The sequence below is a fragment of the Komagataeibacter europaeus genome (genome assembly GCF_002173515.1).
Lineage (GTDB): Bacteria > Pseudomonadota > Alphaproteobacteria > Acetobacterales > Acetobacteraceae > Komagataeibacter > Komagataeibacter europaeus.
Map to the genome: position 1 here is coordinate 2,932,672 of NZ_CP021467.1, position 230,686 is coordinate 3,163,357.

General features: G+C 64.4%; 199 protein-coding genes, 3 tRNA genes, 4 pseudogenes and 1 riboswitch (2 of these 207 running past the window's edge). Of the genes and pseudogenes, 142 read left to right on the forward strand and 64 right to left on the reverse strand.

Translation table 11 applies throughout. The features are described from left to right. Nucleotides 1-417: the 5' portion of an alpha/beta hydrolase gene (locus tag S101446_RS13545; protein ID WP_010507247.1), read on the reverse strand. 249 nt of this gene lie to the left of the window's left edge; only the first 417 of its 666 coding nucleotides appear in the window; the start codon lies at nt 415-417; its stop codon lies beyond the left edge, outside the window. Between the two features lie 575 nt (nt 418-992). Here S101446_RS13545 and S101446_RS13550 point away from each other — a divergent pair. From S101446_RS13550 to S101446_RS13590, 9 genes and pseudogenes are all read left to right on the forward strand, one after another. Next, nucleotides 993-2,128 (forward strand): annotated as a pseudogene (locus tag S101446_RS13550) (cysteine desulfurase family protein). Then, nucleotides 2,125-3,339: a cysteine desulfurase family protein gene (locus S101446_RS13555; RefSeq protein WP_087608576.1), complete on the forward strand. Its 1,215-nt coding sequence runs from the start codon at nt 2,125-2,127 to the stop codon at nt 3,337-3,339. The pseudogene S101446_RS13550 and the gene S101446_RS13555 overlap by 4 nt, the downstream one beginning before the upstream one ends. Nucleotides 3,340-3,343: 4 nt before the next feature. After that, entirely contained in the window at nt 3,344-3,658 is a 315-nt protein-coding gene (locus S101446_RS13560) for a ferredoxin family 2Fe-2S iron-sulfur cluster binding protein (RefSeq protein WP_019085133.1), read from the forward strand. Nucleotides 3,659-3,777: 119 nt separating this feature from the next. Further along, nucleotides 3,778-4,887, forward strand: coding sequence for a tRNA 2-thiouridine(34) synthase MnmA (gene mnmA, locus S101446_RS13565; protein WP_010507243.1), 1,110 nt, complete (start codon nt 3,778-3,780; stop codon nt 4,885-4,887). Then, on the forward strand, nt 4,884-5,552 hold the full coding sequence (locus S101446_RS13570; protein ID WP_019085131.1) for a glutathione S-transferase family protein: 669 nt from the start codon (nt 4,884-4,886) through the stop codon (nt 5,550-5,552). Before mnmA ends, S101446_RS13570 begins: the two co-directional genes overlap by 4 nt. Before the next feature lie 16 nt (nt 5,553-5,568). Continuing rightward, a complete protein-coding gene (locus S101446_RS13575; RefSeq protein ID WP_087608893.1) occupies nt 5,569-6,666 on the forward strand; it encodes a glycosyltransferase family 4 protein in 1,098 nt (365 codons plus the stop codon). Nucleotides 6,667-6,786: 120 nt separating this feature from the next. Continuing rightward, nucleotides 6,787-7,788 carry a CobW family GTP-binding protein gene (locus S101446_RS13580; RefSeq protein ID WP_087608577.1) on the forward strand — a complete coding sequence of 334 codons (1,002 nt, stop codon included), beginning with the start codon at nt 6,787-6,789 and terminating at the stop codon, nt 7,786-7,788. Further along, the gene (locus S101446_RS13585; protein WP_087608578.1) at nt 7,785-8,849 is read left to right on the forward strand and encodes a WD40 repeat domain-containing protein; all 1,065 of its coding nucleotides are present in this window, start codon (nt 7,785-7,787) and stop codon (nt 8,847-8,849) included. Before S101446_RS13580 ends, S101446_RS13585 begins: the two co-directional genes overlap by 4 nt. Nucleotides 8,850-8,963: 114 nt before the next feature. Next, nucleotides 8,964-10,001, forward strand: coding sequence for a glycosyltransferase (locus S101446_RS13590; RefSeq protein WP_087608579.1), 1,038 nt, complete (start codon nt 8,964-8,966; stop codon nt 9,999-10,001). Here the strand turns inward: S101446_RS13590 and S101446_RS13595 are convergent. The 3 genes from S101446_RS13595 to S101446_RS13605 all read right to left on the reverse strand — a co-directional run bounded on the left by S101446_RS13595 (nt 9,984) and on the right by S101446_RS13605 (nt 13,544). After that, nucleotides 9,984-11,339 carry a chloride channel protein gene (locus tag S101446_RS13595; protein ID WP_087608580.1) on the reverse strand — a complete coding sequence of 452 codons (1,356 nt, stop codon included), beginning with the start codon at nt 11,337-11,339 and terminating at the stop codon, nt 9,984-9,986. The genes S101446_RS13590 and S101446_RS13595 overlap by 18 nt on opposite strands. 193 nt (nt 11,340-11,532) lie before the next feature. Continuing rightward, nucleotides 11,533-12,435 (reverse strand): cation diffusion facilitator family transporter, encoded by a 903-nt coding sequence (locus S101446_RS13600; RefSeq protein WP_010507228.1) that lies wholly within the window; start codon nt 12,433-12,435, stop codon nt 11,533-11,535. A gap of 23 nt (nt 12,436-12,458) precedes the next feature. Further along, nucleotides 12,459-13,544 carry a cation diffusion facilitator family transporter gene (locus tag S101446_RS13605; RefSeq protein ID WP_087608581.1) on the reverse strand — a complete coding sequence of 362 codons (1,086 nt, stop codon included), beginning with the start codon at nt 13,542-13,544 and terminating at the stop codon, nt 12,459-12,461. A gap of 149 nt (nt 13,545-13,693) precedes the next feature. On the opposite strand from S101446_RS13605, the pseudogene S101446_RS13610 reads away from it, so the two are divergent. After that, nucleotides 13,694-15,378: pseudogene (locus tag S101446_RS13610) on the forward strand (NAD(P)/FAD-dependent oxidoreductase). Between the two features lie 105 nt (nt 15,379-15,483). Here S101446_RS13610 and S101446_RS13615 read toward each other — a convergent pair. After that, nucleotides 15,484-17,735, reverse strand: a pseudogene (locus tag S101446_RS13615) (primosomal protein N'). 240 nt (nt 17,736-17,975) lie between these two features. Here S101446_RS13615 and S101446_RS13620 point away from each other — a divergent pair. The 3 genes from S101446_RS13620 to S101446_RS13630 are packed head-to-tail and all read left to right on the forward strand — an operon-like array spanning nt 17,976 to nt 20,899. Then, nucleotides 17,976-18,965, forward strand: a complete 990-nt coding sequence (locus S101446_RS13620; RefSeq protein WP_167376442.1) for a tyrosine recombinase XerC — start codon at nt 17,976-17,978, stop codon at nt 18,963-18,965. Between the two features lie 12 nt (nt 18,966-18,977). Beyond that, nucleotides 18,978-19,934: a prolyl aminopeptidase gene (gene pip, locus S101446_RS13625; RefSeq protein ID WP_019091007.1), complete on the forward strand. Its 957-nt coding sequence runs from the start codon at nt 18,978-18,980 to the stop codon at nt 19,932-19,934. A gap of 8 nt (nt 19,935-19,942) precedes the next feature. Next, nucleotides 19,943-20,899: a retroviral-like aspartic protease family protein gene (locus S101446_RS13630; RefSeq protein WP_087608583.1), complete on the forward strand. Its 957-nt coding sequence runs from the start codon at nt 19,943-19,945 to the stop codon at nt 20,897-20,899. Between the two features lie 174 nt (nt 20,900-21,073). Here S101446_RS13630 and S101446_RS13635 read toward each other — a convergent pair whose 3' ends face one another. After that, nucleotides 21,074-21,547: a hypothetical protein gene (locus tag S101446_RS13635; protein WP_010507217.1), complete on the reverse strand. Its 474-nt coding sequence runs from the start codon at nt 21,545-21,547 to the stop codon at nt 21,074-21,076. Between the two features lie 44 nt (nt 21,548-21,591). Further along, on the reverse strand, nt 21,592-21,930 hold the full coding sequence (locus S101446_RS13640; RefSeq protein ID WP_010507216.1) for a P-II family nitrogen regulator: 339 nt from the start codon (nt 21,928-21,930) through the stop codon (nt 21,592-21,594). A gap of 206 nt (nt 21,931-22,136) precedes the next feature. On the opposite strand from S101446_RS13640, the gene S101446_RS13645 reads away from it, so the two are divergent. The 4 genes from S101446_RS13645 (at nt 22,137) to S101446_RS13660 (ending at nt 27,038) form a co-directional block, all read left to right on the forward strand. Beyond that, nucleotides 22,137-23,369 (forward strand): UbiH/UbiF/VisC/COQ6 family ubiquinone biosynthesis hydroxylase, encoded by a 1,233-nt coding sequence (locus S101446_RS13645; RefSeq protein WP_087608584.1) that lies wholly within the window; start codon nt 22,137-22,139, stop codon nt 23,367-23,369. 104 nt (nt 23,370-23,473) lie between these two features. Further along, complete coding sequence (gene cysE, locus S101446_RS13650; protein ID WP_231289803.1) at nt 23,474-24,283, forward strand: serine O-acetyltransferase; 810 nt, start codon at nt 23,474-23,476, stop codon at nt 24,281-24,283. Beyond that, nucleotides 24,283-25,539, forward strand: coding sequence for a TIGR03862 family flavoprotein (locus S101446_RS13655; RefSeq protein WP_087608585.1), 1,257 nt, complete (start codon nt 24,283-24,285; stop codon nt 25,537-25,539). The genes cysE and S101446_RS13655 overlap by 1 nt, the downstream gene beginning before the upstream one ends. Next, complete coding sequence (locus tag S101446_RS13660; protein WP_019085116.1) at nt 25,536-27,038, forward strand: ATP-binding protein; 1,503 nt, start codon at nt 25,536-25,538, stop codon at nt 27,036-27,038. The genes S101446_RS13655 and S101446_RS13660 overlap by 4 nt, the downstream gene beginning before the upstream one ends. 419 nt (nt 27,039-27,457) lie before the next feature. Here the strand turns inward: S101446_RS13660 and S101446_RS13665 are convergent, their stop codons facing one another. Further along, the gene (locus tag S101446_RS13665; protein ID WP_087608586.1) at nt 27,458-30,397 is read right to left on the reverse strand and encodes an Rne/Rng family ribonuclease; all 2,940 of its coding nucleotides are present in this window, start codon (nt 30,395-30,397) and stop codon (nt 27,458-27,460) included. A 92-nt stretch (nt 30,398-30,489) separates the two neighbouring features. On the opposite strand from S101446_RS13665, the gene S101446_RS18280 reads away from it, so the two are divergent. The 3 genes from S101446_RS18280 (at nt 30,490) to S101446_RS13685 (ending at nt 33,944) form a co-directional block, all read left to right on the forward strand. Then, complete coding sequence (locus S101446_RS18280; RefSeq protein WP_187293615.1) at nt 30,490-30,813, forward strand: hypothetical protein; 324 nt, start codon at nt 30,490-30,492, stop codon at nt 30,811-30,813. Between the two features lie 247 nt (nt 30,814-31,060). After that, nucleotides 31,061-32,011, forward strand: coding sequence for an N-acetylmuramoyl-L-alanine amidase family protein (locus tag S101446_RS13680; RefSeq protein WP_010507203.1), 951 nt, complete (start codon nt 31,061-31,063; stop codon nt 32,009-32,011). A gap of 358 nt (nt 32,012-32,369) precedes the next feature. After that, nucleotides 32,370-33,944 carry a 2-isopropylmalate synthase gene (locus S101446_RS13685; RefSeq protein WP_087608587.1) on the forward strand — a complete coding sequence of 525 codons (1,575 nt, stop codon included), beginning with the start codon at nt 32,370-32,372 and terminating at the stop codon, nt 33,942-33,944. Nucleotides 33,945-34,042: 98 nt separating this feature from the next. Here S101446_RS13685 and S101446_RS13690 read toward each other — a convergent pair whose 3' ends face one another. After that, complete coding sequence (locus S101446_RS13690; protein ID WP_087608588.1) at nt 34,043-34,612, reverse strand: hypothetical protein; 570 nt, start codon at nt 34,610-34,612, stop codon at nt 34,043-34,045. Nucleotides 34,613-34,919: 307 nt separating this feature from the next. On the opposite strand from S101446_RS13690, the gene S101446_RS13695 reads away from it, so the two are divergent. The 6 genes from S101446_RS13695 to S101446_RS13720 all read left to right on the forward strand — a co-directional run bounded on the left by S101446_RS13695 (nt 34,920) and on the right by S101446_RS13720 (nt 41,152). Further along, nucleotides 34,920-35,966, forward strand: coding sequence for a rod shape-determining protein (locus S101446_RS13695; RefSeq protein ID WP_010515049.1), 1,047 nt, complete (start codon nt 34,920-34,922; stop codon nt 35,964-35,966). A gap of 144 nt (nt 35,967-36,110) precedes the next feature. Then, the gene (mreC, locus tag S101446_RS13700; protein ID WP_019091016.1) at nt 36,111-37,025 is read left to right on the forward strand and encodes a rod shape-determining protein MreC; all 915 of its coding nucleotides are present in this window, start codon (nt 36,111-36,113) and stop codon (nt 37,023-37,025) included. Further along, on the forward strand, nt 37,022-37,588 hold the full coding sequence (locus S101446_RS13705; RefSeq protein ID WP_019085107.1) for a hypothetical protein: 567 nt from the start codon (nt 37,022-37,024) through the stop codon (nt 37,586-37,588). Before mreC ends, S101446_RS13705 begins: the two co-directional genes overlap by 4 nt. A 36-nt stretch (nt 37,589-37,624) precedes the next feature. Next, the gene (mrdA, locus tag S101446_RS13710) at nt 37,625-39,544 is read left to right on the forward strand and encodes a penicillin-binding protein 2 (protein ID WP_019085106.1); all 1,920 of its coding nucleotides are present in this window, start codon (nt 37,625-37,627) and stop codon (nt 39,542-39,544) included. A gap of 61 nt (nt 39,545-39,605) precedes the next feature. Beyond that, nucleotides 39,606-40,760 carry a rod shape-determining protein RodA gene (gene rodA / locus S101446_RS13715; protein ID WP_010507190.1) on the forward strand — a complete coding sequence of 385 codons (1,155 nt, stop codon included), beginning with the start codon at nt 39,606-39,608 and terminating at the stop codon, nt 40,758-40,760. Further along, nucleotides 40,760-41,152 (forward strand): DUF3293 domain-containing protein, encoded by a 393-nt coding sequence (locus S101446_RS13720; protein WP_087608589.1) that lies wholly within the window; start codon nt 40,760-40,762, stop codon nt 41,150-41,152. Before rodA ends, S101446_RS13720 begins: the two co-directional genes overlap by 1 nt. Before the next feature lie 99 nt (nt 41,153-41,251). On the opposite strand, the gene glyS is transcribed toward S101446_RS13720, so the two are convergent. Together glyS and S101446_RS13730 are read right to left on the reverse strand one after the other, a co-directional pair. Beyond that, nucleotides 41,252-43,312 (reverse strand): glycine--tRNA ligase subunit beta, encoded by a 2,061-nt coding sequence (gene glyS, locus S101446_RS13725; protein WP_087608590.1) that lies wholly within the window; start codon nt 43,310-43,312, stop codon nt 41,252-41,254. A gap of 6 nt (nt 43,313-43,318) precedes the next feature. Next, on the reverse strand, nt 43,319-44,209 hold the full coding sequence (locus tag S101446_RS13730; RefSeq protein ID WP_087608591.1) for a glycine--tRNA ligase subunit alpha: 891 nt from the start codon (nt 44,207-44,209) through the stop codon (nt 43,319-43,321). A 210-nt stretch (nt 44,210-44,419) separates the two neighbouring features. On the opposite strand from S101446_RS13730, the gene S101446_RS13735 reads away from it, so the two are divergent. Next, complete coding sequence (locus S101446_RS13735; protein ID WP_087608592.1) at nt 44,420-45,187, forward strand: DUF2076 domain-containing protein; 768 nt, start codon at nt 44,420-44,422, stop codon at nt 45,185-45,187. Nucleotides 45,188-45,344: 157 nt separating this feature from the next. Beyond that, nucleotides 45,345-46,016, forward strand: coding sequence for a DNA oxidative demethylase AlkB (gene alkB, locus S101446_RS13740; protein WP_087608593.1), 672 nt, complete (start codon nt 45,345-45,347; stop codon nt 46,014-46,016). An 82-nt stretch (nt 46,017-46,098) separates the two neighbouring features. Here the strand turns inward: alkB and eda are convergent, their stop codons facing one another. The 7 genes from eda to ssb all read right to left on the reverse strand — a co-directional run bounded on the left by eda (nt 46,099) and on the right by ssb (nt 53,926). Continuing rightward, the gene (gene eda / locus S101446_RS13745) at nt 46,099-46,713 is read right to left on the reverse strand and encodes a bifunctional 4-hydroxy-2-oxoglutarate aldolase/2-dehydro-3-deoxy-phosphogluconate aldolase (RefSeq protein WP_010507182.1); all 615 of its coding nucleotides are present in this window, start codon (nt 46,711-46,713) and stop codon (nt 46,099-46,101) included. Nucleotides 46,714-46,759: 46 nt separating this feature from the next. Next, nucleotides 46,760-48,598, reverse strand: a complete 1,839-nt coding sequence (gene edd, locus S101446_RS13750) for a phosphogluconate dehydratase (RefSeq protein ID WP_087608594.1) — start codon at nt 48,596-48,598, stop codon at nt 46,760-46,762. 469 nt (nt 48,599-49,067) lie between these two features. Then, a tRNA-Lys gene (locus S101446_RS13755) sits at nt 49,068-49,143 on the reverse strand. A gap of 225 nt (nt 49,144-49,368) precedes the next feature. Then, complete coding sequence (locus S101446_RS13760) at nt 49,369-49,860, reverse strand: peptidylprolyl isomerase (protein WP_010507175.1); 492 nt, start codon at nt 49,858-49,860, stop codon at nt 49,369-49,371. A gap of 62 nt (nt 49,861-49,922) precedes the next feature. Further along, nucleotides 49,923-50,435: a pantetheine-phosphate adenylyltransferase gene (gene coaD, locus S101446_RS13765; RefSeq protein ID WP_010507173.1), complete on the reverse strand. Its 513-nt coding sequence runs from the start codon at nt 50,433-50,435 to the stop codon at nt 49,923-49,925. After that, on the reverse strand, nt 50,428-53,226 hold the full coding sequence (gyrA, locus tag S101446_RS13770; RefSeq protein WP_019085882.1) for a DNA gyrase subunit A: 2,799 nt from the start codon (nt 53,224-53,226) through the stop codon (nt 50,428-50,430). Before gyrA ends, coaD begins: the two co-directional genes overlap by 8 nt. 163 nt (nt 53,227-53,389) lie before the next feature. Next, nucleotides 53,390-53,926, reverse strand: coding sequence for a single-stranded DNA-binding protein (gene ssb / locus S101446_RS13775; RefSeq protein WP_087608595.1), 537 nt, complete (start codon nt 53,924-53,926; stop codon nt 53,390-53,392). A gap of 296 nt (nt 53,927-54,222) precedes the next feature. On the opposite strand from ssb, the gene uvrA reads away from it, so the two are divergent. From uvrA to speE, 3 genes are all read left to right on the forward strand, one after another. Then, nucleotides 54,223-57,261, forward strand: coding sequence for an excinuclease ABC subunit UvrA (gene uvrA / locus S101446_RS13780; protein ID WP_087608596.1), 3,039 nt, complete (start codon nt 54,223-54,225; stop codon nt 57,259-57,261). A gap of 159 nt (nt 57,262-57,420) precedes the next feature. Beyond that, nucleotides 57,421-57,885: an adenosylmethionine decarboxylase gene (speD, locus tag S101446_RS13785; RefSeq protein ID WP_025437442.1), complete on the forward strand. Its 465-nt coding sequence runs from the start codon at nt 57,421-57,423 to the stop codon at nt 57,883-57,885. 133 nt (nt 57,886-58,018) lie between these two features. Beyond that, nucleotides 58,019-58,879, forward strand: coding sequence for a polyamine aminopropyltransferase (speE, locus tag S101446_RS13790; protein WP_010507160.1), 861 nt, complete (start codon nt 58,019-58,021; stop codon nt 58,877-58,879). Between the two features lie 84 nt (nt 58,880-58,963). On the opposite strand, the gene S101446_RS13795 is transcribed toward speE, so the two are convergent. Beyond that, the gene (locus tag S101446_RS13795) at nt 58,964-59,275 is read right to left on the reverse strand and encodes an antibiotic biosynthesis monooxygenase family protein (RefSeq protein ID WP_010507156.1); all 312 of its coding nucleotides are present in this window, start codon (nt 59,273-59,275) and stop codon (nt 58,964-58,966) included. 126 nt (nt 59,276-59,401) lie between these two features. Then, a riboswitch (glycine riboswitch) is annotated at nt 59,402-59,489 on the forward strand. A 259-nt stretch (nt 59,490-59,748) separates the two neighbouring features. Between S101446_RS13795 and gcvT the strand changes: the two genes are divergently transcribed. The 6 genes and pseudogenes from gcvT to S101446_RS13825 all read left to right on the forward strand — a co-directional run. Then, entirely contained in the window at nt 59,749-60,882 is a 1,134-nt protein-coding gene (gene gcvT / locus S101446_RS13800; RefSeq protein WP_087608597.1) for a glycine cleavage system aminomethyltransferase GcvT, read from the forward strand. Between the two features lie 48 nt (nt 60,883-60,930). Then, complete coding sequence (gene gcvH / locus S101446_RS13805; RefSeq protein WP_048851639.1) at nt 60,931-61,296, forward strand: glycine cleavage system protein GcvH; 366 nt, start codon at nt 60,931-60,933, stop codon at nt 61,294-61,296. A gap of 41 nt (nt 61,297-61,337) precedes the next feature. Next, on the forward strand, nt 61,338-64,223 hold the full coding sequence (gene gcvP / locus S101446_RS13810) for an aminomethyl-transferring glycine dehydrogenase (RefSeq protein WP_087608598.1): 2,886 nt from the start codon (nt 61,338-61,340) through the stop codon (nt 64,221-64,223). A gap of 225 nt (nt 64,224-64,448) precedes the next feature. After that, nucleotides 64,449-65,522, forward strand: a complete 1,074-nt coding sequence (locus S101446_RS13815) for an ABC transporter substrate-binding protein (RefSeq protein WP_087608599.1) — start codon at nt 64,449-64,451, stop codon at nt 65,520-65,522. Beyond that, nucleotides 65,519-66,526 carry a FecCD family ABC transporter permease gene (locus S101446_RS13820; protein ID WP_087608600.1) on the forward strand — a complete coding sequence of 336 codons (1,008 nt, stop codon included), beginning with the start codon at nt 65,519-65,521 and terminating at the stop codon, nt 66,524-66,526. Before S101446_RS13815 ends, S101446_RS13820 begins: the two co-directional genes overlap by 4 nt. A 74-nt stretch (nt 66,527-66,600) precedes the next feature. Next, nucleotides 66,601-67,269 (forward strand): annotated as a pseudogene (locus S101446_RS13825) (ABC transporter ATP-binding protein); the annotation flags it as partial. A 101-nt stretch (nt 67,270-67,370) separates the two neighbouring features. Here S101446_RS13825 and S101446_RS13830 read toward each other — a convergent pair. The 3 genes from S101446_RS13830 to S101446_RS13840 all read right to left on the reverse strand — a co-directional run bounded on the left by S101446_RS13830 (nt 67,371) and on the right by S101446_RS13840 (nt 70,518). Beyond that, nucleotides 67,371-67,673, reverse strand: a complete 303-nt coding sequence (locus S101446_RS13830; protein WP_010507138.1) for a hypothetical protein — start codon at nt 67,671-67,673, stop codon at nt 67,371-67,373. A gap of 156 nt (nt 67,674-67,829) precedes the next feature. After that, entirely contained in the window at nt 67,830-69,710 is a 1,881-nt protein-coding gene (locus S101446_RS13835; protein WP_010507136.1) for a hypothetical protein, read from the reverse strand. 163 nt (nt 69,711-69,873) lie between these two features. Beyond that, nucleotides 69,874-70,518 (reverse strand): class I SAM-dependent methyltransferase, encoded by a 645-nt coding sequence (locus tag S101446_RS13840; protein WP_010507134.1) that lies wholly within the window; start codon nt 70,516-70,518, stop codon nt 69,874-69,876. An 89-nt stretch (nt 70,519-70,607) separates the two neighbouring features. Between S101446_RS13840 and S101446_RS13845 the strand changes: the two genes are divergently transcribed. From S101446_RS13845 to ftsY, 4 genes are all read left to right on the forward strand, one after another. Continuing rightward, complete coding sequence (locus S101446_RS13845; RefSeq protein ID WP_048851625.1) at nt 70,608-71,009, forward strand: VOC family protein; 402 nt, start codon at nt 70,608-70,610, stop codon at nt 71,007-71,009. A 73-nt stretch (nt 71,010-71,082) separates the two neighbouring features. After that, complete coding sequence (gene dapF, locus S101446_RS13850) at nt 71,083-71,907, forward strand: diaminopimelate epimerase (RefSeq protein WP_087608602.1); 825 nt, start codon at nt 71,083-71,085, stop codon at nt 71,905-71,907. Beyond that, complete coding sequence (gene mtaB, locus S101446_RS13855; protein ID WP_010507129.1) at nt 71,904-73,151, forward strand: tRNA (N(6)-L-threonylcarbamoyladenosine(37)-C(2))-methylthiotransferase MtaB; 1,248 nt, start codon at nt 71,904-71,906, stop codon at nt 73,149-73,151. Before dapF ends, mtaB begins: the two co-directional genes overlap by 4 nt. 1 nt (nt 73,152) lies before the next feature. After that, a complete protein-coding gene (ftsY, locus tag S101446_RS13860; RefSeq protein ID WP_087608603.1) occupies nt 73,153-74,169 on the forward strand; it encodes a signal recognition particle-docking protein FtsY in 1,017 nt (338 codons plus the stop codon). 126 nt (nt 74,170-74,295) lie between these two features. Here the strand turns inward: ftsY and S101446_RS13865 are convergent, their stop codons facing one another. From S101446_RS13865 to S101446_RS13875, 3 genes are read right to left on the reverse strand one after another with little or no spacing between them, the layout of a single operon-like run. Next, the gene (locus tag S101446_RS13865) at nt 74,296-75,519 is read right to left on the reverse strand and encodes a phosphoglycerate kinase (RefSeq protein WP_010507127.1); all 1,224 of its coding nucleotides are present in this window, start codon (nt 75,517-75,519) and stop codon (nt 74,296-74,298) included. Further along, nucleotides 75,519-76,541, reverse strand: coding sequence for a type I glyceraldehyde-3-phosphate dehydrogenase (gap, locus tag S101446_RS13870; RefSeq protein WP_087608604.1), 1,023 nt, complete (start codon nt 76,539-76,541; stop codon nt 75,519-75,521). The genes S101446_RS13865 and gap overlap by 1 nt, the downstream gene beginning before the upstream one ends. 30 nt (nt 76,542-76,571) lie before the next feature. Beyond that, nucleotides 76,572-78,500, reverse strand: a complete 1,929-nt coding sequence (locus tag S101446_RS13875; protein ID WP_087608605.1) for a transketolase-like TK C-terminal-containing protein — start codon at nt 78,498-78,500, stop codon at nt 76,572-76,574. A 135-nt stretch (nt 78,501-78,635) separates the two neighbouring features. On the opposite strand from S101446_RS13875, the gene S101446_RS13880 reads away from it, so the two are divergent. Both S101446_RS13880 and hemA read left to right on the forward strand, forming a co-directional pair. After that, nucleotides 78,636-79,100 carry a hypothetical protein gene (locus S101446_RS13880; protein WP_010507124.1) on the forward strand — a complete coding sequence of 155 codons (465 nt, stop codon included), beginning with the start codon at nt 78,636-78,638 and terminating at the stop codon, nt 79,098-79,100. Between the two features lie 135 nt (nt 79,101-79,235). Continuing rightward, complete coding sequence (gene hemA / locus S101446_RS13885; protein WP_373321354.1) at nt 79,236-80,567, forward strand: 5-aminolevulinate synthase; 1,332 nt, start codon at nt 79,236-79,238, stop codon at nt 80,565-80,567. 69 nt (nt 80,568-80,636) lie between these two features. Here hemA and S101446_RS13890 read toward each other — a convergent pair whose 3' ends face one another. Continuing rightward, nucleotides 80,637-81,431 (reverse strand): DsbA family protein, encoded by a 795-nt coding sequence (locus S101446_RS13890; protein WP_087608606.1) that lies wholly within the window; start codon nt 81,429-81,431, stop codon nt 80,637-80,639. 246 nt (nt 81,432-81,677) lie between these two features. On the opposite strand from S101446_RS13890, the gene S101446_RS13895 reads away from it, so the two are divergent. From S101446_RS13895 to S101446_RS13905, 3 genes are all read left to right on the forward strand, one after another. After that, nucleotides 81,678-83,099 (forward strand): gamma-glutamyltransferase, encoded by a 1,422-nt coding sequence (locus S101446_RS13895; protein WP_087608607.1) that lies wholly within the window; start codon nt 81,678-81,680, stop codon nt 83,097-83,099. Between the two features lie 177 nt (nt 83,100-83,276). Next, a complete protein-coding gene (gene recA / locus S101446_RS13900; RefSeq protein ID WP_010507117.1) occupies nt 83,277-84,323 on the forward strand; it encodes a recombinase RecA in 1,047 nt (348 codons plus the stop codon). Nucleotides 84,324-84,446: 123 nt separating this feature from the next. Then, nucleotides 84,447-84,818, forward strand: a complete 372-nt coding sequence (locus S101446_RS13905) for a hypothetical protein (RefSeq protein WP_087608608.1) — start codon at nt 84,447-84,449, stop codon at nt 84,816-84,818. Between the two features lie 105 nt (nt 84,819-84,923). Here S101446_RS13905 and S101446_RS13910 read toward each other — a convergent pair whose 3' ends face one another. Further along, nucleotides 84,924-86,249 (reverse strand): glycerate kinase type-2 family protein, encoded by a 1,326-nt coding sequence (locus tag S101446_RS13910; RefSeq protein ID WP_087608609.1) that lies wholly within the window; start codon nt 86,247-86,249, stop codon nt 84,924-84,926. A 291-nt stretch (nt 86,250-86,540) separates the two neighbouring features. Here S101446_RS13910 and coaA point away from each other — a divergent pair, with 291 nt between their 5' ends. After that, entirely contained in the window at nt 86,541-87,518 is a 978-nt protein-coding gene (gene coaA, locus S101446_RS13915; RefSeq protein WP_082267038.1) for a type I pantothenate kinase, read from the forward strand. 229 nt (nt 87,519-87,747) lie between these two features. Here the strand turns inward: coaA and aldA are convergent, their stop codons facing one another. Beyond that, nucleotides 87,748-89,196, reverse strand: coding sequence for an aldehyde dehydrogenase (aldA, locus tag S101446_RS13920; protein WP_010507111.1), 1,449 nt, complete (start codon nt 89,194-89,196; stop codon nt 87,748-87,750). Nucleotides 89,197-89,339: 143 nt separating this feature from the next. Then, nucleotides 89,340-89,963 (reverse strand): ferritin-like domain-containing protein, encoded by a 624-nt coding sequence (locus S101446_RS13925; RefSeq protein ID WP_087608610.1) that lies wholly within the window; start codon nt 89,961-89,963, stop codon nt 89,340-89,342. 188 nt (nt 89,964-90,151) lie between these two features. Between S101446_RS13925 and S101446_RS13930 the strand changes: the two genes are divergently transcribed. Continuing rightward, on the forward strand, nt 90,152-90,826 hold the full coding sequence (locus S101446_RS13930) for a GntR family transcriptional regulator (protein ID WP_010507109.1): 675 nt from the start codon (nt 90,152-90,154) through the stop codon (nt 90,824-90,826). A gap of 27 nt (nt 90,827-90,853) precedes the next feature. Here S101446_RS13930 and minE read toward each other — a convergent pair whose 3' ends face one another. The 3 genes from minE to minC all read right to left on the reverse strand — a co-directional run bounded on the left by minE (nt 90,854) and on the right by minC (nt 92,790). After that, nucleotides 90,854-91,129, reverse strand: a complete 276-nt coding sequence (gene minE, locus S101446_RS13935) for a cell division topological specificity factor MinE (protein ID WP_010507107.1) — start codon at nt 91,127-91,129, stop codon at nt 90,854-90,856. After that, on the reverse strand, nt 91,129-91,941 hold the full coding sequence (minD, locus tag S101446_RS13940) for a septum site-determining protein MinD (protein ID WP_019085234.1): 813 nt from the start codon (nt 91,939-91,941) through the stop codon (nt 91,129-91,131). Before minD ends, minE begins: the two co-directional genes overlap by 1 nt. Before the next feature lie 114 nt (nt 91,942-92,055). Then, complete coding sequence (gene minC, locus S101446_RS13945; protein ID WP_019091689.1) at nt 92,056-92,790, reverse strand: septum site-determining protein MinC; 735 nt, start codon at nt 92,788-92,790, stop codon at nt 92,056-92,058. 166 nt (nt 92,791-92,956) lie between these two features. Here minC and fzlA point away from each other — a divergent pair, with 166 nt between their 5' ends. From fzlA to S101446_RS13980, 7 genes are all read left to right on the forward strand, one after another. Then, entirely contained in the window at nt 92,957-93,625 is a 669-nt protein-coding gene (fzlA, locus tag S101446_RS13950; protein WP_087608611.1) for an FtsZ-binding protein FzlA, read from the forward strand. Nucleotides 93,626-93,629: 4 nt separating this feature from the next. Continuing rightward, nucleotides 93,630-94,862, forward strand: a complete 1,233-nt coding sequence (locus S101446_RS13955) for a BaiN/RdsA family NAD(P)/FAD-dependent oxidoreductase (RefSeq protein WP_053323505.1) — start codon at nt 93,630-93,632, stop codon at nt 94,860-94,862. Continuing rightward, nucleotides 94,862-96,238 (forward strand): MBOAT family O-acyltransferase, encoded by a 1,377-nt coding sequence (locus S101446_RS13960; RefSeq protein WP_167376443.1) that lies wholly within the window; start codon nt 94,862-94,864, stop codon nt 96,236-96,238. The genes S101446_RS13955 and S101446_RS13960 overlap by 1 nt, the downstream gene beginning before the upstream one ends. Before the next feature lie 122 nt (nt 96,239-96,360). Further along, a complete protein-coding gene (locus S101446_RS13965) occupies nt 96,361-97,749 on the forward strand; it encodes a replication-associated recombination protein A (RefSeq protein WP_087608613.1) in 1,389 nt (462 codons plus the stop codon). Beyond that, entirely contained in the window at nt 97,746-98,723 is a 978-nt protein-coding gene (locus S101446_RS13970; RefSeq protein ID WP_010507095.1) for an RluA family pseudouridine synthase, read from the forward strand. The genes S101446_RS13965 and S101446_RS13970 overlap by 4 nt, the downstream gene beginning before the upstream one ends. Before the next feature lie 32 nt (nt 98,724-98,755). Further along, nucleotides 98,756-101,233, forward strand: a complete 2,478-nt coding sequence (locus S101446_RS13975; RefSeq protein WP_087608614.1) for an AsmA family protein — start codon at nt 98,756-98,758, stop codon at nt 101,231-101,233. Next, the gene (locus S101446_RS13980; protein WP_019085239.1) at nt 101,230-102,003 is read left to right on the forward strand and encodes an ATP12 family chaperone protein; all 774 of its coding nucleotides are present in this window, start codon (nt 101,230-101,232) and stop codon (nt 102,001-102,003) included. The genes S101446_RS13975 and S101446_RS13980 overlap by 4 nt, the downstream gene beginning before the upstream one ends. Nucleotides 102,004-102,139: 136 nt before the next feature. Here the strand turns inward: S101446_RS13980 and ispF are convergent, their stop codons facing one another. Next, complete coding sequence (ispF, locus tag S101446_RS13985; RefSeq protein ID WP_087608894.1) at nt 102,140-103,309, reverse strand: 2-C-methyl-D-erythritol 2,4-cyclodiphosphate synthase; 1,170 nt, start codon at nt 103,307-103,309, stop codon at nt 102,140-102,142. A 237-nt stretch (nt 103,310-103,546) separates the two neighbouring features. Here ispF and dusB point away from each other — a divergent pair, with 237 nt between their 5' ends. The 8 genes from dusB to S101446_RS14025 all read left to right on the forward strand — a co-directional run bounded on the left by dusB (nt 103,547) and on the right by S101446_RS14025 (nt 113,551). Beyond that, nucleotides 103,547-104,608: a tRNA dihydrouridine synthase DusB gene (gene dusB / locus S101446_RS13990; RefSeq protein ID WP_182356385.1), complete on the forward strand. Its 1,062-nt coding sequence runs from the start codon at nt 103,547-103,549 to the stop codon at nt 104,606-104,608. 2 nt (nt 104,609-104,610) lie between these two features. Continuing rightward, nucleotides 104,611-105,750 (forward strand): two-component system sensor histidine kinase NtrB, encoded by a 1,140-nt coding sequence (locus S101446_RS13995; protein ID WP_010507086.1) that lies wholly within the window; start codon nt 104,611-104,613, stop codon nt 105,748-105,750. A 34-nt stretch (nt 105,751-105,784) separates the two neighbouring features. Continuing rightward, on the forward strand, nt 105,785-107,236 hold the full coding sequence (gene ntrC, locus S101446_RS14000) for a nitrogen regulation protein NR(I) (protein WP_019085241.1): 1,452 nt from the start codon (nt 105,785-105,787) through the stop codon (nt 107,234-107,236). Then, complete coding sequence (locus tag S101446_RS14005; RefSeq protein ID WP_010507082.1) at nt 107,233-109,500, forward strand: sensor histidine kinase NtrY-like; 2,268 nt, start codon at nt 107,233-107,235, stop codon at nt 109,498-109,500. The genes ntrC and S101446_RS14005 overlap by 4 nt, the downstream gene beginning before the upstream one ends. Next, nucleotides 109,490-110,881 (forward strand): nitrogen assimilation response regulator NtrX, encoded by a 1,392-nt coding sequence (ntrX, locus tag S101446_RS14010; protein ID WP_010507080.1) that lies wholly within the window; start codon nt 109,490-109,492, stop codon nt 110,879-110,881. The genes S101446_RS14005 and ntrX overlap by 11 nt, the downstream gene beginning before the upstream one ends. Before the next feature lie 125 nt (nt 110,882-111,006). Further along, nucleotides 111,007-111,291 (forward strand): RNA chaperone Hfq, encoded by a 285-nt coding sequence (gene hfq / locus S101446_RS14015; RefSeq protein WP_087608615.1) that lies wholly within the window; start codon nt 111,007-111,009, stop codon nt 111,289-111,291. Further along, a complete protein-coding gene (gene hflX / locus S101446_RS14020; RefSeq protein WP_010507076.1) occupies nt 111,288-112,598 on the forward strand; it encodes a GTPase HflX in 1,311 nt (436 codons plus the stop codon). The genes hfq and hflX overlap by 4 nt, the downstream gene beginning before the upstream one ends. Before the next feature lie 113 nt (nt 112,599-112,711). Beyond that, nucleotides 112,712-113,551, forward strand: a complete 840-nt coding sequence (locus S101446_RS14025) for an inositol monophosphatase family protein (protein ID WP_087608616.1) — start codon at nt 112,712-112,714, stop codon at nt 113,549-113,551. 84 nt (nt 113,552-113,635) lie between these two features. On the opposite strand, the gene mazG is transcribed toward S101446_RS14025, so the two are convergent. Next, a complete protein-coding gene (mazG, locus tag S101446_RS14030) occupies nt 113,636-114,430 on the reverse strand; it encodes a nucleoside triphosphate pyrophosphohydrolase (RefSeq protein WP_010507071.1) in 795 nt (264 codons plus the stop codon). A gap of 97 nt (nt 114,431-114,527) precedes the next feature. Between mazG and argC the strand changes: the two genes are divergently transcribed. The 5 genes from argC (at nt 114,528) to S101446_RS14055 (ending at nt 119,461) form a co-directional block, all read left to right on the forward strand. Next, on the forward strand, nt 114,528-115,463 hold the full coding sequence (gene argC, locus S101446_RS14035; RefSeq protein ID WP_087608617.1) for an N-acetyl-gamma-glutamyl-phosphate reductase: 936 nt from the start codon (nt 114,528-114,530) through the stop codon (nt 115,461-115,463). 74 nt (nt 115,464-115,537) lie between these two features. Further along, a tRNA-Leu gene (locus S101446_RS14040) sits at nt 115,538-115,621 on the forward strand. A gap of 55 nt (nt 115,622-115,676) precedes the next feature. Continuing rightward, on the forward strand, nt 115,677-116,858 hold the full coding sequence (locus S101446_RS14045; protein ID WP_167376445.1) for a phosphoserine transaminase: 1,182 nt from the start codon (nt 115,677-115,679) through the stop codon (nt 116,856-116,858). Between the two features lie 77 nt (nt 116,859-116,935). Continuing rightward, nucleotides 116,936-118,087 carry an ATP phosphoribosyltransferase regulatory subunit gene (locus tag S101446_RS14050; protein WP_087608619.1) on the forward strand — a complete coding sequence of 384 codons (1,152 nt, stop codon included), beginning with the start codon at nt 116,936-116,938 and terminating at the stop codon, nt 118,085-118,087. An 84-nt stretch (nt 118,088-118,171) separates the two neighbouring features. Continuing rightward, nucleotides 118,172-119,461: an adenylosuccinate synthase gene (locus tag S101446_RS14055; protein WP_087608620.1), complete on the forward strand. Its 1,290-nt coding sequence runs from the start codon at nt 118,172-118,174 to the stop codon at nt 119,459-119,461. A 173-nt stretch (nt 119,462-119,634) separates the two neighbouring features. Here the strand turns inward: S101446_RS14055 and rpoH are convergent, their stop codons facing one another. Further along, nucleotides 119,635-120,537: an RNA polymerase sigma factor RpoH gene (gene rpoH / locus S101446_RS14060; protein ID WP_010507067.1), complete on the reverse strand. Its 903-nt coding sequence runs from the start codon at nt 120,535-120,537 to the stop codon at nt 119,635-119,637. A 244-nt stretch (nt 120,538-120,781) separates the two neighbouring features. Next, complete coding sequence (locus S101446_RS14065) at nt 120,782-121,753, reverse strand: RluA family pseudouridine synthase (RefSeq protein ID WP_087608621.1); 972 nt, start codon at nt 121,751-121,753, stop codon at nt 120,782-120,784. 48 nt (nt 121,754-121,801) lie between these two features. Between S101446_RS14065 and S101446_RS14070 the strand changes: the two genes are divergently transcribed. From S101446_RS14070 to S101446_RS14155, 18 genes are all read left to right on the forward strand, one after another. Continuing rightward, nucleotides 121,802-122,158 carry a hypothetical protein gene (locus S101446_RS14070; protein ID WP_087608622.1) on the forward strand — a complete coding sequence of 119 codons (357 nt, stop codon included), beginning with the start codon at nt 121,802-121,804 and terminating at the stop codon, nt 122,156-122,158. 67 nt (nt 122,159-122,225) lie between these two features. Then, nucleotides 122,226-122,301, forward strand: a tRNA-Glu gene (locus S101446_RS14075). Between the two features lie 191 nt (nt 122,302-122,492). Next, nucleotides 122,493-122,828, forward strand: coding sequence for a hypothetical protein (locus S101446_RS14080; RefSeq protein ID WP_157684853.1), 336 nt, complete (start codon nt 122,493-122,495; stop codon nt 122,826-122,828). Nucleotides 122,829-123,335: 507 nt separating this feature from the next. Further along, nucleotides 123,336-124,415 (forward strand): glycosyl hydrolase family 8, encoded by a 1,080-nt coding sequence (locus S101446_RS14085; protein WP_019085253.1) that lies wholly within the window; start codon nt 123,336-123,338, stop codon nt 124,413-124,415. Further along, entirely contained in the window at nt 124,412-125,440 is a 1,029-nt protein-coding gene (locus tag S101446_RS14090; RefSeq protein WP_244184279.1) for an endoglucanase, read from the forward strand. Before S101446_RS14085 ends, S101446_RS14090 begins: the two co-directional genes overlap by 4 nt. Nucleotides 125,441-125,627: 187 nt before the next feature. Continuing rightward, the gene (locus tag S101446_RS18470; RefSeq protein ID WP_244184644.1) at nt 125,628-126,113 is read left to right on the forward strand and encodes a hypothetical protein; all 486 of its coding nucleotides are present in this window, start codon (nt 125,628-125,630) and stop codon (nt 126,111-126,113) included. After that, a complete protein-coding gene (bcsA, locus tag S101446_RS14095) occupies nt 126,026-127,864 on the forward strand; it encodes a UDP-forming cellulose synthase catalytic subunit (RefSeq protein ID WP_244184626.1) in 1,839 nt (612 codons plus the stop codon). The genes S101446_RS18470 and bcsA overlap by 88 nt, the downstream gene beginning before the upstream one ends. Continuing rightward, complete coding sequence (locus tag S101446_RS14100) at nt 127,851-130,274, forward strand: cellulose biosynthesis cyclic di-GMP-binding regulatory protein BcsB (protein WP_244184280.1); 2,424 nt, start codon at nt 127,851-127,853, stop codon at nt 130,272-130,274. Before bcsA ends, S101446_RS14100 begins: the two co-directional genes overlap by 14 nt. A gap of 2 nt (nt 130,275-130,276) precedes the next feature. Then, nucleotides 130,277-134,266 carry a cellulose synthase subunit BcsC-related outer membrane protein gene (locus S101446_RS14105; RefSeq protein WP_087608626.1) on the forward strand — a complete coding sequence of 1,330 codons (3,990 nt, stop codon included), beginning with the start codon at nt 130,277-130,279 and terminating at the stop codon, nt 134,264-134,266. Beyond that, complete coding sequence (gene bcsD, locus S101446_RS14110; protein ID WP_010507046.1) at nt 134,266-134,736, forward strand: cellulose biosynthesis protein BcsD; 471 nt, start codon at nt 134,266-134,268, stop codon at nt 134,734-134,736. Before S101446_RS14105 ends, bcsD begins: the two co-directional genes overlap by 1 nt. Nucleotides 134,737-134,957: 221 nt before the next feature. Beyond that, entirely contained in the window at nt 134,958-137,162 is a 2,205-nt protein-coding gene (locus S101446_RS14115) for a beta-glucosidase family protein (protein ID WP_087608627.1), read from the forward strand. 11 nt (nt 137,163-137,173) lie between these two features. Continuing rightward, on the forward strand, nt 137,174-137,848 hold the full coding sequence (locus S101446_RS14120) for a hypothetical protein (protein WP_087608628.1): 675 nt from the start codon (nt 137,174-137,176) through the stop codon (nt 137,846-137,848). A gap of 101 nt (nt 137,849-137,949) precedes the next feature. After that, complete coding sequence (locus S101446_RS14125; RefSeq protein WP_010507040.1) at nt 137,950-138,408, forward strand: cupin domain-containing protein; 459 nt, start codon at nt 137,950-137,952, stop codon at nt 138,406-138,408. Then, the gene (locus S101446_RS14130) at nt 138,405-139,034 is read left to right on the forward strand and encodes an NUDIX hydrolase (RefSeq protein ID WP_019085257.1); all 630 of its coding nucleotides are present in this window, start codon (nt 138,405-138,407) and stop codon (nt 139,032-139,034) included. Before S101446_RS14125 ends, S101446_RS14130 begins: the two co-directional genes overlap by 4 nt. Before the next feature lie 287 nt (nt 139,035-139,321). Further along, complete coding sequence (gene htpG, locus S101446_RS14135) at nt 139,322-141,208, forward strand: molecular chaperone HtpG (RefSeq protein WP_087608629.1); 1,887 nt, start codon at nt 139,322-139,324, stop codon at nt 141,206-141,208. A gap of 488 nt (nt 141,209-141,696) precedes the next feature. Next, nucleotides 141,697-142,788 carry an S-methyl-5-thioribose-1-phosphate isomerase gene (gene mtnA, locus S101446_RS14145; protein WP_026018531.1) on the forward strand — a complete coding sequence of 364 codons (1,092 nt, stop codon included), beginning with the start codon at nt 141,697-141,699 and terminating at the stop codon, nt 142,786-142,788. Between the two features lie 133 nt (nt 142,789-142,921). Continuing rightward, nucleotides 142,922-144,718, forward strand: a complete 1,797-nt coding sequence (gene aspS, locus S101446_RS14150) for an aspartate--tRNA ligase (RefSeq protein WP_019085261.1) — start codon at nt 142,922-142,924, stop codon at nt 144,716-144,718. 8 nt (nt 144,719-144,726) lie between these two features. Then, entirely contained in the window at nt 144,727-145,632 is a 906-nt protein-coding gene (locus tag S101446_RS14155) for an EipB family protein (RefSeq protein WP_087608631.1), read from the forward strand. On the opposite strand, the gene S101446_RS14160 is transcribed toward S101446_RS14155, so the two are convergent. Both S101446_RS14160 and S101446_RS14165 read right to left on the reverse strand, forming a co-directional pair. Then, on the reverse strand, nt 145,607-146,392 hold the full coding sequence (locus tag S101446_RS14160) for an exodeoxyribonuclease III (RefSeq protein WP_087608632.1): 786 nt from the start codon (nt 146,390-146,392) through the stop codon (nt 145,607-145,609). The genes S101446_RS14155 and S101446_RS14160 overlap by 26 nt on opposite strands. Continuing rightward, a complete protein-coding gene (locus S101446_RS14165) occupies nt 146,389-146,754 on the reverse strand; it encodes a HesB/IscA family protein (RefSeq protein WP_019085264.1) in 366 nt (121 codons plus the stop codon). Before S101446_RS14165 ends, S101446_RS14160 begins: the two co-directional genes overlap by 4 nt. Nucleotides 146,755-146,881: 127 nt before the next feature. On the opposite strand from S101446_RS14165, the gene S101446_RS14170 reads away from it, so the two are divergent. The 8 genes from S101446_RS14170 to serS all read left to right on the forward strand — a co-directional run bounded on the left by S101446_RS14170 (nt 146,882) and on the right by serS (nt 155,230). Next, nucleotides 146,882-148,060: a deoxyguanosinetriphosphate triphosphohydrolase gene (locus S101446_RS14170; RefSeq protein WP_019085266.1), complete on the forward strand. Its 1,179-nt coding sequence runs from the start codon at nt 146,882-146,884 to the stop codon at nt 148,058-148,060. A 107-nt stretch (nt 148,061-148,167) separates the two neighbouring features. Then, complete coding sequence (argS, locus tag S101446_RS14175; protein WP_019085267.1) at nt 148,168-149,973, forward strand: arginine--tRNA ligase; 1,806 nt, start codon at nt 148,168-148,170, stop codon at nt 149,971-149,973. Continuing rightward, complete coding sequence (locus S101446_RS14180; protein ID WP_087608633.1) at nt 149,970-150,938, forward strand: SPOR domain-containing protein; 969 nt, start codon at nt 149,970-149,972, stop codon at nt 150,936-150,938. The genes argS and S101446_RS14180 overlap by 4 nt, the downstream gene beginning before the upstream one ends. A gap of 39 nt (nt 150,939-150,977) precedes the next feature. Beyond that, on the forward strand, nt 150,978-151,820 hold the full coding sequence (locus tag S101446_RS14185; protein WP_087608634.1) for a segregation and condensation protein A: 843 nt from the start codon (nt 150,978-150,980) through the stop codon (nt 151,818-151,820). After that, the gene (gene scpB, locus S101446_RS14190) at nt 151,820-152,479 is read left to right on the forward strand and encodes an SMC-Scp complex subunit ScpB (RefSeq protein ID WP_019091137.1); all 660 of its coding nucleotides are present in this window, start codon (nt 151,820-151,822) and stop codon (nt 152,477-152,479) included. Before S101446_RS14185 ends, scpB begins: the two co-directional genes overlap by 1 nt. Before the next feature lie 90 nt (nt 152,480-152,569). Next, nucleotides 152,570-153,142 carry a Sec-independent protein translocase protein TatB gene (gene tatB / locus S101446_RS14195; protein WP_053323523.1) on the forward strand — a complete coding sequence of 191 codons (573 nt, stop codon included), beginning with the start codon at nt 152,570-152,572 and terminating at the stop codon, nt 153,140-153,142. 7 nt (nt 153,143-153,149) lie between these two features. Beyond that, nucleotides 153,150-153,959 (forward strand): twin-arginine translocase subunit TatC, encoded by an 810-nt coding sequence (gene tatC, locus S101446_RS14200; RefSeq protein WP_026019648.1) that lies wholly within the window; start codon nt 153,150-153,152, stop codon nt 153,957-153,959. Beyond that, the gene (gene serS / locus S101446_RS14205; protein ID WP_087608635.1) at nt 153,959-155,230 is read left to right on the forward strand and encodes a serine--tRNA ligase; all 1,272 of its coding nucleotides are present in this window, start codon (nt 153,959-153,961) and stop codon (nt 155,228-155,230) included. The genes tatC and serS overlap by 1 nt, the downstream gene beginning before the upstream one ends. 56 nt (nt 155,231-155,286) lie before the next feature. Here the strand turns inward: serS and S101446_RS14210 are convergent, their stop codons facing one another. Next, the gene (locus tag S101446_RS14210) at nt 155,287-157,734 is read right to left on the reverse strand and encodes a helicase-related protein (RefSeq protein ID WP_087608636.1); all 2,448 of its coding nucleotides are present in this window, start codon (nt 157,732-157,734) and stop codon (nt 155,287-155,289) included. A 295-nt stretch (nt 157,735-158,029) separates the two neighbouring features. Between S101446_RS14210 and S101446_RS14215 the strand changes: the two genes are divergently transcribed. Together S101446_RS14215 and gorA are read left to right on the forward strand one after the other, a co-directional pair. Further along, complete coding sequence (locus S101446_RS14215; protein WP_010507007.1) at nt 158,030-158,908, forward strand: ferredoxin--NADP reductase; 879 nt, start codon at nt 158,030-158,032, stop codon at nt 158,906-158,908. 138 nt (nt 158,909-159,046) lie between these two features. Beyond that, a complete protein-coding gene (gorA, locus tag S101446_RS14220; RefSeq protein WP_048850950.1) occupies nt 159,047-160,447 on the forward strand; it encodes a glutathione-disulfide reductase in 1,401 nt (466 codons plus the stop codon). 170 nt (nt 160,448-160,617) lie between these two features. On the opposite strand, the gene S101446_RS14225 is transcribed toward gorA, so the two are convergent. After that, complete coding sequence (locus S101446_RS14225; RefSeq protein ID WP_010507003.1) at nt 160,618-160,962, reverse strand: hypothetical protein; 345 nt, start codon at nt 160,960-160,962, stop codon at nt 160,618-160,620. Between the two features lie 307 nt (nt 160,963-161,269). Between S101446_RS14225 and S101446_RS14230 the strand changes: the two genes are divergently transcribed. From S101446_RS14230 to gltX, 4 genes are all read left to right on the forward strand, one after another. Further along, nucleotides 161,270-162,673 carry a class II 3-deoxy-7-phosphoheptulonate synthase gene (locus tag S101446_RS14230; protein ID WP_010507001.1) on the forward strand — a complete coding sequence of 468 codons (1,404 nt, stop codon included), beginning with the start codon at nt 161,270-161,272 and terminating at the stop codon, nt 162,671-162,673. A 31-nt stretch (nt 162,674-162,704) separates the two neighbouring features. Further along, nucleotides 162,705-163,865, forward strand: a complete 1,161-nt coding sequence (locus S101446_RS14235) for a beta/alpha barrel domain-containing protein (RefSeq protein ID WP_048850948.1) — start codon at nt 162,705-162,707, stop codon at nt 163,863-163,865. Between the two features lie 48 nt (nt 163,866-163,913). Beyond that, nucleotides 163,914-164,282: a hypothetical protein gene (locus S101446_RS14240; protein WP_087608637.1), complete on the forward strand. Its 369-nt coding sequence runs from the start codon at nt 163,914-163,916 to the stop codon at nt 164,280-164,282. A gap of 232 nt (nt 164,283-164,514) precedes the next feature. Beyond that, a complete protein-coding gene (gene gltX, locus S101446_RS14245; RefSeq protein ID WP_087608638.1) occupies nt 164,515-165,852 on the forward strand; it encodes a glutamate--tRNA ligase in 1,338 nt (445 codons plus the stop codon). A gap of 152 nt (nt 165,853-166,004) precedes the next feature. On the opposite strand, the gene S101446_RS14250 is transcribed toward gltX, so the two are convergent. The 4 genes from S101446_RS14250 to rpsD form a co-directional block, all read right to left on the reverse strand. Further along, a complete protein-coding gene (locus S101446_RS14250; RefSeq protein ID WP_182356815.1) occupies nt 166,005-166,790 on the reverse strand; it encodes an RNA methyltransferase in 786 nt (261 codons plus the stop codon). Next, nucleotides 166,787-168,151 carry a cysteine--tRNA ligase gene (cysS, locus tag S101446_RS14255; RefSeq protein WP_010506992.1) on the reverse strand — a complete coding sequence of 455 codons (1,365 nt, stop codon included), beginning with the start codon at nt 168,149-168,151 and terminating at the stop codon, nt 166,787-166,789. Before cysS ends, S101446_RS14250 begins: the two co-directional genes overlap by 4 nt. A gap of 86 nt (nt 168,152-168,237) precedes the next feature. Further along, the gene (locus S101446_RS14260) at nt 168,238-169,800 is read right to left on the reverse strand and encodes a peptide chain release factor 3 (protein ID WP_010506991.1); all 1,563 of its coding nucleotides are present in this window, start codon (nt 169,798-169,800) and stop codon (nt 168,238-168,240) included. A 118-nt stretch (nt 169,801-169,918) separates the two neighbouring features. After that, entirely contained in the window at nt 169,919-170,536 is a 618-nt protein-coding gene (gene rpsD, locus S101446_RS14265; RefSeq protein WP_010506989.1) for a 30S ribosomal protein S4, read from the reverse strand. Between the two features lie 315 nt (nt 170,537-170,851). Between rpsD and S101446_RS14270 the strand changes: the two genes are divergently transcribed. Beyond that, nucleotides 170,852-171,400, forward strand: coding sequence for an HdeD family acid-resistance protein (locus S101446_RS14270; RefSeq protein ID WP_010506987.1), 549 nt, complete (start codon nt 170,852-170,854; stop codon nt 171,398-171,400). On the opposite strand, the gene S101446_RS14275 is transcribed toward S101446_RS14270, so the two are convergent. Continuing rightward, entirely contained in the window at nt 171,379-172,152 is a 774-nt protein-coding gene (locus S101446_RS14275) for an NADPH-dependent F420 reductase (RefSeq protein WP_019084663.1), read from the reverse strand. The two genes, S101446_RS14270 and S101446_RS14275, sit on opposite strands and share 22 nt — an antisense overlap. Nucleotides 172,153-172,275: 123 nt before the next feature. Between S101446_RS14275 and S101446_RS14280 the strand changes: the two genes are divergently transcribed. Next, nucleotides 172,276-172,623 (forward strand): hypothetical protein, encoded by a 348-nt coding sequence (locus tag S101446_RS14280; protein ID WP_010506985.1) that lies wholly within the window; start codon nt 172,276-172,278, stop codon nt 172,621-172,623. Nucleotides 172,624-172,636: 13 nt separating this feature from the next. Here the strand turns inward: S101446_RS14280 and S101446_RS14285 are convergent, their stop codons facing one another. From S101446_RS14285 to alaS, 3 genes are all read right to left on the reverse strand, one after another. Continuing rightward, nucleotides 172,637-173,500, reverse strand: coding sequence for an endonuclease/exonuclease/phosphatase family protein (locus S101446_RS14285; protein WP_087608640.1), 864 nt, complete (start codon nt 173,498-173,500; stop codon nt 172,637-172,639). A 52-nt stretch (nt 173,501-173,552) separates the two neighbouring features. Further along, nucleotides 173,553-174,245 (reverse strand): carbonic anhydrase, encoded by a 693-nt coding sequence (locus S101446_RS14290; protein ID WP_010506983.1) that lies wholly within the window; start codon nt 174,243-174,245, stop codon nt 173,553-173,555. A 294-nt stretch (nt 174,246-174,539) separates the two neighbouring features. Next, nucleotides 174,540-177,182 carry an alanine--tRNA ligase gene (gene alaS, locus S101446_RS14295; protein ID WP_087608641.1) on the reverse strand — a complete coding sequence of 881 codons (2,643 nt, stop codon included), beginning with the start codon at nt 177,180-177,182 and terminating at the stop codon, nt 174,540-174,542. 167 nt (nt 177,183-177,349) lie between these two features. On the opposite strand from alaS, the gene S101446_RS14300 reads away from it, so the two are divergent. Next, complete coding sequence (locus S101446_RS14300) at nt 177,350-178,054, forward strand: TenA family protein (protein WP_010506979.1); 705 nt, start codon at nt 177,350-177,352, stop codon at nt 178,052-178,054. On the opposite strand, the gene S101446_RS14305 is transcribed toward S101446_RS14300, so the two are convergent. The 5 genes from S101446_RS14305 to aroB all read right to left on the reverse strand — a co-directional run bounded on the left by S101446_RS14305 (nt 177,976) and on the right by aroB (nt 184,822). Next, on the reverse strand, nt 177,976-178,500 hold the full coding sequence (locus S101446_RS14305; protein ID WP_026019649.1) for a GtrA family protein: 525 nt from the start codon (nt 178,498-178,500) through the stop codon (nt 177,976-177,978). The two genes, S101446_RS14300 and S101446_RS14305, sit on opposite strands and share 79 nt — an antisense overlap. A 160-nt stretch (nt 178,501-178,660) precedes the next feature. Further along, nucleotides 178,661-179,755 (reverse strand): OmpA family protein, encoded by a 1,095-nt coding sequence (locus S101446_RS14310; protein ID WP_053323922.1) that lies wholly within the window; start codon nt 179,753-179,755, stop codon nt 178,661-178,663. A gap of 355 nt (nt 179,756-180,110) precedes the next feature. Further along, nucleotides 180,111-181,205, reverse strand: a complete 1,095-nt coding sequence (locus tag S101446_RS14315) for an OmpA family protein (RefSeq protein WP_010506977.1) — start codon at nt 181,203-181,205, stop codon at nt 180,111-180,113. A 406-nt stretch (nt 181,206-181,611) separates the two neighbouring features. Next, nucleotides 181,612-182,811 (reverse strand): OmpA family protein, encoded by a 1,200-nt coding sequence (locus S101446_RS14320; RefSeq protein ID WP_010506976.1) that lies wholly within the window; start codon nt 182,809-182,811, stop codon nt 181,612-181,614. A gap of 277 nt (nt 182,812-183,088) precedes the next feature. Further along, entirely contained in the window at nt 183,089-184,822 is a 1,734-nt protein-coding gene (gene aroB, locus S101446_RS14325; protein ID WP_082085951.1) for a 3-dehydroquinate synthase, read from the reverse strand. A 128-nt stretch (nt 184,823-184,950) separates the two neighbouring features. Between aroB and S101446_RS14330 the strand changes: the two genes are divergently transcribed. The 3 genes from S101446_RS14330 to S101446_RS14340 all read left to right on the forward strand — a co-directional run bounded on the left by S101446_RS14330 (nt 184,951) and on the right by S101446_RS14340 (nt 187,161). Further along, the gene (locus S101446_RS14330; RefSeq protein ID WP_157684854.1) at nt 184,951-185,193 is read left to right on the forward strand and encodes a hypothetical protein; all 243 of its coding nucleotides are present in this window, start codon (nt 184,951-184,953) and stop codon (nt 185,191-185,193) included. Nucleotides 185,194-185,205: 12 nt separating this feature from the next. Then, nucleotides 185,206-186,129 (forward strand): tyrosine recombinase, encoded by a 924-nt coding sequence (locus S101446_RS14335; RefSeq protein WP_087608643.1) that lies wholly within the window; start codon nt 185,206-185,208, stop codon nt 186,127-186,129. 75 nt (nt 186,130-186,204) lie between these two features. Then, complete coding sequence (locus tag S101446_RS14340) at nt 186,205-187,161, forward strand: acetyl-CoA carboxylase carboxyltransferase subunit alpha (protein WP_026018403.1); 957 nt, start codon at nt 186,205-186,207, stop codon at nt 187,159-187,161. Nucleotides 187,162-187,273: 112 nt separating this feature from the next. On the opposite strand, the gene S101446_RS14345 is transcribed toward S101446_RS14340, so the two are convergent. After that, nucleotides 187,274-188,032 (reverse strand): competence/damage-inducible protein A, encoded by a 759-nt coding sequence (locus S101446_RS14345; protein WP_026018404.1) that lies wholly within the window; start codon nt 188,030-188,032, stop codon nt 187,274-187,276. Between the two features lie 96 nt (nt 188,033-188,128). Between S101446_RS14345 and S101446_RS14350 the strand changes: the two genes are divergently transcribed. Continuing rightward, nucleotides 188,129-189,046 (forward strand): SMP-30/gluconolactonase/LRE family protein, encoded by a 918-nt coding sequence (locus tag S101446_RS14350; RefSeq protein WP_087608644.1) that lies wholly within the window; start codon nt 188,129-188,131, stop codon nt 189,044-189,046. A gap of 112 nt (nt 189,047-189,158) precedes the next feature. Here the strand turns inward: S101446_RS14350 and mutT are convergent, their stop codons facing one another. The 3 genes from mutT to S101446_RS14365 all read right to left on the reverse strand — a co-directional run bounded on the left by mutT (nt 189,159) and on the right by S101446_RS14365 (nt 192,430). Beyond that, a complete protein-coding gene (mutT, locus tag S101446_RS18650) occupies nt 189,159-190,169 on the reverse strand; it encodes an 8-oxo-dGTP diphosphatase MutT (protein ID WP_048849390.1) in 1,011 nt (336 codons plus the stop codon). Then, the gene (locus tag S101446_RS14360) at nt 190,166-191,287 is read right to left on the reverse strand and encodes an aromatic ring-hydroxylating oxygenase subunit alpha (protein ID WP_029335013.1); all 1,122 of its coding nucleotides are present in this window, start codon (nt 191,285-191,287) and stop codon (nt 190,166-190,168) included. The genes mutT and S101446_RS14360 overlap by 4 nt, the downstream gene beginning before the upstream one ends. 270 nt (nt 191,288-191,557) lie before the next feature. After that, nucleotides 191,558-192,430 (reverse strand): ATP-binding protein, encoded by an 873-nt coding sequence (locus tag S101446_RS14365; RefSeq protein ID WP_087608645.1) that lies wholly within the window; start codon nt 192,428-192,430, stop codon nt 191,558-191,560. Nucleotides 192,431-192,602: 172 nt separating this feature from the next. On the opposite strand from S101446_RS14365, the gene yajC reads away from it, so the two are divergent. Both yajC and S101446_RS14375 read left to right on the forward strand, forming a co-directional pair. Then, nucleotides 192,603-192,992 (forward strand): preprotein translocase subunit YajC, encoded by a 390-nt coding sequence (yajC, locus tag S101446_RS14370; RefSeq protein WP_010506956.1) that lies wholly within the window; start codon nt 192,603-192,605, stop codon nt 192,990-192,992. An 86-nt stretch (nt 192,993-193,078) separates the two neighbouring features. After that, nucleotides 193,079-194,512: a sugar porter family MFS transporter gene (locus S101446_RS14375; protein ID WP_200906123.1), complete on the forward strand. Its 1,434-nt coding sequence runs from the start codon at nt 193,079-193,081 to the stop codon at nt 194,510-194,512. Between the two features lie 85 nt (nt 194,513-194,597). Here S101446_RS14375 and S101446_RS14380 read toward each other — a convergent pair whose 3' ends face one another. Further along, nucleotides 194,598-195,206, reverse strand: coding sequence for a superoxide dismutase (locus tag S101446_RS14380; RefSeq protein WP_025437554.1), 609 nt, complete (start codon nt 195,204-195,206; stop codon nt 194,598-194,600). A gap of 129 nt (nt 195,207-195,335) precedes the next feature. Here S101446_RS14380 and S101446_RS14385 point away from each other — a divergent pair, with 129 nt between their 5' ends. Further along, entirely contained in the window at nt 195,336-196,190 is an 855-nt protein-coding gene (locus S101446_RS14385; protein WP_087608646.1) for a squalene/phytoene synthase family protein, read from the forward strand. A 133-nt stretch (nt 196,191-196,323) separates the two neighbouring features. Here S101446_RS14385 and S101446_RS14390 read toward each other — a convergent pair whose 3' ends face one another. After that, nucleotides 196,324-197,226 carry an NAD(P)-dependent oxidoreductase gene (locus S101446_RS14390; RefSeq protein WP_279629059.1) on the reverse strand — a complete coding sequence of 301 codons (903 nt, stop codon included), beginning with the start codon at nt 197,224-197,226 and terminating at the stop codon, nt 196,324-196,326. 155 nt (nt 197,227-197,381) lie between these two features. Between S101446_RS14390 and S101446_RS14395 the strand changes: the two genes are divergently transcribed. Both S101446_RS14395 and S101446_RS14405 read left to right on the forward strand, forming a co-directional pair. Further along, nucleotides 197,382-198,335, forward strand: a complete 954-nt coding sequence (locus S101446_RS14395) for a bifunctional enoyl-CoA hydratase/phosphate acetyltransferase (protein WP_087608895.1) — start codon at nt 197,382-197,384, stop codon at nt 198,333-198,335. A 343-nt stretch (nt 198,336-198,678) separates the two neighbouring features. Next, entirely contained in the window at nt 198,679-200,175 is a 1,497-nt protein-coding gene (locus S101446_RS14405; protein ID WP_019090585.1) for a malate:quinone oxidoreductase, read from the forward strand. A gap of 55 nt (nt 200,176-200,230) precedes the next feature. Here the strand turns inward: S101446_RS14405 and S101446_RS14410 are convergent, their stop codons facing one another. After that, a complete protein-coding gene (locus tag S101446_RS14410) occupies nt 200,231-200,839 on the reverse strand; it encodes a LabA-like NYN domain-containing protein (protein ID WP_010507757.1) in 609 nt (202 codons plus the stop codon). A gap of 194 nt (nt 200,840-201,033) precedes the next feature. On the opposite strand from S101446_RS14410, the gene folK reads away from it, so the two are divergent. From folK to gloA, 20 genes are all read left to right on the forward strand, one after another. Beyond that, entirely contained in the window at nt 201,034-201,570 is a 537-nt protein-coding gene (gene folK, locus S101446_RS14415; RefSeq protein ID WP_010507756.1) for a 2-amino-4-hydroxy-6-hydroxymethyldihydropteridine diphosphokinase, read from the forward strand. An 82-nt stretch (nt 201,571-201,652) separates the two neighbouring features. Beyond that, entirely contained in the window at nt 201,653-202,048 is a 396-nt protein-coding gene (gene rpoZ, locus S101446_RS14420; protein WP_010507755.1) for a DNA-directed RNA polymerase subunit omega, read from the forward strand. 60 nt (nt 202,049-202,108) lie between these two features. Beyond that, nucleotides 202,109-204,394: a RelA/SpoT family protein gene (locus S101446_RS14425; protein WP_010507754.1), complete on the forward strand. Its 2,286-nt coding sequence runs from the start codon at nt 202,109-202,111 to the stop codon at nt 204,392-204,394. Between the two features lie 3 nt (nt 204,395-204,397). Further along, a complete protein-coding gene (gene acpS, locus S101446_RS14430; RefSeq protein ID WP_087608648.1) occupies nt 204,398-204,811 on the forward strand; it encodes a holo-ACP synthase in 414 nt (137 codons plus the stop codon). Nucleotides 204,812-204,937: 126 nt separating this feature from the next. After that, nucleotides 204,938-205,744, forward strand: a complete 807-nt coding sequence (gene lepB, locus S101446_RS14435) for a signal peptidase I (RefSeq protein ID WP_010507752.1) — start codon at nt 204,938-204,940, stop codon at nt 205,742-205,744. Between the two features lie 2 nt (nt 205,745-205,746). After that, nucleotides 205,747-206,523, forward strand: coding sequence for a ribonuclease III (rnc, locus tag S101446_RS14440; protein ID WP_087608649.1), 777 nt, complete (start codon nt 205,747-205,749; stop codon nt 206,521-206,523). Beyond that, nucleotides 206,520-207,434, forward strand: a complete 915-nt coding sequence (era, locus tag S101446_RS14445; RefSeq protein ID WP_087608650.1) for a GTPase Era — start codon at nt 206,520-206,522, stop codon at nt 207,432-207,434. Before rnc ends, era begins: the two co-directional genes overlap by 4 nt. A 115-nt stretch (nt 207,435-207,549) precedes the next feature. Further along, complete coding sequence (gene pyrH, locus S101446_RS14450; protein WP_019084692.1) at nt 207,550-208,290, forward strand: UMP kinase; 741 nt, start codon at nt 207,550-207,552, stop codon at nt 208,288-208,290. 75 nt (nt 208,291-208,365) lie between these two features. Beyond that, a complete protein-coding gene (frr, locus tag S101446_RS14455; RefSeq protein ID WP_019084693.1) occupies nt 208,366-208,932 on the forward strand; it encodes a ribosome recycling factor in 567 nt (188 codons plus the stop codon). A gap of 128 nt (nt 208,933-209,060) precedes the next feature. Then, nucleotides 209,061-209,735, forward strand: coding sequence for a polyprenyl diphosphate synthase (gene uppS, locus S101446_RS14460; RefSeq protein ID WP_244184630.1), 675 nt, complete (start codon nt 209,061-209,063; stop codon nt 209,733-209,735). A 4-nt stretch (nt 209,736-209,739) separates the two neighbouring features. Further along, complete coding sequence (locus S101446_RS14465; protein ID WP_220464658.1) at nt 209,740-210,573, forward strand: phosphatidate cytidylyltransferase; 834 nt, start codon at nt 209,740-209,742, stop codon at nt 210,571-210,573. Nucleotides 210,574-210,617: 44 nt separating this feature from the next. Continuing rightward, nucleotides 210,618-211,775, forward strand: a complete 1,158-nt coding sequence (gene dxr / locus S101446_RS14470) for a 1-deoxy-D-xylulose-5-phosphate reductoisomerase (protein WP_010507743.1) — start codon at nt 210,618-210,620, stop codon at nt 211,773-211,775. A gap of 48 nt (nt 211,776-211,823) precedes the next feature. Beyond that, nucleotides 211,824-212,930: an RIP metalloprotease RseP gene (gene rseP / locus S101446_RS14475; protein ID WP_087608652.1), complete on the forward strand. Its 1,107-nt coding sequence runs from the start codon at nt 211,824-211,826 to the stop codon at nt 212,928-212,930. A gap of 192 nt (nt 212,931-213,122) precedes the next feature. Then, the gene (bamA, locus tag S101446_RS14480) at nt 213,123-215,537 is read left to right on the forward strand and encodes an outer membrane protein assembly factor BamA (RefSeq protein WP_010507741.1); all 2,415 of its coding nucleotides are present in this window, start codon (nt 213,123-213,125) and stop codon (nt 215,535-215,537) included. Between the two features lie 7 nt (nt 215,538-215,544). After that, a complete protein-coding gene (locus tag S101446_RS14485; protein WP_019090580.1) occupies nt 215,545-216,390 on the forward strand; it encodes an OmpH family outer membrane protein in 846 nt (281 codons plus the stop codon). Beyond that, the gene (lpxD, locus tag S101446_RS14490) at nt 216,347-217,486 is read left to right on the forward strand and encodes a UDP-3-O-(3-hydroxymyristoyl)glucosamine N-acyltransferase (RefSeq protein ID WP_053323129.1); all 1,140 of its coding nucleotides are present in this window, start codon (nt 216,347-216,349) and stop codon (nt 217,484-217,486) included. The genes S101446_RS14485 and lpxD overlap by 44 nt, the downstream gene beginning before the upstream one ends. Before the next feature lie 90 nt (nt 217,487-217,576). Further along, a complete protein-coding gene (gene fabZ, locus S101446_RS14495) occupies nt 217,577-218,062 on the forward strand; it encodes a 3-hydroxyacyl-ACP dehydratase FabZ (RefSeq protein WP_053323169.1) in 486 nt (161 codons plus the stop codon). Between the two features lie 131 nt (nt 218,063-218,193). Then, nucleotides 218,194-219,045, forward strand: a complete 852-nt coding sequence (gene lpxA / locus S101446_RS14500) for an acyl-ACP--UDP-N-acetylglucosamine O-acyltransferase (protein WP_010507735.1) — start codon at nt 218,194-218,196, stop codon at nt 219,043-219,045. Further along, nucleotides 219,035-219,901, forward strand: a complete 867-nt coding sequence (locus S101446_RS14505) for an LpxI family protein (RefSeq protein ID WP_087608653.1) — start codon at nt 219,035-219,037, stop codon at nt 219,899-219,901. The genes lpxA and S101446_RS14505 overlap by 11 nt, the downstream gene beginning before the upstream one ends. A gap of 14 nt (nt 219,902-219,915) precedes the next feature. After that, nucleotides 219,916-220,305 carry a lactoylglutathione lyase gene (gloA, locus tag S101446_RS14510; RefSeq protein WP_010507733.1) on the forward strand — a complete coding sequence of 130 codons (390 nt, stop codon included), beginning with the start codon at nt 219,916-219,918 and terminating at the stop codon, nt 220,303-220,305. Between the two features lie 15 nt (nt 220,306-220,320). Here the strand turns inward: gloA and S101446_RS14515 are convergent, their stop codons facing one another. Beyond that, nucleotides 220,321-220,548, reverse strand: coding sequence for a hypothetical protein (locus tag S101446_RS14515; protein WP_148425002.1), 228 nt, complete (start codon nt 220,546-220,548; stop codon nt 220,321-220,323). A gap of 152 nt (nt 220,549-220,700) precedes the next feature. On the opposite strand from S101446_RS14515, the gene rpmH reads away from it, so the two are divergent. The 9 genes from rpmH (at nt 220,701) to S101446_RS14560 (ending at nt 227,789) form a co-directional block, all read left to right on the forward strand. Beyond that, nucleotides 220,701-220,835, forward strand: coding sequence for a 50S ribosomal protein L34 (gene rpmH, locus S101446_RS14520; RefSeq protein ID WP_010507731.1), 135 nt, complete (start codon nt 220,701-220,703; stop codon nt 220,833-220,835). Between the two features lie 76 nt (nt 220,836-220,911). Beyond that, nucleotides 220,912-221,262: a ribonuclease P protein component gene (rnpA, locus tag S101446_RS14525; RefSeq protein WP_010507730.1), complete on the forward strand. Its 351-nt coding sequence runs from the start codon at nt 220,912-220,914 to the stop codon at nt 221,260-221,262. Next, nucleotides 221,259-221,555, forward strand: a complete 297-nt coding sequence (gene yidD / locus S101446_RS14530) for a membrane protein insertion efficiency factor YidD (protein ID WP_087608654.1) — start codon at nt 221,259-221,261, stop codon at nt 221,553-221,555. The genes rnpA and yidD overlap by 4 nt, the downstream gene beginning before the upstream one ends. Further along, nucleotides 221,555-223,315, forward strand: a complete 1,761-nt coding sequence (gene yidC, locus S101446_RS14535) for a membrane protein insertase YidC (RefSeq protein ID WP_087608655.1) — start codon at nt 221,555-221,557, stop codon at nt 223,313-223,315. Before yidD ends, yidC begins: the two co-directional genes overlap by 1 nt. A gap of 13 nt (nt 223,316-223,328) precedes the next feature. Beyond that, the gene (gene yihA, locus S101446_RS14540; RefSeq protein ID WP_010507727.1) at nt 223,329-223,994 is read left to right on the forward strand and encodes a ribosome biogenesis GTP-binding protein YihA/YsxC; all 666 of its coding nucleotides are present in this window, start codon (nt 223,329-223,331) and stop codon (nt 223,992-223,994) included. Between the two features lie 69 nt (nt 223,995-224,063). Beyond that, nucleotides 224,064-224,969 carry an acetylglutamate kinase gene (argB, locus tag S101446_RS14545; protein ID WP_019084704.1) on the forward strand — a complete coding sequence of 302 codons (906 nt, stop codon included), beginning with the start codon at nt 224,064-224,066 and terminating at the stop codon, nt 224,967-224,969. Nucleotides 224,970-225,112: 143 nt separating this feature from the next. Beyond that, the gene (gene dapD, locus S101446_RS14550; protein WP_010507725.1) at nt 225,113-225,961 is read left to right on the forward strand and encodes a 2,3,4,5-tetrahydropyridine-2,6-dicarboxylate N-succinyltransferase; all 849 of its coding nucleotides are present in this window, start codon (nt 225,113-225,115) and stop codon (nt 225,959-225,961) included. A gap of 23 nt (nt 225,962-225,984) precedes the next feature. After that, nucleotides 225,985-227,142 (forward strand): succinyl-diaminopimelate desuccinylase, encoded by a 1,158-nt coding sequence (gene dapE / locus S101446_RS14555; protein WP_019084705.1) that lies wholly within the window; start codon nt 225,985-225,987, stop codon nt 227,140-227,142. Then, nucleotides 227,142-227,789 carry a hypothetical protein gene (locus tag S101446_RS14560; protein WP_010507722.1) on the forward strand — a complete coding sequence of 216 codons (648 nt, stop codon included), beginning with the start codon at nt 227,142-227,144 and terminating at the stop codon, nt 227,787-227,789. Before dapE ends, S101446_RS14560 begins: the two co-directional genes overlap by 1 nt. Before the next feature lie 116 nt (nt 227,790-227,905). Here S101446_RS14560 and truA read toward each other — a convergent pair whose 3' ends face one another. From truA to def, 3 genes are all read right to left on the reverse strand, one after another. Continuing rightward, nucleotides 227,906-228,658, reverse strand: a complete 753-nt coding sequence (gene truA, locus S101446_RS14565) for a tRNA pseudouridine(38-40) synthase TruA (RefSeq protein ID WP_208620581.1) — start codon at nt 228,656-228,658, stop codon at nt 227,906-227,908. Between the two features lie 61 nt (nt 228,659-228,719). Continuing rightward, nucleotides 228,720-229,655, reverse strand: a complete 936-nt coding sequence (fmt, locus tag S101446_RS14570) for a methionyl-tRNA formyltransferase (protein WP_087608657.1) — start codon at nt 229,653-229,655, stop codon at nt 228,720-228,722. Nucleotides 229,656-229,737: 82 nt separating this feature from the next. Further along, nucleotides 229,738-230,280 carry a peptide deformylase gene (gene def / locus S101446_RS14575; protein WP_019084709.1) on the reverse strand — a complete coding sequence of 181 codons (543 nt, stop codon included), beginning with the start codon at nt 230,278-230,280 and terminating at the stop codon, nt 229,738-229,740. Between the two features lie 214 nt (nt 230,281-230,494). Here def and S101446_RS14580 point away from each other — a divergent pair, with 214 nt between their 5' ends. Next, nucleotides 230,495-230,686, forward strand: the 5' portion of a protein-coding gene (locus S101446_RS14580) for an Hsp20 family protein (RefSeq protein WP_010507718.1). Its footprint extends 285 nt past the window's final position; the window shows 192 of its 477 coding nt (coding positions 1-192); its start codon is at nt 230,495-230,497; its stop codon lies off the right edge, out of view.

Here is a 230,686-nt window from a genome sequence, read left to right on the forward strand (position 1 = left end):
GAAATCATAGTGGTTGGCAGGCGGCGCCACGCTGATCCACCCCGTGATTTCGGGGCGGCGCATGAGCAGCTGCATGCCGACGAACGCACCGAACGAATACCCCGCGATCCACAGGCCGCTGGCGTTCGGATTGACCATCTGCATCCAGTCAAGGGCGGCGGCCGCGTCCGAAATCTCGCCAATGCCACCGTCATAGCGCCCCTGCGAGCGGCCAACCCCACGCGAATTGTAACGCATGACCGAGAAGCCCATTTTCTCGAACGCGCGGTACATCGCATAGGTGATGCGGTTATTCATGGTCCCGCCATGCAGCGGGTGGGGATGAAGTACCAGCGCAAGCGGCGCGTTGGGCGCGCTTGAATGGTGGTATCGACCTTCCAGGCGGCCATCAGGGCCGGCAAACATGACCTCAGGCATAGGTATCCCGCATTTGCATTTCCCCGCGCATTACAGGCATTGCAGCGGGAAAGGTTGCTGTTACAGCCCGTCCGACCGGCGATGCCCCGTCAGGTCGGCAGGCAGAGAAAATGCTGTCCTTCGGTGTCATCCGTGCCGGAAGCAGGAATACGTCGTGTATTCATCCGGTGATGGTGGCACGAAAAACAGAATTGATCCGGTCTGGTACGTCAGGCCGAAAGTATACCAACCCGCCTGATAATGGGCCTGCTGCCTACCGGATATAAAGTGCGTCTTTGGCAGGCGTGCCCTGCGCGGGGGGCAGATATGGTGATGCGTCGTGTTCACCCGGCATGGGGAAAAGGTTTTCCGCCGCTGGTCCGGGTGTGTCGTGTCGGTTCGCTCTCCTTGCCATGACCCGGATGACGGGCGGGCGACATTGAGGCAGCGGTATGGGAAAGGTGCGCGCACCCACCATAACACGTTGCAATAAATATTATGTTGCGCTGCCTTATAGCGGTGTGGATTCACAAAATGCCAGATAAATCGTAATCCACCTCGCAAAACGACTTGGCGTAACCATATGGCTGGACAGCATGAACACCCGACGCGACAGTTTTACCTACCTTGACGCCAACGCGTCCGAACCGCTCCGGCCGGAGGCCCTGGCGGCCATGGTGTCGGCTGCGGAAGTGGTGGGCAATCCGTCATCCGTCCACCGTGCGGGGCGTGCCGCGCGCGCCGTGCTGGAAACCGCGCGGGAGGATCTGGCCACCCTGTTTGGCGTGTCGGCTGAAAACTGTGTCCTGACCTCCGGCGGGACGGAGGCGAACGTGCTGGCCATCACCGGTCAGGCACAGGGCCGGCGGGTGCTGGTGGGGGCGACCGAACACGACGCCGTGCGGGGTGCGGCGCGGGCGGACGTGGTGCCGGTCCGGCCTGATGGCGTGCTGGACCGTGCCGCGCTGGAACGCATGCTGGCAGCCGATGGCGCGGCCCCGGCCCTGGTCTGTGTCATGCTGGCCAATAACGAAACCGGGGTCATCAATCCCGTGCGGGATATCGCAGCACTTTGCCACGCCCATGGGGCGTTGGTGCATGTGGACGCGGTGCAGGCGGCGGGTCGCATTCCCTTTGCCATCGGGGAACTGGGCGCGGATAGCATCGCGATTTCAGGCCATAAATTCGGTGGCCCGAAGGGGGCAGGCGCGCTGTTGCTGGCGGGGACCGGTTTCATGCCATCACCCCGCTGCTGGCCGGTGGTGGACAGGAACAGGGTCGGCGTGGTGGCACCCCCGCGCTACCCGCCATTGCCGGGATGGCCGCGGCGGCCAAAGTGGCGGCAGGGGACATGGCGCAACAGGCCGAAAGGCTCGGCGCATGGCGCGACCGGATCGAGACGGCGGCACTGAGCGTGGGCGCGCGGGTCTGCGGTGGCACGGCCCCGCGCCTGGCCAATACGACCAGCCTTGTGCTATCGGGACGGCGCGCACAGACGCAGTTGATCGCGCTGGACATGGCGGGATACTGCGTCTCGGCCGGGTCGGCGTGTTCATCGGGCAAGGTCACGCGGTCGCACGTGCTGGACGCCATGGGACTGGGGGAAGACGCAGGCTGCGCCATCCGCGTTTCCCTGCCGTGGTCGGCGGTACAGTCACAGGTGGATGGCTTCATCGCGGCCTATGACGCCATGGCGGCCCGGTTGCCCGCGTTGCAGGCGGGTGCGGCATGACCATGCCCGATGATCTGATCTATCTCGACTATCAGGCCACCACGCCATGCGATCCACGTGTGGTGGCGGAAATGATGCCGTGGTTTACCGAAAGATTCGCCAATCCCCACAGCCTTGACCATGCAGCGGGGCGTGCGGCGCATGACGCGGTGGAACAGGCCCGCGCCGAAGTGGCTGCGATACTGGGGGCGGACGTGCGCGAAATCGTGCTGACATCCGGTGCGACAGAGGCCAACAACATCGCCATCAAGGGCGCGGTGCGTCACCTGCTGGACCGGGGGGACGCGCGCAGGCGGGTGATTACGCTGGCGACCGAACATAAATGCGTGCTGGAATCGGTGCGTGACCTGGCGCGCGAAGGATGCGAGCCGGTGATCCTGCCGGTCAGGGCCGATGGCACACTGGACCCCGACGTGCTGGCTGATGCCCTGAGCGTGCCGACCCTGCTGGTCAGCATCATGGCCGCCAATAACGAAACCGGGGTGGTGCAGGACATGGCAGCCCTTGCGCCGCTGGTCCGCGGGGCGGGCGCGCTGCTGCACAGCGACCTGGCGCAGGCGGTGGGCAAGATGGATGTGGACGTGCGGGCGTGGGATCTCGATCTGGCGTCCGTGTCGGGGCACAAGCTGTATGGGCCGAAGGGAGTGGGGGCGCTGTTCGTGCGCCGCAGGCCGCGCGTGCGGCTGGCCCCGCTGTTTTCGGGTGGCGGGCAGGAACGTGGCCTGCGCTCTGGCACGCTGCCCGCGCCATTGGTGATCGGATTCGGCGCGGCCTGCCGCATTGCGCGCGACGAAGGGCCGGCGGAACGCGCGCGGGTCGCGGGGCTGCGGGACCGGCTGCTGGCGGCGTTAAGGGCGGGCTGCGATGGCATCCATGTCCATGGCGTCATGTCGGGGTCCGGGCGGCTGGCGGGAAACCTCAACCTGCGCTTTGACGGCGTGCGCGCGCTGGACCTGCTGGCGGCGGTACCACAGCTGTGCCTGTCCACCGGATCGGCCTGTTCATCGGCCGAAGTAACGCCATCCTATGTCCTGACGGCCATGGGGCTGGATGCGGTTCAGGCCGCCGGAGGCTTGCGTCTGGCCGTCGGACGCTATACCTCACCCGCCGATGTGGATCGCGCGGCGGTGATCCTGTGCCAGGCCGTGGCACGGTGCCGCGCGCAAGGCAGTGTTTCGCCCCATGACGGGCACACAGCACAGGCAGGATGAAAAGATGGCGCATATAACATTCATCGAGCGTGACGGCAGCCGCCGCGAAGTCGCGGCCCCGCTGGGCCTGTCCGTTCTGGAAATCGCTCACAAGAACGGGATCGACCTTGAGGGTGCGTGCGAGGGCTCGCTGGCCTGCGCCACCTGCCATGTGGTGGTGGACCCCGAATGGGCATCCCGGCTGACCCCGCCGACCGAGGACGAGGAAGATATGCTCGACCTGGCCTTCGGTCTGGAAAAGACATCGCGACTGGGCTGCCAGATCGTGATGACCGAGGCGCTGGACGGTCTGGTGGTGCGCCTGCCGCGCACGTCCTGACCGGCGGCCTGTTATACACCGCGCGTCATGAGACGCGCGCAACATGATGTTTGACGTGCGATGCCCGGGGGCGGATAGTCCTGCGGGCATTGCCTGTCATCGGGAAGTGGAACCAAGCCATGCGCATTCTTGTGGCCATGTCCGGCGGGGTGGACAGTTCCGTCGTTGCCGCCCGTCTGGTGGACGAGGGGCACGAGGTGATCGGCGCGACCCTCCAGCTGTATGATTCGCGCGAAAGCACGAAAAAGGGCGCATGCTGCGCGGGCCGTGACATTCATGACGCCCGCCGCGTGGCCGACCGGCTGGGCATTCCCCATTACGTGATCGACGCCGAACGTCGCTTCCATGACAGCGTGATCGGCACGTTTGCCGATGCCTATGCCGCGGGCGAGACCCCGGTGCCGTGTGTTGCGTGCAATCAGGGCGTGAAGTTTACCGACCTGCTGGGCATGGCACGTGACCTGGGGGTGGACGCCATGGCGACCGGCCATTACGTCCGCCGCGTGGACGGGCCGGATGGCGTGGAAATGCATCGTCCCGTTGACGCCGGGCGTGACCAGTCATGGTTCCTGTTCGCCACGACCCGCGACCAGCTTGATTTCCTGCGCTTCCCGCTGGGTGACATGCCCGACAAGGCCGCCGTGCGGGCGGAAGCCGAACGCTTTGGCCTGGCGGTCGCGGCCAAGCCCGACAGCCAGGACCTGTGTTTCGTGACCGATGGCTCATACGCCGGCCTGGTGGAAAAGCTGCGGCCCGATGTAACGGGCGCTGGTGAAATCGTGGACCGGTCCGGTCATGTGGTGGGCCAGCATGAAGGTGTGACCCGCTACACCGTGGGGCAGAGCAGGCGGCTGGGCAACGCCGCCATGCGGCAGGGCGAACGCCAGATGGTGGTGGGAATCGAACCCGCCACCCGTCGCGTGGTGATCGGCCCGCGCGCGCAGGCCGTGGCCCGCACGCTTATGCTGCGGGACATGAACTGGCTTGTGCCCCCGCCGGGGCCGGATGGCATGCGTTGCGCGGTGCAGATCCGCGCGCGCGAAGCCGCCCGGCCCGCCACGGTATGGCAGGCGGATGGCAATGGCGCGCGGGTGGAACTGGATGAAGGGGCGGTCCCCGCGCCGGGTCAGGCCTGCGTGATGTACGATGGCACACGGGTGCTGGGCGGTGGCTTCATCCGCCGGGCGGAAGCTGTTCAGGCCGGAAGCGAAGGAAAGGCGGCGTCATGAGTGATGGTATTCTGGTCATTGGCACGCGGCGGTATTCATCCTGGTCGCTGCGCGGGTGGCTGGCGGTGCGTCTGGCCGGGCTGGATGTGCGCGAACAGGTGATCCCGCTGGCCGATAACGGGGAAACCCCGGCCATCCGGACCATTTCGCCCAATGGCAAGGTGCCCTATCTGGAACATAAGGGTGTTGCGGTATGGGAAAGCATCGCAATCTGTGAATACTGCGCCGAACAGACGCCGGGCCTGTGGCCGGAGGATGTCCGCCAGCGTGCCTATGCCCGCAGCATCTCGGCTGAAATGCATGCGGGTTTCCGCGCCGTGCGGCAGGCCATGCCCATGAATATCGGTCGTGACAACCGCCCGCTGGCGGCGGGCACCACGCCGGACATCGATGCGGATATCGCCCGGATCGACGCCATCTGGACCGAGGCCCGGCTGGATTTTGGCAAGGATGGTCCGTTCCTGTTCGGGGCGACGTTCGGCATGGCGGATGCCATGTTCGCGCCCATCGTCTCGCGCTTCCTGTCCTATGGCATCAGTCCGTCGCCCGAATCGCGCGCCTACATGGCCGCCGTGCGCGCGCATCCGCTGGTCGATGACTGGTACCAGAAGGCCGCGCAGGAACCCGCGGAATGGCGGCAGTCCCGTTTCGAGGACATTGCCTGAGGGACCGCCCGTGACCATGCCATGGCGCGTGGCGGTGGTACTGCCCGCGCGTGAGGGATTTTCCCCTGGCGCCGTGGGGGCGATCGGGTTGCAGGTCGCCGCCCTTGCGGGGCCGCGGGACGTGATCGTGGGGCCACCGCTGGACGGGCCATCCCTGCTGCCGGATCATGACTACCGTGCCGTGCAGCCCGGGCTGTGGCCACCGGGGCGACGCAGCCTGCGTTATGCCGCAGCCATCGCGCGCGCGGTGGCCCAGACGGGCGCCGCCGTGGTGGAAGTCCACAACCGTCCCGATACCGCCCATTACATTGCCCGACACCGCCTGGAACAGCGCGTGCTGCTGGTGCTGCATAACGACCCGCAGGGCATGCGCGGGGCGGATACGCCTGGCCAGCGTCGTGACCTGCTGCGGTTGATGGATGTGGCCTGCGTATCGGGGTGGGTGCGGCAGCGGTTCCTTGACGGCCTGCCCGCGGCCTGCGCGCGGCAGGTCGGGCTGTCGCCCAATGGCGTGGCGTTGCCGGCAGTGGTGCCCCCCATGGCGCAGCGCGCGCGCCGCGTGCTGTTTGCCGGGCGGGTGGTGGCGGACAAGGGGGCGGACCTGTTTGTCGCCGCCTGCGGACAGCTTGCACGGACCCATCCCGACTGGAATTTCCGCATGATCGGCGCCGACCGTTTCCGCACCGATGCGCCACTGACCCCGTTCATGTCCGACCTGTTGCCCAAAGCCGCGGCGGCGGGCGTGGACATGACCGGATACAGGCCACATGCGGATGTTCTGGCGGCCATGGCGCAGGCGGCCATCGTGGTCGTGCCCAGCCGCTGGCCCGAGCCATTCGGCATGACGGCGCTGGAGGCCATGGCCGCCGGGGCCGCCCTGATCGCGTCCCCGGTGGGCGGACTGCCCGAAGTGGTGGGGAATGGCGGCCTGCTGTGCGCGCCCGAACCCGCAACGGGGCTGGCCCGGGCCATGGCCGGGTTGATGGACGATCTGCCCGCGCGTGAAGCCCTGACTGCACGCGGTCGGGCGCAGGCCGCGCGTTTCAGCATCGAACATGCCCGTGCCTGCCGCGATGCGATGCGTGATGCAGCCCTGCACCGGGGCGGGGCCTGACCCTCTTTTCCGTTTTTCTGTGCCGCCGGGTATGGGACACGCCGCCCCATGGCCCTATATCTGGGCACACAAGGCTTACGCCACGCATGATGCAGGCAATTTGAAAAGACCGGAGGCCATATGTCCGATACCGTTCAGGCGTCGCCAGACGCCACAGTCCAGAACACCCTCGTGCCGGTTACGGTGCTGACGGGATTCCTGGGGGCGGGCAAGACCACGCTGCTCAACCATATCCTGACGGCGCAGCACGGCCGCAAATACGCGGTGGTGGTGAACGAGTTCGGTGAACTTGGCGTGGACAACGACCTCGTGGTGGATGCCGACGAGGAAGTGTTCGAGATGAACAACGGCTGCATCTGCTGCACCGTGCGCGGCGACCTGATCCGCATTCTCGGCAACCTCATGAAGCGCCGGGCGAAGTTTGACGGCATCATTGTCGAGACCACCGGCCTGGCCGATCCCGCCCCCGTCGCCCAGACCTTTTTCGTGGACGAGGACGTGCGCGGCAAGACCCGGCTGGACGCCGTGGTCACGGTGGTCGATGCCTACAACGTCATCCAGACGCTTGATGAAAGCCCGGAGGCGGTGAACCAGATCGCGTTTGCCGATGTCATCATCCTCAACAAGACCGACCTGGTGGACGAAGTGGCGCTGGCCACCATCGAATCGCGCATCCGTTCCATCAACGCCGTCGGGCGCATCCACCGCGCGCAGCGCGGTGACGTGCCGCTGTCCGATGTGCTGGACCAGGGCGGGTTCGACCTGCAGCGCGCGCTGGAACACGCGCCGCGTTTCCTTGAGGATACCAGCCATTCCCATGAAGCGGACGTGACTTCCCTGTCCTATGAGGTGGAAGAACCGCTGGACGCCGCCAAGTTCCAGGCATGGATCGGCGCGGTGCTGCAGGAACAGGGGGCCGACATCCTGCGTGCCAAGGGCATCCTGAACTACGCTGGCGAGGACCAGCGTTTCGCCTTCCAGGCCGTGCACATGATGGCCGACGGCGGCTTCATCGGTCCGTGGAAGGAAGGTGAGCCGCGTGTCTCCCGCCTGGTCTTCATTGGCCGTAACCTCAACCGTCCGCAGCTTCGCCGCGGTTTTGAAAGCTGCCGTGCGAAATGAGCGATACCGTAAACGATACCATCCCCGCCGCCGGCCTGCTGGAACGCCGTGGGGCCATGCGCCAGATGGAAGGCCAGATTACCGGCTGCGCCATCTCACGCGACAGCCAGCAGGTCGCCTTCGCCACGGGTGAGGGCGACATCATGGTGGCGGGCCGGGCGGACTGGGGCCAGTCGGATGCATGGAACGTCATGACCGTGCATGATGGCGCGATCCTTGCCATTGCGCCCGATGCTGCCCCCACCGGCTTCCTGACCGGCGGCGATGACAACGCCCTGCGCCGTGTCGGCGCCGATGGCAGCGTCACGGACCTTGCAAAAGGTCGCCGCTGGATCGAGCACATCACGACATGGACCAATGGCAAGGGCGGCGTGATCGCCTTTGCATCGGGCAAGCAGGTCGAACTGCGCGATGCCGACGGGCAGACCACGCTGAAGGTGCTGGATCATCCCTCCACCGTCAGCGGCATCGTGTTCGATGCCAAGGGCAAGCGGATTGCCGCATCGCACTATAACGGCGCATCGATGTGGTTCGTGCAGGCGAAGGTGGATACCGTGCGTCCGCTGGAATGGAAGGGCAGCCATATCGGCATCGCCATCCATCCCGCCGGTGAGGCGCTGGTCACATCCATGCAGGAATCGGAACTGCATGGCTGGCGGCTGTCGGACGGGCATAACATGCGCATGAGCGGTTATCCGTCCAAGGTGCAGTCCATGGCCTTTACCCGCAATGGCAAGTGGCTGGTGACCAGCGGGGCGGACACCATCGTGATGTGGCCGTTCTTTGGTGGCGGCCCGATGGGCAAGCCCCCGGCCGAGGCCGGCGGCCTGCCGGGCGTCATGTGCACCCGTGTCGCCTGCCATCCCGTCCATGATATTGTGGCGGCGGGGTTTGCCGACGGATCGGTGCTGATGGCCGATACCGGGGCGCAGCGTATCCTGCCGGTATGCATCGGTGGATCGGGCGCGGTGACGGCGCTGGAATTCAGTCCCGATGGCTGCTGCCTTGCCTTTGGTTCGGAAGATGGCCGCGCCTGCGTTGTGGACCTGAGCGCCAAATAAAACGGGTTAAGTCATAAAGGTTTCTGGGTGCCGCCTTTTTTGAAAAAAGGCGGCGTTCGCTGAAGTTTCCTGAAAAAGGCTTCACCAGGAACTTTTCATGAATTGCGGGGCGTTATGCGCGTACTTCATATCATGGCCGCCCGGGGCAATGGTGGGGCTGAACTGTATTCCACCGATGTCATGCTCAGCCTGCACATGGCGGGACTGACGCAACGCGTGGTCATGCATCCTGCCGCCCTCCGCAGCAGGGAACTGCGGCATGCGGGCATGGCGGTGGAAACAGGCCCGCTGCGCCTGCCCCTGCGTCCCCTGATCCGCCATGCGCTGCATCGCCTGATCGAACGCATGCAGCCCGACCTGATCCATTGCTGGCTGCGCCGGGCGGCGGAACTGGTGCCGGCGCATACGGGTGTTCCCGTCATTGGCTGGTTTGGCAATTACAAGGATCTGCGCCCATTTGCGCATTGCGACTGGTTCGTGGGGTGCACGCCGGATATGGCCGAATCCATGCGCGAACGGGGCGCGCCACCTGACCGGGTGGCCTATGTGCCGACCTTTCCCTCCGTCATGCCGCAGGCGCCGGTTTCCCGCCAGTCGCTAGGTACACCAGATGATGCGCCGGTGCTGCTGGTGCTGTCGCGGCTGCATCCGGCCAAGGGACTGGAAACGCTGCTGGATGCACTGCCCCTGCTGCCGCGCTGCCATGTGTGGCTGGCGGGGGAAGGGGAACTGAAGGCGGCCCTTGCGGCCCAGGCGGCCCGTCTGGGCATTGCGGACCGGGTGCATTTCCTGGGCTGGCGTTCGGATCGGGGGGCTTTGCTGGCGGCGGCGGACATATGCGTGCTGCCGTCGCGTTATGAGCCCTTTGGCACTGTCATTCTGGATGCCTGGTCGGCGGATGTGCCGCTGGTGGCGTGTGCGGCCGCCGGGCCGCGCGCGCATGTGCGCGACGGGGATAATGGCATGCTGGTGCCCATTGATGACGCGCCCGCGCTGACCACCGCCATGCAGCGCGTGCTGGACGACCCGGCACTGGCCGCGCGGATCGTCGCAGGCGGCAGGCGGGATTATGAAGCGCGTTTTACCCGCCAGGCCGTAACCGCGCAGTGGCTTGCGCTGTATGAACGCGTGCTGTCAGCGCGTGGCAGGTAGCGGCGATGCAGGCGGCGGCCGTGGCGTCGCCACGGGCGGCCTGGGGGCCGAGGCCATGCCGTCAAGGAATGCTTCGGCCAGGGCCGCGTAAAGCGGCTGCGAACAGATCATGCGCGAGACGCCATAGGCAAGGAATGACGTGGCCAGCAGCGCCAGCGTCACCTGCTGGTTGTCGCACATTTCCATGACGATCACCGATGCGGTCAGTGGCGACTGCACCACGGCGGAAAAATAGGCGACCGTGCCCAGCAGCACCACGGCCCCCGGCGTGGTGTGCGGCAGGAACTGCGCCACCCATCCGCCAAACCCCGCCCCGATGGCCAGCGAGGGCGCGAACAGTCCCCCCGGAATGCCCGAACAGTAGGAAATGATGGTGGCGATGAATTTCAGGATGAAGAAGGATGCGGGATAATGCGTCTTGCCTTCAATGATTTCATGCGCCTGTTCATAGCCGGTGCCGTAGGTGATGCCGTCCGATGCAATGCCGATGATCGCCAGCAGCAGCCCGCAGGTGGCGGCAAACGCCACCGGCCTGCCACGGGCAAAGCGCCCCACCCCGCCGGGCAGGCCACGCGTGGCCCGGATCAGGATGGCCGAAAACACGCCGCCCCCGATCCCGCCAAGGATGCCGCAGGTGGGTACCGCGATCCAGCTTATGCCGATCGGCACCACTACGTCGGTATGGCCGAAATAGCTGTAGTTTCCCACCAGCGCGATGGCGGTCACGCCCGACAGGATCACCCCCGTCAGCATGGTGCCGCTGGTGCGCTGTTCGAATGAGTGGCTGAGTTCCTCGATCGCGAACACAATGCCGGCCAGCGGCGTATTGAACGCCGCCGATACGCCCGATGCCCCACCCGCCAGGATCAGCCCGCGGCGCATGCTGATGGTGGACAGGTTCAGCCACCGCCCGCAGGCATGCATGATGGCGGCGCCGATCTGCACGCTTGGCCCCTCGCGCCCGATGGAGGCGCCAGCGACCAGCCCCAGCGTGGTCAGCAGGATCTTGCCCGCCGCCACCCGCAGCGACAGCAGCCGGTCGATGATGGCGAAGTTTTCAAGGTGCAGCGTCGCGATGGTCTGGGGAATGCCGCTGCCCTGCGCGCCACGGAACCATGTGCGCGTCAGCCACGTGGACAGCGCCAGCCCCCCCGGCGTAAGCGCCAGCATGATCCATGGGCTGATGCCGATGATATGGTTGCGCACCGTAGCCGCTGCGTCCGCCGCCATGGCGAAACCCACCGCAACTACACCGACCACCACGGCGGCCGCCCAGCACGCCAGCTTGCGCCGCCACTGCTCGGTCGTGATGCGGGCGGAACGACGCAGGTGGCGCATGTGCTTCCTGCGGATTTCAGTAAGGTCGGTTCGCATTACCGGTCATCTACTTTCAGCAACGGCACTGACAGTTAAAACCGGGCGGGGACAGTCCGGTTGCGGGACAAGGGCAGCATTTATCGCAACCCGGACGGCCATCTGCGGCACGTCCGGCCTGCGGTTTTCCGGTCGGGCGCAGGCAACCGGGATCAGATCAGGGCAGGACCAGTACGCCGGTATGCTTGGCCTTGCGTTCGGGTTCGACGTGAATGTTGATCAGCGCATCGCCCAGACCCGCGCGCAGGCCGTTCTCGATCCGGTCGCAGATATGATGGGCGTCCTCTACGCTCATGGTGCCGGGCACCACAAGGTGAAATTCGATGAATGTCATGGCGCCCACGATACGCGCGCGGATGTCGTGGGCTTCCATCGCGCCGGTGGCAGTGTGGGAAATGATGGAGCGGATTTCCGCTAGCGTCCCGGAATCGGGCGCTTCGTCCATAAGCCCCGCGATGGAGGTGCGCATCATGTCCCAGCCCGTGCGCAGCACGTTGAGCGAGATCAGCGCGGCCAGCAGCGGGTCCAGCCACAGCCACCCCGTCAGCGGGATCAGGATGAAGCCGCCAATCAGCACGGCAGACGTCCAGACATCGGACAGCACATGATGCCCGCTGGCCACAAGGGCGGGGGAATGGTGCGCCCGCCCCATGCGCATGAGGAACAGCCCCCACCCCAGGTTGAGCAGCCCCGCCCCGCCATTGAGCGAAATGCCCAGCAGCGAATCCTCGGGCGGGTGCATGTGCATGAAACCGATCCATGCCTCATGCGCGATGGTAATGGCGGTAATGACTACCAGCACCCCTTCCGCCACGGCGGACAGGTACTCGGCCTTGTAATGGCCATAGGTATGGTTGTGGTCGGGCGGCAGGCTGGCCACCCGCAGCGCCCACAGCCCCGCCACGGCGGAAACCACGTTGATGATCGTCTCGATTGCATCGGAATACAGCGCGATGCTGCCCGTCACCCGCCATGCGGCGTATTTCATGCCCAGCGCGATGATGCTGACCACCACGCTGCACCAGGCCGCGCGTATCTTGGTGTTGGTATTGGAAAACATGTCGGGCAGGGAACTCGTTGGACCTAGACGGTGCGGGCGTCGGCAAGGACGCAGTGATCCGCGTCGTTCAGCGTTTCGATCTGGAACGTGGGATGGACGATGCCAAAGCGCTCACGCAGTTCATGCGCCGCGCGGTTCAGCAGCCCGTCGGCAGGATGGCCGTTTTCACAGGCGCTGCGTACCAGATGGACCGTCAGCGCGGTTTCGGTGGTGCTGATCGGCCAGATATGCAGGTCATGCAGGTCGCATACGCCGGGCAGGGTGCGCAGGAAGGCATCCACCTGCGCCGCGTTGATGCCACGCGGCACGCGGTCCAGCGCCATGTCCAGCGAATCCCGCAAAAGCGACCATGTCGCCATGATAATGGACAGCGACACGACAAGGCAGATGATGGGGTCGATTCGCAGCCATCCCGTCATCAGGATCAGCCCGCCACCAGCCACCACCGCCAGCGACATCAGCGCATCCGACGCCATGTGCAGGAACGCGCCATGCAGGTTCAGGTCCGTCTTGCCGCCGCTGGCGAACAGCATGGCCGTTGCTCCGTTGACCGCAATGCCGATGCCCGCGACCACCATCACCGCGACACCGGCCACCGGGTGCGGGTGGATTAGGCGCAGCACGGCTTCCCACATGATGCCCCCGGTCACGACCAGCAGGGCCACCGCATTGCCCAAGGCGGCCAGGATGGATGACCGGCGCAGCCCGTACGTGAAATCGCGGCTGGGTGAACGGCGCGACAGGATTTCCGCCAGCCACGCAGCGCCCAGGGCGAGCACGTCCGACAGGTTGTGCCCCGCATCCGCCAGTAGCGACAGCGCATGGCTGCGCACGCCCCACGCCGCTTCCCCGATGACATAGACAAGGTTGAGCGCGATGCCGATGGCAAATGCCCGACCATAGGATGCAGGCGTGTGGACATGGTGGTGGCCAAACAGCCCGCCATGGTCGTGCCCGCAGTCGTGACCTGCATGGTCATGTCCGTCATGGTCGTCGTGACCATGGCCCGCATGGCCATCGGGGTTGTGGGCGTTGTGGGCGTCATGGCCATGATCGTGGTTGTGCCCATGGCCGTCATGATCGCCATGGTTATGCTGGCACTCACCCATGGGGCAGCATCCATTCAGCAGTGGGATTGAAAGCGTGCCGCCTTCCTAGCAGAAGGTTGCGGCACGTCACCAGCACTTAGCGCATTTTGTGCATGGGGCCGCCGTGATATGGCATCGCGACGGCCCCACTGCCATGGAAACGCGACCCGATGATCCGACTGACCGAACTGCGCCTGCCCATCGACCATGACGACGCTGCCCTGACGCAGGCCGTGGCCGACCGGCTGGGTGTGCCTGTCATGGACATCAGTGACGTGACCATATTCCGTCGCGGGCATGACGCCCGCCGCAGGCACCGTATCATGCTGGTCTATACGGTGGACTGCGCCGTGCGGGATGAAGCCGCTGTCCTCGCTGCGCATGACGGCGCGCGTGATATCATGCCTGCCCCCGATACGTCCTATCGTTTCGTGGTGGATGATGGTCCGGCCATGGCGCGGATGGCCGGATTCGTGCGGCCGGTGGTGATCGGGGCGGGGCCATGCGGGCTGATGGCGGCCCTGGTGCTGGCGCAGATGGGGCTGCGTCCGCTGGTGCTCGAACGCGGCAAGGTGGTGCGTGAGCGCACGGTCGATACTTTCGCCCTGTGGCGCAAATCCATCCTGAACCCCGAAAGCAACGTGCAGTTTGGCGAAGGGGGGCGGGAACGTTCTCGGACGGCAAGCTGTACAGCCAGGTCAGCGACCCCCGGCATTACGGGCGCAAGGTGCTGGCGGAATTTGTGCGTGCGGGCGCGCCGGAGGAAATCCTCTATCTTTCCCGTCCCCATATCGGCACCTTCCGCCTTGTCTCGATGGTGGAGCGTATCCGCGCCGAGATCGAGGCACTTGGTGGCGAATACCGTTTTGGCGCGCATGTGACCGATTTCGTAACGCAGGACGATGGCGCCGGTGGCCAGCGTATCGCTGCCCTGCGCCTGGCGGACGGGGATGAAATCGCGGCAGGCCATGTCGTGCTGGCCATTGGCCACAGCGCGCGCGACACCTTTGCATCCCTGCATGCGGCGGGCGTGGACATGGTGGCCAAGCCGTTTTCAATCGGCGTGCGGATCGAACACCCGCAATCCATCATCAACACCGCCCGTTATGGCCAGCCCGACACCGTGCCGTTGCTGGGGGCGGCCGATTACAGGCTGGTGCACCATGCGGCCAACGGGCGCGGGGTCTATTCGTTCTGCATGTGTCCCGGTGGCACGGTGGTCGCGGCCACGTCGGAAGTGGGGCAGGTGGTGACCAATGGCATGAGCCAGTATTCCCGCGCCGAACGCAACGCCAATGCGGGCATCGTGGTTGGCGTGACGCCAGAACGCGATTATCCCGGCGGCCCGCTGGCCGGTATCGCGTTCCAGCGTGAGTGGGAGCGCAAGGCGTTCGAAGCCGGTGGCGGCGCCTATTTCGCCCCGGCCCAGACGGTGGGGGATTTCCTTGACGGCAGGCCCTCGACCGCGTTGGGCGATGTCGTGCCGTCCTACAGGCCCGGTGTCACGCCGACCGACCTCGCGCTCTGCCTGCCGGAATTCGCGGTGACCGCCATGCGCGAGGCGCTGCCCGCGTTCGAACGCAAGATACCGGGCTTTTCCATGCGTGACGCCATCATGACCGGGGTGGAGACGCGCACGTCATCCCCCCTGCGCATCCCGCGCGGGGTGGACGGGCAGGGCGTGAACATGCGTGGCCTGTTCCCGGCGGGCGAAGGGGCGGGTTATGCCGGTGGCATCCTGTCGGCGGGGATTGACGGCATCCGCATTGCCGAGGCCGTGGCCCTTTCGCTGGCCGGTCGCCCGGTTGATGGGACCATGCAGCGCGGCATGATGCACGCGACCGACGCGCAGTGAACCAAAACGGATAAAAGTTTTTGGTGAAGCTTTTTTCAAAAAGCTTCAGGGAACGCCGCCTTTTTGAAAAAAGGCGGCACCCAAAAACCTTTATTTTTAAGTAATTTACAGGAACGAGACCGGATCAATATCCACATCGATCCGCGCCCCGCGCTCAGGCTTTACGCGCGACAGCCATTCACGCACGATCGGCTGCACCGCGATATTGCGCGCCGCGCGCGCAGCAGCAAGCGGAAGCGGTGCCGCCCACGCAGGATGGCCAGTGGCGCGGGGGCGGGCCCCAGCACCTGCACGCCGTCCATCCGGGGCGCGTTCTGGCCCAGCGCGCGCGCGGTCAGGTCCGCCGCATCGGGTGCTTCCGCACTGACGATCAGGGCGGCCAGACGCCCATAAGGGGGCCAGAAGCCGGGACGGCGCTGTTCGGCTTCCTGTTCCATGAAGCTTGCGAAATCGCCCGATACCAGCGCCTGCATGACCGGGTGGTCGGGCACGTAGCTTTGCAGCAGCACGCGGCCCGGTGCCTCGGCACGGCCCGCGCGGCCCGCGACCTGGTGCAATAGCTGCACCGTGCGCTCGGACGCGCGCAGGTCGCCACCCCCCAGGCCCAGATCGGCATCCACGATTCCCACCAGCGTCAGGTGCGGGAAATGCCAGCCCTTGGCCACGATCTGCGTGCCGATCACCAGGTCGATCTCGCGCCGGGCGATGCGCTCCACGGCGGCGGCGGTGGCGGCGGGGCCATTCAGCGTATCGCTGGCCATGACCAGTATCCGCGCATCGGGAAAGGTGGCGCGGGCTTCTTCCGTTATCCGCTCCACGCCGGGGCCGATGGGGGTCAGGCTGTCGGCATCGGCGCATTTGGGGCAGGTCTGGGGAATGGGTTCGTCATACCCGCAATGGTGACAGGTCAGGATATGGCGCGCGCGGTGTTCCACCAGCCATGCGGTGCAGTTGGGGCACTGCATGCGGTGGCCGCAGGTGCGGCACAGCGTCAGCGGCGCATAGCCGCGGCGGTTGAGGAACAGCATCGCCTGTTCCCCGCGCCCGATCGCACCATTGATCGCGCCGGTCAGCACGGGCGACAGGAACAGCCCGCGTTCGGGCGGGTCCGCGCGCATGTCCAGCGTTTCCACATCCGGCATGCTGGCGTTGCCGTGGCGTGCCCCCAGCTTCAGGTGCCGGTACCGGCCCGCGCCGACATTGGCCAGGCTTTCAAGGCTGGGTGTGGCCGAGACCAGCACCACGGGGGCCCGGCTCATGCGTGCGCGTACCACCGCCATGTCGCGGGCGTGGTAGGTCACGCCGTCTTCCTGCTTGAAGGCGGTTTCGTGTTCCTCATCGACAATGATCAGGCCAAGCTGGTCGAATGGCAGGAACAGCGCCGATCGCGCCCCGACCACGACCCGCGCCGTGCCATCGGCCACCGCCCGCCATGTCACCCGGCGCAGGCGGGAACCAAGGTCGGAATGCCACAGGGCGGGTTCCGCGCCGAAGCGGCGGGCAAACCGTCCGGTCCACTGGGCCGACAGCGCGATTTCGGGCAGCAGCACCAGCGCCTGCCGCCCCGCTGCGATACAGGCGGCTATGGCCTCCATGTAAATCTCGGTCTTGCCTGACCCGGTTACCCCTTCCAGCAGGGTGATGGAAAATCCGTTCTCCGCCACGCGGGCGCGCAGTTCGGTGGCGACGGTCGCCTGATCACCCTCCAGCACCGGGGGGCAATGCGCGGGATCGGGATTATTGAACGGTGGCGGCGGGGCGATTTCAACCGCCTGCAACGCACCGGCCTGCGCCAGCCCGCGTATCACGGCGGCACCCACGCCCGCGCGGCGGGCCAGTTCCGTCGTGGTCAGGGGGGAGCCTTCGGCGGCAATATCCAGCACCTTGTGCCGTGCTGGCGTCAGGCGCAGATCCGTGGGAAGTGCCGGGACCACGGCCCACCCGGTTGCGGGACGCGGCAGCGGGGCCAGCGCGTTGGCCCGCAACGCCATGGCCAGCACCATGCCCGGCGGGGAAAGGGTATAGGCCGCCACCCAGTCCACGAACTGCCGCAACTGCGCGGGCAGGGGCGGCAGGTCAAGCCGCGCGGCAACGGGTTTCAGGCGTGCGGTCGCCACTTCTTTTTGAGGCGGCGGGGTGAATTCGGGTGGCAGGCGCGATGTCGCGTCCCAGACCACCCCCGTTTCGGTGCGGCGGCCCAGTGGCACGCTTACGATATCACCGGGCTGCACACCGGCCAGGCGGGGCGGCAGCAGATAGTCCAGCGGCCCGGCAAAGGGCAGGGTCAGCATGACCCGCACCCGTCCATCGGCAGGGGCGGGCAGCAGGTCCGGTTGTGAAGCATTGCGATGCGGCATGTGTTTTTCTACCGTCAGGCATCGCCCGTGTCTTGTCCATCATTTGCGTAGGGCGCACACATCGTCGGAAGGGACTGTCTGGAAAGCCTGCTTGTGAAATGGCCGGGAAAAACCGGGAAGGTTTTTGGTGCAGCATTTTCCGGAAAGGCATCGCCGGGAAACTTTTGTTATTTTTTATCAATGCGTTATTTTCAGGTAATGTCCAAGATTACATGGCAACGGGATGAAAGGGCGCAGGACATGATGGCAACCGAAGCACGTGACGCGTTCCTGCAATGGATGGAAACCGAACGCCGTGCCGCGGACCTGACGCTTGTGGCCTATCGGGGGGACCTGGACCGGTTCCTTGCATTCCTGACCACGCATCTGGGCGCGGAGCCGGATCTGGGGGCGCTGGCGGGCCTGTCCCTGACCGACCTGCGCGCATGGCTGGCCGATGAACATGCCGCAGCCCTGGGTGGTCGCCGCCCCACCACGCAGGACCGCGCCGCGCGGACACGCGCGCGCCGGGTTTCGGCGCTGCGGTCCTTTTACCGTTATCTGGCGCGCTATCATGGTGTCGACAATCCGGCGCCGGGCCTGCTGGCCACGCCGCGCACGCGTCGCCCGCTGCCCCGCCCGCTGCCGCAGGCACAGGCGCTGGAGGTACCCGAAGGGGTATCCGATATCGCCCATACCCCGATGGCGCAGGTGCGCGACGGGGCATTGTTCATGCTGCTGTACGGCTGTGGCCTGCGTATTTCCGAAGCCCTGACGCTGGATGTGCGCGATCTGGATCAGGCTGGCACGCTTGGCGATGGCACGAAGGGGGATGGTGTGCTGCGCATCCGGGGCAAGGGCGGGAAGGAACGCATGGTGCCGGTGCTGCCGCAGGTCATGCAGGCGCTATTGCGCTGGCGGGGCGTGCATCCGCTGCCGCAGCCCGATGCGCCATTGTTCGTCGGCGTGCGTGGGGGACGCCTGCAGGCGGGCATCGCCCAGCGCGCCATGCGGACATGGCGGCACATGGCGGGCCTGCCCGAACATGCAACCCCGCATGCCCTGCGGCATTCGTTTGCCACCCACCTTATGGAAGGGGGCGCCGACCTGCGCGTGATACAGGATCTGCTGGGCCATGCCAGCCTGTCCACCACGCAGCGTTATACGCTGGCGGACGAAGCCAGGCTTATGGATGTCTGGACACGGGCGCATCCCCATGCCACCGATACCCCGCCCGATACTGCACGATGAACAGGATTGCCCATGTCCCAGCGGTTTCCCTATCCCCCGATCGCCCCTTACGACCACGGCTGGCTTGATACGGGCGAGGGACACCGCATTTACTGGGAACTGTGCGGCAATCCCGATGGTATTCCTGTGGTGTTCCTGCATGGCGGTCCCGGTGGCGGCTGTTCGGCCTTCCAGCGCCAGATGTTCGACCCCGACCGCTACCGCATCCTGCTGTTTGACCAGCGTGGCTGCGGGCGATCGACCCCGCATGCCGCCCTTGCCAACAACACGACATGGCATCTTGTGGCGGATATCGAGCGGCTGCGCGTCATGACGGGGGCGCAAAAATGGATGGTGTTTGGCGGGTCGTGGGGGTCAACGCTGGCGCTGGCCTATGCACAGGCGCATCCCGACCACGTCAGCGCGCTGGTGCTGCGTGGCATCTTCACCCTGCGTCGGGCGGAACTGCTGTGGTATTATCAGGATGGTGCGTCATGGCTGTTTCCCGACCTGTGGGAGCAGTTTGTCGCCCCCATTGCGCCCGATGAACGCGGCGACCTGATGGCGGCCTATCACCGGCGGCTGACCGGCCCGGACCCGGAGGTGCAGATGAAAGCCGCCGTTGCGTGGAGTGTGTGGGAAGGACGCACCATTACCCTGCTGCCCGCGTCCGACACCATCATCCAGCATGCCGACCCACGTTACGCGCTGGCGTTTTCGCGTATCGAGAACCATTATTTCATCAATGCCGGATGGCTGGATGAAGGACAGCTGATCCGTGATGTCGGCCGTATCCGGGATATCCCCGCCATTATCGTGCAGGGGCGCTATGACGTCACCACGCCCATGCGCACCGCGTGGGATCTGCACCGCGCATGGCCCGAGGCGGATTTCCGGATCATAGATACCGCGGCCCATGCCATGACCGAGCCGGGTATCCTGTCCGCCCTGCTGGATGCAACCGACACCATGGCCGGGCGACTGGCGTAGTGGCGGGAATGCGTGCATGGCTTGCGGCATGGGGACTTGCCGCCGTCATGGGGGTTGCCAGCCTGCCGGCCACATCGGCTGTGGCGGCACAGGATACGGTGCCGCGCCTGTGCAACCATGAACGCGTGGCGCAGGTGCCGCTGCGTGATGACGGGGGGTACCTGTCCATTGTCGTCAGCATTGCGGGCCATGACCTTAGCGCGCTGGTGGATACGGGATCGGATGGTGGCCTGCTGACACCTGACATGGTTGGCTATCTGCGGCTGCGGCTTGATCCCGACCATGAAACCGTCATTCATGGTACGGGCGGGATGGCGCAGGCGACGCCGAACGCCCTGGTGCCGGATCTGCGGGTGGGCGGCGTCGATTTCGGCGCGCGTTCGGTGCCGGTGGGCGAACTGCCGGGCCAGCCGATGATCCATCCCCCCGTGGCCGGACTGCTGGGGGGCGATATCCTGTCGCGATTCGATCTGGATATGAACGTGTCCGCCGGCATGCTGACATTGTGGAACATCCAGCATCGATCCATGGCCTGCGCGCCGCCACCGGCATGGGACGGGCCGTATGAAACCGTGCCGCTGCACAGGCAGGACAACCGTTTCCTGCTGGAAGTGAAGCTGGATGGCAGGCCGGTCACAGCCCTGCTGGACAGTGGCGCGCGTTCACGCATCGTCTCGCCAGAGGTCGCACGCCGCGCCGGTGTCAGCCAGTCACAGCTTGACCGCGATCCCGGCGGCGTGACCGCCAGCGTGGACGGGCACAAGGACATCTATCACTGGCACCGCTTCGACAGCCTGCAGGTTGGCCATGAGCTGGAGCGCAATGTCACGCTGACCGTGGCGCCGCTACGCGAACATCTGGAAATGTTGCTGGGATCGGACTGGTTCGCCACCCATCAGGTGTGGATATCCTATGCCACCAACCAGATATTCATCCGGCCCACGCCACGGCAGGCCAGCAGATAAAGGACTGACTGGAAGACAGAAATTCCCGGGCGCTGCCTCTGTTTCTAGAAGGCGGTGCTACCCGGAAACTTTCGTGGATGATTGCAAGATGTCTCAAAGGCGGACTTTTCAGGCGATCTCCCACGGATCAGGCCCGGCGTGGTCTGCCGGGCCTGGGATAATCGTCGGGCTGACTCAGCCCTTCAGCTTGGCGTTGCACACGCTGTAGTATCCGCCGCCCTTCTGGATCCAGCGCAGGCCGCCATTGGCGTTGGCGGCCTTGTTGGCGTTGTACTGGTCAAGGCAGGTGTGCATGCGCGCCTTGCCTGCGGCTTCCTTGCTGTATTTCGCGGAAACGGCATCGGGCAGCGTCGCGCTGGTGGAGACGGGGGCTGCCGCCGGGGCCGTCGCCTTGGGGGCAGGGGCGGCGGCAGGGCTGGCCGCAGGGGCTGCTGTTTCAGCGGCCTTGGTATCCGCGGTGGCGGCATCGCCGCACTGGGCGGTCTTGAAATCCTTGTAGCTCTGCCCGTTCAGCGTGCCTGCGGTGCGGGCGGTAGCGAATTTCTGGTGACACGACTTGGAGGTTTCGCGCGCATGTGCGGCGCCGGTGGACAGGGCAAGGGCAAGTACGGACGCGGTTGCGACCTTGAAACGGAATGATGTGGCCATTGAGTGGGTCGGTCCTGAAATGACGGTTGTAAAAGACACGCGGTTTACAGCGCGCTGTCGCCGGTTTCGCGCGTGCGGATGCGGATGACGCTGTCGAGGGGGGAAATGAAGATCTTGCCGTCACCGATCTTGCCGGTATGGGCGGCTTCCAGGATCGTTTCCACCGCCTGTTCAACCAGGTCGTCGGTCACGGCGACCTCGATCTTGATCTTGGGCAGGAAGCTGACGTGATATTCCGCCCCGCGATAGATTTCGGTCTGGCCTTTCTGCCGGCCAAAGCCCTTGACTTCCGATACGGTCAGCCCCTGTATCCCCAACGGGGTCAGGGCCTCACGCACATCGTCGAGCTTGAAAGGCTTGATGATGGCTGTGACAAGCTTCATCTCACCGCGTCTCCATTTCTGCTGTCCGGCCGGGCTGACCGTGTGTGAAAGATAAAGTAACGTTCCGTCTATACCCTGATCGGATGATGCATGTCATCCGCCTTCGCGCACCAGATGTGTTAAGCGCGCTTGTGTCTTTACCGTGGAGCGGCGTAAATCCGGCAGGCTTGCCGTCCCTGCCCGCACGGGCCAGAACAGGAAACGAAATGACCGCGAACATGCCATCCCACACCGCGCCCGGGCCCCTTGAGGTCGATGTCTGCATCGTGGGGGCTGGACCGGTGGGCGCGACACTTGCCTGCCGTCTGGCTGCTGATGGCCTGAAGGTCGCGATCATTGATCGCGCGGCCCTGCCGCCGATGGAACATCCCGCCTTCGATGGCCGCGCCTATGCCATTGCCGCAGGTTCACGCCGCCTGCTGGAAGAAGCGGGCGTATGGCAGCGCCTGCCCATGGAATCGTGCGACATTCGCGAAATCCGCGTGACCGATGGCCGGCCGGGACAGCCGCCGTCGCCCCTGTTCCTGGAATTCGGGCGCGGCGATGCCGACCAGCCCTTTGGCGCGATGATCGAGGCGCGCGCCCTGCGCGTGGCGCTGAACGCAAGCCTGCACGCAACGCCCGGCCTGCATGTTTTCGCCCCTGACGAAGGGGTCGTGACCCGTAGTCCCGATGGTGCGGTCATCCGCACCGCCAGCGGGCGGGTTATCCATGCGCGTCTGGTCGTCGCGGCCGAGGGGCGGCGCAGCCCGCTGCGCGAACAGGCCCGCATCGCGGTTACGCGCCTGCCCTACAACCAGTGCGGCATCGTCTGCGCCGTGGCCCATGAACGCCCGCATGAAGGCCGCGCGCTGGAACATTTCCTGCCTGCCGGTCCGTTCGCGCAGCTGCCCATGGCGGGCACGGCTGAACACCCCAACCTGTCCGCCCTTGTCTGGACCGAAAGCGAGAAGGTCGCCCACCGCCTGGCGGACCTGCCGCATGATGCCTTCGCGCACGAAATCCGCCGCCGCATGGGGGATGACTGGCTGGGTGCGGTCAACCCGGTGGGGCGGCGGTGGGTCTATCCGCTTTCGGCGCAGTACGCGCAGCGTTATGTTGATACGCGCCTCGCCCTGGTGGGGGACGCGGCGCATGGCATCCACCCCATCGCGGGGCAGGGCCTGAACCTCGGTTTCCGTGATGTCATCGCCATGGCGGACATCCTGGGGGGCGTGCATGCCCGTGGCGGGGACGTGGGGGCTGCGGATGTACTGCGCAGGTACCAGGCCCGCTGCCGTCCCGCCAACATGCTCATGCTGGTGGCGACCGATGCGCTGGAACGCCTGTTTGGCAACGACAACCCGGTCCTGCGCCTTGCGCGCGACGTGGGGCTTGCGACCGTCAACCGCATCACCCCGCTGCGCCGCGGCTTTGCCCGTCACGCCATGGGCCTGTAAAACGGGGATCGCGACGAATAACTGGGCCCAAGGGCCGGAACGGATGGCTTATGTCTGAAAAGCAGCCTGCTGGCATTCCCATGGATACACGCACGCGTCCCGTCATGCCGCCCACGCTGGGGCATGTGGACCCTGTCGCGCTGTGGCAGGAAATCGTGAATGGCGCGTGCGGGTGTAATGACCCGCTGGTCAAGGGGCTGCTGGCCACCGGCATCCGCAACCATGCGTCCTTCCGCTGTGCCCTGGCTGCCCTGATCGGCCGCAAGCTGGGGGACCGTTCGGTTGCGGATGACGCGCTGGCCGAACTGGTCAGCGAGGTATTCGACGCCGACCCCGATATCGTCAGCGCGGCGGCGGCCGACCTTGTCGCCATTCGTGAACGTGACCCGGCCACGGCCAATTACGTGACCCCCTTCCTGTTCTTCAAGGGTTATCACGCGGTGCAGAGCTACCGCGTGGCGCACTGGCTGTGGCACAACAACCGCAGCTACCTCGCCCTGCACCTGCAAAGCCGGTGTTCCGAACTGTTTGCCGTTGATATCCATCCTGCGGCAACGCTGGGACGGCGTATCCTGCTGGACCACGGCACGGGTATCGTCATAGGCGAGACATCGGTGCTGGAGGATGACGTGTCCCTGCTGCAGGGCGTGACCCTTGGGGGGACAGGCAAGAACGTGGGCGACCGCCACCCCAAGGTACGCCGGGGCGTGCTGATCGGGGCAGGGGCCAAGATCCTGGGCAATATCGAGATTGGCGAGGGGGCCAAGGTCGGCGCTGGCTCCATCGTGCTGGAATCCGTGCCCCCCTACACCACCGTGGTGGGCAACCCCGCCCGTATCGTGGGCACGCGGCATTCCAGCCTGCCCGCCTTCACCATGGACCAGATGCTGCCGCCGATCGATTATATCATCTGATGACCGAATTCGTTTTCAGGCCGCACGTCGCGGTCATTGGCGGTGGGCCCGCGGGCCTTGCCGCAGCCGAAATCCTGTCCGCGCACGGGTGCGGCGTCAGCGTGGTGGAACAGATGCCCACCATGGGGCGCAAGCTGCTCATCGCCGGGCGGGGGGGGCTCAACCTGACCCATTCCGAACCGGCCGAAGCCTTTGCCGCCCGCTATGGCGCCGCGCGCCCGATGATGGAACGCGCCCTGCGGGCCTTTGCCCCGCGCGACATGGTGCAGTGGGCCGAAGGGCTGGGCCAACCCTGTTTTACCGGCAGTAGCGGACGTGTCTTTCCCCGCGCCATGAAGGCGTCGCCGCTGTTGCGGGCGTGGCTGGCGCGGCTTGCCGCCGCTGGCGTGCGACTGCTGACGCGCCACCGCTGGGATGGCTGGGACGCGGATGGCAGGCTGCTTGTATCAGGTCCCGGTGGCCCGGCATCGTGGCGGGTCAACGCCACGGTGCTGGCGCTGGGCGGGGCAAGCTGGGCGCGGCTGGGGGCGGATGGCGCATGGCGGGCGCGCCTGCTGGGGCTGGGTGTTGATGTATCGCCCTTTGCCCCCGCCAATTGTGGCTTCGTAACCGGGTGGCGTGCGCCGTTCACCACGCGTTTTGCGGGCACGCCGCTGCGGGGGATAGCACTGACGCTGGATGGGGGGGACACGGTGCGTGGGGAGGCCGTGGTGACCGGCGCGGGAATTGAAGGCGGCGCGGTCTATGCCCTGTCGGCTGCGATTCGCGACCGGATTGCCCGTGATGGCCATGCGCTGGTTCATGTCGACCTGCGGCCCGCGCTGGACGTGACGGAAATCGCCACCCGGATCGCCCGCGTGCGTTCGCGCGAAAGCCTGTCCAACACCCTGCGCAAGGCACTGCGGCTTTCGCCCGTGGCCATCGCCCTGCTGCGTGAGGGCGATGGGGGACCACCGCCGCGCGATCCTGCGGCCCTGGCCCGTCTGGTCAAGGCCGTGCCGGTGGTGCTGCGTGCGCCCGCGGCGCTGGACCGCGCCATTTCGGTGGCTGGTGGAATCGCGTGGCCCGCGCTGGACGAACATTTCATGCTGCGTGCGCTGCCCGGTGTTTTCGCCGCCGGTGAAATGCTGGACTGGGAGGCCCCGACCGGCGGTTATCTGCTGCAGGGCTGCATCGCGACCGGGCGCATGGCGGGACAGGGCGCATGGGAATGGTTGCGTGACTCGCAGCGCGGGCGGTATCCGTCAGCGCCATGAGTGTTGCGATCACGATTGGTGAACGGCGCGGGGCCATGGCGACGGATGCCCCCGTGACGATGGACCTGGCGGAACTGCTGTCCACCCGCCTGCTGGTGCAGGGCAATTCCGGGTCGGGCAAGTCGCACCTGCTGCGCCGCCTGCTGGAACAGTCCGCGCGCATGGTGCAGCAGGCGATCATCGACCCTGAGGGCGATTTTGTCAGCATAGCCGAACGCTACGGCCATCTGGTCATTGACGCCGCCGAACATACCGAAGCCGCATTGCAGGCGGCGGGGGAGCGGATGCGCATGCACCGGGCCTCTGTCGTGCTGAACCTTGAGGGCGTGGATGCGGAGGTGCAGATGCGCCGCGCCGCCGCCTTCCTTGGCGGCATGTTCGAGGTGCCGCGTGATTACTGGTACCCCGTATTGGTCGTGGTGGATGAAGCCCAGCTTTTTGCACCTGCGGCGGCGGGCGAGGTATCGGACGAAGCGCGCCGGGCCTCGCTTGGCGCCATGACCAACCTCATGTGCCGTGGGCGCAAGCGGGGGCTGGCCGGGGTGATCGCGACCCAGCGCCTGGCCAAGCTGGCGAAGAATGTCGCGGCCGAGGCCTCGAACTTTCTCATGGGCCGCACTTTCCTTGATATCGACATGATGAGGGCGGCCGACCTGCTGGGCATGGAACGGCGGCAGGCCGAAAGTTTCCGTGATCTTGAACGCGGGTATTTCGTGGCCCTCGGTCCCGCCATATCCCGCAGGCCACTGGCCGTGAAGATCGGCCCGGTGGAAACCGAGAGCCGTTCGGCCGGTCCCACGCTCATGCCGTTCGAGCCGGTGCCGGCGGGGGACGAGATCCGTGAACTGATCCTGACCCCCGTGCCCGAACGCGAGATCCCGGCCCGTCCCGCGCGCAGTTTCAGCCCGCCGCCCGATATCCTGTCCCAACTGGCGGCCCACGCCGAAACCGCGACGGTGGACGTGGCGGAGGAGGAGCCGGATGCCCCGCCTGTCGACGCGGCGGCCCAGCGGCTGCGCTTTATCGAGATACTGACCGATATCCTGCGCGACGAGGATGCGGGTTTTCGTCCCGTGCATGTGCTGTATCAGGATTTCCTTGTCCGCTGCCGGATCGAGGGCATGGGCCGTGATGCGCTGGACATGCCACGCTTCCGCCGCCTGCTGGCGGTCGCCAAGGCCGGTGTGGATGCCCGCACGGCGGAAAGCGGGCAGTGGCGGCAGGCCGAACAGATGGCAGGCGTGCTGCCTGATGACGTGCAGGGCATCTTCCTGCTGATCGCGCGCGCCGCCCTGCATGGCGAACCCTGTCCGTCCGACAGCCTGATTGCCCGCACCTATGGCACCCATTCCCTGGGACGTGCTCGGCGGCAACTGGCCTATCTGGAGGAGCAGAACATGATTGTCCTGCGCAATGACGGGCTGGGTCGGCGCAGTGCCGCCATTATCGGCCCCGGCTGGGAAACCGCGCCCGCCCTGCCGGATGGTGGTCAGTCGTAAAAAAGCGCCGCCAGAACGGCACCTGCCTGAAAAGGCAGCACCTGAAAACCTTTATTGTTGGCCGTGCCTGTCAGTAAAACTGGCATGGCCAGCGCCATTCCCCGCCGGGTGTGCGGAAAAAGACAAACGATTCCTGCATCAACCCGGACCGGATGGACTTTTTTTCCAAGCTGATCCGGAACACGAAATCCTTCAGTCCTTTGACCTGTACAGTTTTCACATCAACAGGGTCATGCAGGGGATAGTCGTGGTCATGATGCATTGATGGAAAAGTAATAGAATTTTCCGGGTATCAGTTTTTTTAAAAATTTCGGCAGCAATCTGTAACGCAGATGGAAATCGGGATCCGTCCGGGTATGAAAAAACCTGCCTTCTTGCGAAGGCAGGTTTTTTTCACCGGTCAATCCATCACGCTGTCATCAGCGCTTCCACCATCCCGTGCGACGGCGTGTGGCTGGTGCGGCGTCCACGTCGATCGGGGTCGGCGCGGCATCTGCCGTGGTGCCCGTGGTTTCAGCCTCCTCATCGGCCTTCTTGCGGCGGCGACGGGTTGCCGTCGTGGTCGTGGCCGTCTTGCGGGTTGTGGTCCGCTTTTTCGGGGTAGGCTTTTCAGCCTTTTCCGCTGCGGCGTCCGCTGTTTCGGCTACGGTTTGCGCAGCTTCCGCTTCCGGCGCGGGTTCAGCCTTCTTGCGGCGCGTGGTGCGGCGGCGCTTGGGGGCTTCTTCCGTGGCCGGGGCTTCGGCTTCGGTCGGGGTGGCAGGCGTTTCCACTGCCGGTTCCTCGACCTTGTCCGCAGCCTTTGCCGCCGTGCGGGTGGTGCGGCGACGCGTGGTGGCGGTCGTGCCCGTGCTGCGGCTGGCCGCACGCTTGCGCGCGGGCTTGGCGGGGGCGGCTTCCTCGGTTGCCTTTTCTTCCGCCGGTTCCGCCTCGGCTGCCTTGGCCGGGGTTTCCGCCTCTACGGCCTCATCAGCGGCCTTGCGGCGGGTGCTGGTGCGGCGCGTGGTGGTCGTGCTGGCACGACGGCGGCGTGGCTTGGGCGCTTCTTCCGCTGCCGGTTCCGCAGGTGCGGGAGCAGCTTCGGGTTCGGCTTCCACTTCCACGGCAGGCGGGGTGGCCTCGGCAACCGGGGCGGGGGTTGCCTCGGCTTCCTGTGCGACCGGCGTCGCCTCGTTTTCCACCGGGGTGGTACGACGGCGCGTACGGCGACGCGTGCGGCGTGGCTTGGTGGTTTCTTCCTCGGCAACCGGGGCCGGGGCGGCTTCTTCCACTTCGACCACCACCGGATCAGCTTCCACAACCACTTCGCTGGGTGCGGTCGTCTGCTCGATCACGTCAAAGATGTCGATGATCGCATCGCCATACGGATCAGCCGGGGTGGGGCCACGATAGGCTTCAGGAGCCGGGGCGGGCGCGGGAGGCGCGACCGGTGCGGGGGCTTCCTGTGCCGTATCCCCGGTTGCCTGCGTCTGGGCGGTCTGTGTGCCGGCGCCACGACGGCGGCGGCGACGGCGACGGCGACGATGGTCGGTGCCTGAGGCGATATCCTCGTCCTCATCCGTGGTCGTGACGGCTTCGGCCGGGGTTTCCGCCCCTGGCGGTTCGGCCTGGATCTGGATTTCACGCACATGGCTGGTTTCAGCCGCAGCCTGTTCGACCACCGGCGCATCGAAGCGGGCCGTCTGCTGGCGCACGCGCTCGATCTTGCATTCCTGCGGCTGCAGGGCGGCATCGGGGGCGAAGGTGACCTGCATCTTGTGCCGGGTTTCGATTTCCGACAGCCAGTTGCGCTTGTGGTTGAGGATATAGAAGGCGATTTCCGGCGCGACGCCTACGGCGATCTCCGCCGCCTTGCGCTGCATGCCCTCTTCCTCGATTGCGCGCAGTACGTGCAGCGCCGAGCTTTCGATCCCGCGCACGATGCCGGTGCCCTGACAGTGCGGGCAGGGCATGAAGGCGGATTCGGCAATGGAGGGACGCAGGCGCTGGCGCGACATTTCCAGCAGGCCGAAATGCGAGATCTGGCCCACCTGAATGCGCGCGCGGTCAGTGCGCAGCGCGTCCTTCAGCTTGCGCTCGACCATGCCGTTGTGCTTGCGGCTTTCCATGTCGATGAAGTCGATGACGATCAGCCCGGCAAGGTCACGCAGGCGCAGCTGGCGGGCGACTTCCTCGGCCGCTTCGAGGTTGGTGCGCAGCGCCGTTTCCTCGATATTGCGCTCACGCGTGGCGCGGCCCGAGTTCACGTCGATCGCGACCAGCGCCTCGGTCTGGTTGATGACCAGGTAGCCACCCGATTTCAGCTGCACGGACGGCGACAGCATGGAATCCAGAAGTCCCTCCACCTTGTAGTGGGAGAACAGGGTCTGTTCATGATCCTGCCACAGCCGCACCTTCTGCGCGTTCTGCGGCATGAGCATGCGCATGAACTCACGCGCGGACTTCCAGCCCGGCTCGCCATCGATCAGGATCTCGCTGACCTCACGCGTGTAGATGTCGCGGATGGCGCGCTTGATCAGGCTGGCTTCTTCATAGATCAGGGCGGGGGCCACCGATTCCAGCGTGTGCTGGCGGATGTCGTCCCACAGGCGCAGCAGGTATTCGCAGTCTCGCATGATTTCGGCGCGCGGGCGCTGGGCGCCGGCGGTGCGCACGATCATGGCCATGCCGCGCGGGATCTGCAGTTCGGTAATGATGTCACGCAGGCGGCGGCGGTCGGCCACCGAGGTGATCTTGCGCGAAACCCCCCCGCCACGCAGCGAGTTGGGCATGAGCACGCAATAGCGACCGGCCAGCGAGACATATGTGGTCAGCGCAGCGCCCTTGTTGCCGCGTTCTTCCTTGACCACCTGCACCAGCAGGATCTGGCGGCGGCGGATGACTTCCTGGATCTTGTAGTTGCGCAGGAAGCGCGCGATGCGGCGCTGGGCCTGCGCTTCGTCGCCGGTGTCGTTTTCGCCGCCCACGGTTTCGGGCTCGTCGTCCTCGCCGGGTTCCTCGCCTTCCTCGGCGGTGGCGGCGGGGGCGTCCTCTTCCTCGTCGTCACGCGCGCGGCGTTCTTCTTCCGCGCGGCGTTCCTCTTCCTGCAGCGCCAGCAGCTTTTCGCGGTCGGCTACGGGGATCTGGTAATAATCGGGGTGGATTTCACTGAAGGCCAGGAACCCGTGGCGGTTGCCGCCATAATCCACGAACGCAGCCTGCAGGCTGGGTTCCACGCGGATAACCTTGGCCAGATAGATGTTGCCCTTGAGCTGCTTCTTGGATGCAGCTTCAACATCGTAATCTTCCAGGTGGTTACCATCCATCACGACCACGCGGGTTTCTTCCGCGTGGGTCGTGTCGATCAGCATGCGTTTGCTCATAAATAGGCGCACTCCGGTATGTCACGTTCCGGCATCCGGGCTGCGCGCGCGATCCGTGGCGGCAGGGGGAGGCGGGGGGAACGGACAGAAACATGAAAAAACAGGCGACCGGACCCGGACGGAACACCACCGCGCGGCGCGCGGGCGGACAGGCCATGCCTGCCGCGTTGATGCGGCGCATTCGTGCCGCCCGCGGTGGGGCATGGTGTCATCGCATGTGCGGCAGAAACCCGCGTGGTGTTCAATCCATCCTCGGTCATGACTGGGGGAGGGCGCGGCCCGGCCTGATTGCCGGGGCGGGACCTTCCGTATCGACTGGTATGCCATCCGGTTTCCTGTCGATGGGGAACACCGGCGCGGCAGCGTCAGGTCGTGCGTGGCATGTGCCCCCACGCCGTGGCGTGGCCGGTATGTAAGACCGGTAAGCGTATGCCGCGCATGCATGATGCATGCCGGATGGAGAAAGTCATGCCTGCTGGCATCGGGCCGTTTCGGACATGCCCGCAAGGCAGCCGGACTTGGCGTGGTCCATCACGGCTGGGCAGCATGGCGCAATGAAACCATTCCTGCAAGGGGGCCTTGCGTTTATCCCGCTGACGACCGGCCCGTACGATGATAAGGAAAGCGGACAGACCCGTAACTGTTTTGACCGGAACAAGATGCATGCCCAAAGGCCGGCCGGATGGAAATGATGCCCTGCAGCCCACGCCACGACACGATGGCACGGGCGGGCGTGTGCCCGACCTGGCGCGGCGCCTGCTGGTGGGGGGGCTGGCGGGGCTTGCGCCCACGACGGCACTGGCGCGGGTGGCGGCGCATGTCCCGGCCCATGCCGTAACCACCCATCATGCCGCCAGCCGCGCGCCCCATGCGCCGCTGCATGCCCCGGCCATTGTCGGCCGCGCGGCACCGCCAAAGCCGCTGGTCATGCTGGACCCCGGCCATGGCGGCAAGGATCCTGGCGCGATCGGCATTTCCGGTACGTATGAAAAGCATGTGGCGGAAGCGGCGGCCAGCGAACTGCAGCGCCAGCTTGAAGCCAGCGGGCGTTACCGTGTCGCGATGACCCGCGCCGATGACCGCTTCATCCCGCTGGAAGGCCGGGTGGACATCGCCCATAGCCACAAGGCGTCGCTGTTCATATCCATGCATGCCGATGCCCTGACCAACCGCGCCGTGCGCGGGGCCAGTGTCTATACCCTGTCGTCAAAGGCGTCGGACCGGCAGACGGCCATGCTGGCCCGGACGGAAAACAGCGCCGACCGTTATGGTGGCCCGCAGGTGCATGCGGATTCGCCCGAAGTGCAGGAAATCCTCGCCAGCCTCGTGACCGAGGAAACGCGCCACGGGGCGGCCCACATGGCCAGCAGCATCGTCACCGCTTTCCGCCCGCGCATCGGGCTGCTGCAGCACCCGTCGCGCCATGCCTCGTTCGTGGTGCTGAAATCGGCCGATATCCCCTCCGTCCTGGTGGAGATGGGATTCATGTCCAACCACATGGATGAAGCAGCCCTGCGCCAGGCCGCCCACCGCATGGTGGTGGCGGGCGCGATGGTGCAGGCGATCGACCGCTATTTCGCAACCGACAGCATGGTGACCCATGCCACGGGCTGACGCGGCGCGCGAGGGGGCATGACGGTCCCGCCTCCCGTCCGCGTGATGGGGAAAGCGCGTGCTTTTACGGTTGCAATCGGGGGTCGGGCCTGTATTGTGCCCGCCATGGTAACGATAGCGCACATTGCTGGGGCTGGAACGGGCGCATACGCGCACCTGTCCGCGCGCGCATGTGCCGGTGCCGGGCTTCTTCGTCTTCGACTTATCCGCCCCTGAGCGATCAGGGCCGGCCGCGTGCCGGTGCGCCCAGGGGATTGATCAGGCCGGCCCACGCCGGTTTGCGAACACGCACGACAGTGGCACGCGACAACCGTGCCACCGCCCGTCACACAACAGGACCAAGTCCGAGGTTATTACCATGAGCATCGACCATCCTTCCTTTGGCCGTATCGACCCCAACCGTGTCATCATTTTCGACACCACCCTGCGTGATGGGGAGCAGTCGCCCGGTTTTTCCATGAACCTCGCGGAAAAGCTGCGCATGGCCGAAGCGCTGGAGGAACTGGGCGTGGACGTGATGGAGGCGGGCTTTCCCGTGGCGTCCAGGGGGGATTTCGACAGCGTCTACCAGATCGCGCAGAAGGTGAAGGACACCGTCGTATGCGCACTGGCGCGCAGCGGTGGCAAGAATGACATCGCCAGCGCGGGCGAGGCAATCCGGCCGGCAAGGCGCGGGCGCATCCACAACTTCATCTCCACCTCGCCGCTGCACATGAAATACAAGCTGCGCATGGAGCCCGAAACGGTTCTGGAAGTGATCGAGGCAGGCAACCGCGCCGCCCGCCAGTTCACCGATGACGTGGAATGGTCGGCGGAAGACGGCTCGCGCACCGATCCCGACTTCCTGTGCCGCTGTGTGGAAACCGCCATCCGCGCGGGTGCCACCACCATCAACATCCCCGATACCGTCGGCTATTCCACGCCGGAAGACATGGCCCGCATCTTTGCCGACCTGCGCGCCCGCGTGCCCGGCGCCGATGGGGTGATCTTCTCCACCCACAACCACAACGATCTGGGGCTGGGTGTCGCCAACACGGTTGCGGCGCTGAAGGCAGGCGCGCGGCAGGTGGAATGCACCATCAACGGCATTGGCGAACGCGCGGGCAATGCGGCGCTGGAGGAAATCATCATGGTGCTGCGCACGCGCCATGACGTGCTGCCGTTCACCACCGGCATCCATACCGAACGCCTGCTGCGCACCTCGCGCATGCTGGCCACCATCACCGGCTTTGACGTGCAGCCCAACAAGGCCATCGTGGGGCGCAACGCGTTCGCGCATGAAAGCGGCATCCATCAGGACGGTATCCTGAAAAACGCCGCGACCTATGAGATCATGACGCCCGAAAGCGTGGGCTGGACCCGTTCCTCGCTGGTGCTGGGCAAGCATTCGGGCCGCGCGGCCTTCCGCGACAAGCTGAAGGCGATGGGCTACGACAATCTGGAAGAAGCGCAGTTCAACGAGGCATTTTCACGCTTCAAGGATCTGGCCGACCGCAAGAAAGTCATCTACGACGAGGATCTGGTGGCGCTGGTCGATGACGAAGTGCGCGACCATGCCCGCATCCGCTTCGTATCACTGGACGTGACCGCCGGTTCCCGTCGCCCGGCCGCCGCCGATCTGGTGCTGGATGTCGACGGGAAGCGCGAGGAAGGTCGTGCCGAGGGGCAGGGGCCGGTTGACGCCGCGTTCAACGCCATCCGCGCCATTGTCGCCCATGACGCAACCCTGCAGCTGTATTCCGTCGGCGCCGTGACCGAAGGCAGCGATGCGCAGGCCCGTACTTCGGTCCGTCTGGAAGAAGGCGGCAAGCTGGTTGATGGCCAGGGTGCGGATGCCGACACGCTGGTGTCCGCCGTGCGGGCCTATGTCCATGCGCTGAACAAGCTGCTGGTCAAGCGTGACCGTGCCGAACCTGCGGCGCTGGATGCCTGATCCCCGGCGGTTCGGGCAACCCTGCCGCCACTGATGAAACACCCCGCCACGGGATGGCCCGTGGCGGGGTGTCTGCTGTCCGGGGGCGGGGTGTCGGGTCAGTACCCGCCATAGCCTTCCGGATAGGCGCCTTCCTGCGGGTAGGCGCCCTGCTGTGGGTAACCTTCCTGCCCGTATCCGCCGGACTGGCCGTAATAGCCATCCTGCTGGTTATAATACCCGCCCTGCTGTCCATATCCGCCCTGAGGGGAATAGCCCTGCTGGGGATAGCTGGGCTGGGCATAGCCATAGCCTGCCTGCGGCTGCGCGGGGTAGGCGGCGCGCTGGCCGGCAGCTGGCGGGCAGGACTGCGGCGAATAGCCTGGCGGCAGCACGCGCCCGTCGGGGCATATGGTGGAGGGCGCTTCGCCACGCGGACGGCGCGGCGGTGTCGTCGCGGCCCCGATCGCGGCCCCGCCCGCACCGCCGGCCAGCGCGCCAATGGCAGCACCTCGTCCGCCGCCCGCCAGGCCGCCAATCAGCGCCCCGCCACCAGCACCCAGCAGCCCGCCGCCGATGGCGCGCTGGCCTGGGTCACGGGTGTCCTCGCACGCACCAAGACCAAGGCACAGCCCGGCGGCAAGCAGTGTTGCCGGGCGGACGGTCATGCGGGGAAATATAGTTTTCATGTATGTCTTTTTCCGGTAATGCGGACATGGATGGCACGATGACATCCCAGCCGCCTGTCACTGTAAAATGGTATGGCGTAGATGGTTTGGCCATGACCAAAGCGGGGCATTTTGTAACAATCATCAAAAGTGTGAAGATTTTAACAAATTAAAATTGTCTGGCCCCTTGCCCCTCCCTGTCTGCGCCGGTAATCCCTCAACCTGATCCAGACGGTTTTCGACAGTACGCGGGCATGCCATCAGGGCATGTCTTGCTGGTCGGGATGATAGGACAGTCCTGTCTGGTTGTTGATGTCGGGAGTTCTGGATGTTTGCTCGTGTACTGGGTCTGCTTTCCGCTGACATGGCGATCGACCTCGGCACGGCGAATACGCTGGTTTACGTCAAGGGACGTGGTATCGTCCTGAATGAACCGTCGGTCGTCGCGCTGGCAGAGGTACGGGGCAAGAAGCAGGTTCTTGCGGTCGGTGAGGAAGCCAAGCAGATGGTTGGCCGTACCCCCGGCAACATCACGGCCATCCGGCCCCTGCGTGATGGCGTGATCGCGGATTTTGAAGTTGCGGAAGAAATGATCAAGCATTTCATCCGCAAGGTGCATAATCGCCGCATGTTCGCCAGTCCGCTGATTATCGTGTGCGTGCCCTCCGGCTCGACTGCGGTGGAACGCCGCGCCATTCAGGAAAGTGCGGAAAGCGCGGGCGCGCGCAAGGTCTTCCTGATCGAGGAACCCATGGCCGCCGCCATCGGCGCGGGCCTGCCGGTGACCGAGCCTTCGGGCAGCATGATCGTCGATATCGGCGGCGGCACGACGGAAGTGGCCGTGATCTCGCTTGGCGGTATCGTTTACGCCCGGTCCGTGCGGGTGGGTGGCGACAAGATGGATGAGGCGATCATTTCCTACATCCGCCGCAACCATAACCTGCTGATTGGTGAAAGCTCGGCCGAGCAGATCAAGATCCACCTCGGCTCCGCCATGCCGCCGGATGATCCGGATGACCCCGGGCCATGGCGGGAGGTCAAGGGCCGCGATCTGATCAATGGCGTCCCGCGCGAAGTCGTGGTATCGCAGGCGCAGATCGCCGACAGCCTGGCCGAACCGGTCAGCCAGATCCTTGATGCGGTGACGACCGCGCTGGAAAATACGCCCCCCGAACTGGCGGCGGATATCGTGGACAAGGGCATTGTCCTGACGGGTGGCGGGGCGCTGCTCTATCGTCTGGATGAAGTGCTGCGGCGTGAGACCGGCCTGCCGGTTACGGTAGGGGAGGATGCGCTGTCCTGCGTGGCGATGGGCACCGGCCGCGCACTTGAGGAAATGAAGCGCCTGCGCAATGTACTGACAAGTATGTACTGACGAACGGGACAGGTGCGCTGCCTGCTGCGTAGGGAGGGCAGCGTGCGGATGGGGGAGACGCAGGACGATGCAGGTCCGGCGACCAGGCAGTATTGGACGACCCGGCAGGCGTGACGCAACCGTTGCGCGTGGAAGGCTGGGCTGATGCCTGTTTCCATCCAGTTCCGTCAGGCGCTTGGCAAGCTGGTCCTGCCTGCGCTGATCCTTGTGGCCTGCGGTGTGATCCTGCTGGGCAAGGCGGATCGCCCGCTGATTGAAAAGCTGCGCATGCAGACTGCCGACCTGCTGGCCCCCGCCTATGGGCTGGTGGCGTGGCCGCAGGCCAAGCTGCGCTGGCTGTCGGGCAACCTGCAGGACATCCGCAATCTCGAAGCCGAGAATATCCGCCTGCGCGCCGAAAACGTGTCGCTGCGCCACTGGTATGACGTGGCGGCGGCGCTGGCGGATGAAAACGCCGCGCTGAAATCGAACCTGCACTGGATTCCCGATAACGCGCCCGCCTTTGTCACCGGGCGTGTGGTGCGTGACACCAGCGGGCTGTACGCCCGCGCCGTGCTGCTGGCGATCAATCCCGACACGGCGGTCCGCAAGGGGGGCATCGCGCTGGATGGATCGGGGCTGGTGGGCCGGGTGACCGAGGTGGGCAAGCGTTCGGTCCGCGTGCTGCTGATCACCGATTCGTCCAGCCGCCTGCCGGTCACGCTGGAATCCAGCCATGCGGCGGCCATCATGGCGGGGGACAACACCGCCCTGCCGCGCATCATCTTCTATCCGCAGGATAACGTCCCGATCGAGGGGGAACGTGTCGTGACCAATGGGGAAATCGAAAGCCTGCCGGCGGGCCTGCCCGTGGGGCATGTGCATTACCTGCGGCCGGGGCAGCCGGTGGTGGTGCCGGCGGCAGCGCTGGACCATATCGATATCCTGCGCATATTCGATTACGAGGACAGCGTGTCCCCGCCCGATGCCCCGGGGCGCGTACCACTGCCCAACGTCGGGCGGACCATGTCCCTGCCATCACAGTTCCAGTCCCATCCCGATCAGGGGCTGCATGGATGAAAACCTTCACGCCGCCCCCCATCCGGCCCGGCATTCACCCGCGTTCGGGACTGGGTTACCGCATTGACCATGGCATGCGCAGCAGCGTGCCGTGCCTGTTCGTGTTTTTCGTGGCGCTGGTGCTTTCCGCACCGCTTAACCTGCCGGGGCAGGTGGAACTGATGCCCGCCGTCATCATGGCCACCATTTTCCTGTGGTCGGTTTTCGTGCCGGTGTTCATGCCCTCGATTGCCGTGTTCATGCTGGGCATATGGGTGGATATCCTCAGTTTCGGGCCGGCGGGGGTCATGCTGCTGCTGATGCTGATCGTGCACGGGGTCGCACTGTCGGGACGCTATACGCTGGCGCGGGTTAATTTTTTTGTACTCTGGTTTGTGTTTGGCGTGGTGATGGTGGGCGTTACGGCGCTACAATGGGTGCTGTGTTCCGCACTGGCCTTGCATATTGTGGAGTTTCTACCCTTTGTTTTCGAGACAGTCCTGGCCTTCGGCAGTTTTCCTGTCCTGTATACGGGGTTTGTCTGGACCTACCGTTTTGTCGTCAACAACGCGGACCCTTCCTGAAGCGGATGCGATCGTGCGCCCGCGCCGGATAAATGAATGAAGTTTCGTAAGAAGAAATCCGGCAACCGGCTCATGTCCCGTCCCGAGGAAGGCAAGAATCCTTCCCGTGGCGTCTTCACCCGTCGTGCGCTCGTGCTCATGGCGGCGCAGGGCGCCGTGCTGGGGGCATTGGGGGAACGCCTGTACGGGCTTCAGGTTCTCAACGGCAGCCATTATGCGAAGCTTGCGGAAAACAACCGCCTGAGCAAACGCTTCTTCGCGCCGCCCCGTGGGCGGATCACCGACCGTTTCGGCATTTCGGTCGCATCCAACCGTATCAACTGGCGCGCGCTTCTGCTGGCGGAAGAAACCACCGACATTGCCGGGACGCTGGAACGTTTTGGCCAGCTTGTGCCGCTGGAACCGCGTGACCTGACGCGTATCGAACACGAACTGAAGCACAAGCGGCGGTTCATCCCGATCATGCTGCGCGATTTCCTATCATGGGATGACATGGCGCGGCTGGAACTGAACATGCCCTCGCTGCCGGGCGTGCTGATCGATGTGGGCACGACGCGCGTCTATCCCTTTGGCCCGCTGCTGGCGCATGTGGTGGGCTACGTTGCCCCGCCCGCGGAAAAGGACGTGGTGCATAATGCCGAACTGGCGCTGCCGGGCATGCGTGTCGGCCGGTCGGGAATCGAGCAGACGCAGGATGGCAACCTGCGCGGGCAGGTTGGCTCGGTCGAGATGGAGGTCAACGCCGTTGGCCGCGTCATGGCCGAACTGGACCGTGATGAAGGCCTGGCGGGCGACGAGATCGCGCTGACCATCGACAGTGGTTTGCAGCAGCAGGTGCTTGGGCGTATCGCCGACCAGTCGGCCAGTGCGGTGGTGATGGACTGCCGCAATGGCGAAGTGCTGGCCATGGTCAGCAACCCCTCCTTTGACCCGTCGCTGTTCGATAGTGGCGTAAGCCAGGCACAGTGGATCGAATGGACCAACAACAGCCAGACCCCGCTGATCAACAAGGCGGTGTCGGGACTGTATCCCCCCGGTTCCACCTTCAAGCCCGCCGTGGCCATGGCGGCGCTGCGCGCGGGCACGCTGTCGCCATCCGACCGGATTTCCTGCCCCGGTTACATTGATGTGGGCGGCACGCGCTTCCACTGCTGGTCGCGCTATGGGCACGGGTCGATCAACCTGCGCCAGGGGCTCAAGTATTCCTGCGACGTCTTCTTTTACGAAGTCGCGCGCCGCACCGGCATGGACGCGATCGCCGCCACGTCCGAACTGTTCGGGCTGGGGGCGAAACTGCCTGAAATCGAACTGCCCCATGTGCGGCAGGGCCTGATCCCCACGCCGACGTGGCGGCGCAAGCATGGGCACCACTGGAATGGCGGCGATACCATTGTCAGTGGCATCGGGCAGGGATTCGTGCAGGTGACGCCGCTGCAACTGGCGACCTATGCGTCGCGCATCGCCACGGGGCGTGATGTGCAGCCGCACCTGATCCGTTCCATAGCAGGCCGCACGGCGGTACTGACCGACCTTGGCCATGCATCGGGCATGGACATGCCGGACCAGTTTTTCCAGGACATCCGCGCGGGCATGTTCGCCGTGGTGAATGAGGAAGGTGGCACGGCCCCCAAGGCCCGGCTGGACATTCCGGGCGTACAGATGGCGGGCAAGACCGGGTCGGCGCAGGTGCGCCGCGTCTCGCGCGCGATGCGTGAAAGCGGGCACTTCAATTCCGCCAACCTGCCGTGGGAATACCGGCCGCATGCCCTGTTCATCTGCTATGCCCCGTATGACGCGCCGCGTTACGCCACGGCGGTGGTGATCGAGCATGGCAATGCGGGTGCGGATGTCGCCGCCCCCCTTGCGCGTGATATCATGACCGATACCCTGCGCCGCGATCCGGTCAACCACCGTGAACCGCCGGGGCAGGAAGTGGCACAGGCCGAGGTGGACTGACCCACCCGCAAGTAGCCCTGTCCGGGGCTACGCCATTGCCGTGCCTGTTGTGGAGAATGGAATGAAATTCCAGAAGCGCCTGCTGCGCGCCGAACCCAATTTCCAGATCCTGACCAAGCTGTGGCAGGTCAACTGGCTGTATGTACTGCTGATCTGCGCGCTGGCGGTGGTGGGGTATGGGGCGCTGTATTCCGCGGGTGGTGGCACGTCGCGGCCATTCGCGGGGCCGCAGTCCATCCGCTTCTGCTTTGGCGTGGTCATGATGCTGGGCATTTCCCTGATGAGCCCGAGCATACTGGTACGCATGGCGTGGCCGCTTTACATCTTCTCGCTCATCCTGCTTGTCGCCGTGCTGCGCATGGGCCATGTGGGCAAGGGAGCGGAGCGATGGCTCATGCTGGGGGGGCTGCAGGTGCAGCCGTCGGAACTGGCCAAGATCGCCCTCGTCCTCATGCTGGCGGCATGGTTTCACAAGATCAGCTACCGCCGCATGGGCAATCCGCTGTTTCTGGTGCCGCCCGCCCTGATGGTGCTTGTGCCGGTCGCCCTTGTACTCAAGGAACCCAACCTTGGCACCGCTGTCATCATCGGCACGGTGGGGGCCAGCATGTTCTTTGCCGCGGGCATGCGGCTGTGGCAGATCGCGCTGCTGATCCTGCCCATGCCGTTCCTGGCCAAGATTGCCTATGGTCACCTGCATGATTACCAGAAGGCGCGGGTCACGACCTTCCTGCATCCCGAAAGTGACCCGCTGGGGGCGGGCTACAACATTATCCAGTCCAAGATCGCGCTGGGATCGGGTGGCATGTGGGGGCAGGGTTACCTGCACGGCACGCAGGGGCAACTGAACTTCCTGCCTGAAAAGCAGACTGATTTCATCTTCACCATGATTGCCGAGGAATGGGGATATGTCGGCGGCATTACCGTCATTGGCATGCTGCTGCTGCTGGTTTTTGGCGGCATGCTGATTGCCATGCGCAGCCGTAACCAGTTCGGGCGGTTGCTGGGGCTGGGTATTTCGGTCAACTTTTTCCTGTACTGCGCGGTCAACCTGTCGATGGTGATGGGGGCGATCCCGGTGGGGGGCGTGCCGCTGCCGCTGATTTCCTATGGCGGGTCGGCCATGCTGATGGTCATGTTCGGTTTCGGGCTGCTCATGTCCGCATGGGTGCATCGCAATGACACCTTTGGCGAAACGGTGGAGAACAGGGACTGATGGCGGGCATTGTCCCGCCCACGGCGGCCGTTCAGCGTGCCTATCGGCTGAGTACCTATCATGCGCATGGCCTGCCGGTTATCCGTATCGGCCAGCCGCCGCGCTGGCGGGGCAGGGTGCCGGAAGGCGACATTGTGCTGCTGGGTGCGTGCAACCCCGGTGGTCGGCGGTATATGGATGGCTGGAACCGGCGGATGATGCGCGCACTGGCGCGGCGTCTGCATGGCGTGCCGCATGTATTGGGAGAGGGACGGCTGGGCCAGTGGGCCGAACCGCTTTATGCGGTGCAGGTACCGCTGGCGCGCGGGTTGCGGCTGGCCCGGCTGTTCCGGCAGAATGCCGTGGTCGTGCTGCATGGCAGGCGACCCGCGCGGCTGGTATATCTGGCGTAAGGAAAGAAGGTTCTGGTCGCGCTTTTTTCAAAAAGCTTCAAAAGAATGCCGCCTTTTTGAAAAAAGGCGGCACCCAAGAAATTTTTGTCAGCAGGTTATTCAGCCTTCGATCTGGCTGAAATCAGCAATCAGCACCGTCATGCGGCACAGTTCCGACAGCAGGCGCAGGCGGTTGGCGCGCACGGCGGGATCGGTGTCGTTCACCGTGACCTTGTCAAAGAACTGGTCAAGGGTCGGGCGCAGGGCTGCCACGTCACGCATCGCGTCCGCGTAGCGTTCCTGTGCGATGGCCTGCTCGACAGCCGGGATGGTCGTGTGCAACTGCCCGGCCAGCGCCTTTTCCTCTGGCTGGGTGTACAGCGCCGGATTGGGCGTGCCCTCATGCGGGCCATCCTTGCGGTCCTCGATGCGCAGGATGTTGGCCGCGCGTTTGGTCGCTGCCAGCATGTTGCGCCCGTCCCCGGTCTCCAGCATGTCGGCAATGGCCTTTGCGCGCGCCAGCAGGCGCACGATGTCCGTATCCGTATTGCCAACCGATACGGCGGCCAGGATGTCATGCCGCGCACCTTCGCTGCGTAGCTGCACGCGCAGGCGGTCGGCCACGAATTCCGGCAGCACGTCAAGGTCGGGGGCAAGGCGCAGGGATTCAGGCAGACCCTGTGCCGCTTCCCAGAACACCCTGGCCAGATCCAGCCGCAGCCCGTTTTCACGGATGATGCGGATGACCCCCAGTGCTGCGCGCCGCAGGGCATACGGGTCGCCCGACCCACCCGGCTTTTCGCCCACGGCGAAGAAGGCGACCAGCATGTCGATCTTGTCCGCCAGCGCGACCGTGACCGCAACCGGGGCATGGGGCACGTCGTCCTGCGGGCCACGGGGCATGTAATGCGCGCCAATGGCGTCGGCCACCGCATCCGCTTCCCCGTCATGACGGGCGTAATAGGCCCCCATGATGCCCTGCAGTTCCGGAAATTCTCCCACCATGCCGGTGGTCAGGTCCGCCTTGCACAGCAGGGCCGCGCGTTCGGCCTGTGCCTTGTCCGCACCCGTCAGCGCGGCCAGAAGCCCGGCAAGGCGGACAATGCGCTGCACGCGTGCGCCCTGGCTGCCAAGGGCGGCATGGAACACGATCTGGTCCAGCGCGGGCACGCGGCTTTCCAGCGTGCGGGCGCGGTCAAGGTCCCAGAAATGGCGGGCATCGGCAAAACGCGCGCGCAGCACGCGTTCGTTGCCCGCAATGGTCAGCGCACCGCCATCACGCGGCAGCAGGTTGGCCACGAAGGCAAAGCGGGGGGCAGCCGAGCCATCGGCGTTGCGCAGCGCGAAATAACGCTGGTTCACGCGCATGGATACCTGCATCACCTCAGGCGGCAGGGTCATGAATTCGTCGTCGATCTGGCCAAGGAATGGCACCGGCCATTCGGTCAGGCCGGCGACTTCATCAATCAGGCCGGGATCGGCCACGACGCTCAGCCCTTCCTCGGCGGCAAGGCTGGCCACACCTTCGGCAATGGTGGTGCGACGTGCTGCGGCATCGGGTTCGACCTGATGGGCACGCAGGCCGTCCAGCCATTCCTTCGTGCTGCTGACGGCAAAGGCGCCGGGGGCGGTGAAGCGGTGGCCTTCGGTCAGGTTGCCAGACTTCAGGCCGTGGCCGTTATCATCGCCTTCCGCCAGCGTGAAGTCCACGACCGCGCCATCAAGGATGCACACGATCCGGCGCAGCGGGCGCACCCATGTAAAGGCGCTGCCAACACCCCAGCGCATGGATTTGGGCCACGGGAAGCGGCGCAGCAGGCCGGGCAGGACGTTGGCCACCTGCCGGGCTGCCGGGATGGGCGCGATCTCACGGTGCAGCACCCAGAAGCCGTTTTCCGTCACCAGCGCGTCACGTTCCACCCCATGCTTGCGCATGAAGCCGGCCAGCGCCTTGTCCGGGGCGCTTTCACGCGGGCCGCGTTCATTCACCGTGCCACCGGGCACCGTTGCATCGACCGTCAGCGACAGCGCGATGCGGCGGGGACCGGCAAAGGCCGCAGCATCACGCGGGTTGAGGGGGCCGAGCGCCTCGCACACCAGGCGTTCGAGGTCGGCCGCCGCGCGTGTCTGCATGCGGGCGGGGATTTCCTCGGAAAAGAGTTCGATAAGAAGTTCGGGCATGATCTCTTATTCCTCGCCCGCCAGCCACGCTTCGCAGCAGCGTTTGGCCAGCGCGCGTACGCGGCCGATATAGGATGCACGCTCGCTGACGCTGATCACGCCGCGTGCATCGAGCAGGTTGAACAGGTGGCTGGCCTTCAGGCACTGGTCATAGGCGGGCTGGGCCAGGCCGGCTTCGGCCAGGGCGGTGGATTCGCGCTCGGCGTCGATGAAGTGACGGTGCAGCATCGCCACATCCGCCACCTCGAAGTTGTGGCGGGAATAATCCTGCTCCGCGCGCAGGAACACGTCGCCATATTTCAGGCCCTGCCCGTTGAAATCGAGGTCGTAGACATTCTCGATTCCCTGCACGTACATCGCCAGCCGTTCCAGCCCGTAGGTCAGTTCGGTCGAAGGCATGACGGTGGGAATGCCGCCAACCTGCTGGAAATAGGTGAACTGCGTCACCTCCATCCCGTCGCACCAGACTTCCCATCCAAGGCCCCATGCGCCGATGGTGGGGTTTTCCCAGTCATCTTCCACAAAGCGGATGTCATGTTCCAGCGGGTCGATGCCGATGGCGCGGTAGCTGTCCAGCAGCAGTTTCTGGCTGTCTTCCGGCGTGGGCTTGAGCAGTACCTGATATTGGTAATAGTGCTGCAGCCGATTCGGGTTTTCGCCATAGCGGCCATCGGACGGACGGCGGCAGGGCTGGACATAGGCCGCCTTCCACGGTTTCGGGCCCAGCGCGCGCAGCGTGGTGTGCGGCGACAGCGTGCCAGCGCCCACTTCGGTGTCGTAGGGCTGGAGGATGGCGCAGCCCTGATCGGACCAGAACTGGTGCAGTTTCAGGATCAGCCCCTGAAACGACAGCGGGCGGGAAGATGTGGGTGATCGGGGCACAGGGGCCGGGTCCATGAACAAGATGCTCCGCAAAACGGGGACAGGTATGCACCATCTGGCGCAAAATCGCCGAACAGCATACCGTTATGCGGCCCAGACCGGAAGGTAGGGCGTGCCCTGAGCCGGGATCGGCCCTGCATGGCAGGATCCGCCCTTGCTTATTGCGCCCGCACGAACCACATCGGCAGGGGAGCGGTATCCCCAGCCCAAGGCAGGACAGACAGGATGAATGACCAGGAACGCCAACTGATCACACAGTTTTTTGCCCGCGTCGGGGGCAATGCCCCCGGCAGCGTGCCCCAGACGGCAAACGCCCTTCCGCCGATCGACCCGCAGGCCGACCAGTATATCGGGGAGATGTTCCAGAAATATCCTGAAGCGCGCTATCGCATCACCCAGACCGCCGTGGTGCAGGAAGCCGCCCTGGCGGAGGCGCAGAACCAGATCCGCCAGCTTCAGTGGCAGGTGCAGCAGGCGCAGCAGCAGATCCAGCAGCTGCAGCAGCAGGTCCAGTCCCGGCCCGCATCGGGTGGCGGCGGGTTCCTCAGCGGCATGTTCGGTGGTGGCCAGCAGCGTGCGCAGCAGGCCGCACCCCCGCCGGGCTGGGGTGGGAGCGCGCCTTCCGCCCCGCCGCCGCAGCCGGTCTATCCGCCGGGCATGCAGCCGGGCATGTTCCCCTCGCGTGGGTCGGGCTTCCTCGGCTCGGCCCTGACGACGGCGGCGGGTGTCGCCGGTGGCATGATGATGGGCAATGCGCTGACGGGCCTGTTCAGCGGGCACCATGACGCGGGTGGATTTGCCAGCGGTATGCCGCAGCCGGGCGGCGAGACGATCATCAACAACAACTATGGTGACAGCACGGCTGGCACCGGTGGTGCCGATCCGTTCGCCGGTGGTGGCACCAGCGCCGATTCCGGCTTTGACGCCGGTGGCGGCAGTGATGGTGGATTCGATGGCGGCGGTTTCGACGCGGGCGATGACAACAGCTTCTGACCGGCCCCATGGTGCGGCAGGAAGGGGGCATCCATTATGGGTGCCCCTTTTTTCAGGTCGTGTTTCCTGAAGCTTCTTGAAAAAGCGTCACCAGACTCTTTCATTTTCATCAGTGATTTGTTCCCGAATCGCATCTGGGCAAAGGGGGAGGGACGGCATGACGCAGCGGGAATTCATGCTCGACCTGCCGCCTTCTCCTGTGCCGAAGCATGAGGCGCTTGATCCGGGGGCCGCCGTGCTGCGTGGCCATGCCGCCATGCAGGCGGCTGACATGCTGGCGGGTATAAGGCGGATTGCGCGGCTTTCCCCCTTCCGGCGCATGACGACGGCGGGCGGTGGCACGATGTCGGTTGCCATGACCTGCTGCGGGGCGGCTGGCTGGTGCAGTGACGCGCGTGGCCACCGTTATGAACCCCACGATCCCCTGACCGGCCAGCCCTGGCCCGCGTTGCCGCCTGCCTGGCGGGCATGGGCCAGCGACGCCGCGCGGCTGGCGGGACATGACGGTTTCGTACCCGATACCTGCCTGATCAACGGATATCGCCCGGGCGCGCGCATGGGGCTGCATCAGGATGATGATGAACGGACGGATGCGCCGGTTGTGTCCGTCTCCTTCGGCCTGCCCGCCATGTTCCAGTGGGGCGGGTTGCAGCGGACGGACCCTGTCAGGCGCATTCCCCTGCTGCATGGGGATGTCGTGGTATGGGGTGGCCCGTCACGGCTGGTGTTCCATGGTATCGCCGCGTTGCGGGCGGGCCAGCATCCGGTGACGGGGCCGTGCCGTTACAACCTGACCTTCCGGCGGGTCTGGCAAGGCAGCAGCGTTTAAAAGGGTTCAGAAAGAATGCCGCCTTTTTGAAAAAAGGCGGCACCCGGAAAACTTTTATTTTTATCAATGAGTTATGAGGAAATCAGGCTTTCAGGGCAGCTGCCTGCTTCGCGCGCGCCGTAATCGCCGCGACATCGGGCGTGCCCGCAGGTACCAGCCATGATCCACCCACGCACAGAACGGAGGGCAGGCCCAGCCAGTCCGCTGCCGTATCGGCCTTGATGCCGCCGGTGGGGCAGAAACGCGCTTGGCCAAACGGGGCGGACAGGGCCTTCAGCGCCGGGATGCCACCCGCAGCGACGGCGGGGAAGAACTTGAAATGCGTAAGCCCCAGGTCCAGCCCGCGCATGATGTCGCTGGCATTGGCCGTGCCGGGCAGCAGCGGGACTTCGCACGCATTCGCGGCATGGGCGACATTGGCGGTCAGGCCGGGACTGACGATAAAGCGGGCGCCCGCGTCAACCGAACTTTTCAGGTCATCGCCATTCAGCACGGTGCCAGCGCCCACCACGGCGCCTTCTACCTTGGCCATCTCGGCAATGACGTCCAGCGCGCATTCGGTGCGCAGCGTTACTTCCAGCGCACGCAGGCCACCGGCCACAAGGGCCTCGGCCACCGGGCGGGCATGGGCGGGATCGTGAATGACCAGCACCGGAATAACCGGGGCAAGGGTCATGATGTCTTCAATGCGGGCCATGTCGGCTTCCCTTTTTCACAACGGTTCGCGGCGCGTGCGCCGGGGTTCAGGCGTCTTCTTGTGCCGCCATGTGGTCCATGGAGGCAAGGATGGCCGACGCCCCCTGTTCCGGCATGTCCACATTTGCGCGCATGAGCGCGAACAGTTCACGCCCCGTGCCAAACTGCGGCGCGGGCGGGCGCGACGGCGTGCGGTTTGCCAGTTCCGTGGCCGACACCAGCGTATCGATCTGACCCGTCCGCGCGCACACGCGCACCATGTCGCCATCGCGCAGCAGCGACAGCGGGCCGCCGACATAGGCTTCGGGACCGATGTGGATGGCGGCGGGCACCTTGCCGCTTGCGCCCGACATGCGGCCATCGGTCACCAGCGCCACCTTGTGCCCACGATCCTGCAGCACCGCCAGTGTCGGCGTCAGCTTGTGCAGTTCGGGCATGCCATTGGCGGCGGGGCCCTGGAAGCGCACGACGACAACCACGTCCCGGTCCAGCTTTCCATCACGGAAGGCCGTCAGCACGTCTTCCTGATGGTCGAACACGGCGGCCGGGGCTTCGATCGTCCAGCGTTCGGGGGCGACGGAACTGGTCTTGTAAATGCCGCGGCCCAGATTGCCGTCCATGACCTTTATGCCGCCATCGGCGCGAAAGGGGTTGGCGGGCGCGCGCAGGATGGTGTCGTCGGTGGAGGGGCCCGCCTCTTCCCATGTCAGCGCATCGTCCTTCATGCAGGGTTTCCTGCGGTATTCGGCAAAGCCGCCACGGGCCACGGTCATGATGTCGGGGTGCAGCAGCCCGGCATCCAGCAGGGAGCCGATCAGGCTGGGCATGCCGCCCACCGCATGGAAGGCGTTCACGTCCGCCGATCCGTTGGGATAGACGCGGGTCAGTTGCGGCACGACGGAGGAAAGCTGGTCCAGATCGTCCCAGTCGATCACGATGCCCGCCGCCCGCGCCATGGCGGGCAGGTGAATGGCAAGGTTGGTCGATCCGCCCGTGGCCAGCAGCCCGACGGCGGCATTGACGATGGCGCGTTCATCCACGCACTGGCCCAGCGGGCGATAGTCCCCGCCGCGTGCGCCGATTTCGCTCAGCCGGTGGATGGCGGCCCGCGTCAGTTCCTGCCGCAGTTTCGTATTGGGCGGCACGAAGGAGGAACCGGGCAGGTGCAGCCCCATCACTTCCATCAGCATCTGGTTGGTGTTGGCCGTGCCATAGAACGTGCAGGTGCCCGCCGCATGATAGGAATCGGATTCCGCATCCATCAGGCGTTCCTTGTCCACCTTGCCTTCGGCGTAAAGCTGGCGGATGCGCTGCTTTTCGCTGTTGGGCAGGCCCGATGGCATTGGCCCCGACGGGATCAGGATGGTGGGCAGATGGCCAAAGCGCAGCGCGCCGATCAGCAGGCCGGGCACGATCTTGTCACAGATGCCCAGCATGGCGACGCCTTCGTACATGCCATGGCTCAGCCCCACCGCCGTGGACATGGCGATCACGTCGCGGCTGAACAGGGAGATTTCCATCCCCGGCTGCCCCTGCGTCACGCCATCGCACATGGCGGGCGTTGCCCCCGCGACCTGCGCCGTGCCGCCCACTTCGCGCGCGAACAGCTTGATCTGGTCGGGATAGCGGCCATAGGGCTGATGGGCGGACAGCATGTCGTTGTACGACGTGATGATCCCGATATTCATGCCGCGTGCCGATCGCAGCCCCGTCTTGTCATCGCCCGATGCCGCGATGGCGTGCGCAAGGTTGCCGCAGGCCAGGCGGGGGCGGCTTATGCCGTTTTCACGCTCACGCGCGATCAGGTCCAGGTAGGCGCTGCGGCTACGGGCCGAACGGGAAATGACCCGTTCGGTCACGGCGGTCAGGACGGGGTGCAGGGTCATGGGCTCTCACAGACATTGATAGACCTGCCCCGAAAGCAGGGTGGGCAGGTTCGCCATCCATTGCACCGGCAACGACAGCGGGTTTAAAAGCGGCCGGAATGTGCGAATATCCTGTGACCGCACGGCGAATGGTGATTTATTTGAAAAAATAAGCGCAAATCAAGACATAAAATTATAAAAACAATCAAAAACAGATAACTTAATTATTAAATCGAACATCCATATGTCCATGGGCGCGCATGATCGCCCCACCGCTCCCGCCCTGATGGGGCGGGGACAGGCGACGGTTTCCCCCGATGCCAGAGGGAGGATGGCCCATGAAATATTATGTTCTGGTAAACCGGGCCATGAACCCGGCCGCTTCGCATCGCGGTGCGCGAACGGGTCCGGCAACGGGTTCGGACGCCCGGAAAGGACGCGTGGCCCGAAGGGGACGGTCTGCATGGCATTGGAAAAGGGAAGACAGGAATGGTGAGCCGGGTGGGGTTCGAACCCACGACCATTCGATTAAAAGTCGAATGCTCTACCGACTGAGCTACCGGCTCACATCATCTGTATGAAGGGGCTGGCCATGGTCGGAAACCGTGGCGTTACACCTTGGGCAGGTCTCTAAACATCCCCGGCGGGGGTGTCAACCTGTGCGTGACCGCATAAGGCCCGCAAAAAAACAGGCCGGGACACCATGGACCCGCGTGAAACGGGCCACCCGTGTCCCGGCCACTGGCCGGATAGCCCGCATCCTGTGGGGGCCGTCCGGTCAGGCAGGATAATCAGGCTTCGGCGTCGGCCGGGCGCATCTTGATGATGCGGTCGGGATCCTGGACCATGCCGCTCTGGCCCGCGCCACGCTTGACCTTGTCAATGTGGTCCATGCCTTCGATTACCTGGCCCACGATGGTGTACTGGCCATCAAGGTGCGGGGAGGGTTCGAACATGATGAAGAACTGGCTGTTCGCGCTGTCGGGGTTCATGGTGCGGGCCATGCCGACCGTGCCGCGTTCGAACTTGGCCTTGTTGGTGAATTCGGCCTTCAGGTCCGGCAGTTTGCTGCCTGACGTGCCGGTGCCCGTCGGGTCGCCGCCCTGCGCCATGAAGCCGTGGATCACGCGGTGGAAGGGCGTGTTGTCATAAAACCCTTCCGCCGACAGCGTACGGATGCGTTCGGCGGCCAGCGGGGCAAGGTCGGGACGCAGGCGGATCACCACCCGTCCTGTCTTGAGATCCATGTTGATCAGGTCGGACTTGTTTTCTGTAGCAGACATCGTGATCCGTTTCGTAAAGTGAAGGGTGGGAGGAACGGGACCAGACAGGCGGCCCCGGTCCATCAGCCACGCAGGCGGCCGAGGATGTGCCTGCGGGTAAAGGGCGGGACAAAACCGGAAATGTCCCCATCCAGCCGGGCGATTTCCTTGATCAGCCGGGAGGAGATGTACTGGTGCCCCTCCCGCGCCATCAGGAACAGCGCGTCAATGTCCGGTGCCATATGCTGGTTCATACCAAACATCTGGTTCTCGTATTCGAAATCCGCAACCGCCCGCAGCCCGCGAATGATTGCATGCGCCCCATGCGTACGCGCGGCATGCACCACCAGCCCGGTAAAACCGACCACGGTGATGGGAATGGCGCGCCCGGCATTCAGCGGTTCGATATCGGTGCGCAGGCACAAAAGCCGTTCCTCCAGCGGGAGGAGGGGATGCTTGTCCCGGTTTTCCGCAACCCCGATCACCAGCCGGTCAACCAGGGCTGCCGCACGTTCGATGATATCCATGTGCCCGCTGGTCACGGGATCGAACGTGCCGGGATAGAACCCCGTGCGGATGGTCGTGGCCTCAGTCATCCTGCCCTGCGTCGCGGGTGGGGGTGTCATCGGTGGGTTCGGTCACGTCGCCTTCACCGTCCTCGCCTTCCTCCCCGTCATCCATGACCGGGAAGACGCTGGTGACTTCTTCCGTGTCATTCAGGCGGAACAGGGTCACGCCACTGGCCTGACGCGACATGATGCGCACCTGGTTGATGGGCAGGCGGATCAGTCGGCCCGCATCGGTCACCAGCATGATGTCCGTGCCCGCCAGCACCGGCAGCGTCGCCACCACGGCGTTGCCACGCTTGTTGGCGGAGAAGGTCATGTTGTTGATGCCCTGCCCGCCACGTCCGCTGACACGGTAGTCATAGGCCGAGGACCGGCGGCCAAAGCCCGCGTTGCTGACGATCAGCAGCACTTCCTCCGCCGCCTCCAGTTCGGCAAAGCGTTCCGGCGTCAGGGGCAGGTCATCGGCCGGGATTTCGGCGTCATCGGCAGGCGTGACCTCATCCGCCTCCTCGCCTTCCATGGCGGCTTCGGCCCGGCGGCGGGCATTGGCCATGCGCAGGTAGGCGGCGCGTTCCTCCACCGTGGCCTCGACGTGGTTGAGCACGCACAGGCTGTTCACGCTGTCGCCTTCGGCCAGCCTGATGCCGCGCACGCCCGAACTGCCGCGCCCTGCGAACACGCGCAGCGTGTCATCGGTGATCTGGAAGCGGATGCAGCGCGCGTTGCGGGTGCCCAGGAACACGTCCTGACCCTCGCGGCAGGTGGCGACGCCGATCAGGCGGTCATCCTCATCCAGCTTCATGGCGATCAGGCCCGATGAGCGGATGTTGCGGAAATCGCTCAGCCGGTTACGCCGCACGCTGCCCGATGCGGTTGCAAAGACAAGGTGCAGGTTTTCCCACAGTTCCTCATCCTGCGGCAGCGGCAGGACGGCGGTGATCGTGTCGCTGCCAAGGTCGGGCAGCAGGTTGACCAGCGCGCGGCCCTTGGCGGTCGGGCTGGCTTCAGGCAGGCGCCAGACCTTTTCCCGATACGCTTTCCCGCCCGAGGAGAAGAACAGCACCCACTGGTGCGTATGCGCGTTGAACGAACGGACGATGATGTCATCGCCCCGCCGTCCCGCCGCCGTCCGGCCACGTCCACCGCGGTTCTGGGCGCGGAAGACATCCAGCGGCGTGCGCTTGATGAAGCCTTCGCGCGTGATGGTGACGACCATCTGCCCCGGTTCGATCAGGCTTTCATCGGTCTGGTCGCCGGCGTAATCGGCAATGTCGGTGGCGCGTGGCGTGGCCAGTTCGGCGCGGATGGTGGCCAGTTCGTTGCGCATGACCTCCATGCGGCGCGGGCGGCTGGCGATGATGTCCAGCAGGTCGTTGATCTTGACCGCCACTTCGGACAGTTCCTGCTGGATCTTGTCGCGTTCCAGCCCGGTCAGGCGCTGCAGGCGCAGTTCCAGTATGCCGCGCGCCTGTGCTTCCGTCAGGTGGACCTTGCCATCGATGATGACATTGCCCTCGTCATGGATCAGTTCCAGCAGCGGCGCGACATCGGCCGCATCCCATGCGCGCGCCATAAGGGCGGCACGGGCGGATGCCGTGTCGGGGGCGGCGCGGATCAGCGCGATCACCGCGTCGATATTGGCGACCGCGATGACAAGGCCGACCAGCAGGTGGCCACGGTCACGCGCCTTGTTCAGGTCAAAGCGCGCGCGGCGCAGGATCACGTCCTCGCGGAAGCGGATGAACGCTTCCAGCACGTCCTTCAGGCCCATGAGCCGCGGCTGGCCGCCATCAAGGGCCAGCATGTTCACGCCAAACGAGGTCTGGAGCTGCGTGAAGCGGTAGAGCTGGTTCAGCACCACCTCCGGCGTCGCCTCGCGCTTGATCTCGATGACGATGCGCATGCCCGAACGGTCGCTTTCGTCACGGATGTCGGAAATGCCCTCGACCTGCTTGGTGCGCACTAGGTCGGCGATGCGTTCCTGCAGCGTGGCCTTGTTCACCTGGTACGGGATCTCGGTCACGATGATCGCGCGGCGGTCCTTGCGGATTTCCTCGATCTCGGCCTTCGCACGGATGATGACCGACCCGCGCCCCGTCTCGAACGCGCTGCGGATGCCCGCGCGGCCAAGGATGGTGCCCCCGGTGGGGAAGTCCGGGCCCGGCACGTATTCCAGAAGGTCATCCAGCGTCATGTCTGGCCGCGCGATCAGCGCCAGGGTCGCGTCAATGATTTCGCTGGGGTTGTGCGGCGGGATGTTGGTCGCCATGCCCACCGCGATGCCGGATGCGCCGTTGACCAGCAGGTTGGGGAAGGCGGCGGGCAGGATCTTGGGTTCCTGCTCGCTTTCGTCATAGTTGGGCTGGAAATCGACGGTATCGCGGTCGATGTCATCCAGCAGGAAGGACGCGGCCTTGGCCAGGCGTGCTTCGGTATAACGCATGGCGGCGGGCGAATCCCCGTCCACCGACCCGAAATTGCCCTGCCCGTCGATCAGCTTCACCCGCATCGACCACGACTGCGCCATGCGCACCATGGCGTCATAGATCGAGGAGTCGCCATGTGGGTGGTATTTACCCATCACGTCACCGACCGCGCGGGCCGATTTGCGATAGGGCTTGTCGTGGGTGAACCCGCTTTCGCGCATGGAATACAGGATGCGGCGATGCACCGGCTTCAGCCCGTCGCGCACGTCCGGCAGGGCGCGGCTGACAATGACGGACATCGCGTAGGCGAGGTAGGAGGAGCGCATTTCCTCCTCGATCGTAACCGGCAGCATGTCGGACGGGGGCAGGGGATCGTCGGGTATCTCGGTCAAGGCAGTTCCGTCATGTCAGGGTTATCCGCCCCCATGGTCGTGGTGGCCATGGGGGTGGAACGGAAGGCAAGGCTATGGCCGGGGCGCGGCCACCATGTCCCTGCGTGTGTATAGCATGTCCTGTCCCCCGGCGCGAAGCGCCACGCGGGGGATAAGTGCGGGCCTAGAACGGGATTTCGTCGTCCAGGTCGCTGCCGCCGGCGGGCGCGTCCCAGCCGCCGCCACCGCCGCCGCCCGTGGCGGGGCGTTCGTTACGCTGGGGCTGCTGGCGCGCGGGCGCACTGTAGCCGCCGCCACCGCCGCCATAACCGCCGCCCATGTCATCGCCACCCCCGGCGTCACCGCCGCGGTTGCTGTCCAGCAGCACGAGGTCGCCACGGAAACGGTCCACCACCACCTCGGTGGTGTAGCGGTCCTGGCCGCTCTGGTCGGTCCATTTGCGGGTCTGGAGCGAACCTTCCAGATAGACCTTGCGGCCCTTGCGCAGGAAACGCTCGGCCACGTCGCCAATGCGTTCGTTGAAGATGACGACACGGTGCCATTCCGTCCGCTCGCGCCGCTCACCCGACGCGCGGTCATTCCATGTGTCGCTTGTGGCCAATGTCAGCGAGACGATCTTCGCCCCGCTCTGGCTGGTGCGGACTTCTGGGTCCTTGCCCAGGTTGCCGACCAGAATGACCTTGTTGACGCTGCCCGCCATATGCTGTCCTGCTGCAGTTCGAGTATGGGAACCGGCAGTGGGCCTGCCCCCTGCCGGATGCCGCCACGGGCCACCGGATGGCGGTCGTGGCGAATAGATGCGGCGATCCTACCGGATACGACTTTGAATTGCGAGTGCGCGAAGGAGATCGCTATCGTGCCGCAGTCTGGCCTGCGCGCATGCAGGCCGGTGCATTGCCGCCCTTGTCGTAATGGACCGTCGGGACCAGATATGGGATGGCCCAAGATGGCGGCCGGTATCCGCTTTCCCGCACGGGAACGGAACAGGGAGAGTTCATGAGCGTTTCTTCGCGTCCGGAACAGGTTCCGGCGGCACAGCATGTCAGCCCGCAATCCATCCGTGTACGCGGGGCACGGGCACATAACCTGAAAAATGTCGATATCGACATACCCCGTGACGCGCTGACGGTCATGACCGGGCTGTCGGGGTCCGGCAAGTCGTCGCTGGCGTTTGACACCATCTATGCCGAAGGGCAACGGCGGTACGTGGAAAGCCTGTCGGCCTACGCGCGGCAGTTCCTGGAACTCATGGGCAAGCCGGATGTCGATTCGATCGAGGGGCTGTCGCCCGCGATTTCCATCGAACAGAAGACGACATCGAAGAATCCCCGCTCCACCGTCGGCACCGTGACGGAAGTGCATGATTACATGCGCCTTTTGTGGGCGCGTGCGGGCGTGCCGTATTCGCCCGCTACCGGCCTGCCGATCGAGGCGCAGACGATCAGCCAGATGGTCGATCGCGTCATGGCCATGCCAGAGGGCACGCGCCTCATGCTGCTGGCCCCGGTGCTGCGCGACCGCAAGGGCGAATGCAAGAAGGAACTGGCCGAACTGCAGCGCAAGGGCTTCACCCGTGTGAAGGTGGACGGCACGCTGTACACGATTGACGAGGTGCCCGAACTCAACCGCCGCCTGCGCCATACGGTCGAAGCGGTGGTGGACCGCATTGTGGTCAAGGAAGGCATCGAAAGCCGTCTGGCCGACAGTTTCGAGACCGCACTCGGCCTGTCCGACGGTCTGGTCTATGCGGAGGAGGTGGTGAAGACCCTGCCGGAAGGCGAGGAAGCCCCGCGCACGGTGTTCTCATCGCGCTTCGCCTGTCCCGTCAGCGGCTTCACGCTGGAGGAAGTCGAACCGCGCCTGTTCTCCTTCAACGCGCCGCAGGGCGCGTGCCCGGCGTGCGATGGCATCGGGCAGGAAACATTTTTCGACCCGCGCCTGATCGTGCCCGACGAATCGCTTTCGCTGGCTGCGGGCGCCATTGCGCCCTGGCGCAACAGCCAGAGCCCCTATTACACCCAGACGCTGGCCTCCATTGCCAAACATTATGGCGTGTCGATGGACACGCCGTGGGAAGACCTGCCCGAAGGCGTGCGCGACGTGATCCTGGAGGGTGGAAAAGACCCGATCGAATTCACGTATCGCGATGACCGTCGCGCCTACAGCCTGACCAAGCCGTTCGAGGGCGTGGTCAGGAACCTGCGCCGACGCATGGCGGAAACCGACAGCGTATGGGTGCGCGAGGAACTGTCGCGCTACCAGTCCGAAAAGCCATGCCATGTGTGTGATGGCGCACGCCTGCGGCCCGAAGCCCTGTCGGTCCGGGTGGCGGGGCTGAACATCGCGCAGGCATCCGACATGCCCATTCGCAAGGCGCTGGACTGGTTCGGCACGGTGGAGGCGACGCTGACGCCCCAGCGGGCCGAGATCGCGCACCGCATATTGCGTGAAATCCTCGATCGCCTGCGTTTTCTTGATGATGTGGGGCTGGACTACCTGACCCTGTCACGCGGATCGGCCACGCTGTCGGGCGGGGAAAGCCAGCGCATCCGGCTGGCCAGCCAGATCGGCTCGGGGCTTACGGGCGTGCTGTATGTGCTCGATGAACCGTCCATCGGGCTGCACCAGCGCGATAATGAACGCCTGCTGGGCACGCTGGACCGGCTCAAGAAACTGGGCAACACCCTGATCGTGGTCGAGCATGACGAGGACGCGATCCGCGCCGCCGACTGGCTGATCGACATGGGGCCGGGTGCTGGCGTGAATGGCGGCACGGTGGTTGCCGCCGGCACCCCGCAGGAGGTGGCCGAAAACCCCAACAGCCTGACGGGGGCGTATCTTTCGGGGCGCAAGTGCATTCCCGTGCCGGCAGAACGCCGGAAAATCGACCCGAAGCGGGAACTGGTGCTGCGTGGGGCGACGGGCAACAACCTCAAGGACGTGACGGCAAGGTTCCCGCTGGGCACCTTTACCTGTGTGACCGGGGTATCAGGTGGCGGCAAGTCCACGCTGGTGATCGACACGCTGTACAAGGCCCTGTCGCGCAGGCTTATGGGGTCAGGGCAGAATCCGGCGCCCTATACGGCCATCGACGGGCTGGACCAGCTCGACAAGATCATCGATATCGACCAGTCCCCCATCGGCCGCACGCCGCGTTCCAACCCGGCGACCTATACCGACCTGTTCGGTCCTATCCGCGACTGGTTCGCCGAACTGCCCGAAAGCAAGGCGCGGGGCTACAAGCCGGGCCGCTTCTCGTTCAACGTCAAGGGCGGGCGGTGCGAGGCCTGTCAGGGCGATGGGGTGCTGAAGATCGAGATGCACTTCCTGCCCGACGTGTTCGTCACCTGCGATACCTGCAAGGGCGCCCGCTACAACCGCGAGACACTGGACGTAAAGTTCCGGGGCAAGTCGATTGCCGACGTGCTGGCCATGTCGGTGGATGAAGCGTTGCCGTACTTCTCCGCCGTGCCGCGCATCCGTGACCGTCTGGCCATATTGCAGAAGGTGGGGCTGGGTTATGTCGCCCTGGGCCAGCAGGCGACCACCCTTTCGGGCGGTGAGGCGCAGCGCGTCAAGCTGTCCAAGGAACTGGCGCGCCGGGCCACGGGCCGCACGCTGTACATCCTTGATGAACCCACCACCGGCCTGCATACCGAGGACGTGCGCAAGCTGCTGGAGGTGCTGCACGCGCTGGTGGACCAGGGCAACACGGTCGTGGTGATCGAACATAACCTGGAGGTCATCAAGACCGCCGACTGGGTGATCGACATGGGGCCGGAGGGTGGTGATGGCGGTGGCCGGATCGTGGCCTGCGGCACGCCCGAACAGGTGGCGGCCAGCCGCGACAGCCATACGGGACGATTCCTGCGCCCGCTGCTGGAACACAGGCCGCTGGTGCCGGTTCCCGAACCGGACGGGAAGCCTGCGGGCAAGACAAAGGCGCGCGGCAAAAAAGCCACAGCGGCCAAGGCGCCCGATACCGTCAAAAAGAAAGGGAAACCGGCAAAAACCGGTCGTAAATCTGTAAAATAGACGTCTATTTTCGTGGGTGCTGATGGCCGGGCGGAAAAAAACTTTGGCGGGGGTGCGAAAAACACTTGCGCCACAAGGCCCGCAGGCCCTATCAGCGCCTCTCTTGGCCCAAGGGGGCAATCTTGCCCAACAGGCTGTCTACTGGTTTGGGGGTACGTGATGAACGCACTTGCTCAACTGGGGATGGTCTCGGAACACCCGAGCGATAACCAGATCTCTTCAGCGCCGTTTTCGTCCGAGGACGACCGGAAGGATTATTTCGTCGAGAAAGACGGAATGAAGTTTGCGGGAACGCACCTTCTTGTCGATCTTTGGGATGCCCGGAATCTTGATGATCCCGAGCAGATCGACCGTACCCTGTGCGAAGCCGCCGTGACGGCCGGGGCTACGATTTTGCACAGTCACTTCCATCACTTCACGCCCAATGGCGGCGTGTCGGGCGTGGTCGTGCTGGCGGAAAGCCATATCTCGATCCACACATGGCCCGAGCGGAATTTCGCCGCCGTGGATATTTTCATGTGCGGGGCATGCGATCCGCATCTTGCGATCCCGGTCATGCAGCGCCTGTTCCAGGCCGGCCGGATCGAAGTGGATGAGCAGCGCCGCGGGCGCGTGCAGCTTTAACCGGCTGCGGTCGGGGCCGGGTTTCCTCCGTGTCCCGATGTGACTTTCACGAAAAAACGGAAGTACCGGGCCGGATTGATTTCCGGCCCGTGCTTTTTCATGTGCATTGATTAGGACGGAAAGGGGGATCGCAATGTCCCGTGAGTGGATCAGCGAAGGCCTGTACGAAGGCTGGCGGCAGGAACTGCGTGTGGACCGGATGCTGGCGCGCAAAAAAAGCGCGTTCCAGGATATCGCCGTGTTCGAGAACGTCGATCTTGGCCGTGTGCTGATGCTTGATGGCGTGGTCCAGATCACGGAACGCGATGAATTCGTCTATCAGGAAATGCTGACCCACGTGCCGCTGCTGGAACATGGCGATGCGAAGCGCGTGCTGATCATTGGCGCGGGCGATGGCGGCGTGCTGCGCCGCGTGCTGGAACACGGCACCGTGGAAAAGGCCGTGATGGTCGAGATCGATGGCGACGTGATCGCGCTGTCCAAGGAATTCCTGCCCTCCATCGCGGGGAATGCATGGAATGACCCGCGCGCCGAGGTGATCGTGGGCGACGGAATCGAATACGTGACCAATGCGGCGGACGGGTCGTTTGATGTCATCATCGTGGACAGCACCGACCCGATCGGTGTGGGCGAAGTGCTGTTTACCGATTCGTTCTACAAACACTGCGCACGCATCCTGACGGCCAACGGCATTATCGTGAACCAGTGCGGCGTGCCGTTCATGCAGGCGGATGAACTGCGTGACACCAGCGCACGGCGGGCACAGTTCTTTGATCATGTGTCGGCCTATGTCGCGGCGGTTCCCACCTATGTCGGCGGGTTCATGACGCTGGGTGTCGCGGCCAAGGGCAGCGTGCCGGGTCGCCAGCCGGTCGATGTGATCCGCGCGCGTGCGCAGAAGGCCGGTATCAGGGGCACGCGGTACTGGACGCCTGAAATGCACGTCGCATCCTTCACCCTGCCGCCCTATATCGCGCAGAACCTGCCGCGCTGACGCTGTGGTGCGGGTAAAATGAAAAAAGGCCGGAGGGCATGTCCCCCCGGCCTTTTTTGTTTTGTTGCGGCGTCAGGCCGGTCGTCAGGACCTGGGCGCAATGCGCGCGGTCTTGCGCAGGCTGACCAGGTCCACGCCCAGTTCCTTCACGCCCACTTCGAAGACCTTGAAGTGGGGGGTGGCGAGATGGGTCTCGAACGCGTCCTCGTCATCATAGACTTCCACCAGGATGACGGTCTGCGGGTCATCCATCGGGCTTATGGCCTCAAAGCGCTGGCAGCCGCTTTCATCCGCCACGGAATGCGCGCTGTCATAGGTGCACAGTTCGAGGAAGTGGTCACGGTTTTCAGCAGGAACGCGGAATTCGGCCACGACGGTCAGCGGGCTTGTGGTCATGCGGGTGGATCCTTTTTTATATTACGGACTCAGAACGTAATGCCTGAATGCCGTGGTGTCACGGTGTCCGGAAGACGGGATGGTTTTCATGGATTGACTTGGCGCGTCCGGTCATGTCAAGTCAGCTTTGTCGACACGGGAGAGACTGGCCCCGCGCCAGCGCCGAAGGAGCAACCGCCCCGGAAACTCTCAGGCCAAAGGACCGGTCGGCCGAGAATTCTGGAAAGAGGCGCCCTGATCCGGGCACCCGCCGACGGGATAGCGATCTCAGGCACATGCGACAGAAGGGGCACTTTTGAATCCATCCGGATTCGACAGGAGTGCCGCATGTCCACGCCATCACCCGCCCGTGTTTTTTCCCTGTCCTGGCTTCCCATTCCCCGTTCCGCTGGCGCGTATCGTGCCATGTCGCCCGCATGCCGTGCATGTGGGGGTGCCTGCGCGCATGCGGACATGCACAAGGCCCAGCCCGCATGACCCAGCCGCTGCTGCGAACCCCGCTTTATGACCTTCATCTTGAACTCGGCGCGCGGATGGTGCCATTCGCGGGCTATGACATGCCGGTGCAGTATCCTGCCGGGGTCATGGCCGAACACCTGCATACCCGGGCAAAGGCGGGGCTGTTTGATGTCTCGCACATGGGGCAGGTGCGCATCCGCCCGAAATCCGGCCAGGTCACGGATGCCGCCCATGCGCTGGAGGCACTGGTGCCCGCCGATATCGTCGGCCTGAAACCCGGTCGCCAGCGTTATGCGGTGTTCACCACGGCGGATGGCGGCATCAGCGACGACCTGATGGTCACCAACATGGGCGACTGGTTGCTGCTGGTGGTCAATGCCGCGTGCAAGGATGCCGATTTCGCGCATGTGCGTGACGCGCTGGGGGCGACCTGTGATGTGGACATGCTGGCTGACCGTGCCCTGATCGCGGTGCAGGGGCCCGCGGCCGAGGCCGCCCTTGTCGCCCTTGACCCCAAGGCTGCCGGGATGCGCTTCATGGATGTGGCTGAGATGGAACTGGCGGGCGTGCCCTGCATCGTCTCGCGTTCGGGCTATACGGGCGAGGACGGATTCGAAATCGGCATGGCGAATGACGGTGCCCTCACCGTGGCCCGTGCCCTGCTGGCCCATCCCGATGTCGCGCCCGTGGGCCTTGGCGCGCGCGACAGCCTGCGGCTGGAAGCCGGGCTGTGCCTGTACGGTTCCGATATCGACCTGACCACGACCCCGGTTGAGGCCGCCCTTGAATGGTCCATCCAGAAAAGCCGCAAGCCCGGTGGCGCGCGTGCCGGTGGCTATCCCGGGGCGCAGGTCGTGGCCGACCAGCTGGCCGATGGCACGACGCGCCGCCGCGTGGGCCTGCGCGCGCAGGGCCGCGCGCCGGTGCGCGCAGGGGCCGAACTGTTTGCCGACGAAGCGGGCACGCAGCCCGCGGGCCGCGTGACGTCGGGCGCGTTTGGCCCCAGCGTGGGTGGTCCCGTCGCCATGGGCTACGTGGCGGCTGACCATGCCACCGTCGGCACATCGCTGTTCGCCAGCGTGCGGGGCCGGTTGCTGCCGGTGGCGGTGACGGCGCTGCCCTTCGTGGCGGCAACGTTCAAACGCTAGGTTTCCCGCTGTTTTTTCAAACATATTTCAGATCAATGGAGCATGGACATGACCGTTTATTACACCCGGGAACATGAATGGCTGCGCGTTGACGGTGATGTCGCGGTTGTCGGCATTACCGCCCATGCGGCGAACGAACTGGGCGAACTGGTGTTTGCCGAAGCCCGCGACCCCGGCACGACGGTGGAACAGGGCGACAGCGTGGCCGTGGTGGAATCGGTCAAGGCGGCATCCGACATCTACGCGCCCGTGACGGGTGACGTGCTGGCGTTCAACGATGCGCTGGGCGATGACGCCGCTCTGGTCAACCGCGATCCCGAAGGCGAGGGCTGGATCGTGCGCATGACCATTGCGGATGCATCCCAGCTTGAGGGCCTGATGGACAGGGCCACCTATACCGCGCTGGTTGGCTGATTTTCCTGACCGTCCCCTTGTCTTTACGGAGTACGCTGGCCGTGACGTCTTCCCCGTGTGGTTCTTCTTCCCTGTGGCATGATCTGGGTGATGATGCCGGTGCGTTCTGCGCCCGTCATGTCGGCCCGGACGCGCATGACGTGGCCGACATGCTGCGTGTGGTGGGGGCGGACAGCCTCGATACGCTTATGGCGCAGACCGTGCCGGACGCCATCCGCCTGTCGGGCGCAATGGGTCTTGGCGCGGGTGTGCCCGAACATGTGGCGCTGGCCCGCCTGCGCACGATCGCGGCGGAAAACCGGGTCCTGACATCGCTGATCGGGCAGGGGTATTACGACACGATCCTGCCCGGTGTGATCCAGCGCAACGTGCTGGAAAACCCGGCCTGGTACACGGCCTATACCCCGTACCAGCCCGAAATCAGCCAGGGACGGCTGGAAGCGCTGCTGAACTTCCAGACACTGGTGATCGAACTGACCGGGCTGAACGTGGCCAATGCCTCGCTGCTGGACGAGGGGACGGCGGCAGCCGAAGCCATGGCCATGGCCCGTCGCGTGGCCAAAAGCAAAGCCAACGCCTTCTTTGTCGATGCCGACTGCCACCCGCAGACCATCGCGGTCGTGCGCACCCGCGCCGAACCGATGGGCTGGCAGGTCGTGGTGGGTGATCCCGCCACCGATCTGGACCCGCAGGCGGTGTTTGGCGCGCTGTTCCAGTACCCGGGGTCATCGGGTGAGATCCGTGATCCGCGTGCATGGATCGAAAGCCTGCATGCGACGGGTGCGATTGCGAGTGTCGCGGCGGACCCCATGGCGCTGCTGCTGCTGGAAAGCCCCGGCGCGCTGGGGGCGGATATCGCCATCGGGTCCATGCAGCGTTACGGCATGCCCATGGGGGCCGGTGGTCCACATGCGGCCTACATGGCGACGCGCGATGCATTCCGCCGCAACATTCCGGGGCGGATCGTGGGTGTATCCATCGATTCGCGCGGCAATCCCGCCTACCGTCTGGCGCTGCAGACGCGTGAGCAGCACATCCGCCGTGAAAAGGCGACATCGAACATCTGCACCGCACAGGCGCTGCCCGCCATCGTGTCGTCCATGTATGCGCTGTACCATGGCCCGGCGGGACTGAGGGCCATCGCCACGCGCATCCACAGGCTGGCCACCATCATGGCCGCCGGCCTGCGCGCGCTGGGGGCGAAGGTGGTGACAACGGCGTTCTTTGACACGGTCACGGTTGCAACCGGCACGGAGACGGATGCCGTGATGGCGCGCGCGCTGGATGCGGGCATGAACCTGCGGCGGGTCGATGCGACCCATGTGGGCATCAGTCTGGATGAGACCTCCACGCCGGACACGGTGCGCGCGGTCTGGACCAGCGTCAGTGGCGACGGCGCAGGAGTGGCCGGGGTCGAGGCCGGCCTTGCCGCAGTCGGCAGCCCCATTCCCGTGGGCCTTGCCCGCACGGGTAACATGCTGATGCAGCCCATCTTTTCCGCCTGCCGGTCGGAAACCGACATGCTGCGCTACCTGCGCCGCCTTGCCGACCGCGACCTGGCGCTGGACCGGTCCATGATCCCGCTGGGGTCATGCACCATGAAGCTGAACGCCACGGCGGAAATGCTGCCCATCACGTGGCCGGAATTCTGCAATATCCATCCCTTCGCACCTGCGGACCAGATGCGGGGCTATGCCCGCCTGTTTGCCGATCTTGAACGGATGCTGTGCCGGATCAGCGGTTATGCCGCCGTCTCGCTCCAGCCCAATTCCGGCGCGCAGGGGGAATTCGCGGGGCTCATGGCCATCCGTGGGTACCACCGCGGGCGTGGCGATGTGGGGCGTGACGTGTGCCTGATCCCGGCATCGGCCCATGGCACCAATCCCGCATCGGCCCAGATGGCGGGCATGCGCATTGTGGTGGTGGCGTGCGATCCGCAGGGCAATGTCGATATTGACGACCTGAAGGCGAAGATCGCGAAACATGCCGACCAGCTTGCCGCGATCATGATCACCTATCCCTCCACCCATGGCGTGTTCGAGGACAACGTGCGCGAGATCTGTGCGCTGGTGCATGCGGCGGGCGGACAGGTCTATGTCGATGGTGCGAACCTGAATGCGCAGGTGGGGCTGGCGCAACCGGGCGTGTATGGCGGCGATGTCAGTCATTTCAACCTGCACAAGACCTTCTGCATCCCGCATGGCGGGGGTGGTCCGGGCATGGGACCGATCGGGGTGGGGGCGCATCTTGCCCCCTACCTGCCCGGTGCGCCGCAGCTTGGCGCGGCCAACGCCATTTCGGCTGCTCCCTTCGGGTCTGCCGATGTGCTGCCGATTTCATGGATGTACATGGTCATGATGGGCGATGCGGGGCTGAAGCGTGCGACCGAGGTCGCGATCCTGAACTCCAACTACATCGCAACGCGGCTTTCGGCGCATTATCCGGTGCTGTACCGGGGTGCGAACGGGCGGGTCGCGCATGAATGCATCATCGACCTGCGCCCGCTGAAGGACAAGGTCGGGGTTACGGTGGATGATATCGCCAAACGCCTGATCGACCATGGCTTCCATGCGCCGACCGTCAGTTTTCCGGTTGCGGGCACGTTCATGATCGAACCCACCGAATCCGAAAGCCGGACCGAACTGGACCGCTTCTGTGATGCGATGATCGCCATCCGCGCCGAAATCATGGCGGTTGAAAATGGCGAACTGACCATCGACGACAGCCCCCTGCGCCACGCCCCGCACACCGTGCGTGACGTGACCGACCCGGACTGGGCCCATGTCTATGACCGTGCGCAGGCCAGCCTGCCGGGCGCCGTGGCGCCAGCCAGCAAATACTGGTCCCCGGTCAACCGGCTGGACAATGCCTATGGGGATCGCAACCTTGTCTGTTCGTGCCCTGATATCAGCACCTATGCTGGTTAGGGGCATTTCAGGATAACGGGTTGACCGGAAATAAAAGAAGTTTTCGGGTGCCGTCTTTTTTTCAGGAAGGCGGCGTTCCCGGAAGCTTTTTGCAACACGCTTCACCCGAAAACTTCCATTATTTTCAGTCTTCTTTCGGGGGGATCCGTCGGCAGGCGTGCCCCCGGGGCTGATTGCGTCCCGGTGGTTCATGTATATATCTGTTTCGATATAATACGTTGGACCATGGAAGGGGACAGCACGGTGAAGATTGGCAGACGCAGGCTGGGCATCGGGGCACTGGCGTGCATGATTGCGGCAGGTGACCCCATCCTGTCGCCCGCCATGGCGCGCGAGGTGACGGACATGGCGGGCGTTGCCCAGTCCGTGCCCGACCATCCCGCGCGGATTGCCGACCTGTGGTTCGCCCATAACGAACTGGTGCTGATGCTGGGCGGCGCACGGCAGATTGTCATGACCGTGGACCGCCCGCAGGCACGCCCGTGGATGTACAAGGTCTTCCCCACCATGTATCAGGCACAGGTGGTCAACGGCCCGCAGGTCAATGCCGAAACCCTGCTGCGGGACCGGGTGGACCTTGTATTCATGCCAGATGCCTCGGCTGCCATCGCGGCGTTCCGTGGGGTCGGGGTGCCAACCCTTGTTTCCGCATTCCATGACGTGGACGGATTGCTGCGGGTCATGGACATGACGGCGGCCGCCCTGGGCACGGAACAGGCGCATGTGACTGCCACCCGTTACCGCACCATGATGCTGCAGACCGTCAATGACGCGCGCGACAGGCTGTCCGGCCTGCCCGACGCCCAGCGTCCGCGCGTGCTGCATATCCAGTCGCTGCACCCGCTGAAGGTGGATGGCGCGGACAGCATTGTCGATGAATGGATCACCCTTGCCGGTGGCCGCAACGCCGCGCAGGGCGTAAGTGGCAACATGAAGCCGGTTTCGGTCGAGCAGGTGGCAGCATGGGACCCGGATGTCATCATCCTTGGCCCGGATTGCGGCACGCTGGACCCGGCGGCCAATGGCGGCGTGTGGCAGCGCCTGCGCGCGGTGCGGGAGGGCAGGGTGCATAACAACCCGTCGGGTGTTTTCCCGTGGGACCGGTACGGCAGCGAACTGCCGCTGCAGATCAGCTGGGCTGCCAGGATCCTGCACCCCGACCGGTTTGCCGATGTGGACCCGCTGACCCTGACACGTGAATTCTACGATACCTATTTCCATTATGCCCTGAGTGCACAGGACGCGGCCCGCATTCTTGCGGGGCAGCCACCTGAACCCGTGGCGGACAGGACGCCGTGAACCTGCGCGCGCGCGTGGTCGGGTGCCTGTGTGTGGTGGGCCTGCTGGTGCTGGCGCTGCTGTCGGCATGTATGGGGCGCTTCCCGTTGCAGCCGGGGCAGGTGCTGCATGCCCTGCTGACGGTGGGGCATGCCCCGGCGCAGGGCGATATGGTGCATACCGTCCTGTTTGGCGCGCGCCTGCCCCGGATCGGGGGGGCGATGTGCGTGGGGGCGGCGCTGTCGGTGGCGGGGGCTGCGTACCAGGCGGTGTTTCGTAATCCGCTGGTCTCCCCCGGCCTGCTTGGCGTGCTGGCGGGTGCCGGCATGGGGGCGGCGCTGGGTATTGTATGGGGCATGGGCCATGTCGGTGTGGCCGCCCTGTCCTTCCTTGGCGGTCTGGCGGCGGTGGCGTTCGGGGTGGGGGTGGCGCAGATGTTTGATGCGACATCCATGCTGATGCTGATATTCGGCGGGCTGATCAGTTCGGCGCTGTTTACGGCGCTGCTGTCGCTGCTCAAATACGTGGCGGACCCGCAGAACCAGTTGCCCGATATCGTATTCTGGCTGCTGGGCAGCCTGACGCAGGTGACACCGCAGGCGCTGGTCGTGCTGGTGGGACCGGTGGCGATGGGGATCGTGCTGCTGTCGGCATGTGGGCGGATGCTGGACGGGCTTGCCATGGGGGATGAGGAAGCGCGCACGCTGGGCATACCGGTCATGGCGCTGCGATACGGGGTGATTGGCGGGGCTACGGTGCTGGCGGCCATGACGGTCGCGGTCGCGGGCATGATTGGCTGGGTCGGGCTGGTTGTGCCCCATGTCGCGCGCCTGCTGGTCGGGCCATGCAACATGCGCGTGCTGCCGGTCAGTGCCTGCGTGGGGGCGATGTTCCTGCTGGTCTGTGATGACCTGGCGCGCACCCTGTCGGCGGAGGAAATTCCCGTGGGCCTGATTGCCGACCTGCTGGGGGTGGTGGTGTTTGTCGCGGTGCTGCCGCTGTTGCGGCGCGGGTGGCGGGCATGAGGGGGGGCAGCGCCATCCTGCGGGTGGACCATGCGGGTTTCCACCGGGGACATCGCACGGTGCTGCATGATGTCTCGCTGGATATCCGCACGGGTGAGATGACGGCCCTGCTGGGGCCGAATGGCGCGGGAAAGACCACGCTGCTGCGCCTGCTGCTGGGTCTTGCCCGCCCGGATTCAGGCCGGGTCTGGCTGGATGGCAGGCCCATGGCGGACTGGTCCCGGCGGGACATCGCGCGCCGCATCGCCTATGTACCGCAGGGGCATGTGCCGCTGTTTCCCTATAGCGTGCGTGATATCGTGGGCATGGGACGACTGGCGGAAACGCCGTTTGCGCCCACGCTGCATGAACGCGATCGTGAAGCGGTGGCGCATGCGCTGGCGCAACTGTCGATCACCCATCTTGCCGCGCGGCCCTATACCGAACTGTCCGGCGGGGAACGGCAGGCCGTGCTGCTGGCCCGTGCGCTGGCGCAGGGGGGACAGGTCCTGATTCTGGATGAACCGGAAACCGGTCTTGATTACGGGCAGAAACAGCGGCTGTACGCCCTGCTGCGCCGGCTGTCGGCACAGGGCCGCGCGATTGTCGCCACCACGCATGACCCGGTTCAGGCCGCGGGCATATTCGATCGGGCCATCCTGCTGCGTCATGGCCGGGTCATGGCGGATGGACCGGCCGCATTCCTGCTGGCGCCGCCCATGCTGGATCAGCTTTATGCGCCACAGGAGCGGGAAAAAAACTGAAGAAAGTTTCTGGTGAAGCTTTTTTCAAAACGCTTCGGGAAACGTCACCTGTTTGAAAAAAGGTGGCGCCCAAAAACTTTTATTGTTTTCCAGACAGTCTTTTAGCGGCCGTACGGGTTGGTATCGACACGCACGGCCTTGCCGGTCCGGTCATAATACAGGACGGCGGTGCCGCGTCGTTCCGCATAGCCGTCCGGTTCCCCCGTGGGGGTCCAGAACAGCAGGCGGTTCAGGTCCGGCTGTTCCTTGATCTTGTCACCTGGGGGGATGTAGCGGTACTGGCTGTAATCCATGTGCAGCCGTGGCAGCGGCGGCTTCTTGGAAAGCTGGTGCATGGAAAAATGGCGCTGCGAGGCCTCGCCGGGGTCTTCGTTGCCAGCGTCGGCATGTCCCCCGTCGGCCATTGCCACACCCGGCACGACAGGGGCACATAATACGCCCAGCAGAACCAAGTGCCGTAACCTGATTGACATGAGCGCTGGCCTTTCCATCATTCCTGATTGCGGGCCACCATCCTCCTTTTCCATGCCGGACGCAATATCCCACACCGCAAGGGGGGATTACTGGAATGGCAGGTAGCGGAAGTCAAAGAAGATTTCGCTCAGGCTGGTTGTCGGCGCGCCACCCATGCCGCCCCATGTATGCACGCGCGAATAGGCCAGCTGCGTGCCCGCCTGCACCGTGCCGTACTGGCCGTGGATGAAGCGGTACCATGCGCCGATGGTGAATTCCTCCACCGAACGGATGTTGGCGGTGCAGTTGCCCAGGGCGGCGCTGACCGCATCGGAGGTTTCCGTCTCGCACCCGGTATTGTTCGCCATGGGGTTGCCATAGCCATAGGCCTGCCCATCCGAATCAAAATAGCTGCGGCCTGAACGCTGCATGCCGAAATAGCCATAGACGTCCAGAACCTTGTTCGGGTGCGCGATCACGCCCGCGGTTGTCTGCGCGCTGGACAGCAGGGCCGGCGCGCCATTGGCCCGCAACGTGGCGTCAGGCAGCAGGACCGAGCCGTAGCGGCCAATGCCCCGGCCCGCCAGTCCCGCCAGCCGCACTTCCAGCTTGTGCGGAATGACCGGCAGGATCATCGACCCACCAGCCCCCCATGCAATGGCGGTATGGTTCTGGCCCGTGCCATTGATGACGGAACGGTCGTGGGGGAAGTGCAGCAGTCCCTCGATTTCGTAATGGCCCCATGTCGGGTCCCATGCCACCTTGCCGATGATGTCGGGGGCGATTTCGTTGGAATAGTTGGTGGTGGAACTGGTCAGCCCCACACCGTTCGAGCCGACCTTGGCATAGTTGCCGCTGCCCGGCAGGCTGTATTCCCCGTTATCCCCCGAAGCGGAGAAGCCGGTCGTGTCATAGATGGTGGCCGGGTTTTCAATCGAGAAACCCGTCCAGACGCGATGGTTCATGAAATCCTTGACCACGCGCACCTGCCACTGCCGCGACCATGTCTGTCCGGCGAGGATGGAGGATTCGATTGTTTCGGGCAGGCTTTCCTGGCGCGGCACGATGCCCACGCGGTCAGGCGTCAGCATGGTCCAGGCCTGACCGATCAGGAAATGCATGTTGGCGTGCGAATCATCCAGCGTCAGGTAAGCCTGCCGCAGCCGGGGCACGTAGGAATTGCTTTCATACGGGTTGGTGGTTTCGGCACTCGCGCCAAAATCCGTTTCCACGAACCCCGCCACCGTCAGGTGCGGGTTGAGCTGTCCCCGCGCCATGAGCGAGAAGCGCGAATACCGCGCATCCCCATTGAAGTTGGTGGTGTGGAAATTCGAACTGTCGCGGAAGGGGATCGCGTTCCAGTAATTGAAGATGCCCGATGAAACCTGCCGGTTTTCCACCAGCGCCGCCGCATCGAAGAAACCGCCAAGGATGATGGACACGGGACCAAGGTGGAACACCTTGCTGCCCAGCGCGCCTGCCGACTGCGCGCCCACCGTTTCGCGGTTATGCGGGCCGACATTGTTGTTGGCCATGTGGGAAATCAGGTCTTCCTCACGGTGCGCCACGACCGATTCATAGGTCGGCTGGTCGCCCAGTTCGGATACCGGGTCGGAATGACCGCCGATATGCGGGCGCGCCATGGAGGCGATCCCCGCCGTCTGGGACGGTGCGGGGCTGTGCCCTTCCACCGGCGTCCAGCCGCCGTGTACATGCCCGCCCGACCCCGTGACCTCCAGCGGGTGGCCGCCATGGGCCGCCGTGCCACCCATCTGGGCGCGGTGCTGGATGATCTGCTGGCGCATGGCCTGCAGGCTTTTCTGTAGCGCCATCTGCTGCTGCTGCAACTGTTCCATCTGGCGTTCCATGATATCCAGTGATTCTGGATCTTCATCGGCCCAGACGGGCAGGGGGGCCAGAACGGAACACACCAACAGCACGTGCGACAGACGCACATGCCGGGTTATGGAAAAGGACGGAATCCGCATGTATTGTCAGGGGGCCCCAAATCAGGTTTCACAGAATATATGTCAAAACATTTCCAGATAAAGGGGTAAATGATAATTTCTTTTAATATCGGCCCGCCCACTGGCCTGCGCTGTGTATCAGCATGATAATATAACGGCACAGGGTCGTATTATTGATCTAATGTTACAAAATGTCAGGACGGCGCGCCGTCATGGCGTGAACGGCGTCATGCCAGAACAGGTCCTCGGGCGCAGGGGTGACATTGCCATTGTCCACCGGGCCAAAACCGGCGCGCTGCAGCAGGATTGACAGCATGCGGCGGCGGTCCCCTTCATCAAGCGCCTGCCACAGGGCCGTGGCCTTCTGCGGGATGAAGCGGTCACCGAATGTAATGATGATCAGGCCGCCGGGTTGCAGCACGCGGGCAATGTCGCGAAAGACCTGCGTCGGCTGGCGCAGATAGGGCACCACGTCGCACAGCAGGGCGGCATCCATGCTTTCATCCGCCAGTGGCAGGTCGGGCGTTTCGTTTATGTCTTCCACCACGCGGTCGGTCAGGCGCGGATTGCTGTCCAGCGCCTGCGTGTTGACGCCTATGCCGATCACGCTGTCGAATTCCATGTCGGGCGGCAGGTGGCTGTCCGGTCCGGCCATGATGTCGAGGATATTGCCATCTTCGGGCAGCAGCGTGCGGTACAGCGCGGTAATGGCCGTAAGCGCCCCCTGGTCCAGCATGGGTCCGGCCGGCCTGCGGGAATGGAATGCCGTATCGGATTCAGTCGAGGCGACTGTGAAGGAATGCGGGTGGAACCCGTGCAGGTCGTTCATGAATGTGCCAGACAGTACGGAAGTAACAACGCCATGTGCGGTGGGCGTATTATCACGCGCTCCGCCATGGGGAACAGGAGAAAAGCAGAATGGCCCGTATGATCCATTCGATGATCCGCGTGCGTGATGAAGCCGCGAGCCTTGCATTCTATGATACGGCTTTTGGCCTGAAGGTGGCCGACCGGCTTGTTTTCGATACTTTCACCCTTATCTACCTGTCCAATGATGAACAGGCGTTCGAGCTGGAACTGACCGTCAACCACGATCGCACGACGCCCTATGACCTGGGTGATGGCTATGGCCACCTGGCGGTGTCGGTTGCGGATGTGGACGCGGAACATGCCCGTCTTGCGGCTGCGGGCCTGTCGCCGCTGGCGGTAAAGGACATGTCGTGCGGGGAGCGGTTCGTGGGGCGGTTCTTCTTCATTACCGACCCGGATGGCTACAGGATCGAGGTGCTGCAGCGCGGCCGGCCAGGGCGTTTTCTCTGATCGGGCTTGCAAGGCCGGGCGCGGGGTGCCATCCCGCTCGCATATATGGATGGGTTGGCCCTATACAGGACGGATGATGACCGGTTTTCTCAAGATGCATGGGCTGGGCAATGATTTTGTGGTGGTGGATGAACGCGTCCACCGCCATGACCTGACACCTGCCCGCATTGCCGCATTATCCGACCGCCATACCGGCATCGGCTGCGATCAGTTCGTGACCCTGCGCCCCGCCTGTGCGGAAGGCGCGGATGTATTCGTGCGCTTTTTCAACGCCGACGGCACGGAATCGGGGGCGTGCGGCAATGCATCGCGCTGCATTGCCGATCTTGTGGCGCATGAGACGGGGCAGGATCACGTCGGGCTGCAGACCCGCGCGGGCGTGCTGCATGCCACCATTATCCGCTCCGGCCTGGTCACGGTGGATATGGGAACACCCGCGCCGGACTGGGCGGATGTGCCGCTGTCCGGACCGATGGACACGCTGCATCTGCCCATTGCGGGTGATCCGGCGGCCGTGTCCATGGGCAACCCGCATGCGACCTTTTTCATGTCCGGTGCCGATGCGATGGATCCATGCGTGGCGGGGCCGGAACTGGAACATCATCCCCTGTTTCCTGAACGCGCCAATATCGGGTTTGCCCATGTGACGGGCCGTGACGCCATGCGGCTGCGGGTATGGGAACGTGGCAGCGGCCTGACGCGGGCCTGCGGGTCGGGCGCGTGTGCCGCCGTGGTCAATGCCGTGCGGCGCGGGCTGGTGGACCGGACCTGCACCGTGGCGATGGATGGCGGCGAACTGACCATTACGTGGCGCGAAAGCGATGGGCACGTGCTGATGACCGGCCCCGCGAAAACCAGTTTCACGGGCACGTTCAACCCGGAAGACTACCCCCGATGAAGAAGCCGGAAATCCTGACCTTTGGCTGTCGCCTCAATACATATGAAAGCGAGGTGATGCGCAATCACGCCGCCGCGCTGGATAACGTGGTGATCGTGAACACCTGCGCGGTCACGGGGGAGGCCGAGCGCCAGGCCCGGCAGGCCGTGCGCCGCGCCCATCGTGACCGGCCCGACGCGCGCATCGTGGTCACGGGCTGCGCCGCCCAGATCGATCCGGACCGCTGGGCGGCATTGCCCGGCGTGACCCGCGTGCTGGGCAATCGCGAAAAGCTGGACGCCGCAAGCTGGAGCGAGATGGCGCTGGGGCAGGGCAATGCCGTGTCCGACATCATGGCCGCGCGTGAAACCGCGCCGCACCTTGTGACCGAATTCGCCGGTCGCACCCGCGCGTTCGTGGAAGTGCAGCAGGGCTGTGACCACCGTTGCACCTTCTGCATCATTCCCTTCGGACGCGGGCCGTCGCGTTCGGTCCCCGTTGGCGCGGTAGTGGAACAGGTGCGCGCGCTGGTGCAATCGGGCTACCGGGAGGTGGTGCTGACGGGCGTGGACATTACCTCATGGGGGGATGACCTGCCGGGCAGGCCACCGCTGGGGCAGTTGTGCCGCAGGCTGCTGGCCCTGGTGCCCGAACTGGAGCGGCTGCGCCTGTCCTCGGTCGATCCGGTGGAGATTGACGCGGATATATGGAAACTGCTGGAAAACGAACCGCGTTTCATGCCTTACCTGCACCTGTCGCTGCAGGCGGGGAGTGACATCATCCTCAAGCGCATGAAGCGCCGGCACCTGACGGCGGATGCGCAGGCCGTGGTGGCGCGGGCGCGGGCGCTGCGGCCCGATATCGGCATCGGGGCGGACATTATCGCCGGTTTCCCGACCGAGGACGAGGAACTGTTTGAACAGACACTTGATTTCGTGCGTGCGAATGCCCTGCCTTACCTGCACGTCTTTCCCTATAGTGAGCGACCGGGCACGCCGGCGGCCCGCATGCCCGCCATTGCCGTGCCACAACGCAAGGCGCGCGCGGCCCGCCTGCGGGCGGCGGGCGCACGGGCGGCGCGTGATTTTCATGCGCGCCTTGTGGGCCGCGCGCTACGGGTGCTGATGGAAACGGACACGGCGGGACATAGCGAGGAATTCGCCCCGGTAAGGCTGGTGGATGGCGCGGTGTCCGTGGCCGGACGCATTGAAACGGTGCGCCCGGTGGCGGTTGACGATAACGGACTGGTTGCGGAAATTCTCTGACATGGCACTTGGTTTTTTCTCACGTCTCAAGGCGGGGCTGTCGCGCTCCACACAGAAACTCAGCGGCGGGCTGAGCGCGGTCTTTACCCGGCGCAAGCTGGATGACCAGGCGCTGGAGGATCTTGAGGACCTGCTGATCTCCGCCGACCTTGGTCCCAGCGTGGCGGAAAAGGTGATTGAATCCTTCCGCCGTTCCAAGTTCGGCAAGGAAGTGACGGATGAGGAAGTGCGCCAGGCACTGGCGGAAGAAATCGCCACCATCCTTCAGCCCGTCGCCATCCCGTTTGAACCCGACCCGAAGCACAGGCCGCATGTGGTGCTGGTGGTGGGGGTGAATGGCACCGGCAAGACCACCACCATCGGCAAGATGGCCCGTTTCTATGGTGAACAGGGCAAGAAGGTAATGATGGTCGCGGGCGATACCTTCCGCGCCGCAGCCGTCGAACAGTTGCAGGTATGGGGCGAGCGAACGGGTGCCCCCGTCATTGCGGGAAAGCCCAACGCCGACGCGGCGGGACTGGCGTTCGAGGCGCTGAAGCGCGCCACGGCGGAAAAGGCCGACCTGCTGCTGGTCGACACGGCGGGCCGCCTGCATAACAAGAGCGCGCTGATGGAGGAACTGGCCAAGATCATCCGCGTCATGCGCAAGTTTGACGAAACCGCGCCCCATTCCGTGCTGCTGGTGCTGGACGCCACCACGGGGCAGAACGCGGTGGAACAGGTGCGGGTATTCAAGGAACTGGTCAATGTGACCGGGCTGGTCGTGACCAAGCTGGACGGTTCGGCCCGTGGCGGGATCGTGGTTGCACTGGCTGATGCGTTCGGCCTGCCGGTGCATCTGGTGGGCGTGGGCGAACAGGCCGATGACCTGCGCCCATTCTCCGCCGAGGCGTTCGCCAAAGGGCTGGTTGGCGATTCGATCAAGGTCATCGAACGCGACGACAGGCCCGCCGAAGATCAGGCGGAAGATGCCGAAGCGCTTCCGTCCGGGGCGGAACACCCACAACAGCAGGGCTGATTTCGCAGAACCATCCCGGCATGAAAAAAGGGACCACCCCACGGGATGGTCCCTGACCTGAAAAAAGCTTCAGGGAACGCCGCCTTTTTGAAAAAGGCGGCACCCAAAAACTTTGGTTACTTTTCCTCAGATCGGCAGCGCGCGTTCAAAGATGTTTTCCAGCGCCATGATGCCCGGCAGCGTCTTGCCTTCCATCCATTCAAGGAAGGCCCCGCCCGCGCTGGAAATGTAGGAGATATGTTTCTCCACCCCCGCATGACGCAGGGCGGAAACCGTATCCCCGCCACCTGCGATGCTTTTCAGCGCGCCGGAATCGGTCAGGCGCGCCACGTCGCGCGCCACCGCATTGGTCGCGGCGTCAAACGGCGTGATCTCGAATGCGCCCAGCGGGCCGTTCCAGACCAGTGTTTTCAGCGTCGCGATCTTCTGCTCGATCAGCCTGACCGTTTCCGGCCCGACATCCAGCATCATCGCATCATCGGGAATGGCGGTGACGGGTACGGTGCGGGTCGGCACATCGGCCCTGAAGTCCGTTGCGGTCACGGCGTCAACCGGCAGCACGATCTCGCAACCCTTTTCCTTTGCTTTTGCAAGGATGTCGCGCGCGGTGTCGTGCATGTCCGCTTCCTGCAGCGACCGGCCCACATTCACCCCCTGTGCCGCAAGGAACGTGTTGGCCATCGCGCCACCGATGATCAGCATGTCCACCTTGGCCAGCAGGTTGCCGATCAGGTCCAGCTTGGTGGAAATCTTGGACCCGCCCACGATGGCCCCAACCGGACGGGCGGGATTTTCCAGCGCGATGTTCAGCGCGTTGAGTTCCGTTTCCATCAACCGCCCGGCAAAGGATGGCAGCAGGCGGGCCACCCCCTCGGTCGAGGCATGGGCGCGATGGGCGGCGGAAAACGCATCGTTGACGTAATAGTCGGCCAGTGATGCGAATTCCTTCGCCAGCGCGGGATCGTTCTGTTCCTCACCGGGGTAGAAGCGGGTGTTTTCCAGCACCACGACATCCCCGTCCTGCATCGCGTCCACCGCCTGCTGCACCTTCGGGCCGATACAGTCATCGACAAAGGTGACCGGGCGGCCCAGCGCATCGCCCAGCGCATCGGCGATCGGGCCAAGCGACATTTCCGGCACGGGCTTGCCCTTGGGGCGGTCGAAGTGACTGACGACAATCACCTTCGCCCCCTTCTGCGCCAGTTCCTGTATGGTGGGCAGCAGGCGCAGGATACGGGTTGCATCGGTGATCTGGGCGTTCCTGACCGGAACGTTCAGATCGGCGCGCAGGAGAACCTTCTTGCCCGTGGCATCAAGGTCATCCAGCGTCCTGAAGGATGTCGCGCCCATTACAGTGCCCCGAATACGGCAGCCGTGTCGGCCATGCGGTTGGAGAAGCCCCATTCATTGTCATACCAGCTGCAGATGCGCACCAGCCTGCCACCGTCGATCACGGCGGTCTGGGTCGCGTCAAAGGTGGAAGACGCGGGGGAGTGGTTGAAATCCGTGCTGACCAGCGGCGCGGTGTTGTAGGCGAGGATGCCCTTCAGCGGCCCGGACTCGGATGCCCTGAGCAGGGCCTCGTTCACTTCCTCGACCGAGGCCGGGGCTTTTTTGGGCACGAAATCCAGCGAGACGAGCGAGACATTGGGCGTGGGCACGCGAATGGCGGTGCCGTCCAGCCGGCCCTTCAGGTGCGGCAGTACCAGCCCCACGGCGCGCGCGGCCCCGGTGGAGGTCGGGATCATGTTCAGCGCCGCGCCGCGTGCGCGGCGCAGGTCCTTGTGCAGCGTGTCCACCGTGCGCTGGTCGCCGGTATAGGAATGGATGGTGACCATGTAGCCGCATTCGATGCCGAACGTGTCATCCAGCACCTTGGCCACCGGGGCCAGGCAGTTGGTGGTGCATGACGCGTTGGAAATGACGGTCATGTCGGGTGTCAGCACATCCTGGTTCACGCCGAACACGATGGTGGCGTCCACGCCCGACGCGGGGGCGGACACGATCACCTTGCGCGCGCCCGCCTTGATCAGCTGGGCGGCCTTTTCCTTGTCGGTGAAGCGGCCCGTGCATTCCAGCGCCACGTCCACGCCCTGGAAGGGCACCTTCGTCGGGTCGGCCTCGGCCGAGACGGTGATGGGATCATAGGTGCGGCCATTGGCGGTGATGATGATCTGGTTGCCATCCACCTTTACATCGGCGGGAAAGCGGCCATGCACGCTGTCATATGACAGCAGGTGTGCGTTGTCTGCCACGCTGCCGAGGTCATTGATGGCCACGGGCACGACATCGGTGCGCCCGCTTTCGATAATGCCACGCAGTACAAGGCGACCAATGCGACCGAAACCGTTTATTGCGACTTTGACAGCCATTTTCTTATTTTCTCCGTAAGGTCAGACATTTCACACACTGGCATCGACCGATGCCATCCCGGACGGCGCGCCGTTTCCTCCCGTGGTTTCAACCAGGGCGTCGGACGGGGGGCGGACCAGACGCAATGCGTCGCGGCAGATCCGTTCTGGCGTGATGTCGGCTGCGCTGTCCGGCTGGTCGGGGGTGGAAGGGGCCCCGAATCCATCAATGCCGACAAACAGCCCGTCCGTTCCAAGCCATCGTTCCCATCCAAACCCTGAAGCGGCCTCTATTCCGATCCGGGGTGCCGTTCCCAGCACGGCGGCACGATACGTCATTTTTTGCACGGCGAACAGTTCCCAGCACGGAAGGGAGACGACAGCCGCGGCAATTCCCGCCTCCCGCAGCAGTTTGCGCGCCGCCAGCGCCAGTATCGCCTCATGCCCCGTGGCGATCAGCGTGACCTGCCGCGTGCCTTCGGCTTCGGCCAGCACATACCCGCCCCGCGCGCACAGGTTGGTCAGCCCATGCTGTTCACGTTCGGGTGCCGTGGAAGTTGCCAGCGCAGGGGCCGATTCCAGCGTCAGCAGGCTTGGCCCGCTGGTCCGCCGCAATGCCAGTTCCATGCATTCCATGGTCTCGCGGTGGTCGGCGGGGCGGAAAACCGCGACATTGGGCATGGCGCGCAGGCTGGCCAGCTGTTCCACCGGCTGGCCGCCGCCCCCGTCGCCGCGTCGCAGGTCGTCATCGGTCAGCAGGTAGATCACCTGCAGGTCCGTCATGGCGGCATAGCGCAGGGCGGGGCGCATGCGGTCCACCGCGATGATGGTCGATGTGCCGAACGCCAGCAGCCCGTCATGCATGGCAATGCCATTGAGCAGTGCCGCCATGCCATGCACCTGCGTCCCGCATGACAGGTCCATTTCGCCGCTACTGCGGCGGCTGGCGGGCAGGTCGGCCAGCATGCCGCGGCGTGAACGCAGGCATGTCAGTTCGGGCAGGAGTTCATGCAGCGTCTCGAGCCCCCGCCGTGCCGCGAAGGTGGTGGAGACACGCGCGACCGCGCTGCCGTGTTCCCGCCATGACCGTTGCCAGTCGGGTTGCCAGAAGGCGGGACGCTGGTTGCGGGCCATGCGTTCGAATTCGGCTTTCTGCCGGTCTTTGAGCAGCCTGCGCAGCCACGAACGCCGCGCACTGGCCCCCCGGCGCGCGGCCCCCGCCCACAGGCCCGGATCATCGACGAAGGGCGGTGGCGGATCGGTTTCGGGCGCCGCGATACAGGCGATCAGGCAGGGCTTGTGCGTTCGCTGCGATGACGTGATGGCGGCCGCGATCTGTTCGGGACTGCCTGCGTTCACCTTCCTGACCGACCAGCCCGATGCGCTGTAGCGCGGCAGGATGGCGTCCACGGCTTCGCGCTCGCCTGACCACAGGCCGACGACCAGCGTGACGCGGTCCAGCCCCATCTGGCCCGCAAGTGCAGCACTTTCCAGCGCCACACCGGTGGAAAGTTCCGTCCAGCAGCCCAGCCCCCAGATACGGTGATTGACCAGCGAACGGCCAAACCGCGCCGCAAGGTGCTGTTCCGCCAGCGCCATGCCGATCGCGGCCCCCAGCCCCTGTCCGCTGGGGCCGCAGGCCTGCCGGTCATGGTGGGCGGCGGCATGTCCGTCCATGCGCGGCGGCAGCGGTGTCTGGCCCGACAGTTCGGCCATGATGCGCGGCAGGACACGATATCGTGGGGAGGAGACCACGAAGCGGTCCCGGTCCGGCCATTCGGGGCTGGCGGGGTCGAAGCGCAGGAAGCGACTCCACAACACCGCGCAGAAATCGGCCATGACCTGTGCATGCGGGGCGTAGCGGGGATCGGGCTCATGGGTGCCAATGGCATGGCGGATCGCCGTCGCCAGCCGCTGGGGCATGCCGGGGGCGGCATGCGGCGGCGCGAGGGGAAGCGTAATGGCTTGGTCTTCTGGCATCGGCATCGTCCATGGGGCGGGGTATGATCGGTCGGGGCCGCTTCTGCATGACTACTGCGCCGCGCGGATGGCGGCAACAATTGCGGTATTGTCCCACTATGCCACGGGTGGGGGATACTGTATCGGTAGGGGGTCATGTCCCGTCCGTATCCGCGCCCTGTCCGCCGTGCCGTCCTTGTCGCAGTCGCCTGCCTGCCGGTCATGGCCGGGTGCAAGCTGGTCAGCCAGAAGACATTCAATCGCCATGCGGGCGATCCGCCGAACCTGCCGCAGCACCCGCCGCCGCCGGTGCCCGGCATGGACCGCCCGGCACTGGTCACGATCGTGGCCGGAACACCCGATACGCAGTGGAGGCCCGCCGTCCGCGCCGCCGTGGCCGATGCCCTGTCGCGCAAGCCCAATGCGCTGTTCACCATTGTGGTCAGCGTGCCCGACCGGGCTGATGGCAGCGTGCCGGACATGCAGAAAGTGGTGGACGCCAATGGCCAGCCCGTGTTGCAGGCGGTGATGGATGCGGGGGCAGGGGGCAGCCAGACGGAAATGGATGCCCGCAGCGTGCCCGCGAACAGCGCAACCCAGGTCTGCATTTACGCGGAGTAGTACAATGCGGTTTTGCAATTCCCGCCTCCATCATGCCATAAAGAGTGGTCCGCTGGCGGTTAACCCCCGGCGATAGCGCCGCGTGAGGGGAACATCATCCCCCCGGCGCGGGTCACCCAACGCATGGTGACCATCATGAATGAAGACCCCGTGAACGATCCGGGGTGTGCATGGAGAAAAGCAGCAGTGTCCAGTAATCAAGTGGATGGGCATCCGTTCTTCCGGTTCTGCCGGACGGCGCTGGAGAATATCCGCGCGCAGGGTCGATACCGGCAGTTCACCCCACTGGCACGCCAGGCCGAACGTTATCCCCTGTATGACCAGCCGGAAACACAGGCCACTCCGTCAACGCCAGCCTGCCCGCAGGACCGGGAGGTCGTGGTCTGGTCCTCCAACGACTATCTGGGCATGGGTGTCGATCCCGTAGTGGTCGAAGCCGCGATCCAGGCCATACACGAACATGGCGCGGGCGCCGGCGGCACGCGCAACATCGCGGGCACCAGCCCGGTCCATACCGCGCTGGAAGCCGAAATGGCCGACCTGCATGGCAAGGAAGCGGGCCTCCTGTTCGTATCCGGCTATGTCTCCAACCAGGCGACCCTGCAGACGATCCTGAGCAGCATGCCCGGCTGGATCTGCTTTTCCGACCGGCTGAACCATGCCTCCATGATCGCGGGGATCAAGGGCGCGCGCGGTTCGACCACCGTCATTTACGAACATAATGACCTTGCCGACCTGGAAGCCAAGCTGGCCGCGGCACCCAGGGACGTGCCCAAGCTGATCGCGTTTGAAAGCGTGTATTCCATGGACGGCGACATTTCCGACATCGCCGGGACATGCGCGCTGGCGCGCAAGTATGGTGCCATCACCTATCTGGACGAAGTGCATGCCGTGGGCCTGTACGGGGATCAGGGCGGCGGCGTGTCCGAACGCGATGGCGTGGCCGACCAGGTGGACATTATCGAAGGCACGCTGGCCAAGGGGTTTGGCGTGCATGGCGGCTACATCACCGCGACCAGCGATATTGTCGAATATCTGCGCCTTTCGGCTTCGGGCTTCATCTTCACCACTGCGCTGCCGCCTGCGGTCGTGGCGGCGGCGCTGGCCAGCGTGCGGCTGGTGCGCAAGGATGGCTGGCGTCGCGAACGCATGTTCGAGCGCGTCAACACCTTCCGCGAAAAGCTGCGCAGGGCGGGCATTCCCTTCACCATGACGCCAAGCCACATCGTGCCGATCCCGGTGGGGGACGCCCAGCGCTGCCGTGAACTGAGCGACCGGCTGCTCAACGATTACGGGATCTACGCCACCCCCATCAACTATCCCACCGTGCCGCGTGGCACCGAACGCCTGCGCCTGACGCCGGGGCCGTTCCACACGGATGAGATGATGGACGAAATGGTGACGGCCCTGTCTCACCTGCTGCGCATCAACGACCTGGCCGCACAGCCTGTCGCCGCCATGGCCTGATCGTCATGGTCCGGGCCGTGGGTCCGCGCCCGGCATGGCCGTGGCGCGGGTTCCGGTCTGGCTGGCGGGTCAGCGGCTCTGTGCAATCGCCTTTTTCAGTTCGTCATAGCTGACGGCGCCCGGAATGATCTGGCGGGCATTGAAGACGAAGGTGGGCGTGCCATCCAGCCCGATGGCGCGGGCGAGTTCCATGTTCGCCTGCAGGATGCCCGTGACCTTCGGGCTGTTCATGTCACTGGCCAGTGTCGCGGCATTCAGCCCGGACTGGGTGGCCAGTGTGCGCATCCGGTCGGTTGTCGGGGTGACGGAATCATTCATGATGGCCGCCTGCATGCGGAAATAGGCCGCCTGCCCGCCCTGGACAAAGGCCGCCACCATTGCCTGTGACGCGATCAGGCTGTTCTGTCCCAGCACGGGAATGACCTTTTCCACGATCCGCAGGTCCCTGTCTTCCTTTGTCAGGCGATCAAGGTCGGGCAGCACCTTGCGGCAGTAGGGGCAGCGCGGGTCATAGAATTCCACAACCGTCGTATGTCCCGTTGCATTGCCCAGTATCGCATCACTGGCGGCAGGCGTCAGCAGGTCGGCGCGATGGCTTTCCAGCGCATTGCGGGCCGCGTTCTGCTGGGCGGCGCTGGCGTTGTTGCGCAGCGCCGTGATCGCGTCGGACAGGATGGTGGGATCGGTTTTCAGCGCGTTGCGCATGATTTCCACGATTTCCTGACGCTGTGCCGGGGTGAAGCCGCTGCTGTCGGCCGCATGTCCCGCACCGGGTGCGGCGGTGGCCACAGCCGTCATTGCCCCCGCGGCCAGCAGGGCGTTCAGCAGGCGCGGGCGGTACCGGCGGGGGGAAATGAATGTCACGGGTTTGCTCCGTTGTCATGTCGGGATAATGTGTCTGTAGATGATCGGGCACACGAAAGGAATGGGCGATGGTGGGGAACGGGGCAGGCTGCCTGTTGCCGACGGCCCGTAAGGCCGTTAAGTCGTGATGGGTCTGCCATGATCGCGCGGTCGTGCAACGATCCGTTCAATTCATCAAAGCCGACCTGCCCATTGGAGAAGCGCTGCGTGCCTGAGCATTCGATCCCCCCTGTCGCCCGTCGGTATATGCGTACGGCGCTTTCGGCTGTTCTGGCCATCTCGGTTGCCGGTTGCGCCGGGCACCGTTATTCGCCCATGCGGCTTGTGTCGCACATGTTCGGTCCGTCGCCCGGAGCGCTGATCGGCACGGTTTCGTCGGATGAACCGCAGGCAACGCTGGTCGGACGCGATATCCTGCAACGCGGCGGCAATGCGGCGGATGCGGCTACGGCCATGGGGCTGGCGCTGTCGGTCACGCTGCCTTCACGTGCATCGCTTGGTTCGGGCGGGGCGTGCCTTGCCTACCGTCCGGGTGACCAGAACGGGGGACGCGCCTTCATGTTCCTGCCCGTGGCGGGCACGGTGACAGCGCCCGACATGCCACATGCGGACCGTCCGGCCGCGGTCCCGATGCTGGCGCGCGGGCTGTACCTCATGCACCTGCAGTATGGATCGGCCGCGTTCTCGGAACTGGTGCCCGATGCGATCGCACTGGCGGCCAACGGCATCAATGTCAGCCGGCAGCTGGCCGGTGACCTTGCCGCGGTGCAGGTGCCGCTGCTGGCCGATCCGGGTATCCGCGCGGTATTCAGCCGTTCGGATGGCAAGGCGCTGGCGGAAGGGGATGCGCTGGTGCAGACCCATCTTTCCGGTGCGCTGGACCAGATCCGCAGCATGGGCGTGGGCGATCTGTATAATGGTGCGCTGGGGCAGTCCTTTGTCGCGGGCAGCCAGGGCGCGGGCGGCGGATTGCAGATGTCCGACATGCGCAGCGCCATTCCATCCGAACGCCTGCCGCTCAGCCTGAGCAGCGGGGAAACGCAGGTCGCCTTCCTGCCGCCACCGGCCGATGGTGGGCTGGGTAGCGCGATAGCGTTCCGGGCCGCGTCCTCGTCCGACGCGGCAACGCGCGCGCAGGCCAGTATCGCTGCGTGGCGGGCGCAGAACGGCAATCATGCCAGTGGCACGGGTGACGACATGACGGCCCGGGCGCAGGCCTTTGTCAATGGCGGCGGCGGCAGTGGCGGCGGGTTGCCCTCGCTTCCGGCTTCGACCTCGTTCACCGTGGTGGATCATTCGGGCATGGCCGTGGCGTGCAGCCTGAGCATGGACAACCTGTTTGGCACCGGGCGCATGGCGGGCAATACCGGTATCGTGCTGGGCGCGTCCCCCGCGCGCCTGCCGCTGCCGCTGTTCACGGCGGCCATCGCCAGCCAGGGCCGGGCCTTCCGCGCCGCGGCCGCCGGGTCGGGCCAGAATGACGCCGCCGCCGCCGTGGGGATCGCCATGCGCCAGATACTGGCGGGACAGACGCCCGACGCCCATCCGGTCACGGCCCAGGGCCGCATCAATGCCGTATCGTGCCCGCATGGCCTGCCGGGTGATGCCAGCACCTGCGCCGCCGCAACCGATCCGCGTGGTGCGGGGCTGGCCATGGGGCCGCGCTAGGCCGTGGATTCAGGTCCGCCGGGCATTATTATTCCCGGTGGAGGCGGATGGGGCCATTGTAAATGGTCCTGTTTTGTTCCATATTGACCTGCATGACCTGCCGCCTGTTTCCAACAGGTGGCGCAGGGCGGGATGCCCGTTCGGAATTCATCTTCTCAAGCATCAGGGTAGGCAACGATGGCACAGGCTCCGGGTATAGACAAAAGCAAGGCCCTGGAAGGGGCCTTGAGCCAGATCGAACGTGCGTTTGGCAAGGGTTCGATCATGCGCATGGGCGAACGCCCGACCGAGCAGGTGGACGTGATTTCCACCGGGTCGCTGGGTCTGGATATCGCCCTGGGAATTGGCGGCCTGCCGCGCGGCCGTATCATCGAGATCTATGGCCCCGAAAGCTCGGGCAAGACCACCATGGCGCTGCACGCCATTGCGGAAGCCCAGCGCAAGGGGGGCACCTGCGCCTTCATCGACGCCGAACACGCGCTTGACCCCGGTTATGCCCGCAAGCTGGGGGTGGATGTTGACAACCTGCTGATTAGCCAGCCCGACGCGGGTGAGCAGGCGCTTGAAATTGCCGACACGCTGGTGCGTTCCGGCGCGGTTGACGTGCTGGTGGTCGACAGTGTGGCCGCCCTCGTGCCGCGTGCGGAACTGGAAGGCGACATGGGCGACAGCCATGTGGGCCTGCATGCGCGCCTGATGAGCCAGGCGCTGCGCAAGCTGACGGGTTCCGTCTCGCGTTCCAACACCATGCTGATCTTCCTCAACCAGATCCGGCTCAAGATCGGCGTGATGTTCGGCAGCCCCGAAACCACCACGGGTGGCAATGCGCTGAAATTCTATGCATCCGTGCGCATGGACATCCGTCGTATCGGCTCGATCAAGGACAAGGACGAGGTCACGGGCAACCAGACGCGCGTAAAAGTGGTCAAGAACAAGATGGCGCCCCCCTTCCGTCAGGTCGAATTCGACATCATGTATGGCGAAGGGATCAGCAAGGTCGGTGAACTGATCGACCTTGGCGTAAAGGCGGGCATTGTTGAAAAGTCCGGCGCGTGGTTCTCCTGTGACAGCCAGCGCATCGGGCAGGGGCGTGAAAACGCCAAGCAGTTCCTGCGTGACCACCCTGAAATGGCCGCCGATATCGAACGCCGCGTGCGTGAGCAGGCGGGTGTCGTGGCGGAAGCCATGCTGGTCGGCCCCGATGAGGACGGCGCCGAGCATTGATCCCCTTGGCCTGCCCCGTTATGGCAGGCTATCGTTTCCCGACCGTGCGCGCCCATGGCATCGTACGGGACGGGAACTGGAAATGGGGGATTGGGGGCAGCCGGAATGAAACCGCGTCTTGCGATGATCGGATTGCTGGCCTGCCTTGCCGCCTGTAGCGGGGGGCAGGATGACAATAATGATCCGGCCGATGTGGATGAATCCCCGCCGCCGCTGGGCGCGCATGGCGGGGCGCGGCATGCCAGTCGCGCCCGTGATGACGCGCTGCGCCCGCTGTCGCGGCATCTGCCCGCGCCGCCTGACCCGACTGATGAAACCGCCACCGAAGCCTATCACACCCCGCCCGATGCGGCGGCGATGCAGATGATCTCGTCAGGGTATGATCCCAATCAGGCCGGGGACGATGATAACGGGGCCGGCAGCGATGACGGCAAGCATTTTGTCGTGCCCGATACCCAGGTCAGCTATGGCAAGCAGGGACAGGGCAGCCACTAAACCACAAGGGTTTCCGGCTGCCACCTTTGTTCAGAAAGGCGGCGTTTTCTGAAGCTTTTTGAAAAAAGCTTCACCGAAAACCTCTTCAGGTTTCTGAAATACCCTTCAGATGACCAGCACCGCCCGGATGTCGTTGACGTTGGTCAGGGTGGGGCCGGTCATGACCAGGTCGCCCGTCTGCTGGAACATGGTGTAGCTGTCATGCGCGCGCAGGCAGGCGCGCGGGTCACATCCCGGCGCGCGGGCGCGCGACAGGGTGGTGGGGGTGATGATCGCGCCCGCCGCATCCTCGGTCCCGTCAATGCCGTCACTATCCGCTGCAATGGCCCAGATTCCTTCATGTCCCTGCAGGGTATCGGCCATGGACAGCAGGAATTCGGTATTGCGTCCGCCGCGTCCCGGCGCGGGCTGGTCGGGGTGGATGGTCACCGTCGTCTCGCCCCCCGACAGCAGCACCGCAGGGCCTGCCACCGGCACGCCATGCTGGCGGGCGGACAGGGCGATGCCCGCCATGAACGTGCCCGCGTCCCGGCTTTCCCCTTCCAGTGCATCGCCAAGGATCAGCGGTGTCAGCCCCAGTTCACGCGCGGTACTGGCGGCGGCCTGCAACGCCATGAACGGCGTTGAAACAAGGGTATAGCGATTGCGTGGGGACAGCGTGCCGGCGACAGGCGGACGCATGAGCACGCGCTGCACCGCATCGGGCACGGCAATGCCGTAATGCGCGATGATGGCGCGGGCGTCGGCTGCGGTGGTGGGGTCGGCCACGGTCGGGCCGCTGGCGATGGTCAGCGGGTCATCGCCCGGCACATCGCTTATGGCCAGGGTCACCACGCGGGCGGCGCCAGCGGCGGCGGCCAGACCGCCACCCTTGATGGCCGACAGGTGGCGGCGCACCACGTTCATGTCGCGTATGCTCGCCCCTGAATGCAGCAGGGCACGGTTGACCGCGCGGATGTCATCCAGCGTCAGGCCCGCTGCCGGCAGTTCCAGCAGTGCCGAGCCCCCGCCCGAAATCAGGGCGATGACAAGATCATCCGGCCCCAGTCCCGTCACTTCAGCCATCATGGTACGCGCGGCGGCCTCGCTCCGGCTGTCCGGCACGGGGTGGCTGGCTTCCAGCACGCGGATGCGGCGCGTGGGGGCCATGTGCCCGTCGCGCGTCACCACGCATCCCGTCAGGTCCACATCGGGCCATGCCTGTTCCAGTGCGGCCGCCATGGATGCGGCGGCCTTGCCCGCGCCCACCACCACGCACTTTCCCTTTGGCCGCTGGGGCAGGTAGCGCGGCAGCACCACATCGGGCATGGCGCTGCGGATGGCGGCGTCCAGTATGCGTCGCAGGGCCGTGCGTGCGCGTTCGTCCGTCCAGTCCGTTCCCGTGGTGATGCGTGACGTGGCGGCAAATGGGTGGATGGTGGCGTCGTTCATTGCAGTGGTCCAGATTTTTCGTACAGGCATCGGTGCAGGCCGGGTCCGTGTCCTAACGCATGGTATGCGGGCGGGATGCATGCTGGCCCGGCACCCGGTCCATACCATCCGTGCAGGGACGGGCAGTGTGTCACAATTATCACGTCTGTATCAGGATGGGGGGAAAGCCGGGTCCGCAGGCCCCGCACACGCTAAATTGGGGAACTGGCATATGGATTGGCGGGGACGATGGTGATACGCGGCAGATGACCTGCCCCCACGCGCAGGCGTCACAACAGAAAGGACAAGGGCATGGAGAACTGTGTGCTGGACGCGCGTCCTGTTCCCTCCACGCAGCCACCCCACGGGATGGTGCAGCCTTATCTGGTCTTTCCCCGCCCGGAATGGGCGGCCCTGCGCGCGAATGTGCCCCAGTCGCTGGGGGAGGCGGATATCGCGGCCCTGCGTGGGCATAATGAGCCGGTCTCGCTGGAAGACATCACCGAGGTCTACCTGCCGCTTTCGCGCCTGCTCAACCTGCATGTCATGGCGACGCGCAGCATGAACAACATGGTCAAGAGCGCCTTTATCGGCGCGCCTGCCGTGACCACGCCGTTCGTGATCGGTATCGCGGGCAGCGTGGGCGTGGGCAAGAGCACGTTCGCGCGCCTGCTGCAGGCGGTGCTGTCGCGCTGGCCCGATCACCCGAACGTGGCGCTGGTCACGACCGATGGCTTCCTGCATTCCACGCGTGAACTGGAGCAGCGCAGGCTCATGCACCGCAAGGGCTTTCCCGAAAGCTATGACCTGCGGCAGATGATCGCCTTCCTCGCCGCGCTGAAGGCGGGGGAGCGTAACCTGAAGGTGCCGGTCTATTCGCATGAAGCCTATGACATCGTGCCTGATCGCTATCAGGTGATCGACCAGCCCGACATCCTGATATTCGAAGGGCTGAACGTGTTGCAGACCGTATCCGAACAGCCATTCATGGCATCCGATTTCTTCGATTTTTCCATCTACCTGGATGCGGATACGCAGGTGATCGAGGACTGGTACGTAAAACGCTTCCTGTCGCTTCAGCGCACGGCGTTCCGCAAGCCGACATCCTATTTCCATCACTGCGCCGACCTGACACCCGATGAGGCCACGCGCATGGCGCATGATATCTGGCGGCGCATCAATCTGCCCAACCTGCGGCAAAACATTCTGCCCACGCGCGAACGTGCCCGCGTGGTCATGCACAAAAGCGCCAGCCACGCGATCGATACGGTGTGGATGCGCCAGCTTTGAAAAAGCAGGACATTGATAAAAAACGGTAAAAGCTTTTGGGCGCCGTCTTTTTTCAAAAAGGCGGTGTTTTCCGAAGCTTTCTGAAAACGCTTTACCAAAGACTTTTCCATGGTTGGCGGGTGCCACAATCCTTATCAGCCGGGATGATGGCGACAGGCAGGGCATCGGGCAATAAAAAGGCGGCCCGGACTGCTCCGGACCGCCCGTGGCGCATAGTGCCCTGACCTTATTATGCGTTCAGGTAAACGGTCTTGGTATCGACATAGGCTTCCAGCCCGTACTGGCCGTCCTCCCCGCCGATGCCGCTATCGCCATAACCATGGTGGAAGCCCTGCGCGGCCTCGCCCCCTTCGCGATTGACATAGATCTCACCGAAGTTGAGTTCGTTGGTCATGCGCATGATCTTCTTCAGGTCCTGCGTGAACATGTAGGCGGACAGGCCATAACGCGAATTGTTGGCCTGCGCGATGGCGTCATCAAAGTCCTTTACGCGGATCAGTGACAGCACGGGGCCGAACACTTCATTGCGCACGATGTCCATGTCACCGTTCACGTTGGTCAGCAGCGTGGGTGCGTAGAAATTGCCCCTGTCATAGTCACCGCCCGTCAGGCGCCTGCCGCCCAGTTCGACCTTCGCCCCCTGTTCCACGGCCTTGCGGACCATGGCGTCGACCTTTTCCAGTTCCTGCGCGCTGATCTTCGGCCCCATATCGGTCTTTTCATCCAGCGGGTTGCCGGTTTTCAGGGCTTCGACCTTCGTGCGCAGGCGCTTGAGGAACGCGTCATAGACCGCCGTATGGACATAGGTGCGTTCATTGGCGGTGCAGACCTGGCCACAGTTCATGAAGCGCGCGGCGACGGCGGCATTCACGGCGGCGTCGATATCCGCGTCTTCCATCACGATGAACGGGGCCTTGCCACCCAGTTCCAGCCGGACTTCCTTCAGCCCTGCAGATGCGGCGGCCATGATCTTGCGGCCTGCGGGCGTGCTACCGGTCATGGTGATCAATTTGGTGATCGGGTTGGTCACCAGCGCGTTGCCCACCGTCGCGCCGCCGCCGGTCACGACATTGAATATCCCCTTGGGGAAACCGGCTTCGACCGACAGTTCCGCAAGCGCCAGGGTGGAAAGCGGCGTGAGTTCATGCGGCTTGATGACAAAGGTATTGCCCGCCGCCAGCGCCGGACCCATCTTGCGCGCGGTCAGGGCAAGGGGAAAGTTCCATGCCGAAATGCCGGCCACCACGCCGTGGGGGATCTTTTCGATCAGGATCTTCTCACCGGGGCGGCTGCCGGGAATGATGTTGCCTTCCAGGCGGCGTACGTTTTCAGCGGCGAAGCGGATCAGCTGGATGGCGAAATTGACCTCGATCCGGGCTTCCTTAAGCGGCTTGCCGTTTTCCGAGGTGATGATGCGCGCCAGCTTTTCCGCATCACGCCGGATCAGTTCGATCAGGCGGTACAGGTAATCCGCCCGGTCGGTGGCAACCAGCCGGCTCCATGCGGGAAAGGCGTCCTGTGCGGTACGCAGCGCGCGGTTGACATCGTCTTCACCCGCGACCGCCACATGGGCCAGTATGTCCCCGGTTGCGGGATTACGGATGGTATCGCGTTCGGTATTGTCAGCCTTGGACCATGCGCCACCAATGAACAGGTCATGGGTTTTCGGCTTGGTCATGGGGAATCTCCGTTTTCAGTCAGTTCTGTGGATTGTCGGCCCTGTGGCCGGACGCCGCGCGCGGCAACGCCACCCGCCCCGGTCCGTCCGGGGCAGGGTGGGCGCATGTGGGGCAGGCGGCGGGATAGCTAGGCGGAAGAAGGTCAGGACTGCAGGAAGGGGCGGCCTTCGTGGGCGACCAGCAGGTCATGCATGTCGGTTGCGTGTTCTTCTTCTTCCGCAAGGATCTTTTCAAGCATGATCCGCGTTGTGGGATCATGGTCGGCGAAATAACGGATCAGTTCGCGATAATGTTCGATGACCAGACGTTCGGCCACAAGGTTCTGGCGCACCATTTCAATCAGGTTGCCGCCATTGCCATATTCGGTGGCGGACCGGGTCGCCAGTCCTTCGGGCGACAGGTTCGGCACGCCGCCAAGCTGGTCGATGCGGTCGGCCGCCCACATCATGTGGGCCCGTTCTTCCTTGGCGTGGGTCGCGAATTCGCTGGAAACACTTTCGCTGGTAATGCCCGTGACGGAAATGGAATGCATGGTATAGCGCAGCACGCATACAAGTTCGGTCGCAACGACAGTCTGCAGCAGGTCGATCGCGGTCTGGACATTGCCCTGGTACGCGGGGGTAAGGGCCCCTTTTTCAATTGCTTTCTTCGCGCGTTCACGCAGGGTCTGCACATCGGTCAGGAACGTATTTTCGGCTGCATCGGACATGATGCTCTCCTTGTCGGTTTCGGGCATGCGCGTGGTGGCATGTCCGTTACGGATCATTGCTGGTCCTAACGGGCCGACAGGAAAGAGGTTCCCCCACAAGGCGGTTTTGGGGGTGGATCGGCCCGCAGGCAGCCTAAATGCGGCAAAAATGGTTTTTTCGTTGCGTCAGGCGTTGCCATTCACGGCCAGATCATTATTGATCGATATAAATAAGACCTATTTGCATTAAGGATGAAGTAAACGGCATGGTATCATTCAGCGCAGGCCAGTCTGAAAAGCTTCCCCGCCGCGCGTTGAGCGACGACGCCTATGACCACGTGCGTCGTGGGCTGATCCGCAGCCGTTATCGCTCGGGCGAGCGGCTGGTATTGCGGCCGCTGGCGGCGGAACTGGGGCTTAGTCCCACCCCCGTGCGTGAGGCGCTGCTGCGGCTTGTGTCCGAACATGCGCTGGAACTCAATGATCGCAATACCGCCGTCGTGCCCGCCATGACCCAGCGCAGCTTTGCCGAAATCCATGACCTGCGCGTTGACCTGGAAATGCGTCTTGCCGCCGCTGCGGCCCGGCGCGCATCCGATCATGGGATCGAGGCACTGGTCATCCTGCAGCAGCAGTTCATGAACGCATCGCACGCGGGTGACGATGGCGGCATGGCGGCCTTCAACGCGGATTTCCATACCACGGTGGCAACATTGGCCGAACTGCCGCTGACCGCGACGATCCTGCGCAACCTGTGGATGCGCATCGGACCGATCTATGCCCTGTCGCGGCCCATGATCCAGATGCAGCATGAAGGGCGCACCCACCCGCATGACGACCTGATCGCGGCATTGCGCCAGCGTGACGTGGCGGCGGCGCAGGCGGCGGTCACGCGTGATTTCGAACACGCGCGCCGCTGGATCGAACCCCGCCTGTCCTGACGGGGCATGACCCGGCCGGGCGCGTCCTTACGGGCGGCCCGGCGTGCGGATCTGCGGCACCTCGATGTCGATTTCCAGCATCGAGACTGAATTGCCACGGTCCAGCTTCACCTGCACCTTTTCCTGCTCGACGGGAATGTGCCGCTTGATGACTTCAAGGATTTCCGCCTGCAGCTTGGACAGGAGGTCGGATTCATTGCCGTCTCCCGTCCGTTCATGCGCTAGCAGGATCTGCAACCTGTCGCGGGCGACAGGGGCGGATGTTTTCGTGCCGCGGCCAAATAGGGTATCAAACAGGCCCATCAGCTTTTCCCCTTGAACAGGCGCGCCAGCAGGCCCTTGCGTTCGGTCGGGACCGTGATTTCCAGTTTCTCGCCTTCCAGCCGGCGCGCGGCTTCGGCATAGGCGCGGGCAGGCGGGCTGTCAGGGCTGCTTAACGTCACCGGCGCGCCCAGGTTCGATGCGCGCAGCACTTCCTCGCTTTCGGGAATGATGCCCAGCAGCGGGATGGACAGGATTTCCAGCACGTCCTCGATCCGCAGCATCTCGCCGCGCGCCGCGCGCGCCGGGTCATAGCGGGTCAGCAGCAGGTGCTTTTCGATCTTGCCGCCGCCCTTCGCCTTTTCGGTCGTGCTGTCCAGCATCCCGATGATCCGGTCACTGTCGCGCACGGATGATACTTCGGGGTTGGTCACGACAATGGCGTGGTCGGCATGGTACATGGCCAGCTGCGCGCCGCGTTCGATCCCGGCCGGGCTGTCACAGATCACCCAGTCGAACTTCTCCCGCAGTTCCTGCATGACGCGGGCGACCCCTTCGGCGGTCAGGGCGTCCTTGTCGCGCGTCTGGGACGCGGGCAGGATGGACAGTGTCTCGATGCGCTTGTCACGGATCAGCGCCTGCGACAGCTTGGCGTCGCCCTGGATCACGTTGATCAGGTCGAACACGACCCGCCGTTCGGCCCCCATCACAAGGTCGAGGTTACGGAGGCCCACGTCAAAATCAACCACGACGACATTCTGCCCGGTCTGCGCCAGCGAGGCGCCCAATGCGGCGGTTGACGTGGTCTTTCCGACGCCACCCTTGCCGGATGTGACAACCAGAACTTTTGCCATTGAGGTACCTGTTTGTCCGCTTTTAGGAGGTGTTTTCTTGTTCATGACCTGATGGATACGGTTGGATGGGTGGGCGCGCCTGAGGAGCGCGACGGGGGGCTTTCGGACGCCTGTCTAGCGTTTGCGTACGGGAAAGACAGGTGGCACCAGCGGCTGGACCACAAGTGTGTCATTAGTGAGGACGATCTGTGCAGGTTTTTCAACATATTGCGGATCAATTTCCTCCGCCGTTATGTAATATCCGTCAATCGCCAGCAGTTCCGCCTGCATGGAATGGGCGAATATCCGGGCGTGGGGCTGCCCGTTCATGCCCGCGATGGCGCGGCCACGCAGCGGGCCATAGATATGGATCGACCCGCCCGCCGTCACTTCCGCGCCCGACCCGACGGAGCCGATGACGATGACATCGCCATCGGGGTTCATGATCACCTGCCCCGAACGTATGGGCTGTTCGATTATCATGGATGACCCGCGTGGCGGCTGCGGCTGCACGGGCGCTGCGTCATCGGGTATGTCGACCGCCCCCGACGCGCGCCCGCCCATGAACCCCGATGGCCAGTCCCATCCCGCGCAGGCGGGCCATGAGGCATCGCCGCCTTCTATGCCGATGATGCGGATGCCACGCGCGCACAGCGCGGGATAGAGTTCGGCCAGTCCCTCCGTCGTGGCGTCAAGCAGGGACAGGTCAAGAATGACCGGCTTGCCGGCGAAGAATGTGCTCGATCGCGCGATCTGCGCATCAAGCCCGGCCAGCCAGTCGGCCAGGACGGGTTCGGGTGACAGCACCAGGGCAAGGAACGACCGCCCGCGTGCGCGGATTTTCGGTGGGGGACGCAGTTCGTCGGGCAACGTTATCCTGTCCTGTCTGGTGAATGGGGCGTGTTGTTTCAGCTACCGTGTCAGGCCGTCACTGTCGAGGGAAGGATGCGCCATTCACCCGCCATGCAGCCATACTTTTTCATGCCTGCGCACTCGGGGCTTGGCGAAGGGCGGGACAATGCAATAAAGCGGGAACATGCGCATCCTGTATCACCTTCCCCTTTCCCCCTATTCCCGCAAGGTCCGCCTCGTGCTGGGGGAAAAGCGGTTGCCGTTTGAACTCAAGACCGAGCGGGTATGGGAACGCCGTCCCGAATACCTTGACCGCAACCCGGCCGGCACGGTGCCCATGCTACAGGAAAGCAACGGGCTGTGCATTCCCGATTCGTGGGTGATCTGCGAATATCTGGAGGAAGCCTATCCCGACACCCCGCTGCTGGGTCGTACGCTGGCCGAACGGGTGGAAGTGCGCCGGCTGGTGGTCTGGTTCGATGAAAAATTCGGGGCCGAGGTCTCGCGCAATCTGCTTAATGAAAAGGTGATGAAGCGTATTTCGGGCAAGGGCAATCCCGATGGCGCGGCCCTGCGTGCGGGCTATGCCAACATCCGCGTCCACCTGTCCTATATCGACTGGCTGGCGGAAACGCGGCAGTGGCTGGCGGGCAACATGCTGTCGATGGCGGATTTCTCCGCCGCCGCCCACCTGTCCTGCCTTGATTTCCTTGATGACGTGGACTGGTCGCGCGCGCCCGCGGCCAAGGACTGGTATGCCCGCGTCAAGAGCCGCCCGTGCTTCCGCGCCCTGCTGCAGGACCGCATCACCGGCTTCACCCCCCCCGCCCATTACGCGGATCTGGATTTCTAGGGACATGACAGCACATACTGCCGGTTTCAGCGCCATCGTGCTGGGGGCCGGGGCGGCGGGCCTCATGGCGGCCGCCACGGCGGGGCAGGCGGGCGCGCGGGTGCTGGTGCTGGACCATGCGCCCCATGCTGGCCGCAAGATCCTGATTTCCGGCGGGGGCCGGTGCAATTTTACCAATATGGATACGGGGCCGGGGCAGTTCCTGTCCGCCAACCCGCATTTCGCCAAATCGGCGCTGGCGCGCTATACGCCCGCCGATTTCGTGGACCTGGTGCGGCGCCATCGCATCCCGTGGCATGAAAAGGCGGCGGGCCAGCTGTTCTGTGACCGCTCGGCGCGCGATATCGTGGACATGCTGCGGCGTGAATGCGCGGCGGGACAGGTGGATGTCCGGGTGTCGCACCGGATCATCGACGTGGCGCGTGACGCGGGCGGACACTACCGGGTCGAGACGGACCACGGTACCTTCCATGCCCCAAGCCTGATTGTCGCAACCGGCGGCCTGTCGATTCCCAAGCTGGGGGCGACCGGCCTGGCCCACGATCTTGCGCGCCGGTTCGGGTTGCGTGTCGTGTCGCCCGCGCCCGCACTGGTGCCACTGACATTCGGCGCGCAGGACCGCGAATGGATGGAACCGCTGGCCGGGCTGTCTGTCACGGTCGGCATTACCTGCCATGCGGGGGAAGGGCGGCAGGCGCGCCAGGTTACCTTCCGTGACGGCATGGTCTTCACCCATCGTGGCCTGTCCGGTCCCGCCATCCTGCAGGCCTCGTCCTACTGGCAGCCGGGGCAGGTGCTGGATATCGACCTGCTGCCCGGCATCGATGCCACCAGCAGGCTGCTGGAAATCAAGCGCGACCGTCCGCGCGCGGGCGGGGTGGCCATGCTGTCCATGCTGCTGCCGCAGCGCCTGGCCCAGCTCATGGCGCAGGCGCACCTGCCTGACGGGCAGCTTGCGGGCATGCCCGATGCGGTGCTGGCCAATGTCGCCGGTGTCCTGTCGGGCTGGCGGCTCAACCCACATGGCACCGAAGGCTATGTGAAGGCCGAGGTCACGCGCGGCGGGGTGGATACGGACTGCCTGTCCTCGCGCGATATGCAGGCGCGTGACGTGCCCGGCCTGTTCATGGTTGGGGAAGCCGTGGACGTGACCGGCTGGCTGGGTGGCTACAATTTTCAATGGGCATGGGCCAGCGGCCATGCGGCGGGACAGGCGGTGGCGGAACGCGGCGGCTGATGCTGTTTGCCTCGCAGTCGTTCCTGGTTGTCTTCCTGCCGCTGGTACTCGGGCTGTATTACGCCGTGGGCGACAGCCGGGCCGCGCGGCAGGGCGTAATCATTGCAGCCTCCGTGCTGTTCTACGGATTGTGGGACTGGCGTTTCGTGCCGTTCTGGCTGGCGATGATCGGATTCAGCCAGATGGTCGCCATCATGTGGGGGCGGACAGGCCAGCGCCTGTGGCTGCGGGTGGGAATCGCGGGCAATATTGCCGTGCTGTTCGGCTTCAAATACGCCGACTGGCTGGTGGGCAGCGTAATGCACTGGATGGGACGGGACCATGTGGCGTGGCCCATCGTGCTGCCGCTGGGGCTGTCGTTTTTCGTGTTCCAGAAAATCTCCTACCTTGTCGATCTGGGACGGGGACAGGCGCGGGTGTACCGGCTGGCGGATTTCATGGAATTCGTCACGTTTTTCCCGCAGCTCGTGGCCGGTCCCATCGTGCGGCATAACGAACTGATCCCGCAGTTCGACGCCAGTCCCCGCAACGCCGCGATGTGGGAAAACCTGGGCCGGGGCGGGCTGCTGCTGCTGGTTGGCCTTGGCAAGAAAGTGGGGCTGGCCGACACACTGGGCACCATCTGCGCGCCGGTGTTTGATGCCGCCCACGCGGGTCATGTGCCCGGCATGGCGGCGGCATGGCTGGCGGCGGTGGCCTACATGCTGCAGATCTATTTCGATTTTTCGGGTTATTCCGACATGGCCATCGGCATGGCGCTGATGATGGGCATCCGCCTGCCATTCAATTTCAACGCGCCCTATGCGGCGGTTTCGGTGCGGGATTTCTGGCGGCGGTGGCACATGACGCTGTCGCGTTTCCTGCGTGACTACATCTATATCCCGCTGGGCGGAAACCGCTGCACGCCGCTGCGGCAGGCCGTCAACGTCATGGTCACCATGTGGCTGGCGGGCGTGTGGCACGGGGCGGGGTGGAATTTTGTCGTGTGGGGCCTGCTGCATGGCGCGGCGCTGGCGGTGGCCCATGTGTGGGACCGTGCGGGACGGACCATGCCGCGCGTGGGCGGGTATGTGCTGACCATGGGGTTCGTGCTGCTGACATGGGTGGTGTTCCGCGCGGCGGACCTTGCGACGGCAGGGCATATGCTGGGGGCGATGGCGGGGCTGCATGGCATGGGCGGGGCTGCGATCCGCCGCCCGGTCGTGCTGGGGCTGGCGGCGGCCGTGGCGGTGATCGGCCCGGCCTCGCAGCAGGTGGTGCTGGAACGCCTGCGGCCGACACCGTGGATGGCAGTGGCGGCAGGCATGGCCTTCGTGCTGCTGTTGTTCCTGATTGGCGGCCGACCGCCGGAACCCTTCATCTATTTCCAGTTCTGACATCGCGTGTCATGGCGGCATCGGGCATGTATTGTGTCGGTGGTACTGGTATTGAAGGGTAACAGTCCCCAGATTCAGTCATGGTCCGCCACATGGGACCGCTATGATACAGGCAGGAGCATATGGCAGGCAGGCGTGACAGCATGGATAACGGGCCAGCGGATCTGTTTGGCGGCCCGCCGCCACGGCAGGACGGGCGCGGCCCGGTCCCGTTTCCGGCCCATGAACCGAAAGTCGCCGCGCGCACCCAGCCACTGGCCGACCGCCTGCGCCCTGCAACGCTGGATGACGTGGTGGGGCAGGACCATCTGCTCGGGCCGCAGGGCAGCCTGCGGCAGATGCTTGCACGCGGGTCGCTGGCCAGCCTGATCCTGTGGGGTGGACCGGGTGTGGGCAAGACCACCATCGCCCGCCTGCTGGCCGATGCGGCGGGACTGCGCTTCGTGCAGCTTTCGGCGGTGTTTTCCGGCGTGGCCGACCTCAAGCGCGCGTTCGAGGACGCGCGGCGCACCAGTGCCAGTGGCGGCGGCACGTTATTGTTCGTTGATGAAATTCACCGTTTCAACCGCGCGCAGCAGGACGGTTTCCTGCCGGTGGTGGAAGATGGCACGGTCGTGCTGGTCGGGGCCACGACGGAAAACCCGTCCTTTGCGCTGAACAGCGCGCTGCTGTCGCGCTGCCAGGTGCTGGTGCTGCACCGTCTGGATGACGCGGCGATGGAAAAGCTGCTGGAACGTGCCGAGCTTGCTACCGGCACGACCCTGCCGCTGACGTCCGAAGCCCGCGCCACCCTGCGCGCCATGGCCGATGGGGACGGGCGCTACCTGCTGAACATGGTCGAGCAGCTTCTGGCCCTGCCACCGCAGAAGGCGCCGCTGGACCCCGCCGCCCTGTCCAGCCTGCTGGCGCGCCGCGCGGCGCTGTATGACAAGGATCGCGAGGAACATTACAACCTGATTTCCGCGCTGCATAAATCCATGCGCGGATCAGACCCGGATGCCGCGCTGTACTGGTTCGCCCGCATGCTGGAAGGGGGCGAGGACCCGCGCTATATCGCCCGCCGCCTGACCCGCTTCGCCGCCGAGGACGTGGGCATGGCCGACCCGCAGGCCCTGCCGCTGGCGGTCGCGGCGTGGGAGACATTCGAACGGCTGGGATCGCCGGAGGGGGAACTGGCGCTGGCGCAGCTTGTGGTGCATCTGGCCACCGCCCCCAAATCCAACGCGGTGTACAAGGGCTACAACATGGCCCGCCGGGCCGCGCGCGCCACCGGCAGCCTGATGCCGCCGGCCCATATCCTCAACGCGCCGACCACGCTCATGAAGGATATCGGCTACGGCAAGGGCTACGAATACGACCATGATACGGAAGGTGGCATATCGGGCCAGAACTACTTCCCCGATGGCATGCGCCGCCCGAAACTGTACCAGCCCACCGGGCGCGGATATGAACGCGAAGTGGCGCGACGACTGGACAGTTGGAACAGAGTGCGCGAAAGCCGTGGGTCATGAGTGTCGTTACCCTTACCGTCAGCGATGACGAAGCCGATATCCGCCTCGACCGCTGGTTCCGCAGGCATTACCCCCACCTGACGCAGGGTGCGCTGCAGAAGCTGTGCCGAACGGGACAGGTGCGCGTGGATGGCAGGCGTGCCACCGCTGCCACCCGTCTGGCCCCGGGACAGGCCGTGCGCGTGCCGCCCATACCCAATGCCAGCCGCCCGCCGCCACTGGCGGTCAAGCCTCTGGACGCGCGGCAGGTACGTGAAATCAACCAGATGGTCGTTTACCGCGATGACCACGTGATCGTGCTGAACAAGCCCGCAGGCATCGCGGTACAGGGCGGGCCGGGCATCACGCACCATATTGACGCGCTGCTCGATGGCCTGCGCGACAGCCCCGACGACCCGCGCCCGCGCCTGGTCCACCGCATTGACCGCGATACGTCCGGGCTGCTGCTGGTTGCACGCACACCCGGGGTTGCGGCCAAGCTGGCGGCGGCGTTCCGTGGCCGTGACGTACACAAGGTTTACTGGGCCGTTGTCGTGGGCCGCCCCAGCCCGGCCACGGGCATCATCGACCAGCCGCTGACCAAGCTGGGCGCGGGGGCGGGCGCCATCAGCGTCGTGGCCGAACGGGGCGATGCGGACGCGGTGCATGCCCTGTCGGAATACGAGGTGCTGGATGCGGCGGGACGCAAGCTGTCATGGCTGGCGCTTTCGCCGCTGACGGGCCGCACCCACCAGTTGCGCGTGCATTGCGAGGCACTGGGCAACCCCATACTGGGTGATCCGAAATATGGCGGTGACATAGCGCATGTCACGGGTTTTACGGATAAGCTACACCTGCATGCCCGCAGGCTGGAAATACCGCATCCGGCCGGTGGCACGCTGATGGTCGAGGCGGACCTGCCCCCTCACATGCGTGAGACATTCCGGCAGATCGGTTTTGTCGCACCCGCCACGGCACAGCCCCGCCGCAGCTAGCGCGGCCCGAATGGTACAGGACAGGAATTGAAATGGCACAGAACGGAAATGCACGGCGCATACTCCTCGGCTCGGTCGCGGCGCTGGTCGTGATCGCGGGGGGGGCCGGACTTGCGGTCAAGTCCATGCTGGACCCTGACGCGCTGCGCACCAAGGCCATTGCCGCGATTGAAAAGCAGACCGGCCGCAAGGTGCGCATGGGGGGACTGGAACTGCATGTCCTTCCGACCCTGTCACTGTCGGTCAGTGATGTCGGGCTGTCGGACATGGCCGGTGGCGCCTATACCGACATGGTGACGGCGGACAAGCTGCAGGCCAGCATGGGGTTGATGGCGCTGCTGCACCATGAAATCCGGCTGGAGGACCTGAAGCTGGTCCACCCCGTGGTTCATCTGGAACGCACGGACAAGGGGCAGGCCAACTGGCGGCTCTCACCCGACAGCGCGCAGGCCACCGCAACGCCTGACGCCAGGACTGCGCAGGCCGCGTCCGACTGGAAGGTGCAGATCGGCAGCATTCGCATAAGCAATGCCGACCTTGACTGGGACGACCGGATGTCGGGCAGTAAGGGCAAGGTGGTGCTGGACCACATCAACCTGTCCGACGTTGATGGCGCGAAGCCCGAGATCGACGTGGCGGGCCATAATGACAACGGCAGCTTCACGCTGGCGGGTCATACGGGCGCCATCAACCTGACATCCACCGCGCGGGCGGGCTGGCCGGTTGCGTTGCAGGCGGCGTTCAGGGCTGGCGGGCAGCAGGTGGGGCAGATGGCGGTGGATGGCACCGTGGCCGACCCCGACCACATGAAGGGCTACAACATCAGTCTGGATGGCAATATCGCCAGCCTGAAGGCGATCGAGGCATTCGTCCCCGGCCTGAGCCTGCCGGATGTGCGGCGGCTGTCGCTCAAGGCCAATGTGGTGGATGGCAGCGCCGCGGACAAGGAAGGCAGCACGCCGCTGCTCAATTCCCTGCATCTGGACACGGGCGCGGTGGATGCCGGGCAGTACCTGTCCGGCCTGACGCTGCAGGGGCTGTCGGTTGACGCGCCGGGGCCGAAGGACGCCGTGACCATCCGCAGCCAGGGCACGTGGCAGGGGCAGGGACTGAAACTGTCCGGCACGCTGGGATCGCTGCAGCAGGTGGAGCAGGCGGCGCTGTCGCATCTGGCTGACCCCCTGCCGCTGTCGCTGGACCTGTCGGGTGATCCGGGCAGCCTGCGTGTCGCGGGCACGCTGGGCGGGTCGCGCGCGGTGGTGAATGTCAATGCATCGGCTGGCAAGCTGCCGCTGCCCAATGGTGCCGTGATCGACCACCTGGAAGCCTCGACCCATCTGGTCAGCGAGGATAATGGCGCGCATTTCCAGCTTTCGGATATTGCGGTCAAGAGCACGCAGGTCTCCCTCAAGGGGGCGCTCGACCTGTCGGTTCATGGTGGCCATGCGGGCGTGCCGCTGGTCAGTGGCGCGATTGACGCAAGCTGGGTGAATGCGGATGCCCTGATGGGTAACACCAACGCCACCAAGGCCGATGCCAGCACTGTCACGCCTGCGAATGGCAAGGGCAGTGATGAAACGCTGCCGTTCGACCGGCTGCGCAAGCTGGATGCGGACCTGCGCCTGACCGTGGCGCAGCTGGAATTCGAGGGTGATGAATACCACAACGCCCTGACCCATATCAGCCTGCGGAACGGGCTGCTGAAGGTTGACCCGCTACAGGCCGAAGGCACGGGCCGCCGCCTGTCGGGCCAGTTCGAGGTCGATGCATCGGGCAGCGTGCCCACCGTATCGGGCACGATCGGCACGCTGGTGCTGCCGGCGACATGGCTCGAAAGCAAGGCGGGCCTGTCCAACATGGTGCAGGGTGCGTTGCAGGTCGTGGGTGAAGTGCGCACGCAGGGCAATACCGCGACCGAACTGCGCACCGGCATGACCGGGCACCTTGGCGTGTCCATGGTCAATGGCACGGTCAGCGGCAGCGCGCTGGGCGAACTGCTGGGGGATGCGGCGCGTGGCGCGCTGGGTTCCGGCCCGATCGCGCTGCGCTGCTTCGGCCTGCACATGAACATGGCGGACAAGAAGGCGAATGTGGACACCATCGGCGTGCAGACCAATGCATTGACCGTGACCGGCAAGGGCACGGTGGGCATGGTGTCGCATGACCTGGACCTGCATCTTGTGCCGCAGGTCATGATCGGTGGCACCGGGGCCACCGTGCCGCTGCGCGTGGGGGGAACGCTTTCGTCCCCGCGTCCCAAGATGGATGGCGGCGCGGATGGCCGTTACGCCATCGGCCTGCTGCTGGGCGGGTCGGACAGCAAGGCAGTGGCCGATCCGTGCCCCGCGACGCTGAAGGTCGCGCGTGAAGGGCAGGCCGGGCCCGAACCCACGACGGCGGCGCCCAAGGCGCAGTCCTCTGGCGCCGCGGGCCTGCTGGGCAATTCCAAGTCCTCGCCGGATGTGAAGAAGGCGGCTGGCCTGCTGAAGGGGCTGGGTATCCTGAAATGACGCAGGGCAACGGGATGAAGGAGGGGGTACGCCCCCCCACGCCCCAGACACAGGGCAGGCGAAAGCGGTTCTGGGTACAGGCCGCCGCCCGTCCGGCGGAGGGGGGCTTCAGCGTCGCGCTTGACGGCCGCGGCATCCGCCTGCCCGGTGGGACGCCACTCTGTGTCGCGTCGCGCGCGCTGGCCGGCGCGATTGCCGATGAATGGGCGCATGCCGGTGGGGAAAAGGGGGGTGATTTCACCCCCGATGACCTGCCGTTGACCCGTATTGCCGGCACGATGATCGAACGTGTCGCCCCGGACCCGGCAGCGCAGGTGACCGCCCTGCTGCAGTATGTGGATGGGGAACTGCTGTGCTACCGCGCGGATCATCCCGCCCTGCTATGTGAACGTCAGAAGGCGGAATGGGATCCGCAGCTTGCGTGGCTGCATGCGCGCCATGGCATCGACATGGCGGTGACGCAGGGCATCATGCCCCTGTCGCAGTCGCCGGCGGTGCAGGCGGCGTGGCGTGGCATACTGGAAAAGATGGATAATCCCACGCTTGCGGCGCTGGGGGTAATGGTGCCCGCCATGAAAAGCATCGTGCTGGGCCTGGCGGTCGTGACCGGCGCGCTGCCCCCCGCGAAGGCGGCCGAGGTCGCGTCCGTGGATGAACGCACCCAGATGGATATATGGGGCAGGGATGACAAACAGGTCGAAAGCCTGCGTCTGCTGGCCCTTGAGGTCACGGACGCATCGCGTTTCCTGCGCCTGTGCCATATGACCTGAACAGGTCGAAGTTTCCGGGTGCCGTTTTTTTCCAAAAAGGCAGCGTTCCCTGAAGCCTTTTGCAAAAGGCTTCACCAGAAACTTCTTTCGGAATGCAAGACGGCCCGGCGTTACACCGGGCCGTTTTTTTTGGTGCTCAGGGCACCAGAACCGTGGCGCTGGCCAGGCAGGCGATTCCTTCCTCGCGCCCGGTAAAGCCAAGGCGTTCGGAGGTCGTGGCCTTGACCGAGATCCGGCCCACATCAACCTTCAGCAGTTCCGCCAGGCGCGCGCGCATCGCTTCCGAATGCGGGCCGATCTTGGGCCGTTCACAGATCAGGGTCACGTCGGCATTGACCAGCATGCCGCCGCGCTGGCGGATGCGCTCACCCGCATGGACCAGAAAGCGCGCGCTGTCGGCGTCCTTCCACTCGTTCTTGCTGGGCGGGAAATGGCGGCCGATGTCACCTTCCGCCAGTGCGCCGTAAATGGCGTCGCACAGGGCATGGATGCCCACATCCGCATCCGAATGACCCGCGAGGCCACGCGTGTGCGGCACGTTGATGCCGCACATGATCAGGGGCCGGTTTTCGGCAAAGGCATGCACGTCGTAGCCCGTGCCGGTGCGCGGCAGCAGGGTCGGGCCGATCAGGCGTTCCAGGCGCACCAGATCCTCCTTGTAGGTCAGTTTGATGTTGTCTTCCGAACCGGGGACGATGGCCACGTGGTGTCCCGCCTGTTCCAGCAGGGCGGCGTCATCGGTGGCATCCGCGGCACTGGCCGCGCGGTGCAGGTCACGCAGCAGCGCGAAACGGAAACCCTGTGGCGTCTGGGCGCGGAACAGGTCGGTGCGGGGCACGGTATCGGTAATGATGCCGTCCTTCGCGCGCTTGATGGTGTCGGCCACCGGCACGGCGGGAATGACGCCCGCATGCTTTTCCAGCGCGGCGATCACGCCCTGCGTCACCTCGGCTGGCACATAGGGCCGCGCGCCGTCATGGATCAGCACCAGTTCGGGCCGCTCGTCTTCAGGCAGGCGGTCAAGGCCGTCCAGCCCCGCGCTGACGCTGGCCTGTCGCGTGGTTCCGCCCGGCACGACCGGCAGGACCGTGCAGCAGGGGGGGGCGAACCCCTCCAGCGCACCGGCCAGCAGGGCGGGATCGCCCACGGGCTGGATCATGCCCACATGGGGGGCAAGGGCATCCGCCGCGTGGCGGATGACGGGCCGCCCGCCGAGCGTGACATACTGCTTGGCGAGGGGTGTCGCGGTCTGGGCGCTGTACCGGCTGCCCTGGCCCGCGGCGAGAAGGATGGCTGCAACACGCATGATGCGGAGCAATGCGGCCATGTGGCCCGCGCGTCAAGCATTGAGCGTGGACAGGCCGGCCCGCGCGCGGACATGGGCTGGCATGAAAATGTTGCCCCAATGCACCGAACCTGATTGCACGGGGCGGCGGGAGAGGGTATTCTGCCTAAATCATAAGCATTATTGGTGGATATTGTAGCCGGCATGCCTTTCTGCCGCCATCGGGCGCGGCTGGGTTCCGGTGGGGAAGCGTGGTTCATGTCGTCTCAGCTGCTGTCGCCCATTGATCTGGGGGGTGGGGTCGTCCTTCAGGCGCCCGTCATTCTGGCGCCCATGGCCGGGGTGACCGACCTGCCGTTCCGCAGGCTGGCGCGCAGGCTGGGGGCGGGGCTGGTCGTGTCCGAAATGATCGCGTCATGGGCCATGATCCGCGAAAACGAAAACACCCTGCGCATGGCCGAAGTGGCGGATGACGGCCCCAATTCCGTGCAGCTGGCCGGGTGCGACCCCGAAGCGATGGGGCAGGCCGCGCGGATCGCGGTCGATCGCGGGGCGGATATCATCGACATCAATTTCGGCTGCCCGGTGAAAAAGGTGGCGGTGGGGCAGCTGGCCGGCTCCGCGCTGATGCGTGACGAGGCACAGGCCGGCCGCCTGCTGGAGGGCGTGGTGCGCGCGGTGGACGTGCCCGTGACACTGAAAATGCGCATGGGCTGGGACCATAACAGCCTGAATGCCCCCAGGCTTGCGCGGATTGCACAGGAATCGGGCATACGCATGGTGACGGTCCATGGCCGCACCCGGCAGCAGTTCTATAACGGCACGGCGGACTGGCATTTTGTGCGCAACGTGGTCGATGCGGTGGACCTGCCGGTTATCGTCAATGGCGATATCCTGACGGTGGAAGATGCCCGCGTGGCGCTGGAACGCTCCGGTGCGCGCGGCGTGATGATCGGACGTGGCTGCTATGGCCGCCCGTGGTTCCTGGCGCAGGTGGCGCGCGCGCTGGTGCATGGCGAAAACGTGCCCGAACCCGACCTTGCGGCGGAAAAGGCCATCGTGCTGGAACATTACGGCATGATGATCGACCATTTCGGCGCCCATCCCGGCCTGCGCCTCGCGCGCAAGCATGTGTCGTGGTATTCGGCGGGCCTGCCGGATTCCGCGGGTTTCCGTGCCGCCGTCAACCGGGTCGATACGGTGGATGCGGTCATCGGCATGATCCACGAATTCTATGACCGCCAGATTGAAGCGGGCAATGCGCGCGGGCCGCGCCCGTCCACCGTGGGAGCGGAAAGGGCCGCGGCACAGGCGGCATGAGGATGGGCCAGCCTTCCCCTGTCCCCCATGAGCCCTGCGCACCCGATAACGTGACGGGCAACGGGCGCGTGATCCTCGACTCGCTGGCGCTGCCGGTTGTGGTCGTGCGGGCGGATAACGCCATCGGATACGTGAACAGCGCGGCGGAGCCTTTTTTTGGCATGTCGCGCGCGCACCTGGTGCAGATGCGCCTGACGGACATCCTGCCCGGTGACAGCCCGCTGTTCCTGCTGATGGAACAGGTCCGTGCCGAGGATCATACGGTGGTCGAGCACGAGGTCACGCTGGAAAGTCCCCGCCTGCGCCATGACGGGGTGACGGTGCAGGGCGCGCCGGTCATGGAAGAACCCGGCTCGGTCGTACTGACCTTCCATGATTTTTCCGCTGTCCGCGTGCTGGACCGGCAGCTGACCTTCCGGTCCGCGGCGCGCAGTGTCGCGGGCATGGCGGCCATCCTCGCGCATGAGGTCAAGAACCCGCTATCGGGTATCCGGGGCGCGGCGCAGCTGCTGGAAACATCGGTGGGCGAATCCGACCGTGAGCTTGCGGTCCTGATCCAGGACGAGGTCAACCGCATCCGCGACCTCGTGGACCGGATGGACATGTTCAGCGACCGGCCGATCGAACGCAGGCCCGTCAATATCCACCGGGTGCTGGAACATGTGCGCAGGCTGGCGCAGCAGGGCTTTGCCGCCGATATCCGCTTTCATGAAGTCTATGACCCCTCCCTGCCGCCGGTGTGGGGCAATCGTGACCAGCTGGTTCAGGTGCTGCTCAATCTGGTGAAGAATGCGGCCGAGGCGCTGCATGCCAATCCCGATGATGCGGCCCCGCCAGAAATCACCCTGACCACCAGCTACCGGCCCGGCATCTGGGTTTCCACCGGGGCGGGCAGCCAGCGCGTACAGTTGCCGCTGCTGGTGTCGGTGCGGGACAACGGGCCGGGCATTCCCGAAAACATCCGGCCGCACCTGTTCGAACCCTTCCTGACAACCAAGACCACGGGCAGCGGGCTGGGACTGGCGCTGGCTGGCAAGATCGTGGGCGACCACGGCGGTGTGATCGAGGTGGAAAGCCAGCCCGGCCGCACCGAGGTCCTGCTGCACCTGCCCGTCGTGACCGAGGGCCGGGACACGCCCTGATGTTCCCCCACTGGACCTGAGAGATTTATAGCGTATGTCGCTGCCGACCATTCTTGTTGCTGATGATGACCGCTCCATCCGTACGGTGCTGAGCCAGGCGCTGGGGCGCGGGGGCTATCAGGTCCGCACCACCGCCCAGGCGTCCACCCTGTGGCAGTGGGTGGAGGAGGGCGAGGGCGACCTTGTCATCACCGATGTCGTCATGCCCGATGAAAACGGGCTGGACCTGATCCCGCGCATCCGCCGCATCCGCCCCGACCTGCGCGTCGTGGTCATGAGTGCCCAGTCCACGCTGATGACGGCGGTAAAGGCGACCCAGCGCGGCGCGTTCGAATACCTGCCCAAGCCCTTTGACCTCAAGGAAGTGCTGGCGGTGGTCGCCCGCGCGCTGGCGACCCCCGCCACCCCCGTGCAGCCGCTGGCCCCGGCCCAGCCGGATGAACAGATGTCGCTGATCGGGCGATCGGTGGTGATGCAGGATATCTACCGCATCATCGCCCGCCTTACGACATCGGACCTGACGGTGATGATCAATGGCGAAAGCGGCACCGGCAAGGAACTGGTGGCCCGCGCGCTGCATGATTACGGGCGCAGGCGTGCCGGCCCCTTTGTCGCCATCAACATGGCCGCCATTCCGCGCAACCTGATCGAAAGCGAACTGTTCGGGCATGAACGCGGCGCCTTTACCGGGGCGACCAGCCGTGTCGCCGGGCGGTTTGAACAGGCGGCGGGGGGCACGCTGTTCCTTGATGAAATCGGGGACATGCCCCCCGAAGCCCAGACCCGCCTGCTGCGCGTGCTGCAGGATGGGGAGTTCACGACCGTGGGCGGCACCATGCCCATCCGCGCCAATGTGCGCATCATCGCCGCCACCCATCGTGACCTGCGGCAGGCGATCCGCGCGGGCACCTTCCGCGAGGATCTGTACTACCGCCTGAACGTGGTGCCCATGCGCCTGCCGCCCCTGCGCGAACGGGTGGAGGACATTCCCCTGCTGGCGCGGCATTTCCTGAATGAAAATGCCGAAGGCGCGGGCAGCGCGCGCGTGCTGGATGATCAGGCGATGGCGCAGCTTCAGGCCTATCGCTGGCCGGGCAACGTGCGCGAGCTTGAAAACCTCATGCGCCGCATCACGGCGCTGCACCCGCAGGAAAGCATAGGGGCCGACATCATCGCCGCCGAACTGGCGGAGGCCAGCAATACGGCGCCACCAGGCGAAGGCGCGGGCGGCGGAACAGCCGAGACACTGGCCGAGGCGGTGGAACGGCATCTGCGCCGCTTCCTGTCATCCGGGCAGGACGGCATGCCGCTGAGCGATATTTACGACAAGGTGATTGCCGAGGTCGAACGCCCCCTGATCACCATGACGCTGGCGGCCACGCGTGGAAACCAGATCCGGGCGGCGGCCATGCTGGGACTGAACCGCAATACGCTGCGCAAGAAGATCAGGGATCTGGATATTCCGGTCGTGCGCGGCGGCGCATGAGCATGAACGCGACGCCGCGCCCAAGCATGGCCTACCGGCTGGCCCGGCGGGTGCTGGACATGCTGGTACGGCGCAACGTGGCGCTGGTGCTGGTGCTGCTGGCGCTGGTGCTGGGGGTCGCGACCTTCGTCGTGCTGTCGGGTGGCAAGTCGCTGGCCCATCACCCGCAGATCCAGGCGCTGGTGTTCATCCTGAACTTCCTCGTGCTGCTGCTGCTGGCGACGTCGCTTACGGAAAAGGTCGGGCGTGTGGTGGCCGAACGCCGCAGCGGGCTGGCCGGGGCGCGGCTGCATGTGCGGCTGGTCACGCTGTTCGGCATTGTCGCGGTGGCGCCCACCATCGTGGTGGGCACGTTCGCCGCCGTGTTCTTCCATTACGGCATCCAGATCTGGTTCAGTGACCGGGTGAACACCGCGCTGAACGAGGCGCTGGAAACATCCCGTGGCTACCTGCAGGAACATAACGCCAATATCCGGACCGAGGCGTTCTCGCTGGCCAATTACCTGGTCAGCGCGCAGAACGGGCTGTCCGGGTCGGGGGGCGACCTTCTGCATGATCCCGACGCGCTGTCGCAGGTGCTGGATTCGCAGGCCACGCTGCGGGGGCTGGACGTGGCGGTGGTCTATGACCCGTTCACCAATACCGTCGTGGCGTCGGGCGGGCTTATGGGACGGGCGGCCAACCTGAAGGACCTGCCGCCGCCCGCGGCCACCCTGATGGCGCGGACGAACGAAATCGCGATCCTTGATTCACCGGATGAAAAGACCGTCCGCGCGGTTGTGACCCTGGGGGATACGCCGCCGCTCATGCTCATGATCGCACGCCCGGTGGACCCCGATATCCTTGAACACATGCACCGCACCGAACAGGTGGTGGCCGATTACAAGCGCCTGAATGGCAACCGGGCCAAGATCCAGTTCACCTTCGTGCTGATCTTCGCCCTCGTGGCCGTGCTGGTGCTGGGGGCGGCGATCCTGATCGGCCTCATGCTGGCCAACCAGATCGTGCGGCCGCTGGGGCTGCTGATCCTGGCATCCGAACGGGTCAGCAAGGGCAACCTGGACAGCAACGTGCCCGAGGGCGAGCGCGATGACGAGGTCTCCAGCCTGTCACGCGCCTTCAACCGCATGACCACGCAGCTTGCGACCCAGCGCGCGGAACTGGTCAACGCCACCAACCAGATCAACGAACGCCGCAGGTTTACCGAGGCCGTGCTGTCGGGGGTGTCGGCCGGTGTCATCGGGCTGGATTCGCACGGCATGATCGAACTGCCCAACCGTGCCGCAAGCGTACTGCTGCAGCGTGACATGGCGGCCGGCGTGGGGCGCCCCCTGACGGATGTGGTGCCGGAACTGGGCACCATGCTGGAACGCATCGCCCAGGAGGGCGGACGTGAACTGACGGGCGAGGTGCAGGTGCTGGCGGGCGGGCGCGCCTGTACCCTGCTGGTGCGAATCGGCGCGGAAATGCAGAGTACGGTGACCGGCGATTTCGCTGATGGCTATGTCGTGACCTTTGACGACATAACTGCCCTGCAGGTTGCGCAGCGCAAGGCGGCATGGGCCGATGTCGCCCGCCGCATCGCGCATGAAATCAAGAACCCGCTGACCCCCATCCAGCTTGCCGCCGAACGGCTCAAGCGCCGCTTCCTGCGCGAGATCACGTCCGATCCCGATACCTTTGCGCAGTGCGTGGACACCATCATCCGCCATGTGGGGGATATCGGGCGCATGGTGGACGAATTTTCCGCCTTTGCCCGCATGCCGCAACCGGTCATGCGCATGGAGGACCTGTCGCGCATCGTGCGTGAGGCCCTGATCCTGCAGCGCAACGCGCACCCCGAAATCCTGTATGAAGTCCATCTGCCCGACCGTGGCCCGCTGGTCCAGTGTGACCGCAGGCTGGTGGGGCAGGCGCTGACCAACCTCTTGCAGAACGCGGCGGACGCCATCGCCATGCGTCCCGAAGTCGGGGCGGCCGGCGGGGATGGCGTGATCGGCACGATCCGTATTACATTGAAGCAGGATGATCCGAACGTCATCCTGAGCGTTGAGGATGATGGAATCGGGTTGCCGGTCGAGGATCGCGCCCGGTTGACCGAGCCATATGTGACCCACAAGCCCAAGGGAACCGGACTTGGTCTTGCGATCGTTAAGAAGATTCTTGAGGATCACGGCGGAAGCATCGGGCTTGCGGATCGCGCCGGGAGCAGGGGAGCTGTGTCGACATTGATTTTGCCGATAAAGGACGACCATGGGGCATGAAATCCTGATCGTCGATGACGAGCCGGATATCCGGCTCCTTATCGAGGGTATTCTGGCTGATGAGGGATACGAGACGCGGCTGGCGGCGGATTCCGATTCCGCCATCGCGGCCTTCCGGGAACGTCGGCCCTCGCTGGTGGTGCTTGATGTATGGCTGCAGGGCTCACGGCTGGATGGCCTGGGCATCCTGAATGTCCTGCACAAGGAGGAGCCGTCCATCCCGGTCATCATGATATCGGGACATGGCACGATCGAGACCGCGGTCGCCGCCCTGCAGCATGGCGCGTATGACTTTATCGAAAAACCCTTTCAGGCCGACCGCCTGCTGGTCGTGGTGCGCCGCGCGCTGGAGGCGTCCCGCCTGGCGCGCGAAAATGCCGAACTGCGCCTGCGCGCGGGTTCGGGCACCGTGCTGGAAGGACGCAGCGCTGCCATTACCGCCGTGCGCAACCAGATCGACCGCGTGGCCCCCACCGGGTCGCGCGTGCTGATTTCAGGCCTTGCGGGTACCGGCAAGGAAGTGGCGGCGCGGATGATCCACGCCAGTTCCCGCCGGGCGGAAGGGCCGTTCATCGCGCTCAACTGCGCCACCCTCGCCCCCGGCCGGTTCGAGGAGGAACTGTTCGGCATCGAGGGCGGGGATGACGGCGCGGGCCGCCGCACCGGGGTGCTGGAACGCGCGCATGGCGGCACGCTGGTGCTGGACGAAGTGTCCGACATGCCGCTGGAAACGCAGGGCAAGATCGTGCGCGCGCTGCAGGACCAGACATTCGAACGGCTGGGCGGTGCGCGGCGGGTCAAGGTGGATGTGCGCGTGCTGGCCACCACCAATCGCGACCTGCAGTCCGAAATCGCGATGGGGCGCTTCCGGGAGGATCTGTACTACCGCCTCGCGGTGGTGCCCCTGCGTATTCCCAGCCTGCGTGAACGGCGTGAGGACATACCCGAACTGGCCCGCATGTTCCTTGACCGCGCGGCCGAAAATGCCGGCCTGCCGCTGCGTGAACTGTCGGGCGACGCGATTGCGGCGCTGCAGAGTTATGAATGGCCGGGCAATGTGCGCGAGCTGCGCAACCTGATGGAACGCCTGCTGATCATGATGCCGGGCAACAGCACGGACCCGATCCGCGCCGACATGCTGCCTTCCACCGTGGGGGATGGCGCGCCCGCGCTGCTCAAGTTCGATTCTGACGAGGATGTGATGAGCCTGCCGCTGCGTGAGGCCCGTGACCTGTTCGAGACCCAGTACCTGCAGGCGCAGCTGCTGCGTTTCGGTGGGAACATCAGCCGTACCGCGGGATTCGTGGGGATGGAACGCAGTGCGCTTCACCGCAAGCTCAAGCAGCTTGGCGTGACGTCCGAGGATCGCAACACGGGATGAGCTTTTGCCCATGCAGCCCATGACTGCTAGACAACGAACTGTGATACGGACGGTGGCAACGCCGTAGCATGACACGCGACTGTGCCGTGTGATTCCGCCCAACAAACAACAAGTAAGGCCCTGCCGTGGCAAAAGAACCTTCACAGAATGTCCAGGACGTGTTCCTCAACCACGTCCGTCGGTCAAAAACGCCGGTTACCATTTTCCTGGTCAATGGCGTCAAGCTTCAGGGGATCATCACCTGGTTTGACAACTTCTCCGTCCTGCTGCGGCGCGATGGCCACACGCAGCTTGTGTACAAGCATGCGATCAGCACGGTCATGCCGGCTACGCCGGTCAGCCTGTTTGAACCCCCGACCGAGACCGACGGCACAGAGGAGCGTGCAGCCACGGATGGCAGCCCGTCGTGACGGCGGCCCAGCCACCATCCGCCACGCGCGCCGCCGTCATCCTGCCGTGGGAGCGCCCCGACCGGCATGATGACGCCCGTGCGGCCGAAGCCCGGCTGGAAGAAGCGGTCGGCCTTGCCGCGTCCATCGGGCTGGTGGTCGTATGTCAGGCGGTGCTGCTGCTGCGTGCGCGCAGGCCGGCGACCCTGCTGGGTGGTGGGCAGGTGGACTCGCTCAAGGAAACGGTCAAGGCTGACAACATCACCGTGGTCATCATTGATTCCCGCCTGACGCCGGTGCAGCAGCGTAACCTTGAACGCGCGCTGGGCTGCAAGGTGATCGACCGGACCGCGCTGATCCTTGATATCTTTGGCGAACGCGCGGCCACGCGTGAGGGCACGCTGCAGGTCGAACTGGCCCATCTGGAATACCAGCGCAGCCGTCTTGTGCGCACATGGACCCATCTTGAACGCCAGCGTGGTGGCTTCGGTTTCCTTGGCGGCCCCGGTGAAACCCAGATCGAGGCCGACCGCCGGATGATCGGCGACCGGATCGTGCGGTTGAAGCGCGAACTGGAACAGGTCCGCCGCACCCGTGGCCTGCACCGGCAGGCCCGCAGGCGGGTGCCATTCCCCATCGTGGCGCTGGTTGGCTACACCAATGCCGGCAAGTCCACCCTGTTCAACGCCCTGACCGGGGCCAGCGTCTATGCGCAGGACCAGCTGTTCGCAACGCTTGACCCCACCATGCGCGGCATCCAGCTGCCATCGGGGCGGCGGGTGATCCTGTCCGACACCGTGGGGTTCATCAGTGACCTGCCGACCGAACTGATCGCGGCCTTCCGCGCGACGCTGGAAGAAGTGGCGGAAGCCGACATCATCCTGCATGTGCGTGATGTCTCGCATCCCGACAGCGCATCGCAGCGCAATGATGTGATCGAAGTTCTCGAAGGCATGGCCCGCAATGGCACCATCGAACAGGACTGGCAGTCCCGTGTGATCGAGGTGCTGAACAAGGCCGACCTGGTGGGCGGGCGTGACGCGGTGGGCGCGCGGCCGGGCAATGTGGTCATTTCTGCCATTACCGGCGACGGCCTGCCCGACCTGCTGGCCGCGATTGACGAACGCATGACGCGGGCGATGGAAGTCGTCGCCTACCGCGTGCCGCTGGCCGAAGGGGCGGCGATGGCGTGGCTGTATGAACATGGCGAGGTCACGGAGCGCGAGGATGGGGAGGACGGCGTGGAGATGACCGTGCGCCTGTCCCCTGCCAATCGTGCGCGGTTTGAAATGCAGTTCGGCCGTATCGTGACCTGCCTGCAGGACTAGGGCACGCCTGCGTGCCGACCGTTTCGTGACTGCGGGCGGGGTGGCAGACAGGCCGGTACCGGCGCATGGATGGGCACCGGTGAAGGACGGATACGCATAGCGGAGGGGCTGCAATGACGGCACGGATCACACTGGCGGACATGCACGATGTGGTGGGCATGATGCGGGGGGCGGCGTCGCGCCATGTCATGCCGTTCTTCCGTTGCCTTGATCGTGCCGACATCCGTGCCAAGAGCGGGCCGCTGGATATCGTGACCGTGGCCGATGAAGCCACCGAACGTGACCTGACCGCCGCCCTGCGGGCCGCATGGCCCGATGCCCTTGTACTGGGGGAGGAAGCGGTCGCGGCTGATCCCGCCCTGCTGGACGGCCTTGGCGCGGCGGAACTTGCCTTCGTGATCGACCCGATTGACGGCACGGCCAATTATGCGGCGGGCGTGCCGCTGTTTGGTGTCATGGTGTCCGCCGTGTCGCGGGGGGAAGTGATTGGCGGGGCCATTGTTGATCCCGTATGCGACATCGCGGTTCTGGCCGCGCGCGGCCAGGGTGCATGGCTGCATGACGGCAAGGGCGCCGAACGCAGGCTGCATGTGGCCGCCCCCGTGCCCGCGCGGGAGATGTCGGGTAATGCATCATGGCGCTACCTGCCCGCGCCGGTGCGCGACGTGGTGACGCATAACCTGCCCAAGGTTGCGGGATCATGGGATTTCCGGTGTGCGGCGCATGAATACCTGATGCTGGTCGATGGGCGGTGCCACTTCCTGCTGTTCAACCGCACCCTGCCGTGGGACCACCTGGCGGGGTGGCTGATCCATGCGGAAGCGGGTGGTTACAGCGCCCATTTTGACGGCTCGCCCTACCGTGTCACGGATCGTAGCGGCGGGCTGCTTTACGCGCCGGACAGGGCAAGCTGGCAGGCGCTACGTGACCTGCTGCTGACCCCCGTCGCGTAAATGGCTGATAAAAAGCGAAAACTTTCCGGGTGCTGCCTTTTTTCAGAAAGCTTCACCAAAAACCTTTGATGGTTTGCGCGGGTTTCAGTCCTGTGGCTGTGCCGCGCGTTCACGGCGTTTGACGGCCTGCCAGCCTTCTTCCATGGTTTTGACATCCACGTCCGCCAGCGCAAGGCCACGGGCGGCGAGGTCGTGCTCGACGGCGGTAAAGCGGCGGGTGAATTTGGCGTTGGCCTGACGCAGGCAGGCTTCGGGGTCCATGTCCAGCTTGCGTGCAAGTGTTGCCAGCGTGAACAGCACATCGCCCAGTTCATCGAATATCTTCGCCCGGTCGCCGCTTTCCAGTTCGACCTTCAGTTCGTCCAGTTCCTCATCCACCTTTGCCGCGACCTCGCCCACCGTGTCCCAGTCGAAGCCGGTACGGGCCGCGCGCGCGGACAGCTTGCGCGCGCGCAGCAGGGCGGGCAGGCCCACCGGCACGTCATCCAGCGTGCCGCCCCTGTTGCGCGCCAGACGTTCCTGCGCCTTGCCCGTTTCCCACTGGCCTGCTTCCACCGGCGCATCGCCAAAGACATGGGGATGGCGGCGGACCATCTTGTCGCCAATCATGCGGGCCACGGTGGCGAAGTCGAACATGCCTTTTTCATCGGCCATCTGCGCGTGGTAGACGACCTGCAGCAGAAGGTCGCCCAGTTCATCGGGCAGGCTGTCCCAGTCCTCGCGCGCAATGGTGTCCGCGACTTCATACGCTTCTTCAATGCTGTAGGGTGCTATGGACGCGAAGTCCTGTTCCCGGTCCCATGGGCAGCCCGTCTGCGGGTCACGCAGGCGGGCCATGATGTCCAGCAGGCGGGCAAGGGCGGAAGAAGCATCGTGCATGGGTGGGAAGTCCTGCCTGTTTGTATTGCGGTCGGGCACAGGTTTTGTATAGATCGCCCATCCCGAGGCGGGAAGTTTTTATCAGGACACACCGAACATGAGCAGCAACGGACAGGCAACGGTCTTTATCGATGGCGAGGCAGGGACGACGGGACTGGGCATCCGCCATCGCCTGCGCCACCTGCCTGTCACCGTGCGTTCCATCGACCCCGCGCGGCGCAAGGATCCCGACGCCCGGCGGGAGATGATGGCAGCGGTCGATATCGTCATCCTGTGCCTGCCCGATGCGGCGGCGAAGGAAGCCGTGGCGATGGCAGACGCCATGGGGGATGATGCGCCGCGCATACTCGACGCCAGCACCGCGTTCCGAACCGACCCGGCATGGGTCTACGGCTTTCCCGAAATGGATGCGGCCCAGCCTGCCGCCATCCGGGCCGCCGCCCGTGTTTCCAATCCCGGCTGTTATCCCACCGGGCTGATCGGCCTGCTGCGCCCGCTGGTCAGGGCAGGGCTGGTGCCAGCGGATTATCCCGTATGCGTGAATGCCGTCAGTGGCTACAGTGGCGGTGGCCGCAGCATGATCGAAGCGCATGAGCGCGATGGCGGCCCGGCGTTTGAACTGTACGGGCTGGGTCTGGGCCACAAGCACATGCCGGAAATGACCCTGTATGCCGGTCTGGCGCAGCCGCCGGTTTTCGTGCCGTCGGTCGGGCATTTCCCGCAGGGGATGATCGTGTCCGTGCCGCTGCATCTGGACCGCCTGCCCGGCAGGGTCGCCATTGCGGACCTGCATGAAGCCCTAGCTGCGCATTACCGGGGTTCGGACCGCGTAACGGTGGCCGAACCGTGCGCCAAGCTGGTGGCGGACGCGCTGGCGGGCACCGACCGGATGGAACTGCGCGTGCATGGTAACGACGCGCTGCGGCAGGTCGTGCTGACCGCACGGCTGGACAATCTGGGCAAGGGCGCGTCGGGTGCCGCACTGCAGAATGTGGCGCTGATGCTTGGGCTGGAACCGCCGCCGCCCGTGTGATATAGCGGGTCCGCAAGACGTCCCTGGACTGATTGCCGTGGTATTCCGTCCCGCACAGGGCGGGCTGCCTGTATGCGAGAGTGACGGAACGGTAGACGTAGTCGACTCAAAATCGACCGCCGAAAGGCATGGGGGTTCGAATCCCCCCTCTCGCACCAGTCTGGCGCACCGCCCCGGTGTTGCTGTCCCTTTGCCCGTGTCGCGAACAGGACGATGTCTCCCTTGCCTGATGCCCTTACTGCAAAGCCGTCCGTACGGCCTGCCAATCCGTGCTTCTCTTCCGGTCCCTGCGCCAAGCGTCCGGGCTGGTCGCTTTCCGCCCTGTCGGATGCGCTGGTGGGGCGTTCGCACCGTTCGGCCGAAGGGCGCGCACGGCTGAACGAGGTCATTACCCGTTCAAAGGCCATGCTTGGCATGCCGGATGACTGGGTGCTGGGCATCGTGCCCGCGTCGGATACGGGTGCGGTGGAAATGGTGCTGTGGTCCATCCTGGGCACCCGCCCGGTGGACGTGCTGGCGTTCGAAAGCTTTTCCGCCACATGGGCAAACGACATCATAGCCCAGCTGAAACTGTCCGATGCCCGCGTGCTGAAGGCCGATTACGGTGAAATCCCCGACCTGTCGCAGGTGGACTGGGCGCGCGACGTGGTGCTGACATGGAACGGCACGACATCGGGCGCGCGCCTGCCGTATGACGCCTCCATTCCCACGCAGCGCGACGGGCTGGTGATATGCGACGCCACATCCGCCGCCTTCGCCATGGACCTGCCGTGGCAGAAGCTGGATGTGGTGACATGGTCGTGGCAGAAGGTGCTGGGGGGCGAGGCCGCTCACGGCATGCTGGCCCTGTCGCCGCGCGCGGTGGAACGGCTGGTATCCACGCCAGCACCCCGCGCGCTGCCCAAGATCTTCCGCCTGACCAACAGCAAGGGCCTGATTGACGGTATTTTCCGGGGTGACACGATCAACACGCCGTCCATGCTGTGCGTGGAAGATGCGCTGGATGGCCTGAAATGGGCCGAAGGCGCTGGCGGCCTGAAGGGCCTGATCGCCCGCAGCGAAGCCAATCTGGCCGCCATTGCCGGGTGGGAAGCGCAGTCCGACTGGGCGCAGTTCCTTGCCCCCAACCCTGCGCACCGTTCCAGCACGGCCATCTGCCTGCGTATTGTCGCCCCGTGGTTTACTGCGCTGGACCATGCGGGCCAGACAAAGGCTGCCAAGCAGATCGTATCCCTGCTGGGCAAGGAAGGGGTGGCGCTGGATATCGGCAGCTACCGTGACGCGCCGCCGGGCCTGCGGCTGTGGGGCGGGGCGACGGTGGAAACCGCCGACCTGCAGGCGGTCCTGCCGTGGCTGGACTGGGCCTATGCGCAGGTACGCGGCCAGCACGCCTGATCCTTCCGCTTTCCATGTCTGATCCATCATGTCCCGGCTGCCACCGTGGAGATGGTGCAGCACGATAGGCCCCCGATATGACTGATGACCCGCCGTTCAACCCCGCGCTGCTGCCCGCAGGCTTCGTGGACAGGCTCCCCCCCGAGGCCGAGGCCGAGGCGGCCGGGGTCGAGACGCTGATGCGCGTCTTCGCCACCCACGGATATGACCGCGTCACGCCGCCGCTGCTGGAATTCGAGGAAACGCTGCTGTCGGGTTCGGGCGCTGCCGTGGCGGAACAGACCTTCCGCCTGATGGACCCCGATACGCGCCGCATGATGGCACTGCGTCCCGACATGACGCCCCAGATCGCGCGCATTGCCGCGACCCGGCTGCCTGATGTGCCGCGTCCCCTGCGGCTTGCCTATGCCGGGCCGTGTATCCTCATGGCCAGCAACCGGGGTGATGGCGAACGCCAGATTTCGCAGGCCGGGGTGGAACTGATCGGTCCCGACCAGCCGGAAGCGGATGCCGAAATCGTGGCGCTTGCGGCCGAATGCCTTGCCACGCTGCAGGTGCAGGGCGTGTCCTTTGACCTGACCATGCCCGCGCTGACCACCGCGCTGGTGGATGCCGGGGGCTTTGATGCGCATGTGCGCGGCATGCTGATGCGCGCGCTGGACCGCAAGGATGCGGCCGCCGTGGAACGCCATGGTGGCGACCTGGCGCCGGTCCTGATCCGGCTGCTGCATGCGGCCGGCCCGGCCCATGGGGCGCTGGCGGAACTGGCAGCGGTGGACCTGCCGCCGGTGGTACGTGCCCACAGTGCGCGTCTGGCTGCAACCGTCGCCGCGATCGAGGCGCGTGTGCCGGGTATCCGCCTGACGGTGGATCCGGTGGAATTCCGGGGCTGGCAGTACCATACCGGCGTATGTGTCAGCGTCTATGCCGCAGGCCAGCGCGAAGAACTGGGCCGGGGTGGCCGTTACCTGTCCAATAATGATGAACCGGCCTGCGGGTTGACCCTGCGGCCTGACATCATCCTGCGCGCGGCCCCGCCGCTGCCGTGCCGGACGCGTGTGTTCCTGCCGTGGGGGACCCCGCCGGAAGTGGGGGCGGCCCTGCGTGCGGGGGGGTATGCCACGGTCAGCGCGCTGGGTGATGAAGCCGATGCACGGGCCGAGGCCCGGCGCCTGTCCTGTGCGCTGGTGGTGGCTGATGGTCGGCCCATGCCGGTGGATGGCATCTGAATTTCTGTTATCTGTTTAATATAACAAGGTTTTTTCCGGCTGGTCGCCTTTGTCCCGGTCGGGCCGTATAGCAAGGAGCATGAAATGTCCAACGTCACCGTGATCGGCACCCAGTGGGGTGACGAGGGCAAGGGAAAGATCGTGGACTGGCTGGCCAGCCGGGCCGATGTGGTCGTGCGTTTCCAGGGTGGTCATAATGCGGGCCATACGCTGGTTGTGGGTGAGCAGACCTACAAGCTGTCCCTGCTGCCGTCCGGGCTGGTGCGGGGCAAGATGGGCGTGATCGGCAATGGCGTGGTGGTTGATCCCGAAGCGCTGCTGAAGGAAATCGACCGCGTGACGGCGCAGGGCCTGAAGGTCACGCCCGAGACGCTGAAGATTGCTGAAAACGCGCCCCTGATCCTGCCCGTTCATGGCGCGCTGGACCGCGCGCGCGAAGCCGCGCGGGGTGACCGCAAGATCGGCACCACGGGCCGTGGCATCGGCCCCGCCTATGAAGACAAGGTGGCCCGTCGCGCCATCCGCCTGTGTGACCTGGCCGAACCGGAAACGCTGGACTGGAAGCTGGACGAACTGCTGCTGCACCACAACACCCTGCTCAAGGGTCTTGGGGCCGATACGTTCACCAAGGCTGAACTGCTGGATTTCCTCAACGCCGTCGCACCCCGCGTGCTGCCCTTCATGGCTCCGGTGTGGGACCTGCTGGATGACAGCCGGCGCAGTGGTTCGCGTATCCTGTTCGAGGGCGCGCAGGCGGTGATGCTGGACGTAGACCACGGCACCTATCCGTTCGTGACCAGTTCCAATACCGTCGCGGCAAATGCGGGCACGGGCGCGGGTGTTGGTCCGACCAGCATCGGTTTCGTTCTGGGCATTGCCAAGGCCTACACCACGCGTGTGGGTGAGGGACCGTTCCCCAGCGAACTGCATGACCAGATGGGCCGCACGCTGGGGGAACGCGGGCATGAATTCGGCACCGTAACGGGCCGTCCCCGCCGTTGTGGCTGGTTTGACGCCGTGCTGGTGCGTCGCGCGGTGCGCGTGGGTGGCGTGAACGGCCTGGCGCTGACCAAGCTGGATGTGCTGGACGGTCTGGACGAAATCAGCATCTGCGTCGGTTACGAACTGGATGGCAAGAAGATCACCAGTTTCCCCTCGGCCCCCGGTGCGCAGCAGCGTATCCGCCCGGTGTTCGAGACGATGGAAGGCTGGAAGGACAGCACCAAGGGCGCGCGGTCTTGGGCTGAACTGCCCGCGCAGGCCATCAAGTATGTCCGTCGGATCGAGGAACTGGTCGAGGCACCGGTTACCCTGCTGTCCACCAGCCCCGAACGTGACGACACCATCCTGATGCGTGACCCGTTCGAGGACTGATTAAAACAGAACGGAAGTTTTTGGGTGCCGCCTTTTTTCAAAGAGGCGGCGTTCCCTGAAGCTTTTTGAAAAAAGCTTCACCAAAAACTTCTTTAATTATGGCCAGTACAGACAAAAAGCCCCGCAGCGCCAGAAGCGTGCGGGGCTTTTTTATCAGGCAGGTCGTCGGGTGGTCAGGCCTCGGCCTGTGCCTCGTGTTTCGCGCGGCGGGACGCGACTTCCGCCTTCATCGCGGTCTGTACCTTTTCAAAGGCGCGGACCTCGATCTGGCGCACGCGCTCACGCGAGATGTTATAGACATGGGACAGTTCTTCCAGCGTCGCCGGTTCGTCCTTGAGCCGCCGTTCGGTCAGGATATGACGTTCACGGTCGTTCAGTGACTTCATGGCGTTGGCCAGAAGCGCCTGCCTGCCGGAATATTCCTCGCTCTGGGCAAGGGTTTCTTCCTGGTTGTCGTTGTCATCAACCAGCCAGTCCTGCCATTCCCCCTCGCCATCCATGCGCAGCGGCGCATTCAGGCTGTGGTCGGGAGCGGCCAGCCTGCGGTTCATGTTCACCACGTCCTGTTCGGGCACGCCGAGGGACTGGGCGATCTTGTTGACCTGTTCAGGCTGCAGGTCACCATCATCGATCGCCTGCATCTGCCCCTTGAGGCGACGCAGGTTGAAGAACAGTTTTTTCTGTGCGGCGGTTGTGCCGATCTTCACCAGTGACCAGCTATGCAGGATATATTCCTGTATCGCGGCACGGATCCACCACATGGCGTAAGTCGCCAGGCGGAAGCCACGGTCGGGGTCGAAGCGGCGGACCGCCTGCATCATCCCGATGTTGCCTTCGCTGATCAGTTCGCCCACCGGCAGGCCGTAGCCACGATAGCCCATGGCGATCTTGGCGACGAGACGCAGGTGGGAGGTGACAAGCTTATGCGCGGCTTCGGTATCGCCCTTGTCTTTCCAGCGGCGCGACAGACGAAGCTCCTCCTCGGGGGAGAGCATGGGAAACTTGCGGATATCCCGAAGGTATTTGGACAGGTTGTTTTCGGGACCGGAAATAAGAGCAGAAGCAGAAGAGGCCATTGTAACGGACTCCTGTTCCAGAGGGACGGGACAGCCTTGATCCGGTCTAACGTAACCGTGACCGGAAGGGTTGCATTCGTCATCTCTGATAGACGCACGACTGGACATCTCACGTCCCTGTATATGACCCCCGTCATGGGCAGTTTTATACAGGACGTCCAGTTAGCCTGGGGGCGTCGGCCCCGGCGAACAATCACCGAACATAGGCATCTGGCCCTGCCATGTCAACGAATATGCCTGCAGATCAGGCAATACCGGACAGCAGAAGGCGAAAGTCTTCCGGTGGCGCGGTCTCGAACAGCATCTGCTCACCCGTGCGGGGGTGGACGAATCCCAGCCTGCGCGCATGCAGCGCCTGACGGGGGAAATCCAGCGCCGCGTCCTTTGCCATGGGCGGCAGGCCACGGGCGGCGGCCGGAATCCGGCGCAGGTAGACCGGGTCGCCCACCAGCGCGTGCCCGGCATGGGCGAAATGGACCCGGATCTGGTGGGTGCGTCCAGTCGCCAGTTTGCATTCCACATGGGCAAGGCCGCCATGGAACGTGTCCAGCACCCGGTAATGGGTCAGCGCCACCTTGCCGCCGCCATTTGCAATCACCGCCATGCGTTTGCGGTCGCGCCGGTCGCGCCCGATCGCGCCATTGAACGATCCGTTGGCAGGCGTGGGGATGCCCCAGCAGATGGCCTGGTACGCCCGGTCGATCCTGCGTTCGGCAAAGGCGAGGGAAAGCGCCTGGTGCGCCATTTCGGTCTTGGCCGCGACCATGATGCCCGATGTGTCCTTGTCCAGGCGGTGGACAATGCCCGGCCGCCTTTCCCCGCCAATGCCTGTCAGCCCTTCGCCACAATGGGCCAGCAGGGCGTTGACCAGGGTGCCGTCCTCGTTGCCCGGCGCGGGGTGGACAACCATGCCCGCGGGCTTGTCCAGCACGATCAGGTCGCGGTCTTCATATAATATGTCCAGCGCAATATCCTGCCCCTGTGGCGTGGTGGGGATTGCGGGGGGGATGTGAATTTCATAACACATGCCTGCCCGCACGGGTTCCGCTGGATCACGCAGCGGGGCGCCACTGCGCAACAGGTGTCCGCTTTCCATAAGCGACTTGACGCGTGAGCGCGAAAGGCTTTCGACCGCATTGGCCATGAAGCGGTCCGTGCGCTGGCCTGCGTCGTCGGCGGTGGCGATGACAGGGGCAGGGGGGGCGGTGTCATTCATGGCATGTGTCTATCGGAAAAAACGGTATTCGGGAACGGAAAGCACATAATGGAAAAACAGGGATCGCGCGCGCTGCTTGCGGCGGTGATCGGCATGGGGGTTTTGCTGTTCATTGGCTCGCTGGCGCTGGTTGGCGTGCTGGTGCACCGCATGATGCACCCGGTGGCCACACCGGCGACGACCGTGGCGGGGCCGGTTGCGGCCCCGCCGGTTGTCGCTGGCGCGGACGCGGCGGGGGATCTGGTGGTGGATGAAGCGCCGGGCACGCATGTGCAGGCCGTGACGGCCCGGGCGGATGGACTGCTGGCGGTGGTTCTGACCGGCGGTGGCGTTGCGGACCGTGTGGTGGTGTGGGATCCGTCCGGTCGGCGTATCGTGGCCCGGCTGGTTCTTGGCCGCTCCTGATGGATCGGCCCGCAATTCTTTCCTTGCATCCTCACGGGTGATCGCATAGAACGCGGCACCGGCCTTTGTCCCGTTCGTCTAGAGGCCTAGGACACCGCCCTCTCACGGCGGCAACACGGGTTCGAATCCCGTACGGGACGCCAGATATCCTGCCATAGCTTTTCCGTGGTGGCTGGCCAGTTACCATCATTTTCCTGAATTGTGACCATGTAGCAGGTATCGGGGCTGTTGCCCCGCGTTCATGGGTTCAGGATGTATGCGTGATATGGTGGAAATCATCACTTAACCTGACCGGTCCACACATGAAAATATTCGACCCGTGGATGGTCAGCCCATGCGTGATGACCCTTCATGCAGTGATGGCTTTTTTCATGGACTGCATTCGTTGCTGACCCGGATATGGCTGGATGTGCTGACGCATGCGGTACGACAGGGCCGTAGCCGGGCAATCGTCATGCGCGGCAACCTGGAATTTTCCGGTTGGGCGGGCGCTTATATCGACCATGAAATGATGCCGGAACTGGCGGCATGCGCCGGGATGGCCCGCGGGTTTCCTGCCGTCAGTGCATATGGATGGGGGGCGGTGGACTTCATCCATCCCCGTGGTTGTCGAAGAAAAGAAACGGCATGCGGCGGCTTTGTTCGTATGGCGCGTAATATTTTTAAATAGTTATTTTTTATTGAAGAGCGATCAGGCTATGGCATGGCGATGCTTTTCATATTAATATATAATAAAGGCATCTTATATCGATTCCTGTACGATTTGAATGAAAAGCATTGATTCAGGTCAAGGCGCCCTGAAATTTAAAAATATTTTCCATCTTTTAATTTCGGGAAGGATGGCAGCATATTGGCACTGGCCATTTTCCATATTTCTCTTTTGATTTTTGCAGGAATAATCAACAGGATTTTGGGGGTGCCTGCGGGCCTGACGTGATAAAAATGCAACTTCCCCGCCTTTCCGGTCCGTAAGGACGCTGGTGGCTGTTTCGCCACCGGGAGGTAAGACGGTATGCTCATCTTCCGTAACAAAGTCCGTTTCGTGGTGACGGTGTCCGGGTTGCAGGATGGGGGAGTTTGCGACTAAGGCGTCATTGGATGCGACCGGGTGTGGAATTGAACACCAGTTCCCGCCTGCGGTTGCATCGGTTCGGATTTCTGAAGTGTGTGGTGATCAATGCTGTTGGATTTTATGAAGCTGCAGAAACATGTATCCGGGATGGGGCGTCGGTCCTTTCTGTCCGTCATGGCGGCAGCAGGCAGCATTCCGCTTGTTTCCACGGCTGAAGCGGGCGACAGCACGCCGGTGAGCCAGCAGTGGGCCATTTTCCGCAGTAAATATTTCCGCCCCGATGGTCGTATCGTTGACACGGGGAACAGTGGCGAATCCCATAGCGAGGGGCAGGGCTATGGCATGCTTTTCGCTGCCTCCGCCGGTGACCAGGCAGCGTTCGAGGCAATATGGGTGTGGGCGCGCACCAATCTCCAGCACAAGACCGATGCCCTGTTTTCCTGGCGCTATCTGGACGGGCATAATCCACCGGTCGCGGACAAGAACAACGCCACCGATGGCGATCTGCTGATTGCGCTTGGCCTGGCGCGGGCCGGCAAGCTTTGGAAGCGGGCTGACTATATTCAGGATGCTATGGCCATCTACGCCGATGTGCTTAAGCTCATGACCATGAAGGTCGGTCCTTACGAAGTGCTGTTGCCTGGCGCGACCGGATTCGTCACCAAGGAAGCGGTCACCCTCAACCTGTCCTATTATGTCATGCCCTCGCTCATGCAGGCGTTTGAGCTGACGGCCGATGCCCGGTGGCAGACCGTAATGGAAAACGGGCTGCGCATTATTGCCCAGGGACGATTCGGGGAATGGAAGCTTCCGCCGGACTGGCTGTCGATCAATCGGCAGACGGGCGCTTTTTCAATTGCCAAGGGCTGGCCGCCACGTTTCTCCTATGATGCGATTCGCGTGCCGCTCTACCTTTACTGGGCGCATATGCTGTCGCCGGACCTGCTGGCGGATTTCACCCGTTTCTGGAACCATTTCGGCGCATCGGCGCTGCCGGGTTGGGTGGACCTGACAAATGGTTCGCGATCGCCCTATAATGCGCCTCCCGGCTATCTGGCCGTTGCGTCGTGTTCGGGTCTGGCATCGGCAGGGGAACTGCCCACGCTGGACCACGCGCCGGATTATTATTCCGCAGCGCTTACATTGCTGGTTTATATCGCCCGTGCCGAGGGAGGTGGGATGTGAGTTCAGCCGATAATGAAGCAGCAGGGGCGCAGCCACCTCGCCCTGACGTAGACATGGACAATCCACAGGATGTGGCCCGTATGCTTACGGCTGGCTATGGTCTGAGCGGGGAAGGGTTCCATTACCGTTCCTTCCGCTCGCTCGTGCGGGATATGCCCGTGGCGGACCCGGAAGAGTCCGTCCATGAGGACATGCATGCCTACACCCAGGATCATTATGCCGAACCGGAACAGCCTGCTCCTGCCGCTGAGCCGGAACCTGTGGTGCCGCCGGTTGTAGCGTCTCCGCCGCCCGTACCACCCCCGCCGCCAGTCGTGCCGGAAGTCGTGCATGCGCCCCGGCCGCCTGTGGTTGAAACGGTTGCGCCCGCCCCCGCGCCGCCGCCGGTCGCGCCGGAAGTCGTGCATACGCCCCAGCCGCCTGTGGCCGAAACGGTTGCGCCGCCCCCACCACCACCACCTCCGCCGCCGGAAACCGTGGTGCGTCCGGCGCCGCAGTCGAAACCCGTTGCTCCGGCAGCGGATGTGGTGCAGGCGGGTGGACAGGAACGACGTGGCCTGCCGCCATTTACCGAAGTGCCGGCCACCCCCGTGCGGCCACGTCCGGCGCCGGTGCAGTCAGCGCCCTTCACGGTTGAAGCGCCTGAACCGGTGGTTACCGCGACAGATGATTGGGCCCCCGTACCCAAGGCGCAGCAGCGTCGTGGACAGCGCCCGACGGGGCCTGGATTCTTCTTCGCCAAGGCAGGTGACCGGACCCAGATGGCCCGGTTGTTCCAATCCCCCCCGGTGCCGACATCACCGCCTGTTCCCAAACCTGTTTCCAAGGTGACCACGATGACCAAACTAGACAAGAATACATGGAACAAGAGCGCGGGACGGCCGTCGGCCCCGACGGACAACTCCCCGACCCTGACGGAAGTCTTCATGACGCTGGGTGGACGGGCTACGGATCGTCTGATCCCCAAGCCCAGCCTGCGTGAAGCCCTGCTGCGCAAGCGCGAAGAAGAAAACGGGGAATCCTGAGCCACGTCGGCGGGCTGGACATGATGGCAGGCCAGCCCGCGACGGGTAAAAGGAAGGGAATGATCCCACGTATGACCCGCAGGCCACGCGGGCCGAAAGGCGACATGACGGACCAGATGCGTCTGACGGTTTTCTTTTGAACGTAACTATCTGTTTTATCAGTATTTATTAATCGGACGAGTTATTGATGTCAGAGGTTCAGTCGTCAGCGCCTGCGGAAAGTTGGTTTGGCCGCTTTTCCAACAAGATACTGTCACTGCGCGGTGCCAGTTACATAGTCGGGGCTGTGGGGCTTTTTGCCCTGCTCGCCGCCACTACAGTCACGCTGTCGATACATGAACAGTTGATTGTGGCATTAATATGTGTCGCAGTATTTTTCATCGTCGGCCGGCGTAAAAGCCGCCGCACACAGGTCTTTCTTGAGGTGCTTTCGGCGCTGGTGTCGTTGCGGTACCTGACATGGCGTCTGACGGAAACACTGGACTTCGATACGTGGATCCAGGGCCTGCTGGGTGTCACGCTGCTGCTGGCGGAACTGTACGCGCTGTACATGCTGTTCCTCAGTTATTTCCAGACCATATCCCCCTGCATCGCGCGCCACTTCCCCTTTCGCCCAATCCGGACGAATGGCCGACGGTCGATATCTTCATCCCGACATATGACGAGGATCTGAGCATCGTGCGCCTGACGGTGCTGGCGGCGCTTGGCATTGACTGGCCGCCCGAAAAGATGAACGTCTATATTCTGGATGATGGCAAGCGTGAGACATTCGGCCGTTTTGCCGAGGAATGTGGCGCGCGTTACATCACCCGTCCGGATAATACGCATTACAAGGCCGGCAACCTTAATCACGCCATCAAGCAGACGAGGGGCGACTTCATCCTCATCCTTGACTGTGACCATATTCCGACGCGTGCATTCCTGCAGATCGCGATGGGCTGGATGGTCGAGGATCCGAAGATCGCCCTGATGCAGACCCCGCATCACTTCTATTCCCCTGACCCGTTCCAGCGTAACCTGGCCGTGGGGTATCGCACCCCGCCGGAAGGCAACCTGTTCTACGGTGTCATTCAGGACGGCAACGACTTCTGGGATGCGACCTTCTTCTGCGGTTCGTGCGCCATCCTGCGCCGCAAGGCGATTGAGGAAATCGGCGGCTTCGCAACGGAAACCGTGACGGAAGATGCGCATACCGCGCTGCGCATGCAGCGCAAGGGCTGGTCGACCGCCTACCTGCGCATCCCCCTGGCCAGTGGCCTGGCGACCGAACGCCTTATCACGCATATCGGTCAGCGTATGCGCTGGGCCCGTGGCATGATCCAGATCTTCCGTGTTGATAACCCGATGCTGGGGCCGGGACTGAAGCTGGGGCAGCGGTTGTGCTACCTGTCAGCCATGACGTCGTTCTTCTTCGCCATTCCCCGCGTCATCTTCCTGGCTTCCCCGCTGGCCTTCCTGTTCTTCAACCAGAACATTATCGCCGCGTCGCCACTGGCGGTGCTGGCCTACGCCATTCCGCATATGTTCCATTCGATTGCGACGGCGGCGAAGGTCAACAGGGGCTGGCGTTATTCGTTCTGGAGTGAAGTGTACGAAACCGTCATGGCGCTGTTCCTGGTGCGCGTGACCATCGTGACGATGATATTCCCCTCCAAGGGCAAGTTCAACGTGACGGAAAAAGGCGGCGTTCTGGAAAACGAGACATTCGACCTTGACGCCACCTATCCGAACATCATCTTCGCCGTCGTCATGGCCCTTGGCCTGCTGCGCGGGGCATATGCGCTGATTTTCCAGCATCTGGACATCATTGCGGAACGTGCCTACGCGCTGAACTGCATCTGGTCGGTGATCAGCCTGATCATCCTGCTGGCCGCCATCGCCGTGGGCCGTGAAACCAAGCAGATCCGCCACAGCCACCGTATCGAAGCCCATATTCCCGTTACGGTTTATGATTACGAAGGCAATTCAAGCCACGGCATTACCGAGGACGTGTCCATGGGTGGTGTGGCGATCCATATGCCCTGGCGCGACGTGACGCCGGATCAGCCTGTACAGGTTGTGGTGCATGCGATACTGGAGGGCGAGGAAGTCAACCTTCCGGCCACCATGATCCGCAGCGCCAACGGCAAGGCCGTGTTTACGTGGTCGATCAATAACATTCAGATTGAAGCATCTGTGGTCCGGTTCGTGTTCGGACGTGCCGATGCCTGGCTGCAGTGGAATAATTATGAGGATGACCGGCCGTTACGAAGCCTGTGGAGTCTGATCCTCAGCATCAAGGCACTGTTCCGCAAGAAGGGTCAGATGATTGCCCATAGTCGTCCCAAGAAAAAACCAATTGCACTGCCGGTTGAGCGTCGGGAGCCAACAACCAGTCAGGGTGGTCAGAAACAGGAAGGAAAGATCAGTCGTGCGGCCTCGTGATATGAAAATGGTGTCCCTGATCGCGCTACTGGTCTTTGCAACGGGAGCACAGGCTGCCCCGATTGCATCCAAGGCGCCAGCCCCCCAGCCGACGGGTAACGACCTGCCTCCCTTGCCTGCCGCCGCCCCTGCTGCGGCGCAGCCCCAGGCGCAGGCTGGGAACAACGCGTCCCCTGCCGCCGCCCCGGCAGGGGACGCGGGCAGCAACGCCGATGCGATACTGGACAACGCCGAAAATGCGACCGGCGCCAGTTCCGATGTCGCGACCGTTCATACCTATTCCCTGCAGGAACTGGGTGCGGCAGGCGCGTTGACCATGCGGGGTACGGCACCGCTGCAGGGCCTGCAGTTCGGCATCCCGGCGGACCAGCTGGTGACGTCGGCCCGTCTGGTGGTGTCGGGTGCGATGTCGCCCAACCTCCAGCCTGACAACAGTGCGGTCACGATCACACTGAATGAACAGTATATCGGTACGCTGCGCCCCGATCCGTCGCACCCGGCATTTGGTCCGCTGTCATTTGACGTCAACCCCATCTTCTTTGTCAGCGGCAACCGCCTGAATTTCAGCTTTGCCACTGGATCGAAGGGATGCACGGACCCGTCCAACGGGCTGCAGTGGGCCAGTGTGTCCGAACATTCACAACTGCAGATCACAACCATTCCGCTTCCCCCCCGGCGCCAGCTGGCCCGACTGCCCCAGCCTTTCTTTGACAAGACTGTAAGGCAGAAAGTGGTCATTCCGTTTGTTCTTGCACAGACATTTGATCCCGAGGTGCTCAAGGCTTCCGGCATCATTGCGTCATGGTTCGGGCAGCAGACCGATTACCGCGGGGTCAATTTCCCCGTCTTCTCCACCATTCCCCAGACAGGCAACGCCATTGTGGTCGGTGTGGCGGATGAACTGCCATCCGCATTGGGTCGGCCTTCGGTCAGCGGCCCGACCCTGATGGAGGTCGCCAATCCGTCCGATCCCAATGGCACCCTGCTGCTGGTGACCGGGCGTGACCGCGATGAAGTCATTACGGCAAGCAAGGGGATCGGTTTCGGTTCCAGTGCCCTGCCGGTCGCCAGCCGCATGGACGTGGCACCGATCGACGTGGCGCCGCGTGTCGCAAATGATGCGCCATCCTTCCTGCCCACCACCCGCCCGGTCCGGCTGGGTGAACTGGTGCCTGTCAGCGCATTGCAGGGGGAAGGTTATACGCCGGGTGTCCTGTCGGTTCCCTTCCGCGTGTCCCCCGACCTGTATACCTGGCGTGACCGGCCGTACAAGCTGAACGTGCGTTTCCGCGCGCCGGATGGTCCGATCTTGGATGTCGCGCGTTCCCATCTTGATGTCGGTATCAATAACACCTACCTGCAGTCCTATTCACTGCGGGAGCAGAATTCCGTTGTGGACCAGCTTCTGCGCCGTGTTGGCGTGGGCACGCAGAACGCGGGCGTGGAACAGCATACGCTGACCATTCCGCCGTGGATGGTGTTCGGTCAGGATCAGCTGCAGTTCTACTTTGATGCAGCCCCGCTGACGGAGCCTGGCTGTCGCCCCGGGCCCAGCCTGATCCACATGTCGGTCGACCCGGATTCAACCATCGACCTGTCCAACGCCTATCATATCACGCGCATGCCCAACCTGGCTTACATGGCCAGCGCGGGGTATCCGTTCACCACCTATGCCGATCTGTCGCGTTCTGCCGTGGTGCTGCCGGATCATCCCAATGGCACGGTGGTCAGCGCCTATCTCGACCTGATGGGTTTCATGGGGGCGACGACCTGGTATCCCGTGTCGGGTGTCGATATCGTTTCAGCCGATCACGTAAGCGACGTGGCGGACCGGAACCTGATCGTCCTGTCCACCCTGTCGAACAGTGGGGAAGTCTCCTCGCTGCTGTCCAACTCGGCTTACCAGATTTCGGACGGGCGGCTGCACATGGGGCTGCGTTCCACCCTCAGCGGGGTGTGGAACATCTTCCAGGACCCGATGTCGGTCATCAGCAATACCCATCCGACCGAGGTCGAGACGACCTTGACCGGTGGTGTCGGCGCGATGGTGGAAGCGGAATCCCCGCTGGCATCCGGGCGCACGGTACTGGCCCTGCTGTCGGGTGACGGACAGGGGCTGGATAACCTGGTCCAGATCCTGGGCCAGCGTAAGAATCAGGCAAAAGTGCAGGGCGACCTTGTGCTGGCGCATGGCGACGACCTGACATCCTACCGCAGTTCACCGCTTTATACGGTTGGCACGCTGCCGATGTGGCTCATGCCTGACTGGTATATGCACAATCATCCGATCCGTGTGGTTGTGGTCGGCCTGTTCGGTTGTCTGCTGGTGGTGGCCGTCTTGGTGCGCGCACTGTTCCGCCACGCGATGTACCGTCGCCGGCAGCTGCAGGAAGAAAGGCAGAAATCGTGATCATGAGTAGACGATACGTCTTTTCACTTTCTGCCGGGCTGCTTGCCAGCAGCTGCATGGGGGTGATGATGGCTGTGCCGGTAGCCCGTGCACAGCAGGCATCAACTGCCATGACGGGGGCACAGGCCACCGGCGGGACTGCCGCGCCACGGCAGATCCTGCTGCAGCAGGCACGCTTCTGGTTGCAGCAGCAGCAGTATGACAACGCCCGGCAGGCATTGCAGAACGCGCAGCGGATCGCGCCTGATTCTCCCGACGTGCTGGAGGTTCAGGGTGAATACCAGACGGCCATCGGCAACCGTGAAGCCGCAGCCGACACCCTGCGTCACCTGCAGCAGGTTGCACCGGGCAGTACGGCGGCGAACAGCCTGACCGACCTGCTGCATGAACGGTCAATCTCGACGGGCGACCTGTCGCAGGTGCGCGCCCTTGCCGCTTCTGGCCATAACGAGCAGGCCGTGGCCGGGTACCAGAAGCTGTTCAATGGCGGAAAGCCACCCCATTCGCTGGCGGTGGAATATTACCAGACCATGGCTGGCGTGCCCGCCGACTGGGATCAGGCACGGGCGGGACTGGCCAGCGTCGTGGCGGCCAATCCGCAGGATTACCGTGCCCAGCTCGCCTTCGCGCAGGCACTGACCTATAATACCCCCACCCGCATGGAAGGTCTGGCGCGACTGAAGGATCTGGAGAGTTTCCGGGCCCAGGCGCCGGTTGAAGCCGCGGCGGCAGCCCAGTCCTATCGACAGACACTGAGCTGGCTGCCGGTCACGCCTGAGACGCAGCCGCTCATGCAGCAGTGGTTGGCGGCGCATCCCAATGATACGGCGCTGAAGGAACACATGCTTCACCCGCCTGGTGGTCCGCCGGACAAGGCGGGCCTTGCACGCCAGGCAGGTTACCAGCAGCTGAACGCCGGTCGTCTTTCCGCAGCCGAGCAGTCCTTCCAGTCCGCACTGCAGATCAATTCGCATGATGCGGATTCGCTGGGCGGCATGGGCCTGGTCAGCATGCGTCAGGGCGATGCGGCGGAAGCGCGTCGTTATTTCCAGGAAGCGATGGCCGCCGATCCCAAGACGGCTGACCGCTGGCGTCCCGCGCTGGCCGGCATGGAAATCAGCGGTGACTATGCCGCCGTGCGGCAGATGATCGCGGCGCATCAATATACCGAAGCCAAGCAGCGCCTGACGTCGCTGGCGCGTCAGCCGGGGCAGTTCACTGGCGCCACGCTGATGCTGGCGGACCTGCAGCGCACAACCGGGCAGATCGATGCGTCCGAACAGTCATATCGGTCCGTTCTGGCGCGCGATCCCAACAGTCCGCTGGCCCTGATGGGGCTGGCGCGGGTGGACATGGCGCAGGGCAATACGGCGGAAGCGCGTCAGCTGCTGTCACGCGTCGGACCGCAATACGCCGAGCAGGTGGGCGAGATCGAGGTGACGGGCCTGATGGCCGCGGCCTCGCACACATCGGATTCGGCACGCAAGGTATCCATCCTGCGTGAAGCCATGACGCAGGCGCCGCGCGATCCGTGGGTGCGCATCAACCTCGCCAATGCCCTGCAGCAGCAGGGTGACGTGGCGGAAGCCGGCCGTGTCATGCAGCCGATCCTGGCCAATCCGGTTACGGCGCAGGATCGTCAGGCAGGCATCCTGTACACTTATGGCGCCAGCAACGATGCGGCCACCCGCCGCCTGCTGTCCGGCCTGTCGCCAGAGGATTATTCCCCGGCCATCCGTTCCATCGCTACCGAAATGGAGATCAAGGAAGACCTGGCCAGCCGCCTGTCGATGGTGGCCAACCCGGTGCCCCTGATCCGGGAAGCCCTGTCCCCGCCTGACCCGACGGGTGCGCGTGGCGTGGCCGTGGCCGACCTGTTCCGCCAGCGCGGCGACATGCTCCATGCCCGCATGGCGCTGCGTATCGCCTCGACACGTACGATCGACCTGTCGCCGGACCAGCGTCTGGCCTACGCCACCGAGTATATGAAGATCAGCAACCCGGTTGCCGCCGCCCGCCTGCTTGCGCCCCTTGGCGATGGCAGCGGGAGCGGCATGGGCAATGCCCTGCCACCGGAACAGCAGCAGACCCTGCAGCAGTTGCGCATGGGCATTTCCGTGGCCCAGTCCGACCTGCTGAACCAGCGTGGCGATCAGGCGCAGGCGTACGATCAGCTGGCCCCCGCGTTGCGGGCGGATCCGGAGGCGACGGCGCCCAAACTGGCGCTGGCCCGTCTGTACAATGGTGAAGGCAAGGCAAGCAAGGCGCTGGAAATCGACCTTGCGGTGCTGCGCCACAATCCACAGGATCTCGATGCCCGGCAGGCTGCGGTGCAGGCTGCGGTCAATAGTGGTCACAAGAGCCTGGCGACCCGTCTGGCGATGGATGGCGTACAGGAAAGCCCGATGGATGCCCGCGCATGGCTGAGCATGGCCGTGGCCGACCAGGCGGACGGACATGGCCACCGGACCATCGCGGACCTGCGCCGGGCCTACGACCTGCGCCTGCAGCAGGTCGAGGGGTCCCGCATGGCGGCGGGCGCGGGTGCTGCCGGGGCCGAGCAGGATGCGCTTGCGCCGCCGTCCAGCAATCCCTTCCGCCACCATGGCTATGGTCGGCAGACGGAACTGGGCGCGCCGGTCACCGGTGGATCCTACAGCATGGAAGCGACCTCGCCCGAGGCATCGGACCAGATGCTGTCTTCCATTTCCGGGCAGATCAACACGCTGCGTGAAAACCTTGCCCCGTCCATTGACGGTGGCCTCGGGTTCCGGTCGCGTTCGGGCGAACACGGCATGGGTCGCCTGACGGAAGCCAATATCCCCATTGTCGGCCGTCTGCCGCTACAGGCGGGTGAGTCCAGCCTGACCTTCTCGATCACGCCAACCATGATCTGGTCGGGTGACCTTGATAGCGGTTCGGTCTATGACGTACCCCGGTTTGGCACCGACATGGCGACACAGGCGTGGAACCAGTACGTCAATTACATGAACCGCAACAACCAGGGTTCCACCAGCCGTTACAAATCCCAGCTTGTAAAGGGTGGGGAAGGCGAAGCCGGCTTCGCGCCTGATGTACAGTTCGGCAATAGCTGGGTGCGGGCCGACGTGGGTGCGTCACCGATCGGCTTCCCCATCACCAACGTGCTGGGTGGGGTCGAGTTCTCGCCACGTGTCGGGCCTGTGACATTCCGCGTCAGCGCCGAACGCCGTTCGATTACCAACAGCGTCCTGTCCTATGGCGGCATGCGTGATCCGAACTACTATTCCGCCATCGGGCGCTATGCCCGCAGCCTGTACGGCAAGGAACTGGCCTCGCAGTGGAGCCAGGAATGGGGTGGCGTCGTCACCAACCATTTCCATGGCCAGGTCGAGGCGACGCTGGGCAATACCATCGTATATGGTGGCGGTGGCTATGCGATCCAGACCGGCAAGAACGTGCGGCGCAACAGCGAGCGTGAAGCCGGCATCGGCGTCAATACGCTGGTGTGGCATAACGCCAACATGCTGGTGCGGATCGGTGTCAGCCTGACCTACTTCGGTTATGGGAACAACCAGGATTTCTATACCTACGGACAGGGTGGCTACTTCTCGCCACAGTCCTATTACGCGGCCACCGTTCCGATCCGTTATGCCGGCCAGCACAAGCGGCTTGACTGGGACGTGAATGCTTCCGTGGGTTATCAGGTCTTCCACGAACATTCGTCGCCGTTCTTCCCCACGTCTTCGCTGCTGCAGTCGGGTGCGCAGTATGTGGCTAATAATTACGTGACGAATGCGACAAGCTCTGATTATCTCTCACAGGAAACGGTAAATAGCGCCTATTATCCCGGGGACAGTGTTGCTAGTCTTACGGGTGGCTTTAATGCTAGGGTAGGGTATCGGTTTACCCATAATCTTCGTCTTGATCTGTCGGGGCGCTGGCAGAAGGCCGGTAACTGGACTGAAAGCGGCGCCATGATTTCCGCACACTATCTTATTATGGACCAGTAATGACAACTTTCAACGCAAAACCGGACTTCTCGCTTTTTCTGCAGGCCCTGTCATGGGAAATTGACGATCAGGCCGGGATCGAGGTCAGGAATGACCTGTTGCGGGAGGTCGGCCGCGGAATGGCTGGTCGTCTGCAGCCGCCCCTGTGCAACACCATCCACCAGTTGCAGATCGAGCTGAATGCCCTGCTGGGCATGATCAACTGGGGCTATGTGAAGCTGGAACTGCTGGCGGAAGAGCAGGCCATGCGCATCGTGCATGAAGACCTGCCGCAGGTCGGCAGCGCGGGTGAGCCGTCGGGCACATGGCTGGCCCCGGTGCTGGAAGGCCTGTATGGCCGCTGGATCACGTCGCAGCCCGGTGCGTTTGGTGATTATGTTGTCAGCCGCGACGTTGATGCGGAAGACCTGAACTCCGTCCCGACCCAGACTGTCATCCTGTACATGCGCACCCGCAGCAACAGCAACTGACCTGAACTGCCCGGCCGCTTTTGCCGATAACCCCGCCCGCAGGCATGTATATGACCTGCTGGTGGGGTTTTTTTACACCTGTTGCCCCAATTTCCAGTCCCGCCTTGCGCCAGATCATGCGGATTGGGGATAGAGTGTTTCAGTAATATTGCCGTAGCCGGCAGATGGGACCGCCTGGCCCGCGTCGCCGCTACCCCGATCATCAAGGAGGAGCCTGCCGCATGAAATTGTCCCGCAAGATATTCCTGCTGTCTGCCGTGGCGTGCAGCATGATGGTGGCGCACGGTGCCGCGCATGCCCATGCCGCGAAAGGCCCGACCGACCCGGCGGATGAAAGGGCGCGGCAGGTACTCGCGCATATGAGCCTGCAAGACAAGATGTCCCTGCTGTTCAGCGTGGATGGCGGCGGGTTCAATGGCAGTGTCGCCCCTCCGGGCGGGCTTGGCTCGGCGGCGTACCTGCGCGCGCCTGCGGGGTCGGGCCTGCCTGACCTGCAGATTTCCGATGCGGGGCTTGGTATCCGTAATCCGGCGCATATCCGCAAGGATGGTGCGGCGGTTTCCCTGCCATCAGGCCTGTCCACCGCCAGTTCGTGGGATGTGGACATGGCGCGTGAGGCCGGGGCCATGATCGGTCGTGAAGCGTGGCAGAGCGGTTTCAACGTCCTGCTGGGCGGTGGGGCCGACCTGACCCGTGACCCGCGTGGTGGCCGCAATTTCGAATATGCGGGCGAGGATCCGCTGCAGACTGGCCGCATGGTCGGCAGCACCATTGCGGGCGTGCAGTCACAGCACGTGATTTCCACCCTCAAGCATTATGCGATGAATGACCTTGAAACATCGCGCATGACCATGAGTGCCGATATCGACCCCGTCGCCATGCGCGAAAGCGACCTGCTGGGGTTCGAGATCGCCATGGAAACCGGGCACCCCGGTTCCGTCATGTGTTCGTATAACCGCGTCAATGACCTGTATGCGTGCGAAAACCCGTACCTGCTGACCAGGACGCTGAAGCAGGACTGGCATTATCCCGGCTTCGTCATGTCCGACTGGGGCGCGACCCATTCCTCCGCCCGTGCGGCGTTGGCCGGGCTGGACCAGGAATCCGCGGGGGACCATGCCGATGCACGCCCCTATTTCCAGACGCTGCTGGCGGCGGATGTGAAGGCGGGCCGCGTGCCGCAGTCGCGTATTGACGACATGGCGCAGCGGATTGTCCGCTCCCTGTTCGCGCAGGGGCTGGTTGACCACCCGCCCGTGCGGGCCCCGCTGGATGTGGTGACCGACACCCTTGTCGCCCAGCGTGATGAGGAAGAAGGCGCGGTCCTGCTGCGTAACGAGGGCAATGTCCTGCCGCTTGCCGCCACCGCCCGCATCGCGGTCATTGGCGGCCATGCGGATGTGGGCGTGATTTCGGGGGGCGGTTCCAGCCAGGTCGATCCCATCGGGGGCGAAGTGGTCAAGGGACCGGGCAAGAAGGACTGGCCGGGCGATCCGGTGTATTTCCCGTCTTCCCCGCTCAGGGCCATGCGGGCCGAAGCCCCGGCCGCCCATATCACCTATGATCCGGGCACGAATATCGCCGCCGCCGTCCGTGCCGCCCGCGCGGCCGATGTGGCCGTCGTGTATGCAACGCAGTTCACCTTTGAGGGGATGGACGCGCCGAACATGCACCTTGATGGCAATGCCGATGCCCTGATTGCCGCCGTCGCCGCCGCCAACCCGCGCACTGTCGTGGTCATGGAAACCGGCGACCCGGTGCTGATGCCGTGGAACAGCAGCGTAGCGGGCGTGCTGGAGGCATGGTTCCCCGGTTCCGGGGGCGGGACCGCCATCGCCCGGCTGCTGTTTGGCAAGGTCGCGCCATCGGGTCATCTGACCATGACCTTCCCGCAGGCTGAATCCCAGCTGGCCCATCCCGATATCGCGGGCGTGAACGCGAACAACGTGTTCGAAATGCAGTTCCACACCGATCAGGAACTGGTTTACGACGAAGGCAGCGATGTCGGTTACCGCTGGTTCGACCGCAATCACCTCAAGCCGCTCTATCCGTTCGGCCATGGCCTGACCTACACCACCTTTGCGACCGATGGGCTGGTGGCGGGGTATCACCACAAGCAACTGACGGTGACGTTCAACGTGCGCAATACCGGCACGCGTCCCGGCGTGGACGTGCCGCAGGTCTATGTCGGCCTGCCCGATGGGGGGGCGCGCAGGCTGGCGGGCTGGCAGCGCGTGAAGCTGGCGCCGGGTGAAAGCCGTCAGGTCTCGGTGCAGGTCGATCCGCGCCTGCTGGCCCATTTTGATGGCAGGCATGACCGGTGGGACATCCCTTCGGGCCGCTTCCGGGTCTGGCTGGGCACGTCAGCCGTGGACGACAGCCAGCAGGTTACGGTGCATGTGCACGGGCGGACCATGGCGCCGTGAAGCGACGCGGCATGGGCAGGGGCCGGTTTGTGGCGGCGATAATCGTGGGGGCTGGCCTGTTCAATGCCGGTTATGCCCGGGCGGATGGCCTGTCCTGGCCTGATACCCCGTCCGGGCGGGCGAACCTGCTGACAGTCGTGCAGGCACTGGAAAAGACGCTGCGGACCCACGCCAGCGCCACGCTGGCGCTGGAAGACTGGTGCGCCACCCACCATATGGCCGCCCGCCCCGTGGTGGTGGCGCAGAAGGCGCCCCTGTCGCAGCCTGACCCGGTGCCCGCGCAGGTGCGGGCCGATCTGGGCATAGGCGCCACGCAGGCGGTGCGGCACCGGCGGGTCCGGCTGACCTGCGGCACGCATGTGCTTTCGGTTGCGGATAACTGGTATGTGCCTGATCTGCTGACGCCGGAAATGAACGCTACGCTGGAAAATACGGATACAGCCTTTGGCCATGTCGTGGCACCGCTGCATTTCACCCGTGAGCGGCTGCAGCTTGCCCCGTTATGGGCGCCATGGCCCGGCCCGTTGTTCGGGGCGGCCAGCGGGCGGGTCGTGGCGCCGGCCACGATCATGCGCCAGCGCGCGGTGCTGCGCGACGGGCAGGGTCGTCCGTTTAGCGAGGTGATGGAAATCTATACGGACCAGAACCTCGATTTCACGCCATCGCCGGATGGTGGCGGGCCGTAGGGCACCCGAAAACTTTTATTCCTTATCATGCCTGCCATTTGCGGTCTGGCGGCAGGGGCGTTACGCCGGGGCATGAGATCATGACCGGAGCCAGAACCACCATGACAGATTTGCGCGATCCCGGCACGCCTGCCGCAACCGTGCGGCGACTGCTGGACCTGCAACCTCATCCCGAAGGCGGCAGCTACCGCGAGATATGGCGTGACGCATCCGCTGATGGCCCGCGTGGCGCGGTTTCGACCATCACGTTCCTGCTGGCGGAAGGGGAACGTTCGCACTGGCACCGGGTTGATGCAGCGGAAATCTGGTGCTGGCAGGGCGGTAGCCCGCTGCTGCTTGAAATCGCGGCGGGGCAGGGCGCGCCCGTTGAGCGGATCGTGCTGGGGCCGCTGCCCGCGCAGGGGCAGGTGCTGCAGGCGGTGGTGCCACCGGGCGCATGGCAGGCGGCGGCCAGCCAGGGGGCATGGAGCCTCATGGGTTGTCAGGTCGCGCCCGCTTTTGTCTTCAGCCAGTTTGAACTGGCCCCGCCCGGCTGGTCACCCGAAGGAGAAAATGCATGACAACCCCGCAATGGCTGATCTGGGCCCGTGACCTGCAGGCGCTGGCGCAAAGTGGCCTGACCTATGCTGAAAGCCCGTTCGACCGTGAACGTTATGAAAGCATACGGCAGATCGCAGCCGACATGATGGCCGCAGGCAGTGATGCCGACATGACGCGCGTGCTGGATCTGTTCAGCCAGCAGGACGGTTATGCCACGCCAAAGGTGACGGTGCGGGCCGCCGTGTTTGATGACCGCCAACGGATCATGCTGGTGCGTGAAGTACTGGACCATGACCGCTGGACCCTTCCCGGTGGCTGGGCGGATGTGAACCTCAGTCCGGTGGAAAACACGGTCAAGGAAGTGCGCGAGGAAAGCGGATATGATGTCCGCGTGACCAAGCTTGCCGCCGTATGGGACCGTGACCGGCAGGGCCATCCATCCGCGCCGTTTTCATGCCACACGCTGTATTTCATATGCGCGCTGACTGGTGGACAGGCACGGACCAGCGTCGAGACATCCGAAATCGGCTGGTTTGGCCCCGATGAAATTCCCACGGACCTGTCCATGGGCCGCGTCCTGCCCCACCAGATCGCGCGTATGTTCGACCATGTCCGCGATCCGGCCCTGCCGACGGATTTTGATTGAAAGCGGGTTTTGAAATAACGGATTGACAGGAAATGAGAAAAGTTTCCGGGTGCCACCTTTTTTCCAAAAGGCGGCGTTTCCCGAAGCTTTCTGAAAAAAGCTTCGCCAAGAACTTTTCCTGATTGCCCGATGTTTCCCGGCCTGATTTTTCAAATGACCTTTTACAGGCGGGATACCGAAACGCTCCCCATTTCCTCCTGCACGCAGGCCATTGAAAACGCCGCGAAGATTTCCATATTCATTACAAATTGAAACCTGACCATATTTCCATGAACAAAGGACCGGCAATGACGGAAAACACAACGACAACCCCGCCCGAAGCCATGGGCGAACAGCATGAATTCAGCGCCGAGGTCGGCCGCCTGCTCGACCTGGTGGTGCATGCGCTTTATTCCGAACGCGAGATCTTCCTGCGCGAACTCGTCGCCAATGCGGCGGACGCCACCGACAAGCGCCGTTTCGAGGCCCTGACTGATGGTGCCCGCGCCCTGCCTGATGATGCGAAGATCCGCATCAATCCCGACAAGGACACCCGCCTGCTGACCATAAGCGACGATGGCGCGGGCATGAGCAAGGAAGACCTTGCCCGCAACCTTGGCACCATCGCGCGTTCGGGCACCCGTGCCTTTGGCGAGGAACTGGCCAATGCCAGGCCCGAGGACAAGCCGAGCCTGATCGGGCAGTTCGGCGTGGGCTTCTACGCCGCTTTCATGGTGGCGGACCGGGTGGACGTGATCTCGCGCCGCGCGGGCAGTGATGAAGCCTGGTGCTGGTCCTCCACCGGCAAGGGCAACTACACGATCAGTCCGGCGACGCGCGACAGGGCGGGCACCGACATCATCATGCACATCAAGGAAGATGCGAACGACTTCCTTGATTCGTGGCAGCTTGAAACCATCGTGCGCAAATGGGCCGACCATATTTCGTGGCCCATCACGATCGTGAAGGACGATGGCGAGGAAACGTCGGCCAACAAGGGCACGGCGCTGTGGCGCAAGCCGCGTGGCGAGATTGATGAAGAACAGCTGAACGAGTTCTATCGCCACGTCAGCCACAACTTCGACACGCCATGGGCCACGCTGCACTGGCATGCCGAAGGGATGCTGGAATTCTCGGCGCTGCTGTTCATTCCCGGCAGCAAGCCGTTCGAATTCGCCGAACCGGTGCGCGAAAGCCAGATCCGCCTGCATGTCCGCCGCATGTTCATTACCGATGACGCAGGGCTGCTGCCGCCGTGGCTGCGCTTCGTGACCGGCGTGGTGGATACCGAGGACCTGCCGCTGAACGTATCGCGTGAAATGCTGCAGGCGACACCGGTGCTGGCGCGCATCCGCAAGGCGGTGACCAACCGCGTGATCTCGGAACTCAAGACCCGCAGCAAGGACGAGGCGGATTTCGAGAAGTTCTGGGACAATTTCGGCCCGACCTTCAAGGAAGGCATCTGGGACGACGCCGAACACCGTACGGAACTGGCCACCATCGCGCGCTTCCGTTCCAGCACGCAGGACGGCTGGACCACGCTGGATGCCTATCTTGAGCGCAAGAAGCCCGAGCAGGAAGCCATTTACTACCTGACTGGCGACCGCACGGAAATGCTGCCGTCCTCCCCGCAGCTTGAAGGCTTCCGCGCCCGCGGCATCGAGGTGCTGCTGCTGTCCGACCCGGTGGATTCCTTCTGGCCCGAACGTCTGGGCGTGTACAAGGACACGCCGCTGCGCAATATCAGCCAGTTCCACACCGATCTGGAAAAGTTCGGCGCACCGGAGGAAACGCAGGCTGAAAAGGATGCGCTGGACGTCGTCATTCCCGCGCTGAAGGAAGCGCTGGGGGATGCGGTATCGGATGTGAAGGGCACCAACCGCCTGGTCAGCAGCGCCGTGGTGCTGGCGGCCCCCGAATCCGGACCGGACCTGCAGATGATCCGGCTTATGAAGCGCAGCGGCCAGCAGGTGCCCGACACCGCGCCCGTGCTGCAGGTCAATCCGGCGCATCCGCTGATCGCGGATCTTGCGACCCGGGTGAAGAATGGCGACCCGGTGCAGGACATCGCCCTGACGCTTATGGACATGGCCCGTATCCAGGATGGCGAAAGCCCGAAGGACCCGACCGGCTTTGCCCAGCGCCTGACCACGATCCTGACCCGCCTGCCGCTGTCGGACGGACCGCAGGGCTGAATATCCCGGCCCTGGGGCTGATCGGCACGATCCCGCCATGCATCGCGCATGGCGGGATTTTTTGTTCCTCAAGGCTGTCAGTCATAAGGAAGTTTCTGGCGAAGCTTTTTTCAAAAAAGGCGGCATCCGGAAACTTTTATTGTTTTTTATCAGTCTGTCTGTCGCACACATGGGTTCATGTGCCCGTCATGGAACGGCAGTGTTTCTTTCGTGCATTCCCATGGCGTGATGATGCCCGTACCCTTTCCTTTGCGGGGCATCGGGACCACATGCATGACCGGGCATGCGCTCCGGTGTGGAATACCATGCGGACTGCCTGTATGATGGTTGCCATGCGGGGGCACGGCCATGTTGCCACGTGGTACACAAGGCCCATATTGCCGGTTCATGAAGTATTCGGGGCCGAAGGGGCTTGAATGCCGGTGGGCCGGATGCTTCCCTGCGCGCCCTTTTGTGTGTTCTGGTTTTTGGATGGCGGCACGTATTATATGAAGATTGATAACGTCTCTTATCGCAGCGTATGGGTGGACACGGATGATGGCTGGTCGGTCCATATCTTTGACCAGACCCGCCTGCCGTGGTCGCTGGATATCCTGCGCCTGACCGAACGCGACCAGGTGGCGCATGCCATCCGCACCATGCAGGTGCGTGGCGCGCCGCTGATTGGTGCTGTCGCGGCGTACGGACTGGCGCTGGCCCTGCGGCATGACAGCAGCGACGAAGCCATGGAACGTGACGCGGCATTGCTTGCGGCCACCCGGCCCACGGCGGTCAACCTTGGCTGGGCGATCCGGCGCATGCTGACCCGCCTGCGCACCACGGCAGTCGCGGACCGTGTGGCGGCGGCGTATGACGAAGCCGGGCGCATCTGTGATGAAGACGTGATCCAGAACGAGGCCATCGGCCGGCAGGGCCTTGAACTGATCGAGGACATTGCCGCCCGCCGTCCCGGCCCGGTCAACATCATGACCCACTGCAACGCGGGCTGGATCGCGACTGTGGACTGGGGCACGGCGCTGGCGCCAATCTACATGGCGCATGACCGGGGCATTGACGTGCATGTGTGGGTGGATGAAACCCGCCCGCGCAACCAGGGCGCATCGCTGACCGCATGGGAACTGGGCCGCCACGGGGTGAAGCACACGGTCATTGCCGATAACGCCGGGGGCCACCTGATGCAGCATGGCCAGGTGGACATGGTGATCGTGGGCACCGACCGCGTGACCCGCACGGGCGACGTGGCCAACAAGATCGGCACCTATCTCAAGGCGCTGGCGGCGCATGACAATGGCGTGCCCTTCTGGGTGGCGCTGCCGTCCACCACCATCGACTGGACCATCAACGATGGCGTGAAGGAAATCCCCATCGAGGAACGCAGCGGGCGCGAGGTCACCCACATCCAGGGCCGTGACGACGCCGGCGCCGTGACGGCTGTGCAGCTTGTGCCCGATGGCAGCCGGGCGGCCAATCCGGCGTTTGACGTGACACCCGCGCGCCTTGTGACCGGGCTGATTACCGAACGTGGCCGCTGCCCCGCCACGGCGGACGGGCTGTGCGACCTGTTCCCCGAATACGTGTAAGGTACGGCCCCGCAGGCCGGGGCTGCCACCTATGACCTTGACAGGCGTGGACGGTATTGGCTTTGTCGCGCCTGCAACCGGTGTGGCCCCTTCAGGGCGCATCCCCCAAATCTGGTAGAATCAGGACAAGATCATGCATCCCTATCGTACCCATAGCTGTGCAGCCCTGCGGGCTGCAGACGCCGGGCAGACGGCCCGCCTTTCCGGATGGGTACACTCCAAGCGCGATCATGGCGGCCTGCTGTTCATTGACCTGCGCGACCATTTCGGCATGACGCAGATCGTGATCCCCGCAGGCTCCCCCGTGCTGGAAACGGCGGAACGCGTGCGCGTGGAAAGCGTGCTGACGGTCACGGGTGAAGTCGTGCTGCGTGATGGCGCGACAAAAAACCCGAACCTGCCCACCGGTGAGATCGAACTGCGCGCGCGTGAAATCGATGTCCAGTCCAGCGCCGACGTGCTGCCGCTGCAGGTTGCGGGCAACGAGCATTACCCCGAGGACCTGCGCCTGACCTACCGCTACATCGACCTGCGGCGCGAGAAGGTGCATCGCAACATCATGCTGCGCGCGCAGGTGATCGCCAGCCTGCGCAAGCGGATGACGGATCTTGGCTTCGTGGAATTCCAGACCCCGATCCTGACCGCGTCCTCGCCAGAGGGCGCGCGCGACTTCCTGGTGCCCGCACGCATGCACCCCGGCAAGTTCTATGCCCTGCCGCAGGCCCCGCAGCAGTTCAAGCAGCTTGCGATGGTGGCGGGCTTCGACCGTTATTTCCAGATTGCGCCGTGCTTCCGTGACGAAGCCGCCCGTGCCGACCGCTCACCCGGTGAGTTCTACCAGCTTGATTTCGAAATGGCGTTCGCGACGCAGGAAGACGTGTTCGCGACCCTCGAGCCGGTGATGGAAGGCGTGTTCCGCGAATTCGGCGGTGGTCGCATCGTAAGCGAAGGACCGTTCGAGCGTATTCCCTACGCCACGGCCATGGAAGTCTATGGCAGCGACAAGCCCGACCTGCGCAACCCGCTGAAGCTGTCGGACGTGACCGAAGCCTTTGCCGGTTCCGGCTTTGGCCTGTTCGCGCGTATCGCAGCCGATGGCGGCCAGATCCGCGCTATCCCGGCCCCCGGCGCGGGTGACCGCCCGCGTGCGTTCTTTGACAAGCTGAACAACTGGGCGCGCGAATCCGGTGCCGGCGGCCTTGGCTACATCATCTTCGCCGAAGAAGGCGGCAAGGGCCCGATCGCCAAGAACCTCGAGGCCGACCGCATCGAGGCCATTCGCGCCAGAACCGGCCTGAAGGCGGGGGATGCCGTGTTCTTCGTCGCGGGCAAGGGCGATGAGATGGTCAAGTTCTCCGGCGCCGTGCGTACGCGGGTTGCGAGCGAACTGGACCTGATCGAACAGAACGCCTTCCGCTTTTGCTGGATCACGGATTTCCCGATGTATGAACGCAACGAGGAAACGGGTGAGATCGATTTCTCCCACAACCCGTTCTCCATGCCGCAGGGCGGCATGGACGCGCTGCAGAACCAGGATCCGCTGACCATCAAGGCGTTCCAGTATGATATCGTGTGCAACGGCATCGAACTGTCCTCGGGCGCGATCCGTAACCACCAGCCTGACGTGATGATCCGCGCGTTCGAGATCGCGGGTTATCCGGCCAGCGAGGTCGAGGCCCGCTTTGGCGGCATGCTCAACGCCTTCCGCTATGGCGCGCCGCCGCATGGCGGCTCGGCCCCCGGCGTGGACCGTATCGTGATGCTGCTGGCCGATGAGCCGAACATCCGTGAAGTCATCCTGTTCCCGCTCAACCAGCAGGGCGAGGACCTGATGATGGGCGCGCCCGCCCCGGTTGAGCCGCAGCGGCTGAAGGAACTCTCGCTCGCCCTTGACCTGCCGCGCCCCAAGCCCGGTCAGGCCAAGAACTGAGTGGCGTGATGCCGGCCGATGCACTTGCCTTCCTCATGCCCCGTGCCGTGCAGTACGGGGTGCCGGTGGGGCGGTGCGTGATGGTAGGCATGACGCTGGCGGCCCTGTGGCGCGCCACACCCGTGCAGGCGGCGCCGGTCATGGCGGCCCACCGCGCGGTCTATGACCTGACGCTGGTGGCGGTCAGCGGTGGCGATGTCGTCACGGCGGAGGGCAGGCTGACCTTCGTCCTGTCCGATATGTGTTCGGCATGGTCCACGCAGCAGCAGTTGCGCCTGCGCACCGTGGATCGCGAAGGGACGGAAACGGTCAGTGATTCGGATTATGCCGTGCTGGAGGAAAAGGACGGCTCATCCCTGGTATTCCGTGCCGACCAGACGGAAAACGGCCATCCCGCCCCCCGTATCGCGGGGGAGGCGCATATGCGCCCCACCGGGGGACAGGTGCATTACACCGATCCCGTGGCGCATGACGTGACGCTGCCCATGGGCACGCTGTTTCCCGTGGCCCATACGGCAGCCGTCATTCAGGCGGGGCAGGACGGGCAGGGGCCGATTGCCCCATTCCTGTTCGATGGCACGGTGGATACCGGGGCGCTTGGCACATACGTGCTGTTTCTGGGGCATGACGTGCCGCCGGTCGCGACCACGTTTCCCGCCCTTGCCCCGCTTGCGGCGCAGCGGGTGCATGTTGCCTATTACAATACCACCACCCGCGACATGACCCCGGTGTTCGAGACGGGCATGCGTTATTTCAGCAATGGCGTGGCCGACCGGGTGGATATGGATTTCGGGCAGTTCCGCATGTCGGGCACGTTGCGTGAATTCCGGCTGCTGCCCGTGCCCGACCATTGCCCGCTGCCCGGCGGGGCGCGCGGGCATGGTGGCATCAGCCCGGCGCATCCGCCAGCGTAACCGCCAGCGGCACATGGTCGGATGGCTGCGGCCTGCCCCGTTCGTCACGTGCGGGCAGGGCGGTCAGCAGCCGTTCGGCAACGCGGGGGGACAGCAGGGCATGGTCAATACGCAGCCCGCTGTCACGCTGCCATGCTGCCGCCTGATAATCCCAGAATGTATAGAACCGCCCCACCGGGTGCAGCGCGCGCAACGCATCGGTCAGCCCCAGCCACAGCAGGCGGCGGAAGGCCGCGCGGCTTTGCGGGCGGACCAGGGCGTCATCGGGCGACAACGCGCCGGGGGCGTAGTCCTCATCCGTGGGGCAGACGTTGTAATCACCCAGCAGGACGAAATCCTGACCGGCCAGCAGCATGCCGCGTGCATGCAGGCCCAGTGCCTCCATGAACGCCAGTTTGGAGTCGTAGCCCGCACTGCCGCCGGAATTGCCGTTGGGCAGGTACAGGTTGCCAAACACCAGCCCACGGCAACGGATTTCGACGTAGCGTGCCTGCACCGGATCGGTTTCCCAGCCGGGCAGGGCGGTATGCGTGACTGCGTGCGGGTGGCGGGTCAGGATGGCGACGCCGTTATAGCTTTTCTGGCCCACCACGATGCTGTCATAGCCCGCCGCCCTGAACACATCGACGGGAAAGACCTCGGTCTGGCACTTGATTTCCTGCAGCGCCAGCACGTCCGGCTGTTCGCGGGCCAGGTAGTCCAGCACATGGTCCTGGCGCTGGCGGATGGAATTGACGTTCCAGGTGGCGAATTTCATCATTCGACCGAAAAGCTCGTGCCACACCCGCATGATGACGCGGCATTGGGATTGCGCACGGTAAAGTGCGCGCCCATCAGGCTGTCATCAAAATGCAGTTCCGCCCCTGTCAGCAGGTCCATGCTGGCCGGATCGACCACGACACGGACGGTGCCCGCGGGGATCACGATATCATCGGGCTGGCTTTCACCATCGAGCGCGAATTTGTACTGGAAGCCGTTGCACCCCCCCGCCTCGACCGATACCCGCAGCGCAGGCTCCCCCGCGGGGGAGGCTGGCTGTTCATCCAGTATTTCACGCAGGCGGCGGGCCGCCGCGTCCGATACGCGGAAGCTGTCAGTGGCGGGGGCAGGGGGCATGGACATCGGGTTTCACCATGATCAATGGCACGCAGGGCTGTGGGACCATGTTGGCCACAGGCTGCGCGCGGGTTATGGATGGGCGGCGGCATCATCATGTGCCGTTCCATCCATGGCTGGATCCTGATCTTATATGAGTACTGCATCCTATGCTGTCCAGACCGCCACGGCCCGTGGCAGGCTCTATCCCGAAGCCGAGGCCCCGACCCGCAGCCCATGGCAGCGCGACCGGGACCGGGTGCTGCATTCGGCAGGGTTTCGCACGCTGCAGTACAAGACGCAGGTGTTCCTCAACCACGAAGGCGATTTTTTCCGCACCCGCCTGACCCATTCGCTGGAAGTCGCCCAGGTTGCGCGTTCCATCGCGCGCAGGCTGGGGCTGGAGGAAGACCTGACCGAAGGCCTCGCCCTGGCCCATGACCTTGGCCACACCCCCTTTGGCCATGCGGGGGAGGAAGCGCTGTCGGCGGCCATGAAGCCGTGGGGCGGTTTTGACCACAATACGCAGTCCCTGCGGCTGGTGACGCTGCTGGAGCGGCGGTATTTCGCCTTTGATGGCCTGAACCTGACATGGGAAATGCTCGAAGGGCTGGCCAAGCATAACGGGCCGGTGGACCATCCCACGCCCTATGTGGCCGATTACGCGGCCCGGCACGGGCTGGAACTGGGCAGTTATGCCGCGGCCGAAGCACAGGTTGCGGCCCTGTCGGATGATATCGCCTATCACGCCCACGACCTTGATGACGGCCTGCGTGCGGGATTGCTGCATATCGAGGAATTGGAAGCCCTGCCCGTCGTGCGTGAAGCCCTGGCCGATGCCCGTACGGCCCAGCGCCTCAGCGGGTGTCAGGCCAGCAATAACGATCCCCGCCTGCGTCATGAAACCATCCGGCGCGTCATCAACACGCTGGCCATGGACCTGATCGGCCAGACCCAGCGCAACCTTGAACGCCTTGCCCCGAAATGTTCCGATGACATCCGGCATGCCGCCCGCCCCGTTGTGGCGTACAGCCCGGATATTGCCGCCGCCAATCTGGAAATCCGCAAATTCCTGTATGCGCGGCTGTACCGTCACTGGCGCGTCAACCGCATGACGCGCAAGGCGCGGCTGACGGTCGAATCGATTTTCACCATCCTGTCGGAAAACCTTGCACTGCTGCCCGATGGCACGCGGGAGCCAGCCCTGGCCGCGCATGACGGGGGCGACAGGGCGGGCGCATGCCGCGTTGTGGCGGATTATATTGCCGGCATGACCGATCGCTGCGCGATGGAGGAATATCGACGGTTGACGGACCTGTCCTCGCCGGGGTGAAACACGCCCATCGCATTTATCCGATTGCCTGCCGTTCTGGTATCACGGCGGGCCCTTCCTGCCGGGCCTGATGGTCCACTTACCGTTTTGTTGGGAAACCGTGCCGCATGTCAGACAGTCTGTTCGTCCGTTACCTTACGCATGTGCGCGCAGCACTGGGCCGGATCGTGCCCGACCTGCCGCCTGCGCTGCTGGACCGGGTGGAGGTCACGCCCACCCGTGATCCGGCCCATGGCGACCTTGCGACCAATGCGGCCCTGGTCGTATCCAAGGCCGCGCGGCGTCGCCCGGCGGAAATCGCGGGCGAACTGGTGACGGCGCTGGCGGATGTGCCCGGCATCGCGCATGCGGAGGTGGCCGGCCCCGGTTTCGTTAACATGCGCCTGGCCCCCGCCGTGTGGCAGGGCGTGGCGCGCAGCGTGCTGGAGACGGGGGAGGATTACGGCACCAGCACCGCCGGGAACGGGGTGAAGGTGAACGTGGAATACGTATCCGCCAACCCCACCGGCCCGATGCATGTGGGCCATTGCCGTGGGGCGGTTGTGGGTGACGTGCTGGCCAACCTGCTGATCAAGGCGGGTTACGAGGTCACCAAGGAATATTACATCAACGACGCCGGCGCGCAGGTCATTGCCCTGGCCTGGGCGACTTACTGGCGCTACCTGCAGGCGCTGGGCACCACCGTGACCGAGGAAGAATTCGCCGCCGTCGTGCCCGGTGGCGCGATCCAGTATGGTGGCGACTATCTGGTCCCGGTAGGCGAGGCGCTGGCCCGCAGGTTTGCCGACAGCCTCGCCGCTCCCGGCCTGAAACCCGCCGATCCTGCCCTGTGGCTGGATACGGTGAAGCGTGAGGCGGTCGATACCATGATGGCCATGATCCGCGAGGATCTTGCGGCCCTTGGCGTGCATCATGATGTCTTCACCAGCGAGGCCGGGATACTGGCCGATGGCGAAACCGACCGCGCCATCGCGCAGCTGGAAAAGAAGGGCCTGATCTACGAAGGCGTGCTGGAGCCGCCCAAGGGCAAGCTGCCCGATGACTGGGAAGCCCGGCCGCAGACGCTGTTCCGCTCCACCGAATTCGGGGATGACGTGGACCGTCCGCTGCGCAAGTCCGATGGATCGAACACCTATTTTGCCAACGACATCGGCTATCACGCCGACAAGATCCGCCGGGGCGCGGATGTGCTGGTGGACGTATGGGGTGCTGACCATGGCGGCTATGTCACCCGCATGAAGGCGGCGGTTGCGGCGCTGGCGACGGACGGCCGGCCGGTGCTGGATGTGCTGCTGTGCCAGATCGTGCGCATCGTGCGCGACGGGCAGCCGGTGCGCATGTCCAAGCGCGCGGGAACCTTCGTCACCCTGCGCGACCTGATTGACGAGGTCGGGCGCGACGCCGTGCGCTTCACCATGCTGACCCGCAAGGCCGATGCGCAGATGGAATTCGATCTGGATCAGGTCGTGGCGCAGAGCCGCGACAACCCGGTCTTCTACGTGCAGTACGCCCATGCGCGCTGCTGTTCCGTGCTGCGGTCGGCGGCAGGCATGGTCAATGATGGCAGGATCACGGGTGGCATCACGCCCGCGGAACTGGCGGGCGTGGATCTGTCGGGTCTGACGGCGGATGCGGAACTGGCGCTGCTGCAGCGCATGGCGCAGTGGCCGCGCATGGTCGAATCGGCGGCGGCCGCGCATGAACCGCACCGCATTGCCTTTTACCTGAATGAACTGGCGTCGGATTTCCATGCGCTGTGGAACCGGGGGCGCGATGATGCGACCCTGCGCTTCCTGCAGGAAGATGATATTGCCGCCACCCGCATGAAGCTTGCCCTTGTCGAGGCAACGGCAACCGTGCTGCGATCGGGTATGAAAGTGCTCGGCGTACAGCCGGTCGAGGAGATGCGATGAGCCCTGACAACACATCCCCCCCCAATGTCCCCCCTGACAGCAGGGGCGACAACCCGCCCGCGCCCGATCCCTATTCCGCGCCCTCCGGCCCGGGGCGGGAGCGCATGGGGACCGATTCCAATCCCGATCTGGGCATGCGCAAACCCATGGAACCGGCGGATGACATCGGTCCGGCCGCCTCCTCGCAGGGGCGCCGGGGCGGCTTTGACTTCAGGGCCCTGCTGGCGCGCGTGGCGGGCAGCAACCTGCTGGGTGACGATCCGCTGACGCGCAAGCTGGTCTATGGCGCGGCGGGCCTTGGTGGCGTGCTGGTGGTGGCCATTGGGGGATGGTCGCTGTTCGGTCATCATCAGGCCGGGATTCCCGTTCTGGGGCCGCCGCCCGGCCCGGTGCGCGTCAAGCCCGCCGATCCGGGCGGGATGCAGATACTTGGCGCGGGCGACGGCATGCCCGCCGATGGCGGCGTGATGCGCCTGTCCCCGCCGCCCGAACAGCCACAGCCCGACGCCATGGCCCGCCAGTACGGACAGGTGGCCGGTGAAGGCGAACCGGCCCCGGCCCCGGCGCAGACGCCGCCAGCTGCCGCCCCCGCCCCGCCACCGGCCGCGGATACGCCCGCCAGCGCGCCGCCGCCGCCCCCCGCCCCGGCGCGGGCGGAAGCACCCGAACCGCAGGCCGCCCCGCTGCCACCACCCGTGCCACGTGCATCCGGCACGGGTACAGGGGCGTATGGCGTGCAGCTTGCCGCGCTGGATTCGCAGGAAGCGGCGTTGAAAAGCTGGACCCGCCTCAGTACGCGTTATCCCGACGTGTTCGGGCCATACCAGCCCACCGTGGTGAAGGCGGAACGGGGCGGCAAGACCTTCTATCGCCTGCGCGTCAAGGGACTGGCGAAGGCGCAGGCGGTCAGCCTGTGTGAAAAGGCCAAGGCGAAAAGCCAGGCGTGCGAGCTGGTCCATTCCTGATCCCGCCATGGCCCGCGACCCTGTGCTGCGGAGGGAACGGTGAGCGGGGATAACGCCCCGTCCGTTCCATCTGCGTCCACCAGCGCCCCGATCGTGCATCTGGACGGGTTTGACGGGCCGATGGACCTGCTGCTGGAACTGGCGCGGGCGCAGAAGGTGGATCTGTGGCGCATTTCCATCCTGCAACTGGTTGATCAGTACCTGGCCGTGGTGCGCGCGGCACGCGACGTGCGGCTGGAACAGGCGGCGGACTGGCTGGTGATGGCGGCGTGGCTGGCGTGGCTCAAGTCCCGCCTGCTGCTGCCGGAAGACGACGACGAAGCCACCGATGCGGAGGAAGCGGCCAGCCTGCTGCATGAACGGCTGCTGGAACTGGAGCGGATGGTCCAGCTTGGCCGCTGGCTGGCCGCGCGTCCGCAACTGGGTCTGGAAGTATTCGAGCGCGGGCAGGCGGAAAACCTTGTGGAAATCGATCGCTCGGGCCTTGCGGTCGATGTGCCGCAGCTTATGCGTGGATACATGGCGGCCATGCGCCGGCGCGCGCGCCGATCCGTCTATCAGCCGCGCGTGCTGCGGTTCTGGACGGTGCAGGATGCGCTGGCGCGGCTGCGGCGCATGCTCGGCACGCATGACCTGAAGGCGGACTGGTGCGGGCTGGAGGGCTTCGTGCCCGACCTGCCGCCACAGGCCGACATGACGGAAACAATGGTGCAGACCGGCCGCCGCGCCGCCGTGGCGGGCACGTTGCTGGCCAGTCTTGAAATGGCGCGCAGCGGGATGATCGAACTCCAGCAGGCGGAACAGTTTGGCCGTATCTGGCTGCGCGAACGCACAGGGCAGCCAGATGCTGCCGGGACAGAACCGGAAGGGGACATGGCCTGATGAACGAGACGCAACAGCCGGGACTGCCGCCGGAAGATGAGATTGCCGCCATGATCGACGTGCGGGAATTTTCGCTACGCCTGGTGGAAGCCCTGATCTTTGCCCGCGCCGATCCGCTCAGCACCCGCGCCATTGCCGAAATACTGGGCGCGCAGGGCGGCATACCGCATGACACGGCCGACCGGGACGCCTATGTCACCGCCACCCTGTCCGCGCTGGCGGCGCGGTATGCAGGGCGTGGGGTCGTGCTGGTGGAGGTGGCCGGGGGCTGGCAGTTCCGCACGGCGCCCGACTTGGCCCCGCGCCTGACCCGCGTCATGCCACGGCCACGCAGGCTTGCGCGTTCGACCATGGAAACGCTGGCGATCATTGCCTATCACCAGCCCTGCACCCGTGCCGAGATCGAGGAAATCCGTGGCGTCAGCCTGAGCCAGCAGGTGCTGGACACCCTGCTGGAGGCGGAACTGATCATGCCGCTGGGTCGTAAGGAAGTACCGGGGCGGCCCATATTGTGGGGCACGTCATCGGGTTTCCTGCGGCATTTCGGCCTGAAGGATCTGGGCGACCTGCCCCGGCGCGAGGAACTGCTGGTGGACGTGCCCGATACCGCCATGCCCCCCGATGCGCCGGACGAGGTTCCTGACCCGCCCGCGTCGTGATAGGTGTGCAGGATATGCACGGGCGAAACGTGAAGCCGCGCGGTGACGTGCGGGTGTGCCGTGCGTGCATGGTGGTGGAGGAAAGTGGTCATGTTCGATTTCGCGTGGTCTGAATTTGCCCTGATCGGGGTGGTGGGCCTGCTGCTGATCGGGCCAAAGGACATGCCCATCGCCATCCGCACGGTGACCGGCCTGATCAAGAAGGCACGCGGTCTTGCCACCGAATTCCAGTCCCATGTGGACGAAATGGTGCGTGAGGCGGACCTGACGGAAGCGCGCGACCAGCTTGGCCAGCTCAAGCGGATGAACGTGCGCGACAAGCTGATGAAGGCGATTGACGGGGATGGCGCGCTGCGCCGCTCGCTCGATCCCGCCACGCTGATGGGGGATACCCCTGCCGCCCTTCCGGCAACACCCGTCGCAGGTGACGCGCTGCCTGAACAGCAGGTGCCTGCGCGCCATTATATGCCCCCCGTGTCCGCCGCCGCCCGGAAAGAAGTTGATGAAGCCCTGCTGGCCAGTGCGCCGGATTTCCTTCCGCCGCGTATCGCGCGCCGTATCGCGGCGGAACTGCCAGACCTGACGCCCCCGGCCTTCCTGCCGCCGGTCAGGGTCATTCACCGGGGGCAGCGTGTCTCCGTTACAGCCGATGGGCGGGAATAAGAACGCGATGGATGCAGGAGACGAAACCCTGAATCAGGATTCGATCAACGACCAGCCCATGCCGCTGCTGGAACATCTGGTGGAACTGCGGCGCAGGCTGCTGTGGTCCATCGTGACGTTCATGGTGTGCTTTGCCGTCTGTTACTATTATTCGGAACAGATCTATTTCTTCCTGGCCAAGCCACTGGGCGACATCATGCGCCAGAAGGGGGAACAGCCGCACCTGATCTATACCGCGCTGTATGAAGCCTTCTTCACCTACATGAAGGTCGCGTTCTTCGGCGCGGCCTGCCTGTCGTTCCCCATGATGGCGGTGCAGGCGTGGATTTTCATAGCCCCCGGGCTGTACCGCAGCGAAAAACGCGCCTTTGCGCCGTTCCTGGTCGCAACGCCCGTCATGTTCGCCATCGGGGCGGCGCTGGCGTACTATTTCATATTCCCCGCCGCGTGGAAGTTCTTCCTGTCGTTCCAGACGGCGGACGGGCAGGACGGATTGCAGATCGAACTGCAGGCCAAGGTATCGGAATACCTGACGCTGGTCATGAAGCTGATCCTGGCGTTCGGCATGGCGTTTGAACTGCCCGTGGTGCTGACACTCATGGCGCGGGTGGGGCTGGTCACGTCAAAGGGGCTGGCGAAGGTCCGGCGCTATGCCTATGTCGGCGCGTTCGTGGCCGCCGCCATCCTGACGCCGCCCGACGTGATTACCCAGACCGGTCTGGCCGTGCCGCTGATCGGGCTGTACGAAATTTCCATTATCTGCGCCCGCCTTGTCGAGCCGCGCACCCCGCCTGAAGACACCGAGGAGACCCCCTGATGCACGACCTGCGTGCCCTTCGCGCCGATCCCGACGGTTTTGATGCTGACCTGAAGCGGCGGGGCGAGCCTGCCGTGGCGCAGGCGCTGCTGCTGCTGGACCATGATCGCCGCGCCGCTGAAACCGCATTGCAGGAACTGCAGGCGCGCCGGAAGCAGATTTCCAGGGAAATCGGGGCAATGCGCAAATCCGGTGCGGATAGTTCGGCACTGGAAGCCGAAGTGGCCAGCGCCAAGGGCCGGATGGAAGAACTGCAGACCCGTGCCGATGACCTGGATGGACAGATCCGTGGCACGCTGGAACGCCTGCCCAACCGCCTGGATGCCAGCGTGCCCGAGGGCGTGGATGAAAATGCGAACGTGGAGGTGCACCAGAACGGCACGCCACGTGAATTCGCCTTTGCCCCGCGTGAACACTTCGAACTGGGCGAAGCGCTGGGCATGATGGATTTCGAAACCGCGTCCCGCCTGTCGGGCGCGCGTTTCGTGGTGCTGCGTGGCCAGCTTGCACGGCTGGAACGCGCACTGGGGCAGTTCATGCTGGACCTGCACACTGGCGAAAACGGCTACGAGGAAACCGCCGTGCCCGTTCTGGTCAATAACGAGGCGATGTACGGCACCGACAAGCTGCCCAAGTTCGCCGATCAGTCCTTCCGCACCGAGGACGGCCGCTGGCTGATCCCCACGGCGGAAGTGCCGCTGACCGCCAGTGTCGCGGGCCAGATCCTGCCGGGCACCATGCTGCCGCGCCGCCTTGTCGCGCTGTCATCGTGTTTCCGTAGCGAGGCCGGGGCCGCGGGCCGCGACACGCGCGGCATGCTGCGCCAGCACCAGTTCCAGAAGGTGGAGATGGTGTCCATCACCACGCCGGAGGAAAGTGACGCCGAGCATGAACGCATGACCCGCTGCGCGGAAATGGTGTTGGAAAAGCTGGGCATTCCCTATCGCCGCATGCTGCTATGCGCGGGGGATACCGGCTTTGGCGCGGCAAAGACCTTTGATCTTGAAGCCTGGCTGCCGGGGCAGAAGGCATGGCGCGAAATCTCGTCGTGTTCCACCACGCGTGACTTCCAGGCCCGCCGCATGAATGCCCGCTACCGCACGGCGGAGGGCAAGCCCGCCTTCGTCCATACCCTGAACGGTTCCGGCCTGGCCGTGGGCCGCACGCTGATCGCGGTCATGGAAAACTACCAGGACGCAGATGGCAGCATTACCGTCCCCGATGTGCTGCGTCCCTACATGGGCGGCATCGAGGTCATCCGCGCCGCCTGAAAACTTGAAATCAGTAAAGACGTTTTTGGCGAAGCTTCCGTCTTCCCGTCTTTCCCTTAACGCCGCTTGCGGTGCGGGCGTTTGTCCTTTGACAGGGCGCCCCGTTTGCCGCGTCCCGGCGGACTGGCGCGGTTATCGGGGCTGAAGGGGGATATGCGCGGCGCGCGGGCGCGGATGCTCTGCTGGCGCAGCACATCCTCGATCCAGTCATTCAGGCGCGCGGTCGTGGCCTCGGCTTCCTCGCGGTTGACGTAGGCTTCGGGGAAGCGCAGCGCCAGCCACCGCCAGGCCACCAGCCGCTTGTGGCGCTTTTCCGCGCGTTCCAGTTCCGTGCGCTCGGCCCGTTCGGGCGGTGGCAGGCGGCCGGTGCCCGGTGGCGGCACGGCATTGCCCGCCGCATGGTCCGCCGCCCAGTGGACAAGGCGCTGGATGCCGTTGTCGCGGTCATCCACCGGGCACATGGCGTAAACCCAGCGCTGCGCCAGTGTCAGGTCCGCAACGCCTTCCAGCGCGGTTGCGATGGCGAAGGCCTGTTCCATGTTGGCCAGCCGGTAATTCGGGTCATCACGCCGCAGCACCGCGCGGCGGATGCGTACCAGCACGCCAAACAGGCTGTCCGACCCGATTTCGGCGGCCACTGCCTGAACAATGTCGGCATCGGGCTGCACCTGCGGGCGCATGTCCTCGATCGGCTGCGGGGGGGCCGCCAGCATGGCATGGATGAAGGACGGGCTGCCCACCCCTTCCAGCACGGCCACCACACCCTGTTCATGCTTGCCGTAGCGCCCGGCGCGACCGCCGATCTGCTTGACTTCCTGCGGGTTGAGGTCGCGCGTCTGGTTGCCGTCATATTTGCGCAGCGCGGCAAAGACGACGCGGCGGATGGTCAGGTTCAGCCCCATGCCGATGGCGTCGGTCGCGATCAGGATATCGGCGTCGCCATCATTGAAACGCTGGGCTTCCGCCCGGCGCACTTCGGGGCTGAGCGCGCCATACACCACCGCGACACGCTTGCCCTGCGCCAGCAGCAGCGCACGCAGGTCCAGCACCTCGCGCCGGGAAAAGGCGATCAGCGCATCATGTTTCTGCAGTTCATGCAGGCTGACCGAGCGTTCGGCGGCGACCAGCGGGCTTTTGCGCTCCAGCCGGATTTCATCCACCGGGTCACCGCACAGTTCGGCAATGCGCCTGACCATGGGGATGCAGTCCGGCGCGCCAAGGATGAACAGGTGCCGCGCGGGTGCCCCCATGATGGCCGCCGTCCACGCCGCCCCCCGGTCGGGGTCGGTCAGCATCTGGGCTTCGTCGATGATCGCGACATCGACCGGATTGTTCAGCGGGCACATTTCCACGGTCGCGGCCAGATGGCGGCTGCCGGGCACGTCGATGCGTTCCTCGCCCGTGGCCAACGATGTCGGCACGCCACGCGCGGTCAGCGACTCGCGGAACTCATGCGCCAGCAGTCGCAGCGGGGCCAGCGCCAGCCCGCTTTCGGCGCGGGCCAGCGCATCGAGCGCGGTATGGGACTTGCCGCTGTTGGTCGGCCCCGTCACCAGCGTGATGCGGCGGTTGAGCGCGCGCGCGGTGCGGAAATGGGCAGCGTAGCGGTCAAGGGCCGCGACCTGCGCAATGACGGCGTTGCCCACGCGGCGGTTGCCAAGGTCGGGGGCCAGCGGCGTGCGGGGCGGGGTTTCCTGTCCTTCCCTGCGCCACTGGGGCAACTGCTGGCGCAGGGCCATGAGTTCGGTCGGGTCGAACTCCCATCGTTCCTGCCCATCCGCCTGTGGCACGCGCCGGGCGACGGGCAGGCGGTTTTCCGCGATCCAGCGCAGGGCCTCGCGGTGCGAACAGCGCAGCAGGCCGGGCACGTCGCTGAAGGGGACAAGGCTTTTTTCCCATTCGCGCAGGCGCAGCACTTCCTCGCGCCTGCGCGCACGTGCCGTATCCTCGATCTGGGTGTCGCGGTCCTTGCGGCTTGCGTCCTCGCGTTCCAGTTCGGCAGCGAAGGCGTCCGCATCCGGCAGGGCGAAGGCGTCGGCCACCGCCACGGCAAGGGTGCGCAGTTCCGCAGGCGCCAGCGTGCGCCCGGTGCCGTCAAACAGGTCCGCGCGGATGTTTTCCACCGCCACGCGCGGCGTATCGCCCTGCGCGCGCAGTTTCTGGCGCAGCACGGGGGCAAGGGCCGACAGCAGGCGCGCATCATCGGGTTCGGGGTCGTCCACGCTGACGGCGGCGGCTTCCGTATCCGCGCGCGTTACCCAGACCTGCCCCGCGCGGCGGGTGAGGTCCATAAGGCGCGATCCCCACGGCTTGCGCCGGACGGTGCACAGGGCGGCGCGGAACGTGGCGTCATCTATCCGCGTCGCACCGGGCTGCAGGCTGCGGGCGATCACGCGTTCCAGCTTCGGGCGTTCGCGGGTTTCAACATGCAGTCCGGTGGCGGCGATCGCCGCATCCAGCGCCAGCAGGGCAGGGGCGGCCCGGTCGGGGAATTCAGAAGTCATACCTGACTATGTGCGTCATCCACGCGCTGACGACAATGGACTCAGTACTTGCATCCATGCCCGAAATCATTGAATAGAACCCCGCATCGTACGCGTGTGACGTGACATGCGCGCCCCGGAATGGGGATTATGTGGTGAATCTGCTTCCCGTGGCGCGTGATATGTTAGTTTTGTGCTGGAATTCCACGCTGTGGATGGCCTAAACATGCCCGCCTTAGTTATGTAGCTGTGGCCGGGCGCATGTTTCAGGGAATCCTGTGTCTGCGTCATATCCAGCCGGGAGAATGATAACCAGATGTCAGATACATTGATTGTGCCAACCGCTGAGACCATGCTCACCGGTCTTGCCCCGGTCGAGGGGCAGGAAGGCGTGTTCCACCTGGCTGAACCGACCAAGGAATACAGCCACCTGAATGCGGAGACCGTCCTGTCGGTCCATCACTGGACCGATCGGCTGTTCAGCTTCACCACCACGCGTGACCCCGCGCTGCGCTTCGAGAACGGCCAGTTCACGATGATCGGCATCGAGGTCGAGGGCAAGCCCCTGCTGCGCGCCTACAGCATCGCCAGCGCGAATTACGAGGATCACCTCGAATTCCTGTCGATCGCGGTGCCCGACGGCCCGCTGACCTCGCGCCTGCGCCATGTCAAGGTGGGCGACAAGGTACTGATCGGCCGCAAGCCCGTCGGCACCCTGCTGCTGGACAACCTGCGGCCGGGCCGCAACCTGTATTTCCTGTCCACGGGCACGGGGCTTGCGCCCTTCATGAGCCTGATCAAGGACCCGGAATGCTACGAACGCTATGACCACGTGATCCTGAGCCACACGGTGCGGATTTCGGGTGAACTGGCCTATGCCAACCACATCCGCCACGAACTGCCCGAACATGAGTTCCTCGGCGAGGACGTGAAGGGCAAGCTGCTGTACTACCCGGCCGTGACGCGTGAAGCCTTTGCCGTGACCGACCGCATCACCAAGCTGATCGAGACGGGCAAGATCTTTACCGATCTGAACATTCCCGAACTGGACCCCGAGCATGACCGCGTCATGATCTGCGGTTCGCCGGAAATGCTGGCCGATACGGAAAAGCTGCTGCAGGACCGTGGCTTTGACGAGGGGAACAACTCCAACCCCGGCGCCTACGTGGTGGAAAAGGCGTTCGCTGAACGCTGATCGCGCACCAGCCCCGGCCACAGGAACCATGGCCGGGGCTTTTTTTTGTTGCTCCCGCCCCGCGTCCGGGCGGGAGATCGCCGGAATGACGCATGCTGCAGGCCGTCCTTCCGGCCGGAAGCAGGATGCACAACCGGCATGAGTTATGACTTCGATCTGTTTGTAATCGGCGCGGGTTCGGGGGGCGTGCGGTGCGCGCGCGTGGCCTCCAGCCATGGGGCGCGCGTGGCCGTGGCGGAAAGCCGCCACTGGGGCGGTACCTGCGTCAACCTTGGCTGCGTGCCCAAGAAACTGATGGTCCAGGCCAGTGAATATGGCGACTGGGTGGATGACAGCCATGGTTTCGGCTGGAACACGAAGCGCGGGCAGCACGACTGGGCCGCGCTGATCGAAGCCAAGGACCGGGAGATCACGCGCCTGAACGGCCTGTATGTCTCGATGCTGGAAAAGGCGGGCGTCGCCCTGTTCACCGGCCATGCCACCATCGAGGACGCGCACACCCTGCGCATCGACCCGTCCCCGCTTGCTCCCCATGAAGCCCCCCGCCGGGTAACCGCCGCCCGGATCGTCATTGCGGTGGGGTCCACCCCGACGGCCCCGAAAATTCCTGGTGCGGAATACGCCATATCGTCCGATCAGGCCTTTCACCTCAAGCAGCGCCCGCATCGGGTGTGCATGGTGGGTGGTGGCTATATTGGCGTGGAATTTGCGGGGATATTCCGTGGATTCGGCTCGGAAGTTGACCTGGTTTACCGCCAGCAGCAGCCGCTGCGTGGTTTTGATGGTGACCTGCGCCACGCCCTGCATGACGCCATCGACCTGCGCGGCATCCGCCAGCATGTCAGCGCATCGCCCATTGAAATTGAAAAGCGCAAGGATGGCAGCCTTGCCGTCACCCTTGATAACGGTGGCCGGATCGAAACCGACTGCGTTTTCTTTGCCACCGGCCGTCATCCCAAGGTCACCGGCCTTGGCCTGACGCAGCTTGGTGTGGCGATGGAGGAAAACGGGCGCATCATTGTCGATGAAGGCAGCCAGACAACCGTGCCCGGCATCTATGCCATAGGCGACGTGACCAACCGGCTGAACCTGACCCCCGTAGCCATTGCGGAGGGGCATAACCTGGCCGACCGCCTGTTTGGCAGCGCACCCGCGCGTCAGTGGTCCTATGCCACGACGCCCAAGGCGGTGTTCTTCACCCCCGCCCTTGCCAGTGTTGGCCTGACGGAAGCCGAGGCCGCGCATAAGGGCGACGTGGATGTGTATGTCAGCCGCTTCCGTCCCATGCGCAACACGCTCAGCGGCCGCCAGCAGCGCACGTTCATGAAACTGGTGGTGGATCAGGCCAGTCAGGTCGTGGTGGGCGCGCATATGCTGGGTGATGACGCGCCGGAAATCATGCAGGGTCTGGCCATTGCGGTGACGGCGGGGCTGAAGAAGGGCGACTGGGACCGGACCATCGGCATCCATCCTTCCTCGGCGGAGGAATTCGTGACCATGCGTACCCGCACGCGTGTCACGCCCCATCACCCGGTCTGATACCGTCCATATGAAAAACCGTTGCCGGGCAGTGTCCCGGCAACGGTTGAAATATCCCGGGAATCAAAAAGAAGTTTCCGGTGAAGCTTTTTTCCGACAGGCTTCGGAGAACACTGCCTTTTTGAAAAAAGGCAGCACTCAAAAACTTTTATTATTCCTGAAGCCGTTTTTTAGCGGGGTGCGACCCAGCCATTGCCGGTCGAATCGCCAAGCTGGCCATCGCCATTGATGCCGCTGCTCTGGTACGCGCTGCCAAAGCGTGACAGGTCTGTGCCGGTGACCGAATCACGATGCACGTGTTCCAGATGGTCGGGGTCTGGGCCATGGTTCAGTTCCATGGACGGCGCTTCCTCATAGCCGGGCGGCAGGTGGTTGCGCTGGCCATGAACGGTCATCTTGTCTTCGCTCTGGCTGTTGCTGTCGTCACTGTTGTCGGGTGCGGCCATGGCCGTCACACTGAACAGGCACAGCCCCGCGGCCAGGGCGGTTATGAATTTCCCACGTGTGGTGGCCATGATCCGTAATCCTTTTACCTGAGAGGGCACCATGCCAACCATGCCCCGCCAGGGGAAGCCGTGGTCTGGCAGGCCAACCATGTCACTTTTACATATGGGTGAGGCATGACTGTAATGCGACCTGGTACTGTATGGATCGGGTCGGTTTGTGGCGTCAATGCAACATCGAGTCCCCGCTGGCGGCATGAGTGTAAGGGCCGGGGCCAGAACAGGCTTTGCCATGCCGGGCTTTTTTCGACATAAAGACTGCCCTTCCGCCGCTGGCGGTGGGGACTGTCTTGTATCAAGAGGAATTAGGATCCGACCCATGAGTGCGACGCACAGCCACAACAGTTCTTCCCGGCAGGCCTGGACGCCGGAGAGCTGGCGGTCGTTTCCGGCGCGGCAGATGCCGCGATATCCCGACGAAGCCGCCCTGGAGGGCGTGGAGGCGCGTCTGCGCCGCTACCCGCCGCTGGTTTTCGCGGGTGAAGCCCGGCGCCTGCGCGCCCATCTGGCCAAGGCCGCCACGGGGCAGGCCTTCGTGCTGCAGGGCGGCGCGTGCGCCGAAAGCTTCAGCGAATTCACCGCCGACATCGTGCGCGACACCTTCCGCGTGCTGCTGCAGATGGCCGTGGTGCTGACGTTTGGTGCAAAGGTGCCCGTCATCAAGATCGGGCGCATGGCCGGGCAGTACGCCAAGCCGCGTTCGTCCGACACGGAAACGAAGGATGGCGTGACGCTGCCGTCCTATCGCGGTGACATCATCAATGGCTCGGACTTCACGGAAGCCGCGCGCATTCCTGATCCGAAGCGCATGGAAACCGGCTATTTCCAGTCCGTTGGCACCATGAACCTGCTGCGCGCGTTCGCCAGCGGGGGATACGCCAACCTGCATGAGGTGCATCGGTGGAACCTGGGCTTTGTCGAACGTTCGCCGCTGGCGCAGCGTTACGGGCTGCTGGCCGAACGCATTGGCGAAACGCTGGACTTCATGGCCGCGTGCGGCCTGACGGCGGCCACCACGCCCCAGATCGACGAGACCGAGTTCTATACCTCGCACGAGGCCCTGCTGCTGCCGTATGAACAGGCGCTGACCCGCATCGATTCGACATCGGGCGAATGGTATGACTGCTCGGCCCATTTCGTGTGGATCGGGGACCGTACCCGTCAGCCTGATGGCGCGCATGTCGAATTCCTGCGCGGGGTGCGCAACCCCATCGGGATCAAGGTCGGCCCCACCACCACCATCGAGGATCTGGAGCACCTGCTCGACATCCTCAATCCGGATGATGAGGCGGGGCGCATTTCGCTCATCTCGCGCATGGGAGCGGGCAAGGTGCGTGACCACCTGCCGCCGCTGCTCGAGAAAGTGATGGCCACGGGGCGGACGGTCACATGGTTGTGTGACCCCATGCATGGCAACACGAGTTCGACCTCGACGGGTGTCAAGACGCGCTCGTTTGACGCCATCCTGTCGGAGATTCACGGCTTTTTTGACGTGTTCGAGGCAGCCGGCGCCCATCCCGGCGGCGTGCATTTCGAAATGACCGGCCAGAACGTGACCGAGTGCATCGGCGGTGCACACCGCTTGACGGAAGAGGATCTGGGTGAACGCTATGAAACCTTCTGCGATCCGCGCCTGAACGCGGAACAGTCGCTGGAGATGGCGTTCCGCCTGTCTGAAGAACTGAAGACGCGGATGCATCGCACGCACGGCGGGGCACGCTAGTTCCGCCCGTATCGGGGGGATTGGAGGGGCTATGACCCATGGTGAGAAGGCAGGCCGGGGTGCGGGTGCGGTGGAACCGGACGTGATCGCCGCCCGCACGGATGCGTATTTCAACCGCACGCGTGCCATTGTCGAACACTTTGGGGACAGGAAGGTGACCTATGCCGTCTTTCTGCGCCGCCCCGTCGTGTCCGCGCCACGGCTTATGGTGGACTGGCTGCATGCCGTTGCGGCCGAACGCGGGATCGCTATCGAATGTGACCTCATGTTCCCCGAGGGGACATGGGTGGGCGCGGGCGAACCGCTGGCCTACGTGACCGGATCGTTCGCACAGCTTGCGGTGCTGGAGACGCTGGTGCTCCAGCGTCTTGGCCCGGCCTGTGTCGCCGCCCACAATGCCTACCAGATGGCCATGGCGCTGCCGCATGTGCGCTTCATGGCGATGGAGGCGCGGCACTGCGCGGGCTTTGGCATGCAGGAACAGATGGCCTATGCCGCCTCTGTCGGCAGTCATGCCGCCCAGAAGGAAGGGGCGCTGGGCTTTGTCGGTGGCGCCAATGATGCGACGGCGCATTATTTCGGCACCACGAAGGGCCTGGGCACCATGCCGCACGCGCTGGTGGGCTATGCCGGGTCCACCCTGCGGGCCGCCGAGATGTTCCATGAGGTCTATCCTGAAATGGATCTTGTGGTGCTGGTGGATTATTTCGGGCGGGAGGTGACGGACGCGCTGGAAGTCTGTCGCCATTTTCCCGACCTGGCCGCAACCGGGCGTCTGGCCGTGCGTCTGGATACGCATGGCGGCCGCTTTCTGGAGGGGCTGGACCCGCAATCGTCCTATGACGTGCTGGAACGCCACACGCCGGGCAGCATCCGGCGGTACCGGTCGGACAAGGAACTGCGCTACCTTGTGGGCACGGGGGTTTCCGCCGCCGCCATCTGGCGCATGCGCGAAGCACTGGACGAGGCCGGGTTCGCGCATGTGCGCATCATCGCGTCATCGGGCTTCAGCGTGGAAAAATGCCTCAGCATGGCGGACGCCCATGCCCCGGTCGATGTGATTGGCACCGGCTCCTTCATTCCCGACCGCTGGTCGGAAACCTATGCCACGGCCGACATCGTGGCCTATGACGATGTGCCACGGGTCAAGGCGGGGCGTGAGTTTCTGCTGCGCCACATGCGCAACCGCTAGGCCGCAGGCCCGCGTCGCGCGCACGAACGCATAACGAAAGGCTTCATCTTGTCAGAAACCATTTTTGCCCCCGAAGGGGGATGGCGCGTGCGGATTCTGGATCTGTCAGGCGGTGCCGAGGACAATATTGTCGAGGAAGTCGGCGGCTTCCCCGATCTGATCCAGGCCAATGCCTTTGCGCGTGCCTATGTGCGCGACAGCATCGAACGCTGCCGCATGCCCGGCCTGTCGGCAGCCGACATCCTCAAGGCATGGTTTTCCTTTGGGGAGGATGCGGAAGTGCTGGAAGCGGGTGATCAGGGCTGGCGTTCGGCCAATGAACTGGATGATTTCGCAGCCAATGCCGCCAGCCCGATGGAGCGCGACTGGCGCGCCTTTGACCCCCGTCGTGGCGGTGACGAGGATGATGAGGCGTAAGAACGCCCTTGAATCTGTAAAAGTATAAAAGTTTTTGGGTGCCGCCTTTTTTCAAAAAGGCGGCGTTCCTTATAGTCCGCCTGAAAAAACTTCCCCAAGGCGTCTGGCATCGCAAAAGCAGCCTTTCCGGGTGCGTCCTGCGTTCGGCCCGGTCCCGAAGGGGTGGCGTTTCCGCGTCGGATTGCGCATGTGTTCTCTGGCATTCGGGGCGTAATCGCCGCATATAGGGGGCATGAAACTCCGTTTTGCGCCCAGCCCGACCGGGCTGATCCATGTCGGCAATGCGCGTCAGGCCATTGCCAATGCCCTGTTTGCCCGCCGCCACAATGCCCGCTTCCTGCTGCGCATTGACGATACCGATCGTGGTCGTTCGAAGGAGGACTATGTGCAGGCCCTGCAGGACGACCTGCGCTGGCTTGGCATTGGCTGGGACGAATTCGTGCGGCAGTCGGACCGGCTGGACCGTTACGCGCTGGCCATTGAGCAGCTGAAGGCCAGCGGGCGGCTTTATCCGTGTTTTGAAAGTGAACAGGAACTGGCCTCCAAGCGCGAGGCCCGTATCCGCATGCGCAAGCCGCCGGTCTATGACCGCGCCATGCTGCGCATGACCCCGCAGCAGCGCGCGCAGGCCGAAGCCAATGGCAAGGTGCCGTACTGGCGCTTCCGGCTGTCCGATCACCGCACGGTAGAATGGAATGATCTGGTCATGGGGGCGTGCCGGGTGAAGCTGCCCGCCATTTCCGACCCCGTGCTGGTGCGCGCGGACGGGACAGTGCTGTACACGCTGGCATCCGTCGTGGATGACATGGAACTGGGCATCACCCACATCATCCGCGGTGAGGACCATGTGACCAATACCGGCGTGCAGATCGACATTGCCGAGGCACTGGGGGCAAAGCGCAACCAGTTCACCTTCGCGCACCTGCCGCTGTTGCTGGATGAAGGCGGCGGCAAGCTGTCCAAGCGTTTTGACGGGCTGTCGATTCGCGCGCTGCGGCAGGACGGGGTCGAGCCATCGGCCATCGTGTCCTACCTTGCGCGCTTGGGCAGCGCGGACGATCCGGCGCCGCTGTCGTTTGATGAACTGGCAAAAAGCTATGACCTTGGCCGTGTCTCGCGCTCTGCCGCGCGGTTTGACATGCGGCAGCTCCTGGGCCTGAACCGTCGCATCATGCATGCCATGCCGTTCGAGGAAATCCGCGCCCGCCTGCCCGAAGGCGCGACTGAAGCCTTCTGGCTGGCGGTGCGGGGCAATGTGGATATGATGGGTGAACTGCGTCACTGGTGGGACGTCGTGGCCGGTGAGATCATCCCCCCGGTGATCGAGGAGGCGGATCGTCCCTACCTGCTGCAGGCGTTGGAGTCGCTGCCTGCGGAACCGTGGGACGAAACCACGTGGAAAACATGGACCACGGTCGTGAAGGACGCCACGGGCCGCACGGGCCGCGCCCTGTTCCACCCGCTACGCCTTGCGCTGACGGGGGAGGACAGCGGACCGGAAATGCGCGACCTGCTACCGCTTATGGGCCGGGCGCGCGTGGCCGACCGGCTGCAGATCGCGGCACGCTGATATGAAAAAGGCCCGGTTTCGTACCGGGCTTTTTTTAATGGAGAAAGATTTGACATAATAAAAGTTTCTGGGTGCCGCCTTTTTTCAAGAAGGCGGTGTTTCCTGAAGCTTTTTGGAAAAAGCTTCACCAAAAACTTTTTTTTAACAGGTGTTTATGACTTGTCGCCCTGCCGTATCTTGCGCCCGCGCGACAGTTCCGTCACCACGCCATGCAGCGTGCGCAGTTCCTGCTCAGTCACCTCGCCGCGCAGGAAGAAGTGGCGCAGGTTGCGCACCATGCCCGCGCGCTTCTGTTCATTGCGCAGGAAACCGCATTCATCCAGATCCGCGATCAGGTGGCGCATGAAATTGTCCAGTTCGCCACGGGTCGCCACATGCGTCTCGTTGGTCATGAGCGTGCGCGGCGGCGTGTCGTCGGCTGCCATCCACCATTCATACGCCATGATCATCACCGCCTGCGCCAGGTTGAGTGACATGAACGCGGGATTGAGCGGGTAACGGATCAGCGCATCGGCGCGGGCCATGTCCTCGTTATCCAGCCCTGCGCGTTCGGGGCCGAACATCAGTCCCACCTTCAGCCCGCGATCCGTCATTTCCCGCAGTTCGGCAGCGCCACCGCGCGCGGTCAGCACCGGCTTGACGATATGGCGCGGGCGGGGGCAGGTGGCGAATACGTGGTGCAGGTCGGCTACCGCGTCATCCACCGTATCAAACACCTGCGCGGATTCCAGGATACGGTCGGCGCCGGATGCGCTGCGCCACGCGCGTTCGAGCGGCCAGCCATCACGCGGCGCAACCAGACGCATGTGGAATAGCCCGCCATTGGCCATGGCGCGGGCCGTGGTGCCGATGTTCTCGGCCATCTGGGGCCGGACGAGGATCACGACCGGGCTGTTGCCGATGGGGCCGATATCCGCCCCGCCGTCGCGGCCGGTCATGCCTGCCTCCATGTCGTGCCCTGCGGGCCGTCTTCCAGCACGATGCCCTGTGCAGCAAGATCGTTGCGGATTTCATCCGCCCGGGCAAAATCACGCGCCTTGCGCGCGGCCAGCCGTTCCGCGATCAGGCGTTCGATATGGGCGGGGTCTACTTTCGCATCACCACGGAACCATGCTTCCGGCGTATCCTGCAACAGGCCAATCAGGTTGCCCGCGGCCTTCAGCTGTGCCGCAGCCCCGCTGTCACCCGCCATGGCGGCATCGGCCAGTGCGTGCATTTCCGCCAGCGCGCGCGGGGTGTTCAGGTCGTCGCACAATACCTGCACCACGCTGTCCGGCGCGGGCACGGCGTCCTGCATGGGATCAAGGTTTTCCAGCGCACGGTAGAAGCGGTCGAGCATCTGGCGGGCTTCATTCAGCCCTTCGCGGGTAAAGTTCAGCACGGAACGGTACTGCGCGCGCAACAGCAGCAGGCGCAGGGCCTCGGCAGGCGTATCGCGCAGCACGTCGCGCACGGTCAGGAAGTTGCCGAGGGATTTCGACATCTTCTCCCCGTTCACCAGCAGCATGGCGTTATGCACCCAGTGATTGGCGAAGCGGCCATGCGGGTGGCAGCACATGCTCTGCGCGCGTTCGTTTTCATGGTGGGGGAACAGCAGGTCCGACCCGCCGCCATGAATGTCGAAACTTTCGCCCAGGTAACGCTGCGACATGGCCGAACATTCGATATGCCAGCCCGGGCGGCCCCGGCCCCACGGGCTGTCCCAGCCCGGCGTCTGGTCGTCGGACGGTTTCCACAGCACGAAATCACCCGGATCGCGCTTGTAGGGCGCGACTTCCACCCGCGCGCCGGCAATCAGGTCATCGGGCGTGCGGCCCGACAGCGCGCCATAGGATGGATAGGTGTTCACCGCGAACAGGACGTGCCCTTCGGCCTCATAGGCGTGGCCGCTTTCGATCAGGCGGCGGATCATGTCCTGCATCTCGCCAATATGGTGGGTCGCGCGCGGCTCCACATCCGGTGGCAGGATGGAAACGGCGGCCAGATCCTCATGGAAATCGTGGATGGTGCGCGCGGTCAGGTCGGCAATGGATTCGCCATTGGCATGGGCGCGGGCGTTGATCTTGTCATCCACGTCCGTGATGTTGCGCACATAGGTCACGCGCTTGTACAGGTGCCGCAGCAGGCGCACCAGCACGTCCGCCGTCAGCATGGCGCGCAGGTTGCCGATATGCGCCAGATCATAGACCGTGGGACCGCAGTAATAGACCCGCACGTTGTCGGGTGCCAGCGGGACGAAGGGAACGGTGCTGCGCGTCCTGCTGTCGTGCAGGTGCAGGCGGGGCTGTGTGTCGGACATGATGCGCCTAGATGCGACAGACGGGCGGGATTACGCAAGACCTCATCTGTGCCTGTAATGCGGGCCAGTCACGCTGGCCCGTCCGGTCAGGCGATTTCCTGCCCGATCTGCTTGATGTCATGGAACGTAAGGTCCGGGTTGCCTTCCGCCGTGCGCTTCATCATGAACGCCGATGACGCAAGGAAGACCGGGTCACCGTCAATGTCATCCGCCATGGCCGTGCGGTTGGCCATGCAGAAGGCTTCCAGCTTTTCACGCGGGCCGGTGACCCAGCGTGCAAGGTTGTACGGTGTCGATTCGAAGCCGATCGCAACCCCGTATTCCCCCTTCAGCCGCGACTGAAGCACGTCAAGCTGCAGCGTGCCGACCACGCCCACGATCGGCGGGGCGCCATCCTGCGGGCGGAACAGCTGGACCACGCCTTCTTCCGCCAGTTCGGTCAGGGCCTGCCGCAGCTTCTTGGCCTTCATCGCATCATCCAGCCGCACGCGGCGCAGGATTTCAGGCGCGAAATAGGGCACGCCGGTAAAGCGCAGATCCTCGCCTTCGGTCAGCGTGTCACCAATACGCAGCGTGCCGTGGTTGGGAATGCCCACCACATCGCCCGCGAAGGCTTCCTCCGCCAGTTGCCGGTCACGCGCGAAGAAGAACTGCGGCGTATGCAGCGCGAACTGCTTGCCGATCCGCACGTGCTTGAGCCGCATGCCGCGCTGCAGCTTGCCCGAACAGATGCGCGCGAACGCCATGCGGTCGCGATGGTTGGGGTCCATGTTGGCCTGGATCTTGAACACCAGCGCGGTCAGGGCGGGTTCATCGGCGCGCACGTTGCGTGTTTCCGTCGCCTGGTCGCGTGGCGGCGGGCCAAAGGCGGCCAGCGCATCCAGCAGGTCGGTGACACCGATTTCCTTCATCGCACTGCCGAAGAACACCGGCGTCAGGTGCCCGGCATTGAAGCTTTCCAGATCGAATTCCGGCAGTGCCGCCTCAACCAGTTCCAGTTCCTCGCCCAGTTGCACCATGCGCGGGTCGGTCTGGTCCAGCGGTTCGGTGACGTGCAGTTCGCGGTGGCGGATATCGTAGGTGCCCACGAATTTGGCGGCACGGCCCACCGGCCATGTGGCGGGCGAGGTATCGAGTGCCAGCGAGGATGAGATTTCATCCAGCAGGGCAAACGGATCCTGCGATTCGCGGTCCATCTTGTTGATGAAGGTGACGATGGGAATATCGCGCAGGCGGCAGATCTCGAACAGCTTGCGCGTCCGGGCCTCGATGCCCTTGGCGGCGTCGATCACCATCACGGCGGCATCGACCGCCGTCAGCGTGCGGTAGGTATCTTCCGAGAAGTCTTCATGGCCCGGGGTATCGAGCAGGTTGAAGATGCAGCCGCCATATTCAAACGTCATGACCGATGTCACGACGGAAATGCCGCGATCGCGCTCGATCCCCATCCAGTCCGAACGCGTGCGCCGCCGTTCGCCCTTGGCCCGCACGTTGCCCGCCATCTGGATCGCGCCACCGGCGCGCAGGATGCGTTCGGTCAGCGTGGTTTTGCCCGCATCAGGGTGGGAGATGATGGCGAATGTGCGCCGCCGGGTAATTTCGGCGGCGAGCGGGTTATCGGCGGCGGTGGCGGTCACGGTCTTGTCCATTCCTGCGGCTGGCCCGATGGACGGAAGGCGGAACCGGGCAGGGGCCAGAAACGCGGACGCCGGACGCGGGGACAAAACCCCACGCCCGGCGTCACGCCTACCCGGTTCCGGGACTTGATCAGCGAGAGTAGAATTCGATGACCAGGTTCGGTTCCATCTGGACCGGATACGGAACGTCCGACAGCTTGGGGCTGCGCAGGAACGAACCCTTCATCTGGCGGTGGTCCACTTCCATGTATTCCGGCACGTCGCGTTCGCCGCTCTGCGCCGCATCCAGCACGATGGCCAGCTGCTTGGACTTTTCACGCACTTCGATCACGTCGCCATCACGCACCAGGTAGGACGGGATGTTGACCTTGCGGCCGTTGACCGTGATGTGGCCGTGGCTGATGAACTGACGCGCCGCGAACGGGGTGATCGCGAACTTCAGGCGGTAGACAACCGCGTCCAGCCGGCGTTCCAGCAGGTCGATCAGGTTTTCGGAGGTATCGCCCTTGCGACGGACGGCCTCGTCATAATACTTGCGGAACTGCTTTTCGCCGATGTTGCCGTAATAGCCCTTCAGCTTCTGCTTGGCCATCAGCTGCACGGAGAAGTCGGACGGCTTCTGCTTGCGGCGCTGACCATGCTGGCCGGGGCCATATTCGCGCTTGTTGACCGGGGACTTTGCACGGCCCCACAGGTTTACGCCAAGGCGACGGTTGATTTTGTACTTGCTCTCAAGGCGCTTGCTCATCTGCGCGCTCTCTCTTCATTCGTCTGCATGGCATGCGGCACAGCCGCCTGTCATGTTGTTGCACCGGTAGGTCCTGTTCCGCATGAACAGGACGGGCGCGATCCGTATTACCGGCACCGGGGAGCAATCACCCATGGGCACCAGCCGTATCGTCCACGTTCCCGGCAGTCGGGCGCGTATAGAAGTACTGTGCCCGTCCTGTCAATCACCGCGCAGCATGGCGCAGGCCGCAAAAGCCTGTATCGCACAGTGCTGCTGGCCTGTTATTAAACGGGAACCGGAAGAATACATTACAGGAATAAAGGGGTTTTGTGCATGGAAACGCCATTTACGCAGCGCTGGGGGCTGTTTGTCGGCCTTGGCGCCATATCGTTCGGCCTGGGCATCATGGCGTGGGTGGATGCGCTGGCGGTGTCGCTGGCCAGTACCATCCTGCTTGGGGTCCTGCTGTTTGTCGCGGGCACAGTGCAGCTTGTGCATGCCTTTGTCGTGCGTGACTGGAGCGGGCGGTTCATGTCCATCCTGGGCGGCGCGCTGTATATCCTGGCGGGCACGATGATGATGGAAGAACCGACCACCGGTTCCATGGTCATCACCATCTTCATTTCCGCCTGCCTGGTCGTGTCGGGCATTGCGCGTATTGTCATGGCGTTCCAGCAGCGCGGCCTGCAGGGATGGTGGCTGATCCTCCTGGGGGGGCTGATCAGCCTGCTGGTGGGTGTATGCCTGTATGCGACGCTGCCATGGTCGGGGCTGTGGCTGATCGGCACGTTTGTCGCGGTTGAACTGATTGCCGCGGGCATCGGCTGGATCCAGTTCGGCCTTGCCCTGCGGCAGGCCGCCTACATCCCGCCCGAGAACTGAGTGGCAAGGTTTCGGTCAATGGGATTGTTGGCCGAAACCCCCAGCAGGTTGCGCAGGTCGGTGGCGTTCATCCGGGCCTCGAACCCGGGATTGCCGGGCTGGAACAGCATGGCCGTCGAAAGGGACCCGACCATGACGGGGTCGAACCCCGCGTCATGGATCAGCCAGCCCGCCACATACAGCGCCTGCACCACATCGCCCGCCATGGGCAGGGCCAGGCGGGGCGGCGTGCGGAATGTCTCGGCTTCCAGCGTGGTCATGTCCTCGGAATTGAAGGCCCGCACGACCGACGCCTGCGGAAACAGCGCCTGCGTAGTGACACCCGCTCCCTTGCGCAGCGCCAGCCGCCCGATCTTCCCGTCCCGCCAGCCATAGGGATTGGTCGGGTCGATAAGCGGCTTGGTCCCCACGATCGACCCGATGGTGTGCCGCAACTGGGGCAGCGCGCCATAGGGGACCGCCAGCACCACCGCATCGCCAAACTTCGCGGCCTCCTGTGGCGTGCCCTCACGGGCGAGGGGATACAGTTCCGACGCCAGTTTTTTGGCAGGCCCCTTGTGGATGTCGGAAAACATGACCTGATGCCCCGCCCGGGTCCACAGATGCCCCAGCGTGCTGCCGACATGGCCCGACCCGATCATGCCGATACGCAGGGGGCGGCGTGCATGGGCCACCCCCGGCAGGCTGGCAGGCACCAGCGTAGCCAGTGCGGCAAGCAGGCCGTGTCGGCGGGTCAGTTTCAGGGCTGGCATGCATCTCTCCTGTTCTGGCGGCGTGTGGTAGTATGGCACGGGATGGCCTAATCCAATGGTTGGTTCTTTGCCGACCTGTCGGATATATGACACAGACTTGGCTGAAGCAGGAGTACAGCGTCAATGACCGATACCCCCGATCAGGACCGGACCGTGGTCGCGCAGTCCGCTGTTCCCGCAGGCGTGGAACACCCGGTGGAAGCCCTGCATGAAGCCGTGCAGGAAGATGAGGCGGCCCTTGCGGCCACCACCGTCCCCGATCCCGGCCCGGTGCCCGAAGCCCAGACACAGGTCGTGCCTACCGACAGTGACGCCGTGGCGACAAGCCATGCGGCCGCCACGGCGGCCATGGCCCCTGAATTCATGCCCTACAGGGAACTGTTCCAGCTTATGGGCGCGATCGTGTTCGTGCTGATCGTGCTGGCGGTAGGATGGAACGCCATGCATGCATCCGGTATCTGGCCGGAATGAAGTCCTGACCCGTTCAGGGCATGCCGTGCGCATCAGGTAGCGACAGCCTGACCGATACGGGACAGTGATCGGACAGGCGCGTGGTGTCGTCGTGTCCGTTTTCGCGGTACAGCATGACGCGCAGGCTGTCTGGCCGCAGCCATTCACGCGCACGGCCACCGGCGATGATATGGTCGATGAAATAATTTCCCTGGGCGCAGGGACTGGCGCGACCGGCCGTGGCCAGTGCCAGCGGGCCGTTTTCGGACAGCGCACGCCATGCGGGATCGTCTGGTGCCAGCAGACGGTTGAAATCACCCATCACGACAAAGGCCTCGCCTTCGTCCTGCCGTTCCATGATCCAGTCCTGGACGATTGCAATCTGGCGCATTAGCGTCTGGCAGGCTGGCTTGCGGGCCGCTGGCTGCGAATCGCGGCATCCGGCTTTCAGGTGGACCACCAGCACGCGTAGGCTGTCAGCACCCTGGCCTATCGTCACATCCAGCCCGGTGCGCAGGTGATGGGGGGCGGAAGGGGGATAGACATCCAGCGCGGTCACGTCCCCATGCCGCACGACCACAAGGTCCGCACGCACAGCCAGTGCGACTTTCTGCACGACAGGGTCATTGGACATGATGATGCGGTAGTGCTGTGCGGGAAACAGCCGGGCGGCAAGCTGTGGGCTGTCAACTTCCTCCAGCGCCGCGATATCGGGGGCCAGGCGGCTGGCATAATGCGCCAGCCGATCCAGTTCCGCTTCCGTGCGCGGCGTGACATCGGGGGGCAGGGCAGGATCGCCCTGCGGGCGCGTGGTCAGCCATTCAAGGTTCCATGTGGAAAGCCTGAGGCTGCCCGTGGCCTGCGCGCCTACGGGCAGGGCAAGCAGCGCAAGGGCCACGGTCAGGCAGGGCCATGCCCGCCGCAGCCCCCGTGCCGGAAGTGGCCCGGGATTATGGCGTGGCGGTATCAGCCGCCTGCTGTGCCCGCAGCTTGGCGATGGCTTCGTCCACGTGGATGAACGTGCGCGACGTTTCATCCAGCACGACAACTTCCCCACTGGCGATGTCATAGAACCATCCCTGCAACGTCAGGGTGCCACGGGCAAGTCCCGCCGCGACGGCGGGATGGGTACGCAGGTGCGCAATCTGCAACTGCACGTTCTGTTCCGACAGGCTGCGCACGCTGGCGGGGCCTGCGTCAGATGCCTCCAGCACGGCGCGCGCGGCTTCGGCATTGCGCAGCCAGCTTGCCACGGTGGGCATCCTGTTCAGGTTGCTGGCTTCGGGATCGAGCAGGGCCTTCATCGCGCCGCAGTTGGAATGGCCGCATACGATGATATGCGAAACCTTCAGGGCGCTTACGGCATATTCAATGGCGGATGACACGCCGCCCAGCATTTCCCCGTAGGCGGGCACGATATTGCCGATGTTGCGCAGCACGAACAGGTCGCCCGGCTGGGTCTGCGTGATCATGCTGGGATTTACCCGGCTGTCGGCACAGGCAATGAACAGCGTGTCGGGGGACTGGCTTTCCGCCAGGCTTGCGAACAGTTCGCGGTTTTGCGGAAAGACTTCGGTATTGAACCGCTCCACGCCATGCAGCAGGTCAATAAGGGTATCACGGGCAGTATGGGTAGCGGCCATTGTAAAATCCTGTCACCTGAATGTCCGGATAAAGGCAAATCCGCCCACCGCAATGACATCGCGGCACAATCCGGCGGCTGGGGTGGTATCCCATGATATCTGTATCATGGGAACACCTGTGGGGCACAATTGTTTCGTCATGATGGTTGCGGGAAATACTATGTAACCACAATATAATTAAGAAACATTCACTTTCTGTATTACAGTATTCATGCATCGCAGGCGGGGGCGTACAGAACAACGGCGCACCAGGTGCGCCGTTGCGTGTCCGTCGTGCCTGAACGGGGCCGTGGATCAGCCCGCCTGCATGGCGGCGCGCACGGCGTCCAGTGCGGCCTCCACCTTGCTGGTGTCCGGACCACCGGCCTGCGCCATGTCGCGACGGCCACCGCCGCCCTTGCCACCCATGGCGGCGCTTGCGGCGCGGACCAGGGTCACGGCATCAACCTTTTCCGCCAGGTCAGGCGTGGCGGCGACCACGATGCTGCCCTTGCCATCCGCGGTGGAGATCAGGGCAATCACGCCCGACCCGATTTCCTTGCGCAGGGAATCGGCCAGCGGCTTGAGTTCCTTGGGCGGCAGTTCGCCCACGTTGCGGGCATCCAGCCTGATGCCATTGATTTCCACGATCGATGCCGCCGACTGGCTGCCCGACGCCAGTTTGCGCTGCAGGTCGGAAATCTGGCGTTCCATCACCTTGCGTTCATCCAGCAGCACCGCAAGGCGCTCGGGCGCTTCCGCAGGCGGCACGCGCAGCATGGCGGCCATCTGGTTCAGGCGTTCTTCGGTGGCGATGGTGGCATTCTGCGCGGACAGGCCGGTTACGGCCTCGATCCGCCGCACGCCTGATGACACGCCACTTTCGGACGTGATGCGAAACAGGCCGATATCGCCGGTGCGGCGCACATGGGTGCCGCCGCACAACTCGATCGACCAGCCCGCGCGCCCGTCCTCGGGGCCACCCATGGACACAACGCGGACCTCATCACCATATTTTTCGCCAAACAGGGCCATGGCGCCCTGTTCAATGGCTTCTTCCGGCGTCATGTGGCGGGTGGTGACTTCGGTGTTTTCACGGATGCGGGCATTCACCTCGGCTTCGATATCCGCCAGTTCTTCCGGTGTGATCGGGCGTGGCTGGCTGACGTCAAAGCGCAGGCGGTCGGGGGCGTTCAGGCTGCCCTTCTGCGTGACATGATCGCCCAGGCGGCGGCGCAGGGCTTCATGCAGCAGGTGGGTGGCGGAATGGTGCGCGCGGATGGCGCTGCGGCGATCGTGATCGACCTGTGCCGTGACCGCCATGCCGGGCTTGACCGTGCCTTCGATGACCGTGCCGTAATGCACCAGCAGGTCCCCCAGCTTCTTCTGCGTATCGGTAATGGCGATATGCAGGCCGGGGGCCGTGATGGTGCCGGTATCGCCCACCTGGCCACCGCTTTCGCCATAGAACGGGGTCTGGTTCAGCAGCAGGGCGACCTTGGTGCCCGGGCCTGCCGCGTCCACCTGCGCATTGTCCACCACCACGGTCTGGACCTCGGCATCCGATGTTTCGGTGGTGTAGCCGAGGAATTCGCTGGCGCCGAAGGTATCGCGCGCCTCGAACCATACGGTTTCGGTGGCGCTGTCGCCCGATCCGCTCCATGCCGCACGGGCGCGCTTGCGCTGCACGTCCATGGCCTCGTTGAAGCCTTCTACGTCCACGCTGTGGCTGGTGCCGCGCAGGGCGTCCTGTGTCAGGTCCAGCGGGAAGCCGAACGTGTCATACAGCTTGAACGCAACGGCGCCGGGCAGGGGCGCGCCGTCGCCCAGGTGTTCCGTCTCGTCCGCCAGCAGTGACAGTCCACGGTCCAGCATGGCCTTGAAGCGCTCTTCCTCGCCCTTCATCGTACCCTCGATCAGGGCGCGGGCATGGACCAGTTCGGGATAGGCCTCGCCCATCTGCCGGATCAGCGCGGGAACCAGTTTGTAGAACGTCGGCTCCGTCGTGCCCATCATGTGCAGGTGACGCATGGCGCGGCGCATGATCCGGCGCAGCACGTAGCCACGCCCGTCCTTGGAGGGCAGCACCCCATCGGCAATCAGGAACGAGGTGGAGCGCAGATGGTCGGCCACCACGCGGTGGCTGGCGTTGAACGGCCCGTCCGGGTCCTGTCCCGTGACCTCGGCCGAGGCCAGGATCAGCGCGCGGAAGGTGTCGGTATCGTAGTTGTCGCGCTTGCCCTGCAGGATCGCGGCAAAGCGTTCCAGCCCCAGCCCGGTGTCGATGGACGGGCGCGGCAGGGGCGAGCGGGTGCCGGGCGGATTCTCGAAATACTGCATGAACACGAGGTTCCAGATTTCGGTAAATCGGTCGCCGTCCTCATCGGGGGAGCCGGGCGGGCCACCCGCGACTTCGGGGCCGTGGTCGTAGAAGATTTCGGAACACGGGCCGCACGGACCCGTATCGCCCATGCGCCAGAAATTGTCGGAGGTGGGAATGCGGATGATCCGGTCATCGGACAGGCCCGCGATCTTGCGCCACAGGGTGGCTGCTTCCTCATCATCGGCATAGACGGTGGCCAGCAGCTTTTCCCTGGGCAGCCCGAACGTGCCGGTCACCAGCTTCCAGGCCAGTTCGATGGCTTCGGCCTTGAAATAATCCCCGAACGAGAAATTGCCCATCATCTCGAAAAACGTGTGATGGCGGGCGGTGTAGCCCACATTGTCCAGGTCGTTGTGCTTGCCGCCCGCGCGCACGACCTTCTGGGCCGTTGTGGCGCGGGAATAGGGGCGCGTTTCCTGCCCGGTGAACACGTTCTTGAACTGCACCATACCAGCGTTGGTAAACAGCAGCGTCGGATCGTTGTGCGGCACCAGGGACGAGGACGGCACGATCTGATGCCCGTTCCCCGCGAAATAGTCGAGGAAGGTGGCACGAATGTCGTTTGTTGTGGGCATGGCGGGAAACAGACGATCCTGTATTGAAGGTATAGATGTAAAACCGGTTTCATTCACCTAGCGCACGTAGCGCCAGACCGGAAGTATGAACATGCGTGTTGTGCCCATATGGCTGTTGCGTGCCATGCGTGGCGCAGGGCGGACAAAACCGCACGAAGGGAGGAAACATGACGGGGGAATGGCATGCGGAACGTGACTGGCCGTTGCTGACGCAGGGGCTTGCTGGCCGCCTGCGCCAGGATTGCATGAAGCAGTGGCTGGATTTTGTGGAACATCCGTTCGTGCACGGCGTGGCCAATGGCACGCTGGCGGAGGGGGCGTTCCGCAACTTCCTGATCCAGGATTATCTCTATCTGATCCAGTACGCCCGCGCCTGCGCCCTGCTGGTTCACAAATCGGATACCCTTGCGGCCATGCGGCATGCGGCCGGCCTGCTGTCGGGCATACTCGATACCGAACTGTCCATGCATGTGGGGTATTGTCGGCAGTGGGGCATAGGGGAATCGGCGCTGGAACAGGCAGAGGAATCAATCGAATTACTTGCCTACAGTCGTTTTATACTTGACCGTGCCCAGACGGGCGACATGCTCGATCTGCTGGTGACGCTGGCGCCATGCCTGATCGGTTATGCCGAGGTGGGCGCGCGACTGCATGCCAGTCCACGCACGCTGCGTGAAGGCAATCCGTACTGGTCATGGATCGCGTTATATGGCGGGGGGGATTATACCGCGCTGGTGGAAGACGGAATCCGTCGTCTGGATGAAGTCGGTGCGGCCTGTGGCGCGCAGGCGCGTTATCCGAGCTTGCTGCGGGAGTTCACAACCGCCGTGCGGCTGGAGACCGTATTCTGGACCACGGCGCGTTCGGACTGAAACGGGACGATTTCCGCCGTCGTGCGTTCGGGCTGGCTGGATTCGGAATGAAAGACAAGCTTCCGGCTGATATGGAAGTTCGCCATCATTCCCGCTGCCGCCCCGGCCGCCAGCGCCAGCACGGGATAGGCCTTGAACACGGGGGAAAGGTGAAACAGCGTGAACACGCACCCGCGGTTGAGGAAGAAGCCCAGTGAATTGCCAGCAAGGAAACGCAGCCACTGAATGACGAAATGATGCTGGTTGCCAACGTTGCGGAAGGTCCAGAGGCGATTGATCAGCCAGTTGATCGACGCTGCGATGAAATACGCGGCAATCGTTGCAATCGTCAGGCCCACAAAGGGGCGAAGGCTGTAGACCGTTCCCGTATCCCAACACAGCCCCAGAAGTCCGACAACACCAAATTTCAGGAACTGTGTAATTTTCTGGGAAGATAGAATTGGCAAGACATTATCCTTCTGCCTGTGGACAGGCGACCATCACATGAACAGACCTGCATGTGACATTGAGGCTCCGCACTGCGCGGATATGTCATACGGTATAATACGATCTGAATGAAAGGAGAAAAGAGGCAGATCAAAGCCTCTTTTCTTTTCTTTACATTGGTTAGTGCAGGATGATCTCGACGCGACGGTTCTGGGGCTCACGCGTGTCGGGGCCGGTCGGCACCAGCGGGTGCGCTTCACCATAACCATGGATGTCGATGGCGTTGGCGGGCACGCCGTCACGGATCAGTTCAGCCTTCACGCTGTCCGCACGACGCATGGACAGGCCAAGGTTGTACTTCTCACCACGCGGGCCAGGATGGGCCGAGGTGTTGTCGGTGTAGCCGTTGACTTCGATGCGGGTCGTCTGGACGTGGGTGGAAGCCTGGGCGGCCTCTGCCACGATCTCACGCGAGCGGCCGGTAAGGGCTGCGCCGTCCCAGTCGAAGAACACCAGGTAGGTACGGGCTGCGGTCGGCGCGGGCGGCACGACGGCAGGGGCCGGCGGCGGCGGCGGCGGCGCGTTGTTGAACGCGTAGCGGACGCCGACGATGAACTGGTGGTTGAAGCGGTGGTCGAAGCTGGCATGACCCGACGCTTCCGGCCCGCTGGCGGTGTAGTTGCCCATGGTGAAGGAGGAGGGCTGGCCGATCATGCGGTATTCGGTGGTCATCTGCAGGCCAGGGACACCGGGGATGTCGTAGGCCGCACCGACGATGCCCTGATAGGCGAAGCCGCCCTTGGTGCCGCTCAGGCTGCGACCGGGGCTGTTGCCCACGCTCACGTCATGTGCGTTCTGCCACAGGTAACCGGCGCCGACACCGACGAACGGGGTGACGGGCACGTCGATGTTGAACAGACGCTTCAGGTCGATGTCATACAGCACGTTGACGAAGCCGCCATAGGAGCGGTCGCTGCCCCTGTCGTTACGGGACTTGCTGTAGATCTCGGACCAGTTGTAATCCCCTTCGACTTCTGCCCGCAGGCCATTGCCAAAGCCCCAGCCAACGGCGCCAAAGCCGGTCCAGCCATGACGGTGGCCCAGCTTTTCACGGCCCGGACCATCTTCCGTATCGGCGAAGTGGCCATGCTGGGTCTGTGTCAGGTTATAGCCGCCGCCGATATCGACATACGGGCCGGTGATGGTCGTGGCTTTGGCAGCCAGCGGTGTCGCGGCCAGCAGGCTTGTTGCCAGCAGGGCAGAACGGAGACGCATATGTTCGTCCTTCCTCACATTATTGCTTCTTTACGGGTCGCGCAGCGTACAGGCCGCGAAAACCGGTCAGTCCATCTTCCTTAAACACGGCGTGCCGTCTGTAGTTGCGTTCCCTTAACGCTACAAGGCAGCATAAAGGTCGCATCGTTGCTGACATGCATGGGACCGACGACTTTTGTATTTGGTTACAACTGAATATGTGGGGCGTCGTTTACGCGAAACAATAGTTTAATAAAATATTTAGAACATTGCGTGACATGAACAACACAGGGCATGCCTTCGCGCATACGGAAGTTCCGACATAAAAAAAGGGAGCACAGAGTGCTCCCTTTCTTTCGTGACCAGTTGGTCGGGATCAGTGCAGGATGATCTCGACGCGACGGTTCTGGGGTTCACGCGTGTCGGGGCCGGTCGGCACCAGCGGGTGCGCTTCACCATAACCATGGATGTCGATGGCGTTGGCGGGCACGCCGTCACGGATCAGTTCAGCCTTCACGCTGTCCGCACGACGCATGGACAGGCCAAGGTTGTACTTCTCACCACGCGGGCCAGGATGGGCCGAGGTGTTGTCGGTGTAGCCGTTGACTTCGATGCGGGTCGTCTGGACGTGGGTGGAAGCCTGGGCGGCCTCTGCCACGATCTCACGCGAGCGGCCGGTAAGGGCTGCGCCGTCCCAGTCGAAGAACACCAGATAGGTACGGGCTGCGGTCGGCGCGGGCGGCACGACGGCAGGGGCCGGCGGCGGCGGCGGCGGCGCGTTGTTGAACGCGTAGCGGACGCCGACGATGAACTGGTGGTTGAAGCGGTGGTCGAAGCTGGCATGACCCGACGCTTCCGGCCCGCTGGCGGTGTAGTTGCCCATGGTGAAGGAGGAGGGCTGGCCGATCATGCGGTATTCGGTGGTCATCTGCAGGCCAGGGACACCGGGGATGTCGTAGGCCGCACCGACGATGCCCTGGTAGGCGAAGCCGCCCTTGGTGCCGCTCAGGCTGCGACCGGGGCTGTTGCCCACGCTCACGTCATGTGCGTTCTGCCACAGGTAACCGGCGCCGACACCGACGAACGGGGTGACGGGCACGTCGATGTTGAACAGACGCTTCAGGTCGATGTCATACAGCACGTTGACGAAGCCGCCATAGGAGCGGTCGCTGCCCTTGTCATTACGGGACTTGCTGTAGATTTCGGACCAGTTGTAGTCGCCCTCGATTTCAGCACGCAGACCGTTGCCGAAGCCCCAGCCGAATGCGCCGAAGCCGGTCCAGCCATGACGGTGGCCCAGCTTTTCACGGCCCGGGCCGTCTTCCGTGTCGGCAAAGTGCCCGTGCTGGGTCTGGGTCAGGTTGTAGCCGCCGCCGATATCGACATACGGGCCGGTGATGGTCGTGGCTTTGGCGGCGAACGGTGCCGCTGCCAGCAGGCTGGTAGCCAGTAACGCTGCGCGAAGACGCATGTTTCAGTCCTTAACTCTGTTGTTGCAGGGCAGAGCCCTATCTTGTGGTCGGGCAATGGATTTGCCCCGAGACAGGGCAGCCTGAGATTACCCGCAAGCTATGATGCGGGATTAGCCTGTCTGGACCGACTTGAGAATGGGCAAAATGCCGCATGCCAACGAGGTGTGGCGAAAAACACACATATCTTTCAGGGCATTTGGAGGTATTCCGTAAAAAGTCCCGATTTTATAAGGTTTTTTTTGAAGTCCGATAATAGACCCCTTTATTTTGCATAGGACAGTGCCGGAAACGGAAGGGCTGATTCATGGCCTGTGATGCATCGGAACGATTCGATATGGAAAGGGGCGCATCCTGTGCGCCCCTTTGTAAAAAAGCCTATTTATCAATTTATTGCAGTATGTGCCATCAGTGCAGGATGATTTCGACGCGACGGTTCTGCGGCTCACGCGTATCGGGCTGGGTGACCACCAGCGGATGGGCTTCGCCATACCCGTGGATGTCGATGCCGCCAGCGGGTACGCCGTCACGGATCAGTTCAGCCTTCACGCTGTCCGCACGACGCATGGACAGGCCAAGGTTATACTTCTCACCACGCGGGCCAGGATGGGCCGATGTGTTGTCGGTATAGCCGTTGACTTCGATGCGGGTCGTCTGGACGTGGGTGGAAGCCTGCGCCGCTTCCGCCACGATCCCGCGTGCGCGATCGGTCAGGACCGCGCCATCCCAGTCAAAGAATACAAGATAGGTACGGGCCGCGCTGGGGGCAGGGGGCGCCACGGCGGGCGCGGGCGGCGGCGGTGGCGGCGCGTGGTTGAAGGCGTAGCGGACGCCGACGATGAACTGATGGTTGAAGCGATGGTCGTAGCTCAGCGTGCGGTCACCGCCGCCTGTCTGGCTGATATTGCCCATGGCGAAGGATTCCACCTGTCCGATCATGCGGTATTCGGTGGTCATCTGCAGGCCGGGCACACCGGGGATGTCATAGGCCGCGCCGACGATGCCCTGATAGGCGAAGCTGCCATTCGTGCCGTTCTGGCGCACGTTCAGGTAGCGGGTCACGGATGTGCTGGCATCCACGTTCTGCCACAGGTAACCGGCGCCAACGCCGACGAATGGTGTCACGGGCACGTCAATGTTGAACAGGCGCTTGAGGTCGATGTCATACAGGACGTTGACGAATCCGCCATAGGACCGGTCGCTGCCGCTGGACTTGCCGCTCTGATGATTGTTGCCATAGGCGGAACCGGAAACCGAGTTGTAGCCGGTCAGGGCGGACCAGTTGTAATCCCCCTCGATTTCCGCGCGCAGGCCGTTGCCGAATCCCCAGCCGAACGTGGCGAAGCCGGTCCAGCCATCGCCATGTTCCATGCGTTCGCGTGAATGGGCTTCCTTCAGCAGGCGGGCGTTGTCCGTTGCATCAAGATACCCGGCCGTATTTGCGTTGTTTTCGTACTGGTTCTTGTCAAAGCCATGGGCGTGCTGGGTCTGGGTCAGGTCATACCCGCCACCGATATCGACATATGGCCCTGTAATCGTCGTGGCCATTGCGGTGGCGAATGGCGCTGCGCCAAGTGCAGTCGCCAGTAATACCATGCGAAGACGCATATTCCCGTCCTTAAAGATACTTGATCAGACGCCTTCTTGTTTGTGGAGATGGGGGCATGTTCCACACTGGCCTGATGCATGTTGATACAGTTGGCCTGAGGCCATTATCGCAATGCCAGCGGGAAGGAGCTGAAACGGGAATGCCGGGAAACCTGCCCGCACCTGTCCATGGCTGGATCGTTGTGCAGACCAAAGATTGAGATAATATTAAACGCCCTTTCCCGGCGGGCTGGCGGGAAAGGGGCGTTGTAAAAATATCACATGGATCGGTAAGGAATCAGGGCGTGCAGCCATCCGCGCGCAGCACGTCCAGCACGGCATCATCAGGCACGTCACGGCAGGTGAAGGCCCGGCCAATGCCGCGCACCAGCACGAAGGACAGGCGGCCGTCGCGCATCTTCTTGTCGCGCTGCATGTTGCGCACCAGCTGGGTCGCGGAGAAATTCCGCCCCGTATCGCTGATCCGCGCGGGCATGGACAGCCGTTCAAGGTGACGGGTCACGCGGTCCAGGTCTTCCGCCGGGCAGTAGCCCAGCCGGACCGACAGCATGAACGCCAGCCGCAGGCCGATGGACACGGCCTCCCCATGCAGCAGGCTGCCGTTATAGCCCATCTCCGCCTCCAGCGCATGGCCGAAGGTATGGCCCAGGTTAAGCAGCGCGCGGCCATCGGCCCTGCGTTCCTCGCGCTCATCCGCGACGACCACCCGCGCCTTGAACGCGCAGGCCATGCGGATGGCTTCGGCCTGCATGGCCGGGTCGCCCGCCAGCACGTCCGCCCCATGGCGTTCGCACCAGTCGAACAGGCCGGCATCCCCCAGCAGCCCCGACTTGACGATTTCGGCATAGCCCGCGCGCAGTTCGCGCACCGGCAGGGTCGCCAGGGCGGATGTGTCGGCCAGTACCGCGATGGGCTGGTGGAACGCGCCCAGCAGGTTCTTGCCAAACGGCGTGTTGATGCCGGTCTTGCCGCCGACGGACGAATCCACCTGCGACAGCAATGTGGTGGGGATCTGCACGAAGGGCAGGCCACGCAGCGTGGTGGCGGCGCAGAAACCGGCCAGGTCCCCCACCACGCCACCGCCAAGGGCCACGACCGTGGTGCCGCGTTCGACATGCGCCTCCAGCAGGGCATTGGTCACGCGTTCATACATGCCGATGGTCTTTGATCCCTCGCCGGGGGGAATCGTGATGACTTCGGCGCGGATCCCGGTTTCCTCCAGTCCTTCCAGCAGGCGGGGCAGGTGCAGGGGGGAGACGGTTTCATCCGTCAGGACCATCACGCGCTTCTGCGGCAGGACGGGGGCCAGCAGCGCGCCCGCGCGCCGGATCACGTCGGGGCCGATCACGACGTCATAGCTGGCGCGGTCCAGCCGCACGGGCACCCGCAGCGGCTGCCGGTTATGTTTCAGGGCCTGCATGACATGGTCGGCGCTGTGTTCCACGTTGTCGTCTCCACAATCCACGATGATATCGGCTTCAGCATAGACCGGATGGCGCAGTTGCATGAGATTCGCCAGCACCGCATGCGGGGACGTCGCGTTCAGCAGGGGCCGGTGCGTGCGGTCGGCCACGCGCTGCACCAGTACCGGCAGCGGGCAGCGCAGCCAGATGGAGATCGCATGTTCCCGCACGCCCGCACGCGTGCGGGAATCCATGAATGCCCCCCCGCCCGTCGCCAGCACCACGGGGGGGCCGGACAGCAGGCGGCGGATGACCAGGCGTTCGCCGCGGCGGAATTCGGGTTCGCCGTATTTCTGGAACAGGTCGGCGATGGTGTAGCCGGCTGCCCGCTCGATTTCCTCATCCGAATCGACAAAGGGCACACCCAGCCGTGCGGCGAGGATGCGCCCGATCGTCGTCTTGCCCGCCCCCATCAGTCCGACCAGCACGATGGTGCGTCCACTGCCCGGCTGCCGTGGCGTGGCGGGGCCGACGGCATTGAGGTCAAGCGGTATGGCGAGCGATGAGGCGGCCGGCGCGTGCCGGTCGGGGGGAATCTGGCGTGACATGCCGGACAACCTAACATACAGCAGGATGGAACCGGTAGAGTCCGCGCCTGGGTCCCGCCATGCGCGTGAAAGTGTTTCACCGGCCCGGTCATGTGTCACCGGGTATGCTGGATATGGAAAGCGGTTGGATGATCCGTATTGTTATTGCCGTGATTGGCGTCCTGGTTGTGTGTGCGGTGGGGGGATTCTTCTCACTGGGCGCCTTTCCGCCCGCGCTGGTGCAGCAGGATGTGCACAGGGATATCACGTTCGCGGCCCCCGTGGCGGCGGCGCCTGCGGCGCTGGGCACGCCCGCCCCCCTGCCCGTGGCGCCACTGGCCCCGGTGGCGACCCCGGTGGCGGCCCCGGTAGCTGCCGCTCCCGCGCAGTAAGCGGCGGATCGCATGTCCGGGGACGGGGTTGATGCCTTTCTGGAAATGCAGGCGGCCGAGCGCGGCGCGGCGCTGAATACAATCAGCGCCTATGCCCGTGATCTTGGGGACATGATGCAGGCCCTGCATGCACGGGGCATCTTCCCCCTTGAGGCGGGGGAAGGCGACCTGCGCGATTATCTGTCCGGGCTTGCGCGGCAGGGGCTGGCCCCGCGCACGCAGGCGCGCCGGCTGTCGTGCCTCAAGCAGTATTTCCTGTTCCTGGCGCGTGAAGGGCTGCGGCCCGACAATCCCGCCGCCCTGCTCGAGGCCCCGCGCCTGGACACGCCGCTGCCACGTTTCCTGTCGGAAGCCGAGGTCACCACGCTGCTGGCCGCGTGCGAGCCGGAAGGGGACGCGACCCCCGCACGCAGGCGCAGGCTGCTTATGGCGCGGGCGGCGCTGGAGATGCTGTATGCGTCGGGCCTGCGCATATCCGAACTGCTGTCGCTGCCACGCCGCGCGCTGGATGCGGCGCCGGGCATGATGCTGGTGCGCGGCAAGGGCGGGCGTGAACGCATGGTTCCCATGTCCGCCCGCGCCCGCGCGGCCGCCCGGACGCTAATGGACCTGGATGCGGGGCGGAAAAGCCCATACCTGTTCCCCGGCCGGGGGGCGACCCGGCCCATGACACGGCAGGGCTTTGACCGGATCATGCATGACGTGGCGCTGCGGGCGGGGCTGGACCCGCAACGGCTGTCGCCCCATGTGCTGCGGCATTCCTTCGCCACGCACCTGCTGGCCCACGGGGCGGACCTGCGGGCGCTGCAGGTGCTGCTGGGCCATGCCGATATCGCCACGACGCAGATCTATACCCACGTGATGCTGGACCGCCTGCGTGACGCGGTGGCGCAGCATCATCCGCTGTCGGCAATGCATGACGCGGCGGCGACATAGACAAAAATGCATGGCAGGGCGGATTCCCTGCGTGAAAATGTTTGGCTGGCGTGCAGGCTGTGCTATCGGCAGCGCATGCGCCAGTTTCTAGATTTCGAAAAGTCGGTCGCCGAACTTGAGAACAAGATCGACGAGCTTCGCAGGATGTCCGGTCCGGACGGGATCAACATCGCCGAAGAGATCACCCGGTTGAGCGAAAAAGCCGACCGGCAGTTGCGTACGGCCTATGCCAAGCTGACGCCGTGGCAGAAGGTGCAGGTGGCCCGCCATGCCCAGCGCCCGCATACGCTTGACTACATCAATGCGCTGATTACCGAATTCGCGCCGCTGGCCGGTGATCGCCTGTTTGGTGATGACAAGGCCATCATCGGCGGCGTCGGCCGGTTCAAGGGTACGCCCGTGGTGGTGATCGGGACCGAACGCGGGGCCGAGATCGAAACGCGGCTCAAGCACAATTTCGGCATGGCCCGGCCCGAAGGCTATCGCAAGGCGCAGCGGTTGATGAAGCTGGCCGGGCGATTCGGCCTGCCGGTCCTGACCTTTATCGACACATCCGGCGCATGGCCGGGCATTGACGCGGAAGCGCGCGGGCAGGCGGAAGCCATCGCACGGTCCATTGAAACCTGCCTGAACGTGCCGGTGCCGGTGATCGCCACCGTCATTGGCGAAGGTGGCTCCGGCGGGGCCGTGGCGCTGGGGGCCGGTGACCGGGTGATGATGCTGGAACACGCCATCTATTCCGTGATCTCGCCCGAAGCCTGCGCCTCCATCCTGTGGCGTGATCCCAAGCAGGCCTCCACGGCGGCGGATGCGCTCAAGCTGACAGCGCAGGACCTGCTGCAGTTGCGGCTGATCGACCGGATCATTCCCGAACCGCTGGGTGGCGCGCAGCGTGAACCGGCTGCCGCGATTCGCGCGGTGGGTGACGCCATTGCCGCGGAACTGCCCGGGCTGCAGGCCAAGGATCCCGTGCTGCTCAAGGCGCAGCGGCGTGAGAAATTCCTGGCCATGGGGCGTGACGCCGTCGCCTGACCCGCGACAGGTGTGCCGCCTTTTTTCTAAAAGACGGCATTCCCCATGGTGTTTTTCAGACAGCGCTGCCCGACGCGTCCCGTCTGGCGCGCGGGCCGTCGCACGGCAGGCATCAGGCCTTTGACGGTTCCCCTGCCTGCGGGGTGAAACCCAGGCGTTCGATCAGGTCACGCACGGCGCTGGATGCCGCCTTTACGCCTGCCGCGTCCGTTCCCTTGCACAACAGGCACACGCCCCGGCTGCTTTCATCAAGGCGGTAGGGATAGGACCCGATGTCGATGTCGGGATGGCGCTGCTGTATCATTTCCAGCCCGGCGGCCAGGCTGCCTTCGTACAGGCCATTGGCATGCCATGCCTCTGACACGACCGGCGTGCCGTGGGGCAGGGTGGGCAGCACTTCCTCGAACATTGCACGCATGATGCGTGGCACGCCCGCCATGACATGGACATTGCCCATGGTGAAGCCGGGGGCGACCGAGACGGAATTGCGGATGGGCACCGCCCCCTGTGGCATCGTGGCCATGCGCTGGCGGGCGGCATTGAATTCGGCGGGCGTGAAATGGGCTTCAAGCAGGCGGAACGTCCCGGGATGGTGAACCCATGGCACGCCAAACGATTCCGCGACGCAGGCGGAGGTGATATCGTCATGCGTCGGCCCGATGCCGCCGGTGGTAAAGACATTGTCATAGGCGGCGCGGGCTTCGGTCACGTTGCGCACGATAACGGTGCGGATGTCGGGTATGATCCGGACTTCGCTCAACGTAATGCCGGTTTCCGACAGGCGACGGGCAATATACTGCACGTTTACGTCCTGTGTGCGACCGGACAGGATCTCATTGCCTATGACCAGCAGGCAGGCGGTGGGGTTCATGATGCATGTTTCCACTAGGTTGTGGGTAGGGGCATTTCCCGCCACCCTATAACGACAGCCAGCCTACCGGAAGGAGAAGCCATGAGTACGGCAGCAATGCCAGACCTGCACTGTGTATGGGACATCCGGGCGGAACTGGGCGAAGGCCCCGTGTGGTCCGTGCATGAACAGGCACTTTATTTTGTCGATATCGTCGGGCAGGCCATTCACCGCTTCCATCCCGCCAGCGGCGCGCGCGCGTCATGGCCCACACCACAGCGCCCCGGTTTCGTGACGCCGGTCAGTGACGGCACGCTCCTGTGCGGGCTGAAGGACGGATTGTACGGCCTGAATCCCGCCAGTGGTGAGTTTCACAGGGAAGTCGCGGTTGAACCCGGCCTGCCGGGCAACCGGATCAATGACGGCTGTGTCGATTCGAAGGGACGGCTGTGGTTCGGCACCATGGATGATGGAGAAAGCACCCCCAGCGGCGCGCTGTATTCCGTGACCCGCAGGAAAGGCGGGCTGGATGTGCTGCGCCATGATGAAGGGTATATCGTCACGAATGGTCCCGGCATTTCCCCCGATGGGCGGCGGCTGTACCATAACCATTCCCCGACCGGGATCATTTACGTATTCGACCTGGCCGATGATGGCGTCCTGTCGAACCGGCGCGTATTCGCACGTATCAGCGACGGCTATCCCGATGGCGTGGTGGTCGACAGCGCGGGCACGTTGTGGGTCGGTGTGTGGAACGGGGGGCGGATTGCCCGGTTCGGGCCCGATGGCACGGCCCTGCCATCCATTCCCGTGCCCGGGGCGCTGAACGTGACCAAGGTGGCCTTTGGCGGTCCAGACCTGCGCACGGCCTACATCACCACGGCGCGGAAGAACACGCCGGCTGAACGTCTGGCGCGGATGCCGCAGGCAGGCAGCCTGTTCAGTCTGTCTGTCGATGTGCCGGGACAGGAGCCTGTTGCGTTTCCCGCCACCGAATTCGACGCCATGCATGGCATGACGCTGGAACGGGACTGATCGCGCCGCCTGTGCGGGGCATATCCCGCGCTCCAAGGGTCTTCCTGAAGGCTGTTTGAAAAAGCTTCACCAGGAACGTCTTCATGATTTGCGGGCTTTTTCAGGCAGCCCCTTACAGCAGGTCCTGTAGCAGCGGGATCAGGGGACGGTCCGCATCGGGCATGGGATAATCCCGCAGGTCGCTGGCCGCTACCCATTTCAGGGTCTGCCCTTCGCGCGGGGCAGGCGTGTTCTTCCACCGATGGCAGACATAAACGGGCATGAGCAGGTGAAAATGCCCGTAATCGTGGGAAACGAAGGTAAACGGCGCAAGGCAGGAGCGCGCGACGTCCAGCCCCAGTTCCTCATCCAGTTCACGGATCAGGGCTTCTTCGGGCGTTTCTCCCGCCTCGACCTTGCCGCCGGGGAATTCCCACAGGCCCGCCATGGACTTGCCTTCGGGCCTGCGGGCCAGAAGCACGCGGGTATCCGAATCCACCAGGGCCACGGCCGCGACCAGCACGACCTTGCGGGTGCTGTCTGCCGCCTGTGCCATTTCCTCGGCCATGGCTTCCCCCGACAGGTCGGCATGGCGTGCTTCGAACAGGCGGACGGGATATTCCCCCCCGCGTGAGACGAATTCCTGCGATCCCGTCCCGTTTTCCCGAAACCCGATCCGCTTCAGCACCGCGATGGAGGCATGGTTGTCGTGTGCGGCGGATGCCGTCAGGCGGTCTACCGGCAGGTTGGCCAGCGCCCAGCGCGCCAGCCTGCCCGCCGTGGTGGTGGCGACCTTGCGGTTCCAGTGCGCCCGTCCCACCCAGTACCCCAGTGAACAGGACCGGTCGGCGCTGTTGATGCGCAGGCCGATGCACCCGATCAGCGAATCCGGCTGGTCGGAGTCCGGGCATGTAATGGCGAAATGATAGGCCTCGCCACGCTGGGACTGTTCGATGGTGGCGGCGATCCAGTCCTCGGTCAGCGCCAGCGAGTAGGGGAACGGAACGCGGCTGAGCATCCGCACCACGCTCCAGTCATTGATCAGCCTGTGCATGGTGCCCGCATCAGACGTGCGGACTTCACGCAGGCGGTATTCCCCGGCATCCAGTAAGGTGCCCGGACCATGTGATCCCTGCACGCTCATACGGGCGTGGCACCCCTGGCGGCTGGTGCCGGCGCGTCCTGCCCGGCCGGCAGGCCGCATTCCACCAGCAGTTCGCGCAGGTTGCAGATGACCGGGAAGATCTCCTGGTTCCGGTCGCCGCCCTGTTCGTACCAGGCGTTCTGTTCCAGTTCCACGATTTCGCGATCCTCACGGAAGATCCGTTCGGTAAACGCGGTCAGGAATGGCCATGCCAGGTCCAGAATTCCCGGAATGCCCGGCCGCCTGATCGACAGCAGCCCGAAAACCCGGTTGGTCAGTTCCGCCTCGTCCTGCGGTACGTACGCGATCCACAGGTCCATGACCGGCGCATTGTCACCCGTCTGGATATGCAGTGTCTGGTATGGATAGGTCGTGCGGATGGTCATGACGTCGCGATGGGCGAATTTTTCGCTGTTGTCGCGCTTCTGGCCAAAGATCAGGGCCTCGCCAATCGGCTGCTTGCCGCTGGTGCGCGCGAAGCTGTAGCGCGCTTCCACCAGTCCCGGCCCACGTTCCTGCCCCAGAAAGCGTGGCTTCATCTGACCCATCTGCTTCATATGCATGAACTGGTGGTTCATATCCATCAGGTTCTCATGCATGAAGCTGTAGTGGCAGTGCACGAGCTGGCCAAAGCGGCGGGTCTTGTACGCCGGGTTGGCCACTTCCGCCAGGCGGGGGAAGGGCGTTGTCTCCGCCTTGGCCGCATCTCCGGGGAAAATGAAGATCAGGCCGTCGACTTCCCGAACGGGATAGGTGCGCACCCCGTTGGGCAGCTTGCCCTTGCCCAGATAGGGCACGTCAATGCAGCGGCCCGAACGGCCATAGGCCCAGCCATGGTAACAGCACTGGACCGATTCGCCCTTGACGGTGCCCTTGCTTAGCGGAACCTGGCGGTGCGCGCAGCGGTCTTCCAGCGCGAACACGCTTCCGCCTTCCTTGGGGCGGACAAGGGCGATGGGCTGCCCGGCATAGCGGGTTCCTATGGTTTTGCCTGGCTTCAGCTCCCGCGACCAGGCGACGGGGTACCAGAAATCGGGGTTGGCACGAATTCGGCGCAGGTCCCGCCCGGTGACCGGGGCGGAAGACTGCATGCTGTCAGGCGATAACGACTGATCCATTGTCTCTCTTGACTGTTAACAGGGCATGGCAGCCGGATGTGCCATGGGACAGGATACCGGTCACATGCCGGAAGGGAGTGCACGTCCGACCCGTATCGTGCCGCCATGGCGATATTAAGGATGTTTTTTAGCCTCAGGGCAAATGGTTCAGCGCCATAATGTTTTGTAATATATTGCTGCCCCATTTCCCGGCTGCTTCCCCCTGCTGCCATGGTGGTTGATGGTAAGGCCAGCATGGCAGGCAGGACATGGATCAATCCATGTTATGGATCATGGTCGGGGGGAAAGTTCAGCGCTCAGGTCTTCAATGAACTGGAACGCGACCCGTCCCGACCGGCCACCGCGCGACAGCGACCACGCATTGGCCCGCCGGGTCAGGTCCGCATCCGTGATCGGCAGGCAGCGTTCCTTTGCATAGGCACGGACCATGTCCATGAAGGTGTCCTGCGCGCAGTTGTGGAAACCGATCCACAGGCCGAAACGGTCGGAAAGCGAGACCTTTTCCTCTGTTGCTTCCGCAGTGTTGATGGCGGTTGAACTCTCGTTCTCGATCATCTCGCGCGGCATCAGGTGGCGGCGGTTGGACGTGGCGTAGAACAGGACGTTCCGGGGCCGTCCGGCGATGCCGCCATCCAGCACCGATTTCAGGGCCTTGTAATCCGCGTCCTCACGCTCGAACGACAGGTCATCGCAGAAGACGATGAAGCGGCGCGGGCTTTCGCGCAGCAGCGCCAGCAGGTCGGGCAGGGTGGACAGGTCCTCGCGCTGGATTTCGACCAGCACCAGCCGTCCCCTGCCTGGCGCCGCGGGCCTGCCGTCCACCAGGTTCGCCTGCGCGTGTGCCGCCTTGACCAGCGACGACTTGCCCATGCCGCGCGCGCCCCACAGCATGGCGTTGTTGGCGGGCAGGCCATCCGCGAAATGCAGCGTGTTGTCCAGCAGCATCTGCCGCTGGCGGTCGATGCCCTGCAGCAGGGCCATGTCCACATGGGCGACATGGGGCACGGCCGTCAGGCGGCCAAGGCCGGGATGCCAGATGAAGGCATCCGCCCGGTCCAACCCGGCAAGGGAGGGCGCAGGCGGCGACAGCCGCTCAAGGGCGGCGGCGATGCGTTCGAGAAGGGGAAGGGCGTTGCTGTCCATCGTCGTTCCTGATTCCAGCATGACTGTGTGCGATGGCGTATGCCACCAGGCGATCCGGAGCGCGTTGGCCAGCCGGGGCAGGCGAACGCCTTGACGGGAAACAGGCGAAAACTATGGTCCGCATGGCAAACCCGCAACCCGTTCAATTCCTCATTAGGCCGGAAAGATCATAATGCCTTCTATAATCAATGATTTGCTGACCACACCCGCCCATGCCCAATCGGCTGGGGGCGGCCTGCTCAGTGGCGACGGCATCATGGCCGTGCTGCCGTACGTGGCCATGTTCGCCATTTTCTATTTTCTGCTGATCCGCCCGCAGCAGGTCAAGCAGAAGCAGCTGCGCAGCCAGCTTGCCGGCCTGCGCCGGGGTGACCGGGTGCTGACGGCTGGCGGCATCATTGGCGTGGTGCAGAAAGTGCAGGCGGAATCGAATGAAGTCGAAGTCGAGATCGCGCCGGGCGTGCGGGTGAACGTGCTGCGTGACACCATCGGTTCGGTCATCACCAGCGCGGGCACCCCCGCCAACGATTCCACCCCTGACAAGCCGGCAAAGAACGGCTGATGCCCTTTATCCCCGCCTGAGTGCCGGCGGGGATGAACTTCCCCCGCATTGTGCCGTTGCTTACTGTAACATCAGGAGTAGGCATGATGCACAGGCAGCCTGGCGACGCAGAGACTGGCCCCACCATCCGGCATGGGCCGGTCCTGCGGGGGCGTGCGGGGTTGATCGGTGGTCTTGCGGCGCTGTCGGGTATCCTGTTCGGGCTTGATACGGGTGTCATGTCCGGCGCGCTGGACCTGATCACGCAGGAATTCATCCTGTCGGATTTCCAGCGCGAATCCATGGTGGGCATCATGCTGCTCGGCGCGGCGATGGGCGTGCTGGGGGCGGCATGGCTGTCGCACCGGATCGGGCGCAAGCGCACGCTGGTGCTGACGGCGGGACTGTTCGTGATCGGCCCCCTGTTATGTGCCGAATCCATGTCCTACCGCACGCTCATGCTGGCCCGGCTGCTGCTGGGACTGGCGACCGGGGCAACCACGTTCGCCACGCCGCTTTATATCGCTGAAATTGCCGATTCCGGACGCCGGGGCGCGATGATACTGGGCTATCAGCTCATGATTTCATGCGGGTTGCTGGCGGCGTTCGTGTCCGACGGGCTGTTTTCCTATTTTGGCGGATGGCGGTGGATGCTGGGCGTCGTGGGCTTTCCGGGCCTGGTGTTCATGATGGGGGTTCTGTTCCTGCCCCCCAGTCCGCGCTGGCTGCTGGCGCAGGGGCGCGAGCGTGACGCCCGCCGCGTGCTGATCGAACTGCGTGGCCTGCCCCGGCTGGTCATGGCCGAACGCAACGCCATCATGGCCCGCCTGGCCGCGCGCCGTGACGGGATTGGCAGTTTCATGAAGGATTCGAACTGCCGCCGCGCCATGTGGCTGGCGGTGGGGCTGCAGGTGGCGCAGCAGTTTTCCGGCATCAATGCCGTGCTGTATTACGCGCCCTACATCATCGGGCTGGTGGGATACGGCCATTATGTGCAGGTCTGGGGGCCGGTGGGGATCGGGATCATCAACCTTCTGTCCACCTGTATCGCCACGACCTGCGTGGACCGGATCGGGCGCAGGCCCATGCTGATCGGCGGTTTTGCCGTCATGGCGCTGGCCATGGCGGGTCAGGCGGCCATGGTGGCGGGTGGCATGCCGCCCATGCCGGGCATGCGGCTGCTCATGGGGGTGTTCATGCTGCTGTTCGTCGCGGCGTTCGCGTTTGCGGCGGGGCCGCTGACGTGGCTACTCTGTGCCGAAATCCTGCCGCTGCGCGGGCGTGAATTCGGCATGGCGTGTTCCACCTGCGCCAACTGGATCGCCAACATGCTGGTCAGCGCCACGTTCCTGACCGGGCTGGAAATCCTTGGGGCGGATCGGGTGCTGTGGGGATATGCCGCGCTGAATGCGGTGTTCATGGTCATGGTGGCGCTGCGCGTGCCCGAGACGCGTGGCATGACGCTTGAACAGATCGAGGTGGAACTGATGCGCGGCACCCCGCTGCGGGCGTTGGGCGGGCGGGCGCATTCCGGGGTGTGAGGCACAACCCATGACCCGGTACGCAAAAAACCCGGCGCAAGGCCGGGTTTTTCGGTCTGCTGCCTGAAATCAGGCGATCAGACAATCAGGCGGACTGCAGCTGCGCTTCGGCGAATTCGTAGTTGGCCAGCTTGTCCAGGTAGTTGGTGATGTAGTCGGGGCGACGGTTGCGGAAGTCGAGGTAATAGGAGTGCTCCCACACATCCAGACCCAGCAGTACCTTGCCCTGGCCTTCGGCCAGCGGGTTGGAGCCGTTGGCGGTCTTGGTCACCTTCAGCTTGCCATCGGAACCCAGCACCAGCCATGCCCAGCCGGAGCCGAACTGCGATGCGGCAGCGGCCTTGAAATCGGCCTTGAACTTTTCAATGGTGCCGAAATCCTCGACCAGCTTCTTGGACAGGGCGTGGGGGATCTCGCCGCCCTTGGGGGCCAGGTTCTGCCAGAACAGGATGTGGTTCCAGTGCTGTCCCGCATTGTTGAACACGGGCGCCATGTCGGGCTTGCCCTTGACCATGAGGATGATTTCCTCAAGCGACTTGCCCTGCAGTTCAGGCTTGGATTCGACAAATCCGTTCAGCGCCGTCACATAGGCCTGATGGTGCTTGTCATGATGCAGTTCCAGCGTTTCCTGGCACATGCCACGGTTGGCAAGGGCATTGTAGGCGAAGGGAAGGGACGGCAATTCGAAAGCCATGAACATTCTCCTGGGAATTGCAAGGAGCGGCATGAAGCCGCCATACCAAGATTGCTATGGGTGTGGAGCGGGTGCGTCAAGTGACGGTCACATGAACACGCCCCTGCCACGCCTTGTGGAGCAAACGCCATGACGGGGCGGATGGATGCATCCCCTCCGGTGACGGGGGGCGTGTCGTTCCTGCATGATGCGCGTCGGGCGGACCCTGACCGCTTTTTCTGCGCCCTGTTCATGCCGTCCGCCGCGCGCATGGCCGCGATGGTGCTGATCGCCTTCAACCACGAATGCACGCGGGCTGTGGCGACGCCTGCATCCTGGGCGGTGGCCGGTCCGATGGCGGGGCTGATCCGGCTGCAGTGGTGGCGTGACGTGCTGGAAAGCGGCAATGCACAGCGCCACGATACGGCGGCAGCGCTGCTGGACCTGATGGCGCGGGGCGGGGTGCGGCGCGAGACGCTGGATGGCATCATCATGGCACGCGAATGTGAACTCGACGGCCTGCCCGACCGCGCGGCATGGCAGGCATCCATGCTGGATGGCGCGGGCGGCGTGCAGGTCGCCATGGCGCAGGCGGCAGGCTTCACCGACCCCCCGCAACTGGCGCGCATACGTCTTATGGGCGGGATCTACGCGGTGGGGGCGCTGGTGCGCCATCTGCCTGCCGTGCTGCGCGCGGGGCGCTGCCCGTTACCCGAGGATGCACTGGCGGCGGTGGGTCTGACGCGCGATGGCCTGCGTACCGGGCAGGCCACGCCCACCCAGATCGCCACCCTGCGTGACGGGCTGCGCCAGCAGGGACGGGAATGGCTGGAGATGGTGCGCGAGGGACCACGCCTGCCCCGCGCGGCCCTTGCCGCCGGGCTGCCCGCCGTCCTTGGCCTGCGCGACATGCGCGGGCATGTGGGGGGCGATGGCGATGCATCCCCCCGTGGCGTGGGCGACCGGCTGGCGGTCATGGGCGCGCTGCTGCGCGGGTGGGTCTAGGGATTGTTTCAAAGCAAGCTGCTGGCAAAATAACAGGAGTTTCCGGGTGCCGCCTTTTTTCAAAAAAGGCGGCGTTCTTTCGAAGCTTTGTGCAAACAGCTTCGCCAAAAACTTTTGCTGGTTTTCAGGGTGTTCAGGGCGTGTTGGCCACCATGCTTTCCATGACGGCGAACAGGGCGGAATAATCCTCGTCCGGATGGCGGCGGCGGGTCAGCGACAGGCTCTGGGTCGCGGCGGCCATGGCGGGCAGGGGAGCGGTGTGACGGGCCGCGTCGGTCATGAGCAGGCGCATGTCCTTCTGCATGAGGCGGGCGGGAAACTGCGGGCTGAAATCGCCTGCCTTGGCCGCCTTCAGCTTGCGCTTGTGGTGGGGCGAGATCACCGGTACCTCATCCAGCGCGTCAAACAGCATGCCCCGCTCCAGCCCCGATGCCAGCCCGTACGTGACGCCTTCCGCCACGACCGCGAGTGTGGCCCCCATGATGCCGTTGATGACCAGCTTCAGCTTGGACCCGCTGCCTGGCGGTCCAGCGTGGATGGTCAGGCGGCCAATGGCGTCAAACACGCCCTGCGCGCGGCTGATATCGGCCGCCGTGCCACCGGCCAGCACGATCAGGTTGCCCGATTCCGCTTCCGGCGTGCTGCCGGCCACGGGCGCGTCGATAACGGTAATGCCCTGCGCGTGGGCCGCCTGCGCCAGCGTGACGGAGGTTTCGGGTGCGACCGTGCTGGTGTTGACCAGCAGGCCGCCGGACTTCATGCCCGCCAGCACGCCGTCGGGGCCGTTCATGGATTTGTCCAGTGCCTCGTCATCCGGCACGCAGGCCACGACAATATCGGCTTCCTGCGCCAGCGCGCGCGGGGTGGGCAGGAAACGGGTGCTGCCGTCGCCCCCCTTGCCAGATGGGGTATAGGCCACGATCCGGTAGCCAGCCTTGACCAGATTGGCCCCCATGCGGGACGCCATGGCCCCAAATCCGACAAAACCGACCAGTGGAGTGGTGGACATGCGGCTTCTCCTTGCCTGTTGCGCGATGGCCCATGGGCCGATGCCTGAATGTGGGCAATAGCATGCACCACGTCACGCCCCGATGACGCGCGGCGGCCATGCCTCGCATAAAGATGATGGCGGAAGGTGGCGGGGTCCTGTGGCATCACGGGCCGATACCCTGTCCGCCACGGGAAGGAGACATAATGCGCAGCCTGCAGTTTTTTGACGACCTTGCACGAAGCCTTGCCGGCCACCCGCCCATGGCGCTGGGCGTGGTCTATCCCTGCAGCGTGCCCGCGTTGCAGGCGGCGTGCGAAATCGCGCATGCGGGCCTGGCCACGCCGGTGCTGATCGGCCCCGCCGACCGGATTGGCCAGATGGCAGGGGAGGCGGGCATCACGCTGTCGGGCTGCCGGATCGTTGACGTGCCGACCGATGGGGACGCCGCGCGCGTGGGCGTGCGCATGGCGCATGAAGGAACGGTTGCGGCCCTGATGAAGGGGTCGCTGCATTCGCGCATTTTCCTGCATGAACTCGGCCACCACGAAGGCGGCCTGCGCACGACCCGGCGCATGAGCCATGTCTATGTGCTGGACGCGCCACAGGCCCCGCGCGTGCTGCTGGTGACGGATGGGGCAGTGAACATCGCCCCCGATCTCGAGGCCCGGCGCGATATTGTCCAGAACAGCATCGATCTTGGTCACATGCTGGGCATCGCGCAGCCAAAGGTGGCGGTCCTGTCGGCGGTGGAGATGGTCAATCCCGACCTGCCATCGACGCTGGATGCGGCCATATTGTGCAAGATGGCCGAACGCGGCCAGATTACCGGCGCGGTGCTGGACGGTCCGCTTGCGCTTGATAACGCCGTCAGCCCCGAGGCCGCGCGCTGCAAGGGCGTGGTCTCCCCCGTGGCGGGACAGGCGGACATACTGGTGGTGCCGGATCTGGAGGCCGGGAATATCCTGGCCAAGCAGATGACCTTCATCGGTCAGGCGCGGGCGGCTGGTATTGTCATGGGCATGCGCGTGCCCGTGATCCTGACCAGTCGTGCCGACCCCGTGCCGGTGCGCGTGCTGTCATGCATGGTGGCGGCGGTCATGATCCGGCAGGGTTACGGCGGGAATCCGGCGGCCAGCATGGATCAATGCGGATGACGGTCCCGTGTGATGCGTGTAAGGAAGGGCGGCCCGCTCGCGCGATGTTGTCCATGCGGGCCGGTGGCGTTTTCCCGCCGGTGGATGCGGCGCGAACCGTGGCGTCCGGCGCCGCGTGCGCCGGTACGGGTTGCCTTCCTCGCGCAGAGATGATGCCCCGCCCTGGCGCACATGGTGGCAAGGAAAGGGCTGACGACTGCCCGGCCGGTGGGGCCATGCCCCGTGTGCCGGTGACTGACATGAACGTGCAATCAGGCCGGGTTCCCCGCGCCACCGGGTGGCTGCCCGGTCCAGCCGATGAACAGCCACGCAGCGGGTTTCCGATGCCGATCCGGAGAATGCCATGACCTCGAATCCCTCCTCTGCCGCTTCCACCTATGATGTGGTCCTGATTGGCGGCGGAATCATGAGTGCAACGCTGGGCGCGCTGCTGCGCCAGCTTGAACCGGGCCTGTCCATTGCCCTGTTCGGGCGGCTGGATGACGTGGCGCTGGAAAGTTCCAATGGCTGGAACAATGCCGGCACCGGCCATTCCGCCCTGTGCGAACTGAATTACACGCCGCTGCGCCCCGACGGGGTGGTGGATATTTCCAAGGCCGTGAACGTCAATGAAGCCTTTCAGGTTTCACGCCAGTTCTGGTCCTATCTGGTGGAATCGGGGCAGATCGCCTCGCCGCGCGACTTCCTCAACCCCATTCCGCACATGAGCTTCGTCTGGGGACCGGAAAATGTCGATTTCCTGCGCAGGCGTCATGCGGCGCTGCAGGAACACCCGCTGTTTGCAGGCATGTCGCTGTCAACCGATGAAGGGCAGCTGCGCCAGTGGATGCCGCTGGTCATGCAGGACCGCAAGCCGGGGCAGCCGCTGGCCGCCACATGGCACCCGGCGGGCACGGATGTGAATTTCGGCGCGCTGACCCATCGCCTGATCGACCTGCTGCGGGGCAGGCCGGGCTTTGACCTCAACCTCGCGCATGAGGTGGAGGATCTCAAGCCCGCGGGCAGCAACGGGTGGGATGTGTCCGTCCGCGCCATGCATGGCGGGGGCGAGCGCAGGGTGCGCGCCAAATTCGTGTTCATTGGCGCAGGCGGCGGCGCGCTGCACCTGCTGCAGAAAAGCGGCATACCCGAAGCCCGTGGCATTGGCGGTTTTCCCGTCAGCGGCCAGTTCCTGCGCTGCACCAACCCCGAAGTGGTGCAACAGCACCATGCCAAGGTGTATGGCAAGGCGTCGGTCGGCGCGCCGCCCATGTCGGTGCCGCATCTGGACACGCGCGTGATCGACGGGCAGCGTGGCCTGCTGTTCGGCCCGTATGCCGGTTTCTCGACCAAGTTCCTCAAGCAGGGGTCGTGGCTGGACCTGCCGCGTTCCATCCGCATGGACAATATCGGGGCGATGCTGGCGGTGGCGCGTGACAACATGCCGCTGACCAAATACCTGATCCAGCAGGTCATGCAGTCCAGCGAGGACCGCCTGAAGGCGCTGCGTGACTTCGTCCCCACCGCGCGCAAGGAAGACTGGGAACTGATCACCGCGGGCCAGCGCGTGCAGGTCATCAAGAAGGATGCAAAGCGCGGCGGCGTGCTGCAGTTCGGCACCGAAGTGGTGACCGGGGCTGGCGGGTCGATCGCGGGCCTGCTGGGTGCATCGCCCGGTGCCTCCACGGCGGCGCCGATCATGCTGACGGTGCTGCAGCGTTGCTTTGGCGACCGCTTGCCGCAGTGGGAGTCCCGCCTGCGGGAGATGATTCCCTCCTACGGCACGAAGCTGGGGCAGGATGCGGCCCTGTGCGCGCAGGTGCGCGAACGCACGCGCACGGCATTGCAGCTGGACGGCTGAACCCGATGAAAAAACCCCGCCCGGCCATGATCTGGCGGGCGGGGTGGGATCTGTCTCAGTCCTCGTCGTGTTCGCTCATCTGGTCGGCGGGATGGCGCACGGGGGGGGCTGCGTTGCGCTGTGGCCGGTTTTCGATATGGCGGCGCATGAAGTGGGTCGCGATATCCGCCAGTTCAATGAACTGGTCCGCCTGGCGGCGCAGTTCGTCCCCGATCAGTGGCGGCGAGGTCTTGATCGACCCGACCACGGTGGTGCGCACGCCCTGGCGCTGCATGGATTCCAGCAGACGGCGGAAATCCGAATCCCCGCTGAACAGGACGGCATGGTCGATGTGCGGGGCCATTTCCATCATGTCCACCGCCAGTTCCACGTCCATGTTGCCGCGTACCCGGCGGCGGCCGTTATGGTCGATGAATTCCCGTGCGTTCTTGGTCACCAGCGTATAGCCATTATAGACCAGCCAGTCGGTCAGCGGCTTGAGGGGCGAATACTCCTCGGTGTCCAGGACGGCGGAATAGTAATAGGCACGCAGTACATTCGATTTGGAACGGAAAAACTGCAGCAGCTTGCGATAATCGACCTCAAATCCAAGATTGCGGGATGCGGAGTACAGGCTGGTGCCGTCTATAAAAAGACAAAGCCGCTCCTGAGATTGAAAAAACATTTATGGTCTGTCCCTGAAACAAAAAAAGTGAATACGTCACAGCCGTGTCAAATTTTGCGTTGCATGTATTTTGCAGCGCAGTGAAAGTTGTCTGGCAGAAATGAACCCTGCATATGTAGAAGCCGGATCCTTTCCGGAAGTTCCCTATGGGGGGATTACTAACCGACAGCAACCATCCCGGACACTGTTTTTACATGACAATGCTGCAATCTGCGCCCATTTCTGGTGACATAACAATTGCCATAGGCGCCAACCTGCCACGCGAAAGTGGTGAAACTGCGGCCGGGACCTGCCTGTGGGCGGTGGATCGGCTGGCCTGCCTGCCGGGCCTGTCGGTGGTGGCGGTCTCGCGCTGGTATGAAAGTGCGCCGGTGCCCCCTTCGGACCAGCCGCCCTATGTGAACGGAGTCGTGCGCCTGTCGGGGCAGGCGGACCCGGCATGGCTGCTGGCGCGCCTGCATGAAATCGAGGCCGCGGCCGGACGCAGGCGCACGGTGGCCAATGCCGCCCGCCCGCTGGATCTTGACATCATCACGATGGGCGATCTTGTCCGCGCCAGCCCCGATCCCGTCGTGCCGCACCCGCGCGCGACCGGCCGCGCCTTCGTGCTGCTGCCGCTGCGTGATGTCATGCCCGACTGGCGGGACCCGGTGACGGGGCGGGGGATCGACGCCTTCCTGCCCGCTATCGCGGGGCAGGACATCGCGCCCATGGCCGCGGGGGTGGACTGAAATGCTTGCATCAGGACAGGGGTGGGCGTAATAAGGTAAATTCTGATTAACACAACCAATTAACAACCGGAGTTCAGGCCTGATGGCACGCGTCACTGTCGAGGACTGCGTTGAGCGGGTTCCCAATCGTTTTGAACTGGTGCTGCTGGCGGCCCAGCGCGCACGCGCCCTGTCGCGTGGAGAGGAAATGACGATTGACCGCGACAACGACAAGAACCCCGTTGTCGCCCTGCGTGAGATCGCGGACCAGACCGTCAGTCTGGACCAGATCCGCAGCGACCTTGTCCGCTCGCTGGCCCGCGCGCCGGAGCCGGAACCCGCTGATGAGGAAGTGGTCGACCTGATCCCGACCGAACAGAACATCTTTGGTCTGCAGGATGTCTCGGCCGAGGAAGAGGCGCGCAATTCCGGCGGCGGCATGTCGGCTGAAGAACTCGAGGCCTCGGTCGAGGCGGCCCTGAGTGGACGGGGCCGGTAACATCTGACGAAGGGGTGGAAGGTGACTGACCCGGTCAGATCGGAAACGACATCTTCCTCCATGCCCGTGCCGGTCACGGGTGGAGTGACGGCAGACGCTGCCGCCCTTCCCGCCACGCGGGGGGAAGGGGAACGCGCGGTTTCCTGCGACGGCCTGATCCGTCGCGTGCTGGCGTATGATCCCGGTGCCGATACGGACCTGATCCGCCGCGCCTTTGACGTGGCGAAGGCCGCCCATGCGGGGCAGGCGCGCGATAACGGCGATCCCTACATTACCCATCCGCTGGCCGTCGCCAACATACTGGCGGGCTTCCACCTTGATACCGCCTCGATCATCACGGCGCTGCTGCATGACACGATCGAGGATACGGGCGTTACCCAGCAGCAGCTGCGCAGCGAATTCGGCAATACCGTTGCCGAGCTGGTGGATGGTGTCACCAAGCTGACACGGCTGGAACTGCAGTCGGACCGCACCAAGCAGGCGGAAAACTTCCGCAAGCTGGTGCTGGCGATGTCGCGCGACATCCGCGTGCTGCTGGTCAAGCTGGCCGACCGCCTGCACAACATGCGCACGCTGCATTACGTCCAGCGTCTGGACCGCAGGCAGCGCATCGCGCGCGAAACCATGGAAATCTACGCCCCCCTTGCCGGCCGTATCGGCATGGACAAGGTGAAGGTGGAACTGCAGAACCTGTCGTTCGCGGCGCTTGAGCCCGAAGCGATGGCGACCATCCGTGCGCGCCTGAACTACCTGCGCGGGCAGGGCGCGGATGTCATTGAGGAAATCCGCCGCGAACTTCAGGCCCTGTGCGCGCAGGCCGGGCTGGAAGGCGTGGAGGTGACGGGGCGGGAAAAGACGCCCTATTCCATCTGGGAAAAGATGCAGCGGCGCAATGTCGCCTTTGAACAGCTGTCCGACATCATGGCGTTCCGCATTCTCGTGCCATCGCGGGAAGCCTGTTATGTGGCGCTGGGCGCGGTGCATGCCGCCTATCCGGTCATTGCCGGGCGGTTCAAGGACTATATCTCCACCCCCAAGGCCAACGGTTACCAGAGCCTGCATACCGGCGTGACCCTGCGCCATCCGCGCAACCAGAAGATCGAGGTCCAGATCCGCACGCCGGAAATGCACGACGTGGCCGAAAACGGCGTCGCGTCGCACTGGCTGTACAAACAGTTGCCCGATGCCGCGACGGGCAAGGAGGCGAAGGGCGTCGTCTCCGGCCTGCGCTGGGTGCAGGACCTGCTCGACATCCTTGAGGACTCGGCTGCCCCTGACGAGTTCCTTGAGAACACCAAGCTCGAACTCTATCAGGATCAGGTTTTCTGCTTCACGCCCAAGGGACAGCTGATTTCGCTGCCGCGCGGGGCGACGCCGGTCGATTTCGCCTATGCCGTGCATAGCCAGGTGGGTGATAGCTGCGTGGGCGCGCGCATCAATGGCCGCCTCATGCCGCTGCGCCATGAACTGCAGAATGGCGACCAGGTCGAGATCATGACCGCGCGCGGGGGCACGCCCTCGCCGTCATGGGAACGTTTTGTCGTCACCGGCAAGGCGCGCGCGCGGATCCGCCGCCATGTGGCGCTGCAGCAGCGCGAGGCCCATCTGGAAAGCGGTCGCGTGGCGCTGGCCAAGGCCTTCCGGCAGGAAGGGGTGGACGGGTCGGAAAAGGTGCTTGAAAGCCTGCTCAAGGACCTGCGGATGCAGTCGGTGCCCGACCTGTACGTGGCGGTGGGCAACGGCAACCAGTCCGCGCGTGAAGTCGTGCAGACGGCCTATCCCGAACTGCGTCGTGCGCCGCGTGCGCCGCGCATGGTGCCCGGCCTGTCCATGCGCGCGCCCATGTCGGCCCCCGGCGGGGCGGCGGGGCGGCGCAAGCCGGCCGCTGGCATGGCGCTGGCGGGCGTGGGTGCTGGCATGGCGGTGCATTTTGCCGGGTGCTGCCACCCGCTGCCGGGTGACCGGATCGTGGGCATCGTTTCCACCGGAAAGGGGATAACGGTGCATACGCTGGGGTGCCAGACGCTGGAAAGCTTTGCCGCAACCCCCGAGCGGTTCATGGACCTGGACTGGGATTATGACCTGATCGCGCGCAACGCCACCGGCCATTATACCGGGCGGCTGAGCGTGGTGACCGCCAACGAACCGGCCATGCTGGCGACGCTGACCAATATCGCCGCCAAGCATGAGGGCGTGCTGGTCAACCTGCGTATCGTCAACCGCCAGCTTGAATTCATGGAAATCCTTGCTGATATCGAGGTACGGGACCTGCGGCACCTGACCGCCATCATGGTGGCGCTGCGCGCTGCCCGTGGGGTGGTGCAGGTCGAACGGGCCAGGGGCTAGGCCATGCTGATCGGCATCGGGTCCGACCTGTGTGACGCAAGGCGGATCGAAACCGTCCTGTCACGACATGGAACACGGTTCGAGCAGCGGGTCTTTACCGCGTCCGAACGGGCCGCCGCCGCGCGCAGGCAGGGAAACGCGCGGTTGGGAACCTATGCCAAGCGGTGGGCGGCGAAGGAAGCATGCGCCAAGGCGCTGGGCACCGGCTTTGCGCAGGGCGTGTTCCATCGTGACATGGGGGTTGAAAACCTGCCCACGGGCCAGCCGGTCATGCGGCTTGCGGGCGGGGCGCTGGCGCGGCTGGAGGCGTTGTTGCCCGACGGGCATGTGGCGCGGGTTTTCCTGACCATGACCGATGAACATCCCTATGCCTTCGCACAGGTCATGATCATGGCGGAAAAAGCGGGCGCATCCTGATCACCTGCCTTGCCCGCATGGGCAATGCTTGACAGGTGGGGGGTGCGCGGGCTTGATCCGCACGTTATTCGTCCGGCGCTGCCTGTCCGGTCGATGCCAGATCCGGATTGAAGAACAAGTATGCCAATGGACGATAACAAGACGATTTCCTCCCAGCCGGGACCAGACGCCGCGCGTCGGGACGGTGGCCTGCTGGACCTGCTGCGTACCGTCGTGATCGCCGGGATCCTGGCCATCAGCGTCCGCACGGTGCTGTTTGAGCCGTTCAACATCCCGTCCGGTTCCATGATCCCGACCCTGCAGGTGGGGGACTACGTGTGGGTGGCCAAATACAGCTATGGCTATTCGCGTTACGCGCTGCCCGGTTCCCCCAACCTGTTCGAGGGGCGGATCTTCAACAGCCCCCCGCACCGGGGCGACGTGGCGGTGTTCCGCTTCACCAAGGACACGTCCATCGACTACATCAAGCGTATCGTCGGCCTGCCCGGTGACACGGTGCAGATGCGCGAAGGCAGGCTGTTCCTGAACGGGCAGCAGGTCCCGCGTGAGCCGGAAGGCGAATACACCGCGATAGACGAACACCGCACCCGCATGGAAGGCGACCGCTACCGCGAGATCCTGCCCGGCAGCGGCGGCCATGGCCCGGTGGCCCATGACATCCTGAAACTGACCGATGAGGGCGGCAAGAACGACACCCCGGAATACGTCGTGCCGCCGGGCTATTTCTTCGCCATGGGCGACAACCGTGATGACAGCGCCGACAGCCGCTTCATGGGGGATGAACCGCAGGACCTTGGCTTCGTTCCAATGGAAAACCTGGTGGGGCAGGCCAAATGGATCTTCATGTCCGTCGATAACGCCCATCCGTTCTGGCAGGTTTGGTACTGGCCGGTCGAGATCCGCTGGAACCGCCTGTTCATGGGGATTCACTGACCATGGAGGCCGAACGCGTGCCCGCGGCGGAAATCACCCGGCTGGAGGCGTGTCTGGGGTACCATTTCACCCGGCCCGACCTGCTGCTGCGCGCATTGACCCACCGTTCCGCAGCGCATGAGCGCAATGGCGGCCGCCGCATGCGCCAGAGCGCGGCAAGACGCGGGGCCGGGTCCAACGAACGGCTGGAATTCATTGGCGACCGGGTGCTTGGCCTGCTCATGGCCGAATGGCTGCTCGAACGCTTCCCCGATGAGCAGGAGGGCGCGCTTGGCCCCCGTCACGCGCATCTCGTCTCCCGCACGGTGCTGGCGCAGGTGGCCCACGTCATGGGGCTGCAGTCAGCACTGGACGTGGCCGAGCACGAGGCCCGCGCCGGCGTGCGCCAGATGGCCAACGTGCTGGCCGATGCGGTCGAGGCCATACTGGGGGCCATGTACCTGGATGGCGGGCTGGATCCCGCCCGCGCCTTCGTGCGGCGGATGTGGAATGAATCCATCGTGGCCCAGGCCCGTCCGCCCAAGGATCCCAAGACCGCATTGCAGGAATGGGTGCTGGGGCGCGGGCTGCCGCTGCCGCAGTACCGTGTGGTGTCCGCCGACGGGCCATCGCACGCGCCGCGTTTCGTCATTGCGGTGGACGCGCAGGGCAAAACCGGGCAGGGGATCGCTGGCAGCAAGCGCGCGGCCGAAAGCGATGCCGCATCGGACCTGCTGCGCCAGCTGGGCGCGGGCGGACAGGCCGCTTCTTCCACCGACCGCAAGGGGCAGGGAAAATGACCGGGCAGGATCAGGACAACACGACACGCTGTGGCTTCGTGGCCATTGTGGGCGCGCCCAATGCGGGCAAGTCCACGCTGCTGAACCGCATGGCGGGCACCAAGCTTTCGATTGTCAGCCCCAAGGCGCAGACGACGCGCTTCCGGGTGCTGGGCATCCTCATGCGCAACCGGACCCAGATCCTGCTGGTGGACACGCCGGGTATCTTCCAGCCGCGTCGCAAGCTGGACCGCGCCATGGTCGCGGCCGCGTGGACGGGATCGGAAGATGCCGACATCACGCTGCTGATCGTGGATGCGCGCGCGGGCATGACCGACGCGCTGCGCGCCATAGCGACCCGGCTTGCGGAACAGAAGCGCAGGCTGTGGCTGGTGCTGAACAAGACCGACCTTGTCCGGCGTGACGCGCTGCTGCCGCTGACGGCGGAACTGTCCGCCATCCTGCCGGTCGAGCATGTGTTCATGGTCAGCGCGCGGTCGGGCGAGGGGGTGGACGACCTGCTGGACCGCCTGGCGGCCGACCTGCCGGCGGGACCGTACCTGTATCCCGAAGACGACCTGACCGACCTGCCGGATCGCCTGCTGGCGGCCGAACTGGTGCGCGAACAGATCTTCCTGCAGACGCATGAGGAAGTCCCCTATGCCGCAACGGCCGAGACCGAGGGCTTTGCCGAACGGCCCGACGGGTCGGTGCGCATCGATGTCACGATCTATGTCGCGCGTGGGTCGCACAAGGCCATCCTGATTGGCGAACGCGGCAGCCGGATTCGCGCGATCGGCGAAAAGGCGCGCCATGAACTGACGCGGCTGCTGGGGCGCAAATGCCATCTTTTCCTGAATGTGAAGGAACGCGCGGGATGGGATGAGGAACGCGCCCGCCTGCGCGCGATCGGCCTGGATGATGCGTCCTGAATCCTCAAAAGAGGGATCATCGGCTTGTGGGGGGGGGCATCCCTCTATATGACAGGGCATGGCCGGGCGGCCTGCCCGTCCCTAGCCCCGTCTGCCTGATCTGCGCCGAGGACCAATGACCCAGTCCGACACATCCCCCGCACCATCATACAAGCGCGTCCTGCTGAAAGTATCAGGGGAAGCCCTGATGGGCAGCGGGTCATACGGGGTCGACCCCGCCACGGTTGACGCCATCGCGGCCGACGTGGCGGCCGTGGCCCGGACGGGGGTGGAGGTCTGCCTGGTTATTGGCGGCGGCAATATTTTCCGTGGCGTGGCCGCGGCGGCCCGCGGCATGGACCGTGCGCAGGGCGATTACGCCGGCATGCTGGCGACCGTCATCAACGCGCTGCTCATGCAGAACTCGCTCGAACGCCATGGCGTGCCGACGCGGGTCATGACCGCCATTCACATGTCCTCCATCGCCGAACCCTATATCCGTCGCCGCGCCGTGCGGCATATGGAAAAGGGCCGCGTCGTGATCTTCGCGGCAGGTACCGGCAACCCGTTCTTCACCACTGATACGGGGGCGGCGCTGCGTGCGGCGGAAATGGAATGCAACGCCCTGTTCAAGGGCACGCAGGTTGATGGCGTCTATTCCGCCGACCCGCGCAAGGTGCCCGATGCAAAGCGCTATGACACGCTGACCTACCGTGACGTGCTGGCCAATGACCTGAATGTCATGGATGCGGCGGCGATCAGCCTTGCGCGCGAAAACCGGCTGCCTATCGTGGTATTCAATATTCATGGAAAGGACCCCTTCACCCGCGTCATGCGCGGCGAGGGACGTTTCACCACCATCGTGGCGGCTGACTGAAACCGGGATATCCCTGTCGCCCGTTCGCGGGTGTAGTCATGCCCGGTGGATCAGGAATCAAAAAGGAGGGCCACAGTGTCTGTCGATCAGAAAACCTTGCTGGCGGATCTGACCCGCCGTATGGACGGCGCCATTGAAAGCCTGCGCCGTGACTTTGCGGGCCTGCGTTCGGGTCGCGCCAATCCGGCATTGCTGGAACCCGTGCGGGTGGAAGCCTATGGCGGCGAAGTGCCGCTGACGCAGGTTGGCTCCATCGCCGTGCCGGAAGCGCGCATGCTGACGGTTCAGGTATGGGACCGTACCCTGGTGGGTGCTGTGGAACGCGGCATCCGCGATGCGGGCCTGGGCCTGAACCCGGCGGCTGATGGCCAGACCGTGCGCGTGCCCATTCCCCAGTTGACGGAAGAGCGCCGTAACGAACTGGCCCGCGCGGCCGGCAAGTATGCGGAAAATGGCAAGATCGCCGTGCGCGGCGTGCGCCGTGATGGCATGGACCAGACCAAGAAACTGGAAAAGGCCAGCGAGATCAGCGAAGACGATGTCAAGACATGGTCGGACGCGATCCAGAAGCTGACCGACCAGTACGTCAAGCGCATTGATGATCTGCTGGTTGAAAAAGAACGCGAGATCAAGCAGGTCTGATTGATGCGTGAATGCCGTAACCCCTGTGCTCCATCGTGTGTGTGACTGAGGAGGGCGATCAGGTCTTGTCCGGGTCAGATCATCCAGCCACAGCCCATACGTGCCTGCCGGAACATGTCGCCATCATCATGGACGGCAACGGCCGGTGGGCCAGCACGCGTGGCCTCCCGCTGCTGGCGGGGCACCGCGCGGGGGCGGAAGCCGTGCAGCGCACCGTTCGCGCCGCCACGGCACGGGGGGTGCGATGGCTGACGCTGTATGCCTTCTCATCCGAAAACTGGCGGCGCGCACCGGGGGAGGTCGCGGACCTGACCAGCCTGCTGCGCTATTACCTGCGCCACAAGGTGGCCGAACTGTCGCGCGAAGGGGTGCGGCTGCGCATTATCGGCGACCTTGCACGTTTTCCCCGCGATATTCAGGAAGAAGCCCGTCGCGCCGAAGAGGTGACGTGTGGCAACACCCGGCTGGTGCTGGTGCTGGCGCTGTCCTATGGCGGGCGGGCGGATATCGTGCAGGCGGCGACCCGCATGGCGCAGGCTGTCGCGCGGGGTGAACTGCGGGCCGAGCAGATTGACGAAACCGTTTTCGCCAGCGCCCTGCTGACGGCCGGCATGCCGGATCCCGACCTGGTGGTGCGGACAAGCGGGGAATGCCGCCTGTCCAATTTTCTTTTATGGCAGTCGGCTTATGCCGAACTGGTTTTCCTTGATATTCCCTGGCCGGATTTTGACGCGACGCATTTTGACGCCGTGCTGGATATCTATTCACGGCGTGAAAGGCGATTCGGTGCAAGACCAGCCTGAAAACATGGGCAGGACAGCCCCCGCTGCCGCGGCAGGGAAATCAGGGAACTGGAAAGATCTGCGCGCGCGCGTCCTGTCCGCCGCCGTGCTGGTGCCGTGTGTCGCGCTGTGCGTGTGGTATGGCGGCCTGCTTTATGGTGCGCTGATCGTCGGGGCCATGGCGGGCATGGCCATGGAATGGGCGCGCATGTTCGGCTTCGGGCTGGAAACGCGGCGCGGCCAGTTGTGCATGGCGTGGGCGGCCTGCGTCGGGATTGCGGCGCTGGCGGGACACTGGGGCGGGGCGCTGCTGGTCATGGCGGCGGCGATCGTGCTGGGTCCGGCCCTGTGGGCGGGGCAGGTGGCCATTGGCTGCGCCGGACTGTCGCTGCTGTGGCTGCGCTACATGAGTGAACCGGGAGCGGGCGTTGTCCTGTTTCTCGTCGCATGCGTGGCGCTGAGTGACACCGGGGCCTACATGACCGGGCGGCTGTTTGGTGGCCCGAAGCTTGCGCCGCGTATTTCACCCGCCAAGACATGGTCCGGTTCCATCGGTGGCCTGGGCTGCGCCGTGCTGGGCGGCATGCTGATCGCGGCCCTGCTGCCCGGCGCGCTGCCGGGCGCACTGTGGCGTGGGGCGGTATTCGGCGCCCTTGTCGCCATCGCGGCGCAGGCCGGGGATCTTGCGGAAAGCGCGCTCAAGCGTGCCCGTGGGGTCAAGGATTCCGGTACGATCCTGCCCGGGCACGGTGGGCTGCTGGACCGTTTTGATGGGCTGCTGGTCGCTGCCCCGATGGCGGCCCTGCTGTCACTGGGGGCGGCGGGTGGTGCCGCTTTCTGGTATGTGGGTCTGCGCTGAGCCGATGGCCGGGGCCATGAACAGTTTTGGGGAATGACGTTACAATGAAGACAGTTTCCGTTCTGGGCAGCACGGGCAGCATTGGCTGTTCCACGGTGGACCTGCTGCTGCAGGCGCCTGACCAGTTCCGCACCGGCGCGCTGGTGGGCGGGCGTAATGTCACGAAGCTGGCGGAACAGGCCCGGGCGCTGGGTGCGCAGCGCGCCGTGATCGCCGATGAAAGCCTGCTGCCGGAACTGGAACGCCTGCTGGCCGGCAGCGGCATCGAGACGGCCGGGGGCCGCGCCGCCGTGATCGCGGCGGCAAGCCTGCCGGTAGACTGGACCATGGCCGCCATCACCGGCGCCACGGGGCTGGAACCCACGCTGGCCGCCGTGCGCAATGGCCGGTCCGTAGCACTTGCCAACAAGGAAGCGCTGGTCTGCGCCGGTGATGTCATGCTCCGGGCCGTGGCGGATGCGGGGGCGACCCTGCTGCCGGTCGATTCCGAACATAACGCCGTATTCCAGTCCATGGCCGACAAGCAGGCCGATCAGGTCGAGCAGATCATCCTGACCGCTTCGGGCGGGCCGTTCCGCAGGGCAAGCCTTGAGGAAATGGAAAAGGCCCCGCTGGAGGCGGCGCTGAAGCACCCGACATGGACCATGGGGGCCAAGATCACTATCGATTCCGCCACCATGTTCAACAAGGGTCTGGAACTGATCGAGGCGGCGCGCCTGTTCAACGTGACCGAGGACAAGCTGGGCGTTGTCGTGCATCCGCAGTCCGTGGTGCATGGCATGGTGCAGTATACCGATGGTTCCATCGTGGCGCAGCTTGGCTCGGCCGACATGCGCATTCCCATTGCCCATACGCTGGCATGGCCTGCGCGCATGCCCACCAATTCGCCCCGTCTGGATCTGGCCGCACTGGCGCGCCTTGATTTCGAGGCCCCGGACGAGGTCCGCTTCCCCGCGCTGCGCCTGGCGCGCGAATCCCTGCGTGCGGGTGGGGCGATGCCCGCCATCCTGTCGGGGGCGAATGAAATCGCGGTCGAGGCGTTCCTGAAGCGCGAAATCGGCTTTCTTGATATTGCACGGATCGTCGAGGATGTGATGCAATCCATCGGGCCGCAGCGTGCGGATACGCTGGAAGAAGTGCTGCACTGGGATAATGAATCCCGCCGTGTCGCCCGCCAGCGTACGGTTGCCCGCGCGGCCTGACATGATTCTGGATGGTCTTTCTGGCCATCGGGAGATAGCGTAGCATTCATGCATGATCTGATCCGGACCATTCTGGCTTTCTCCCTTGTGCTGGGGGTGCTGGTTTTCATTCACGAACTTGGTCACTACCTTGCCGCGCGCTGGCGTGGCGTGCATGTCGAGGTTTTTTCGATCGGTTTTGGCCGTCCCCTCCTGCGCTGGCATGACAGCGTGGGCACGGAATGGCGGCTGTGCCCGGTGCCGCTGGGCGGATATGTCCGCCCGCATGGATTCGAGGGGCCGGAAGACGCGACCGAGGAACAGAAGGCCGCGTGGCAGCCCGGACGCACGTTCCATGACAAGCCGGTCCTGTCGCGGGCCATCGTGATCATGGCCGGGCCGGTATTCAACTTCCTGCTGGCCATCGTGCTGTTTACCGGCCTGTTCGCCATGTCGGGGCAGCCGCATATCCTCAATCAGGTGGCCCAGGTCATGCCCGATGGGGCTGCCGCCAGCGCCGGGGTGGAAAAGGGCGACGTAATCGTGCGCGTGGGTGACCACAGGGTGCGCGACGTGACCGACCTGCAGTCCTTTGTCAGCGGGCAGGCGGATGCCCAGACCACGCTGACGGTCCGCCGTAATGGTACGGAACAGGTGCTGCCGGTCCATATCGGTGCGGTCGGGGACAAGGCCAACCGCCACGGCCAGATCGGCGTGTCCTTCGCCGCCGAGGTCGGCAAGCCGCAATCCCTGCCGCGAGCCTTTGTTTCCGCCATCAGGGAAACATGGAACGTATCGGTCCAGACGCTGGACGGGCTGTGGCAGATGATCACGGGACAGCACAGCACCAAGGACCTTGGCGGTCCGCTGCGCATTGCCCAGATGTCGGGCCAGGTGGCGCAGTATGGCGTGCCCAGCCTGGTGTCGTTCATGGCGCTGCTGTCGATCAACCTCGGGCTGATCAACCTGTTCCCCGTGCCGATTCTTGATGGGGGGCGGCTGGTGTTTTATATATTTGAGGCTATTCTGGGGCGGCCGGTGTCTCGTCGGGTGCAGGAAATCAGCTTTCAGGCTGGCTTTGCGCTGATTGCCGGATTATTTCTGTTTTCAACCTTTAACGATCTGTCACATTTCGGCCTGTTCCAATGGCTCGCGTCGCGCGCCGGACAGGGCTAAGGTGCAGCGGGTGACACAAGTGCTTGCACAGTGTGGCGTATATCGGATAGGTCCGCCACGAAGACTGATACATGACAGGAAGGGAGCCGGCCCTCCATCCGGTCTTAATGCATGGCTGATCCGCATGCCGAGTGGTGAGGAATAGCGATTTTGTCGAGTAAACGTTCAGCGCTGCTTGCGTCTGTCTGCGTTATGCCGCTGTTCTGGACGGCCGGTGCATATGCACAGGAAGAAGCAGCACAGAACACGCCATTCGGCGGGGATATGGCGCCAGTGGACGGCGTGCAGCAGGAACCCGAGGTGGAGGCGATCAAGGCCCCGCCACTTGAAGACCCGATCGAAGCGGTGGACATCAAGGGCAACAGCCGCATCGAAACCAGCACCATCCTGTCATACATGGTTGTCCAGCCGGGCGACCGCTTCAATCAGGATCTGCTCGACCGTTCGCTCAAGACCCTGTACGCCACCGGACTGTTTCATGACGTAACGCTCAAGCGCGTGGGCAACGTGCTTGAAGTGCATGTGGTCGAAAACCCGATCGTCAACCGTATCGTGTTCGAAGGTAACCATGCCGCCAAGGACGAGGACCTGACGAAAGTCATCTCGCTGCGTCCGCGCGCGGTCTATTCCCCGCAGGGCATTGCCGCCGACCGCACCAAGATCCTGGGTGTCTATGCGGAAAAGGCGCGGTACGCGGCCACCGTCACACCGCAGATCATCCGCCTTGCACATAACCGCGTTGATGTGATCTTCCACATCAACGAAGCGCAGAAGACGCTGATCAAGAAGGTCACGTTTGTAGGCAACCACGCATTCAGCAGCGCGGCCCTGGCGGGTGTCGTATCATCCAAGGAGACGGCATGGTACCGTTTCTTTGCTTCCAGCGACCAGTACAACCCCGAACGCATCAAGTATGATGCTGAATTGCTGCATCGTTTTTACCTGAAAAACGGCTTTGTCGATTTTCAGATCAAGAACGCCACGGGCGAACTGTCGGCTGACCGCAAGAGCTTCTACATCACCTATACGATGGAAGAAGGCCCACGTTACCGCCTGAACAAGATGGATGTACGCTCGTCCCTGCGTCATGTCAGCGCTGAGTCGATGCGCAAGTACATCTCGCTGTTCCACGGGCAGTGGTATGATGGCAGCGCCATCCAGCACAACGCGACGGACATGCAGGAAATGCTGCAGGGCAAGGGCTATCCCTTCGCCATGGTCCATCCCGAAATTGCCCGCAACCCGGAAAAACGCACCGTCAACCTGCTGTTTGACATAAGCGAAGGCCCGCGGATGTATGTCGAGCGTATCGACATCAACGGCAACACCATTACCGAGGACAAGGTCATCCGGCGCCAGCTGCCCATGGCCGAAGGAGACCCGTACACCCCGCTGGACCGCAAGTATTCCAAGCTGATCCTGGAAGACCTGGGCTTCTTCAAGACGGTCTCGATCGACCAGACGCCCGGTTCCGCGCCGGACAAGGTCAATATCTCGGCCGACGTGGTGGAAAAGCCGACGGGTGAATTCTCGCTTGGTGGCGGTTACTCGACCGATGCCGGCGTGCTGGGCAATCTCGGGCTGAAGCAGCATAACCTGCTGGGCACCGGCATTGACGCAGGCTTCACGGGTACTGCCGCGTATTATGAAGACCAGGCCGACATCTCGCTGACGGACCCGTATTTCCTCAACCGCAATCTTGTGGCGGGCATCGACCTGTTCGGTATCCAGAACCGCTACATGACGTACCAGAGCTATTCCGAAGCGCGTATCGGCATGACGCTGCGCATGGGGTATTCGTACAACAACCATCTGTCGCAGTCGTGGAGCTATACGCTGACCGATCGTGACATCGGTGATACGTGGTCTGATTCGTCATATTACGTGCAGGACCAGAATGGCTGGTCGCTCCTGTCACAGCTCAGCACCACACTGACATACGATACACGCGACCGCAGGCAGCAGCCGCATAAAGGTTTCGTCATACGTGTGGGTGGCGATTTCGCCGGTATCGGCGGTAACGAGCGCTACCTGCGTGGCAAGGTGGATGCCGCCTACTACATCCCGCTTGACAGCATCATGGGCAACCATGACTGGACGGTCAGCTTCCGTGCCGGTGCGGGTGACATCATGAACTGGGGCGGTGGTCGCAGCGACATCATCGATAACTTCTACCTTGGTGGTAACTCGCTGCGCGGCTTCATGGATGGTGGTGTCGGCCCGCGAAGCTACGCGATTCCCGCGCGTGACGGCAACCCGATGCATTCGCAGCAGGACTTCCTGGGTGGCCGGTTCATGTACACGGCATCCGCGCAGGTGGATTTCCCCATTCCGTTCGCATCGGCCATGGGGATCAAGGGACGGTACTTCGTGGATATGGGCGGGCTGGACGGGCTGCGTGTCCGTCGGCGCTATACATCCATGAAAGACTGGCCGAAATATACCCCGGTGTATGATGATACGCTTACGCCCGTGGTCTCGACCGGCGTGGGTATCGCGTGGAAGAGTCCGTTCGGGCTTGTGAATATCGATCTGGGCGTTCCCCTGCACAAGGGAACGAACGACAGGACCCAGTTGCTCCGCTTCGGCTTCGGCCAACAATTCTGAGGTGATAATGTTGCGTAAATCCGGCATTCGTCTGCTTGCCGCAACCGCTCTGCTCGGGTGGGGATATCAGGCCGTATCGGGCGCGCATGCGCAGGGTTCGGGCGGGAACTCCGGCTGGTTCGTGCCCAAGGCGTCGCAGCCTGCCCCCCATCCCGCCGCGCATGAGGCGCCACCCCCCGTGCAACTGCCCGCCCCGCAGTCCGACAGCGAGGAGGCACAGTCACAGACGCCGCCCATCCTGCCGCAGCCGCCCGTGCCCAAGGCGCCGGACGTGCCCAAGAGCGCACCGCCCCCGGCCCCTGTCATCGGCGTGATCAGCGTGCCGGATGTCATGCGCATGTCGTCCGCCGCGCAGCAGGCCGAACGCGTGCTGGGTGCGCGCCGTGACGACCTGGCCCGCGATGCGCAGAAGGAACAGGCAGGCTGGCGTGACGAACAGCAGAAGCTGCAGGGTCAGGCCAAGACCATGTCATCCGACCAGATCCAGAGCAGCGAGCGCAAGCTGCAGGAACGCGTGCTGGCGGCGCAGAAGAACTTCCGCAACCGCAACCGCGTCATTCAGGAAGCGGCCCAGGTCGCGCTGGGGCAGATCGAACGCGAACTGGTCCAGATCATCCGGCAGGTTGCCGCCAGCCGTGGCATGAACCTTGTGCTGCATCGTGAACAGGTGGCCCTGAGCCAGGAAAGCCTGGATATTACGCAGCAGGTGGCAACGCAGCTGAACGGCGTGCTGCCGACCGTATTCATTCCCGCCGCGGATGTGGACCCGGAGGTTCTGGCCAAGTCCGGCACCATGCCGACCACGGCGGATGCCGACCGTCCAGCCGCTGCCGCCGCGCCGGCCAAGCATTAAGGCCTGTTTCATGACAGTGACGCCGGATAACGTACCGGGCGATCCACGGTTTTTCGTAACGCAGGGACCGTTCGGGCTGGAACAGCTTGCGCAATGCAGCGGGGCTGAACTGCGCAAGGCTGCCGACGGGGCGGAAACCAGCACCCCGTTCAGCGGCATCGCGCCGCTGCAGTCCGCCACGCGGGGGCAGGTCAGCTTTCTGGACAACCGGCGCTATCTTCCCCTGCTGGAAGGGACGGGTGCTGGCGCGGTAATCGTAGCCCCCGCCTTTGCGGACAAGGTGCCGCCGCATGCCGCCGTTCTGGTGTCAAAGGCTCCGTACCAGGCATGGGCCCGCATTGCGTCCCTGTTCTATCCGCCGCCACCGGTCCGGCCGGGCATCCACCCTTCCGCCGTGATCGGTACCGGGTGCGAAATCGACCCGACGGCCGCGATCGGCGCCTTTACGGTGGTGGGGGACGGCGTGCGGATTGGCGCGGGTTCCGCTATCGGCACCCATGTCAGCATCGGGAGCGGGGTGGAAATCGGGGCGCGTTGCCGTATTGGCGCGCATGTCGCCATTTCCCACGCCCTGCTGGGTGAACGTGTCACGCTGCTGCCGGGGGCGCGGATCGGTCAGGACGGGTTTGGCTTTGCCGTGACACCCGAAGGGTTTGAAAGCGTACCGCAGCTTGGTCGCGTCATTCTGGAAGACGGGGTGGAGATCGGGGCCAATTCCACCGTGGATCGCGGGTCCATCCGTGATACGGTGATCGGGGCTGGCTCACGCCTCGACAACCTGGTGCAGATTGGCCATAATGCGCGGCTGGGGCGCTGCTGTATCGTAGTTTCCCAGGCTGGCATTTCGGGTTCGACCGAACTTGGTGATTTCGTGACGGTTGCGGCGCAGGCCGGGCTGATCGGGCATATCAAGATCGGTGCCAAGGCCCGGATCGGCGCGCAGTGTGGTGTCATGTCCGATGTGGAAGCCGGAGCCGATGTGATCGGTAGTCCGGCCATGCCTTTTCGGGAATTTTTCCGGAACGTGGCCTTTCTGCGTCGGATGGCCAGGAAAACGACGCAGGATGGAAACAGGGAAAAGGCCGACAAGGGCTGATTGCCTGCTGCCATTGCATATTCAACCGGCAGGAAGCCACTGTTCCGTCTGGCGCGGGAGGCTTTCAGGCCGAACAAGTGGTTGGACGACGTGGATAAAGAAGTAGAGGCACTCCCAGCGGACGGCACGCCCGCGACGCTGGAATCAATTGATATCATGCGGATCATGGAAGCGATTCCCCATCGCTATCCGTTCCTGCTGATTGATCGCATGGTTGATATCGTGCTGGGGCAGTCGGCGGTTGGCATCAAGAATGTCACGGTCAACGAACCGCATTTTCAGGGGCATTTCCCCGCACGTCCCGTCATGCCCGGTGTCCTGATCATCGAGGCCATGGCCCAGACGGCCGCGACGCTGGTGGTCCTGACGCTTGGCCCGGCGTTCGAAGGCAAGCTGGTTTACTTCATGACAATCGATGGCGCGAAATTCCGTCGTCCCGTCGGGCCGGGCGACCAGTTGCGCATCCATGTCGAAAAAGAACGCAGCCGTGCGAATGTCTGGAAATTCAAGGGTGTCGCGCGGGTTGATGGCGTGTCTGTTGCCGAAGCAACATTCAGCGCCATGATCATGGGGTAATACCGCGGGAAACGGGTCGTGGCGCGGGCCTGTCCAACGGGCGGCCCGGTGTCCGCTTCCGGGTCTTTGGGCCATAGTTACTTGCGGGGATGGAGGCTATTCTGGCAGGAAGTTCATCTAACGGTACCGACATGGATGAACGGCGTGGAAAAGCGCCTGAAATCCATCCGTCATCCATTGTGTCCAGCCGCGCGCGGATCGGCAGGGGCGTGCGCATCGGGCCATGGTGTTCGATCGGGCCGGATGTCGAAATCGGTGATAATGTCGAACTGATTTCACATGTGGTGATTGACGGGCGCACGACCCTGGGGGATGGGGTGGTGTGTTATCCCTTCACCTCTGTCGGGATGGCGCCGCAGGACCTGAAATACAGGGGTGAACCGACATCGTGCATGATTGGTGCCCGCACCATCATCCGTGAAAACGTGACCATTCACCGTGGCACCGCCACCGGCACCGGTTTGACCCGCATCGGGCCGGACTGCCTGATCATGGCGAATTCCCATGTGGCGCATGACTGCACGCTGGGGCGGGGTGTCATTATCGTCAACAACGTGGTCATGGGTGGCCATGTGGTGATCGGGGATGATGCCCGGATCATGGGGGCGGCGGCGCTGCACCAGTTCGTGCGCATTGGCCATGCGGCGCTGGTCGGTGGTGTGTGCGGGGTGGAAGCGGATGTCATCCCCTATGGCAGCGTGCTGGGCAACCGCGCGCGACTGGTGGGACTGCACTGGATCTGGCTGCGCCGCAATGGCGTCCAGCCAGAGGAAGTCCGGCGCATGCGCCAGGCCTTCCGCGCCTTGTATCCCAAGGCGGCCCATGCCACCGGCGCGGTATTTCAGGACCGGCTGGAGCATGTGCGCCAGACCTATGCCGATGATGCGCGGGTTGTTGAAATCCTTGATTTCATCGCGGCCCCCAGCCATCGCGGGCTTGTGCGTGTCCAGAGCGGGGACATGATCGAGAGCGATGGCGCCTGAACCGGCAGCCGACCGGCAGGGGCCATGCGTTGGCATCCTTGCCGGTGGCGGCCCGCTGCCCGGTCAGGTGGCCCGGGCGGTGGAACAGGCGGGTGGCCGGGTTTTCATTGTCGGGTTCCAGGGTTTTGCCGAACCCGCGGTGATCGCTCACTGGCCGCATCGCATGATCCGCCTTGCGGCGGCGGGCGAAATCCTGTCCGCGTTACATGAACACCACTGTCATGACCTTGTGCTGATTGGTCCCGTAAGGCGGCCCTCCCTCGTCAACCTGCGTCCCGATGCGACGGGCGCGCGTATTCTTGCGCGTATCGGCAAGGCGCTGTTTGCGGGCGATGACGGGCTGCTCGGGGCAATCGTGCGCGTGCTGGGGGAAGAAGGGTTCACCATCCGTGGCGCGCATGAATACCTGTCCGGGTCGGTGGCGCGCCGGGGCGTGATGGGGGCGATCGGTCCCGATATGGCGGCACGGAACGACATCATGCTGGGCCGCCGCGTGGTGCGCGAACTGGGGCGGCTGGATATCGGGCAGGGATGTGTGGTGCAGGGCGGTCTCGTGCTGGCGGTGGAGGCCCTGGAAGGGACCGACCGCATGCTTGAACGCGTGGGCGGCCTGCGGCAACCTGACCGCCCGGGTGGTGTTCTGGTCAAGATGGCCAAGCCGGAGCAGGAACGGCGCGCCGACCTGCCAACAATCGGGCCGCGGACGATTGCGGGTGCCGTGACGGCTGGCCTGCGTGGAATCGCGATCGAGGCCGGTGCTACGCTGCTGACCGATCCGGCCACCTGCATTGCCATGGCGGATGAAGCCGGACTGTTCCTGACCGGAATTGGCGGCGAAGATGAAAAAATGGACTGAAGGGGAAATGTCCGATGGGAACCTACCTGCATACAATGGTGCGCGTGCGCAATCTGGAAGCCAGCATCGATTTCTATCAGCTGCTGGGCATGCACGAACTGCGCCGCAAGGATGTACCCGAAGGGAAATACACCCTTGTCTTCATCGGTTATGCCGATAATGCGGCGGGGCAGGCGGAAATCGAACTGACCTATAACTGGGGTCAGGATGATGGATATGATGTCGGCACGGGATTCGGTCACTTCGCCCTTGGGGTGCCCGACGTGACGGCACTGGTTGAAAAGGTCCGTGCCGGTGGCGGCAAGGTCACGCGTGAACCAGGGCCGGTCAAATTCGGCACCACCTTCATCGCCTTTGTCGAGGACCCCGACGGATACAAGATCGAGCTGATCCAGAAGCCCTGACCGGCGCGCGACCGGTTATGGCCTGCGGGCGGCAAGAAGCTGGCGCATCGCGCTGAGTTCTTCTGTCGCCGCATCCAGCGCCGCCAGGATGTCACGCGCCGCCTCCCGGGTGCGTTCGTCCGTGCTCGACGCCAGCGAATCCGCCCGCAGCATGGCGGGGGACAGGTGGCCGCGGATGTCATGGATGTGTCGCCGCAGCCTGTCATCGGTCGTATCGGCAGAGTCGCGTGCAGGGCTGGTCATGAAAATCATCCGGTTATGGTGCAAGGGGGGAGCAGCATTGACGTTGTTCGAAAGCATCAGTATAAGGCGCGGCTCAGGGTTTCCGTAGTGTACGGGGCCTGTTGGAATTTATTCCGTAACCTGTCTGTCATTGTCAATCTGGGAGTGCCGTTGTGAAGCGCACGTATCAACCCTCGAAGCTGGTCCGCAAGCGTCGCCACGGCTTCCGTTCGCGTATGGAAACCGTTGGTGGCCGCAAGGTTGTCGCAAACCGTCGTACCAAGGGTCGCAAGCGTCTTTCTGCCTGAGGCAGGTGACGTCTGTACGGTCCGGGCGCCTGTGTGCCCGGAACCATGAATGTCTCTATACAAGGGGCGGCTGAAAGTGGCCGACAAGTCCACGCGCCTTAAAAAACGTGCTGAGTTCCTGCGGGTTGCGGCCAAGGGTCGCAAGGCGCCCGTTCCGGGACTGGTGCTGCAGGCGCTTGAACGCGGCGACACGCAGGCTGCCCGGTACGGTTTTACCGTTACCAAGAAAGTAGGCAATTCCGTCGTGCGCAACCGGGCGCGGCGGCGCCTGCGTGAAGTGGTCCGGCTGGTTGGTCGCGAACAGGCGCTTGCGGGCGTTGATATCGTGGTCATCGGGCGGGCTGGCACATGCGGGCGGCGGTTTGATGCCCTGATGGGGGATTACCGCAAGGCCCTGCGCAAGGCGGGAGTGAAGGAAGAATCGTGAGTACGTCTTCCATCAGCCTGCCTGCCCATATGCTGCGCGCGGTCATTCGCGCGTATCAGCTGGTGATCCGTCCCATATGGGGCGCGCATTGCCGATTCACTCCTTCATGCAGTCATTATGCACGCGACGCGATTGCCCTCCACGGGGCCATGCGCGGCAGTGTGCTGGCGGGGTGGCGCATCCTGCGCTGCAACCCCTGGAACGCGGGTGGTCACGATCCCGTTCCCGCCACGGCCTGCGGCTGTGACATGCATGACTCCATGAAAAACACGAAAAGTCTGGCGGGTCGCTGATGGATATCAAGCGTTTTATGGTGGCAACAGCACTGTCTGCCGTGGTGCTGGTTGGGTTCGAGTATTTCCTGCCACAGCAGAACCATAAAACGGTCGAGCAGCAGGCCGATACCGCCACGCCCGCACCGGCGCCCGTCGCGGGTGACGCCACGGCGGCGGCAGCGCCTGCGGATACGGGCCAGCCCGACCCGCGCGTTGCGATTGATGCCGACCGCGTGCATGGCTCGCTTGACCTGCGTGGCGCGCGCCTTGATGACCTTGTGCTCAAGAATTACCACGAGACGGTAAAGGACGGCAGCCCGCTGGTGCGCGTGCTGGAACCGCGCGGGCAGGCGGAACCCAACTTGATTGAGGTCGGCTGGACCAATGTCAGCGGCGGCCATGTCAGCGTGCCCGACGCCAATACCGTCTGGACCGCCGACCATGATACCCTGACGCAGGCGCAGCCCGTTACCCTGTCATGGGATAACGGTCAGGGGCAGGTGTTCCAGATCGGCATCGCGATTGACCAGAACTACATGTTCTCGGTCACGCAGAAGGTCATCAACCATGGCGGGGAATCGGTTTCGCTGTATCCCTTCTCCCGCGTGGAACGTGCCTATACCCCGGTTGAGACGGGCGGCTACCTGGTGCATGAGGGGCCGATTTCCGTCATTGACCACAAGCTGGATGAGAGTTCCTACAAATCCCTGCGCAAGGGCGCCGTGCCGCCGGGCAACATCGCGTGGACCAAGGCGGGTCAGGGCGGATGGGCCGGGATTACCGACAAATACTGGCTGTCCGCCGTCATTCCGCAGCAGGACAGCGACGTGGCGGGCACCTATGCCTACCAGCCCACGGGCGGGGACAAGGGCATTTATGATGTCGGCTTCACCGCGCGCGCGCCGCTGGTGGTTGCCGCCGGGGGCGATGCCACAACCGCAAGCCACGTTTTTGCCGGGGCGAAGGAAGTGCCGCTGCTGGAAAAATATGAATCCAGTCTGAATATTCCCGATTTCTGGAAAGCGGTCGATTTCGGCTGGTTTGCGTTCCTGACGCGCCCGATCTTCACGGTGCTGGACTGGCTGAACACCATGCTGGGCAATTTCGGCCTGGCGCTGATGGCGTTCACCCTGCTGGTCAAGGCGCTGTTCTTCCCGCTGGCGACCAAGCAGTTCCATTCCATGGGCAAGATGCGGCAGCTTCAGCCCAAGATCAAAGCCCTGCGTGAGCGCTATAAAGACGACCAGATGGCGCTGAACCAGCAGATGATCGCGCTGTACAAGCAGGAAAAGGTCAACCCGGCCAGCGGCTGCCTGCCCATGCTGCTGCAGATCCCGGTGTTCTGGTGCCTGTACAAGGACCTGTACGTCACGATCGAGATGCGGCACGCGCCCTTCTTCGGCTGGATCCATGACCTGTCGTCCTTCGATCCGACCAACCTGTTCACCCTGTTCGGGCTGATCCCGTGGAATCCGTCGGTCATCTCCCCCATGCTCCAGCTTGGCCTGTGGCCGATCGCGTTCGGGCTGACCATGTTTGCCCAGATGCGCCTGAACCCCGCCCCGGCGGCGGACCCGGCGCAGCAGAAGATGTTCCAGTTCATGCCAATCATCTTCACGTTCTTCATGGCGCGCCAGCCATCGGGGCTGGTGATCTACTATTGCTGGAACAACCTGCTGACCATGGCGCAGCAGACGCTGATCCAGCGCCGGATGAACAAGGCTACGCCCGCTGTGGCGGCCCCTGCGAAGCCCAAGCTTCCGGCCGGGAAGAAATAGGGACGGGATCAAGATGGTGGAATTTTCCTCCTCCACGCCAACACCGGAAGAAATGGAACGCGACATCGAAATCGGTCGCGTCCTGTTCGCGGGTGAATTCAGGTTCGTGTTCGGCGCGCAGCAGCTTGGCCAGTTGCCTGATCCCGTCCTGCCCGAAATCGCGTTTGCCGGGCGGTCCAATGTTGGCAAGTCCAGCCTGATCAACGCCCTGACCGGGCGGCGGGCGCTGGCGCGGGCATCGTCCGAGCCGGGACGGACCAAGCAGCTCAATTTCTTTGAACTGGCCGACCGGCTGACACTGGTGGACATGCCCGGCTATGGTTTTGCCAAGGCCGCCAAGGCGGTCAAGGAAGACTGGCAGGGCATGATGTTTTCCTACCTGCGCGGCAGGCCGACGCTGCGCCGTGTCGTGCTGCTGCTGGACAGCCGGGTGGAGGTCAAGGCGACCGACCAGGAAATCATGAAGCTGCTGGACCGGGCCGCCGTAACATTTCAGGTCGTGCTGACCAAGTGCGACGTGCCCAAGCCCGCGATGCTGGAAGCCAAGATGCGCGAAGTCACCGCTATCGTGGCCACGCATGCCGCAGCCTTCCCGGATGTGCTGGCAACCAGCAGCGAGACCGGGGAAGGGATCGCGGAACTGCGCGCGGAACTCGCGCGGCTGGCCAATCCGGTCTAGGGCGGCCACACGTCCGGCCCCGCCGCGGGCCATGGGTATTCAGCAGTCAGGAGCGAAGGGAACGTTCGGATGACAGGAACGCAATCGGGCGACCGGGAAGCACAGGTACGGGCCGAGGTTCTGGCCAGGGCGCTGCCTTACCTCCGCCGGTATGCGGGGGACACGGTTGTCGTCAAATACGGCGGCAGCGCGATGGTCGATACATCGCTGTCCACCGCGTTCGGCCATGATATCGCGCTGCTCAAGCAGGTCGGGGTCAACCCAGTCGTGGTGCATGGCGGCGGGCCGCAGATCAGTGCGATGCTCAAGCGGCTGCAGATTGAATCGACCTTCATCGACGGCCTGCGCGTGACCGACGCCGCCATGATCGACGTGATCGAGATGGTACTGGGTGGCAAGGTGAACAAGCAGGTCGCGGGCCTGATCAACCGGGCCGGTGCGCTGGCGGTCGGCATTTCGGGACTGGATGGCGGCCTGATTTCCGCCCGCAGGCTGCAGCGTCGCGCGCGCGAAGCCGGTGTCGAGACCGATCGCCTGCTGGACCTTGGCTTCGTGGGGGAACCCACCCGCATCGACCCGCGCGTGATCTATGCGCTGTCCGGTTCGGGCCTGATCCCGGTGATCGCGCCCATCGGCGCGGGTGAACAGGGCGAGACCTACAACATCAATGCCGACACCGCCGCAGGCGCCATTGCGGGCGCGGTCAATGCCAGCCGTCTGCTCATGCTGACGGATGTGCCCGGCGTGCTGGATGGTGATGGCAGGCTGATCCCGGAACTGACGGCGGAAGACGCGCGCCGTGGCATCGCCAGCGGCATGATTTCCGGCGGCATGATCCCCAAGGTCGAAACCTGTCTGGAGGCCGTGCGCGCGGGTGCGAAGGCCGCCGTCATCCTTGATGGCCGGGTGCGGCATTCCTGCCTGCTGGAACTGTTTACGGAAGCCGGGCCGGGCACCCTGATCCGCGGCGGATAGAACACGCCCGATCGGGTCATGGCGGGGCAGGGCCAGTGCGTTGACATTGCCCATGATCCTCCGCATGGTCCGCAGGCAATCAATACCGAAGGCCCCCGGCATGCCCCGCCGGGGATGCCTGCCCAAGACAGGATTTTGCAAATATGACCGATACATCCCTTCAGAGCCAGATCGAGGCCCTGTGGGAGCGTCGCGAGACGCTGTCCACCGCCACCACCGGCGCTGACCGTGATGCCGTCGAGGCGGCGCTTCTGGCGCTGGATTCCGGCAGGCTGCGCGTCGCAACCCCCGGCCCGGCCGGCTGGGTCGTCAATGAATGGCTGAAGAAGGCTGTCCTGCTGTCCTTCCGCCTCAATGACAACCGGATTGTCGAAGGCGGCGGCGCGGGCGCGCCCAGCTATGACAAGGTGCCGCTGAAATTCGCAGGCTGGGACCAGGCGGCGTTTGCCGCCGCGGGTTTCCGTGCGGTGCCGGGTTCCATCGTGCGCCGTTCCGCGTTCATCGCGCCGGGTGTCGTGCTGATGCCAAGCTTCGTCAATGCCGGTGCGTATGTCGATAGCGGCACGATGGTCGATACATGGGTTACGATCGGCAGCTGCGCGCAGATCGGCAAGAACTGCCATATCAGCGGTGGCGTGGGCATCGGCGGCGTTCTGGAGCCGCTGCAGGCTGCCCCCGTCATCATCGAGGACGGCTGCTTCATCGGTGCGCGTTCGGAAGTGGCCGAAGGCGTCGTGGTCGAACGCGGCAGCGTGCTGTCCATGGGCGTGTTCCTTGGCGCTTCCACCAAGATCGTCGACCGCGCGACGGGGGAGGTCTTCATGGGCCGCGTTCCGGCCTATTCCGTGGTCGTGCCCGGCACGCTGCCGCCGCGCCAGGCGACCAGCACCGATGGCAAGCCGCTGCCGTCGCTGGACTGCGCGGTGATCGTCAAGCGCGTCGATGAACGCACGCGCTCCAAGACCTCGATCAACGACCTGCTGCGCGGCTGAGAAACATCATGGGGGATGGCGGAATGGCGAATACGGAACAGGATCCCGGCGGCGTCATCGCCCTTGCGCGTGACCTGATCCGCTGTCCTTCCGTAACCCCCGATGATGGCTGCGGTATTGCCGCGTTGGCCCGTGTGCTGGAACAGATCGGTTTCAGCGTAACCCTGCTGCCGTTTGGCGAAGGGGCGGCGCGTACGCCCAACCTGTTCGCCCGCCTTGGCACGGGGCATCCACACCTGTGTTTCGCGGGGCATACGGATGTCGTGCCGGTGGGCGACGACAGTGCATGGGCACATGATCCCTTTGGCGGGGTCATACATGACGGTGTCCTGTTCGGTCGGGGCGCGTGCGACATGAAGGGGGGCATCGCCGCCTTTGTCGCCGCCGTCAGGCTGTATCTGGAACAGGCGCCACGACCACAGGGGTCGATCAGCCTGCTGATCACGGGCGATGAGGAAGGCCCCGCCACCAACGGCACGGTGCGCGTGCTGGAATGGATGGCGGCCGAAGGCCAGATCCCCGATTTCTGCCTTGTGGGCGAACCTACCAACCCCGCCGGAATGGGCGAGGTGATCAAGATCGGCCGCCGTGGCAGCCTGAATGCCCATATTGTCGTGCATGGCACGCAGGGCCATGTGGCCTATCCACACCGGGCGGATAACCCGGTTCACCGCCTGCTGGCGCTTCTGGGTGAACTGACGGCGGCCCCGCTGGACGCCGGCAGTGAATGGTTCGAGGCGTCCAGCCTGCAGGTCACCAGCCTTGACGTGGGCAATACGGCCACCAATGTCATTCCTGCCCGGGCCGAGGCCCGGCTGAACATCCGTTTCAATGACCTGCATACCGGCGCCGACCTTGCGGGCTGGATCCGGACCGTGGCCACGCGGCATGCCCCACGGGCGGATGTGGGCATTTCCATCAGCGGTGAATCCTTCCTGACCGAACCCGGCGCGCCGGTGGAGGCCCTGCGTGCAAGCGTGCGGGCGGTGACGGGGCATGTGCCCCGGCTGGATACCGGCGGCGGCACGTCGGATGCCCGCTTTATCAGCCGTTACTGCCCCGTGGCGGAATTCGGGCTGGTGGGGGCAAGCATGCACAAGACGGACGAGCATGTCAGCCTGTCGGACCTGAAGCAGCTGACGGCGATCTATACCGGCTTCCTTGAAAAGGTAATGCGTTAATGTCTGATCGCGGCACATCCCCCCAGCCGAATTCACCCGGTCTTGGCATGATCCTCAAGGGAATGCTGCTGCTGGGGCGGGGCCGTGCGGAAGGTATCGCCTATTTTGGCAATACGCGCGATTCCGTGCTGGCCGCCCTCGCGCCCCGGCTTGCACTATGGCTGGTGGGCGGGGGGCTGACCATCGGCACCGCCCCGCAGGCGCTCAGCGGGGTGAAGGTGCTGTTCGCGCTGTGCCTGATCCTGCTGCCCGCGATCGTGACCCATGCGCTGGCGCGGCGGTGGAAGCGTGAAGGACTGTGGCTGCGCTACATCACGGCCGCATGGTGGACGGACTGGGTCACGCTGTTCGTGGGGCTTGCGGTGGCGCTTCTCATGGCGCTGGCTTCGCCCAGGCTGCTGGAATCCGGCACGGGCGCAATGATCCTGAACGGGGTGGAGTTCGGCTACAGCCTGTGGCTGACATGGTACGTGGCGCGTATCGGCCTGCTGCTGCGTCGTGGGCAGGCGGTGGTGCTGGTGCTGGCGATACTGGGCAGCCTTGGCCTGCTGGCGGCGGTGGTCGGTGTGCTTTCCCCGAACCAGCGCGCGTGGCATGACTTCCTCTATCCCTTGCTGGTGCAGCAGGGGCAGGGATCTGCCCACTGATAAAATATGACAGTTTTTGAATGCAGCCTTTTTTCAGAAAGGCGGCATTCCTGGAAGCTGTTGAAAAAAGCTTCACCAAAAAACGTTTACTGGTTATTCCCCGACGGCGGTACAGGTCAGCGGCTGAAAGGGTTTTCTGCATACCCGACGCTGGTCAGGCACAGCCCTTCCGGCGGTGCGGTCGGGCCACCCGCGCGGCGGTCGCGGGCCGCAAGGGCCTGTTCGACCCGTTCCGGTGCCCAGCGGCCTTCGCCCACCAGTTTCAGCGTCCCGGCCATGTTGCGCACCTGATGGTGCAGGAAGGAGCGGGCTTCGGCTTCAATCACGACATGTTCCCCCTCACGTCGTACAGCCAGCCGGTCGATCGAGCGCACCGGGCTGCGTGCCTGGCAGGCGGAGGCACGGAAAGATGTAAAATCATGCCGTCCCACCAGCGACTGGGCCGCACTGTGCATCACATCCGCATCCAGTGGCGCGCGGACGTGCCAGACATGACCTTCCTCCAGCGCCGGGCGGGCGGCACGGTTGAGGATACGGTAGCGATAGGCGCGTGAACACGCCGAAAAACGCGCATTCCAGTGCGGCAGCACCGGGCGTGCCATAAGCACGACGACCGGGTGGGGCTTCATGTAGAAATTCAGTCCGTCCCGCACCGTGGCGCTGGATAATGTGACATCGGCCGGGAAATCCAGATGCGCGACCTGCCCGCTGGCATGCACGCCCGCATCCGTGCGGCCTGCGGTGATGCTGCGCACGACGCGCCCGGCGGTCAGGTTTTTTGCCGCATCTTCCAGAAGCCCCTGTATCGAGGTCAGGTGCTCTGCCTGCTGGCGCTGCCAGCCGACAAAGCCGCGCCCGTCATATTCCATCAGTACGGCCCAGCGGCAGACCGATGGCGGGGCGGCATCACTGGGACGCGCGGGCGGGGTTTCAGTCACCGGGCGTCTCCACCCCAAGGTGCGTGCCGGGGGCAACGGCCTGCCCACGCAGGAAATCGGCGGCCTCCATCATGCCCCGCCCGGGGCGTTGCAGGCGGGTGATGCGCAGCGTCGTCCCGTTGCCACAGGCCACCAGCAGGCGGTCATCCACCACCGTGCCTGCGGTGGCCCGTGTCGTATCCGATGTCAGGCTGACGGCCCCGATCTTGATGCCCTGTTCCCCCAGCGTGGTGAAGGTGCCCGGCCACGGGGTCAGGGCACGCACCTGCCGGTCAATGTCGGCAGCAGGCCGGGTCCAGTCGATGCGTCCGTCCTCACGGCTCAGGCGCTGGACATAGGTGACGCCGGTTTCCGGCTGCGGCGTACCGGGAAAGACAGGGCGGTTCAGGACATCGACAATCAGTCGACCGCCCATGGCCGCAAGGTCGTCATGCAGGGTGGTGGCGGTGGTGTGCGCTGTCAGCGCCACATGGTCACGCAGCAGCATGGCGCCGGTATCCAGCCCCGCATCCATCTGCATGATGGTGACGCCACTTTCGCAGTCACCCGCCAGGATGGCGGCCTGGATGGGGGCCGCGCCACGCCAGCGCGGCAGCAGGCTGGCATGGATGTTCAGGCAGCCACGCGCGGGGGCGTCCAGCATCTCCACCGGCAGGATCAGCCCGTAGGCCGCCACCACGGCCGCATCCAGCTTCAGGTCACGGAAAAAGGCGTGTTCTTCCGTATTGCGTCGCAGCGACAGCGGCGTGCGGACGGGAATGCCCAGTTCTTCCGCCGCGACCTGCACGGGGGAGGGACGCAGCTTCTTCCCGCGTCCTGCGGGGCGGGGGGGCTGGCTGTAGACGGTTACGATGTCATGCCCGGCCTGATGCAGGGCGCGCAGGGCGGGCACCGCGAAGTCAGGCGTACCCATGAAGGCCAGTCGCATGGCGTTGGAATCCGTTCAGGCTGGGCCGGAACCCGTCCGGGGTTACCCCGGGTTCCGGGCTGTGTGATCGCGACTGGCGCGATCAGTGTTTCTGGCGCTGTTCCTTGGCCAGGCGGCGCATGATCATGTTGCGCTTCAGCGCCGACAGGTGATCGACGAACAGGATGCCTTCCAGATGGTCAATCTCATGCTGCAGGCAGGTGGCCAGCAGGTCATCGGCTTCCAGTTCCTGCACCTTGCCGTCCATATCCTGATAGCGCACGCGCACGGCTTCGGGGCGGATGACCTCGGCATACTGGTTGGGCAGCGACAGGCAGCCTTCCTCACGCACGGCCATGTCGTCCGTCTCGGCGATCACTTCGGGGTTTATCAGCACCAGCGGATTACGCGCCTCGTCCTTGTCGGACACGTCCACGATGGCGAACCGCATGCCAAGCCCGACCTGCGGGGCGGCCAGGCCGATGCCGGGGGCCTGGTACATGGCCGCGAACATGCGGGGGATGATGGTGCGCAGTTCGCCCATGTCCTCGGGGCGGACAAGGCGTGTTTTCTGGCGCAGGACCGCCTGGGGCGCGACCAGGATCGGCATGGGGGTCGCCTGAGCGATGACATCATGATCAATCATAGACTGCCATTTAGCGTGTCCCCACATGGGATGCCAGAGGGGATGCGGCCAAAATGCCAAGGTGCGTGCGTGGTGTCCTCCCCTTGCGCATGGCTATTATTCTCCCATATCGTGAAGGGACGGGATGCGGATGCTGTTTCGGGTCCGTTTTTCGTTTCTTGTCTCGCTCGCAGCAGAGGAGGCCGATTTGTCGGGTAGAGTTTTCGGGTCACCCATGTTCCTCGGGTTTGACCATCTGGAGCAGATGCTTGAACGCGCATCGAAAAACGCGTCGGACGGGTATCCGCCCTATAATATAGAACAGGTCAGCCCCACGACCCTGCGCATTACGCTGGCGGTGGCGGGGTTCGTGATGGAAGACCTGCATATCACGCAGGAAGACAACCAGTTGGTCATTCGCGGCCGA

Bases quoted from the DNA above. Each gene is read 5' to 3' on its own strand.
- S101446_RS13555 (WP_087608576.1), top strand. From the start codon at position 2,125: ATGACCATGCCCGATGATCTGATCTATCTCGACTATCAGGCCACCACG.
- S101446_RS13560 (WP_019085133.1), top strand. From the start codon at position 3,344: ATGGCGCATATAACATTCATCGAGCGTGACGGCAGCCGCCGCGAAGTC.
- mnmA (WP_010507243.1), top strand. From the start codon at position 3,778: ATGCGCATTCTTGTGGCCATGTCCGGCGGGGTGGACAGTTCCGTCGTT.
- S101446_RS13570 (WP_019085131.1), top strand. From the start codon at position 4,884: ATGAGTGATGGTATTCTGGTCATTGGCACGCGGCGGTATTCATCCTGG.
- S101446_RS13575 (WP_087608893.1), top strand. From the start codon at position 5,569: ATGCCATGGCGCGTGGCGGTGGTACTGCCCGCGCGTGAGGGATTTTCC.
- S101446_RS13580 (WP_087608577.1), top strand. From the start codon at position 6,787: ATGTCCGATACCGTTCAGGCGTCGCCAGACGCCACAGTCCAGAACACC.
- S101446_RS13585 (WP_087608578.1), top strand. From the start codon at position 7,785: ATGAGCGATACCGTAAACGATACCATCCCCGCCGCCGGCCTGCTGGAA.
- S101446_RS13590 (WP_087608579.1), top strand. From the start codon at position 8,964: ATGCGCGTACTTCATATCATGGCCGCCCGGGGCAATGGTGGGGCTGAA.
- S101446_RS13595 (WP_087608580.1), bottom strand. From the start codon at position 11,339: ATGCGCCACCTGCGTCGTTCCGCCCGCATCACGACCGAGCAGTGGCGG.
- S101446_RS13600 (WP_010507228.1), bottom strand. From the start codon at position 12,435: ATGTTTTCCAATACCAACACCAAGATACGCGCGGCCTGGTGCAGCGTG.
- S101446_RS13605 (WP_087608581.1), bottom strand. From the start codon at position 13,544: ATGGGTGAGTGCCAGCATAACCATGGCGATCATGACGGCCATGGGCAC.
- S101446_RS13620 (WP_167376442.1), top strand. From the start codon at position 17,976: ATGATGGCAACCGAAGCACGTGACGCGTTCCTGCAATGGATGGAAACC.
- pip (WP_019091007.1), top strand. From the start codon at position 18,978: ATGTCCCAGCGGTTTCCCTATCCCCCGATCGCCCCTTACGACCACGGC.
- S101446_RS13630 (WP_087608583.1), top strand. From the start codon at position 19,943: ATGCGTGCATGGCTTGCGGCATGGGGACTTGCCGCCGTCATGGGGGTT.
- S101446_RS13635 (WP_010507217.1), bottom strand. From the start codon at position 21,547: ATGGCCACATCATTCCGTTTCAAGGTCGCAACCGCGTCCGTACTTGCC.
- S101446_RS13640 (WP_010507216.1), bottom strand. From the start codon at position 21,930: ATGAAGCTTGTCACAGCCATCATCAAGCCTTTCAAGCTCGACGATGTG.
- S101446_RS13645 (WP_087608584.1), top strand. From the start codon at position 22,137: ATGACCGCGAACATGCCATCCCACACCGCGCCCGGGCCCCTTGAGGTC.
- cysE (WP_231289803.1), top strand. From the start codon at position 23,474: ATGCCGCCCACGCTGGGGCATGTGGACCCTGTCGCGCTGTGGCAGGAA.
- S101446_RS13655 (WP_087608585.1), top strand. From the start codon at position 24,283: ATGACCGAATTCGTTTTCAGGCCGCACGTCGCGGTCATTGGCGGTGGG.
- S101446_RS13660 (WP_019085116.1), top strand. From the start codon at position 25,536: ATGAGTGTTGCGATCACGATTGGTGAACGGCGCGGGGCCATGGCGACG.
- S101446_RS13665 (WP_087608586.1), bottom strand. From the start codon at position 30,397: ATGAGCAAACGCATGCTGATCGACACGACCCACGCGGAAGAAACCCGC.
- S101446_RS18280 (WP_187293615.1), top strand. From the start codon at position 30,490: ATGAAAAAACAGGCGACCGGACCCGGACGGAACACCACCGCGCGGCGC.
- S101446_RS13680 (WP_010507203.1), top strand. From the start codon at position 31,061: ATGCCCAAAGGCCGGCCGGATGGAAATGATGCCCTGCAGCCCACGCCA.
- S101446_RS13685 (WP_087608587.1), top strand. From the start codon at position 32,370: ATGAGCATCGACCATCCTTCCTTTGGCCGTATCGACCCCAACCGTGTC.
- S101446_RS13690 (WP_087608588.1), bottom strand. From the start codon at position 34,612: ATGAAAACTATATTTCCCCGCATGACCGTCCGCCCGGCAACACTGCTT.
- S101446_RS13695 (WP_010515049.1), top strand. From the start codon at position 34,920: ATGTTTGCTCGTGTACTGGGTCTGCTTTCCGCTGACATGGCGATCGAC.
- mreC (WP_019091016.1), top strand. From the start codon at position 36,111: ATGCCTGTTTCCATCCAGTTCCGTCAGGCGCTTGGCAAGCTGGTCCTG.
- S101446_RS13705 (WP_019085107.1), top strand. From the start codon at position 37,022: ATGAAAACCTTCACGCCGCCCCCCATCCGGCCCGGCATTCACCCGCGT.
- mrdA (WP_019085106.1), top strand. From the start codon at position 37,625: ATGAAGTTTCGTAAGAAGAAATCCGGCAACCGGCTCATGTCCCGTCCC.
- rodA (WP_010507190.1), top strand. From the start codon at position 39,606: ATGAAATTCCAGAAGCGCCTGCTGCGCGCCGAACCCAATTTCCAGATC.
- S101446_RS13720 (WP_087608589.1), top strand. From the start codon at position 40,760: ATGGCGGGCATTGTCCCGCCCACGGCGGCCGTTCAGCGTGCCTATCGG.
- glyS (WP_087608590.1), bottom strand. From the start codon at position 43,312: ATGCCCGAACTTCTTATCGAACTCTTTTCCGAGGAAATCCCCGCCCGC.
- S101446_RS13730 (WP_087608591.1), bottom strand. From the start codon at position 44,209: ATGGACCCGGCCCCTGTGCCCCGATCACCCACATCTTCCCGCCCGCTG.
- S101446_RS13735 (WP_087608592.1), top strand. From the start codon at position 44,420: ATGAATGACCAGGAACGCCAACTGATCACACAGTTTTTTGCCCGCGTC.
- alkB (WP_087608593.1), top strand. From the start codon at position 45,345: ATGACGCAGCGGGAATTCATGCTCGACCTGCCGCCTTCTCCTGTGCCG.
- eda (WP_010507182.1), bottom strand. From the start codon at position 46,713: ATGGCCCGCATTGAAGACATCATGACCCTTGCCCCGGTTATTCCGGTG.
- edd (WP_087608594.1), bottom strand. From the start codon at position 48,598: ATGACCCTGCACCCCGTCCTGACCGCCGTGACCGAACGGGTCATTTCC.
- S101446_RS13760 (WP_010507175.1), bottom strand. From the start codon at position 49,860: ATGTCTGCTACAGAAAACAAGTCCGACCTGATCAACATGGATCTCAAG.
- coaD (WP_010507173.1), bottom strand. From the start codon at position 50,435: ATGACTGAGGCCACGACCATCCGCACGGGGTTCTATCCCGGCACGTTC.
- ssb (WP_087608595.1), bottom strand. From the start codon at position 53,926: ATGGCGGGCAGCGTCAACAAGGTCATTCTGGTCGGCAACCTGGGCAAG.
- uvrA (WP_087608596.1), top strand. From the start codon at position 54,223: ATGAGCGTTTCTTCGCGTCCGGAACAGGTTCCGGCGGCACAGCATGTC.
- speD (WP_025437442.1), top strand. From the start codon at position 57,421: ATGAACGCACTTGCTCAACTGGGGATGGTCTCGGAACACCCGAGCGAT.
- speE (WP_010507160.1), top strand. From the start codon at position 58,019: ATGTCCCGTGAGTGGATCAGCGAAGGCCTGTACGAAGGCTGGCGGCAG.
- S101446_RS13795 (WP_010507156.1), bottom strand. From the start codon at position 59,275: ATGACCACAAGCCCGCTGACCGTCGTGGCCGAATTCCGCGTTCCTGCT.
- gcvT (WP_087608597.1), top strand. From the start codon at position 59,749: ATGACCCAGCCGCTGCTGCGAACCCCGCTTTATGACCTTCATCTTGAA.
- gcvH (WP_048851639.1), top strand. From the start codon at position 60,931: ATGACCGTTTATTACACCCGGGAACATGAATGGCTGCGCGTTGACGGT.
- S101446_RS13815 (WP_087608599.1), top strand. From the start codon at position 64,449: ATGGAAGGGGACAGCACGGTGAAGATTGGCAGACGCAGGCTGGGCATC.
- S101446_RS13830 (WP_010507138.1), bottom strand. From the start codon at position 67,673: ATGGCCGACGGGGGACATGCCGACGCTGGCAACGAAGACCCCGGCGAG.
- S101446_RS13835 (WP_010507136.1), bottom strand. From the start codon at position 69,710: ATGCGGATTCCGTCCTTTTCCATAACCCGGCATGTGCGTCTGTCGCAC.
- S101446_RS13840 (WP_010507134.1), bottom strand. From the start codon at position 70,518: ATGAACGACCTGCACGGGTTCCACCCGCATTCCTTCACAGTCGCCTCG.
- S101446_RS13845 (WP_048851625.1), top strand. From the start codon at position 70,608: ATGGCCCGTATGATCCATTCGATGATCCGCGTGCGTGATGAAGCCGCG.
- dapF (WP_087608602.1), top strand. From the start codon at position 71,083: ATGATGACCGGTTTTCTCAAGATGCATGGGCTGGGCAATGATTTTGTG.
- mtaB (WP_010507129.1), top strand. From the start codon at position 71,904: ATGAAGAAGCCGGAAATCCTGACCTTTGGCTGTCGCCTCAATACATAT.
- ftsY (WP_087608603.1), top strand. From the start codon at position 73,153: ATGGCACTTGGTTTTTTCTCACGTCTCAAGGCGGGGCTGTCGCGCTCC.
- S101446_RS13865 (WP_010507127.1), bottom strand. From the start codon at position 75,519: ATGGGCGCGACATCCTTCAGGACGCTGGATGACCTTGATGCCACGGGC.
- gap (WP_087608604.1), bottom strand. From the start codon at position 76,541: ATGGCTGTCAAAGTCGCAATAAACGGTTTCGGTCGCATTGGTCGCCTT.
- S101446_RS13875 (WP_087608605.1), bottom strand. From the start codon at position 78,500: ATGCCAGAAGACCAAGCCATTACGCTTCCCCTCGCGCCGCCGCATGCC.
- S101446_RS13880 (WP_010507124.1), top strand. From the start codon at position 78,636: ATGTCCCGTCCGTATCCGCGCCCTGTCCGCCGTGCCGTCCTTGTCGCA.
- hemA (WP_373321354.1), top strand. From the start codon at position 79,236: ATGAATGAAGACCCCGTGAACGATCCGGGGTGTGCATGGAGAAAAGCA.
- S101446_RS13895 (WP_087608607.1), top strand. From the start codon at position 81,678: ATGCGTACGGCGCTTTCGGCTGTTCTGGCCATCTCGGTTGCCGGTTGC.
- recA (WP_010507117.1), top strand. From the start codon at position 83,277: ATGGCACAGGCTCCGGGTATAGACAAAAGCAAGGCCCTGGAAGGGGCC.
- S101446_RS13905 (WP_087608608.1), top strand. From the start codon at position 84,447: ATGATCGGATTGCTGGCCTGCCTTGCCGCCTGTAGCGGGGGGCAGGAT.
- S101446_RS13910 (WP_087608609.1), bottom strand. From the start codon at position 86,249: ATGAACGACGCCACCATCCACCCATTTGCCGCCACGTCACGCATCACC.
- coaA (WP_082267038.1), top strand. From the start codon at position 86,541: ATGGAGAACTGTGTGCTGGACGCGCGTCCTGTTCCCTCCACGCAGCCA.
- aldA (WP_010507111.1), bottom strand. From the start codon at position 89,196: ATGACCAAGCCGAAAACCCATGACCTGTTCATTGGTGGCGCATGGTCC.
- S101446_RS13925 (WP_087608610.1), bottom strand. From the start codon at position 89,963: ATGATCCGTAACGGACATGCCACCACGCGCATGCCCGAAACCGACAAG.
- S101446_RS13930 (WP_010507109.1), top strand. From the start codon at position 90,152: ATGGTATCATTCAGCGCAGGCCAGTCTGAAAAGCTTCCCCGCCGCGCG.
- minE (WP_010507107.1), bottom strand. From the start codon at position 91,129: ATGGGCCTGTTTGATACCCTATTTGGCCGCGGCACGAAAACATCCGCC.
- minD (WP_019085234.1), bottom strand. From the start codon at position 91,941: ATGGCAAAAGTTCTGGTTGTCACATCCGGCAAGGGTGGCGTCGGAAAG.
- fzlA (WP_087608611.1), top strand. From the start codon at position 92,957: ATGCGCATCCTGTATCACCTTCCCCTTTCCCCCTATTCCCGCAAGGTC.
- S101446_RS13955 (WP_053323505.1), top strand. From the start codon at position 93,630: ATGACAGCACATACTGCCGGTTTCAGCGCCATCGTGCTGGGGGCCGGG.
- S101446_RS13960 (WP_167376443.1), top strand. From the start codon at position 94,862: ATGCTGTTTGCCTCGCAGTCGTTCCTGGTTGTCTTCCTGCCGCTGGTA.
- S101446_RS13965 (WP_087608613.1), top strand. From the start codon at position 96,361: ATGGCAGGCAGGCGTGACAGCATGGATAACGGGCCAGCGGATCTGTTT.
- S101446_RS13970 (WP_010507095.1), top strand. From the start codon at position 97,746: ATGAGTGTCGTTACCCTTACCGTCAGCGATGACGAAGCCGATATCCGC.
- S101446_RS13975 (WP_087608614.1), top strand. From the start codon at position 98,756: ATGGCACAGAACGGAAATGCACGGCGCATACTCCTCGGCTCGGTCGCG.
- S101446_RS13980 (WP_019085239.1), top strand. From the start codon at position 101,230: ATGACGCAGGGCAACGGGATGAAGGAGGGGGTACGCCCCCCCACGCCC.
- ispF (WP_087608894.1), bottom strand. From the start codon at position 103,309: ATGCGTGTTGCAGCCATCCTTCTCGCCGCGGGCCAGGGCAGCCGGTAC.
- dusB (WP_182356385.1), top strand. From the start codon at position 103,547: ATGTCGTCTCAGCTGCTGTCGCCCATTGATCTGGGGGGTGGGGTCGTC.
- S101446_RS13995 (WP_010507086.1), top strand. From the start codon at position 104,611: ATGGGCCAGCCTTCCCCTGTCCCCCATGAGCCCTGCGCACCCGATAAC.
- ntrC (WP_019085241.1), top strand. From the start codon at position 105,785: ATGTCGCTGCCGACCATTCTTGTTGCTGATGATGACCGCTCCATCCGT.
- S101446_RS14005 (WP_010507082.1), top strand. From the start codon at position 107,233: ATGAGCATGAACGCGACGCCGCGCCCAAGCATGGCCTACCGGCTGGCC.
- ntrX (WP_010507080.1), top strand. From the start codon at position 109,490: ATGGGGCATGAAATCCTGATCGTCGATGACGAGCCGGATATCCGGCTC.
- S101446_RS14025 (WP_087608616.1), top strand. From the start codon at position 112,712: ATGACGGCACGGATCACACTGGCGGACATGCACGATGTGGTGGGCATG.
- mazG (WP_010507071.1), bottom strand. From the start codon at position 114,430: ATGCACGATGCTTCTTCCGCCCTTGCCCGCCTGCTGGACATCATGGCC.
- argC (WP_087608617.1), top strand. From the start codon at position 114,528: ATGAGCAGCAACGGACAGGCAACGGTCTTTATCGATGGCGAGGCAGGG.
- S101446_RS14045 (WP_167376445.1), top strand. From the start codon at position 115,677: ATGTCTCCCTTGCCTGATGCCCTTACTGCAAAGCCGTCCGTACGGCCT.
- S101446_RS14050 (WP_087608619.1), top strand. From the start codon at position 116,936: ATGACTGATGACCCGCCGTTCAACCCCGCGCTGCTGCCCGCAGGCTTC.
- S101446_RS14055 (WP_087608620.1), top strand. From the start codon at position 118,172: ATGTCCAACGTCACCGTGATCGGCACCCAGTGGGGTGACGAGGGCAAG.
- rpoH (WP_010507067.1), bottom strand. From the start codon at position 120,537: ATGGCCTCTTCTGCTTCTGCTCTTATTTCCGGTCCCGAAAACAACCTG.
- S101446_RS14065 (WP_087608621.1), bottom strand. From the start codon at position 121,753: ATGAATGACACCGCCCCCCCTGCCCCTGTCATCGCCACCGCCGACGAC.
- S101446_RS14070 (WP_087608622.1), top strand. From the start codon at position 121,802: ATGGAAAAACAGGGATCGCGCGCGCTGCTTGCGGCGGTGATCGGCATG.
- S101446_RS14080 (WP_157684853.1), top strand. From the start codon at position 122,493: ATGCGTGATGACCCTTCATGCAGTGATGGCTTTTTTCATGGACTGCAT.
- S101446_RS14085 (WP_019085253.1), top strand. From the start codon at position 123,336: ATGCTGTTGGATTTTATGAAGCTGCAGAAACATGTATCCGGGATGGGG.
- S101446_RS18470 (WP_244184644.1), top strand. From the start codon at position 125,628: ATGTCAGAGGTTCAGTCGTCAGCGCCTGCGGAAAGTTGGTTTGGCCGC.
- S101446_RS14105 (WP_087608626.1), top strand. From the start codon at position 130,277: ATGAGTAGACGATACGTCTTTTCACTTTCTGCCGGGCTGCTTGCCAGC.
- bcsD (WP_010507046.1), top strand. From the start codon at position 134,266: ATGACAACTTTCAACGCAAAACCGGACTTCTCGCTTTTTCTGCAGGCC.
- S101446_RS14115 (WP_087608627.1), top strand. From the start codon at position 134,958: ATGAAATTGTCCCGCAAGATATTCCTGCTGTCTGCCGTGGCGTGCAGC.
- S101446_RS14120 (WP_087608628.1), top strand. From the start codon at position 137,174: ATGGGCAGGGGCCGGTTTGTGGCGGCGATAATCGTGGGGGCTGGCCTG.
- S101446_RS14125 (WP_010507040.1), top strand. From the start codon at position 137,950: ATGACAGATTTGCGCGATCCCGGCACGCCTGCCGCAACCGTGCGGCGA.
- S101446_RS14130 (WP_019085257.1), top strand. From the start codon at position 138,405: ATGACAACCCCGCAATGGCTGATCTGGGCCCGTGACCTGCAGGCGCTG.
- htpG (WP_087608629.1), top strand. From the start codon at position 139,322: ATGACGGAAAACACAACGACAACCCCGCCCGAAGCCATGGGCGAACAG.
- mtnA (WP_026018531.1), top strand. From the start codon at position 141,697: ATGAAGATTGATAACGTCTCTTATCGCAGCGTATGGGTGGACACGGAT.
- aspS (WP_019085261.1), top strand. From the start codon at position 142,922: ATGCATCCCTATCGTACCCATAGCTGTGCAGCCCTGCGGGCTGCAGAC.
- S101446_RS14155 (WP_087608631.1), top strand. From the start codon at position 144,727: ATGCCGGCCGATGCACTTGCCTTCCTCATGCCCCGTGCCGTGCAGTAC.
- S101446_RS14160 (WP_087608632.1), bottom strand. From the start codon at position 146,392: ATGATGAAATTCGCCACCTGGAACGTCAATTCCATCCGCCAGCGCCAG.
- S101446_RS14165 (WP_019085264.1), bottom strand. From the start codon at position 146,754: ATGTCCATGCCCCCTGCCCCCGCCACTGACAGCTTCCGCGTATCGGAC.
- S101446_RS14170 (WP_019085266.1), top strand. From the start codon at position 146,882: ATGAGTACTGCATCCTATGCTGTCCAGACCGCCACGGCCCGTGGCAGG.
- argS (WP_019085267.1), top strand. From the start codon at position 148,168: ATGTCAGACAGTCTGTTCGTCCGTTACCTTACGCATGTGCGCGCAGCA.
- S101446_RS14180 (WP_087608633.1), top strand. From the start codon at position 149,970: ATGAGCCCTGACAACACATCCCCCCCCAATGTCCCCCCTGACAGCAGG.
- scpB (WP_019091137.1), top strand. From the start codon at position 151,820: ATGAACGAGACGCAACAGCCGGGACTGCCGCCGGAAGATGAGATTGCC.
- tatB (WP_053323523.1), top strand. From the start codon at position 152,570: ATGTTCGATTTCGCGTGGTCTGAATTTGCCCTGATCGGGGTGGTGGGC.
- tatC (WP_026019648.1), top strand. From the start codon at position 153,150: ATGGATGCAGGAGACGAAACCCTGAATCAGGATTCGATCAACGACCAG.
- serS (WP_087608635.1), top strand. From the start codon at position 153,959: ATGCACGACCTGCGTGCCCTTCGCGCCGATCCCGACGGTTTTGATGCT.
- S101446_RS14210 (WP_087608636.1), bottom strand. From the start codon at position 157,734: ATGACTTCTGAATTCCCCGACCGGGCCGCCCCTGCCCTGCTGGCGCTG.
- S101446_RS14215 (WP_010507007.1), top strand. From the start codon at position 158,030: ATGTCAGATACATTGATTGTGCCAACCGCTGAGACCATGCTCACCGGT.
- gorA (WP_048850950.1), top strand. From the start codon at position 159,047: ATGAGTTATGACTTCGATCTGTTTGTAATCGGCGCGGGTTCGGGGGGC.
- S101446_RS14225 (WP_010507003.1), bottom strand. From the start codon at position 160,962: ATGGCCACCACACGTGGGAAATTCATAACCGCCCTGGCCGCGGGGCTG.
- S101446_RS14230 (WP_010507001.1), top strand. From the start codon at position 161,270: ATGAGTGCGACGCACAGCCACAACAGTTCTTCCCGGCAGGCCTGGACG.
- S101446_RS14235 (WP_048850948.1), top strand. From the start codon at position 162,705: ATGACCCATGGTGAGAAGGCAGGCCGGGGTGCGGGTGCGGTGGAACCG.
- gltX (WP_087608638.1), top strand. From the start codon at position 164,515: ATGAAACTCCGTTTTGCGCCCAGCCCGACCGGGCTGATCCATGTCGGC.
- S101446_RS14250 (WP_182356815.1), bottom strand. From the start codon at position 166,790: ATGACCGGCCGCGACGGCGGGGCGGATATCGGCCCCATCGGCAACAGC.
- cysS (WP_010506992.1), bottom strand. From the start codon at position 168,151: ATGTCCGACACACAGCCCCGCCTGCACCTGCACGACAGCAGGACGCGC.
- S101446_RS14260 (WP_010506991.1), bottom strand. From the start codon at position 169,800: ATGGACAAGACCGTGACCGCCACCGCCGCCGATAACCCGCTCGCCGCC.
- rpsD (WP_010506989.1), bottom strand. From the start codon at position 170,536: ATGAGCAAGCGCCTTGAGAGCAAGTACAAAATCAACCGTCGCCTTGGC.
- S101446_RS14270 (WP_010506987.1), top strand. From the start codon at position 170,852: ATGGAAACGCCATTTACGCAGCGCTGGGGGCTGTTTGTCGGCCTTGGC.
- S101446_RS14275 (WP_019084663.1), bottom strand. From the start codon at position 172,152: ATGCCAGCCCTGAAACTGACCCGCCGACACGGCCTGCTTGCCGCACTG.
- S101446_RS14280 (WP_010506985.1), top strand. From the start codon at position 172,276: ATGACCGATACCCCCGATCAGGACCGGACCGTGGTCGCGCAGTCCGCT.
- S101446_RS14290 (WP_010506983.1), bottom strand. From the start codon at position 174,245: ATGGCCGCTACCCATACTGCCCGTGATACCCTTATTGACCTGCTGCAT.
- alaS (WP_087608641.1), bottom strand. From the start codon at position 177,182: ATGCCCACAACAAACGACATTCGTGCCACCTTCCTCGACTATTTCGCG.
- S101446_RS14300 (WP_010506979.1), top strand. From the start codon at position 177,350: ATGACGGGGGAATGGCATGCGGAACGTGACTGGCCGTTGCTGACGCAG.
- S101446_RS14310 (WP_053323922.1), bottom strand. From the start codon at position 179,755: ATGCGTCTCCGTTCTGCCCTGCTGGCAACAAGCCTGCTGGCCGCGACA.
- S101446_RS14315 (WP_010506977.1), bottom strand. From the start codon at position 181,205: ATGCGTCTTCGCGCAGCGTTACTGGCTACCAGCCTGCTGGCAGCGGCA.
- S101446_RS14320 (WP_010506976.1), bottom strand. From the start codon at position 182,811: ATGCGTCTTCGCATGGTATTACTGGCGACTGCACTTGGCGCAGCGCCA.
- aroB (WP_082085951.1), bottom strand. From the start codon at position 184,822: ATGTCACGCCAGATTCCCCCCGACCGGCACGCGCCGGCCGCCTCATCG.
- S101446_RS14330 (WP_157684854.1), top strand. From the start codon at position 184,951: ATGATCCGTATTGTTATTGCCGTGATTGGCGTCCTGGTTGTGTGTGCG.
- S101446_RS14335 (WP_087608643.1), top strand. From the start codon at position 185,206: ATGTCCGGGGACGGGGTTGATGCCTTTCTGGAAATGCAGGCGGCCGAG.
- S101446_RS14340 (WP_026018403.1), top strand. From the start codon at position 186,205: ATGCGCCAGTTTCTAGATTTCGAAAAGTCGGTCGCCGAACTTGAGAAC.
- S101446_RS14345 (WP_026018404.1), bottom strand. From the start codon at position 188,032: ATGAACCCCACCGCCTGCCTGCTGGTCATAGGCAATGAGATCCTGTCC.
- S101446_RS14350 (WP_087608644.1), top strand. From the start codon at position 188,129: ATGCCAGACCTGCACTGTGTATGGGACATCCGGGCGGAACTGGGCGAA.
- mutT (WP_048849390.1), bottom strand. From the start codon at position 190,169: ATGAGCGTGCAGGGATCACATGGTCCGGGCACCTTACTGGATGCCGGG.
- S101446_RS14360 (WP_029335013.1), bottom strand. From the start codon at position 191,287: ATGGATCAGTCGTTATCGCCTGACAGCATGCAGTCTTCCGCCCCGGTC.
- S101446_RS14365 (WP_087608645.1), bottom strand. From the start codon at position 192,430: ATGGACAGCAACGCCCTTCCCCTTCTCGAACGCATCGCCGCCGCCCTT.
- yajC (WP_010506956.1), top strand. From the start codon at position 192,603: ATGCCTTCTATAATCAATGATTTGCTGACCACACCCGCCCATGCCCAA.
- S101446_RS14375 (WP_200906123.1), top strand. From the start codon at position 193,079: ATGCACAGGCAGCCTGGCGACGCAGAGACTGGCCCCACCATCCGGCAT.
- S101446_RS14380 (WP_025437554.1), bottom strand. From the start codon at position 195,206: ATGGCTTTCGAATTGCCGTCCCTTCCCTTCGCCTACAATGCCCTTGCC.
- S101446_RS14385 (WP_087608646.1), top strand. From the start codon at position 195,336: ATGACGGGGCGGATGGATGCATCCCCTCCGGTGACGGGGGGCGTGTCG.
- S101446_RS14405 (WP_019090585.1), top strand. From the start codon at position 198,679: ATGACCTCGAATCCCTCCTCTGCCGCTTCCACCTATGATGTGGTCCTG.
- S101446_RS14410 (WP_010507757.1), bottom strand. From the start codon at position 200,839: ATGTTTTTTCAATCTCAGGAGCGGCTTTGTCTTTTTATAGACGGCACC.
- folK (WP_010507756.1), top strand. From the start codon at position 201,034: ATGACAATGCTGCAATCTGCGCCCATTTCTGGTGACATAACAATTGCC.
- rpoZ (WP_010507755.1), top strand. From the start codon at position 201,653: ATGGCACGCGTCACTGTCGAGGACTGCGTTGAGCGGGTTCCCAATCGT.
- S101446_RS14425 (WP_010507754.1), top strand. From the start codon at position 202,109: ATGCCCGTGCCGGTCACGGGTGGAGTGACGGCAGACGCTGCCGCCCTT.
- acpS (WP_087608648.1), top strand. From the start codon at position 204,398: ATGCTGATCGGCATCGGGTCCGACCTGTGTGACGCAAGGCGGATCGAA.
- lepB (WP_010507752.1), top strand. From the start codon at position 204,938: ATGGACGATAACAAGACGATTTCCTCCCAGCCGGGACCAGACGCCGCG.
- rnc (WP_087608649.1), top strand. From the start codon at position 205,747: ATGGAGGCCGAACGCGTGCCCGCGGCGGAAATCACCCGGCTGGAGGCG.
- era (WP_087608650.1), top strand. From the start codon at position 206,520: ATGACCGGGCAGGATCAGGACAACACGACACGCTGTGGCTTCGTGGCC.
- pyrH (WP_019084692.1), top strand. From the start codon at position 207,550: ATGACCCAGTCCGACACATCCCCCGCACCATCATACAAGCGCGTCCTG.
- uppS (WP_244184630.1), top strand. From the start codon at position 209,061: ATGGACGGCAACGGCCGGTGGGCCAGCACGCGTGGCCTCCCGCTGCTG.
- S101446_RS14465 (WP_220464658.1), top strand. From the start codon at position 209,740: ATGGGCAGGACAGCCCCCGCTGCCGCGGCAGGGAAATCAGGGAACTGG.
- dxr (WP_010507743.1), top strand. From the start codon at position 210,618: ATGAAGACAGTTTCCGTTCTGGGCAGCACGGGCAGCATTGGCTGTTCC.
- rseP (WP_087608652.1), top strand. From the start codon at position 211,824: ATGCATGATCTGATCCGGACCATTCTGGCTTTCTCCCTTGTGCTGGGG.
- bamA (WP_010507741.1), top strand. From the start codon at position 213,123: ATGCCGCTGTTCTGGACGGCCGGTGCATATGCACAGGAAGAAGCAGCA.
- S101446_RS14485 (WP_019090580.1), top strand. From the start codon at position 215,545: ATGTTGCGTAAATCCGGCATTCGTCTGCTTGCCGCAACCGCTCTGCTC.
- lpxD (WP_053323129.1), top strand. From the start codon at position 216,347: ATGCCGACCGTCCAGCCGCTGCCGCCGCGCCGGCCAAGCATTAAGGCC.
- lpxA (WP_010507735.1), top strand. From the start codon at position 218,194: ATGGATGAACGGCGTGGAAAAGCGCCTGAAATCCATCCGTCATCCATT.
- S101446_RS14505 (WP_087608653.1), top strand. From the start codon at position 219,035: ATGGCGCCTGAACCGGCAGCCGACCGGCAGGGGCCATGCGTTGGCATC.
- gloA (WP_010507733.1), top strand. From the start codon at position 219,916: ATGGGAACCTACCTGCATACAATGGTGCGCGTGCGCAATCTGGAAGCC.
- S101446_RS14515 (WP_148425002.1), bottom strand. From the start codon at position 220,548: ATGACCAGCCCTGCACGCGACTCTGCCGATACGACCGATGACAGGCTG.
- yidC (WP_087608655.1), top strand. From the start codon at position 221,555: ATGGATATCAAGCGTTTTATGGTGGCAACAGCACTGTCTGCCGTGGTG.
- yihA (WP_010507727.1), top strand. From the start codon at position 223,329: ATGGTGGAATTTTCCTCCTCCACGCCAACACCGGAAGAAATGGAACGC.
- argB (WP_019084704.1), top strand. From the start codon at position 224,064: ATGACAGGAACGCAATCGGGCGACCGGGAAGCACAGGTACGGGCCGAG.
- dapD (WP_010507725.1), top strand. From the start codon at position 225,113: ATGACCGATACATCCCTTCAGAGCCAGATCGAGGCCCTGTGGGAGCGT.
- dapE (WP_019084705.1), top strand. From the start codon at position 225,985: ATGGCGAATACGGAACAGGATCCCGGCGGCGTCATCGCCCTTGCGCGT.
- S101446_RS14560 (WP_010507722.1), top strand. From the start codon at position 227,142: ATGTCTGATCGCGGCACATCCCCCCAGCCGAATTCACCCGGTCTTGGC.
- truA (WP_208620581.1), bottom strand. From the start codon at position 228,658: ATGGAATATGACGGGCGCGGCTTTGTCGGCTGGCAGCGCCAGCAGGCA.
- fmt (WP_087608657.1), bottom strand. From the start codon at position 229,655: ATGCGACTGGCCTTCATGGGTACGCCTGACTTCGCGGTGCCCGCCCTG.
- def (WP_019084709.1), bottom strand. From the start codon at position 230,280: ATGATTGATCATGATGTCATCGCTCAGGCGACCCCCATGCCGATCCTG.